Genomic DNA, 224,427 nt, shown 5'->3' with positions numbered 1-224,427 from the left:
CCCCGCGCACCCTGGTCGCACCGGACGCGCTGCGGGCGGAGCTGCGCCGGGTGCGCCGGCAGGGGTACGCGATCGTCGACCAGGAGCTGGAGCTGGGGCTTCGGTCGGTCGCCGCCCCGGTGCGGGACCGGGGCGGCGCGGTGACGGCGGCCGTGAACATCGCGGTGCACGCCGGGCGCAACTCCCTGGAGTCGGTCCGCCGTGACCTGCTGCCGCCGCTGCTGGACACGGTCGCCCGGATCGAGGCCGACCTGCGGATCACAGGTCCAGCACGAGCCGCTTCCCCCGGCACCGGGACACACAGATGAGCATGGTCTCCCCGGCCGCGCGCTCGGCGTCGCTGAGCACCGAGTCCCGGTGGTCGGGGGTGCCGTCGACGACATCGGTCTCGCAGGTACCGCAGGTGCCCTCGGCGCAGGAGTACAGCACCTCGACCCCGGCGGCGCGCACCGAGTCCAGCACGGAGACCCCGGGCGGGACGGTGACGGTACGGCCGCTGCGGGCGAGGACGACCTCGAACTCGGTGTCCTGCCCGGCCGGTTGCTCCTTCGGGCGGAACCGCTCGACCTGGAGGACCCCCGCCGGGCACCGCTCCTCCACCGCGTCCAGCAGGGGTCCCGGGCCGCAGCAGTAGACGAGGGTGCCGTCGGGGAGGCCGTCCAGGACGGACGCCAGGTCCAGCAGTCCGGTCTCGTCCTGGGGTGCGAGCGTCACGCGGTCGCCGTAGCGGCGCAGTTCGTCGGTGAAGGCCATGGAGGCCCGGGTGCGGCCGCCGTACAGCAGTGTCCACTCGGCGCCCGCCGCGTCGGCCGCGGCGAGCATGGGGAGGATCGGGGTGATCCCGATGCCGCCCGCCACGAAGCGGTAGCGGGAGGCCGGGCGGAGGGCGAAGTGCTGGCGCGGGCCGCGCACCCGGACCGTGTCGCCCGGCCCCAACCACTCGTGCACGAAGGCCGATCCGCCCCGCCCGTCCGGCTCCCGCAGCACCGCGATCCGCCAGGCGGCGCGGTCGGCGGGGTCGCCGCACAGGGAGTACTGCCGCTCCAGGCCGGGACCGAGGAGCAGGTCGATGTGGGCCCCGGGCGCCCACTGGGGGAGCGGCCGGCCAAGGGGATGGGCCAAGGTGAGCCCGAGAACCCCTTCCGCAAGCAACTCCCGCTTCCGCACCACGAGTTCGGTCATGAATCGTGTCCCTCGGGGTGGCCGAGCATCCACTCCCACATCTCGACGGGGTCCTCGGCGGTGTGCCGGGCGCCGCAGTGACAGGTGCCGCGCAGCACGTCGGTGCCCGGCAGCCAGTCGATCCGGTAGATCTCGCCGGTCGGCGCGGTCACAGCGCCTTCTCCACCGGCTTGTCGCCCTCCTCGACCAGCCGGGCGAGGATCCGGCGGGCGGCCAGGCCGCCGGTGTCGATGTTGATGCTGAGCTCCTGGTAGCCGTCCCGCTCGGTGCCGAGCGAACGCTGGAGCAGGTTGAGCGCGGTGACGTCCTGCATGACCACCGTGTGGTTGTTGCTCCGCAGGAACTCGGTGACCTCGGCGTCGTCCGTGGCCCAGTCGCGGGACACCGCCCAGAAGTCGTACACCTTGCCCTCGGCGGACGGGGTGATGGCGTAGGTGATCTCGGTGTGGAAGCCGCCCGGATCGCTGCCGTCGGCCCCCGGCACGACGCCGACCGGAGCGACCCTGCTGTGCAGGAGGTACAGGCAGGGCGCGTGGTACTCGATGTCCTGCCAGCGCATGATCCGGCCGTTGATGCCGGTCGACCGGGCGTAGAACGGCGGGCATTCGGCGTCGTCCATGTGCCGGCTCACCCGGACGATCCCGGCGCCCTCGTCGACCTCCGTGGTGATCGGCGTCTCGGCGACCTCGGGGGTGCCGATGTAACCGCCGTGCAGATAGGTCTCGTGGGAGAGGTCGAGGAGGTTGTCGACGAGGAGACCGTAGTCGCAGTCGATGGGCTCCATGCCGCGGACGGTGATCCAGCCGGGCGAGTCGAGATGCGCGGCGCGCGGCACGGCCTGCGGATCGGCGAGCGCCGGGTCACCGATCCACACCCACACCAGCGAGTCCTGCTCGACCACGGGATAGGAGGCGACGCGGGCGGTGCGCGGTACCCGCTTCTGCCCCGGCACGTACACGCAGGCCCCGGTGGTGTCGTACGTGAACCCGTGGTACCCGCACACGATCCGGTCCCCGTCGAGCCGCGTCGGCGCCTCGGACAGCGGGTACCTGCGGTGCACACACCGGTCGTGCAGCACGACCGGCGTCCCGTCCTCTTCGCTGCGGTAGAGGACGAGCGTCTCCCCGAGGACCGTCCGGCCGAGCAGCTCCCGCCCGACCTCGTGGCTGTAGGCGGTGACGTACCACTGGTTCCTGGCGAAGGCGGTGGTGTGTGGCATGGCATTCCCGTCCCTGAGAGCGGGGCACCGTCGCCCCGCGTGCCGTGGTGGGAACCAGGGTCGTGACGCGCACGGGGGCGGGGCAAGGCGGCTTCCGTCAGGCGGAAGCGGTACCGGTCGGCGCGGGGCACCGACGGTCAGGGCCGGGGACGGGTGCGCTGCCACCGGGGCCGTGCGTCAGCGCCACGGCGTCCGGCCACCGAGGCGCAGCGCGGGCACACCCGCCGCACCCGGTCCGCCGCGCCTCCGGACTCGGGGAAGGTGTCCGGCCAGCCGACGTGCGGGAAACGCGTCAGCCAGGAGCGGGCGAGAGACAGCCCGCACACCGTCTCGTTGCGGCCCGGCTCCCAGGCGTGCACCTCCCCGGCGGGCAGCCGAAGCCGCCGCCCGTCCTCCTCGTCGGTCCACTGTCCCGATGCGGCGACGGCGTACTGCTTGCCGCGTCCCATGTCGGCCGCCGGGGTGCTACTCCTCGCTCGTTTCCGACTCGTCAGCGTCGCCCGGGTCCTCGCCCTCCGCCTGGGAAGGTGTCGTCCTGGGCGTCTCGTGCCGTTCGTCCTCGGCGGTGTCCGGCTGCCGGTCACCCTCTGCCTGGGACGGGGTCTGCTCACTCATCGGGCGCTCCCTCGTACGAAAACCGTGCGGCTCCGGGTACCCAGCTGCGGATGTGCTCATTCCGCAGCTGAGCGACGGCGGAGGCGAACGTGATCGGCTCCCCCGGTGCGCCCGCATCACCCGGCCGGCTCGTGCAGCGCGGCGCGGCGCTGCCCGGTCCGGTGCCGAGCACTCGGTGTCAGGGCACCGACCGGCGCGGCGGCGAGCCCGGCGCACCTCCGGCACCGCCCGTACCGGCGACTTTCACGCAGCCGCCACCGGACCCTTCCCTGACGTTTGGTGCTCTTGGAACACTCCTTCCGCGCACGATCCGTCACACCGTTCCGACCGGTCGAACACCCCCAAGGGGAGAGGTCCCTCACTCATGCCCGAAGTCAACCGGCGCCGATTCCTCCAACTCGCGGGCGCCACCTCGGCGTTCACCGCGCTGTCGAGCAGCATTCAGCGCGCCGCCGCCATTCCGGCGAACCACCGCACAGGGTCGATCGAGGACGTCGAGCACATCGTCGTCCTGATGCAGGAGAACCGTTCCTTCGATCACTACTTCGGCAAGCTGAGGGGCGTCCGCGGCTTCGGCGACCCGCACCCGGTGACGCTGGACAGCGGCAAGTCGGTGTGGCACCAGTCCGACGGCACCAAGGACCTGCTGCCCTTCCACCCCACCGCCGACGACCTCGGCATGCAGTTCCTGGAGGGCCTGCCGCATGGCTGGACCGACGGGCAGCAGGCGTACAACAACGGCAAGTACGACAAGTGGGTCCCCGCCAAGGGCACCACGACCATGGCGTACCTGACCCGCGAGGACATTCCCTTCCACTACGCCCTCGCCGACGCCTTCACCGTCTGCGACGCCTACCACTGCTCGTTCATCGGCTCCACCGACCCCAACCGCTACTACATGTGGTCGGGTTGCACCGGCAACGACGGCACGGGCGGCGGTCCGGTCCTCGGCAACGACGAACTCGGCTACGGCTGGACGACCTACCCCGAGCGGCTGGAGCAGGCGGGCATCTCCTGGAAGATCTACCAGGACATCGGCGACGGCCTGGACGCGGCCGGCTCCTGGGGCTGGATCAGCGACCCCTACCGCGGCAACTACGGCGACAACTCCCTGCTGTACTTCGACAAGTACCGCGAGGCCCAGCCCGGCGAGCCCTGGTACGACAAGGCCCGCACCGGCACCGACGTCAAGAACGGCGACGGCTACTTCGATCAGCTGAAGGCCGACGTGCGGGCCGGGAAGCTGCCGCAGATCTCCTGGATCGCCGCCCCCGAGGCGTTCACCGAGCACTCCAACTGGCCCTCGAACTACGGCGCCTGGTACATCGCCCAGGTCCTGGACGCCCTCACCGCCGACCCGGAGGTCTGGTCGAAGACGGCCCTGTTCATCACGTACGACGAGAACGACGGCTTCTTCGACCACCTGGTGCCGCCGCTCCCGCCGAAGGACGCCTCCCGGGGCAGGTCCACCGTCGATGTCTCGCTCGACCTCTACCCGGGCGACAGCAGGCGCCCGGCCGGACCCTACGGCCTCGGCCCGCGGGTGCCGATGCTGGTCGTCTCGCCGTGGAGCAAGGGCGGTTACGTCTGCTCCGAGACCCTCGACCACACCTCGATCCTGCAGTTCATGGAGCGCCGCTTCGGGGTGCGGGAGTCCAACATCTCCCCGTGGCGCCGGACCGTGTGCGGCGACCTGACCTCGGCGTTCGACTTCTCCCGCAGGGACAGCCGGCCGGCCGCGCTGCCGGGTACGGACGCGTACGAGCCGCAGGACCGCGACCGGCACCCCGACTACCGGCCGACGCCCCCGGCCGACCCCGACATGCCCCGCCAGGAGCGCGGTCTGCGCCCGGCCCGCCCGCTGGAGTACGCCCCGTCGGTGGACGGTTCGGTGGACGCGGCGGGCGGCAGGTTCACGCTGACCTTCGCCTCCGGCGCCAAGGCGGGCGCCGCCTTCCTGGTGACCTCCGGCAACCGCACCGACGGCCCGTGGACGTACACCACCGAGGCCGGCAAGAGCATCGCGGACACCTGGAACTCGGCGTACTCGAACGGCTCGTACGACCTGACCGTGCACGGCCCCAACGGCTTCCTGCGCGTCTTCAAGGGCCCGAACGAGACCGCCGGGCCCGAGGTCACCGCGCGCCACACCGGTGACGATGTGCAGCTGACCTTCACCAACAAGGGCCCGGGCACGGTCCGGTTGAAGGTCACCAGCGGTTACGGCGGTGCGGCGCGGACCTTCACCGTGCGCCCCGGCGCCACCGTGCGGCACACCGCCGACCTCACGGCGAGCCGGCGCTGGTACGACCTGACCGTCACCTCCGACGCCGGCCCGGCGTTCCTGCGGAGGTTCGCCGGTCACGTCGAGAACGGGCGGCCGGGTGTGAGCGACCCGGCGATGATCGTCGAGTAACGCGTCTCACAGCGGCGTGAGATGCCCCGGCTTCACCTGCCGCGGCACCATCGCCGGCTCCGCGGCCGCCGTGCCGGGCTCCAGAGCCAGGACGGCGGCCACGGGGTGATCGTCGTCGACGGCGGCCGCGGATCCGGTCGGCTGGGGGTCGGTGACGGGGATCCCCGCCGCCGGCCGGTCGGCCAGGCTCAGCCGGGCCTCGGCGGCGGAGATTCCCGGCGCCGGCCGGGCGTCGGCGGTGAGAGCCCTCAGTGTCAGGGCCGCGTCCGCCGGGTCCGTGGCCGGTGTGGCCCGGGTCAGTAGGATGACCCCACGGGCCGCGACGCCCGCGCCCGTCAGGGCGAGCAGGGCGCCGGTCACGCCGCCCTGGAGCCGCTCGCCCAGCAGCGCGAGCCCGATCAGCGCGGCGGCCACCGGGTTGGAGAGGGTGACCAGCGCGAGCGGGGCGTCCAGGCCGTCCCGGTAGGCCGACTGCGACAGCAGCAGACCGCCCGCCGCGAAGGCCGCGACGACCAGGGCCACCCCGATCACCTGCATGCTCAGCAGGCTCCCCGAGCGGTCCGTCGCGGCCACCGTCACGGTCTGGGTGAGCGCCGAGGCGACCCCGGAGGCGACGCCGGACGCGGTGGCGTGCCGCAGCCCGCGCCGCTTGCCCGGCCGGCCCAGCACGCCGATCAGCACCGCGGTCACCGCGGCCACCGCCACCGCCTCGGACGGGCTCAGCACCTCGTCGGGCGCCGACCCGGACGCCGTGGCGAGGATCGCCGCCAGGCCCAGGAGGGTCAACGCGGTGCCCCGCCACTCGACGGCGCTGACCCGGCGCCCCGCGACCCGCGCGCCCAGCGGCACGGCCGCGACCAGCGTGAGCGCGCCGAGCGGCTGGACGACGGTGAGCGGCCCGTACTTCAGGGCCACCACGTGCAGCAGCGCGCCGGTGGCGTTCAGTCCGACCGTCGACCACCAGGCGCTGGAGCCGAGCAGCCGCAGCACCCCGCTCCCGGCGCTCTTGGAGGCGAGCCGCTCCTGGGCGACCGCGGCGGTCGCGTAGGCGACGGCCGAGAACAAGGACAGGATCACGGCGATCAGGGTCGCGTTCATCGTCCCGCTCCCACGAGTACGGGCTGGTCCTCGGCCGGTACCAGCTGCTTGGTGCCGTGCCGCGCGGGGGTCGTCGCGCGGTGCGGCGGATGGATGACCGCGAGGGCCGGCCCGAGCAGGGCGGCCGCCACGATCGCGTCGAGCCAGTAGTGGTTGGCCGTCCCCACGATCACCAGCAGGGTCAGCACCGGGTGCAGCAGCCACAGCCAGCGCAGGCGCGACCGGGTGGCGACGATCAGTCCGACGGCGACCATCAGGGCCCAGCCGAAGTGCAGCGAGGGCATCGCGGCGAACTGGTTGGACAGCTGGTCACTGGAGGGCGGGCCGTACACGGACGGCCCGTACACGCGCGCGGTGTCGAGCAGGCCGGTCCCGGCGAGCATCCGCGGCGGGGCCAGCGGGAAGAGCAGATGACCCGCCAGCGCTACGGCGGTGACGGCGGCCAGCACCCGGCGGGCCCACACGTAGTGCCCGGGGCGGCGCAGGTACAGCCAGACCAGGAAGGCCACGGTGGCCGGGAAGTGCACCGTCGCGTAATAGGTGTTCGCCAGGCGGACCAGGGTGTCGCCGTGCAGCAGCACCGACTGCACCGAGCCCTCGCCGGGCAGCCGCAGGGCCCGCTCCAGGCCCCAGACCCGGTCCGCGTTGCGGAAGGCATCGCCGGTGTGGCCGGTGGCCAGTTGCCGGCCGGCCTTGTAGACGAGGAAGAGTCCTACGACGAGCAGGAGCTCACGGACGAGCGGCGGACGGACGGTCGTGTCCGGCTCGGCTGCCACAGGCTCGGTGCGGGCATTCATTCCCCCGGCCCTTTCGCTGACGGTGATGCGTGGGTGGTGCGGGCGGCGGCCCGCAGGTCTGGTGGACTCCGCGAACGCACCGAACTCATCGATACGGGTAAGTACCGAAACGACACTGTACCGATACGGCAGTGTACCGATACGAACGGGTACCGGTACACTGCCGTACCGATAGACATAGGACACACTGGAAGCACTCGAGCGAGGAGAAGAGCCGATGACGTCGCAGGCCGCGGACGGACCGGACACGGTCACCGCCTCGCGCCGCTCCAAGATCACGCCCGAGCGTGAGAAGGAGTTCTTCGACGCCGTCCTCGACCAGATCCGTGCGTGCGGCTACGACGCCGTCACCATGGAGGGCGTGGCCGCGAGCACCCGGTGCAGCAAGTCCACGCTCTACCGGCAGTGGAAGACCAAGCCCCAGTTCGTCGCGGCGGCCCTGAGGGCCAGCCGCTCCCCGCGGTTCGCCGGCATCGACACCGGAACGCTCGCGGGCGATCTGCGCGAGGCGGGACGGGCGGTGGGCGACTGCTCCGGCGACACCAGCATCCTGCTCCAGGCCTTCGGCCACGCGGTCACCCAGGACCGCGAGCTCCAGCAGGCGCTGCGCGAGACGCTCATCGAACCCGAGCTCGCCGCGCTCGGCAGGATCCTCCAGCGCGGCGTCGAGCGCGGAGAGGTCGCCGCCGACCATCCCGCGCTGCCGTACGTCGCCGCGCAGATCTTCGGCGTGCTGCGGGCCCGGCCGGTGCTGGAGGGCGAGTTCGCCGACCCCGACTATCTGGTGAGGTTCGTGGAGGCCGCCGTACTGCCCGCACTGGGCCTGAAATAGAGCTCAGGCCGCCGTCCACGGGATGACTGGACGGCGGCCTGGACGCGCCGCACCGTGGGGACGGGGGCGGCGCGCACCCCCCGGCCGGGTGGGGTCCCTCTTGAGCGGAGAGGTGCCCCACCCGGCCGTTCGCCGTACCGGCGCGTCAGACGTCCTGGCCGTTGCCGCTGCCGGACGCCACCTTGATGCCCTTGGTGATCTCGTCGATCACGGACTGCTTCTCGCCGACGTCGATCCCGAAGCGGACCACCACGATCCGCCCGGAGTCGGCGGGGGCGGGGAAGGCCAGCGACTCGACATAGCCGTCGGCGCCCTTGCTGGTGACCGCCTTCCAGCGCACCCGGTAGCCCTTCTGCCCGGCCACCGTCACCGCCCCGGAGGCCAGCACCTCGTGCGAGGTGATCCCGCCGTAGCCCTCGCCGTAGGACTGCTCGGCGTTCTCCTCGATGTCCGCCTTCGCGACCGCCTCGGCGGTGCCGCCCTTGGTGCCGAGCGCCTCCGCTGGGGCCGAGTAGGCGCCGCCCTTGGTGCAGCTCTGGGAGGTGTCGCCGGGGCACTTGTACGACTCCTCCGAGGTCACCGAGGCGCCCACGGTGATCTCCTGGCCGTACCAGCCGTCCGGCACCGGCAGGCTGATGCCGCTGATCGGGTCGGTCACCGCACCGCTCTCGATGCGCGGCGCCTCGGACCCCTCGGGCGACGGGGAGGGGGACTGCCCCTCGGGACCGCCCGAGTCGCCGAAGGGGTCGTCCTGCCCGCCGGGGCCGCCCGGACCGCCCGGACTCGGTGAGGAATTGGCGGTGGAGCCGTCCGAGCCCCCGTCGCCGGCCAGGGCGTACACGCCCACGCCGATGGCCGCGAGGACCGCGGCGGCCACCGCCACGGCTATGCCCGTCCGCACCCCGCGCCGCCGACCGGGCGGCGGCGCCGGATACGCCGGATAAGCCGGATAGGCCGGATGTGCTCCGGCGGCCGGCGGACCCCATACGGCGGCCGAGCCCACGGGGCGGGTCTGGTCCGTCCATGCCCTGCCGTCCCACCAGCGCTCGGTGGCGGGACCGTCACTTGTCTGCCCTGGGTCGGGATACCACCCGGGAGGAGTCACCTGCGTCATGCCCCCACCGTATGAGGCGACGGTGAAAGCCGGATGAGAGGGATCCGGACCGCCCCCGCCGAGCCTTTCCCGTCATCCTCCCGAACGGTCCGTCACCCGTGACGGCAACAGCTGCCCGGACCGCCCTCCAAGCGGACGGCCGGAGGACTACGCTCAAGTGCTGTACGTCGTTCGGGCGACTTGGGGAGGTAGCGGGATGACGGAGGGACGGCCCCCGGTGGCCGCGTCGGCCTTCCTGTGGGAGCGCGAGGCCGAAGTCGCCGCCGTCGTCAGGGCGGTGGACACCCTGTGCGCCGACCGCTCCTCCGCGGGCAGCCTGTTGGTGATCCGCGGCGAGGCGGGCTTCGGCAAGACCGCCCTGCTGGCCGAGACCCGGCGCATCGCCGAGGCCCGCGGCTGCCAGGTCTGGTCGGCCCGCGGCGGCGAGACCCTCAGGTCCGTCCCCTTCAATGTCGTACGGCAGTTGCTCCAGCCGGCCCTGGTGTCGCTGCTGCCGGAGGAGGCCCGCGAGTACCTCGGCGACTGGTACGACATCGCGGGCCCCGCCCTCGGCATAGCGGAACCCGGCGAGCGCCGGCCCGACCCGCAGGGCGTGTGCGACGGTCTGGTCGCGGCCGTACGGCGACTCGCGCGGCGCGACTGGCCGCTGGTGCTGCTCATCGACGACGCGCACTGGGCCGACCAGGAGACCCTGCGCTGGCTCGCCGCGTTCGCCGAGCGTCTCGAGGACCTGTCCGTGCTCGTGGTGGTGGCGCGCAGGCCCGGGGACGTCCGGGGCGAGAGCGCCCGGCACCTGGAGGCGGTGGCCGCCGCCGCCGGGAGCCCCGTCACCAACCTGAGCGCGCTGACCCCGGACGCCACCGCGGGCCTGACCCGGGCCACCCTGGGCGGACACGCCGACGCCGCGTTCTGCCGCGAGGTCTGGGCGGTCACCGCCGGGAACCCCTACGAGACCGTCGAACTCCTCGCCAAGGTGCAGGACAGCGAGATGGAGCCGGTCGAGTCCTCCGCGGCCGAACTGCGCGCCCTGAACCGCTCGGCCCGCGGCGGCGGACTCGTCGCCCGCCTGGAGGGACTCGGCATCGAGGCCACCCGGTTCGCCTGGGCCGCCGCGATCCTCGGCGCCGGCATCACCGTCGACCAGGTCGCCGGGCTCGCCACCATGAGCCGCGAGGACGCCGTCCGCTGCGCCGACCTCCTGCTCAACGCCCGTATCCTCACCACCCCCGACCGGGCCTCGGGCGCGGTGGAGGAGGGCGAGCTGGAGTTCGTCCACCCGCTGATCGCCACCGCCGTCTACAACTCCATCCCGCCCGCCCTGTGCACCGCCATGCACGGCATCGCCGCCCGCGTCGTCACCGACTCCGGGCGCGGCGCCGCGGCCGCCTCCCGCCACCTGCTGGAGGTCCACCCGGACGACGACGCCGAACTCGTCGGGCAGTTGCGCGAGGCCGCCGCCGAACACCTCGCCGTGGGCGCCCCGGACGCCGCCCGCCGCTGTCTGGAACGCGCCCTGCGCGAACCGCCCCGGCCCGAGGTCCATCCGCACGTCCTGTACGAACTGGGCTGCGCCGCCCTGCTGACCGCACCGGCCACCACCATCAACCACCTGCGCAGCGCGCTCGCCATGCCCGGACTCGACGGCGCCGCGCGCGTGGACGCCGTCTACCGGCTCTCCCAGGCGTTCCTGCACAACAACCAGATGGAGGAGGCCGTCCGTACCGTCGAGGCGGAGGCCGCCCGGCACGAATCCGGGCCCGCCAAACTCCGGTTGCAGGCCGTGCAGTACATGTGGGAGGGCATCCACGCGGGCGAGGCCAGCTCGCCCGGCCGGTCCGAGCGGCTCGCCGAACTCGCCCGCACCTGCACCGGCCGGGACAACTCCGAGCGCGCCGTGCTCATCCTGCGCGGCTTCGACGCCATGGCGCACGGCGAGAACGCCGAGGAGGTCGCCGAGCTGTGCGACCGCGCCCTCGTCAACGGCCGCCTGGCACCCGGGCTCGGCTGGACCGACCCGGAGTGGGGCATCGAGCTGCTGATGATGCTCGCCAACGCGTACGCCTTCGCCGACCGGCTCGACCGCGCCGAAGCCCTCTACACCGAGGCCCTGCGCGCCTACGAGTCGGCCGGCTGGAGCGGCGGGCACCTCGCCCTGGCCCACGCCTACGTCGGCGTGGGACACCGCAGGCGGGGACGGCTGCGCGAGGCGGAGAAGTCACTGCGCGAATCGCTGCGGCTCGCCGAGCGCGTCGGCCGCGGCCTGCCGCTGTACTGGTCCGCCACCTGCAACCTGGTCGACACCCTGCTCGCCCGCGGCCACACCCAGGAGGCCTGGGAGGTCGCCGAGCAGTACGGCTTCGCACCGCCCTACCCGTCCACCATCGTGCTGCCCGACCCGCGTTCGGTGCGCGGCCGGCTGCTGCTCGCCGTCGGCCGGACCAAGGACGGCATCAACGAACTGGAGCAGGCCGAGAAGGCGGCGGCCGCCCGCGGTCACCACAATCCCGTGCTCGTGCCCTGGGCCGTCGACCTCGCCCGTGCCCTCGCCACCGAGGACCCGGCGCGGGCCGCCCGGCTCGCCTCCGAAGTGCGCCGGCACGCCGAACGCTTCGGTACCGACACCGCCATCGGGGAGGCCCTGCGCTGCGCCGCCGCCCTGGAGACCGGCCAGCGCGCGGTACGGCTCGCCGCGCAGGCGGTGACCTTCCTGGAGGCCTCGCCCTGCCAGTACGAACACGCCGCCGCCCGCATCGAGTACGGCATCGCGGCCCGCTCCACCGCCGAACTCCACCGGGGCCTGACCCTGGCCCGGCTGTGCGGCGCCGACGGCCTGGTGACGAAGGCGGAGGAGGCGCTGGCGAAGGGAACCGGGCCGGCCTAGCCGGGGCCCGTCGCCTGCCCGGCCGGGGCGGGGGTCACCCCTCGTCCTCCTCCGCGAGCACGCGCTGCGCCGCCGCGAACGCCGAGTTCGCCGCCGGTACGCCGCAGTAGACGGCCGTCTGCAGCAGCACCGCGCCGATCTCCTCCGGGGTCAGGCCGTTGCGCCGGGCCGCCCGGACGTGCATCGCCAGCTCGTCGTAGTGGCCGTGGGCGACCAGCGCCGTCAGGGTGATCATGCTGCGCTCGCGGCGGCTGAGCGTCGGGTCGGTCCAGATCTCGCCCCACGCGTAGCGGGAGATGAAGTCCTGGAAGCGCGCGGTGAAGGGGGTCTGCCGGGCCTGGGCCCGGTCCACGTGCGCGTCGCCGAGCACCTCCCGGCGCACCTCCATGCCGCGCGGCGCACCCCCGTCGAAGTGGGCGTGCAGCGCCGTCAGCACCGCCTCCGGGCACTGCGCGGGCGCCAGATGGGAGGCACCGGGCAGCTCCACGAGCGCGGCACCGGGCACCGCGTCGGCGATCTCCCGCAGATGGACCGGCGGGGTCGCCGGATCGTCCCGGCCGGCGATCAGCAGGGTCGGCGCGGAGATCTCCGCGAGCCGGTCGCGCAGATCGAAGGCGGCCAGGGCGTCACAGCAGGCGGCGTACGCCTCCGGGTCGGCGTCGCGGTGGTCCTGGACGAGCCGCGGCACCGTGAACCCGGGCGTGAACCAGCGGGAGTCGGCCGCCCCGGCCAGCTCGGCGAGCCCCTGCGCACGCACCCGGGCGGCCCGCTCCTGCCACGGCTTCGCCCCGTTGAAGTGGGCCGAGGAACAGATCACGGCGAGCGACGCCACCCGCTCGGGCCGGTGCACGGCCAGATGCAGCCCCACGGCGCCGCCGAGCGAGACCCCGGCGTAGGCGAACCGCTCGACGCCGAGCGAGTCGGCCAGTCGCAGCACCAGGTCGGCGAGGTCGCCGACGGTGGCCCCGGCCCGGATCAGCCCGGCCGCCGAGCCACCGTGCCCGGGCAGGTCCCAGCGGATCACCCGGTGCCGGGCGGACAGCTCGGGCGCGACCGCGTCCCACAGGGCGTACGAGGTGCCCAGCGACGGGCCGAGCAGCAGCGGGGGAGCGGAAGCAGGGCCCTCGGCGCGGTGGTTGAGGAGAAGGTCGGTCAACGTCGCTCCAGAGCGCGGTCGGTGAGGGCAGCGGCGCTGCCGGTGTAGCGGACGGGGTCGGTGAGGTCGTCGAGGTTGATGCCCTTCAACTCCGGTTCTGCCAATAGGAGTTCGGCCAGGCTGCGGCCCTCGGTGTGGGTGCGCCGGGCCAGCTCCGTGAGCAGTTCCTTGGCGCGGGCGCGGCCGAGCAGCGGGGCGAGTTCGGCGGACAGCCGCTCCGAGACGATCAGTCCGTGGGTGAGATCCAGGTGGGCGCGCATCGCGTCCGCGTGGACCCGCAGCCCCTCGGTGAGCTCGGCGGCGTCCCGGGCGGCGCCGCCCACCAGCCGGAGCAGCTCGCGCAGCGGCTCCCACTCGGCGTGCCAGGCACCGGCCGGCCGCTCGTCCTCGGCGGCCAGCGACCCGTACAGGGTGGCCGCGAGCTGCGGCGCCCGCCGGGCCGCGGCCGCGATCAGCGTGGACCGTACGGGGTTCGCCTTGTGCGGCATGGCCGACGAACCGCCGCCGCTGCCCTCGGCCAGCTCCGCGATCTCGGTACGGGACAGCGTCAGCACATCCGCCGCGATCTTGCCCAGCGCCCCGGCCGTGAACGCCAGGCACCCGGCCAGGTCGGCGACCGGCGTGCGCAGGGTGTGCCAGGGCAGGACCGGCGCGGCGAGCCCGGTCTCCCGGGCGTAGGCCGCCACCAGCGCGGTCGCGTCCTCGGTGCCGTACGCCGTGAAGGCCGCCAAGGTCCCGGCGGCGCCGCCGAGTTGGACGGGCAGCGACTCCCGTACGGCGGTCACCCGGTCCCGCGCGTCCAGCACCAGCGACCGCCAGCCCGCCGCCTTCAGCCCGAACGTCGTCGGTACGGCGTGCTGGGTGAGGGTGCGGCCGGGCAGCGCGGTGTCCCGGTGCTCGGCGGCCAGCCGCGCCAGCGCCGACTCGGTGCGGGCCAGGTCGGCGAGGAGCGGTTCCAGGGCGCGGTGGGCGACCAGCATGGTCGCGGTGTCCATGATGTCCTGACTGGTCGCGCCCCGGTGGACGCAGGGCCCGTACTCCTCGCCCACCGCCTTCGTCAGGTCGGCGACGAGCGGGATGACGGGGTTGCCGCCGGCGCGGGCGCGCCGGGCGATCCACGCCACGTCGAACCGTGCCGCGTCGGCCGCCCCGGTCACCGCCTCGCCCGCCTCGGCCGGGCCCTGGGCGCGGGTCAGCGCGGCCTCGGCGTCGAGCAGGGCCTGGAGGTAGGCGGTGTCACCGGTCGCGGCCGCGGCGGCGGAGTCCGCCCACCCGGGACCGAGCAGCGCGTCGTCGTCGGCAGAACTCACGGGAACTCCAGGAAGACCGTTTCGCCCTCGCCCTGAAGGCGGATGTCGAAACGGTAGGTGCCGTGCGGTCCCTCGGCGGCGAGCAGCGTGGCGCGTCGCGCCGGATCCACCCGGGCCAGCAGGGGGTCCGCGGCCAGTGCCGCGTCGTCGCCCGGCAGGTAGATCCGCGTGTACAGGTGCACGAGCAGTCCGCGCGCGAACAGGCAGACGCTGAGGTACGGCGCGCTCCGCCCGCGCGCGCCGGGCCGCAAAGTCCGTGCGGTCCAGTGGCCGTTGGCGTCGGTCTGCACCCGTCCCCAGCCGGTGAACTCGACGCCGTTGCGGCCCAGGAAGCCGCCGCTCGCCGGGTCGCGCCGCATGGAGCCGTCGACCTGCGGCACCTGGCCGTCCGGGTCGGGGCCCCAGAGCTCCAGGAACGCGTCCGGCAGCGGATCGCCCGCGCCGTCGCGGACGTATCCCTGGAGGGTGATGGTGTCCGGGTGGCCGACCGGGGCGATGTCGCCGCCGCCGGGGAAGGGCAGGGCGTGGCCGTAGAAGGGCCCGACGGTGTGCGATGGGGTGGGCAGGACCGTCTCGGGGCGACTGGTGTCGATCTTCGTCATGGCGGCTCAGCGCCCTTCTTCGATCCAGGTGGCGGTCGGGCCGTCGAGGACGATGTCCCAGTGGTAGCCCATGGAGAACTCCGGTACCGACAGGCTGTGGTCGTAGGTCGCGATCAGCCTCTGGCGGGCCGCGTCGTCGGTGACGGACTGGATGATCGGGTCGTAGGGGAACAGCGGGTCGCTGGGGAAGTACATCTGCGTCACCAGCCGCTGGGTGAACGCCGAGCCGAAGACCGAGAAGTGGATGTGCGCCGGCCGCCAGGCGTTGAGGTGCTGGCGCCAGGGGTAGGGGCCCGGCTGGATGGTGGTGAAGGTGTAGCAGCCGCTGTCGTCGGTCAGGGTGCGGCCGACGCCGGTGAAGTTCGGGTCCAGCGGGGCGTCGTGCTGCTCGCGCTGATGGGCGTAGCGGCCGGCCGAGTTGGCCTGCCAGATCTCGACGAGCTGGCCGCGGACCGGGCGTCCGTGGCGGTCGAGGAGCCGCCCGGAGACGGTGATGCGTTCCCCGATCGGCTCGCCGTCGTGCTGCCGGGTCAGGTCGTTGTCGATCTCGGTGATGTCCCGCTCCCCGAAGGCGGGGGAGGCCAGCTCCACCAGCTCCGGGTCCTTGCTGACGTCGATCGCGACCGGCGGCTGCTCGGGGTGGCGCAGGACGGAGGAGCGGTACGGCGCGTAGTCGCGCCGCGGGTGATGCTCGACGGGGGCGCCGTCGGCGATCCGCTTCTCGTAGGCGGCGTGCTCGGCCGCGATCTCCCGGTCGATGTCGTGCTGGGTGAGAGTCATGGGGTTTCCTCGGGGGTTCTCAGCGTTCGAGGACGAGGGCGAGGCCCTGGCCCACGCCGATGCACAGGGTGGCGACGCCGACTCCGGAGCCCTTGCGGGCGAGCTGGTGGGCGACGGTGCCGGCGAGACGGGCGCCGGAGGCGCCGAGGGGGTGGCCGAGGGCGATGGCGCCGCCCTGCGGGTTGAGGACCGCCGGGTCCAGTTCGGGCCATTCGGCGAGGCAGCCGAGGACCTGGGCGGCGAAGGCCTCGTTGAGTTCGAGGACGTCCAGGTCGCCGAAGGTCCGGCCCGCCTTGGTGAGGGCGCGGTGGACGGCTTCGACGGGGGCGAGGCCGAAGTAGTGCGGGTCGAGGGCGTGGACGCCGGTGGCGGAGATCCGGGCGAGGGGTTCGCGGCCGGTGGCCTTCAGGCCCGCCTCGTCCACCAGCAGCAGCGCGGCGGCGCCGTCGTTGAGCGGGGACGCGTTGCCCGCGGTGACCGTGCCGCCGTCCGGACGGAACGACGGCTTCAGCTTCGCCATCGCCTCCGGCGACGCGTCCGGCCGTACGCTCTCGTCGGCGCCGACGACGACCGGGTCGCCCTTGCGCCGCGGGACCGGTACGGGCGCGAGCTCGGCGTCGAACAGCCCCTCGGCCTGGGCCCTGGCCGCCTTGTGGTGGCTGTGCAGGGCGAACTCGTCCTGCTGCTCCCGGGTGATCTTGTGCTTGTCGGCGATCAGTTCCGCCGACTCGCCGAGCGGGATCGTCCACTGCGGTGCCATCCGCGGGTTGACCATGCGCCAGCCGAGCGTGGTCGAGTACAGCTCGGTGTGGGCGGCGGGGAACGGCCTGTCGTTCTTGGGCAGGACGTAGGGGGCGCGGGTCATGGACTCCACGCCGCCGGCCACGGCGATGGAGGCGTCCCCCGCGGCGATGGCGCGGGCCGCCTGGACGACCGCTTCCAGGCCCGAGGCGCACAGGCGGTTGACGGTCACGCCGGGGACCGAGGTCGGCAGCCCGGCGAGCAGCGCCGCCATCCTGCCGACGTTGCGGTTCTCCTCGCCGGCGCCGTTGGCGTTGCCGAAGTAGACGTCCTCGATGCGGGCGGGGTCCAGCAGCGGGGTGCGGGCGATCAGTTCCCGGACGGCGTGGGCGGCCAGGTCGTCCGGGCGGACGGCGGCGAGAGCGCCGTTGTAGCGGCCGATCGGGGTACGGACCGCGTCGACGATGTACACGGGGTTCACAGCAGATTCTCCGCAACGGTCAGTTCAGCGTCGGTCTTCGCGACGATCTCGTCCACGTCCACACCGGGCGCCGTCTCGACGAGCAGCAGCCCCTCAGAGGTCACGTCGAGCACGCCGAGATCGGTGATGACCCGGTTCACACACGCCTTGCCGGTGAGCGGCAGCACGCACTCCTTGAGGATCTTCGGGGAGCCGTCCTTGGCGGTGTGCGTCATCACCACGATCACCGTACGGGCGCCGTGCACCAGGTCCATGGCCCCGCCGATTCCGGTGATCAGCTTGCCCGGGACGGCCCAGTTCGCCAGATCGCCGCCCGCCGAGACCTGCATCGCCCCGAGCACGGCGACATCGATGTGGCCGCCCCTGATCATCGAGAAGGACAGCGCCGAGTCGAAGAAGGAGGCGCCCGGCAGGACCGTCACGGTCTCCTTCCCGGCGTTGATCAGGTCCGGGTCCACCTGGTCCTCGGCAGGGTACGGACCCGTGCCCAGGATGCCGTTCTCCGACTCCAGGATCACCTCCACGCCCTCGGGCAGATAGTTGGGGATCAGGGTCGGCAGGCCGATGCCGAGGTTGACGTACTGGCCGTCCGTCAGCTCGCGCGCCGCCCGCGCGGCCATCTCCTCGCGTGTCCAGGCCATCAGCCGCTCACCGTTCCTCGTGCCGCGGGCGCGGAGACCGTGCGCCGTTCGATCTTCTTGTCGCCCGCCTGCCCGGGGGTGAGCGCGAGGACGCGCTGCACGAAGATCCCCGGCAGATGGACCGCGTCCGGGTCGATCTCGCCGGGCTCCACCAACTCCTCCACCTCGGCGATCGTGATCCGCCCGGCCATCGCGGCCAGCGGATTGAAGTTCCGCGCGGACTTGCTGAACACCAGGTTTCCGTGCCGGTCGCCCTTGGCCGCCCGGACCAGCGCGAAGTCGGTGCGGATCCCGTGCTCCAGCACGTACTCGGTGCCGTCGAACTCGCGGACCTCCTTCGCGGGGGAGGCGAGAGCGACGCCGCCGGAGCCGTCGTAGCGCCACGGCAGTCCGCCGTCGGCGACCTGCGTGCCCACTCCGGCGGGGGTGTAGAAGGCGGGGATCCCGGCCCCGCCCGCGCGCAGCCGCTCGGCGAGGGTGCCCTGGGGGATCATCTCCACCTCCAGCTCACCGGCGAGGTACTGGCGGGCGAACTCCTTGTTCGCGCCGATGTAGGAGCCGGTCACCCGTGCGATCCGCCCGGCCGCGAGCAGGACCGCGAGCCCGGACTCCATCGCCCCGCAGTTGTTGGACACCACCGACAGCCCGCCGGTGCCCTGCTCGTACAGCGCCTCGATGAGCACGTTGGGCACACCGCTCAGCCCGAAACCGCCCACCGCCAACGACGCGCCGTCCGGCACGTCTGCCACCGCCTCGACGGCCGTGGCGACCACCTTGTCCATCCGTGAAGCCCCATCTCGTCCGAGCGCCCGGCCAGGAATTAGTCAGGGCACTGAGTATTTCAGCGAGGTGTCCTTCACGCTGCCACTGGTCGGTCGAAGCGTCAAGACCCCTGGCAAACGGCAGATTGTCGGTGCAGACGGTGAGGGGTGAGAGGGGTTATCGTTCCGTGCACCAACGAATTCAAGGACGGGAGCGCACATGGCCGCGGTGGATCTGACCAGCCACCCCGGGCACCTGGCCCGGCGGTTGCAGCAGGCGCACTACCTGCTGTGGAACACGATGGTCTCGGAGGAGATCACCTCACCGCAGTTCGCCGTCCTGAACGCGCTCGTGGCCGAGCCCGGGCTCGACCAGCGGACGGTGGGGGAGCGGGTGGGTCTCGACCGGTCCACCATCGCGGAGGTCATCAGCCGGCTCGGTCGGCGCGGGCTGCTGGACAAGGTCCGTGACCCGGCGGACGGCCGCCGCTTCCTGCTGCGCCTGACGGACGACGGGGTGCGCACCCACCGTAAGCTCACCGTGCGCACGGCCCGGATGAACCAGGTGTTCCTCGCCCCGCTCGCCGCTGAGGAGCAGACCGTCTTCTTCGACCTCATCCGGCGGGTCGCGGACGCGGCCGAAGGGCTCCGCAACCCCGCGGAACCCCTCGTGGCCCCCCGCTGACCGGCCCGCCCGGACCTCAGGCCGCCCGCGCGTACACCACCCACACCTGGCCCTCGGCGAAGTTCACGGGGCTGCCGTCCGGGGCCGTGAACTCGGTGCCGTCCGCCGGGGTCGCGCGCTTCCAGTCGGCGTCGTAGGCCCGCCCGTCGCGCAGCACCTTCGCCTTCCCCGAGCCCACCGTCTCGGTGTACGGCGTGTAGTTGCCGAGGGAGTCGTGGTACCCGGACGTGCGGATCGTGACGTACTGCACGACCACGGTCGCCGGAGCCAGCCGCTTGCCGTCCGTCTGCACGGTCGGCGCGCCGTCCTGCGAGACCAGCCAGCGCCCCTGGTCCCCGGACCAGGAGAAGGTGAAGGCGGCGGCCGGGTAGCGGACCGTCTCCGAGGTGTCCGCCCGGCCGCCGGCGGGGGCCGCGCCGTAGCGGAAGCCGGTGGTCAGCGCGCCGGCGCCGGGCGGCGAGGGCATCAGACGGGCCGGGCGCAGATAGAGGTTGTGCGGGGAGGGCCGGTCGGTGCCGCGGTAGTAGGCGCCGTCGGTCCGGCCCGGCGGCTGCGCGTCGATCGGGGCCTTGCCGATCAGCGGGAGCAGCTTGCGCTGGGCTCCGGAGAAGGCGAGCGTCGGGTTCTCGAACTGGCGCAGCAGTTCCAGGTCGGACTCCCGGGCGCTGCGCACCGGTCCGACGGTCTCGGGCAGGTGCGTCGCGTACACCGCCATCAGGCGGCTCAGGCCGCCCTCGACCGGTTCGACGTAGACGATGTCCGCGGCGTCGAGGCCGGTCTGGGGCTTGGCCCGGCGGACGTTGTCGATCTTCACGGCGAGCACCGAGGCCGGGGTGGCCGCCTCGGAGCTCCGGTCGGGTGCGCGTCCGTCGTCGCGCCCGTCGCCCGGCGCGGTGCAGGCCGCCGCCAGCGAGACCGCCATCGCCGTGGCCAGCAGTGCCGCGGTCGTCGCGGCGCGTCTCGTCCGCGTCCTGCGTCCCATGCCCACCGACGCCACCCCGTTTCTGTTGTCTTGATTGTGCGCTTATCAGTTCATTGATGGCCATACCCGGTGGAATTGGATCGCTCGCTGCGAATAGACCGATCGGCGCACGCGGTGGTTCACGGCAGCGGCCCCGGGTACCCGGGGCGCGGATCCGATGGAGGGAGCCAGTGGCGTGAAGGCTGTGACGTGGCAGGGCAAGCGGGACGTCCGTGTGGAGAACGTGCCCGATCCGATCATCCAGGAGCCCACGGACGCGATCGTCCGCATCACCTCCAGTGGGCTGTGCGGCTCCGATCTGCATCTGTACGAGGTGCTCACCCCGTTCATGACGCCGGGTGACATCCTCGGACACGAGCCCATGGGCATCGTCGAGGAGGTCGGCGCGGGCGTCGTGGACCTGAGCGCGGGCGACCGGGTCGTGGTGCCGTTCCAGATCGCCTGCGGCGACTGCTGGATGTGCCTGAACGGGCTGCCCACCCAGTGCGAGACCACCCAGTGCACCGGCGAGGGCATGGGCGCCGCCCTCTTCGGCTACACCCGGCTGTACGGCTCGGTGCCGGGCGCGCAGGCCGAGTACCTGCGGGTCCCGCAGGCGCAGTTCGGCCCGATCAAAGTGCCCGAGGGGCCGCCCGACGACCGGTTCGTCTACCTCTCCGACGTGCTGCCCACCGCCTGGCAGGCGGTCGCCTATGCCGACGTCCCGCCGGGCGGCAGCGTCGCGGTGCTCGGACTCGGGCCGATCGGCGACATGGCCTGCCGGATCGCGCGGGCGCGCGGCGCCGGGAGCGTGTTCGGCGTGGACCTGGTCACCGAACGTCTGCACCGGGCGCGGGACCGGGGCGTGGAAACGTTCGACCTGCGGGACTTCGACAGCGAGAAGGAACTCGTCACGGCCATCCGCGACCGCACCGACGGCCGCGGCCCCGACGCCGTGATCGACGCGGTCGGCACCGAGGCGCACGGCAGCGCCGCCGCCCGCCTCGCCCAGCAGGCCACCGGGATGCTGCCGAGGGCACTGAGCGGGAAGCTCGCGGAACGCTTCAGCGTCGACCGGCTCGCCGCCCTCTACACCGCCATCGACCTGGTCCGCCGCGGCGGCACCCTCTCGCTGGTCGGTGTCTACGGCGGCACCGCCGACCCGCTTCCGCTGCTCACCCTGTTCGACAAGCAGATCCAGATCCGGATGGGACAGGCCAACGTCCGCCGCTGGGCCGACGAGATCATGCCGTACCTCACGGACGAGGACCCCCTCGGCGTCGACGACTTCGCCACCCACCGGGTCCCGCTGACCGACGCGCCGCACGCGTACGAGATGTTCCAGCGCAAGCAGGACGGCGCGGTCAAGGTGCTGATGCAGCCTTGATCAGCCGCCCAGGATCTCCTCCAGGTCGTACCGGACCGGCTCCTCCAGCTGAGCGTACGTACAGCTCTCCGGGGTCCGGTCCGGGCGCCAGCGGCGGAACCGGGCGGTGTGCCGGAAGCGCGCCCCCTGCTCCATGTGGTCGTACGCCACCTCGCACACCCGCTCGGGTCTGAGCGGCACCCAGGACAGGTCCTTCTTGCCCGACCAGCGGCTCGGCGCCCCCGGCAGCCGGGCCGTCTCGTGCGCCGCCTCCTCGGCCCAGGCCGCCCAGGGATGCCCGGCGACCTCGTCCATGCGCAGCGGCTCCAGCTCCTCGACCAGCGCGGCGCGCACCTTCATGGAGAACGCGGCGGACACCCCGACGTGCTGCAGGGCGCCCCGGTCGTCGTAGAGCCCGAGCAGCAGCGAGCCCACGACGGGTCCGCTCTTGTGCAGGCGGTACCCGGCCACCACCACATCGGCCGTCCGCTCGTGCTTGATCTTGAACATGGCCCGCTCGTCCGGCCGGTACCGCGAGGTGGGCGGCTTGGCGATCACCCCGTCGAGACCGGCCCCCTCGTACTGCTCGAACCAGCGCTCGGCGACCTCGATGTCCATGGTCGCCGGTGCCACGTGCACGGGTGGCGTCGCCCCGGCCAGCGCCCTGGTCAGCAGCGCCCGCCGGTCGGTCAGGGGTACGTCCAGCAGCGACTCGTCCGCCAGGGCGAGCAGATCGAAGGCGACGAAGGAGGCGGGGGTCCGCTCGGCGAGCGTCCGCACCCGGGAGGCCGCCGGATGGATCCGCTCGGTGAGCGCGTCGAAGTCCAGATGCCCCTCGCGGGCGATCACGATCTCCCCGTCCAGCACGCACCGCTCGGGCAGCCGCTCCTTCAGCGCCGCCACCAGCTCGGGAAAATACCTGGTCAGAGACTTGGTGGTACGGCTGCCCAGCTCCAGCTCGGCACCGTCGCGGAACACGATCGCCCGGAACCCGTCCCACTTCGCCTCGTAGTGCATGCCCGCCGGGATCCTGGCGACCGACTTGGCGAGCATCGGCTTGACCGGCGGCATCACGGGGAGGTCCATGGTCCGATTTTGCGCGGAACCCTCCCGATCCGCCCGGTATGCGAGCCGTGGGAGGTGCGCCTACCGTGGCTCGCATGGGTGAAGCGGTGGAGTTGGCGGCGGGCGGACGCACGGTACGGCTGTCCAGCCCGGACAAGGTCTTCTTCCCGGAGCGCGGTTTCACCAAGCTGGACCTCGCCCGGTACTACCAGGCCGTCGGGCCCGGCATCCTGCGCGCCCTGCGGAACCGGCCCACCACGCTGGAGCGCTATCCGGACGGGGTGAACGGCGAGAACTTCTTCCAGAAGCGGGCCCCCAAGAACATGCCCGACTGGATCCCCACCGCCCACATCACCTTCCCCAGCGGACGCAGCGCCGACGAGATGTGCCCGACCGAGGAGGCGGCCGTGCTCTGGGCCGCCCAGTACGGCACGCTCACCTTCCACCCCTGGCCGGTGCGCCGGGACGACGTCGACAGCCCCGACGAACTCCGCATCGACCTCGATCCGCAGCCCGGCACCGACTACGACGACGCGGTCCGCGCCGCGCACGAACTGCGTGCCGTGCTGGAGGAGTTCGGGGGCCTGAAGGGCTGGCCCAAGACCTCCGGCGGACGGGGTCTGCATGTCTTCGTGCCGATCGAACCGCGCTGGACGTTCACCCAGGTCCGCCGCGCCGCCATCGCCGTCGGCCGGGAGATGGAGCGCCGGATGCCGCAGCAGGTGACGATCAAGTGGTGGAAGGAGGAGCGGGGCGAGCGGATCTTCATCGACTACAACCAGACCGCCCGCGACCGCACCATCGCCTCCGCCTACTCGGTGCGCCCCCGCCCGCACGCCCCCGTCTCCGCACCCCTGACCTGGGACGAGGTCGGCACCGCCCACCCCCGCGACTTCGACCTGGCGACCATGCCGGCCCGCTTCGCCGAACTCGGCGACGTGCACGCCGACATGGACGAGCACCGCTTCTCGCTGGAGGCACTGCTGGAGCTGGCCGCGCGGGACGAGCGCGACCACGGGCTCGGGGATCTGCCGTACCCGCCCGAGTATCCGAAGATGCCGGGAGAACCCAAGCGGGTACAGCCGAGCAAGGCCCGCAAAGAAGGGCCTACAGCTCCTTGATCCGGATGTCCCGGTACGACACCACGTCCGTCGTGCCGTGCACCTGGAGGCCCAGGTAACCGGAGGCGAACCGGCGTCCGTCCGTGCCGGGGTCGTCCGAGCGGGGCGGGGAGAAGTCCTGGCCGCCCAGGTTGTCGAACTCGTTGATCAGCACGCCGTTGCGGTAGACCGAGTAGTGCTGGTCCACCACCCGGATCTCGTAGTCGTTCCACGTGCCCTTCTCGGTCACGCCCGCGCCGGCCAGGCCGACCCGGTCGAAGCCGTAGACCGATCCCGTCTTGTACATGTCGCCGTCGGGCCGGTCGAGCACCTGCACCTCGTGGCCGTACTTGATGGCGACCCACTCGGGACGGGTCTCCTCGGGGTGGTCGTGGACCCACGGGAAGCGCACGAAGACACCGGAGTTGGCGTTCCCGGTGCCCGGAGCGTCGTCACGCCACTGCAGGCGCAGCGAGAAGTCGCCGTACTTGCGCTCGGGGAACCACAGCATGCCGAGCCCGGCCCGGGTGGTGCCGCTGGTCATCGACCCGTCGGCGTTCAGGCCGAACGAACCGCCGCCCACGTGCCGCCACTTGGCGAACGAGCCGGCGCTGCCGTCGAACAGCGTGCGGTAGCCCTCGGTCTGGCCCGGTGTGCCGATACCGGACTGGCGGGCGGCCCTGGTGATCAGGTTGTACTCGCGCTGGTCGACGACGCCTTCCCGCAGCAGCCGGTCGAGGACCGTCTTCACATGCTTGAGGAACAGCGCCTGGGACGTCCACTCCTTCTCGTCCTCGATCAACTCGTTGATCCGGCAACGGTTGTTCGTGAGCCGGTTCGGCACCCCGGAGTCGACCGTCCCGACGATGACCGTCAGCCGCTCGTCGTACTCCGGACAGGGCGGCGCCGGCACCCCGCCCGGCACGACCGTGAAGCTCACCGTCCGTGCCGCGGAGGTGTTGCCCGCCGTGTCGGTCGCCCGGTACGCGAGTGTGTGCGCGCCCGCCCGGTCGACGATCACGGGCGCGCTGTACGCCAGATAGGGCCCGCCGTCGAGCGAGTACTCGATGCCCGCGACCCCGCCCGCGTCGGTCGCGCTGACCGTCACCTTGGCGCTCGCCACGTACGCACCGTCGGAGTTGCGCGTGCCCTCCACGGTCATGCCCGTCACCGGCGGTGTGGTGTCCTGCGGCGGCGCCACGACCACCGTGAACTCCACGCTCTTGACGGCCGCCACGTTCCCCGCCTTGTCGGTGGCGCGGAACCGGACGGTGTGCGTGCCTACCTGATGCACCATCACGGGCATGGTGTACGGCTGCCAGGCGCCCGTCCCGACGGCGTACTCAATGGTGTTGACGCCCGAACCGGTGTCGGAGGCGGAGACGGTCACCGTCGCCATGTCGGTGTAACTGCCGTCGGGATTGCGCTCCCCGCTCACCGTCGCGGAGGTCTCCGGCGGGGTCGTGTCGTCCGTGGGCGGCGCCACGACCGTGAACGCGGCGCTCTTCTCGGCGGAGACGTTCCCCGCCTTGTCCACGGCCCGGTAGCGCACCGTGTGGTCGCCGACCTGATCCACCACGACCGGCGTGGTGTACGGCTGCCAGGCGCCCGTGGCGCCGATCGCGTACTCGACGCGGTCCACCCCGGAGCCACCCTCGTCGGTGGCGTGGATCATGACGCTCGCCGAACCGACGTACTGGCCCTGCGCGTTCTGCGTGCCACTGACGTGCGCCGAGGTCGCGGGCGCGGTGGTGTCCTCGCCGGTGCCCTCGGTGACGACGAGGATGCCCTGCATCTGGCCGTGGCCGGGGATCGTGCAGGAGTAGAAATAGCGGCCCGGGGTGAGCGTGACCTCGGCGGTGTGGCGGCCGCCCTTGTCGTCGCCCGGGGTCGCCAGGATGTTGAGCTGGACATCGCTGTTGAACTCGGGGTCGCTGGTGGCGAACGTCAGCGTGTGCGGCATGCCGGTGGTGTTGCCGGTCGCCGCGCTGTTCTCGAAGACGATCGTCGCCGCGCCCGCCACCGCCGTGGTGGGGGCCGAGGTGTACTTGGTGATGTCGTCGCCCGCCGTCCAGGTGAGCACCTGCGCCGCGGCAGCCGCCGGTTCGGGCCGGGCGGTGGACGGCGCCGCCTGGACCCCGAGCAGGACCAGTACGGCGGTCAGCAGGGCCGTCAGGAGTCTTCGCTGCCGCATCACTGAGCTCCCCTCGCCAGCTGTCCGGCGGCCGGCGTCGGGCCGCCACCGGTGTACGTGATCCGCCACAGCGCGGACTTGGCGTCCGAGGTGAAGAAGCCGCGGCCGTAGTCGAGGACGTAGAGCGCGCCGTCCGGGCCGAACCTCCAGTCCATGAGGTTCTTGATGCCGTCGTTGCCGACCGGCACGATCTTCTTCAACGACTCCGAGTGCACCGGCAGTCCGCCTTCGCCGTGCGTCCTCGGGTCGGTGATGACCGCGTTGCGCGGCTGGTCGGCGTCGTAGAAGTCGCCCACGAACCACTTCCCGTCCCAGTACGCGGGCCACTTGGTGGTGCTGGTGCTCGCCGCGTCGTAGCGGTAGACGGGCCCGTTCATCGCGGCCTGTCCGCCGCCCTTGAGCCACGGCAGCAGATACGTGGACTCCGCCTGCTGGTAGGACGGGACGCCGTTCGCGTCGCGCGGGAAGTCCGGGGCGCCGCCCTGGGGCGAGTACCAGATGTTGTTGCCGGTCACTGGCGGCAGGTTGACCAGGCCGTCATTGTTCGGCGACTCGTTCTTCGGGTGGTCGCAGTCGTACCAGCCGAGCGGCTTGGCCGGATCCGGCAGATTGCGGTCCCGGTAGGGCTGCTTGTTGCCCATGCAGTACGGCCAGCCCCGGTTGCTCGCCTTGGTGATGACGGCGAACGTGTCGTACTTGGCCGGGCCCCAGGTCGGCGACGGAGCGCCGGCGTCCGGGCCGACCCAGCCGGCGTAGAGAATGTCGGTCGACTTGTCGACGAAGATACGGGCCGGGTTCCTGACCCCCATCACATAGATCTCGCCGCGCGTCTTGCCGCCGCCCTCGTCCGTCTCCCGCCCGGTGAACAGGTTCCCCTCGGGCAGGGTGTACGTCCCGTCCGGCTCCGGATGGATGCGCAGGATCTTGCCGTTGAGGTTGTTGGTGTTCCCGGCGGTCCGGCGCGCGTCGGCGAAGGAGACGCCCTTGTAGTTCGGCTGAGGGTTGTTGCCCGAGTAACCGTCGCTGAAGCGGCTGGAGTTGTTGTCGCCGGTCGCGATGTACAGGTTGCCCTGGGAGTCCCAGGTCATCCCGCCGCCCGCGTGGCAGCAACTGTGGATCTGCACCGGCCACTTGAGCAGCACCTTCTCGCTGCTCAGGTCGAGCTTGTTCGTCGCGAGGTCGAGCGTGAAGCGGGAGACCCGCCGCTCGGCCATGCGGGTGTCACGGTTGATCTGAGCGTGCGGGGTCCAGTGCAGGTACACCCACCCGTTCTCCTGGAACCGCGGATCCAGCTCGATGCCGAGCAACCCCTCCTCGACCTTGACCAGTTCGTCGCCGCCGCCCTTGTTGCCGAAGACGGTGAGCGCGCCCGCCCGGGTGACCTGCTCGGTCGTCGGGTCGTAGACGTGGATCTCGCCCTGGCCCTTGCCGATGTCGGGGTTGTTCCAGTCGGTGATCACCGGCTGGGAGGAGTCGGCGCCGCCGCGCCCGATGTAGAGCACTCGCCCGTCGGGGGCGGTGACCAGGCCGTGCGGTTCGCCGATCTGGTCGTTCTGGCCCGGCTGGTTGGGCCGGGTGAGCCGCTCGGCCGTGTAGTGGCCGGTGATGGTGGCCTTGCAGTCCGCCCGCACCAACCGGGTCGTCCACAGCAGGGCGCCGCGCAGATGGGCGCGGAAGTCCGTCTCGTCGTACGAGGAGACGGTGCCGCCCATGCCGGTGTAGAAGGACCGGCCGCCATCGTAGTCACGGCACCAGCTCACCGGGTGGTCCCAGCCGCCCGCGCCCGCACCGGGCTGGTACGTCGACTCGCGCACCCGGGCGACGGTGTGCACGCTGCCGGTGGGGTTCTTCGTCCAGTTCAGCCAGCGGTCCGGACGCTTCCACTGCACCGGCAGATCCTTGGTCGCCGGATGCGAGCGGTCGCCGACCTCCACGGTCGCCCGCTGCACGCCGGCCGGGCCGCCGGACGCCGGCCGGGCACCGATCAGCCCGGTGAACCACTCCGAGTACGGCTCGGCGCGCGCCGCGTCGTGCAGGCCGACGAAACCGCCGCCCGCCTCCATGTAGGCCTCGAGACCCGCTTCCTGCTCGGGGTCGAGGACGTCGCCGCCGCCGGTCGGGAACACGACGGCGTTGTAACGGCCCAGCGCGGTCTCGTCGGTGAAGACCGAGGCGTCGTCCGTCGCCTCGACCTTGAAGCGCTGGTTCAGCGGCCCCGAGAGACCGATCTTCTCGATCGCCTCGATACCGGCGTTCACCAGGGGCGACTCGTCGCCGGCGGCGGCGGAGCCGTAGAAGATCAGCACGCGTACGTTCGCGCCGCCCGGGGGCGACTTGATGGACATCGTTGTCAGGGTCGGGTCGGGGGCCACGCGCGCACTCGCGGGCGGGCCCGACAGCAGTCCGGCGGCAACGGCTCCGGCCGCTACGGCCGCCGCCCAGCCGCGTCTTCTCGTGCTCAACCCTCGTAAGTGCATGGGCACCTCCTCGGTCACAGCAACAGCGCCATGGAAGCTAGACCTCTTCGCTTCACTCGCCAATACCTATGACCAGAATGGAACGAACTTTGTCCTGCGTGTGGATAAACCGCTCCGGTCCCGCTACTGTCTCGAACTCCGTACCGGAACAGGGGAGTTCGGCATGGACAGACGCGGCTTCAACCGTCGGGTACTGCTGGGCGGCGCCGCCCTCACGACATCGTTGTCTATGGCGCCGAAGGCCACCGGCGCCGACCGAACGGCGGGCACGGCGACCGCCACGGGCGAGGTCAGACACCTCAAGCTGTACGCCGAGAAGCTCGCCGACGGGCAGATGGGCTACGGCTTCGAGAAGGGCAAGGCGACCATCCCGGGACCGCTGATCGAGGTCACCGAGGGCGACACCCTGCACATCGAGTTCGAGAACACCATGGACGTGGCGGCCAGCCTCCATGTGCACGGCCTGGACTACGAGATCTCCAGCGACGGCACCAAGCTGAGCAAGAGCGACGTCGAGCCCGGCGGCACCCGCACCTACACCTGGCGCACCCACGCCCCCGGCCGCCGCAAGGACGGCACCTGGCGGGCGGGCAGCGCGGGTTACTGGCACTACCACGACCACGTGGTCGGGACGGAACACGGAACGGTCGGCATCAGGAAGGGCCTGTACGGGCCGGTGATCGTGCGGCGCGCGGGCGATGTGCTGCCGGACATGACATACACGATCGTCTTCAACGACATGCTGATCAACAACAAGCCGGCGCACTCCGGGCCCAACTTCGAGGCCACCGTGGGGGATCGGGTCGAGTTCGTGGTGATCACGCACGGCGAGTTCTACCACACCTTCCACCTGCACGGTCACCGCTGGGCGGACAACCGCACGGGCATGCTCACCGGGCCCGACGATCCCAGCCAGGTCATCGACAACAAGATCGTGGGCCCGGCGGACTCCTTCGGCTTCCAGGTGATCGCGGGCGAGGGGGTCGGCGCGGGGGCCTGGATGTACCACTGCCATGTGCAGAGCCACTCCGACATGGGGATGGTGGGGCTGTTCCTGGTGAAGAAGACGGACGGGACGATCCCGGGGTACGAGCCGCACGAACACGAGCACCGGCAAGAGCAAGAGCAAGAGCAAGAGCAAGAGGAAGAGCACGAGCACTGAGTCAGGACTGGAGCGCTCTCACGGCGTGGGAGGCCGGGGCTATCCTGGGCCGATGAGGAGCCCGAAGTGACCGGTACCGCCCCGCGTCCCACGCTGGAGGCCGTGGCCGCACGCGCCGGGGTCTCACGGGCCACCGCGTCCCGGGTGGTCAACGGCGGGGACGGGGTCAGGGAACCCCTCGCCGCGCGGGTGCGGCGAGCGGTGGAGGAGCTCGGATACGTGCCCAATCAGGCGGCCCGCAGTCTGGTCACCCGGCGCCACGACGCGGTGGCCGTCGTCGTCGCGGAACCGGAGAGCCGGGTCTTCGCCGACCCCTTCTTCGCCCTGCAACTGCGGGGCATCAGCAAGGAGTTGGCCGCACACGACAACCAGCTCGTCCTGCTGCTCACCGAGGGCCGCGACGACCATGCCCGGGTCGCCCGCTATCTGTCCGGCGGGCATGTCGACGGCGCGCTGGTCTTCTCCCTGCACCTCGACGACCCGCTGCCCGGACTGATCCAACAGGCCCGGATTCCCACGGTGTTCGGGGGACGGCCCGGCTGGCGCGGGGTCCGCGGCGACGTGGTGTACGTCGACAGCGACAACCGGGGCGGGGCGCGGGAGGCCGTACGGCATCTCGTGCGGCTCGGCCGGAGCCGGGTGGCGCACATCACCGGGGCGCTGGACCAGACCTCGGCGGTGGACCGGCTGGACGGGTACCGGGATGTCATGGAGGGCGCGGATCCGCGGTGGATCGCCGAGGGCGACTTCACGCCGGGCGGCGGTGAACGGGCGATGCGCGAACTCCTCGACCGCTGCCCGGACGTGGACGCCGTTTTCGCCGCGAACGACCTGACCGCGGCAGGCGCCCTGCGGGTGCTGCGGGAGCGGGGGCGGCGGGTGCCGCAGGACGTGGCCGTCATCGGGTTCGACGACATGCTGCCGGTGGCCGAGCAGACGGATCCGCCGCTTACGACGGTCCGTCAGGACATCGAGGAGATGGGGCGGTTGATGGCTCGGCTGCTGCTGCGCGGGCCGGCCGAGGAGCAGGCGAGCGTGGTCCTGCCGACGACGCTGGTGCGGCGGGGCTCGGCCTAGAACGGGGAGGGTGTTCTCCGTCGGGACGACCCGGGCGGCAGGGGCGTCGGCCGGTCTGCTCCAGGCGGAAGCCGACTGGTCGGCGGTGCCTGTCGGGGACGACCACTACCCGTGTCCGAGGCGGGCTGGTCCTGCGTGCCGAGCCGGTCGAGAATCCCCCGGATGGCCCCGTGGGTCAGGGCTCCTCGTGGCGGAGCGGGGAGCAGGTACTCAGCGCCTCGGCCCACGGGGCTGCGAACATACGTTCGACGCGTTGCGGCGCGGCCCGGTCCCGGGACAGGGACGTCCCCGAACGGCTCCGGCGTCGGCTCCCCCGTGCCCAAGACCCGCTCCCGCGCCGCACGCTCCGGTAAGAGCATCCGAACGGTCGGACGCGCTTCCACGGATAAGACGCGCTCCGACGGCGATTGTCAGTGGGCGGTGAAAGACTCGGCTGAGCACGCATCGGGACCCCTCGGAGGAGGGCATCATGCTCACCACCCGTTTTGTCCACGGCGCTCCCAACTGGGTCGACGTCGGGACCACCGACATCGACGGCGCCACCGCCTTCTACCACGCCCTGTTCGGCTGGGAGTTCCGGTCGGCGGGCCCCCGGTCCGGCGGCTACGGCTTCTTCCAGCTCGACGGGAGGACCGCCGCCGGTGGCATGCAGAACCCGCCCGAGCAGGGCCCGCCCGCCTGGACCGTCTACTTCCACAGCCCGGACGCGGACGCCACGGCGAAGGCGGTGGAGCGGGCGGGCGGCCGGGTGGTCATGCCGCCCGACGACGTCATGGGCAAGGGCCGCATGGCCATCCTCGCCGACCACGCGGGGGTGACGTTCGGCATCTGGCAGCCCGCCGCCCTCCAGGGCCTCGACGTCGCGGGTGACCCCGGCTCGCTGTGCTGGGTGGAGCTGTACACCCAGGACCTGGCCCGGGAGGCCGCCTTCTTCGACACCGTGTTCGGCTGGGAGACCTCGGCGATGGCTTTCCCCGGCGGCGTCTACACCTGTATCAACCCCGCCGGCGCAGGCGAGGACGCCATGTTCGGCGGCCTGGTCACCCTGGCCGACGACCCCACCGGCACCGAGGAGGAGCCGTACTGGCTGCCGTACTTCGAGGTCGGGGACACCGATGTCGTCGTCAGCAAGGCGCAGGAGCAGGGCGGCACGGTCCGGATGCCCGCCGTCGACGTGGAGGGTGTCGGCCGGATGGCCAAGCTGGAGGACCCCTACGGCGCCCGCTTCGCGGTGATCAAGAGCGCCGCCCCGCAGGAGGGCTGACCGGGCGCCCGGATCGCGTCGGACACGCCGCGCGCCGCCGTGCTTTCCGGGGCGCGGCGGGGGCATCATCGTGCGGTCGCCCGGGGCCGCGCCCCCGAGGCGTTGATCCGGCGTTGATCGAACGTTTTTCGCCGCCGGGCACGCTTCGGGCCATGTTCATCGACACAGTCACCACGCCCGATCTCACCTGGCAGCAGGAGGCGTTGTGCGCGCAGACCGGGGCGGACTTCTTCTTCCCGGAGCCGGGCAGCTCCGTACGGGAGGCGAAGCGGATCTGCGGCCTGTGCCCCATCCGCTCAGCCTGCCTGGAGTACGCCCTGGACAACGACGAGCGTTTCGGCGTCTGGGGCGGCCTGTCGGAGAAGGAACGCCTGGCGCTGCGGCGCACGGCCCACTGACGTGAGGTCACGCCCCGTGCGCCGTCGGGAAACGGGGCGACCGGCCGTTCGTGGTGCGGTTGGGATCCGGGGGCGCACCCGGGCGTAGCGCGGGCCGTCGGGGCGTACGGACAGCGCCCACCGGGCGTAACCGGGCAGCGGAGCCTCGTCGTCCGCCGCGGCGACCGTGTCCTGGTCGCCGCGGGTGAGGACCATCGAGGCGGCGGCGCGGCCCTCGCTCATCGAGGTGACGCGCGCAGGCAGCCGACGAGGCCGTGGCGACGTAACGCGTGGGCACCTCCGGCTCCTGGCCGATGAGCCGGGGGTCCACCCGGACCGGTTCGGTGCGGCCGGGACCGAACGGGATGCCGCGGACGACGGCGCGGCGGAGCCCCGCGTCCGTCTCCGGGTGCCGCCACATCACGGCGCTCAGGGTCGGGTCGTCGTTCTCCAGGATCCACAGCGCGACGGAGACCGGCAGCAGCCGGGACCACGTCCACGCGCGCTGCAGGCGCCGTACGGTCGCGTCGGGCGCCTCGGGGCCGGGCAGACCGGTCCGCGTGCGGACCCGGACGGGGTGTCCTCGTCGACCAGGCCGAGCAGGAATCCGGCGCCTGCTGCGACCTGCTGTTCTCACGCATGGCCTGCATGGTGCCGCAGGCCCGCGATCCGCCCCAGGGAGATACCGGGAGGGCGTCAGCCCGCGGCGCGTGCCGCCATGCGCGCCTTGCGCGCGGCCAGCTTCTCGTCGAACTTCGAGGCCTCGGCGTCCAGGCCGTTCATGAACAGGCCGAGTTCCTCCTGCGCCTTGAGGCCCTCCGGGCCGAGGCCGTCGATCTCCAGGACCTTCAGGTGGCGCAGCACGGGCTGGAGCACGTCGTCGTGGTGGATCCGCATGTTGTAGACCTCGCCGATCGCCATCTGCGCGGCGAACCGCTCGAAGCCGGGCATGCCGTGACCGGGCATCCGGAAGTTCACGACGACGTCCCGGACCGCCTGCATGGTCAGGTCGGGGGCGAGCTCGAAGGCGGCCTTCAGCAGGTTCCGGTAGAAGACCATGTGCAGGTTCTCGTCGGTCGCGATGCGCGCGAGCATGCGGTCGCAGACCGGGTCGCCGGACTGGTGGCCGGTGTTGCGGTGCGAGATGCGCGTCGCGAGCTCCTGGAAGGCGACGTAGGCCACCGAGTGCAGCATCGAGTGCCGGTTGTCCGACTCGAAGCCCTCGCTCATGTGGGCCATGCGGAAGGCTTCCAGCTTGTCCGGGTCCACCGCGCGCGAGGCGAGCAGGTAGTCGCGCATCACGATGCCGTGCCGGCCCTCCTCGGCGGTCCAGCGGTGCACCCAGGTGCCCCAGGCGCCGTCGCGGCCGAAGAGCGAGGCGATCTCGTGGTGGTAGCTGGGCAGGTTGTCCTCGGTCAGCAGGTTCACGACCAGCGCGATCCGGCCGATCTCGGTGACCTTGGACTGCTCCTTGTCCCAGGCCTCGCCGTCCTCGAAGAAGCCGGGGAAGTTGCGGCCGTCGGACCAGGGCACGTACTCGTGCGGCATCCAGTCCTTGGCGACCGAGAGATGGCGGTTCAGTTCTGTCTCGACCACTTCCTCGAGCGCGTAGAGCAGCCTGGCGTCGGTCCAGGCCGAGGACGGGCTGCCGAGGTTCGGGGAAGTAATCGTCACGGGAACTCCAGGGGGACGTCACACGAGCGGAAGCGGACCGGCTGGCGGTCGGTTGAACCTACGGAATCGTAGGCTACGAGACCGTAGGTTACGAAGCCGTAGGTTAAAAATGCTGTAAGGACCGCTGATCAGCCGGGTTCCCAAGGATGCGGAGGCCATGCCGAAGAGCCCCGGGACCGGCAGGTCCCGGGGCTGAGAGCATGAAGTGTCACCTGGTCAGGCGTACAGGTCCCGCATCCGTACCGAGAGACATGTCACACAGCCTTCGAGCTTCTCGAACTCGCCGATGTCCACCACGACCGGCTCATGACCGAGGTCGGCGAGCAGTTCCGCCGTCTTCGGCGCGCTCGCGGAGATCAGCAACCGGTTGCCGCCGAGCAGCACCACATGGCCCCCGGCCTCCTCGGGCACCGACAGGAAGCGCGGGAAGAGCGCCGGCCGGTCGACCTTCGGGATGTGCCCGATCACCGTCCCGTCGGGCAGCGCGGTGACCGCGGACTTCAGGTGCAGCACCTTGCTCACCGGTACGGCGACGACCCGCGCCCCGAGCGGCTCGAAGGCGGCCCGCACCTGCTGGACCCCGGCCGCGTTGGTGCGCCCGCCGCGGCCGACGTAGATCGTGTCGCCGACCTTCAGCACATCGCCGCCGTCCAGGGTGCCGGGCTCCCAGATCCAGTTCACCGAGCAGCCGAGGGAGGCGACGGCCTCCTCGACGCCGACGGTCTCCGCGCGCCGCGCCTCGGCGCCGGGGCGGGTGATCAGCGCGACGTTCCGGTACATGACGACCGTGTCCTCGACGAACACCGCATCGGGGCAGTCGTCGGCCGGATCCACCTCGACGGTCTCCCAGCCGTGGGCGCGCAGCGCCTCCGTGTACGCCTCCCACTGCTCCACGGCGCGGCCGACGTCGACCTTCTCCCGCTCGATGTGCGTCACCAGCCCTTCGGCGAGGCGCGGGCCGGGGCGGCGGACGAGGGCCTTCTTGCTGGGCACGAGATTCTCCGAATCGGCGACAGGTTCCGGCGCCCGTGATCCGGCGCCGGTCCGCCATCATGCAGGGCCGGTCCACCCGGACAAAACCCGTCTCACCAGGCTGTGGCCCTCCTGAGATGCTCCGCGGTGAAGGATCCGGGGACGTCGAGGAGCCCGCGCGGGGTACCGGTGAAGATCACCTCGCCGCCGTCGCGCCCGCCGTCCGGGCCGAGGTCGACGACCCAGTCGGCGTGCGCCACCACGTCCAGGTGGTGCTCGACCACCACGACCGTGTTGCCCACGTCGACCAGCCGGTCCAGCAGGGCGAGCAGCGCGTCCACGTCGGACAGGTGCAGCCCGGTCGTCGGCTCGTCGAGGACGTACAGGGCCCCGGTCAGACGCAGCCGGGTCGCCAGCTTGATGCGCTGGCGCTCCCCGCCGGAGAGCGTGGACAGCGGCTGGCCGAGGGTGAGGTAGGTGAGCCCGACGTCGCGCAGGGCGCTCAGCCGGCGCCGTACGCCGGTGTCGGCGAAGAAGTCGAGCGCCTGCCCCGCCGTCATCTCCAGGACGTCCGCGACGGAGCGGCCGTCGACAGTCAGCCGCAGCACCTCGTCCTTGAAGCGCCGCCCCTCGCAGTCGTGACAGGTCGTCGTCACCGGGTCCATGAAGGCGAGGTCGGTGGAGATGATCCCGCGGCCCTCGCAGGTGGCGCAGGCGCCGGAGGAGTTGAAGCTGAACAGGCCCGCCTCGGCACCGGTCTCCCGGGCGAAGATCTTCCGGACCGTGTCCATGATCCCGACATAGGTCGCCGGGGTGGACCGCGCCGAGATCCCGATCGACGACTGGTCCACGACCACCGCCTCCGGGTGCGCCCGGGTCAACTCCGCGACCAGGGAGCTCTTGCCCGACCCGGCCACCCCCGTCACCACGGTCAGCACCCCGGTCGGGAACTCCACCGTCACGTCCCGCAGGTTGTGCCGGTCCGCGCCCTTCACCCACAGCCCGCCGGTCGCCTCCCGCACGGTCTCCTTCACGGCGGTACGCCGGCCCAGACACCGCCCGGTCAGCGTCCCGGAGGCGGCCAGACCGTCCGGGGTGCCCTCGAACACCACCCGCCCGCCGTCGGCGCCGGCCCGCGGACCCATGTCGACCACATGGTCCGCGAGGGCGATGACGTCCCGGTCGTGCTCCACCACGAGCACGGTGTTGCCCTTGTCGCGCAGCCGCAGCAGCAGTTCCCCGAGCCGCCCCACGTCCCGCGGGTGCAGCCCGACGCTCGGCTCGTCGAAGATGTACGTCATCCCGGTCAGGCTGGAACCGAGGTGCCGCACCGTCTTCAGCCGCTGCCCCTCGCCGCCGGAGAGCGTGGCCGTTTCCCGGTCCAGGCTGAGATAGCCGAGCCCGATCGCGTCGATGCGCTCCAGCGCGGCCACCGCGGCCCCGGCGATCGGCCGCGCGACCGGGTCGTCGATCTCCTTCAGTACGGGGATGAGGTCGCTGACCTGCATCCGGGTGCAGTCGGCGATGGTCCGGCCGTCGATCTCGGTGGCGAGCGCCGCCGCGTTGAGCCGGGCGCCGCGGCAGGCCGGGCAGACGCCGTCCACCATGAACTCCCCGACCAGGTCACGGGTCTTCTGGCTCATCGACGACAGGTCCCGCTTCAGGTACAGCCGTTCGAAACGGTCGGCGAGCCCTTCGTAGTCGGTGGTCCAGGTGCCGCCCGAGCCGCTGACGGTGACCTTGCTGCCGGGCCTGCCGCGCAGCAGGAACTCCCGCTCCGCGGCGGTGAACCGCCGCACCGGCTTGTGCGGGTCCAGCTCGGCGGAGTTCGTGTACGCCTGCCCCTGCCAGGTGCCCGCGGCGAACGGAGGGAAGCGGACCGCGCCGTCGGCGAGGGAGCGATCCTCGTCCAGGATGCGGCTCCAGTCCGGCCCCACGGCCCGCCCGAGACCGTCGCACTGGGGGCACATGCCCGAGGGGTCGTTGAAGGAGTACGCGGTCGCGGGACCGGCACTCGGGGTGCCGTGCCGGGAGAACAGCACCCGGATGACCGAGTAGACGTCCGTCATCGTGCCGACCGTGGAGCGCGAGTGGCCGCCGATCGGGCGCTGGTCGACGACGATCGCGGGGGAGAGGTCCTGCAGCGTCTCCGCGTGCGGCCGTTCGTACTTGGGCAGCCGGTTGCGCACGAACCAGGTGAACGTCTCGTTCAGCTGGCGCTGCGACTCCACCGCGATGGTGTCGAAGACGACCGAGGACTTGCCCGATCCCGAAACGCCGGTGAACACGGTCAGCCGGCCCTTCGGGATGCGGAGCGTGACGTCCTTGAGGTTGTTCTCCCTGGCTCCGGTGATGGTGATGAACTCGCTCATGGCTTCGACGCTAGGCGGGATACCCGACAGCCTCTGGCGTGATTTCCTTCAGTTCTCCGTCGAGCAGCAGCCAGCGGGTGATGCCGAGGGACTGCAGGAACGGCAGGTCGTGGCTGGCCACGATCAGCGCTCCCTCGTACGACTCCAGGGCCGTGGTGAGCTGCCGTACGCTCGCCATGTCCAGGTTGTTCGTCGGCTCGTCCAGCATCAGCAACTGCGGGGCGGGCTCGGCCAGCATCAGCGCCGCCAGTGCCGCCCGGAAGCGTTCGCCGCCGGAGAGCGTGGCCGCCTTCTGGTCGGCGCGGGCGCCCCGGAACAGGAAGCGGGCCAGCCGCGCCCGGATCCGGTTGTTGGTGGCGGCCGGCGCGAACCGGGCCACGTTCTCGGCGACGGTCCGCTCGCCGTCCAGGACATCGAGCCGCTGCGGCAGGAACCGCATCGGCACATGCGTGCGGGCCTCGCCCGACACCGGCTCCAACTCCCCGGCGATGGTGCGCAGCAGCGTGGTCTTGCCCGAGCCGTTGCGCCCGATCAGCGCGATCCGCTCCGGCCCGCGCAGATCGAACCCGCCCGCCACACGCGCCCCGTGGGCCAGTTCCAGATCCAGCAGCGTGAGCACTTCACGGCCCGGCGGTACGGCCGTGTACGGCAGGTCGACGCGGATCACGTCGTCGTCCCGTACGGCCTCCACCGCCTCGTCGAGCCGCTCCTTGGCCTCGGCGAGCTTCTCCTCGTGCATGATCCGGTGCTTGCCCGCGGACTCCTGCGCCGCCCGCTTGCGCGCCCCCATGACGATCTTCGGCTCGCGCTTCTGGTCCCACATCTTCTGGCCGTACCGCTTGCGGCGTGCCAACTTGACCTGGGCGTCGGTCAGTTCGCGCTTCTGCTTCTTCAGATCGGCCTCGGCGACCCGCACCATCCGCTCGGCCGCCTCCTGTTCCACCGCGAGTGCCTCCTCGTACGCCGAGTAGTTGCCGCCGTACCAGGTGATCTCCCCGGCGCGCAGATCGGCGATCTGGTCGACGAGGTCGAGGAGTTCGCGGTCGTGGCTGACCGCGACCAGGACCCCCGGCCAGGCGGAGACCGCGGCGTACAGCCTCCGGCGCGCGTACAGGTCGAGGTTGTTGGTCGGCTCGTCCAGGAGCAGGACGTCCGGGCGGCGCAGCAGCAGCGCGGCGAGCCGCAGCAGCACCGACTCGCCGCCGGACACCTCGCCGACCGTGCGGTCCAACTGGATGTGGCCGAGGCCGAGTTCGCCGAGCGTGACGAGGGCTCGCTCCTCCACGTCCCAGTCGTCGCCGACGGTCTCGAAGTGCGCCTCGGACACGTCGCCCGCCTCGATGGCGTGGAGCGCGGCGCGCCGGTCGGCGATGCCGAGGGCCTCGTCGACCTTGAGGCCGGTGTCGAGCGTGATGTTCTGCGGCAGGTAGCCGACCTCGCCCGCGACACGGACGGTGCCGTCGGCGGGGGTGAGCTCACCGGCGATGAGCTTCAGCAGGGTGGATTTCCCCGAGCCGTTCACTCCGACGAGCCCGGTGCGGCCGGGGCCGAAGGCGGTGTCGAGGCCCTCGAAGACGGGGGTGCCGTCGGGCCAGGTGAAGGCGAGGGACGTACAGGTGATGGAAGGTGACATGCGGGCCTCCGCGGTTGCTCGACGCGACAAGGGCAAACGCGTATCGAGACACCTGCGACCCGCGGAGAGGCCTCGGGAGGGCAGCGCAAAGGCCCTGTTCCGGAGGACGGCTCGAACGCCGAGGTCGCACACGGCAGCCACACCACAGGGGGCGTGACGGCGGGTGTCTCAGGACCTCAGACGAGCAACGTCCTTCTCCAATCGACGGCAACAGGACCGCTGTACACCGTAGGAAGGGGCGGAAGGGCTGTCAACGGAATTAATGCGAGCCGGCACAAGGGGCAGACAGCCATCGCGTAATATGCACTCACCGTCTTTGCCTATTACGGGGGGATCCGTGTGGACGCCGAACTCGTACGTTCGTGGGTGGAGGGCTGGGTCGTCTCCCGCGGAGCCGCGCCGCCGGTCGCCGAGCCCTGGGGCTTCACCGTCGACGTGGGGCTGACCGGCCACGTCACCCGGCACGTCCTGCCCGATGCCGACGAGGCGCTGGTCCGCAAACTGACGGAGGCGGCCACGGCGCCTGGCATATGGCTGAAGGTTTTCCTGCCGCGGCGGACCGTCGCCCCCTGGGTGGCGCCCGGCTGGCGCTTCGAGGACGACGGCTTCCTGATGACCGCCCCGCTGCGGTCCGCCGCCGCCGGGGTGCCCGCCGGATACCGGACGCGTACCTGGACCAGGGGCGGTGTCACCCGCGTGCTCGTCCTGACCGAGGACGGCGCGTTCGCGGCCCGTGGCCAGGTCGTCGTGCCCGGCCCAGGGCGGAGGGCCGTGGTCGACCAGGTCGAGACCTCCGCGGCCCACCGCCGCAGGGGACTCGGCAGTCTGGTCATGCGGACTCTGGCGAACACCGCCGTCGCCGCGGGCGCCTCGGACGCCGTGCTGGCCGCGACGACCGAAGGGCGCGCGCTGTACGCGTCCCTGGGCTGGCACACCCGCGGCCCGCTGACCAGCCTGGTCCGTGACGTCGCGGCGCACACGCCGAGCGCCTGAGCACGCCGGGAAGCTCCGCGTCCCGGGCGGTACGTCCCTGCCGGATTCCTGCCGGATTCCTGCCGGACCGTGCCCGGTCGAACTGGTCGGGTCGGCGCACGACGAAGGACTCCTCCCTCCGCGAGCGCGCTCCCGCCTTCCGCTCCCTGCACGTCCCGGGCACCCCGCTGGTGCTGCCGAACGCCTGGGACACCGCCGGTGCGCGCGTCGTCGCGGACACCGGCGCCCCCGCCCTGGCCACCACGAGCGCCGGGCTCGCCCGGGACCTCGGTGCCGCGGACGGCGGCCGGGTGGACCGCGGCCGAGCCCTCGCGGCCCTCGCGCGCATCGCCGCCGCCGTGGCGGTGCCCGTGAGCGCGGACATCGACAGCGGATAGGCCGAGGATCCGGCGGGCGTCGCCGGGACGGTCCGGGCGCTGCTCACGCTCGGCGCGGTGGGCGTGAACATCGAGGACGCCCGGTACGAGCCCGGCGCGGGGCCGCTGCGCCCGGTGAACGCATAGAGCCCGGTGGAGATCTGCTGGCCCGGCAGACGGCCGCGCAGGCGAGTGCCCTCGCGGGCAGCGACCCCAGGACGACGGCCGCACCCGCACCATCACCACGCAGGGCGTGCAGTGGCGCAACCGGCCCGGTACGAGCCCGGCGCGGGGCCGCTGCGTCCCGTTCCCGAGCAGGCGGAGCGGATCGCCGCCGATGCCGAGGAGGTGCCGCTGTTCGTCAATCCACCCATCGACACGTTCCTGCGGGGCGCCGGGGGAGTGGACGCCACCCTGGAGCGGGCCGCCGCCTTCCTCGCCGCGGGCGCCGACCGGATCTTCGTCCCCGGGGCCGTCGACCCGGGAACCGTGAAGCTGCTCGTCGACGGGATCGACGAGCCCCTGAACGTGCCGGCGGGCCCCGGCGCGCCGACCGTGCCCGAGCCGGCCTCGCTCGGCGTGGCGCGCGTCAGCGTCGGCTCGGGAATAGCCCAGGCCGTCCACGCCCTCGTTCCGCGCGCCGCGCGGGAGCTGCCCGGCGCGGGGACCTGCGGGACACTCGCGGGCGGAGCCGACCACGGTGAGCTGGGCTCCCTGCTGGGCAGCGCCCGCTAGCAGGCGTCCCGCATCAGTTCGGCCAGGTCGTGGTCCAGGTCGAGCTGGAGGTGTTCCAGGCCGACCGGGACCAGCTCGCCGGTGGCCTCCAGGAACCGGCGGATCTCACCGCTGCGCACGTGCACGACGGCCGTGCCCTCGGGGGCGTGGAACTCCAGGACCGTGCGGTCGTAGCCGTAGGGCCGGACGCGGACGTCGCCGTGGCCCACGTTCTCGCGCATCCCGTCGGTGAGGAGCTCCCGGCTGAAGGTCCAGCAGACCTCGACGCCCTCCAGCGTGGCCGGGGCCGGGAAGGTCATGCGGACGGCGAACGGGTCGCGCCGGTCGTAGTGCAGCGTGGCGGGGATGCTCGACACCCGCGGGGCGGCGGCGACGAGACGGGCCTCTACGAGCTGCTCGATGACGTAGGACAACGCCTTGCTCCCTTGCGACGGCTGGACGGGGCTCCGGGATGGCCGGGCACTGTAAGAGACGACGGAATCGAGGAATCCGTGCACACCGGGGTCGAGTGACCTCGGTCACCGCCTTTCATGCACTGGAGTGGCGGGGTTCGTCTGTTGGTGTTGTGGAGGCCTTATGTGGCTACTGAGGTGGCCTGGACTGCATGTGGCTACCGAGGCGGTCTGCCGGCATGAGGCTGCCGAGGCGGTCTGGACGGCGCCGTAGGGGTGGACTAGCTTCCCCCGCCATGAGGGCCTTGGGGAACACGCGGCACCGGGGACGCACGTTTCGCACGACGGCCGTGGGGGTGGTGTGCGCGGCGGCGCTGGCCGCGCTGACAGCCGTCCCGGCGCAGGCCCACGCGCCTGCGCAGACGCACGAGGAGGCTTCCTCGCACGGGCAGTCGTCCCTCCGCTGGGCGCTCAAGGACACCGGCAGCCCCACCGTACGGTTCCGCGGGCTCGCGGCCGTCGATCGGGACACCGCCTGGCTGGCCGGGAGTGCCGGTACGGTGCTGCGCACCACGGACGGCGGGGCGAGCTGGCGGAACGTGTCGCCGCCGGGGGCCGGGGAGCTTCAGTTCCGGGACGTCGAGGCGTTCGACGCGCGCCGGGCCGTGGTGCTCGCCATCGGGGAGGGCGAGGCGTCCCGGGTGTACCGCACCGACGACGGCGGGGCGACCTGGACCGAGGCGTTCCGCAACGCCGACCCGCGCGCCTTCTACGACTGCATGGCCTTCTTCGACCGCCGCCACGGCCTCGCGATGAGCGACCCGGTGGAGGGCAAGTTCCGCATCCTGTCCACGGCCGACGGCGGCCGGTCCTGGACGGTCCTGCCCCAGGACGGGATGCCCGGCGCGCTGCCGGGCGAGGCCGGGTTCGCGGCCAGTGGCCAGTGCCTGGTGACGGCCGGGTCCAAGGACGTCTGGCTGGCCACCGGCGGCGCCGCACGCGCGCGTGTGCTGCACTCCGCCGACCGCGGACGGACCTGGACCGCCGCCGACACCCCGATCCCGGCCGGGGACCCCGCCCGGGGCGTCTTCGCCCTCGCCTTCCGCGACCGGGCCCACGGGCTCGCCGTCGGCGGCGACTACCGCCCCGACCAGAGCTCCCCGAGCGCGGCGGCCCGCACCCGGGACGGCGGCGCCGGCTGGCGGCCCGCCGCGGCCCCGGTCAGCGCCTACCGCTCGGGCGTCGCCTGGCTCCCGCACAGCCGCACCGCCGCCCTCGCGATCGGCCCCACCGGCACCGACCTGACCACGGACGGCGGCCGCACCTGGCGGACCGTCGACACCGGCTCGTACGACACCGTCGACTGCACGCCCGACCTCGGCTGCTGGGCGGCCGGCGAGAAGGGACGCGCGGCCCGTCTGGAGAGGTGATCTCGAATGTGGGTACTCGGCCGCCGACCGCGGAAGGAGTGAGCGCACATGCCCAGCGGTTCGAGTCCCAAGCGGGAACGCCAGTACGAGCACATCAAGAAGAGCGCGCAGGAGCGCGGCGAGAGCACCGGGCGGGCCAAGGAGATCGCCGCCCGCACGGTGAACAAGGAACGCGCTCGCTCCGGCGAGTCCAAGACGGCCGGCCGCACCTCGACCCAGGACATGTCGTCCGGCAAGCGGGGCGGCCAGCGGTCCGGCAAGGGCTCCCAGGGCCCCACGTACGACCAGCTGTACGAGGAGGCCAAGCGCCGCAACGTGCACGGCCGTTCGGACATGAACAAGAGCCAGCTCAAGCGCGCCCTGGGTGACAAGAGCTGACCGAGGGGGCCGTACGCTCGTCGGCATCATGACGACCGTACGCATCCCCGCGGGCTGGCCCGCCACCGAGGAAGAGGCCCGTGCCGTCCAGGACGAGCTGCGCGCACGCGTGGTGCTGGACGAGCCGGGCCCGCCGCCCGGCACCGGGCACGTCACCGGCGTCGACGTGGCCTACGACGACGAGCGGGACGTCGTGGCGGCGGCGGCCGTCGTCCTGAACGCGGCGACCCTGGAGGTCGTCGCGGAGGCGACCGCCGTCGGCCGGATCTCCTTCCCGTACGTGCCGGGCCTGCTGGCCTTCCGGGAGATCCCCACGGTCCTGGCCGCCCTCGACGCGCTCTCCTGCGACCCCGGCCTGGTGGTCTGCGACGGCTACGGCCTCGCCCACCCCCGCCGCTTCGGCCTCGCCAGCCACCTCGGCGTCCTCACCGGCCTGCCCACCATCGGCGTCGCCAAGAACCCCTTCACCTTCTCCTACGACGAGCCGGACGCGCCCCGAGGATCCTCGTCCCCCCTGCTCGCGGGCCCGGAGGAGGTCGGCCGTGCCCTGCGCACCCGGGAGTCCGTGAAACCCGTCTTCGTCTCCACCGGCCACCGCGTCGCCCTCGCCACGGCCTGCGCCCACACCCTCGCCCTCACCCCGGCCTACCGCCTCCCGGAAACCACCCGCACAGCAGACGCCCTCTGCCGCCGGACCCTGCGCGAGGCGACGACACCGGACGAGCAACTCGCCGCACGCACGCGTGCCGACAAGACCCGTTCCTGAGGGCGCACTCTCTTCGAGTCCCAGCGCAACCCGGTGCCCTGGGCGGGCTTTTCGGACGGGTGCGGGGAGCCGGGACCGGGGCCGAGGGCCAGCTGGTGTTCCGGCTCGCGGAGCAGGTGGCCAAGGTCGCCCACAACGCGGCGGGTCCGCCGCCGTACTTCGACCATCATGCGGGCTGGGACATCGGCCCGCTCGCCTGCCGGATCGCGGCCGCCTCCCCCGACCCCGCTCTCCGGGCCCGCCTCGAAGCCGCGCTGGGGGACCGGCCCCCGGCGGACCACGTCGACCGAGCACCCGGGATCTGAGTACGTCGTCTGAGTACCCGTACGGATGTCCGCGCCCCGCCCGGTCGGCAGGCTGGGCGCATGACTTCGCACCGTGTGGCCTCGCACCGCATGACCTCTCAGCGGGGGGCTTCCCGGCGTACCGCCTCCAGGCGTTCGCCGAAGCCCCTCGCCGATCCCGAGCGGCCCGTCGAGCGGGCCGTGACGGTCGTGCTCGTGCTCGCGGTGCTGGCGGGGCTCGGGTGGATCTGCGGGATGATCTACACCGTGGCCCAGTGGCCCCTGTAGGGGCTAGCGGCTCGCGGCCACCCGGAAGACGATTCCGGCGCGTCGGAGCCGTTCGGTCAGTGCGTCGCCCATGGCGGTGACCGTGGTGACCTGCCCGGCGGTCGGTGGCAGTTCGTCGAAGGCGAGGCAGAGCGCCGACTCGGCGAGCATCTTCGCCGTCTCGTCGTAGCCGGGGTCCCCGCCCGAGACCTCGGTGAAGACCCGGCGGCCACCGCCCTGTCCGACGAACCGCACCGAGAACCAGCTCTTCGCCCGCTTCTCAGGGCTCGGCCCGTCCCCCGGCCTGAGCCGGTCCGACAGCCACCGGCGCGCGGGCGGCAGCTGGGCGGCGGCGGCCAGGCCGCCCACGCCCACCACACCGGCCACGGCGACGGGCAGATGCCGTACTGCCGCGTAGTGCCGGTAGCGGAAGTCGGGCCCGTAGCGGTCCAGGGCCTTCGCGGAGCGGCGGACGATCTGCGGGTCGATGGTCGGCAGCGGCAGCGCCCAGGCGCCCACCTCCCCGGCGAACCGGGGCAGGCCCGTGGGGGCGAGGGCCCGGCGGCCCACCAGGCGCGGCTCGTGCCGGTGCCGGTCCCGTGCCGCGGCGATCATCTGGCGCCCCCGCGCGAACTGCCCCAGCGCCGAGGCGAACGTCCCGCCCGAGAACATGGCGTCCGCGGTGACGAACCCGTCCACCGTCAGCGGCACCCCCTCCGGCAGCTGCCGGACCGTGAACCAGGCGCCCAGATCGTGCGGGACGGAGTCGAACCCGGCCGCGTGCACGAGCCGGGCGCCCGTCTCACGCGCGCGTGCGTCGTGCCGCACGTACATCAGGTCCACGAACTCCGGCTCACCGCACAGGTCGAGGTAGTCCGTGCCGCTGTCCGCGCAGGCGGCGACGAGCTCCTCGCCGTACCGCACATAGGGGCCCACCGTGGTGGCCACCACGCGTGCGTGCCGGGCGAGTTCCCGCACCGACCCGGGATCCGCCACGTCCGCGCGCAGTACACCAACCTGCTCGCCCCCGGGCAGCCGCTCCCGCAGCCGTTCCAGCTTCGTCGCGTCACGGCCCGCCACCGCCCAGCGCAGCCCCTCGGGCGCGTGCGCCGCCAGGTACTCCGCGGTGAGCGCCCCGGCGAAGCCGGTGGCCCCGAAGAGCACGATGTCGTAGGGGCGGTCCGCCTCGTTCAGCCTGCTCATGACACCTCTCGGTCCCTCACCACGCGCCGTTGTCGGTGGCCGAGGCTAGCGTGAGGTGTGCGGAGCCCGGCGAGGAGCCCGGGAAGCAGCGGACGGCCGTGGACCGGAACGCCCCGAAGAAGGGGGAGAAAGTACGCCAGTTCGCCCTCGTCGCGCCCGGCGCCGCCGCCACCGGATACCGTTCACTAAGCGCTTGCTCGCCCACCTCTTGTGCTCGCCGGGGCAAGTTCCTAACATCCTTGGTGTTACATCATTACTGTCACACCTACCCTGGGGACCGGATGGCAATGACGCCAGGACACGGCCCGCTCACCGGCGTACGCGTCGTGGAGCTGGCCGGCATCGGGCCCGGCCCGTTCGCCGCGATGCTCCTCGCCGACCTCGGGGCCGACGTCGTGCGCGTGGACCGCCCCGGCGGCCCGGCACTCGCGATCGATCCCGCGTACGACGTCACCAACCGCAACAAGCGCTCGGTGATCGTCGACCTGAAGGCCCCCGACGGCCCCGCGCGCGTGCTCGGCCTCGCCGCCCGCGCGGACGTCCTGATCGAGGGCTACCGCCCCGGAGTCGCCGAACGGCTCGGCGTGGGCCCCGACCCCTGCCGGGCCCGCAACCCCCGGCTCGTCTACGGCCGGATGACCGGCTGGGGCCAGGACGGCCCGCTCGCCCAGCGCGCCGGGCACGACATCGCGTACATCGCCCGCACCGGCACCCTCGGCATGATCGGCGCCCCCGGGGAGCCCCCGCCCGCCCCGGCCAACCTCCTCGGTGACTACGCGGGCGGCTCCCTGTACCTCGTCGTCGGCGTCCTCGCCGCCCTGCACCACGCCCGCGCCACCGGCACCGGCCAGGTCGTGGACGCGGCGATCGTGGACGGCACCGCCCACCTCTCCGCGATGATCCACGGCATGCTCGCCGCCGGCGGCTGGCAGGACCGCCGCGCCGCCAACCTCCTGGACGGGGGCTGCCCGTACTACGGCACCTACGAGACGGCCGACGGCGCGTACATGGCGGTCGGCGCCCTGGAGCCGCAGTTCTACGACACCTTCCTGGACCTGCTCGGCCTCGAGGGGTACGCCGACGCCCGCCGGGACTGGACCCGCTGGGGCGACCTGCGCACGGCGGTCACCGCCCGCTTCAGGACCCGCACCCGGGCCGAGTGGACGGACGTCTTCGCCGGCTCCGACGCCTGCGTGGCGCCCGTCCTGTCGCTGACCGAGGCCCCGCACGACCCGCATCTGGCCGCCCGCGGCACCTTCACCGACCACGGCGGCATCACCCAGCCCGCGCCCGCGCCCCGTTTCTCCGCCACCCCCACCGCCGTGCGCTCCGGGCCCGCCCGGCCGGGCGCCGACACCGCGGACGTGGCGCGCGACTGGGACGTACCCGATCTGACGAAGGGCCTCGAATGAAGCGGCGGATCTTCTCCGACGAGCACGACGCGTTCCGCGAGACCGTGCGCAGCTTCCTCGCCAAGGAGGTGCTGCCCTTCTACGACCAGTGGGAGAAGGACGGCATCACCTCCCGCGACGCCTGGCGCGCGGCCGGCAAGCAGGGCCTGCTCGGCCTCGCCGTACCCGAGGAGTACGGGGGCGGCGGCACCGCCGACTTCCGCTACAGCGCCGTCATGGCCGAGGAGTTCACCCGCTCGGGCACTCCCGGGCTGGCGCTCGGACTGCACAACGACATCATCGGCCCGTATCTGACCGAGCTCGCCACCGAGGAGCAGAAACGCCGCTGGCTGCCCGGCTTCTGCGACGGCTCGCTGATCACGGCCATCGCCATGACCGAGCCGGGCGCGGGCTCCGACCTCCAGGGCATCCGGACGCACGCCGAGGACCGCGGCGACCACTGGCTGCTCAACGGCTCCAAGACGTTCATCTCCAACGGCATCCTCGCCGACCTGGTGATCGTGGTGGCGAAGACCACCCCGGAGGGCGGCGCGCACGGGCTGTCCCTGCTGGTCGTCGAACGCGGCGCGGAGGGCTTCGAGCGCGGCCGCAACCTCGACAAGATCGGCCAGAAGGCGCAGGACACGGCCGAGTTGTTCTTCGACGACGTGCGCGTGCCCAAGGAGAACCTCCTCGGCGAGCTCAACGGCGCCTTCGTGCACCTGATGACCAACCTCGCCCAGGAGCGCCTGAGCATCGCGGTCGCCGCCATCGCGGGCGCGGAGCACCTGCTGGAGATCACCACCCGGTACGTCAAGGAGCGCGAGGCCTTCGGCCGGCCGCTGGCCACCAAGCAGCACATCCGGTTCGAGATCGCGGAGATGGCCACCGAGTGCGCCGTCACCCGCACCTTCCTCGACCGCTGCGTCGAGGAGCACGCGGACGGCGCACTGGACGCCGTCGACGCCTCCATGGCCAAGTGGTGGGCGACCGAACTGCAGAAGCGCGTCGCCGACCGCTGTCTGCAACTGCACGGCGGCTACGGCTACATGAGCGAATACCCCGTGGCCCGGGCCTTCACCGACGGACGTATCCAGACCATCTACGGCGGGACGACCGAGATCATGAAGGAGATCATCGGCCGCTCCCTGCTCGGCTGACGCACAGTCGCCCGGCCGACCCTCACCGAAAGGCTTCCTCGTGAGCACCGAAGCGTACGTGTACGACGCGATCCGCACCCCGCGCGGGCGCGGCAAGGCGAACGGCGCCCTGCACGGCACCAAGCCCATCGACCTGGTCGTCGGACTCATCCACGAGATCCGCGACCGCTTCCCCGGCCTGGACCCGGCCGCGATCGACGACATCGTGCTGGGCGTCGTCGGCCCGGTCGGCGACCAAGGCTCCGACATCGCCCGGATCGCCGCCGTCGCCGCGGGCCTGCCGGACACGGTGGCCGGCGTCCAGGAGAACCGCTTCTGTGCGTCGGGCCTGGAGGCGGTCAACATGGCCGCCATGAAGGTCCGTTCGGGCTGGGAGGACCTGGTCCTGGCGGGCGGTGTGGAGTCCATGTCCCGGGTGCCGATGGGCAGCGACGGCGGCGCCTGGTTCAACGACCCGATGACCAACCTGGCCGTCGACTTCGTGCCGCAGGGCATCGGCGCCGACCTGATCGCCACCATCGAGGGCTTCTCCCGGCGGGACGTCGACGAGTACGCCGCCCTCTCCCAGGAGCGCGCGGCCACCGCCTGGAAGGAGGCCCGCTTCGAGCGGTCGGTCGTCCCGGTGAAGGACCGCAGCGGCCTGGTCGTCCTCGACCACGACGAGCACCTGCGCCCCGGCACCACCGCCGACTCCCTGGCGAAGCTGAAGCCGTCCTTCGCGGACATCGGCGACCTGGGCGGCTTCGACGCCGTGGCGCTGCAGAAATACCACTGGGTCGAGAAGATCGACCACGTCCACCACGCGGGCAACTCCTCCGGCATCGTCGACGGCGCCGCGCTCGTCGCCATCGGCTCCCGGGAGGTCGGCGAGCGGTACGGACTCGCCCCGCGCGCGCGGATCGTCTCCGCGGCCGTCTCCGGCTCCGAGCCCACGATCATGCTCACCGGCCCGGCCCCGGCCACCCGCAAGGCGCTGGCGAAGGCCGGGCTGACCATCGACGACATCGATCTGGTCGAGATCAACGAGGCGTTCGCGGCGGTCGTCCTGCGCTTCGTCAAGGACATGGGCCTGTCCCTGGACAAGGTCAACGTCAACGGCGGCGCGATCGCCCTCGGCCACCCGCTCGGCGCCACCGGCGCGATGATCCTCGGCACCCTCGTCGACGAACTGGAGCGCCAGGACAAGCGCTACGGCCTCGCCACCCTCTGCGTCGGCGGCGGCATGGGCATCGCCACCGTCGTCGAACGCGTCTGAACTCCCCAGCGGCCACACGAGACTTCTACGGAGACCCCCTCATGACCACCACCATCCGCTGGGAACAGGACCGCACCGGTGTCGTCACCCTCGTCCTCGACGACCCCGACCAGTCCGCCAACACCATGAACCAGGCCTTCCGCGGCTCCCTCGCCCAGGTCACCGACCGGCTGGAGGCCGAGCAGGACACCATCCGCGGTGTCATCATCACCTCCGCCAAGAAGACCTTCTTCGCCGGCGGCGACCTGCGCGACCTGATCCGGGTCACCCCCGACACGGCCCAGGAGCTGTTCGACGGCGGCCTGGCGATCAAGCGGAACCTGCGCCGCATCGAGACCCTCGGCAAGCCGGTCGTCGCCGCCCTCAACGGCGCAGCCCTCGGCGGCGGTTACGAGATCGCCCTGGCCTGCCACCACCGCATCGCCCTGGACGCGCCCGGCTCGAAGATCGGCTGCCCCGAGGTCACCCTCGGCCTGCTCCCGGGCGGCGGCGGCGTGGTCCGCACCGTCCGCCTGCTGGGCATCGCCGACGCCCTGCTGAAGGTCCTCCTCCAGGGCACCCAGTACGACCCGCGGCGCGCTTGCGACAACGGCCTGGTCGACGACGTGGCCGCCACCCACGAGGACATGCTCGCCAAGGCCCGCGCCTTCATCGAGGCCAACCCCGAGTCCCGGCAGCCCTGGGACCGGCCCGGCTACCGCATCCCCGGCGGCACCCCCGCGAACCCCAAGTTCGCCGCCAACCTGCCCGCCTTCCCGGCCGGTCTGCGCAAGCAGACGGGCGGCGCCCCCTACCCGGCCCCGCGCAACATCCTCGCGGCGGCGGTGGAGGGCGCCCAGGTCGACTTCGAGACCGCGCAGGTCATCGAGGCGCGCTACTTCGTCGAACTGGCCGCGGGACAGACCTCGAAGAACATGATCCAGGCGTTCTTCTTCGACCTCCAGGCCGTCAACTCCGGCGCGAACCGCCCCAAGGGCGTCGAGGCGCGCCAGGTCCGCAAGGTCGCCGTCCTCGGGGCCGGGATGATGGGCGCGGGCATCGCGTACTCCTGCGCCCGCGCGGGCATCGACGTCGTCCTCAAGGACGTGGCCCTGGAAGCCGCCGTCAAGGGCAAGGGCTACTCCGAGAAGCTCTGCGCGAAGGCCGTGAGCCGGGGCCGTACGACCCAGGAGAAGGCGGACGCGCTGCTGGCCCGCATCACGCCGACGGCCGACCCGCAGGACGTGGCGGGCTGCGACGCGGTGATCGAGGCGGTCTTCGAGAACCCGGAGCTGAAGCACAAGGTCTTCCAGGAGATCCAGCACCTCGTCGAGCCGGACGCGCTGCTGTGCTCCAACACCTCCACGCTGCCGATCACCGCCCTCGCCGAAGGCGTGGAGCGGCAGTCGGACTTCATCGGACTGCACTTCTTCTCGCCGGTCGACAAGATGCCGCTGGTCGAGATCATCAAGGGGGAGCGGACCGGTGAGGAGGCGCTGGCCAGGGCCTTCGACCTGGTGCGCCAGATCAACAAGACCCCGATCGTGGTCAACGACTCGCGCGGCTTCTTCACCTCCCGGGTCATCGGCCACTTCATCAACGAGGGCGTCGCGATGGTGGGCGAGGGCATCGAGCCGGCCTCCGTCGAACAGGCGGCGGCCCAGGCGGGCTACCCGGCCAAGGTCCTCTCCCTGATGGACGAACTGACGCTCACGCTCCCGCGCAAGATCCGCAACGAGTCCAAGCGGGCCGTGGAAGAGGCGGGCGGCACCTGGCCGACGCACCCCGCGGAGGCCGTGATCGACCGGATGGTCGACGAGTTCGGCAGGCCGGGCCGCAGCGGCGGAGCGGGCTTCTACGACTACGACGAGACCGGCAAGCGGGTGGGGATCTGGCCCGGCCTGCGCGAACACTTCACCCGCGAGGGCGCCCAGATCCCGTTCAGGGACATGCAGGAACGCATGCTCTTCTCGGAGGCCCTGGACACCGTCCGCCTCCTGGAGGAGGGCGTCCTGACCTCGGTCGCCGACGCCAACATCGGCTCGATCTTCGGCATCGGCTTCCCCGGCTGGACGGGCGGCGTCCTGCAGTACATCAACGGCTACGAGGGCGGCCTGCCCGGCTTCGTGGCACGCGCGCGTGAGCTGGCGGACCGCTACGGGGACCGTTTCCTGCCGCCGGCGCTGCTGGTGGAGAAGGCGGAGCAGGGGGAGCGGTTCACGGACGCGTGACGCACCCCGCGGCTCAGGCGGACCCGTCCGTCTCCGACGGGTCCGCCGCCTTGACCCACTCCCGCAGCTCCTCCTTCAGCGACCGCTGGAAGGAGGTCAACAGCGCCTGTACCACCAGCGGTTGCATATCGGACGAGAGCGACTTCACGTCCTGGGCCGCACGCTCGGAGACCTCGCCGCGGAACAGCTGTGACAGCTCGTGCGCGGCGGCCCGGGAGTGGTCGATCAGCACCTTCCGCGCGGCCAGGATCGCGTCCTGCGACAGCGGCATGTCGAGCAGCCGCACCCCGAGCCGCAGCAGCCCGACGTCCACCCGGAACCTCTCCCCGTCGGCCCCGACGACGCCCATCGCGGCCAGCCGCCGCACGTCCTCGTCGGCCAGCTCCCGCCCCGCCCGCCGCTCCAGCTCCGCGCGCGTCACCGTCTCCACGGCGTCCGGGGCCCAGGAGGCCACCACGGCCCGGTGGATGGCGAGATCGTCGGGGCTCAGCCCCGGCGGCAGGCGCTGCATGTACCGCTCGATCGCCGCCAGCGTCATCCCCTGCTGCTGAAGCTCCTCGATCAGCGCCAGCCGCGCCACATGCTCCGGCCCGTAGTGCCCCACCCGACGCGGACCGATCACCGGCGGCGGCAGCAGCCCCTTGGTGCCGTAGAACCGCACGGTACGCACCGTGACGCCCGCCCGCGCGGCCAGCTCGTCGATGGTGAGGGTGGGGTCCTCGGCGTCGGTCTTCATGTGCAGCAGTATCGCTGTCTCACCACTGCTGTGACACCTGCCCGGGCGCACGGTGCCGATCACGGGGAGTTCCCCGGGACGTCATGTGCGGATCATGTGAGATGTACCGCTCTGTGAACTCCGCCACCGCGTGAGCCGCCGCCCATGAGGGAAAGTGGCGCCTTGGTCTGTGCTCTTACCGAGGGCGCGGGCCAAACGTACGTCCGGCACACCCGAGCGCGATCCGCTCGGGCGCACCAGAGAGTGGTACCCCCGTGAGCAAGGACGCCGTGGACACGGCACAGGCCGCACCCCCCACCCTGGCGGCCCAGGCGCCCGCGGATGCGGGCGACGCCGGTTACAGCAAGGACCTCAAGGCCCGCCACGTCAACATGATCGCCATCGGTGGAGCGATCGGCACCGGACTCTTCCTGGGCGCCGGAGGACGCCTCCACAACGCCGGACCGGCGCTGGCCATCGCCTACCTGGTCTGCGGGATCTTCGCCTTCTTCGTCGTACGGGCCCTCGGTGAGCTGGTCCTGTACCGGCCCTCCTCCGGTTCCTTCGTCTCGTACGCGCGCGAGTTCCTCGGTGAGAAGGGCGCCTACGTCGCGGGCTGGATGTACTTCCTGAACTGGTCCACGACCGGTATCGCCGACATCACCGCCATCGCGCTCTACACGCACTACTGGAGCGCCTTCACCGACATCCCGCAGTGGGTGCTCGCCCTGATCGCCCTCGCGGTGGTGCTGGCGGTGAACCTGATCTCGGTGAAGATCTTCGGCGAGCTGGAGTTCTGGTTCGCGATCATCAAGGTCGCCACGCTGGTGGCGTTCATGTTCGTCGGCATCTTCCTGCTGGCCACCCAGCACGAGGTGGGCGGCACCACGCCCGGCCTGAGCGTGATCACCGACCACGGCGGTGTCCTCCCGCACGGCCTGATGCCGGTCGTCCTGGTCATGCAGGGCGTGATCTTCGCCTACGCCGCCCTGGAACTGGTCGGCGTCGCCGCCGGCGAGACCGCCGAGCCGGAGAAGGTCGTCCCGCGCGCGGTGAACTCGATCATGTGGCGGGTGGGCCTGTTCTACGTCGGCTCGGTCGTCCTGCTCGCCCTGCTGCTGCCCGGTTCGGTTTACTCCGCCGACGAGAGCCCCTTCGTCACCGTGCTGTCGAAGATCGGCGTCGAGGGCGCCGGAGACGTGATGAACCTGGTGGTCCTCACCGCCGCGATGTCCTCGCTCAACTCCGGCCTGTACTCCACCGGCCGCATCCTGCGCTCGATGGCCATGGCGGGCTCCGCGCCCAAGTTCACCGCCCGCATGAACCGCAGCCAGGTGCCCTACGGCGGCATCCTGCTGACCTGCGCGGTGTGTGTGCTCGGCGTCGGCCTGAACTTCCTGATGCCGAGCCAGGCCTTCGAGATCGTGCTGAACGTCGCCTCCCTCGGAATCATCAGCACCTGGGTGATCATCATGATCTGCCACCTGGTGTTCGTGCGCCGCGCCAAGGCCGGCCTGGTCGCCCGCCCCTCCTTCCGGCTCCCCGGCAGCCCGGTCACGGAGATCGTCACGATCGCCTTCCTGCTCGCCGTGCTCGGCCTGATGTGGAACGACCCCGAGGTCGGCCGCAAGACCCTGCTGCTCATCCCGTTGATCGCCGCGATGCTGGTGACCGGCTGGTTCGGCATCCGCCGCCGGGTGGCGAAGACCCAGGAACAGGAGTTGGCCGCGCTCACCGAGTAGCGCCTACGGCGGCGTCACGTCGGAGATCGTCCAGTTCCGGGGTGACGCCCCCGTACCGTCGGCGAAGGGAAGAGGGCACAAGACGTACCGCGCCTGGCACCGGGACCGCGCCGCGAACGACTTCGGCCTGGGCGCCGCCCAGTTCGTCCAGGTCGAGCCGTGCCTCTGGGTGGCCAACCTGATCGGCCGGCGCGTGATCACCGAGCGGCTGGGGCGCCGGGGCATACCCGTCACCGTCTACGACCACGGGGACGGGCAGCGCTGAGCCGTGCGCTCGCGGAGGCCGAGCCGGTGGGAGCCGTTCACCCCTCGACCGGCGTCGAGGGGTGAACGGCTCCCGGGTGACCGGGGAACCGGTCAGTGCTCGTGCACGTCGCCCGTCGCCGCGATCTTCTGCCACGACTTGGGCTGCGCCGGAGCCGACGCCTCCCGCGCGATGGACGCCGCACGCGCCGCGGGCGCGGCCGGCTTCGACGGCTGGTACAGCCAGGTGTCGAAGAACGCCGCCAGCGGCTGCCCGGACACCTGCTCGGCGTACGCCCGGAAGTCGGCCACGGACGCGTTCCCGTGGGCGTACTTCGCCGTCCAGCCCTTGAGGATCGCGAAGAAGTCCTCGTCCCCGATCTCGTTGCGCAGCGCCTGGAGCGCCAGCGCGCCCCGGTCGTAGACGGCGATGTGGAACTGGTTGTCCGGCCCCGGGTCACCCGGCCGCACCGTCCAGAAGGGATCGTCGGCCGCGCGCGTGGCGTACACGTAGTCGGCGATCTCCTGCGCCGTGCCCTCGCCCTCGTGCTCGGACCACAGCCACTCGGAGTAGCGAGCGAAGCCCTCGTTGATCCAGATGTCCTTCCACCCGGCGACCGACACGGAGTTGCCGTACCACTGGTGCGCCAGCTCGTGGACGACCAGATAGGTGTTGGTCCCGTTCGCGAACCGGACCGGACTGTAGAAGGGCCGGGTCTGCGTCTCCAGCGCGTACCGGGTGCTGGTGTTGGGCACATAGCCGCCGAGCGCGTTGAAGGGATACGGCCCGAAGTACTCGCTCAGCCAGTCGGCGATCTCCCCGGTCCGCTCGATGCTGGCGCGGGCCGCTCCGTCGTTGTCGCCCAGGTCCTTGCTGTAGGCGTTGACGACCGGGATCCCGCTCTCGGTCCGGCCGGTGGTGATGTCGAACCTGCCGACCGCGAGCGTGGCGAGGTACGTCGCCTGCGGCTTGTTGGAACGCCAGTTCCAGCGGGTCCAGCCGAGGCGTGAACTCGTCGACTGCAGCGTGCCGTTGGAGATGGCCTGGGTGCCGTCCGGGACCTGCACCGAGACGTCGTAGGTGGCCTTGTCGAGCGGATGGTCGTTGCTCGGGAACCACCACCAGGCCGCCTCGGGCTCGTTGGCGGCGACCCCGCCGTCCGCGGTGCGGTGCCAGCTGGTGAACCCGTACGCCTGCTCGCTGGACGGCACCCCGCTGTAGCGGACCACGACGGTCAGGGGCGAGCCCTTGGCCAGCGGGTTCTTCGGGGTGACCTCCAGCTCGTGCTCGCCGGAGGTGGTGAACGACGCCTTCGCGCCATTGACCCGCACCTCGCCGACGTCCAGCAGGAAGTCCAGGTTGAACCGCGACAGGTCCTGCGTGGTGCGGGCCAGCAGGGTCGCGGTGCCCTCCAGGCGGTCGGTCGCGGGCTCGTACTTCAGGCGCAGGTCGTAGTGCGAGACGTCGTATCCGCCGTTGCCGTAGGCCGGGTAGTAGGGGTCGCCGATGCCCGGGGCGCCGGGGGCGGAACTCGCGGCCGATGCCGGGATCGCCAGCAGTACGGAGGCCGCCGCGAGTGCGCCCGGCGCGAAGAATCTGCGGTGCACGAAAGCTCCAAGTCGTAGGGGACCGAAGGCTGTTCGAACCCTATTCAGTCCCTGTGCCCCGCCCGTGTCCACCGGCCCGGCTGTCACACGATCGCCATTCGGCCGACACGAACCCACAAGACCCGGTGACCATTCCGGCTTCCTGTTGCCCTCTTCTGTACGGGAGTTGGCCGAGGTAGCGTCCCGCGCATGCCGATACGCACGCGCTTCATGATCTGGAGACCGCTCGCGACGGCGGCCACGGCCGCCCTGATGGCCACCCTCCTCTCACCCGCGACGGCCGGGGCAGCCCCGCGCACGAGCGAACCCGTCCACTCCTACGACGCCGCCATCCGCGAGGCCGTCTGGGTGGACACCGGACTCGACGGCGACGCCGACGGACGCACCGACCGCGTCGCCGTCGACATCGTCCGCCCCAGCGAACCCGCGCAAAAGGGCCGCAAGGTGCCCGTCATCATGGACGCCAGCCCCTACTACTCCTGCTGCGGACGGGGCAACGAGAGCCAGAAGAAGACGTACGACGCGGACGGCGACGTCGTCCAGATGCCGCTGTTCTACGACAACTACTTCGTGCCCCGCGGCTACGCCTTCGTCGGCGTCGACCTGGCCGGCACCAACCGCTCCGACGGCTGCGTCGACGTCGGCGGGCGCTCCGACGTCCAGTCCGCCAAGGCCGTCGTCGACTGGCTGAACGGCCGCGCCAAGGCGTACACCACCCGCACCGGCACCACCCGGGCCAAGGCCACGAACTGGACCAACGGCAAGACCGGCATGATCGGCAAGAGCTACGACGGCACCATCGCCAACGGCGTCGCCGCGACCGGGGTCGAGGGCCTGGAGACGATCGTCCCCATCGGCGCCATCTCCTCCTGGTACGACTACTACTTCGCCCAGGGCGCCCCGCTCTTCGACTCGGGCCCCGACTGGCTGTCCAACTACGTCGAGAGCCCCGACGCCCGTGCCCGCTGCGCCGCCGTGCAGCAGAAGATCGTCGCCGGCGCCCCGCGCACCGGCGACTGGACCCCGCTGTGGAGCGAGCGGAACTACGTGCCGGACGCCGACCGGGTCGAGGCCAGCGTCTTCGTGATCCACGGCATGCAGGACCTCAACGTCCGCGCCAAGCACTTCGGTCAGTGGTGGGACGCGCTCGCCAGGAACGGCGTCGAGCGCAAGATCTGGCTCTCCCAGGTCGGACACGTCGACCCCTTCGACTTCCGCCGCGCCGAATGGGTGAACACCCTGCACCGCTGGTTCGACCACGAACTCCTCGGCTACGACAACGGCATCGACGACGAACCGATGGCCGACATCGAGCGCCGGCCCGACCAGTGGGTCACCTCGGACGTCTGGCCCCCGCGCGGCACCGAGAAGACCACCCTGCGGCCCGCCGAAGGAGCCGAGGAGGGCGTCGGCACCCTCGGCCTGACCCGCGGCACCGGCACCGAGACCTTCACCGACGACCCCGCGCGCGACGAGACCGACTGGGCCGCCCACATCGACCGGCCCACCCCCGACAAGGCGGGCTTCGTCACCGGACCGCTCACCCGCGACCTGCGGCTGTCCGGCTCCTCCAAGGTCACCGTCACCGCGACCCCGACCACCGCCACGGCCCACCTGTCGGCGGTCCTCGTGGACCTCGGCCCCGACACCATCCGCGACTACGCCGGCGCCGGCGAGGGCATCACCACCCTCACCGAGCGGACCTGCTGGGGCGCGAGCAGCACCGGCGACAGCGCCTGCTTCAAGGAGACCGCCGCGAAGACGGCCGACGTCGACTACACGATCCTCAGCCGCGGCTGGGGCGACCTCGCCTCGTACGGGGGAGCGCCCCTCACCCCCGGCACGCCGTACACCGTCACCCTCGATCTGGCGGCCACCGACCATGTCGTCCCGGCCGGCCACCGGCTCGCCCTGATCGTCGCGGGCACCGACCGGGACCTGATCGAACCGCCGTCCACCACCCCCACGCTGACGCTCGACCTGTCCCGCACCTCGGCCCGTGTGCCGCTGGTCGGCGGCGCCGACGCCTTCCGCAAGGCCGTCTCCGGCGCGACCGCCGCCCCGAGCGAGGCCGTCCTCGACGGCGTACGCGAGCCGCGCACCGCCCAGCGCATCCCGGAGGCCTCGTGAAGTCCCGTATCGCCGCGGTGATCGCGGCCGCCCTCGCCGCACCCCTGCTGTCGGTTCCGGCGCACGCGGCGGACACCCCGCCCCGCACCGGTTTCGAGGAGTCGGGCGGCGCCCGCTGGACCAGCCAGCCGGAGGAGCAGGACTTCCTCGCCGCCGTCGACGAGGCGAGCGACCGGGTGTCGGTCAGCCGGATCGGCACCACCGACCAGGACCGCCCGCTCCAGCTCGTGCGCATCGGCACCCGCCCGACCACCCGCACCGTCCTGCTGGTGTGCAGCCAGCACGGCGACGAGCCCTCGGGCCGCGAGGCATGCCTGACCACCATCCGCGACCTGGCGTACGGCGACGACGAGCGCACCCGGCGCCTGCTGCGGAGCACGACCGTGCTCGTCGTGCCCACCGCCAACCCCGACGGCCGGGCCGCGAACACCCGCGGCAACAGCGACGGCGTCGACATCAACCGCGACCACCTCGCCCTGAGGACCGCCGAGGGCCGGGCCCTGGCCGCGGTGATCCGGGACCGCAGGCCGGACGTGGTCTACGACCTGCACGAGTACGGCGGTACACCGCCCTACTACGACAAGGACCTGTTCGACCTGTGGCCGCGCAACCTCAACACGGCCCCGGCCGTGCACCAGGAGGCACGGACGCTCTCGCTCGACTTCGTGCGGCCCGCGGCCCGGGCCGACGGCTACACGACCGGCACCTACGGCATCTGGACCGACCCCGTCACGGGTGAACCCGTCCGGCAGGTCGCCGGGGACGGTCAGGAGCGCATCCTGCGCAACATGTCCGGAATCAAGCACACCGTGGGCCTGCTCATCGAGAGCCGGGTGGAACCCCTCACCGAGGTGCCGGAGCCGGTCAACAACCTGCGCCGGGTCCACTCCGAACTCTCCGCCCTTCGGGGCCTGTTCTCCTTCGCGGGGGAGCGGGGACGGCAGGTCGACGCGGCGACCGCGGCCGCCCATCTCGCCGGCTGGCGCGACACCGGACCGGTCTTCGTCGGTGGCGCGGACAACGACCCCGCCGAGCCCGCCGAGACCATCCAGGACCCGCCCTGCGGCTACCGGCTGACGGACGATCAGTACGCCCAACTGAAGGACGAACTGGCGCTGCACGGAGTGCGCACCCGGGGCACCTACGTCCCGCTCCGCCAGTCGCTGCGTGCCCTGGTCCCGCTGCTCCTCGACGCCCGCGCCCCGTATCACCTCACGGCGGCGGAGCCCGACACCGACTGCTGAAACGGCCCTGACGGACGGCACCTGTGGTAGGCCGTAGGGGATGCGCAGATAGGGCATACCCGCGGATTCCATTGAAAGGTGCCGCAGATGACGGAAGACCTGAAGAAAAGGGGCGGCCGGGAAGGCCCTTCGGAGCCTCCCGGCCCCCACCACACCGACCGCGTGGTGTTCGGAGTCACCGCCGTCATCACCGTGGCCTTCGTGATCTGGGGCTCGACGGCGACCGACTCGCTGCAGAGCGTCTCCACGAAGATGCTCAACGGCCTGATCCACAACGGCGGCTGGGCCTTCATGCTCGCCGCCTCCTGCTTCGTGGTCTTCGCCCTCTGGCTCGCGGTCAGCCGCTACGGCCGCATCCACCTCGGTGCCGAGGGCGAGGAACCCGAGTTCCGGACCGTGTCCTGGGTCGCGATGATGTTCAGCGCGGGCATGGGCATCGGCCTGATGTTCTACGGCGTGAGCGAGCCGCTCTCGCACTACATGAGCCCGCCCCCGGGCACCGACCCCGCCAACTCCGGTGAACGCATGGAGACGGCGATGGCCACCACCCTCTTCCACTGGACGCTGCACCCCTGGGCGATCTACGCGGTGGTCGGCCTCGCCATCGCCTACAGCACCTTCCGCAGGCGCCGCCGCCAGACCATCAGCGCCGTCTTCACCCCGCTCATCGGGGAGCGGCACGCCAACGGCACCGGCGGCCGGATCATCGACATGCTCGCGATCATCGCCACCGTCTTCGGCTCCGCGGCCTCCCTGGGCCTCGGCGCCCTCCAGATCGGGTCCGGTTTCCAGGAGCTGGACTGGATGGACGACGTCAGCGACGGCCTGCTCGTCGCCATCATCGCCGTACTGACCCTGGCCTTCGTCGCCTCGGCCGTCTCCGGAGTCGAGCGGGGCATCCAGTGGCTGTCCAACACCAACATGGTGCTCGCCCTGATCCTCTCCGTGTTCGTGTTCCTCGCCGGCCCCACCATCATCGTGCTCGACCTGCTGCCCACGTCGATCTTCGCCTACCTCGGCGACCTGCCCCAGCTCGCCGGGCGCACCGAGGCCGGCGGCGGCGAGGGCGTCGCGGACTGGCTGGGCAGCTGGACCGTCTTCTACTGGGCCTGGTGGATCTCCTGGACGCCCTTCGTGGGCATGTTCATCGCCCGGATCAGCCGGGGCCGCACCATCCGGCAGTTCGTCGGCGGGGTCATCCTCGTGCCCAGCACCGTCAGCCTCGTCTGGTTCGCGGTCTTCGGCGGTACGGCGATGAAGCTGAAGGAGGGCGGCGCGCTCGGCGGCGAGGACACCCCCGAGGGCCAACTCTTCGGCGTGCTGCAGGAGTTCCCCATCGCCACGGCCACCAGCCTGCTGGTGATGCTCCTGGTCGGCATCTTCTTCGTCTCGGGCGCCGACGCCGCGTCCATCGTGATGGGCACCCTCTCCCAGAAGGGCGCGCTCGAACCCGGCCGTCTCGTCGTGGTGTTCTGGGGCGTGGTGACCGGCGCCGTCGCCGCCATCATGCTGCTCGTCGGCAGCAGCCAGGGTGACGCGCTCACCGGCCTGCAGAACCTCACGATCCTGGCCGCCGCGCCCTTCGTCCTGGTGATGATCGGCATGTGCGTCGCCCTGCTGCGCGATCTGCGCCGGGATCCCGTCATCGTGCGCCGCGAGATGGGCAGCGAAGCCGTCGCCCTGGCCGTGATCGCCGGTCACCGCAAGTACGACGGCGACTTCGAGATCAAGGTCGGCCCCGGCCCGGGCACCGAGACGGAGGGCGACCCGCTGGGCCACGACCACGCCTGAGCGCGCTCAGCGGGAGGCGAGGGCGGCCGCCTCCTCCGCGCAGCCCCAGGCCACCGTCACTCCGGCGCCGCCATGGCCGTAGTTGTGCACCAAGGTCCGTCCGTCCGGCAGGAGTTCGCGCTCCAGCCGGACCGCGTCCCGCACCGGCCGCAGCCCCACCCGGTGGTCCAGCACCCGCGCCCCGGCGATCTCCGGCCTCAGCTCGGCGCACCGCGCCACGATCGCCTCGGCCACCTTCGCGTCCGGCTCCAGCGACCAGGCGCCCTCCTCCGCCGTGCCGCCCAGCAGCAGCCGGCCGGGCTGCGGAAAGAAGTACGCCATCTCGCCGGAGGCGTCGGTGGAGGTGACCCAGGTGTCGATCCCCGGGTTCTGAACGACCACCAACTGCCCCCGCACCGGCCGCACGGACGGATCCGGCACCAGTTCCCGCGCCCCGAGCCCCGTGCAGTTGACCACGACCGGCGCCTGCGCCTCCGTGAGCGCGGACACCTTCCGCGCCTCGATCTCCCCGCCCGCGCCGAGGAACCGGTCCCGCAGCCACGGCAGATGAGTCGACATGTCGATGAGCGGCAGCCGGGCCGACAGCCCCGCCCCGTCCGGCGCGGCCCGCAGCCCCGGCACCCGCCGGGCCGCCCAGGCGTCCGCCCCGTCCAGCTCCCCTTCGCCCAGTACCCCTTCGACCATGCGTACGCCGGTGGCTTCGGGGCTCCGGGCCAGCTCCTCGTAGACATCGAAGGACCGCAGCGCCCACTGCCGCGCCAGGGCCAGCGGTTCGATCCGGTACGGCCACCACAGCGCGCCCGCGACCGCCGAGGTGGTCCGCTCGACGGGGTCGCGCGTCCACACCCGCACCCGGCGCCCGCCCTCGGCCAGGACCACGGCGGTGGTCAGTCCGATGACCCCGCCGCCGACCACGATGACTTCGTCGTTCCGCCGCTTCTCCACCCCGGGACGGTAGCGGAATGTGCCATGCCGTGCTCACATCACCCCCGTGCTGGGGATACTCACAGCATGTCTGCCGAGTACGCGACCTTCGACCTGGCACCGGCGATGCGTGCCGGTGGAGTCCTCGCCAACGGTGACTACCAAGTCCACCGGGACTTCGTGGACTTCATCGTCGAGGGCCGCCCGCTGCTGTTCCAGCTCTCCGACCTCGACGCCGTCTCCCCGCTCGCCTCCGACGTACCGCCCGCGATCTTCACCGCCCAGGTCCAGAGCCTCCTGCTGGAGGCGGACCCACCGCTGCCGGACGGCCGGTACGTCATCTACGGCTGCCCCGAGTGCGAGAGCCTGGCGTGCGGCGCGGTCACCGCCGCCATCGACCGGTCCGGTGACGACTTCATCTGGCGGGACTTCGCCTGGCAGACCGACGAGCGCGCCGATCTGGAGCGCAACGGCTACCACGGCATAGGGCCCTTCCGCTTCCGGGGTGCCGAGTACCGGGCGGCGCTGGCCGCCCTCCTCGCGGCGGCCCCCGCCGGTTCCCGCCGCCGCGTCCTGCTGATCGGCGCCCGGGTCGCGCTGCCGGCCAAGCTTGCCGCCGCCCTGCGCACCATCGGCATCGGCGCCGACATCACCCGCGACGCCGACGGCGTGCCCCCCGACGAACTGCGCGGCTACGGCGCCGTCGCCTTCGGCCGCGGGGCCACCGAGCAGGAACGTGCCGCCGTACGCCGGGTCTTCGACCGTGCCGGCGTCGAGGTGGCCTACGTCCATGGTCTGGCCCCGATCGTCCCGTTGCTGGTCGCCCAGATAGAGAACGCCCTGGACCGCAGCCCGGTGCAGCAGCGCCGGCTGACCCGCCTGGTCGCGGTGGACGGCGAGGCCGGCGTGGAGGTCACCTCGCCGTGCCGGGTCCAGCTGACCGCGTACCGCCGGGACCGCCTCTACCGCACCCACACCCACGAGGTCTTCGACGGCGTCCTGGAGGCCGGCCGCCATCGCATCGTCCTGGACGCCAAGGCGGTCAAGGGGGAGTCCTACGTGGTGGCGCGGAGCTCGGGGAGCGTGCTGGTGGAGGCCATGGCCCGGTGAGACGAGGGGCATGAAGCCACCCGGCGCCGCCCCTTAGGATCGAGGCCTGATGACTGCCACCCTCGTCGTGAAGAACCTCGCCGCCGGCCACGGCGACCGCGCCCTGTTCAGCGGGCTCGACCTCGTCGTCGCGCCCGGAGACGTGATCGGTCTGGTCGGCGCCAACGGTGCCGGCAAGTCCACCCTGCTCAGGATGCTGGCCGGGCTGCTCGCACCGGAGGAGGGTGAGCTGCGTCTCTCCCCGCCGACCGCGACCGTCGGCCACCTCCCGCAGGAGCCGGAGCGACGGCCCGGCGAGACCGTCCGCGCGTTCCTGGCCCGGCGCACCGGCGTCGCCGAGGCCCAGCGCGCCATGGACGACTCCACCCAGGCCCTGGTGGACGGGGCGCCGGGCGCGGACGACGCGTATGCGACCAGCCTGGAGCGCTGGCTGGACCTGGGCGGCGCCGACCTCGACGAGCGGGCCGAGGAGGTAGCCGGCTCCCTGGGCCTGGCCGTCGACCTGGACCAGCCGATGACGTCGCTGTCGGGCGGCCAGGCGGCGCGGGCCGGGCTCGCCTCCCTGCTGCTGTCCCGCTACGACGTCTTCCTCCTCGACGAGCCCACCAACGACCTCGACCTCGACGGCCTGGAGCGCCTGGAGCGCTTCGTGAGCGGCCTGCGCGCCGGCACCGTCGTCGTCAGCCACGACCGGGAGTTCCTCACCCGCACGGTCACCAAGGTCCTCGAACTCGACCTCGCCCAGCAGCAGATCAACCTCTACGGCGGTGGTTACGCGGCCTACCTGGAGGAGCGCGAGGTCGCCCGCCGCCACGCCCGCGAGGGCTTCGAGGAGTATGCCGACAAGCGGGCCGCCCTCCAGGACCGCGCCCAGATGCAGCGCTCCTGGATGGACAAGGGCGTGAAGAACGCCCGCCGCAAGGCGAGCAACGACAACGACAAGATCGGCCGCAAGTTCCGCAGCGAGGCCAGCGAGAAGCAGGCCGCCAAGGCCCGCCAGACCCAGCGCATGATCGAACGCCTCGACGTCGTCGAGGAGCCGCGCAAGGAGTGGGACCTGCGCATGGAGATCGCCTCGGCCCCGCGCTCGGGCGCGGTGGTGGCGACTCTGCGCGAGGCGGAGGTCGCCCGCGGCGACTTCACCCTCGGCCCGGTCACCCTGCAGATCGACTGGGCGGACCGGGTGGCGGTCACCGGTGCCAACGGCGCGGGCAAGTCGACCCTGCTGGGCGCCCTGCTCGGCCGTGTCCCCCTGACCGCGGGGCAGGCGGCGCTCGGCTCGGGCGTACTGATCGGCGAGGTCGACCAGGCCCGCAAGCTGTTCCACGGCGAGGAGGCGCTGCTGGACGCCTTCGCCGCGGCCGTCCCGGACACCGAACCGGCCGAAGTGCGCACCCTGCTCGCCAAGTTCGGCCTGAAGGCGGACCACGTCCTGCGTCCGGCGGCCACGCTCTCACCCGGCGAACGCACCCGGGCCGCTCTGGCCCTGCTGCAGGGCCGGGGCGTCAACCTCCTCGTCCTCGACGAGCCGACCAACCACCTCGACCTCCCGGCCATCGAGCAGCTGGAGTCGGCACTCGACGCCTACGAGGGCACCCTGCTCCTGGTGACCCACGACCGGCGCATGCTGGACGCGGTCCACGTCACCCGGCGCCTGGAGGTCGCCGACGGCAAGGTGACCGAGCGCTAGCCCTTGCCCTTGCCCTTCAGCAGCGCGCAGACGAAGTTCTCCTGGACGGCGCGCAGTGTGCGCAGCAGATCCGGCTTGAGGGTCTGGTTGATCTGCGTGGTCGTGGAGAAGGTCAGGGACCTGCGCCCGTCCGGGGTGGCCGCGAACAGCTGGGTGTAGCCGGGTGTGTTGCCGGTGTGGCCGAGGACCACCCCGCAGCGCGTGGCGTACCGGAAGAGGGCGAGCCCCGCCTTGTTCTTTCCCGGCCCCGCGGGCTCGGACGCGCCCTCGACCCAGGCGCGCTGCTGCCGGACGACGTCCTGGCCGTAGAGCTTGCCCCCGGCGTAGCCGCGGATGAAGCGGGTCATGTCGGCGGGCGTGGAGACGATGCCGCCCGAGGCCCACACCCCGGACATGCCGATGAGCTCGCTGACGTCCTCCGGCGGCTCGGGCGGGGACACGTCGTAGCCGTGCAGGTACGGCCTCGGCATCCGGTGGTCCTGCGGCAGGCTGGTGTGGCGCAGGCCCAGCGGCCGGTACACCAGCTCGCGCAGCAGCCGTTCGTACCGTTCGCCGGTGGCCGCCTCGGCCATCAGGGCCACGGCGATGTTGTCGGAGTTGGAGTACCGGTACCGGCTGCCCGGCGGGAAGTGCAGGGGCCGGTCGGCGACGAAGTCGAGCAGCCTGCGGGAGTCGAAGCGGTGCCGGGGGTCCGCGAGCAGCGTCTCCACGAACTCGGGCGACTCGGAGTAGTCGGGCAGGCCGCTGGTGTGCTGCAGCAGCCGGCGCAGGGTCACCGCGCTCCAGGCGTCCGGCAGGTGCGGCAGGCGCTCGCCCAGGGTGTCGTCCAGGCTCAGATCGCCGAGGCGGACGAGGGACAGGGCGACCGCGCCGCTGAACGCCTTGGCCGCGCTGGCGATCCGCATGTGGTCGTGCACCCCGGGCTCGCGCCCGGTCTCCAGGTCGGCCACTCCGGCCTTCACCACGCGGGTGCGGCGCTCGTCCTTGAGCACGGCGATGACTCCGGGCGGACCGCCGGGTCTGCGGATCAGGTCCTCCAACTGCCGCTGGAGGGCGGGATCGTGGTCCGGCCGCGGAGGGGTGGCGGCGCCCGCCACGGCGGGGGACAGCGTGGTCAGACAGACCGCGATGAGGGGGACCGCTCCCCGTCGGGGGCGGCGCGGGACACGGCGGCGGATCGGCATGGGCACTCCCGGGAGGCGCTGGTCGGTCGCGGTCCAGCCTGCTGCGCCCCGCACCCGTGGGCCCGCCGTGTTGCTGCACCCGGCCCAATGGCCCGGCCGCTCCACGAGGGAGAGGCCGGGCCACCGGTCAGCGCTTGCCCTTCTTCGGCTCCGCCAGCCCCGCGCGCCGCAGCGCGTCGGCCATCGCGCTGTTCGCCGGGGGCGGCGCCTGACGCGCGGTACCGCCGCCACCGCCCCGCCCCTGGCGCTGCTGCGGCGGACGCCCGCCGCGCTGCTGACGGCGCTCACCGCCACCGCTCGGCCGGTCCTGGGCCGCGGCCTCGTCGTCCAGGCGCAGCGTCAGCGAGATCCGCTTGCGCGGGATGTCGACGTCGAGGACCTTCACCTTCACGATGTCACCCGGCTTGACGACGTCGCGCGGGTCCTTCACGAACGTCTTCGACATCGCGGAGACGTGCACCAGGCCGTCCTGGTGGACACCGACGTCGACGAAGGCCCCGAAGGCGGCGACATTGGTGACGACGCCCTCCAGGACCATCCCGGACGACAGGTCGGAGATCTTCTCGACGCCCTCCTTGAAGGTGGCCGTCTTGAACGCGGGCCGCGGGTCGCGTCCGGGCTTCTCCAGCTCCTTGAGGATGTCGGTCACGGTCGGCAGACCGAAGGTCTCGTCCACGAACTCCTGCGGCCTGAGCGAGCGCAGCACACCGGTGTTCCCGATGAGGGACGCCACCTCCTGGCCGGAGGTCTTCACCATCCGCCGGACCACCGGGTACGCCTCCGGGTGCACGCTGGAGGCGTCCAGCGGGTCGTCGCCGCCCCGGATCCGCAGGAAGCCCGCGCACTGCTCGTAGGCCTTGGGGCCGAGCCGGGCGACCTTCTTCAGCTGGGACCGGGACGTGAAGGGACCGTTCGCGTCGCGGTGCGCCACGATGTTCTCGGCGAGTCCGGAGGTGATGCCGGAGACCCGGGAGAGCAGCGGGGCGGACGCGGTGTTCACGTCGACACCGACGCCGTTCACGCAGTCCTCCACCACCGCGTCCAGGGAGCGCGACAGCTTCACCTCGGACAGGTCGTGCTGGTACTGGCCGACGCCGATCGACTTCGGGTCGATCTTCACCAGCTCGGCGAGGGGGTCCTGCAGACGGCGCGCGATGGAGACGGCGCCGCGCAGCGACACGTCCATGTCGGGCAGTTCCTGCGAGGCGAACGCGGAGGCCGAGTACACGGAGGCGCCGGCCTCGGACACCATCACCTTGGTGAGCTTCAACTCGGGGTGCTTGGTGATGAGTTCACCGGCGAGCTTGTCGGTCTCGCGGGACGCGGTGCCGTTGCCGATGGCGATCAGCTCGACGGCGTGCTCCTCGGCGAGCCGGGCGAGCCGCGCGATGGCCTCGTCCCACTTGTTGGCCGGGACGTGCGGGTGGATGACGTCGGTGGCCACGACCTTGCCGGTGGCGTCGACCACGGCCACCTTCACGCCCGTACGGAACCCCGGGTCCAGGCCGAGCGTCGCGCGGGTGCCGGCCGGCGCGGCGAGCAGCAGGTCGCGCAGGTTCGCAGCGAAGACGTCGACCGCCTCGTCCTCCGCGGCCGTGCGCAGCCGCAGCCGCAGGTCGATGCCGAGGTGCACCAGCAGCCGGGTCCGCCAGGCCCAGCGGACGGTGTCCTTCAGCCACTTGTCGCCGGGGCGGCCCCGGTCGGCGATCCCGAACCTGGCGGCGACGATGCCCTCGTACGACGACGGCCCGTCCGTCGGCTCCTCCGGCTCCAGGACGAGGTCGAGGACCTCCTCCTTCTCGCCGCGCAGCATGGCCAGGATCCGGTGCGAGGGCAGCTCGGTGAACGGCTCGGCGCAGTCGAAGTAGTCGGAGAACTTGGCGCCCGCCTCCTCCTTGCCCTCCCGCACCTTGGCGACCAGCCGCCCGCGCACCCACATGCGCTCGCGCAGCTCGCCGATCAGGTCGGCGTCCTCCGAGAACCGCTCGGTGAGGATCGCCCGGGCGCCGTCGAGGGCGGCCTGCGGATCGGCTACGCCCTTGTCGGCGTCGACGAACGCGGCGGCCGCGGCCAGCGGTTCGACGGCCGGATCGCCCAGCAGCCCGTCGGCAAGCGGCTCCAGGCCCGCCTCGCGCGCGATCTGCGCCTTGGTCCGCCGCTTGGGCTTGAACGGCAGATAGATGTCCTCCAGGCGCGCCTTGGTCTCGGCGCCCAGGATCCGCGCCTCCAGCTCACCGGTGAGCTTGCCCTGCTCGCGCACGGAGTCCAGGATCGCCGTCCGGCGCTCCTCCAGCTCCCGCAGGTAGCGCAGCCGCTCCTCGAGCGTGCGCAGCTGCGCGTCGTCGAGCAGCTCGGTCGCTTCCTTGCGGTAGCGGGCGATGAAGGGCACCGTCGAACCGCCGTCGAGCAGTTCCACGGCGGCCTTCACCTGCCGTTCCCGCACGCCGAGTTCCTCGGCGATCCTGCTTTCGATGGACCCTGCTGCCATGGACCCGGGTGTCGTCACGATCCCGTACCGCCTTCTCACTGAGGTTGCGCGGCAATTGTGGCAGGTGACACCGACAACCGGGGATGAGGGCGGGCCCGGGTCAGGCCCTGCGCCCGCGCGCGCTGCCGGACGCGCCGCCGAAGAGCCGGGCGAGCGCCCGGAAGGGCAGGGTCACGACGGTGGCGATGGCGCCACCGATCTGGCGGAGTACGTCTGCAATAGCGCGGAACACAAGCTTCCCCTTTCCTCTGCGGCCACGTCGGCAGTGAGGATCGGGTACCTCGTGCGCTCTCGATCATGCATGGTGCGTGATCACGCCTTGCCGATCAGGTCGGCGGGGAAGGCGCCCGCGGCCAGCGCGGTGCGGACGAAGCCTGAGCCCAGCTCCGTCAGCCGGGCCACGCCCTCGGCGCCCAGGTGCTCGTAGGGCGCGCGGTCCAGGCGGTCCGTCTCGCGCTCGACCCGGTCGCGCAGGGCGACGCCCTCCTCGGTCAGTTCGCCGGAGTCGTCGAGCAGGCCCCGCGCGCAAAGACGGGCGCAGGCCGCGTCCCACTCGTCCTGGTTCCAGCCGCGCGTGGCGAGCTGCCACTTCGGGGTGAAGCCCCGGCCGGTCGCGGTGTGCGTCACCAGCGCCTCCAGGCCGTCGAGCTCCGCGGCCACCAGTGCGACGAGATGCCCGTCGCCCCGGTACTCGCGCAGCAGCGTGGCGGCATGGAAGTACGCCATGTGCGGCTCCTCGGGAACCGGCAGGTCCGCGTGGGCGGCGTACAGCGGCCGGGCGTGGCGCGAGCACGCCTCGGTGGCGCGCAGCGCCAGCTCCGCCGCCTCGGCCAGCTCAGCGGAGGCGATGATCTCCGCGCCGAGCAGCCGGCGCAGCATGGCGTCGACGGCACGCGCGCGTGCGGCGAGCACCTGCTCCGGGGCGGCGGTCTGCCACACGGCGGGCACATGGCGGGCCACGGCCTCGTACTTGTAGTTGTAGAAGGTGGCCGCGACCGTGCCGGGCCCGACGGCGCCGAGGGCGGCGGACCGCACCGCGAAGTTCACGGCCTTGGGGTGGGTGATCCCCAGGGCGCCCGCTTCCTCGCCCAGCTCGGGCGCGAAGTAGTGCATGGAGTGCAGCGTGTTGAGCGCGTTGTGGCAGCGGCGGCCCGCGCGCGGGTCCAGGGCGGCTGTAGTCATGCCGGGCAGGTTACCGACCGCTTGGTATCCCAGGTCCAGGGGGTGACCGCAGGTGGCAGGAAAGGTGGGGAACTCGTCATTGCGGCCATGAGCGCCGGCGCGAAGAATCGGGGGCATGGCGCAGCGAACGGTTCTCCTCATCCTCTTCGACGGTGTGCAGAGCCTCGATGTCACCGGCCCGCTGGAGGTCTTCACGGGCGCGGAGCACCAGGCGCCGGGCACCTACCACATCCGTACGGCCTCCCTGGACGGCGGCCCCGTCCGCACCTCCAGCGGTCTGACCCTCGTACCCGACACCTCCCTCGCCGACGCGCCCGCCCCGCACACCCTCCTCGTCCCGGGCGGCCAGGGCACCCGCGGTCCCGATCCGCGGCTGACCGCCTGGCTGCGCGAGCACGGACCGCGAGCCGAGCGCCTCGTCTCCGTCTGCACCGGAGCGATCCTGCTCGCTGAGGCCGGCCTGCTGGACGGCCGCCGGGTGACGACCCACTGGGCGTACTGCGCCAAGCTCGCCCGGGACCACCCGGCGATCGACGTCGACCCCGATCCCGTCTATGTCCGCGACGGACCGGTCGCCACCTCGGCCGGTGTCACCGCGGGCATCGACCTCGCGCTCGCCCTGGTCGAGGAGGACCTCGGCCGGGACACCGCCCTGACCATCGCCCGCTACCTGGTCGTCTTCCTGCGCCGACCGGGCAACCAGGCCCAGTTCAGCGCCCAGCTCGCCGCCCAGACCGCCCGCCGTGAACCGCTCCGGGACGTCCAGCAGTGGATCACCGAGCACCCGGCCGAGGACCTGACCGTCGAGGCGCTCGCCGCCCGCGCGGGACTCTCCCCGCGCCACTTCGCCCGCGCCTTCCGCGCCGAGACCGGCACCACCCCCGGCCGCTTCGTGGACCGGGTCCGCCTGGAACACGCCCGCCGCCTCCTGGAGGACACCGCCGCGGGCGTCGAGGAGATCAGCCGAGCCAGCGGCTACGGCACCCCCGAGGCCATGCGCCGGGCCTTCCTCAAGGCCCTCGGCACGGCCCCGGCGGAGTACCGCCGCCGCTTCCGTCCCGCACCCGTCCACTGACGCCGACGAAAGGTCCCCGATGCAGATCGCCATCGTCCTGTTCGACCGTTTCACCGCCCTCGACGCCGTGGGCCCCTACGAGACCCTCGGCCGCCTGCCGGACGCGGAGACCGTCTTCGTGGCCGAGCGGACCGGTCCCGTCCGCAGCGACACCGGGAACCTCGCGCTCACCGCCGACCGCACCCTGGCCGAGGTGCCGGACCCGGACATCGTGGTCGTGCCGGGCGGCCCCGGCCAGACTCCGCAGATGGAGAACACCGCGTTGCTGGACTGGCTGCGCGCCGCCGACGCCACCAGCACCTGGACGACGTCCGTGTGCACCGGCTCCCTGCTGCTGGCCGCCGCGGGGCTGCTGGCGGGGCGCCGGGCGACCTCCCACTGGCTGGCCCTGGACCACCTGAAGCGGTTCGGCGCCGAGCCCACCGGGGAGCGGGTGGTCATCGACGGCAAGTACGTCACCGCCGCCGGTGTCTCCTCCGGCATAGACATGGGCCTGACGCTCCTCGGGCGCATCGCGGGAGACGAACACGCCCAGGCCGTACAGCTGCTCACGGAGTACGACCCGCAGCCGCCCTACGACGCCGGATCGCCCGAGAAGGCGCCCGCGCATCTGGTGGCGGAGTTCCGCGCCAAGAGCCGGTTCATCCTGACGTAGGCATGCTCCAGGTGAAGCGCGGCGGCCGGCGCTGCAGGAACGCGGCTACCCCCTCCGCGAGGTCGCCGCTGCCGCGCGCCTGCTCGCTCCAGTGGGCGTCCCGGTCCGGGCGGCCGTTCGCGAACTCCTTGGCCGCCGCCTGTGTCAGCTGCGAGCGGCTGACCAGGATCCGGGTGAACTCGGCCACCCGCTTGTCCAGTTCGCCCGCGGGCAGCACCTCGTCGACCAGGCCCGTGCGCAGCGCCCGCGCGGAGTCGATCAACTCGCCCGAGAACAGCAGGTACTTGGCGGCGGCCGGGCCGGTCAGCGCCACCAGCCGCCGGGTGGAAGAGGCCGGGTAGACGACGCCCAGCTTCGCCGGCGTCACCCCGAACAGCGCCCCCTCCTCGGCGAACCGCAGATCGCAGGCCGCCGCGAGCTGCGTGCCGCCGCCCACGCAGTGCCCGCGCACGGCGGCCAGCGTCGGCTTCGGGAACGCCCCGAGCGCGTCCTCGGCGCGCCGGGCGAGGCCCTGCGCCTCCTCGGGCGCGTGCTGGAGCGCGCCGATGTCCGCCCCCGCGCAGAACGTGCCGCCCGCCCCGGTCAGCACCAGCGCCCGCACCTGGGGATCGGCCGCCAGGGTGTCCAGCAGCGGCGGCAGCGCGGCCCACATCGCCGAGGTCATGGCGTTGCGCTTCTCGGGATGGTGGATGACGACGGTGGCGACCGAGTCGGTGACGCCGTGCAGCAGCTGGGGCTCCATGCGCGGGATGCTATCCGCCCCGTCGGACGGCCGATCAGGAAGGGCGACGCGGAGCGTTACGGCACCGGGTGCGCAGGGGACTCGAAGGCTGGACAACGACGGAGGAGGCGCCGATGAGCGAGTCCACCCAGGAGCTGCGCCGCGGTTTCGGCCGGCTCACCGTGCTCGGCGTGATCCTCGTCGTCGCGGGGCTGGTCGGCCTGGTCTACACGGCCGCCGCCACGCTGACCTCGATGCTGCTGTTCGGCTGGCTGCTGCTGATCGGCGGCGCCGTCGGCCTGCTGCACGCCATCCAGGCGCGCGGCTCCAACTTCTTCTGGCTCGGTGTGGTGGTCGCGGCGCTGAACCTCGCGGCCGGTGTCGTGATCATCGCCAAACCGGAGGCGGCGGCCGAGGCGCTGACCATGTTCGCCGCGCTGCTGTTCCTCACCGGCGGGGTGTTCCGGCTGGTGGGCAGCGCGGTGGTGCGCGGACCGCAGTTCGGCTGGACGCTGATCCAGGGCGCCTTCGACCTGCTGCTGGGCATTGCGGTGCTGGCCTCCTGGCCGAGCAGCAGCAAGTACGTCATCGGCACCTTCTTCGCGCTCGCCCTGCTCTTCGACGGGCTCGGGCTCATCGCCACGGGCTACGGCGGCCGGCGCGTGATGGGGCTGGTCTCCGACGCGATGGACAACGAGGCCAAGGACCCCGGCACCCCCGCGCCCGGCACCACCGAGCCTGACACTCCCGCACCCGGCGCCACCAAACCCGTACAACCCGAATAGTTCGTAATGTCGGCACAGGTGGGACAGGACCGGTCCCGCACCTGACCACGTCATGCGTCATCGATCAGAAAGCGCTCGAAAAGCGCTGACTTGTGTTCAGTTCCATGGACCGGAGCGGCTCGGAATCAACACTCGACTCGTGGTGACAATCGAGCGCAAGGGTGGCGACCGGACGATGGAGAACCATGGGCGCGGGCCGGCCCCACGCCCAACAGAGGACCCACTGCCCTACGAGGGTGTGTGGCGGTTCACCGCCTCGGCCGTCGACGCTTCCGTCCCGCAGGCGCGGCACGCCGTACGGGATCTGCTGTACCGCCAGGGGGTGCCGCTCACGGACGACCAGGTGCACGCCCTGCTGCTGATCGTCTCGGAACTGGTCACCAACGCCGTCCGGCACGCGGCGCTGCTGTCCCCGGTGCTCGCCGTGGAGGTCGCCGTCGGCGCGGAGTGGGTGCGGGTGGCCGTGGAGGACAACCACCCCTACCGCCCCACCGCCCTGGAGGCCGACCACGGCCGGACCGGCGGGCGCGGGCTGCTGCTGGTGCGGGAGATCACCCAGGAGGCGGGCGGCGTCTGCGACGTCGAGCACACCGCGAGCGGCGGCAAGGTGATCTGGGCCGCCCTGCCGCTCAGACCGGCGCGCGTGCCGTAGCTCACCAGCCGGCGGACGGGCCCGTCAGTTCGCGGACCGCGGGACGGGCCGCGTCCAGCACGGTCATGAACCAGGCCGAGAAGGCGTTCTCGGCGTGCCGCTCCGCCAGCTCGGCGGGCGTCACGAAAGCGGTGTCCCCGACCTCCTCCGGGTCGGGGCGCAGCGGGGACTGCACCATGCCCACGAAGAGGTGGTTGTACTCCTGCTCCACCAGGCCCGAGTCCGGGTCGGGGTGGTTGTAGCGGACCGTGCCCGCCTCCGCCATCAGCGACGGCGACACCCCCAGCTCCTCGTACGTCCGCCGGGCCGCGGCCGCGAAGGGCGCCTCGCCGGGGTAGGGGTGGCCGCAGCAGGTGTTGGACCAGACACCGGGGGAGTGGTACTTGCCCAGCGCCCGCCGCTGCAGCAGCAGCCGGCCCCGCTCGTCGAAGAGGAACACGGAGAAGGCGCGGTGCAGCTGTCCCGGGGGCTGGTGGGCGGCGAGCTTCTCCGCGGTGCCGATCGTCACACCGTTCTCGTCGACCAGTTCGAGCAGGATCTCGGCTGCGGTGCCGTTCGGCGAGGTGTGCGTCGCGGCGGCAGGTGTGATCGGCATACCCATCCTTCACATCGGTTGTGCGCCCCAAGTGTGCCGCACGAATCCGGCACTCCCGGCAGTTGGTGCCCGGCGCGGCGACCGCGGAACCCTGGCGCCGCCCGGCGCTGGGAGTGAAGACGCCGCCGCGCGCCGGACCGCTGCGCCGCGCCGCGCGCCGGATTTCAGTGGCAGAGCCGCGCCTCGTGCTCGGCGTGCCCGCTGGGCTCCAGCTGGAAGGTGCAGTGCTCCACGTCGAAGTGGTCGCCCAGGCAGCCCTGGAGCTCGTGGAGCATCTTCTCGTGCCCGATCGCGCTGAGCGCCTCGGGGCTGACGACCACGTGCGCGGAGAGCACCGGCATGCCCGAGGTGATGGTCCAGGCGTGCAGGTCGTGCACGTCCTCGACCCCGTCGAGAGCCAGTATGTGGGCCCGTACCTCCATCATGTCGACGCCCCTGGGGGCCGCCTCCAGCAGGATTTCCAGGGTCTCGCGCAGCAGCTTCACGGTCCGCGGCACGATCATCAGGCCGATGACGAGCGAGGCGATCGGGTCCGCCGCCTGCCAGCCCGTCGTCAGGATCACCACCGCGGAGATCAGCACCGCCAGCGAGCCCAGCGCGTCTGCGGCCACCTCCAGGAACGCCCCGCGGACGTTCAGGCTCTCCTTCTGGCCGCGCATCAGCAGCGTGAGTGAGATCATGTTGGCGACCAGACCGATCGCACCGAACACCATGGTCAGCCCGCCCTCGGTCCCGGCCGGCGTGATGAACCGCTGGATCGCCTCGTAGAGGACGTACCCGCCGACGCCGAGCAGCAGCAGACAGTTGGCGAGCGCGGCGAGGATCTCCGCGCGGGCGTAGCCGAAGGTGCGGTTGCCGGTCGCCGGACGGTTCGCGAAGTGGATCGCCAGCAGCGCCATGGCGAGCCCCACGGCGTCGGTCGCCATGTGCGCGGCGTCCGCGACGAGGGCGAGCGAGTCGGCGAGCACGCCGCCGACGATCTCCACCACCATCACGGTGAGCGTGATCGACAGCGCGATGCGCAGCCTGCCGCGGTACGCCGCGGTCGCCGTACCGCCGGCGTGGCCGCCGTGCGCGTGCCCATGATCGTGCCCAGCCCCCATGGAAAGCCGCCTCCTGTCATCGCTTCCGGATCACAGTGAACTACGGGTGGGGGGTATCGGGCAACGCGGCACTGAACACCGTTGTCATATGCTCTGACCTGCAGAAACGATCCGCAGGTCAGAGCGCTGGGCGATCAGCCGCCGTGGTGCAGCAGCCATCCGCGCCAGGCGGAGGCGACCATCTCGCGCACCGAGCGGCGGGCCGTCCAGCCGAGTTCCTCGGCGGCCAGCGCGGCCGAGGCGACGGCCCGCGGCGCGTCCCCGGGGCGGCGGTCCTCGACGACGGGCGGCCGGGCGTCGCCGGTGACCTCGCCGATGACGTCGATCAGCTCGCGCACCGAGACGCCCTCGCCGCGGCCGATGTTGACCGTGAGGTCGCCGCTCAGGTCGGTCAGCCGCCGGGCGGCGGCGAGATGGGCCTCGGCGAGGTCGGCGACATGGATGTAGTCGCGGACGCAGGTGCCGTCCGGCGTCGGGTAGTCGGCGCCGAAGATCCGGGGAGCCTCGTCGCGGGTGAGCCGGTCGAAGACCATGGGCACGATGTTGAAGACACCGGTGTCGGCGAGCTCGGGCGCGGCGGCGCCGGCCACGTTGAAGTAGCGCAGGCAGACGGTGGAGATCCCGTGGGCCCGCCCGGCGGCCCGTACCAGCCACTCGCCGGTGAGTTTCGTCTCGCCGTACGGATTCACCGGGGCGCAGGGGGTGTCCTCGGTGATGAGGTCCACATCGGGGTTGCCGTAGACGGCGGCCGACGAGGAGAAGACCAGCCGCCGGACACCGGCCTCGGCCACCGCGTCCAGGAGCGTGGCCAGACCTCCCACGTTCTCCCGGTAGTAGCGGGTGGGCTGGGCCACGGACTCGCCGACCTGCTTGCGCGCCGCGAGATGCACCACACCCGTCACCGCGTGCTCCGCCAGCACCCGCTTGAGCAGGTCGCCGTCGAGGGACGAGCCCTGGATCAGCGGCACTCCGTCCGGCAGCCGCGCGGGCACCCCGGCCGAGAGGTCGTCCAGCGCCAGCACACGCTCCCCGGCCTCGGTCATCGCCCGCGCCACGTGGGCCCCGATGTACCCCGCCCCGCCTGTGATCAGCCATGTCATGGTCGTCCACCCTATGCTCAGCCCCCGCGGCCATAGAAAATGCGGCAAATGTCCGCTCTGGCAGCGCAGTTTGTGGGCCAGGCCCCGTTTCCCCGATGATGATCGCGGCAACGGCGTGGGCGAACCACGTCGATCGGGCCGTGAAACGGGCGGTGAACGCCACGGTCCCGGTATCCGATAGCCTCTGCCGACATGCCGCCCGGGTGTCACGGACCAGGGGCGCCCCACCGTGTCAATGACCGGCGCCCGCGCGTCGGCACCCAGGGAGTGAGTTCGGTTGTCGACCGCCATCCTCACCGGCCAGCCGGTCCCCGGATCGCCGATCGAGGGCGACCTGCGCTCCCTCGGCTTCGACGTCCGGACCGCCGCCGACGCCGCGGAGGCCGAGACACTGCTGGCCCAGGTGCCGAGCCGGGAACGGGTCGCCGTGGTCGACGCCCGCTTCGTCGGCCATGTGCACGCGCTGCGCCTCGGCCTGACCGACCCCCGCTTCCCGCTCGCGGCGATCCCGGGCGCCCTGACGGCCCAGCCCGCCGCCCGCCAGGCCCTGACCCGGGCGCTGGCCCGGGAGAACTCCGCGACCGGCACCACCCTCGTGGACAGCCTCGCCGACCGGCTCACCGAGGCGGTCGACGCCCCCGTGCACCGCCCCGAGCTGGGCAGCCTCGTCGCGCAGGTCCCCGCCGACCCCCAGGCCCGCAACGAGGCACGGCAGGCCGTCGCCGCCGTCGACGACGAGGCCGTACGCCTGAAGTCGGCCGTGAAGGCCCGCGACGGCTTCTTCACCACCTTCTGCGTCAGCCCCTACTCGCGCTACCTCGCGCGCTGGTGCGCCCGCCGGGGCCTGACCCCGAACCAGGTCACCACCGCGTCCCTGCTCACCGCGCTCATAGCCGCGGCCTGCGCGGCCACCGGCACCCGCGGCGGCTTCGTCGCGGCCGGCGTGCTGCTGCTCCTCTCCTTCGTGCTGGACTGCACCGACGGCCAGCTCGCCCGCTACTCCCTGCAGTACTCCACCCTCGGCGCCTGGCTGGACGCCACCTTCGACCGGGCCAAGGAGTACGCCTACTACGCCGGCCTCGCGCTCGGAGCGGCCCGGGGCGGCGACGACGTATGGGCGCTCGCCCTCGGCGCGATGGTCCTGCAGACCTGCCGGCACGTTGTGGACTTCTCCTTCAACGAGGCGAACCACGATGCCACCGCCAACACCAGCCCCACAGCCGCCCTCTCCGACAAGCTCGACAGCGTCGGCTGGACGGTCTGGGTCCGCCGCATGATCGTGCTCCCCATCGGCGAGCGCTGGGCGATGATCGCCGTCCTGACCGCGCTCACCACCCCCCGGATCACCTTCTACGCCCTGCTCATCGGGTGCGCCTTCGCGGCGGCCTACACCACGGCGGGCCGCGTGCTGCGCTCCCTGACCCGCAAGGCCGTCCGCACGGACCGGGCCGCCCAGGCGCTGGACGACCTGGCGGACAACGGGCCGCTGACCGAACTGCTGCCTGCCAGGCTGTCGCTCAACGCGGTGGTGGCGGCCCTGACCGGCGCCGTGCTGGTGACGGGCTGCGCCCTCGTCTGGGGGGCGGGCTGGCAGACCGTCCTGGGCGCCGTCGGCTACGTCGCCTGCTCCGCCGTCGCCGTCGGCCGCCCCCTCAAGGGCGCCCTCGACTGGCTGGTCCCCCCGGTCTTCCGCGCCGCCGAGTACGGCACCGTCCTGATTCTCGCGGGCCGGGCGGAGGTGAACGGAGCCCTTCCTGCGGCTTTCGGTCTGGTGGCCGCCGTCGCCTACCATCACTACGACACGGTGTACCGCATCCGCGGCAACGCCGGAGCGCCCCCGGCCTGGCTGGTGCGCGCCATCGGGGGGCACGAAGGACGCACGCTGCTCGTCACCGTCCTTGCCGCGGTGCTCACCGCCTCGCAGTTCCCGGTCGCGCTCACGGCTGTGGCCGTGGTCATCGCGCTCGTGGTGCTCGTGGAGAGCATCCGCTTCTGGGTCTCCGCTGGAGCCCCTGCCGTACACGATGAAGGAGAACCCGCATGATCGGCCTCGTGCTGGCGGCCGGCGCCGGACGGCGTCTGCGCCCCTACACCGACAGCCTTCCCAAGGCTCTGGTGCCGGTGGGCCCCGCGGGCATAGCAGGCGAACCCACGGTTCTCGACCTCACCCTCGGCAACTTCGCCGAGATCGGGCTGACCGAGGTCGCGATCATCGTCGGCTACCGCAAGGAGGCCGTCTACGCGCGCAAGGCGGCCCTGGAGGCGAAGTACGGCCTCAAGCTGACCCTCATCGACAACGACAAGGCCGAGGAGTGGAACAACGCCTACTCCCTGTGGTGCGGCCGTGACGCCCTCAAGGACGGCGTGATCCTCGCCAACGGCGACACCGTCCACCCGGTCTCCGTCGAGAAGACGCTGCTCGCCGCCCGCGGCGACGGCAAGAAGATCATCCTCGCCCTCGACACCGTGAAGTCGCTCGCCGACGAGGAGATGAAGGTCGTCGTGGACCCCGCCAAGGGCGTCACGAAGATCACCAAGCTGATGGATCCGGCCGAGGCCACCGGCGAGTACATCGGCGTCACCCTGATCGAGGGGGACGCCGCCACCGAGCTGGCCGACGCCCTGAAGACGGTCTGGGAGACCGACCCGCAGCAGTTCTACGAGCACGGCTACCAGGAGCTCGTGAACCGCGGCTTCACGATCGACACGGCGCCGATCGGCGACGTTCAGTGGGTGGAGATCGACAACCACGACGATCTCGCCCGCGGACGGGAGATCGCGTGCCAGTACTGACCCGGCTGATCCCCTCACCGGTCGTCGTCGACATCCGCCCGGGTGCCCTCGACGACCTGGGCTGCGTCCTCGCCGACCAGCGCGTCTCGCACTCCGGCAAGCTCGCCGTCGCCGTCAGCGGCGGCTCCGGCGCCCGGCTGCGTCAGCGGCTGGAGCCGAGCCTGCCCGGTGCCACCTGGTACGAGGTCGGCGGCGGCACCCTCGACGACGCGGTCCGGCTGGCCGGTGACATAAAGGCCGGCCACTACGACGCGGTCGTCGGCCTCGGCGGCGGCAAGATCATCGACTGCGCCAAGTTCGCCGCGGCACGGGTCGGCCTCCCGCTGGTCGCCGTACCGACGAACCTCGCGCACGACGGTCTGTGCTCGCCGGTCGCCACCCTCGACAACGACGCGGGCCGCGGCTCCTACGGGGTGCCCAACCCGATCGCGGTCGTCATCGACCTCGACGTCATCCGGGAGGCCCCGGCCCGCTTCGTCCGGGCCGGCATCGGCGACGCCGTCTCCAACATCTCCGCCATCGCGGACTGGGAGCTGGCCCACCGGGTCAAGGGCGAGAAGATCGACGGCCTGGCCGCGGCCATCGCCCGGCAGGCGGGCGAGGCGGTGCTCCGGCACCCGGGAGGCATCGAGGACATCGCCTTCCTCCAGGTGCTCGCCGAGGCGCTGGTGCTCAGCGGCATCGCCATGTCGGTGTCGGGCGACTCCCGCCCGTCCTCCGGCGCCTGCCACGAGATCAACCACGCGTTCGACCTGCTCTACCCCAGGCGCGCCGCCGCCCACGGCGAACAGTGCGGACTGGGCGCGGCCTTCGCGATGTTCCTGCGCGGAGCCCATGAGGAGTCGGCCCACATGGCCGAGGTGCTGCGCCGGCACGGGCTCCCGGTGCTGCCGGAGGAGATCGGCTTCAGCCCGGACGAGTTCGTCCGGGCCGTGGAGTTCGCCCCGCAGACCCGCCCCGGCCGCTTCACGATCCTCGAACACCTCGACCTGACCACCGACCAGATCAAGGACATGTACACCGACTATGTCAAGGCCATCGGTAGCTGAACTCCGTCCGGTCGTCCACCCCGCGGGGGTGAAGGACCGGCGCAGCGGTGAGCACTGGATGGGACGCCTCTACATGCGTGAGGTGTCCCTGCGGGTCGACCGCTACCTGGTCAACACCAGGGTGACGCCCAACCAGCTCACGTACCTGATGACCGTCTTCGGTGTGCTCGCGGCCCCGGCACTGCTCGTGCCGGGGATCACGGGCGCCCTGCTGGGCGTGGTGTGCGTCCAGATGTATCTGCTGCTGGACTGCGTCGACGGCGAGATCGCCCGCTGGAAGAAGCAGTACTCGCTCAACGGCGTCTACCTCGACCGGGTCGGCGCCTACCTCACCGACGCCGCCGTCCTCGTCGGCTTCGGGCTGCGCGCCGCGGACGTGTGGGGCAGCGGCCGTATCGACTGGCTGTGGGCCTTCCTCGGCACGCTGGCCGCGCTCGGCGCCATCCTGATCAAGGCGGAGACCGACCTGGTCGGGGTCGCCCGGCACCAGGGCGGACTGCCGCCGGTCAAGGAGTCCGCCGCCGAGATGCGCTCCTCCGGGATGGCGCTGGCCCGGAGTGCCGCCGCCGCCCTGCAGTTCCACCGGCTGATCCTCGGCATCGAGGCGTCCCTGCTGATCCTGGTCCTGGCGATCGTGGACCAGCTGCGCGGCGACCTGTTCTACTCCCGGCTCGGTGTCGCCGTGCTCGCCGGCATCGCGCTGGTGCAGACCCTGCTGCACCTGGTGTCCATCCTCGCGTCGAGCAGGCTGAAGTGAGTGCCCCGATGAAGGTCGGGGCGGTCGTCATCACCATGGGCAACCGCCCCGACGAACTGCGCGCCCTCCTCGACTCGATCGCCAAGCAGGACGGCGACCGCGTCGAGGTGGTCGTGGTCGGCAACGGCTCGCCGGTCCCGGACGTGCCCGACGGCGTCCGCACCATCGAGCTGCAGGAGAACCTGGGCATCCCCGGCGGCCGCAACGTCGGCATCGAGGCCTTCGGCCCCAGCGGCCGCGACGTCGACATATTGCTCTTCCTCGACGACGACGGGCTCCTCGCCCAGCACGACACCGCCGAGCTCTGCCGCCGGGCCTTCGCCGCGGACCCCCGGCTCGGCATCATCAGCTTCCGCATCGCCGACCCGGACACGGGCGTCACCCAGCGCCGCCACGTCCCCCGGCTGCGCGCCGCCGACCCGATGCGCTCCTCCCGGGTCACCACCTTCCTCGGCGGCGCCAACGCCGTCCGCACCCAGGTCTTCGCCGAAGTCGGCGGCCTGCCGGACGAATTCTTCTACGCGCACGAGGAAACCGACCTGGCATGGCGGGCCCTCGACGCGGGCTGGTCGATCGACTACCGGTCCGACATGGTGCTGTACCACCCCACGACCGCCCCCTCCCGGCACGCGGTCTACCACCGCATGGTCGCCCGCAACCGGGTCTGGCTCGCCCGCCGCAACCTCCCCGCGCTCCTCGTCCCCGTCTACCTGGGCGTATGGATGCTGCTGACCCTGATACGCCGCCCCTCGCGGCCCGCGCTCAAGGCATGGTTCGGCGGATTCCGGGAAGGCTGGACGAGCCCGTGCGGCCCCCGTCGGCCCATGAAGTGGCGTACGGTGTGGCGGCTGACCCGGCTGGGCCGTCCTCCTGTCGTCTGACAAGCTTCACTGACAGCACAGGAGGTCCGCACCCCGGCCTCAGGCTCACGGCAAGCCCGCACAGGCTGCGCATCTCGAAGACGAAAGTTTCCACCAGTGAGTGAGACAACGCACGACGGACAGGTCGCGGTGACCGCGCCGCCGTCGCCCGACGAGGGCCTCACGGCGGCCGAGCTGGCCGCCAAGTACGGGCTGAGCGTGAGCGGCGCCCGCCCCTCGCTCCTCGAGTACGTCCGCCAGCTCTGGGACCGGCGGCACTTCATCCTCGCCTTCTCGCGGGCGAAGCTGACCGCCCAGTACAGCCAGGCCAAGCTCGGCCAGCTCTGGCAAGTGGTGACCCCGCTGCTGAACGCGGCCGTGTACTTCTTCATCTTCGGCGTCATCCTGGAGGCCGACCGGGGCATGTCCCGTGAGGTGTACATCCCGTTCCTGGTCACCGGCGTCTTCGTCTTCACCTTCACGCAGAGTTCGGTGATGGCGGGCGTCCGCGCGATCTCCGGCAACCTCGGCCTGGTGCGCGCGCTGCATTTCCCGCGCGCCTCGCTGCCGGTGTCCTTCTCGCTCCAGCAGCTCCAGCAGCTGCTTGCGTCGATGGTCGTGCTGGTCGCGGTGACGTGTGCGTTCGGCAGCTACCCGGACGTGTCCTGGCTGCTGATGGTTCCGGTGCTGGCGCTGCAGTTCCTGTTCAACACCGGTCTGGCCCTGATCATGGCCCGGGCCGGCGCCAAGACCCCGGACCTGGCGCAGCTGATGCCGTTCGTGATGCGTACCTGGATGTACGCCTCCGGCGTCATGTACTCGATCCCGATCATGCTCGCCGACAAGCCGCAGTGGATCGCGGACGTCCTGCAGTGGAACCCGGCCGCCATCTACATGGACCTGATGCGCTTCGCGCTGATCGACGGCTACGGCTCGGAGAACCTGCCGAACCACGTCTGGGCGGTCGCGGGCGGCTGGGCCCTGCTCTGCGCGGTCGGCGGCTTCGTGTACTTCTGGAAGGCGGAGGAGAGGTACGGCCGTGGCTGACACCCGGGTTCCCACCGTCATCGCCGACGAGCTGCACATCGTCTACCGCGTCAACGGCGCCAAGGCGGGCAAGGGCAGCGCCCCCGCCGCGCTCAGCCGGATCCTCAGGCGAGGCTCCGACGACACGCAGCGGGGGGTGCGCACGGTGCACGCCGTCAAGGGCGTGTCCTTCGTCGCCTACCGCGGCGAGGCCATCGGTCTGATCGGCTCCAACGGCTCCGGCAAGTCGACCCTGCTGCGGGCCATCGCGGGGCTGCTCCCGGCGGAGCGGGGCAAGGTCTTCACCGACGGCCAGCCCTCGCTGCTGGGGGTGAACGCGGCCCTGATGAACGACCTGACCGGCGAGCGGAACGTCATCCTGGGCGGTCTCGCCATGGGCATGTCCCGCGAGGAGATCAAGGAGCGCTACCAGCAGATCGTCGACTTCTCGGGCATCAACGAGAAGGGCGACTTCATCACCCTGCCGATGCGCACCTACTCCTCGGGCATGGCGGCCCGGCTGCGGTTCTCCATCGCCGCCGCCAAGGACCATGACGTCCTGATGATCGACGAGGCCCTGGCCACCGGCGACCGCAAGTTCCAGAAGCGCTCCGAGCAGCGCATCCGGGAGCTGCGCAAGGAGGCCGGCACGGTGTTCCTGGTCAGCCACAACAACAAGTCGATCCGTGACACCTGCGACCGGGTGCTGTGGCTGGAGCGCGGCGAGCTGCGCATGGACGGCCCGACCGACGAGGTCCTCAAGGAGTACGAGAAGTTCACGGGCAAGTAGTCCACCCCGCACCGGCGCACCCGGCCGAGCCCGCTTCCCGTCGCCCCGCCGGAACCCGTCCGGCGGGGCTCCGCGTCTGCAAAGGAAACGTCAACTTCGGTCGTTCTCAGGAATCTTGGGACCAATCGGTGTGTTCTTGTGATGCGCAGGACACCCCGGCGAACCGCCGTGCGTTGTACAACGTAAGCTGTACCGGTCCCCAATCGCGGCAAGTGGGGCGATAATGCCCCTCACCCTCTACGGGGAGGCCGCGCGGACCGCTGGGCGGCGTGTCCGAAATAGTGTGTATTGGGTCGGCGGTGTAGAACGGGAGATGTGACGGCAATGGCTACGGAAACTCCCCTGCGCAACGCACCATGTGCCGTCCCCGCCCCGGGCAGCCCGCGGTGACGGGAACCGGCATGCCGCCGGCCGGTGAGGCGGAGCGCGGCACGCTCGACAAGGCCGCGCACGAGAACTTCCCCGTGGCCCCCTTCTTCCTGCCCCGGGCCTGGCGCACCGACCTCATGGCCGTCTACGGCTTCGCCCGCCTCGTCGACGACATCGGCGACGGCGATCTGGCCCCCGGCGGCGCCGACGCGCGGCTGCTCGGCGTGCCGGCCACGGACGCCGACGACCGGCTGCTGATGCTGGACGCCTTCGAGGCCGACCTGCGACGCGTGTTCGACGCCACGCCCCGGCACCCCCTGCTGCGCCGCCTGCAGCCCACGGTCCGCCGCTGCTCGCTGACCCCCGAGCCGTTCCTCGCCCTGATCGCGGCCAACCGCCAGGACCAGCTGGTCAGCCGCTACGAGAGCTACGACGACCTGCTCGCCTACTGCGCGCTGTCCGCCAACCCCGTCGGACATCTCGTCCTCGGCGTGACCGGCACCGCCACCCCCGAGCGGATCCGCCGCTCCGACGCGATCTGCACCGCCCTGCAGATCGTCGAGCACCTCCAGGACGTCGCCGAGGACCTCGGCCGCGACCGCGTCTACCTGCCCGCCGCGGACATGAAGCGCTTTCACGTCCAGGAGGCGGATCTCGCCAAGACCACAGCGGGGGCATCGGTGCGCGCACTGATCGCCTTCGAGGCCCAACGCGCCCGCGAGCTCCTGAATGAAGGCGCCCCCCTGGTGGGTAGCGTCCACGGCAGGCTGAGACTGCTGCTCGCAGGGTTCGTGGCGGGGGGAAGGGCGGCGATCCACGCGATCGCCGCCGCCGATTTCGACGTACTTCCCGGCCCGCCCAAGCCCGGCAAGATCCAGCTGCTGCGCGAGGTGGGCGTGACTCTGCGAGGAGAGGGGTGATCCGGACTGTGGAGTTCGCACCACACGCGTCCGCACCGGTACTCGCCGCCTACAGCTACTGCGAGGCCGTCACCGGACAGCAGGCACGCAACTTCGCGTACGGCATCCGGCTGCTGCCGACGCCGAAGCGGCGCGCGATGTCGGCGCTGTACGCGTTCTCGCGCCGTGTCGACGACATCGGCGACGGCGCTCTGGCCCACGGGGTCAAGGTCGCCAGACTGGAGGACACCCGGGCGCTGCTCACCCGGGTGCGCGACGGCGCGGTCGACGAGGACGACACCGACCCGGTCGCGGTCGCCCTCGCCCATGCCGCCGAGGTCTTCCCGATCCCCCTCGACGGCCTGGACGAGCTGATCGACGGCGTGCTGATGGACGTACGCGGCGAGACGTACGAGACCTGGGACGACCTGAAGGTGTACTGCCGCTGTGTGGCGGGCGCCATCGGGCGGCTCTCGCTCGGTGTGTTCGGCACCGAGCCCGGGGCGCGCGGCGCCGAGCGCGCGCCGGAGTACGCGGACACGCTCGGGCTCGCGCTGCAGCTCACCAACATCCTGAGAGACGTGCGCGAGGACGCGGAGGGCGGCCGTACCTACCTGCCCGCCGACGACCTCGCGAAATTCGGCTGCTCGGCCGGGTTCGCCGGGCCGGCCGTGCCGGAGGGCGCGGACTTCGCGGGCCTCGTGCACTTCGAAGTGCGCAGGGCCCGCGCCCTTTTCGCCGAGGGCTACCGGCTGCTGCCGATGCTCGACCGGCGCAGCGGCGCCTGCGTCGCCGCCATGGCCGGCATCTACCGCCGCCTGCTGGACCGCATCGAGCGCGAGCCGGAGGCGGTGCTGCGCGGGCGCGTCTCCCTGCCCGGACGGGAGAAGGCGTACGTGGCCGTGCGCGGCCTTTCCGGTCTCGACACCCGGCATGTGACGCGGCGGCCGAACAGGAGGCGGGCCTGATGGACGAACCGGTCCGAGGCGAAGCCACCGGCGACAAGTGGCAGGCAACCCTCCGTGGCGCGGCGGCGTCCCTGACTGAGACGGCCGGCCGTGCACCGTTGAAGCACCGCGGCGGCCGTTCGGGGGAGGGCACACGATGACCGACGGCATCACGACCAAAGGCCATGCCGTCGTGGTCGGCGGCGGCCTCGCCGGCATCACCGCGGCGCTGGCGCTCGCCGACGCGGGGGTCCGCGTGACGCTTCTGGAGGGGCGGCCCCGCCTCGGCGGACTCGCCTTCTCCTTCCAGCGCGGCGACCTCACCGTCGACAACGGCCAGCATGTCTACCTGCGCTGCTGCACCGCCTACCGCTGGTTCCTCGACCGGATCGAGGGCACCGCGCTGGCGCCGTTGCAGGATCGTCTCGACGTGCCCGTACTCGACCTGGCCAAGCCCGAGGGGCGGCGGCTCGGCCGGATCCGGCGCGACCCGCTGCCCGTACCGCTGCACCTGGGGCGCAGCCTCGCCACCTACCCGCACCTCTCCCTCGCCGAGCGCGCCGCCGTCGGGCGTGCCGCGCTCGCGCTGATGTCGCTCGACCTCGCTGATCCGGCCCTGGACGCGCAGAACTTCGGCACCTGGCTGGCCGCGCACGGGCAGTCCCCGCGGGCCGTCACGGCCCTGTGGAACCTGGTCGGGATCGCCACCCTCAACGCGTTCGCGGAGGACGCCTCCCTGGGGCTCGCCGCGATGGTGTTCAAGACCGGTCTGCTCTCCGACCCCGGCGCGGCCGACATCGGATGGGCGCATGTCCCGCTGGGCGACCTGCACGACCGGCTGGCCCGCAAGGCACTCGACTCCGCGGGCGTGCGCACCCAGACGCGTACCCGGGTCACCTCCATCTCCCCTGACGGCGACGGCCGTTGGAGCGTCGAGGTGCCCGGCGCGACGCTCCGGGCGGACGCCGTCGTCCTCGCCGTACCGCAGAGCGAGGCCCACGACCTGCTGCCCGAGGGAGCCCTGGACGACCCCGGACGGCTGCTCGACATCGGCACCGCGCCGATCCTGAACGTCCATGTCGTCTACGACCGCCCGGTGCTGAGCGCCCCCTTCTTCGCCGCCCTCGGCACTCCGGTGCAGTGGGTGTTCGACCGGACGGACTCCTCCGGTCTGCGCGAGGGGCAGTACCTCGCGCTGTCGCAGTCGGCCGCCCACCACGAGATCGACGCGCCGGTGGCCCAGCTGCGCGAGAAGTACCTGCCGGAGCTGGCCCGGCTGCTGCCACTGGCCCGGGGCGCCGAGGTGAAGGACTTCTTCGTGACCCGGGAGCGCACGGCGACGTTCGCCCCCACCCCCGGTGTCGGGCGGCTGCGGCCCGGCACCCGCACCAAGGCCGCCGGCCTCTATCTGGCCGGAGCGTGGACCGCCACAGGGTGGCCCGCGACCATGGAGAGTGCGGTCCGCAGCGGTGTGAGCGCGGCCGACGCCGCGCTGAGCGCCTTGGGCCGGCCCCGCCCCCGCCACCTCTTCGAAGTCGAGGAGGCGGCCTGATGCTGCATCAGCGCGCGGCTGGTCCCCGCACCCCCGGTACCGCAACAAGAGGAGAGACTGTGCCCCCTGTGCCCCCGGCCTCGACGGCTTCCGAGGCGGTGGACGTGACCGCGCTCCTGGAACGCGGCCGGACCCTGGCCACACCGGTACTGCGGGCGGCCATCGACCGCCTGGCGCCTCCCATGGACACCGTCTCCGCCTACCACTTCGGCTGGATCGACGCCCAGGGCAGGCCCACGGCCGGCGACGGCGGCAAGGCCGTGCGCCCCGCCCTCGCCGTGCTCTCCGCCGAGGTCACCGGCGCCGCCCCCGAGGTCGGCATCCCCGGCGCGGTCGCCGTCGAGCTGGTGCACAACTTCTCGCTCCTGCACGACGACCTGATGGACGGCGACGAGCAGCGCCGGCACCGCGACACGGTGTGGAAGGTGCACGGCCCCGCCCAGGCCATCCTGGTCGGCGACGCCCTGTTCGCCCTCGCCAACGAGCTGCTCCTGGAGCTCGGCACCGTCCGGGCCGGCCGCGCCACCCGCCGGCTGACCAGCGCCACCCGGGCGCTGATCGACGGACAGGCCCAGGACATGTCCTACGAGCACCGCGACCGCGTCAGCGTCGAGGAGTGCCTGGAGATGGAGGGCAACAAGACCGGCGCGCTGCTCGCCTGCGCCAGCTCCATCGGGGCGGTGCTCGGCGGCGCGGACGACCGCACCGCCGACACCCTGGAGAAGTACGGCTACCACCTCGGCCTCGCCTTCCAGGCCGTCGACGACCTCCTCGGCATCTGGGGCGACCCGGTCTCCACCGGCAAGCAGACCTGGAGCGATCTGCGCCAGCGCAAGAAGTCCCTTCCGGTCGTGGCCGCGCTCGCGGCGGGCGGCGCCGCCTCCGAGCAGCTCGCCGAGCTGCTCGCCGCCGACGCCGAGAGCAGCGACTTCGAGACGTTCTCCGAGGAGGAGTTCGCCACCCGCGCCGCGCTCATCGAGGAGGCGGGCGGCCGCGAGTGGACCGCGCAAGAGGCCCGCCGTCAGCACACCGTCGCCATCGAAGCCCTGGACGCCGTCGACATGCCCGACCGGGTGCGGGCCCAGTTCACGGCGCTGGCCGACTTCGTCGTCGTACGAAAGAGATGATCACTATCGGTCGAATAGCCCTCGCGTAGTCGCCGGCCGGTGGCGCGAGCAAGCGCGCACCGGCCGACGGCGGACCCACAGCAGAGCACCATTTGCACACTGCACGAAGGGGAAGCCATGACAGCGACGACCGACGGAAGCACCGGGGCCCTGCCGCCCCGCGCTGCCGCGGCCAGCGAAACCGACAGCATCACCCCCGCGGCGGCGGGGGTTCACGACGCCGCCGAGCACGCCATGCGGCGTGCCACCGACTTCCTGCTGTCCCGGCAGGACGCCGAGGGCTGGTGGAAGGGCGACCTCGAGACGAACGTCACCATGGACGCCGAGGATCTGCTGCTCCGTCAGTTCCTGGGCATCCTGGAGGAGTCCACCGCCCACGCCGCCGCCCTGTTCATCCGCGGCGAGCAGCGCGAGGACGGCACCTGGGCCACCTTCTACGGCGGCCCCGGCGACCTCTCCGCCACCATCGAGGCCTATGTCGCGCTGCGCCTGGCGGGCGACGCGCCGGACGCGCCCCACATGGCGAAGGCGTCGGCCTGGATCAGGGCCCGCGGCGGGATCGCCGCCGCCCGGGTGTTCACCCGGATCTGGCTGGCCCTGTTCGGCTGGTGGAAGTGGGAGGACCTGCCCGAACTCCCGCCCGAGCTGATCTGGTTCCCGACCTGGGTGCCGCTCAACATCTACGACTTCGGCTGCTGGGCCCGGCAGACCATCGTCCCGCTGACGATCGTCTCCGCCAAGCGGCCGGTACGCCCCGCGCCCTTCCCGCTGGACGAACTGCACACCGATCCGGCGAACCCCAACCCGTCCAAGCCCCTTGCTCCGGCGGCGAGTTGGGACGGCGCCTTTCAACGGCTCGACAAGGCGCTGCACCAGCTGCGCCGGATCGCCCCGCGCAGGCTGCGCCGGGCCGCGATGAACACCGCCGCCCGCTGGATCATCGAGCGCCAGGAGAACGACGGCTGCTGGGGCGGCATCCAGCCCCCCGCGGTGTACTCGATCATCGCCCTGCACCTGCTCGGCTACGACCTCCAGCACCCGGTGATCCGGGAGGGGCTCGCCTCGCTGGACCGTTTCGCCGTCTGGCGCGAGGACGGCGCCCGCATGATCGAGGCCTGTCAGTCCCCGGTCTGGGACACCTGCCTCGCCACCATCGCGCTCGCCGACGCCGGGCTGCCCGCCGACCATCCGCAACTGGTCAAGGCGGCCGACTGGATGCTCGGCGAGGAGATCGTCCGGCCCGGTGACTGGGCCGTGAAGCGCCCCCAACTGCCGCCCGGGGGCTGGGCGTTCGAGTTCCACAACGACAACTACCCCGACATCGACGACACCGCCGAGGTGGTCCTCGCGCTGCGCCGGGTCCGCCACCACGACCCGGAGCGGGTGGAGAAGGCGATCGGGCGCGGGGTCCGCTGGAGCCTCGGGATGCAGTCCAGGAACGGTGCCTGGGGTGCCTTCGACGTCGACAACACCAGTCCCTTCCCCAACCGGTTGCCGTTCTGCGACTTCGGCGAGGTCATCGACCCGCCGTCGGCCGATGTCACCGCGCACGTCGTGGAGATGCTCGCCGTGGAGGGCCTCGCCCACGACCCGCGCACCCGGCGGGGCATCCAGTGGCTGCTCGCCGAACAGGAGGCGGACGGCTCGTGGTTCGGACGCTGGGGCGTCAACTACGTCTACGGCACCGGATCCGTCGTCCCCGCCCTCACGGCCGCCGGGATCCCCACCGCGCACCCGGCGATCCGCCGGGCCGTGGCCTGGCTGGAGTCCGTCCAGAACGACGACGGCGGCTGGGGCGAGGACCTGCGCTCCTACCGGGACGCCAAGGGCTGGAGCGGCCGGGGCGTCTCCACCCCCTCGCAGACCGCTTGGGCACTGATGGCGCTGCTGGCGGCGGGGGAGCGGGACTCCCGGGCCGTGGAGCGCGGGGTGGCATGGCTCGCGGCCACCCAGCGCGCGGACGGCTCCTGGGACGAGCCGTACTTCACCGGCACCGGGTTCCCCTGGGACTTCTCCATCAACTACCACCTCTACCGGCAGGTCTTCCCGCTCACCGCGCTCGGCCGGTACGTGCACGGGGAGCCCTTCGCCGACGCCAAGGGGGGCTGATGAGCGCACAGCCCGCCGCGGCCCCGCTGCTGATCGCCTGCGCGCTCGGCATCGAGCGCCTGGCGCTGCGCACGGGCGACCAGCGTGGCGCCGGCGGGCCGGTCACCGTGGTGCGGACCGGCATGGGACCCCGGGCGGCCGAGCGGTCCGTCACCCGGGTCCTCGCGCAACCGGCGCTGGCCGGGGCCGCCGTGCTCGCCACCGGCTTCTGCGCGGGGCTCGCCCCCGGGATGCACCCCGGCGACCTGGTCGTCGCCGAGGAGACCCGGGATCCGCGCGGCACCACCGTGTGCGTGGCGACCGAACTGCTGGTCAAGGAACTCACCCGCGCGGTGCCGGGACGGACCGTGCACACCGGACCGCTCACCGGCTCCGATCATGTGGTCCGTGGTCAGGAACGGTCCGGTCTGCGCGCGACCGGCGCCATCGCGGTCGACATGGAGTCGGCCGCGACGCTCCTGAGCGCCGTGCGCGCGGGCGAGCGCCCCGTTGCGGCCGTACGGGTGGTCGTGGACGCTCCAGAACATGAACTGGTCCGGATCGGCACGGTACGCGGGGGAATATCTGCCTTCCGTGTTCTCAGGTCGGTCCTTCCCGCTTTCTTCGAATGGCACCGTTCTTTGCTGCTCCCCAGGAGGTGAGCCAGATGGCCATGCCGCTGCGTCAGTCCATCAAGGTCGCTACTTACTTGGCTGAACAAAAGCTCCGCAAGCGCGACAAGTTCCCGCTCATCGTGGAGCTGGAACCGCTGTACGCGTGCAACCTCAAGTGCGAGGGTTGCGGCAAGATCCAGCATCCGGCGGGCGTGCTCAAGCAGCGCATGCCGGTCGCCCAGGCCGTGGGCGCGGTGCTCGAATCCGGCGCGCCGATGGTGTCGATCGCCGGCGGTGAGCCCCTGATGCACCCGCAGATCGACGAGATCGTGCGGCAGTTGGTGGCCAAGCGGAAATACGTCTTCCTGTGCACCAATGCCCTGCTGCTGCGCAAGAAGATGGACAAGTTCAAGCCCTCGCCCTACTTCGCCTTCGCCGTGCACATCGACGGCCTGCGCGAGCGCCACGACGAGTCGGTGGCGAAGGAGGGCGTGTTCGACGAGGCGGTGGAGGCGATCAAGGAGGCCAAGCGGCGCGGCTTCCGGGTCACCACCAACTCCACCTTCTTCAACACCGACACCCCGCAGACCATCATCGAGGTCCTCGACTTCCTCAACGACGACCTGAAGGTCGACGAGATGATGATCTCGCCCGCCTACGCCTACGAGAAGGCCCCCGACCAGGAGCACTTCCTGGGTGTGGAGCAGACCCGCGAACTGTTCAAGAAGGCCTTCGCGGGCGGCAACCGGCGCAAGTGGCGGCTCAACCACTCCCCGCTCTTCCTGGACTTCCTGGAGGGCAAGGTCGACTTCCCGTGCACCGCGTGGGCGATCCCGAACTACTCGCTCTTCGGCTGGCAGCGCCCCTGCTACCTGATGAGCGACGGCTATGTGCCGACGTACCGCGAACTCGTCGAGGAGACCGACTGGGACAAGTACGGCCGCGGCAAGGACCCGCGTTGCGCCAACTGCATGGCGCACTGCGGTTACGAGCCCACCGCCGTCCTCGCCACCATGGGCTCCCTGAAGGAGTCGCTGCGCGCGATGCGTGAGACGGTCAGCGGAAACCGGGAGTGACCTGATGACCGCCATCCCCTTGGGTGTTCCCGGGGTACCGGCCCGGCCGATCGCCGAGCGGCGACGGTCGCGACGGATCCAGGTCGGACCGGTGGCGGTCGGGGGCGGGGCCCCGGTGTCGGTGCAGTCGATGACCACCACCCGCACGTCCGACATCGGCGCCACCCTGCAGCAGATCGCCGAACTCACCGCGTCCGGCTGCCAGATCGTCCGCGTCGCCTGCCCCACGCAGGACGACGCGGACGCCCTCGCGACCATCGCGCGCAAGTCGCAGATCCCGGTGATCGCGGACATCCACTTCCAGCCCAAGTACGTGTTCGCCGCGATCGAGGCGGGCTGTGCGGCCGTACGCGTCAATCCCGGCAACATCAAGCAGTTCGACGACAAGGTCAAGGAGATCGCGCGGGCCGCGGCCGACCACGGCACGCCGATCCGGATCGGGGTCAACGCGGGCTCGCTGGACCGGCGACTGCTCCGGAAGTACGGGAAGGCCACGCCCGAGGCGCTGGTGGAGAGCGCCCTGTGGGAAGCGTCGCTGTTCGAGGAGCACGGCTTCCGGGACATCAAGATCTCGGTGAAGCACAACGACCCCGTGGTGATGGTCAGCGCCTATCAGCTGCTCGCCGAGCAGTGCGACCACCCGCTGCACCTGGGAGTCACGGAGGCCGGTCCCGCCTTCCAGGGCACGATCAAGTCGGCGGTGGCCTTCGGGGCGCTGCTCAGCCGGGGGATCGGCGACACGATCCGGGTGTCCCTGTCGGCGCCGCCCGCCGAGGAGGTCAAGGTCGGCATCCAGATCCTGGAGTCCCTGGGCCTGCGGCAGCGGCGTCTGGAGATCGTCTCGTGCCCCTCCTGCGGGCGCGCCCAGGTCGACGTCTACAAGCTGGCCGACGAGGTGACGGCGGGCCTGGAGGGCATGGAGGTGCCGCTGCGGGTGGCCGTCATGGGATGTGTGGTCAACGGTCCCGGCGAGGCGCGGGAGGCGGACCTGGGGGTCGCCTCCGGCAACGGCAAGGGGCAGATCTTCGTGAAGGGCGAGGTCGTCAGGACCGTGCCCGAGTCGAGGATCGTGGAGACCCTCATCGAGGAGGCGATGAAGATCGCCGAGCGGATGGAGCAGGACGGCGTCGGGTCGGGGGAGCCGGCCGTCACCGTGAGTTGAGCACCACGGACCGAAGGGGGCCCGCACATGACGATTCTGGAGAGCATCCGGGGACCACGCGACCTGAAGGCGCTGTCCGAGCCGGAACTTCGGCAACTGTCCGAGGAGATCAGGGAGTTCCTGGTGCACGCGGTCGCCAGGACCGGCGGGCACCTCGGGCCCAACCTGGGGGTGGTGGAACTCACCGTCGCCCTGCACCGGGTCTTCGAGTCGCCGGTCGACCGCATCGTGTGGGACACCGGCCATCAGAGCTATGTGCACAAGCTCCTGACGGGGCGTCAGGACTTCTCCAAGCTGCGCGGCAAGGGCGGCCTGTCCGGCTACCCCTCGCGCGAGGAGTCCGAGCACGACATCGTCGAGAACAGCCACGCCTCCACCGCGCTGGGCTGGGCGGACGGGCTCGCCAAGGCCCGCCAGGTGCAGGGCGGGAAGGGCCATGTCGTCGCGGTCATCGGCGACGGTGCGCTGACCGGCGGGATGGCCTGGGAGGCGCTGAACAACATCGCGGCCGCCAAGGACCGGCCGCTGATCATCGTCGTCAACGACAACGAGCGGTCCTACGCCCCGACCATCGGCGGCCTGGCCAACCACCTCGCCACCCTGCGCACCACCGACAGCTACGAACGGGTCCTGGCCTGGGGCAAGGACGTCCTGCTGCGCACGCCCCTGGTCGGCCACACCCTCTACGAGTCCCTGCACGGCGCCAAGAAGGGCTTCAAGGACGCCTTCGCCCCGCAGGGCCTGTTCGAGGACCTGGGCCTGAAGTACGTCGGGCCCATCGACGGGCACGACATCGGCGCCGTCGAGTCCGCGCTGCGCCGCGCGAAGCGCTTCCACGGGCCCGTCCTGGTGCACTGCCTCACGGAGAAGGGCCGCGGCTACGAACCCGCCCTCGCGCACGAGGAGGACCACTTCCACACCGTCGGTGCGATGGACCCGCTCACCTGCGAGTCCCTCGTCCCCGCGGGCGGGCCTTCCTGGACGTCGGTGTTCGGCGACGAGATCGTGAAGATCGGGGAGGAGCGCGAGGACGTCGTGGCGATCACGGCGGCCATGCTGCACCCGGTGGGGCTCGGCAGGTTCGCCCAGCGGTTCCCGGACCGGGTCTGGGACGTCGGCATCGCCGAGCAGCATGCCGCGGTGTCCGCGGCGGGGCTCGCCACCGGCGGGGTCCATCCCGTCGTCGCCGTCTACGCCACCTTCCTCAACCGCGCCTTCGACCAGCTCCTGATGGACGTGGCCCTGCACAAGTGCGGGGTGACCTTCGTCCTGGACCGGGCGGGGGTCACCGGAGTCGACGGCGCCTCCCACAACGGCATGTGGGACATGTCGATCCTCCAGGTCGTGCCCGGCCTCAGGATCGCCGCGCCGCGCGACGCCGACCAGCTGCGGGCGCAGCTGCGGGAAGCCGTCGCCGTGGACGACGCGCCGACCCTCGTCCGGTTCCCCAAGGAGTCGGTGGGCCCGGCGATCCCGGCGGTGGACCGGGTCGGCGGCCTGGACGTGCTGCACCGCGGGGAGCGGCCCGAGGTGCTGCTGGTCGCCGTCGGCGTGATGGCCCCCGTCTGCCTCCGGGCCGCGGAGCTGCTCGCGGCCCGGGGCATCGACTGCACGGTGGTGGACCCACGCTGGGTCAAGCCCGTCGACCCGGCGCTGCCCGCGCTGGCCGCCGGGCACCGGCTGGTGGCCGTCGTGGAGGACAACAGCCGGGCCGCCGGAGTGGGCGCCGCCGTGGCGCTGGCCCTCGGTGACGCCGACGTCGACGTGCCGGTACGGCGCTTCGGCATCCCCGAGCAGTTCCTCGCCCACGCCAAACGCGGCGAGGTACTGGCCGACATCGGCCTCACCCCCGTCGAGGTCGCCGGACGGATCGGCGCGAGCCTGGCCGTCCAGGAGCCAGTCAAGGAGACAGCGGAATGACCACGGAGTTCGACCTCGGCGCACTGCTGGCCGAGCGCGGAGCCGAGCGCTACGAGCTGCACGGCAGATACCTGAACCACCAGCTCCCGCGCATGCTGCACACCATCGGCTTCGACAAGGTCTACGAGCGCGCCGAGGGCGCCTACTTCTGGGACGCCGAGGGCCAGGAACACCTGGACATGCTCGCCGGGTTCGGGGTGATGGGCCTCGGCCGCCATCACCCCGTCGTCCGCAAGGCGCTGCACGACGTCCTCGACGCCCAGCTCGCCGACCTCACCCGCTTCGACTGCCAGCCCCTGCCCGGACTGCTCGCCGAGAAGCTGCTCGCGCACAGCCCGCACCTGGACCGGGTGTTCTTCGGCAACAGTGGCACGGAGGCGGTCGAGACCGCGCTGAAGTTCGCCCGGCGGGCGACCGGCAAGGCGCGCGTCCTGTACTGCGACCACTCCTTCCACGGCCTGACCACCGGCTCCCTGTCCGTCAACGGCGAGGACGGCTTCCGCGACGGCTTCGGGCCGCTGCTGTCCGACACCGCCGTCCCCCTCGGTGACCTCGACGCCCTGGCCCGGGAGCTGAAGAAGGGCGACGTCGCCGCCCTGATCGTCGAGCCGATCCAGGGCAAGGGCGTGCACGAGGCCCCGCCCGGCTATCTGCGGGCCGCCCAGGACCTGTTGCACCGGCACAAGGCGCTGCTCATCGCCGACGAGGTGCAGACCGGGCTCGGCCGGACCGGGGACTTCTACGCCTACCAGCACGAGGACGGGGTCGAGCCGGACCTGGTCTGCGTGGCCAAGGCGCTCTCCGGCGGCTATGTGCCGGTCGGCGCCACCCTCGGCAAGGACTGGATCTTCAAGAAGGTCTACTCCTCGATGGACCGGGTGCTGGTGCACTCGGCGAGCTTCGGCTCCAACGCACAGGCCATGGCGGCCGGCCTCGCCGTGCTCTCGGTCATCGAGAACGAGCAGATCGTCGCGAACGCCCGCGCCACCGGCGAGCTGCTGAAGTCCCGGCTCGCGGCCCTGGTCGACAAGTACGAGCTGCTCGCCGACGTACGCGGCCGGGGCCTGATGATCGGCATCGAGTTCGGCCGGCCCTCCTCCCTGAAGCTGCGCAGCCGGTGGACCATGCTCCAGGCGGCCCGCAAGGGACTCTTCGCGCAGATGGTCGTCGTACCGCTGCTCCAGCGGCACCGGATCCTCACCCAGGTCTCCGGCGACCATCTGGAGGTGATCAAGCTGATTCCGCCGCTGATCGTCGGGGAGCGGGAGGTCGAGCGGTTCGTGGACGCCTTCACCGAGGTGATGGACGACGCGCACAGCGGGGGCGGGCTGATGTGGGACTTCGGCAAGACGCTGGTGAAGCAGGCCGTCGCCAACCGGTAGGGCCACCCCGTGGCGGGCTTGCCTCTGAGGCAAGGAATTTGCCGTAGAGGCAAGGCTCCGGCTGAATGGAGGGCATGAGCTCCCCCGAGACCGGGCCGGACGGCGACCTGCCCGCGGTGGCGCCGCAGCTGCGAGCCCTGCGACGCCAGGCCGCCCTCACCCTGGAGGCCGCGGCCCGCGCCGCCGGTCTGTCGCCGGCCCACCTGTCCCGTCTGGAGACGGGACAGCGCCAGCCCTCGCTGCCGATGCTGCTCTCGCTCGCGCGCATCTACGGTACGACCGTCTCGGAACTGCTCGGCGAGACGGTCGCCGACCGGGACGCCGTCATCCGCGCCGCCGACATGGAACCGACGGCGGCCGGCGGCTGGACGTACCGGCAGGCGGGCGCGCCAGGCCGGGGGATGCAGGCGCTGCGGCTGCACGTCCCCTTCGGCTCCCAGGGCGACATCGTGCGGGTGCACCCCGGCGAGGAATGGCTCTACGTCCTCACCGGGCGGCTGAGGCTGCGCCTCGGGGACACCGCGCACCGGCTCGCACCGGGCGACAGCGCCCACTTCGACTCGCTCACCCCGCACCGCATCGCCGCCCTGGACCCGGACGGCGTGGAGCTGCTGTTCGTCCACACCCTGCTGCAGAGCCCCACGGCCGCCCTGTGCCTGGGCCCGACCCCCGGAGAGACGCCATGAGCGACATGGAGGAGAAGTTCCCGCGCGCCCTGTGGATCCGGCTGGTCATCTACCTGGCGGTGGGCCATGTCTTCGCCGCGTTCATCTATCTGCTCTTCGAGCTGGGGGCCGGGCAGTAGCCGCCGGGCTCAGTCGAGCAGCCGCTCCCGCAGCCGCTCCCGGATCTCCGGGGTGATGCCGAGCCCCTGCTCCAGGTAGGTGTCGACGTCGCCCCAGGTCTCCTCGATGGTGTCGAAGGCCGCCGTGAGGTACTCGGCGCGCGCGTCGAAGAGCGGGCTGAGCAGCTCCATGACCTCGGGGGTGTGGGTGTTGTTGCGCTGCACCTTGTAGCGGCGGTGCTTGGCGTTGGACTCCAGGTAGTCGGCGAGGATCGCTTCTCGCTCCACGCCGAGGGCGAGCAGCGTCACCGCGATCGACAGGCCGGCCCGGTCCTTGCCCGCCGCGCAGTGCATCAGGGCCGGAACGCTGTCCTCGGCCAGGGAACGCAGCACCTGGGAGTGCTCGGCGGTGCGCTCCTTGACGATCGTGCGGTACGACTCGATCATCCGGTTCGCGGCCTTGCCGTCGTCGAGGATCTGCCGCAGCTGCTCGATCTCGCCGTCGCGGACCATCTTCCAGAACTCGGCGCCGTCCGCGGGGTCCGACAGCGGGAGGTTCACATTCCGGACACCCGTGAGCTCGACGTCGGGGCCCTCCAGCTTCTGGTCCGCCACATTGCGGAAGTCGAAGATCGTGTGCAGGCCGAGGGAGTCGAGGAACGCCGTGTCCTGCTCGGTCGCGTGCGCGAGGTGGCCGCTGCGGAACAGCACGCCGTAGCGCACCCGCCGTCCGTCCGTGGTCGGCAGCCCGCCCACGTCACGGAAGTTGCGCACTCCGGCCAGCTCGGGCTCGGTCGACGGGACCTGCTGCGTCACTGGGGCTCCTCCCACCGGATCCCGCCGGCTCGGCTCGCCGACGGGCACGCCTTGACGATACGACATGCATACCGGCCGCTCATTGAATGCGGCAAAACGGGCGAACACCGTGGAAATCCTGCTGATTCATCGCGGGTTAGCGCGTCGACCATGATGTGACAGTTCTCCATCTGCGCCGCTTCTGAGCGTTCTGTCCGAATTGCAGCCTTCCTTCCAACTCGCTCTGGAATAAAGGGGTGTGGAGCAGCGTCACGTGAGCAGCGTCATATCCGTGACCGAGTGTCGCCCGTCATGTTCACGTAATTCACCCGTTTCTCAAGGGCGTTTGCGGGAACGGCCCCTCCTTAATGCACGCAAAGTGACGAGGAATTCCCACAAGGGATCAAGAGGTACGGCTTCATGTGGAACCTTCTGCTTGTCCCTTTGCGTCTTGGTCGCTTACGTTCGCCACCACTCCGAGCGGAACGCCTAATCCTGCCGCTGCTCGGAACCCGCACCCACTCACCCGTGCACGGCAGGAGCGGGGGACCCACAGGCACCACCGCCTGGTCCGGTTCCCGGAACAGGCTCGGGGTCAAGTCGCGCCCAGCGCGCGGCCGGACATCTCCAGTCCGCACCCGACAGCTCACCTCGTAGGCGCCGGAGAGGAAATCGCCATGCCCGCGAAGGGTAAGCACCGCCGTCCCAAGGCCCTGCGCTTCACTCGCTCGATCGCCGTCGCCGGCACCGGTGGCGCCGCACTCGCCCTCCCGCTCCTGGGGGCCACCGGCGCCCACGCGGCCCCGTCGCAGTCCGTTCCGGAGAAGGCCGTTCAGTCGGTCCAGACCGCGGACAAGAAGGCGGCCGAGAAGAAGGCCACCGCGAAGAAGGCCACCGCCACGACGTACACGGTGCGCTCGGGGGACTACCTTTCGAAGATCGCGAACGAGCAGAACGTCAGCGGTGGCTGGGAGAAGCTCTACGCGGACAACCGTGAGGCCGTCGGCGACGACCCGGCGCTGATCCACCCCGGCCTGAAGCTGTCGATCGGCAAGAGAGCCGCCACGACGGACACCGCCGAGAAGCCGGCCGCCAAGTCCTCCACGAAGTCCTCGTCCGCCGAGTCCTCCTCGTCGAGCTCCGCCAAGTCCTCCGAGGCCGCGGAGTCCTCGCAGGCTCCGGAGTCCGAGGCGGCCACCACCTCGCAGGCCGCGCAGAGCTCCGCCGGCGGCTTCAGCTCCCCCGTCTCCGGCGCCGGGGTCGGCACCGCCTACAAGGTCGCGGGCAGCATGTGGTCCAGCGGCTACCACACCGGCGTCGACTTCGTCGTGCCGACCGGCACCTCCCTGAAGGCCGTGGGCGCGGGCACCGTCGTCTCGGCCGGCTGGGCCGGCGCGTACGGCAACCAGGTCGTCATCCGGCTCGCCGACGGCCACTACGCGCAGTACGCCCACCTGTCCTCGCTGTCCGTCTCCAGCGGCCAGTCGGTGACGGCGGGCCAGCAGGTCGGTCTCTCCGGCTCGACCGGCAACTCGACCGGCCCGCACCTGCACTTCGAGATCCGCACCACGCCGGACTACGGCTCGGACGTCGACCCGGTCGCCTACCTCCGCGCGAAGGGCGTCTCCGTCTGACGGACGCGCCGCTGAGGAACCACCTGTCCGACACGCCACCGAAGGCCGGACCCAGATCCCCGGGTCCGGCCTTCGGTGTTTTTATTCCGGAATTGGTGAAGCCTTGAAGAGTGGGGTATCTCACCGACCGTCAACCCCTGCCTACGGTCGCGTAGGTCACATTAGAAGGTGAATCATGACCCGGTGTGGCAGACGATTCGAAGAGTGACAACAGAGCAGTGATCGGGTCGTACGTGGCGCTGGGGGACAGCTTCACCGAGGGCGTCGGCGACCCCGGCCCGGACGGGGCGTTCGTCGGCTGGGCCGACCGGTTCGCGGTACTGCTCGCGGACCGCCGCCCCGAGGGGGATTTCCGCTACACGAACCTGGCCGTACGCGGGAAGCTGCTGGACCAGATCGTGGCCGACCAGCTCCCGAGGGCGCTCGAACTCGCCCCGGACCTGGTCTCGTTCTGCGCCGGCGGCAACGACATCATCCGGCCCGGCACCGACCCCGACGAGGTCGCCGAGCGGTTCGAGCGGGCCGTGGCCCGGCTCACCGAGGCCGCCGGCACCGTCATGGTGACCACCGGCTTCGACACCCGTGGCGTGCCGGTGCTGAAGCATCTGCGCGGCAAGATCGCCACGTACAACCTCCATGTCCGGGCCATCGCCGACCGGTACGGCTGCCCGGTGCTGGACCTGTGGTCCCTCAAGACCGTGCAGGACCGGCGCGCCTGGGACACCGACCGGCTGCATCTGTCGCCCGAGGGGCACACGCGGGTGGCGCTGCGCGCGGGACAGGTCCTCGGTCTGGAGGTACCGGCCGACCCGGACCAGCCCTGGCCGCCGCTGCCGCCGCGCGGGACCCTGGAGATCCGGCGCGACGATGTGCAGTGGGCACGCGAGTACCTGGTGCCGTGGTTCGGGCGGCGGCTGCGGGGGGAGTCGTCGGGCGACCATGTGATCGCCAAGGGCAGTCTGTCGCCGGGCGACATCAGGATGTGGATCGAGACGGCCGTCTGAGGCAGGCGCGGGGCCGGGGCGGGCTCGACCAGTGAGGTGACGGCGGGGGAGTGGTGCACGCGCGCGTGCGGACCCCGGTGCTGGGATGGGCCCGTCCCGTCCGCACGCCCGGAAGGTCGGCCATGACCGTACCGCTGCCCCGTCCCACCGCCACCGTCGCCGTCGCCCTCCTCGCCCTCGGTCTGCCGCTCCTCGCGGCCGCTCCGGCGACCGCGCTGGCCGGCGCCGGTGCCGCGCCGGCGAGCCCCGCTGCTGTTTCGGTGACGGCTCCGGCCGGCCCCGCCGCCTCGGCCGTGCGCAGCTCGCCGGTGTCGTCGACCATCACGGTGACCGGGGTCGGCTCCGCGACCGCCGTTCCCGATCTGGCCGTCGTCAGCGTCGGCGTCGAGGCCGTCGGCAAGACCGCGCAGGCCGCCCAGGACGCCCAGAGCAAGGCCGCGAACGCCCTGCTGAACGCGGTGCGCGAGCGCGGGGTGGCCGAGCAGGACGTGCGTACCGAGGGGCTGTCCCTGACGCCGGTGTACAAGTACCAGGACGGCAACTCCACGCTGACGGGGTATCAGGCCGCGCAGAACTTCTCCCTGAAGATCCGCATGGTGGCGCGGACCGGCCTGATCCTGCAGTCCGTCACGGACGCCACCGGCGACGCGGGCCGTATCCACGGGGTCGTCTTCGACGTCGCCGACCGCACCGAACTGCGGGCACGCGCGCGTACGGCCGCGCACAAGGACGCGCACGCCAAGGCGCTCCAGTACGCCCGGCTCAGCGGACGGCACCTGGGCCGGCTGATCTCGCTCACCGAGGGCGTGTCGGGCGGCCCCTCCCCGGTCCCGGCCCCCGCCGACGTGGCCGGGAGCGGGGTGGGCGTGCCGATCGCGCCCGGCGAGATCCAGGACGACGTCCGGGTCACGGCCGTCTACGAGCTGGACTGATTCCGGGGTTCACCGCGCCGCCGCGGTCAACGCCTCCCGCTCCACACCCAGTTCCCGGGCCAGCGCCTCGTCGGCCCACTCCTGCGCACGCGCGCGGGACAGCGCGCCCGGGTAGGACGTCCGCTGGACGGCGAGCCCGTCGAGCAGGGCCGTCCGGCGCAGGGCCGCGCCGGCCGGGTCGGGGCAGCGGAACTCGCCCGCGGCCACCCCTTCGGCGATGACCTCGGCGAGGGCCGCCTTCCACTGCGTGTCGAGGGTCTGGGTGACCTCGCGCAGCGCGGGTTCGCGCAGCGCCGCGGCCCAGCCCTCGATCCACAGCCGCCAGCCCTTGGCCTGGCCGGTGGGCGCGTACCGGCGCACGGGCGCGCGCAACCGGCGCAGCGCGGTCGTCCGGCGCCCGAGCAGCTTGCGCAACTGGGCCAGGGTCCTCGGCCGCGTGGGCGAAGGCGGCGGCGACCAGCTTCTCCTTGCTGGAGAAGTGGTACAGCACCAGAACGTTGCTCACGCCGAGCGCCGACGCCACGTCGGCGATCCTCACCGCCGCCACGCCCGGCGTACCGGGGCCCAAGGAACAGGGTGAGGCGCGTGACGAGGGTGCGGTCGAGTGTGGCGGGCCGGGCCGAGGGCGTTGTCGGAGGGGCCGACCATAATGGGATGCCTCGACGACTCCACATGGAGGTACCGTGACCGGTTTCCGTTCCCTGAGCTCCGTGCTCCGTGCGCTGGAGCCGGCGGGCTTCGGCGCGGAGCCGAGCGGCGAGCGCCTGGCGCGCATCCGCAGATCGCCCCACTTCAAGGACGGCGTCTTCCAGAACCCCGGAGGACTCGCCCGGACCCGGCCCTCCGGCTCGATGCTGGAGTTCGCCAAGGTCTTCTTCGCCAAGGACGAGCGCCCGCGCAGATCCCCCCGCGGCAGCGTGCCCGTGCACTCCACCACGCTCGCCGACCTCGCGCGCCCGCCCGCCACCGGACTGCGCATCACCTGGATGGGCCACTCCAGCGTGCTCGCGGAGATCGACGGGCACCGGGTGCTCTTCGACCCCGTCTGGGGCGAGCGCTGCTCCCCGTTCTCCTTCGCCGGGCCCAAGCGACTGCACCCGGCGCCGCTGCCGCTGGCCGCGCTCGGCCCGGTCGACGTCGTCGTCATCTCGCACGACCACTACGACCACCTGGACCTGCCCTCCATCAGGGCGCTGGCCGGCACGGACACCGTGTTCGCCGTGCCGCTCGGCGTCGGCGCCCACCTGGAGCGCTGGGGCGTCTCCCCCGACCGGCTGCGCGAGCTGGACTGGCACGAGTCGGCCAAGGTCGGCGGGCTCACCCTTACCGCCACCCCGGCCCGGCACTTCTGCGGCCGCGGTCTGCGCAACACCCAGCACACGCTGTGGGCCTCCTGGTCCGTGGCCGGCTCCGAGCACCGGATCTTCCACAGCGGCGACACCGGGTACTTCGAGGGCTTCAAGGACATCGGCGCCGCGTACGGCCCGTTCGACACGACGATGATCCAGATCGGCGCGTACAGCGACTTCTGGCCGGACATCCACATGACGCCCGAGGAGGGCATGCGCGCCCACCTCGACCTCCAGGGCGGACAGCCGCACGGCGTGCTGCTGCCGATCCACTGGGCCACCTTCAACCTCGCCACGCACGCGTGGGCGGAGCCCGGGGAGTGGACCCGGGACGCCGCCGACGAGGCCGGCCAGGCGGCCGCCTTCCCGCGGCCCGGCGAGCCGTTCGAGCCCGCCGGACTGCTGCCCGTCCAGCCCTGGTGGCGCTCGCTCTCGGCGCCGCTCCCGCACCCTTGGCGCCGTCCGGAGCCGGTGGCCGCGCCCGAGGAGGGCGCCCGCGGTGACCTCGATCTGGCCGGTGACCGCTGAGCAGCGGCAGACACACCCCGACACGGCGGGTGACGGTCGGGCCAAAACCCCCGAGGGTGTGAAAGCGGCGTCGGCGGGTTGACGCCGGTCGGAGAAACGGCGGACGACGAGGGCCGGGAAGCGAAGGGCTTCCCGGCCCTCGTCGTCCGCCTGTGACCACTTCCGATCAGGTGTGATCGATGCTTTTGCGTTCGGTGGCGGGATCCGCTTCGGGCGGTCGATCTGCCGTACGAGCGCTCATACCAGAGGTGGATGCTCCGCGTACGAGTTTGTCAACTGCCCACCGCACCTGATGCGTTGCCGACTACTGTCAGTGTCCGTCGGGCGACGCAGGGCCGAATTCCTCGGTCCCGCCGACCGACACCGCGATGGCGCCGCGCCCGCCCGCGCCCCGGCCCGGTGGCGCGCCCGACGGACAGTACGAGGACACCGATGTCTCACCTCCGCGCACCGGCCGCACGCGCAGACCGCCGTGAGGGCGGGCGGCACGGTCGGCCGGTCGCCCGCCCCGCCCCGAGCCTGCCCGAGACGCACATACGGCCGCAGCTCCTGCGGCTCGCCGTGCTGCCCCCGGTCGCGGTCGCCCTCGCCGGCTGCGCGGCCGTGCTGTTCACCGTCCGCACCACCGGCGCCCGGCCGGGCCTCACCCTGTGGGGCATGCTCGCCGGCGCCGGCGCGGTCGCCCTCTCGGGGATCGTGATCGCCGCCGTGGCCGCCGACCGCACCGCCAGGTATGTCAGCGAACGCATCGGCGCCCTGCGCCGCAGCAGCGCCCGCGGCGAGGCCGACCTGCGCGCCCTGGTCGAATCCCTGCGCCGGGGCGACAGCCCGCCCCGGCGCAAACCGCGCAGCGGCCCGCCCGAGGACGCCGACGACCTCGAACTGCTCGCCGCCGACCTGGCCCGCGCCCACGACGGGGCCGTCACCGCCGTCGTCCAGGCCGCACAGCTGTCCAGCCAGGCCGGCAGCGAACAGAAGCTGGAGGTCTTCGTCAACCTCGCCCGGCGCCTGCAGTCGCTGGTGCACCGCGAGATCTCGATCCTCGACGAGCTGGAGAACGAGATCGAGGACCCCGACCTGCTCAAGGGCCTCTTCCACGTCGACCACCTCGCCACCCGGATCCGCCGCCACGCCGAGAACCTCGCCGTCCTCGGCGGTGCCGTCTCGCGCCGCCAGTGGAGCAACCCGGTCTCCATGACCGAGGTGCTGCGCTCGGCCATCGCCGAGGTCGAGCAGTACTCCCGGGTCAAGCTCGTGCCGCCGATCGAGGGCACCCTGCGCGGACACGCCGTCGCCGACGTCATCCATCTGCTCGCCGAACTCGTGGAGAACGCCACCGTGTTCTCCGCCCCGCACACCCAGGTGCTGCTGCGCGCCAACCTCGTCACCTCCGGGCTCGCCGTCGAGGTCGAGGACCGCGGCCTGGGCATGCCCGTCGGCGAACAGGAGCGGATGAACGCCCTGCTCGCCGACCCCGACCAGGTCAACGTCGCCAGCCTGCTGGCGGACGGCCGCATCGGCCTGTTCGTGGTCTCCCAGCTCGCCAAGCGGCACGGCATCAACGTCCGGCTCCAGACCAACATCTACGGCGGAGTGCAGGCCGTCCTCGTCGTACCGCAGGGCCTGCTCGGCAGCGCGCCCGGCGGCACCGGGACCGCCGTAGCCCCGCAAGCGCCGCAGCCGCAGGTGGCCGGGCCGCCCCCCGCACACGCCCCGTCGCAGCGGCCGGGCCCCCGGGCCGCGACGCCCAGGGCGAACGGCTCCGGGCCCGTGCCGTTGCCGGTGCGCGGCGCCCATGAGGAGCGGCGCACCATCGCGGAGGCCGTGCCCGGCATCAGCCCCGAGGACCGGGCGGTCGTCGCCGAGCACACCGTCGCGCCGCCCATCCCGCGCTCCAGTGCCGTGCGCGGCACCATGGGCAAGCCCCACCTGCCCAAGCGCCGCGCCCAGGAACACCTCGCCCCCCAACTGCGCGACGGTCCCGCGCCACGGCAGGAACCCGAGCACCTCGCCGGACACGACCCCGGACTGATGGCCGCCTTCCAGCGCGGCGTCGGCCTCGCCGAGGCCCAGCAGCACCTGGAGTCCGAGCACCCGGACCAGCTCGGACCCGACGCCCTCGCCGCGGACTTCACGGCCGCGGACTTCACGGCGGCGGACGTGACGCCGGCGCGCATACCCCAGGCGAGCCCCGCGCACCTGTCCCGCCCCGAGCACACCAACCGGCACGACGGGAGCGCATCAGCCGGATGACCACGCACGCACCCACCCCCACCCCCACGCCCAGGTCCTGTCCCAGCGCTCCCGCTGACCTTCGTACCTCAAGGAGTCGATCCACCATGGCGAGCGAAGCGCCGACCGGCCATGCATCCGATCTCGACTGGCTGATGAGCGGCCTCGTGCAGCGCGTACCGCACACCAGCAGCGCGGTGCTCCTGTCCTGCGACGGGCTCGTGAAGTCGGTCCACGGCCTCGACGCGGACAGCGCCGACCACATGGCGGCCCTCGCCTCCGGTCTGTACTCCCTCGGCCGCAGCGCCGGGGTCCGCTTCGGTGACGGCGGAGACGTCCGCCAGGTCGTCGTCGAACTCGACTCCACCCTGCTGTTCGTCACCACCGCCGGATCCGGCACCTGTCTGGCCGTGCTGGCCGGACGCGAGGCCGACGCCGCCGTGCTCGGCTACGAGATGGCGATGCTGGTCAAGAGCGTCCGCCCCTATCTGGTGACCGCGCCCCGCCACCACGCCGTCGAACCGTCGGCGTCGAGGCCTTGAGCGTGGCGGCGGCCGGTGACGGGCCCTGGCTCGATGACGCGGCCGGACGGCTGGTGCGCCCCTTCACGGTCAGCAACGGCCGGACCCGGCCCACCGTCGCCCTCGACCTGATCTCCCAGGTGATGGCCACCGGGGCGACCCCCCTCGGCTATCTGGGCCCTGAACACACGGAGGCGCTCGACTCATGCCGCGCCCCCGTATCGGTCGCCGAGGTCGCGGCCCACCTGAAGCTGCCGGCGGCAGTGACCAAGGTGCTGCTGGCGGACCTCGTCGACTGCGGGGCGCTCACCACCAAGCCCCCCGAGTTCCACCACAACCCCACTGACCGGGCCCTTCTGGAGGCAGTGCTCGATGGACTACGACGACAGCTCTGACTACGCCGACGGCGCCGACCCCTTCCCCACCGCACTGAAGATCCTCGTGGCGGGCGGGTTCGGGGTCGGCAAGACGACCTTCGTCGGCGCGGTCAGCGAGATCGCACCGCTCAGCACCGAGGAACTGCTCACCACGGTCAGCGCCGCGACCGACAATCTCGACGGCATCGAGAACAAGGTCGAGACCACGGTCGCCATGGACTTCGGCCGCATCACGCTCGACCCCCAACATGTCCTGTACCTGTTCGGCACGCCCGGACAGGAGCGGTTCTGGTTCATGTGGGACGAGCTCTGCGAAGGCGCCCTCGGCGCGGTCGTCCTCGCCGACACCCGGCGCCTGGAGGACTGCTTCGCCGCCGTCGACTTCTTCGAGCAGCGCGGCCTCGGCTTCATCCTCGCCATCAACGACTTCGACGGCGCCTACCGCTACGACCCCGAGGAGGTGCGCGCCGCCATCGACCTCGACCCCGGGGTCCCCGTCGTGCGCTGCGACGCCCGGATCTCCAGCTCGGGCGTCCAGACCCTGCTGACCCTCGTCAAACACCTCATCGCGCACGCTCCGGCCCCCGCGACCGGCTACGGCGCCCATATGTGATCCCCGCACACCCCACGGAGCCCTCCTATGCCATACGCCCACACCCCCGGAGCGCGCCGATGAGCTACGACCCGCCCCGCCCGGCCGGTCGACTGCTGCTCACGCCCGAGGACAAGGAGGCACCCGCCCGAGCGGACCGGCTGCGCCGACTCGGCCTCGGCGAGCGGACGGAACCCGTCCTCGACGCCTACGCCGCCGCCCTCGCCGAGATGACCGGGGCGCCGTACGCCATGGTCAACTTCATCGACGAGAACCGGCAGTTCTTCGCGGGCCTGCATCTCCCGGCGGCCGCGCTGTTCGTGAAGGGCGACGGCACCAGTCCGCGGGTCGGCCGCACCCTGCCGCGCGACCACGGGTTCTGCCCCCATGTGGTGGTCCGGCGCAAGGCGCTCGTCCTGGAGGACGTCTGCGACTATCCGCGGTTCGCGGGCAACCCGGTGGTCGACGAGTTCGGCATCCGCTCCTACCTCGGCGCACCGCTGATCGACACCACGGGGATGGTGCTCGGCACCGTGTGCGTCGCCGACGTGCAGCCACGGCCGTGGGGGAGACCGGGCCTGGAGGCGATCAAGGCGTCGGCCGCGGATCTCGTCGCCCGGCTGGAACGACGGGCGGCCGACGACCTGCCGCTGCCCTGAGACCTGGTCCGGTCTAGAAGCCCCGCCAGACGTTGTCGAACGCGGAGTCCTCGATCGACCGCCGCTGCCGTACGGCCTCCAGTTCCATCACCGCGTCGCCCACGGCGGCCAGCACCGTCGTGACCGTGTCGTCGGTGAGGTCCTCGGCGGTGTCGGCCGGGTCCGCCAGGCCGGCGGCCGCGGCGAGCGCGGCGAGGACGGGCTCACCGGACGCCCGGCGCTCCTCGGCGCCGGCCCGGGCCGGAGAGTCGACGGGCACCGCCCGGCCGGACCCCCGCGGGAAGCGGGGGCCGCGCCCGCGGGCAGCCAGGCCGGTCCGCTCCAGATCGTCGACGTAGGCAGCGAAGAGCCCGGAGCCCCGCCGCCACAGCCAGTCCGTGACGGTCTCGTACGGCTCCTTCCGCAGCAGCGCCGCGGCGGCCTCGTCCAGCAGCCGGTCGCCCGTCGCCGTCGTCGCGCCCGGTACGAGGCGGTCGTCGTCCAGCGTGAGCGCCCCGGCCTCGACCAGGTCCAGCACCTCGGCTCCCGCGAGCGCGAGCGAGAGATCGCCCTGCTCCACGGAACGGCCGGGCGCCGGGTCCAGGGCGACGAGCGCGAGATCCCGTGCGGTGTTCATGTGCGGCTCCAGGTCGGTCGGCCGGTGCGGTGTGCCCCGTTGATTGTTGCCTCCTTCGGTCCTTTTGGGACCGGTGTGAAGGAGATCTGCGGCTCCGCTTAAGAAATCCTCGATGGACCGGGGCGCCGAGGTACGGCAGATTGCTAGGCGATTCCACCCCTCTCCCCGGATGCGGGCGCCTTCGGCATGCCCGCGCCCGGGGCCGTACCCACAGGAGCCGTACGAGTGAAGGCGCTGGTCAAGGAGAAGGCGGAGCCCGGGCTGTGGCTCACGGACGTCCCCGAGCCCGCCGTCGGTCCCGGCGACGTACTCATCAAGGTGCTGCGCACCGGCATCTGCGGCACCGATCTGCACATCCGGTCCTGGGACGGCTGGGCGCGGCAGGCGATCCGCACCCCGCTGGTGCTCGGCCACGAGTTCGTCGGCGAGGTCGTCGACACCGGCCGGGACGTCACCGACATCCGGCCGGGCGACCGGGTCAGCGGCGAGGGGCATCTGGTGTGCGGCAAGTGCCGCAACTGCCTGGCCGGACGGCGGCACCTGTGCCGGGCCACGATCGGGCTCGGGGTGGGGCGCGACGGCGCGTTCGCCGAGTACGTCGTGCTGCCCGCCGCCAACGTCTGGGTGCACCGGGTCCCGGTCGACCTCGATGTGGCCGCGATCTTCGACCCGTTCGGCAACGCCGTGCACACCGCGCTGTCCTTCCCGCTGGTCGGCGAGGACGTCCTGATCACCGGCGCGGGCCCGATCGGTCTGATGGCCGCCGCCGTCGCCCGGCACGCGGGCGCCCGCAACGTCGTGATCACCGACGTCAGTGAGGAGCGGCTGGATCTCGCCCGCAAGATCGGCGTGAGCCTGGCCCTGAACGTGGCGGAGACCGGGATCGCGGACGGCCAGCGGGAGCTGGGGCTGCGTGAGGGCTTCGACATCGGGCTGGAGATGTCCGGCCGCCCCGAGGCCATGCGCGACATGATCGCCAACATGACGCACGGCGGCCGGATCGCCATGCTCGGTCTGCCCGCCGAGGAGTTCGCGGTGGACTGGGCCCGCATCGTCACCTCGATGATCACCATCAAGGGCATCTACGGCCGCGAGATGTTCGAGACCTGGTACGCGATGTCGGTCCTCCTGGAGGGCGGCCTCGACCTCAGCCCCGTGATCACCGGCCGGTACGGCTTCCGTGACTTCGAGGCGGCCTTCGCCGACGCGGCGAGCGGCCGCGGCGGCAAGGTCATCCTCGACTGGACCGCGTAACCCCTTAGGAGCTTCTTCGATGTTCGACTCCGTGCGCGACGACCTGCGCGTCACCCTCGACGAGATCCGGGCCGCCGGACTGCACAAGCCCGAGCGGGTCATCGGCACCCCGCAGTCCGCGACCGTCGACGTGACCGCGGGCGGCCGTCCCGGCGAGGTCCTCAACTTCTGCGCCAACAACTACCTCGGCCTCGCCGACCACCCCGAGGTGATCGCCGCCGCCCACGCGGCGCTGGACCGCTGGGGCTACGGCATGGCCTCCGTGCGCTTCATCTGCGGTACGCAGGAAGTGCACAAGGAGCTGGAAGCGCGGCTTTCCGCCTTCCTCGGGCAGGAGGACACGATCCTGTACTCCTCCTGCTTCGACGCCAACGGCGGTGTCTTCGAGACCCTGCTCGGCCCCGAGGACGCGGTGATCTCCGACGCCCTCAACCACGCCTCCATCATCGATGGCATCCGGCTGTCCAAGGCCCGCCGGTTCCGCTACGCCAACCGTGATCTGGCCGACCTGGAACGGCAGTTGAAGGATGCCTCCGACGCCCGGCGCCGGCTGATCGTCACCGACGGCGTCTTCTCCATGGACGGCTACGTCGCGCCGCTCGCCGAGATCTGCGACCTCGCCGACCGCTACGACGCCATGGTCATGGTCGACGACTCGCACGCGGTCGGCTTCGTCGGCCCCGGCGGCCGCGGCACCCCCGAGCTGCACGACGTGATGGACCGCGTCGACATCATCACCGGCACCCTCGGCAAGGCCCTCGGCGGAGCCTCCGGCGGCTACGTGGCGGCCCGCGCCGAGATCGTCGCCCTGCTCCGCCAGCGCTCCCGCCCGTACCTCTTCTCCAACACCCTCGCCCCGGTGATCGCCGCGGCCTCCCTGAAGGTGCTCGACCTGCTGGAGTCGGCGGACGACCTGCGCGTCCGGCTGAACGAGAACACCGCGCTGTTCCGCCGCCGGATGACCGAGGAGGGCTTCGACATCCTCCCCGGCGACCACGCCATCGCGCCCGTGATGATCGGGGACGCCGCTGTCGCCGGCCGGCTGGCGGAGCTGCTGCTGGAGCGCGGGGTGTACGTCATCGGCTTCTCCTATCCGGTGGTGCCGCAGGGCCAGGCCCGCATCCGGGTGCAGCTGTCCGCCGCGCACTCCACCGCCGACGTGAACCGGGCCGTGGACGCCTTCGTCGCCGCCCGCGCGGAGCTGACCGCCTGACCTGAGAGAATCGATCCGTGATCGAAGCGCGGCGGCTCCACATCCTCCGTGCGGTGGCCGACCATCGCACCGTGACGGCGGCTGCCGCCGCGCTGTATCTCACGCCCTCGGCCGTGTCGCAGCAGCTCACCGCGCTGGAGCAGGAGACCGGCCACCGCCTGGTGGAGCGCGGCGCCAAGGGCGTACGGCTCACCCCGGCCGGTGAGATCCTGCTGAGCCACACCCACGCCGTCCTCGCCCAGCTGGAGCGCGCCGAGGCGGAGCTGGCCGCCTACGGCTCCGGGGCGGCCGGCACGGTCACCGTCGCCGCCTTCGCGACCGGCATCGCCCAGGTGGTGGCCCCGGCCGTGGCCCGCCTCGCCGCGTCGGCGCCCGGCATCCGGATCCGCGTCCAGGACGCCGAGGGCGACGCCAGCCTGCCGATGGTGCTGGACCGGCAGGTCGACATCGCGGTCGCCGTCGAGTACCGCGGGGCCCCGCCCGCCGACGACCCCCGGCTGAGCCATGTCCCGCTGTACGCCGAGCCCTTCGACGCGGTCGTGCCGATGACGCACCGGCTGGCGGACGCGGCCGAGGTGCCGCTGGGGGAACTGGCCAAGGACTCGTGGATCGGCCCGTACCCCGGCAACCCCTGCCACGACGTGGTCGTGCTCGCCTGCGAGAGCGCCGGCTTCCAGCCGCGCCTGGAGCACTCCTCGGACGACTTCCGCGCGGTGGTGGCGCTGGCCTCCGCGGACGCGGGCGTCGCCCTGGTCCCGCGCTCGGCGCTGACCGGCATGGACCTCACCGGGGTGGTGGTCCGCCCGGTCGACGGCGTGGCGCCCACCCGACGGGTCTTCGCGGCCGTACGCCGCGGCGCCGAGGAGCACCCGCTGATCCGCCCCGTGCTGGACGCCCTGCGGGCGGCGGGCGAGGGGACGGCGTGACGGTCGTTTCATATTTGGGATACAGTCCCGTATGTGAAACAGAGTGTGGAGGTCGACCCCGTCGATGTCCGGCTCGGCGCGCGGCTGGCCGCGCTGCGGGCCGAGCGCGGGTGGTCGCTGGGTGAGGTGGCGGAGCGCAGCGGCGTCAGCAAGTCCACCCTGTCCCGGGCCGAGCGGGCGGAGATCAGCCCCACCGCCGCGCTGCTCAACCGGCTCTGCGGGGTGTACGGGCGGACCATGTCCCAGCTGCTCAGCGAGGTGGAATCCGAGCCCGCGCTGCTGGTGCGGGCCGCGGAGCAGCAGGTCTGGGCGGACCGGGCCTCCGGCTTCGTCCGGCGGTCCGTCTCCCCGCCGCATCCCGGGCTGCGCGGCGAACTCGTCGAGGGCCGGCTCGCCGCGGGCGCCGACATCGCCTACGACCGGCCGCCCGTGCCGGGTCTGGAGCAGCACCTCTGGGTTCTCGAAGGGGAGCTGGAGGTGACGGCGCAGGACGCCCAGCACCACCTGGAGGCGGGGGACTGCCTGCGGTTGCGGGTGTGGGGCCCCACGCGGTTCCGGTGCACCGGAACCGGCGAGGCGCGGTATGTGCTGGCGGTGGTGCTGCCGTGACCGTCCTCCGTCTGGACGAGGGGCAACTGCTGGCCCGTAGCGATGAGTTGGCGAGGTTGCTGGTGGACGCCGTGGCGGGGGGCGCCTCGGTCGGGTTCCTCGCGCCGCTGGACCCGGCCGTCGCGGAGGAGTGGTGGAAAGCCCGGGCTGACGGGCCGTTCGCGGTGTGGGCGGCGGTCGACGGCGGGCGGATCGTCGGCACCGTCAGCCTGGCCTTCCCCGACAAGCCCAACAGCCGCCACCGCGCCGAGCTGGTCAAGCTGATGGTGCACCGGGACGCGCGCGGCCGCGGCCTCGGCCGTACCCTCCTGGCCACCGCCGAGCAGGCGGCCGCCGCCGCGGGCATCACCCTCCTGCACCTCGACACCGAGACCGGCAGCCCCGCCGAGCACCTCTACCGCTCCGCCGGCTGGACCCGGGCCGGGGTGATCCCCGACTACGCGGCGGACCCGGGCGGAGCGCTGCGGCCGACGACGCTGTACTACAAGCAGGTCGGAGCGCCCGTACCCGCCCGGTGATGTCAGTGCGAGCGGTTACGGTGCCTGCCATGCAGGATGCCGAAGACGTACGCCGTACCGCGCTGTCCCTGCCGGACACGACGGAGAAGACCGCCTGGAACATGCCCACGTTCCGGGTGGCGGGGAAGATGTTCGCGACGCTGCCCGAGGACGAGACCTCCATCGCCGTGCGCTGCCCCAAGGAGGAGCGCGACGAACTGGTGCTGGCCGAGCCGGGGAAGTTCTGGATCGCCGGCCACGAGGCGCAGTTCGCCTGGGCGCGGGTCCGGCTCGCGGCGCTGGAGGACGGGGACGAGCTGCGGGACATCCTCGCCGACTCCTGGCGCCAGGCGGCACCCACCCGACTCCTGGAGGCCTACCCGGAGTTGGGGCTTCCGGCCGCGGACTGAAATTCCCTCGGGCGTTGTCAGTGCCGCGTGGCATGATCCGGAGACGTGAGCGGAAGGCGGGGCGGAGGGGGCCCCGGCTGCCGCGGTGACCGGTGCACGGGGAGGGGAGCGCGGGGATGGCGAGGCGGCGGTCGAAGGTGTCGGGCGAGGTCCGTCCGGTCTGGTCCCGGGACTTCGCCCTCTTCTTCGCCGCCCGTGCCGTCGCCCGGCTCGGCGACACCATGCTGCCGGTGGCCCTCGCCGCCGGACTGCTCCAGCACGGGTACGGCGCGGGCGCGGTCGGCCTGGCCATGGCCGCCACGGCAGCCGCCTTCGCCGGATTCGTCGTCTTCGGCGGGGTGATCGCCGACCGCTTCAGCACCCGTCGGCTGATGATCGGCGCCGACCTGGTGCGCCTGGGCACCCAGGCCCTCGCCGCGGCCCTGTTCTTCAGCGGTCATGTGGTGCTGTGGGAGATCTGCGCGATCGGTTTCGTCAACGGTGTCGCGGGCGCCGTCTTCCAGCCCGGTGTCGCCAGTACGACCCCCCGGCTCGCCACCGACGTCCAGGGCGCGAACGGCGCCATACGCATCGCGGAGTCCGCGGCCCACCTCGCGGGCCCCGCCCTCGCCGGGCTCCTCGTCGGCCTCGCCTCCCCGGGAGGTGTCTTCGCCGCCCACGCGGCGACGTACGCGGTGAGCGCCCTGTGCCTGCTCCTGCTGCGCCTGCCCCCGCTCGCCTCCGGCAGCGCGCCGGTACCGAGCACCTTCCGGGCGGACCTGGTCGAGGGCTGGCGGGAGTTCCGGGCGCGCACCTGGCTCTGGGCCGTCATCGCCGTCTGGTGCCTGTACATGCTCATGGTGTGGGGCCCGACCCTGCCGCTGGTCGCGACCGAGGTGGTCCAGGAGCACGGCGCCGGCGCCTACGGCCTGATCAACTCCGCCCTGGGCGCGGGCACCGTCGTCGGCGGCCTCCTCGCCCTGCGCCTGCGCCCCCGCCGTATGCTCCGGGCGGGCGCGATCAGCCTCTTCGCCTTCGTCGGCTTCCCGGCGACCGTGGGTCTCGGCCTCGACGTACCGGCGATGGCGGCGGGCGCCGCGGTGGCGGGCGCGGGCATGTCCTTCTGGAGCGTGATGTGGGCGACCACCGTCCAGACCCAGGTCCCTGCGGACGTCCTCAACCGCATCCACGCCTACGACGTGGCCGGCTCCCTGGCCATGATGCCGGTGGGCCAGGCCCTCGCGGGCCCCTCCGCGTCCGCCCTCGGCGCCGAGAACGTCCTGCTGGTCGCGGGTGTGATGAGCCTGGTCGTCGCGGCGACCCTGCTCGCGGTCCGGCCGGTGCGTGACCTGGTGCGGGCCGACGCGCCGACCGCCGGATCGATACCCGCCGGGCAGCCGGAGCGGGCCCGCACCGAATAAACCGGTGCGCGACCACGGACCCGAGTGCGGTATTGTTTCCCTGTTCGTTCGGCCCGGGGAAAGCCCAGGTCAGGCGGGCATCGGGACGTGGCGCAGCTTGGTAGCGCACTTGACTGGGGGTCAAGGGGTCGCAGGTTCAAATCCTGTCGTCCCGACTGTGCGGAAACGCAGGTCGGAGGCCGTTCTCTCATCACGAGAGGGCGGCCTTTCGTACGTCCGGGGGCGGCAGAAAAGCACGGAGAACGTCATGGAGGGGGTGAGGGCTTTCCCGGGTAGTGGGGCCGCGAGGAAAGGACGGCCGGGATGGGCGAGTTTCTGATCGGGACGTGTTCGTGGACGGACAAGGCGCTGGTGGCCGGCGGATGGTACCCACCGGGGCGGCGTGACCCGGAGGGGCGGCTGCGGCACTACGCCGAGCACTTCTCTGTTGTGGAGGTCGACGCCGGTTACTACGCGCTCCCCAGCGTGCGCAACAGTCTGCTCTGGAACGAACGCACTCCGCCGGGCTTCCGGTTCGATGTCAAGGCGTTCTCCCTCCTCACCGGGCACCCCACCCGCAGGACCGCCCTGCCCGCCGACCTGCGCGGCCACGCCCTCGACGACCCGGAGCTGCTCGACGAGGTCTGGCACCGTTTCGGCGCGGCCCTGCGGCCCCTCCAGGAGTCCGGCCGGCTGGGCGCCGTACTGTTCCAGTTCCCGCCGTGGTTCGGTCCGGACGCGCGGGCGGAGACCGTGCTCGATGCCACCAGGAAACGGGCGTACCAGTGGCCGATGGCCGTGGAGTTCCGCCATCCCGACTGGTGGTGCGAGGACCGGCGGGAGCGCACGGCCGCCCTGTTGAGGGACCTGGACGCCACCGCGGTGGCCGTCGACACGGTCCAAGGGCTGCCCACCTCGATGCCCGCCGTCACGCCCGTCACGTCCTCGAGGCTCGCGGTGGTCCGCTTTCACGGCCGTAGCGCCGCCTGGGGGACCGGAAGCAAGGAGGACCGCTTCCGCCATACCTACACGCGGGAGGAACTGGCCGCCTGGCTGCCGCGCCTGCGCTCTCTGGCGGACCGGGCCGAGGAGCTGCACGTCCTGTTCAACAACTGCTGCGGTGACGCCGCGGTACGCGCCGCCGAGACGTTGCGCGATCTGCTGGAAGGTTCCTGAAGCGACCGTCGCCGTCTCAGGACGTGCTGCTCCACCCGGTGCTCCGGGAGTACGCGTCGAGCAGGTCCACCACGAAGACGAGGGTCGAGTGCGCCGGGATCAACGGGGACGGCGACTCCTTGCCGTAGCCGAGACGCGGAGGGATGACGATCTCGCGCCGACCGCCGACCTTCATCCCCCGCACACCCCGGTCCATGCCCTTGATGACCCTGCCGCCGCCGAGGGCGAACTTGAACGGCTCGCCGCGGTCCCAGGAAGCGTCGAACTGCGTCCCGGACTCCAAGGTCACCCCTACGTAGTGCACCCGGACCACCATGCCCGGCCTCACCTCGGGCCCGTCCCCGACGACCAGGTCGCGCACGGTCAGCTCGGTGGGAGCGGCACCCTCGGGAACGTCGACCTCGGGCTTCGTCTGCTCACCCATCACAGGCTCCTCCGTCATGTCCGGGGTCACTGCCAGCGGACCGTCAGTTCTATCTCCACCTCGTCGCCCGCCTCCAGGCCCTGCGGCATGCGTACCGCGGCCTTCAGCGGCAGCAGGTAGCGGCCGTCCCTCGGGAACAGTGACGTGGTGAAGGCGACCGCGCCGATGCGGGCCTCCACCGGGATCACGCCCCAGCCGTAGGTGGCCGCGGACGCCACCTGGTGGATGTCGGCGGACTCCTCCCGCGGTACGGGGACGAAGTAGTACGGCGACGGGCCGCGCCATTCGATCACCTGGCCGGTGAAGGCGAGTTCCAACAGGTCAGCCTCGATTCGGGACAGCTATGCGGTGGGAGAGGCACAGTACACAGACGGCCGGGCCGGCCGACGGGTGTGTCGGCCGGCCCGGGTGTCCAGGGGCGGGGTTCGCTCAGACCAGGTCGAAGCGGTCCAGGTCCATGACCTTGGTCCACGCCGCGGCGAAGTCCCGCACGAACTTCTCCTTCGCGTCGTCGCTCGCGTAGACCTCCGCGAGCGCCCGCAGCTCGGAGTTGGAGCCGAAGACCAGGTCGGCGCGGGTGCCGGTCCACTTGACCGCGCCGGAGGCCGCGTCACGGCCCTCGAAGGTGGTCTGGTCCGGGGACGTCGACTTCCACTCCGTGCCCAGGTCGAGCAGGTTGACGAAGAAGTCGTTGGTCAGCTTGCCCGGCGTCTCGGTGAGCACGCCGTGCTTGGAGCCGTTGTGGTTGGCGCCGAGGACCCGCAGACCGCCGACGAGCACGGTCATCTCGGGGGCGCTCAGCGTGAGCAGGTTCGCCCGGTCCAGCAGCAGGTACTCGGCCGGCAGCCGGTTGCCCTTGCCGAGGTAGTTGCGGAACCCGTCGGACGTCGGCTCCAGCGCCGCGAACGACTCGACGTCGGTCTGCTCCTCGGTCGCGTCGACCCGGCCCGGGGAGAACGCCACCTCGACCTCGACACCGGCGTCCTTGGCGGCCTGCTCCACGGCGGCGGTGCCACCGAGGACGATCAGGTCGGCCAGGGAGACCTTCTTGGCGCCGGAGTTGAACTCGCTCTGGATCTCCTCCAGGGTGCGCAGCACCTGGGCGAGCTCGTCGGGGTTGTTGACCTCCCAGCCGCGCTGCGGCTCCAGGCGGATCCGGGCACCGTTGGCGCCACCGCGCTTGTCACTGCCGCGGAACGTCGAGGCCGACGCCCACGCGGCGGAGACCAGCTGCGGGACGGTCAGACCCGAGGCGAGGATCCTGGCCTTCAGGGCCGCCACGTCGGCGGCGTCGATGACCTCGCCCTCGGCCTGCGGCAGCGGGTCCTGCCACAGCATCGTCTCCTCGGGGACCTCCGGGCCGAGGTACAGCGACTTCGGGCCCAGGTCACGGTGGGTCAGCTTGTACCAGGCGCGGGCGAAGGCGTCCGCGAACTCGGCCGGGTTCTCGTGGAAGCGCTTGGAGATCGGGCCGTAGATCGGGTCGAAGCGCAGCGAGAGGTCGGTGGTGAGCATCGTGGGCAGACGCTTCTTCGACGGGTCGTGCGCGTCGGGGATGATCGCCTCGGCGTCCTTGGCCACCCACTGCTTGGCGCCCGCCGGGGACTCGGTCAGCTCCCACTCGAAGCCGAAGAGGATGTCGAAGAAGTCGTTGCTCCACTGGGTGGGCTTGGTGGTCCAGGTGACCTCCAGACCACTGGTGATCGCGTCGCCGCCCTTGCCGGTGCCGTAGGTGGACTTCCAGCCCAGGCCCTGCTCCTCCATGGAGGCGGCCTCGGGGTCGTTGCCGACATGGTCGGCCGGGCCGGCGCCGTGGGTCTTGCCGAAGGTGTGGCCACCGGCGATCAGCGCGACGGTCTCCTCGTCGTTCATCGCCATCCGGTGGAACGTCTCCCGGATGTCGCGGGCCGCGGCGATCGGGTCCGGGTTGCCGTTGGGGCCCTCCGGGTTGACGTAGATGAGGCCCATCTGGACCGCGCCGAGCGGGTTCTCCAGCTCACGGTCGCCGCTGTAGCGCTGGTCGTCGAGCCAGGTGGTCTCGGGGCCCCAGTAGACGTCCTCGTCGGCCTCCCAGACGTCGGCGCGGCCGCCGCCGAAGCCGAAGGTCTCGAAGCCCATCTGCTCCAGCGCCACGTTGCCCGTGAGGATCATGAGGTCGGCCCAGGACAGGGACTGGCCGTACTTCTTCTTGACCGGCCACAGCAGACGGCGGGCCTTGTCGAGGTTGCCGTTGTCCGGCCAGCTGTTCAGCGGCGCGAAGCGCTGCTGCCCGCGGCCGCCACCGCCGCGGCCGTCGCTGATGCGGTAGGTGCCGGCGCTGTGCCAGGCCATACGGACCATCAGCGGGGCGTAGTTGCCGAAGTCGGCGGGCCACCAGTCCTGCGAGGAGGTGAGCACCTCGGCGATGTCCTGCTTCACGGCGGCCAGGTCGAGGGACTGGAACGCCTCCGCGTAATCGAAGTCCGCACCGAGCGGGTTCGCGACCACCGGGTCCTTGGCAAGGATCTTCAGGTTGAGCCGCTCGGGCCACCACTGGCGGTTGCCGCCGCCCTGGGTCGGGTGCGCGGCACGACCGTGCGCGACGGGGCAGCCCCCCGTGACCTCCTCCGTCTTGGGGTCGGTGACGATTGCGTCGGGGTTCTCAGCCATGGGAATCCTTCCGGGCTTTGGGTGGAGCGGGTGCTCAAAGAGTCTGGGAGGGCGAGCAGTCGGGGCACACGCCCCAGTAGATGACCTCGGCCTCGTCGATCGCGAAGCCGTGGTCGTCCGAGGCCGTCAGGCAGGGGGCGTCGCCGACCGCGCAGTCGACGTCGGCGACGGCACCGCACGACCGGCACAGGACGTGGTGGTGGTTGTCCCCGACGCGGCCCTCGAACCGGGCCGGACTGCCGGCCGGCTCGATACGGCGGACGAGCCCGGCCGTGGTGAGGGCGTGCAGGCCTTCGTACACGGCTTGCAGGGAGACATGGCCCACGCGGTCCCGCACGCCGGAGGCGATGGCCTCGACACCCAGGTGGTCGCCGTGCCGGACGGTCTCCAGCAGCGCGACCCGGGCAGCCGTCACCCGCAGGCCGGCGCCGCGCAGCTCCTCGGCGGTGGTGGGGGTTCCGGATGAGCTCATGCGCCGAACCTACCCTCATAAACACGAATGGTTCAAGAAAACGAACGGTTCAAATTTAATGACGAGCGGACATCGAGCCGGAATCGACCACTGGGCGACCGCGCGGCGACTGCGCGTGACCGTCAGATCACACAGCCGACATGCGCCAGCGCCTGCTTCAGCAGCACGCCGTGCCCGCCCGGCATCTCGCTCTGCACCGCCGGGGACAGCGCCTCCTGAGGGCTGAACCACACCAGGTCCAGGGCGTCCTGGCGGGGGCGGCAGTCCCCGGTGACCGGCACCACATAGGCGAGGGAGACCGCGTGCTGGCGCGGGTCGTGGTACGGCGTGACACCGTGCGTGGGGAAGTACTCCGCGACCGTGAAGGGCTGGAGGGAGGCCGGGACCCGGGGCAGTGCGACCGGGCCGAGGTCCTTCTCCAGGTGCCGCAGGAGCGCGTCGCGCACCCGCTCGTGGTGCAGCACCCGGCCGGAGACCAGGGTCCGGCTGACCGTTCCGTCCGGTCCGATGCGCAGGAGCAGGCCGATGCTGGTGACCTCGCCGCTGTCGTCGACGCGCACGGGCACGGCCTCGACATAGAGGATCGGCATCCGGGCACGGGCCATCTCCAGCTCGTCGGAGGTCAGCCAGCCGGGCGTGGTTTCGGTCATATCAGACATTGCTTGATCATACTTTCCGGGATCGGCGCGCGCTCAGTCGCGACGGTGGACGGTTTCGGCGGGAAGTCCGTACAGGCGGCGGGCGTTGGCGGAGCCGTCGGAGCTGTACAGCAGTTTGCGGAACGGTGTGATCTCCAGCGCCTCGTCCAGGACTCCACGCGCGCGGGCCGGGCCGACGTGGTGCAGGGTCAGGCCCACCCAGCACCGGATCGGCGAGGCGTCCGCCGCCCGCGAGCCACCGCCGGGCCGCCCCGGTGACCTCCGCGTCCGTGGGCCGTGCCGGGTCGAGATCGAAGCCGGTCCGGTAGGCGGCGACGGACTTCACCGCCACCACCCCGGGCCGGCGCACGGCGTCCTCGGCGGCCGCGCGGAAGGCGGCGCCGTACGCGTCCGGCTCGATCCCGGCCCGTACGGTCGCCTCCGCGATGTTCTCCAGCCGTACGACCTCGAAGGCGTCGGCGCCGGCCGGCTCGGCGAGTTGACGCGGCGTGGTGAGGGAGTGCGGGGCGTGGCCGGTGTCGACGCAGAGGGCGACGGTGAGGAAGCGGCGGTTCACCTCGGCCGGGCCGAGTTCGGCGCGCCGGGCGAGGTACTGCTCGGCGGGCGCGTGCCGGGGGAGGTCCAGCACGGGTGCGCAGGGCCGGCGTACCGCCACGCCCACCGGGGTGTCGAAGGGGGAGACGCCGGGCCAGGGGGCGCCCTCGGTCAGCAGGGACTCGAAGCCCGGCCGGTCCAGGTCCCCGGTGACCACGCCGTGGCAGTGGTGATCGGTGAGCGGGTGGGCGGCGAGGGTCTGGTGGCCCGCGGTGGCCGGCACGTCAGTACCGCCAGCGGTACGCCGCCGCGATCCGCCCGTCGTCGAGCCCGTCGGCGGCGGCGATCTCCCCTTCGCGTACGGCGATCACCGCGTCGGTGAGCACCGGCCCGAGGGCGGTGCGCAGCACCTCGTCCGCCCGGAACTCCGCCACGGCCTCACCGAGCGAGGCCGGCAGCCGGCGCACACCCCGGGCGCGGGCCTGTCCGGCGTCCAGCAACTCCGGGTTGCCGGTGGTCTCCTGGGGCAGGGGCGTGGACCTCGCCATGCCGTCGAGGCCGGCGGCGATGACGCAGCCGAGGGCGAGATAGGGGTTGGCGGCGAGGTCGGCCGGCTTGATCTCGATGTTCGCGGACCGGTCCTGGAGGCCGGCGGTGCCGGTGATCACCCGCACGCCCGCCTCGCGGGTCTCCCGGCCCCACGCGGTGAACGCCCCTGCCCACCGGGAGGGCTTGAGGCGCAGATAGCTGGCGGGGCTGGGCGCGGTCACCGCGGTGAGCGCCGGGAGGCGGGTGAGCACACCGGCCGTGAAGGACTCGGCCTCGGCCGTCATGCCGTGGCGGCGGTCGCCGCCCGCGTGCAGATTGACGCCGTCGCGCCAGGCGGAAAGGTGGAGGTGGCCGCCGTTGCCGACGCCCTCGGCGACCACCGCGGGGGCGAAGGAGACGACGAGGCCGTGGCGCCGGGCCACCGCCCGGATCGTCTGGCGCACCAGCACACTGCGGTCGGCCGCCGCGACCGGGTCCAGCGCGCCCACCGACACCTCGAACTGCCCGGCCGCGTACTCGGGATGGATCTGGTCGACGTCCACGCCCTGTTCGGCGAGCGCGGCCAGCAGGTCGGCGGAACAGTCGCTCAGCTCGACCTGCCGGGCGGCGCCGTAGGCGGGGCCGGTCGTCGCGGGCACCAACTCGCCCTCGGGCGAGGGGCCCTGGCCGATGGTCCACTCGATCTCGATCGACGCGCGGAAGGCGAGGCCCTGGCGGGCGGAGTCGGTGACCAGGTGCCGCAGGAAGGTGCGGCTGCACCCTGGGTGCGGGTCGCCCTCCTGGGTGATCCGGTCGACCGGGGCCCACGCCCAGCCGGGCTGCCGGGACAGCGCCACCAGGCGCCCGAGGTGGGGGTAGAGCCGCAGATCGCCGTCGGGGGAGCCGAGGTGGCCGGTGGTGACGATGGAGTCGTCCGCGAGGAAGGTGTCGAACACGGGGGACATGCCGACGCCCCAGGCCGCCGCCGCGGGCAGCTTCGCGGTCGGGATCGCCTTCACCCTGCCGATTCCGGCGGTGTCCACGTAGGCCAGCACGATGCCGTGCACGCCCCGCCCGGACAGCTCGCCGCTCAGCGCGGTGGCCCGCTCGATGTCCCCGGGACGCCCTCCGGGCACGGGATCGGCAAGGGTGGTCATCCGTTCTCCTCGTCGAGCTGGGCCGCGACACTCGCTGGGGCGTCAGGGTTTCACGGCCACCGTGCCGTCCTGCGGCACCGCAACGGGAGAGTCGGAAACCGGCCCTGGGGCCATTGTGCCGTCCCTTGATCATCCTGTCTTCGGAATCGGCGTCTCCGGAACCGTGCAGGGGCAGGGGAGGTTGGGCCCTGGGAGGGAGGAGGAGGGTGAGCAGGATGCCTCAGGGTTTGCGGGCGACCCCGCCGTAGAGGGAGACGGGGCCATCGCCGAGCGGGGCCTCGTCCCGGGCGAGGTCGGGGCGCCAGTCCCGCACCGACACGATCCCCGGCTCCATCAGGTCGAGTCCCTTGAAGAATCCGCCCACTTCGGCCCGGCTGCGCGCGACGAGCGTCACTCCGCCCGCCGCGTACCGCTCGATGCCCTGCCGGACGTTCTCCGGCTCGAAGTCGGCGGTCATGCAGGACAGGACCAGACAACTGCCCGGCGCCAGTGCCTCGACGAGGGTGTCCACCAGCTCGTAGGCGCCGTCCTCGTCCGCGACGAAGTGCAGCAGGGCGATCAGGGACAGGGCGATCGGGCGGTCGAAGTCCAGCAGCCGGGCGGCCTGTTCAAGGATCACGCCGGGCTCGCGGGCGTCCGCCTGGAGGTACTCCGTCACGCCCTCCGGGGTGCCGCGCAGCAGCGCCTCGGCGTGCGCGAGGACGATGGGGTCGTTGTCGACGTAGACCACGCGCGCGTCCGGGGCGAAGGACTGGGCGATCTGGTGGAGGTTGGGCTCGGTGGGTATGCCCGTGCCGATGTCCAGGAACTGGCGTATGCCGGTCGTCCCGGCGAGGTGGCGCGTGGCCCGCTGCATGAAGCAGCGGTTGCTGCGCGCCGCCCGCGGCGCACCCGTGTCGATCGCCATGATCTGGCGGCCGAGGGCCTCGTCGACCGGGTAGTTGTCCTTGCCGCCGAGGTACCAGTCGTAGACCCGGGCCGGATGGGGCCGGGTCGTGTCGATACGGACGGCCGGCTCGGTCCCGGTCACACATGGCTCCTCTGCTCGCTCGGCACGGGGGTGCGCTGCGGGCAGTCTTTCACGATCACCGGAGACGGCGGAGACTGTCTTCGGCCACCTCACGGTCGGCTGTCGGCCACCTCAACACCCGTGTCGGCGCCGCCCGTTCACGGCGCTCACGCCTTGAGCGGGTCGTGGCCCAGGGACATCAGCAGGTGCCTGCGGCGGGGGTCCTCCGCCGCGGGTTCGTTCTCCACGTCCGCCTGTTCGGCGACCGTGTCGACCACCTCGTACATCACCGTGACGTCGTCGTCGGTGAGGTCCGTGCGGCGCTTCTGGAGGATCGCCAGGACATGCTGTCCGGTCGGCGAACCGGCGTGCTCGGGGAGGGGTTCGGTCTCCTCGGAGGCCTCGCTGACCCGCAGCCAGGCGGCCAGTTCCTGCGAGGTCATGTTCACGGCACGGTGGAAGTCCTCCCACAGCGCGTCGAGTTCGAGGGAGTCGGTCATGGTCAGCCCCTTTCACTCGCCCTCTTGCTCAGCCGTGCGCCTACTCGTCCCGGGGCCAGTTCTCGGCGTCGAACATCCAGCGCTGCTTCTCCAGGTCGCCGGTGACGCTGATGAGCAGGTCCTGGGTGACGGGATCCGCCTTCTCGGTGGCATCGATACGGGCGCGCAGCCGGCCGATGGCCGATTCCAGCGCGGCCACCATCAGCTTGACGACCTCGGTGTCGCGCAGCCAGCCCTCATCCGCGCTGGGCAGGCCGAGGGATGCGGCGACGGTCTCCGGGCGGCCGTCGGGGGAGACGCCGATCGCGGCGGCGCGTTCGGCGACGGTGTCGGCGTGCTCGCGGGCGGCCAGGACGACCTCGTCCAGCTGCAGGTGGATCGAGCGGAACCTCGGTCCGACGACGTTCCAGTGCGCCTGCTTGCCGATCAGTGACAGACCCAGCAGGTCGACCAGCGTGTCCTGGAGGGCGTCACCGGCGATGCGGCATTCCTTGTCGGGCAGAGTGCTCTTCACCACGGTCATAGGGTGCTTCTCCTCTCGGCGTGCTGCCTTGACGTCCGGAGCAGTACGGCGCGTTCCTCCTCGCAGGTTCCGCCCCACACACCCGATGCCTGGCCGCTGTGCAGCGCGAAGGCCAGACACTGGGTGATCACCGGGCAGCGGGCGCACACGCGCTTGGCCGCCGCGGTCTCCCGCAGCGCCGGCCCGCGTAGGCCCACGGGAAAGAACAACTCGGGGTCCTCCCCTGCGCAGGCTGCTCTCCGCAACCACTCCATGAGGCGCGGGTGCCCGGGGTGTACTCGTGCAAACGCGGCGTTCCGCCGTCGGCCGGGGTTCTTCCCAGGGGGAGGGGCGGCGGTCTATAGTCAAAAACTAGCGGTGCTAATTAAGAGAGTCGTTGTCGGTCAGGAGTCCTTCTCGTGCGTCCCGTCCACTTCGCGGCCGCCCGCCGCACCCCCATCGGCAAACTGCGCGGAGCCCTGTCCTGTGTACGTCCCGACGACCTCGCCGCGACCGTGATCCGCGGGCTGGTCGCCGACGTGCCCGCGCTCGACCCGGCGCGCATCGACGACGTGTACTGGGGCGCCGCCAACCAGTCCGGCGAGGACAACCGCAACGTCGCCCGCATGGCCGCGCTGCTCGCCGGGCTGCCCGAGTCGGTGCCCGGCGCGACCGTGAACCGGCTGTGCGCGTCCGGTCTGGAGGCCGTGACCACCGCCGCCCGCACCATCGCCGCGGGCGAGGCCGACATCGTGCTCGCGGGCGGATCCGAGTCGATGAGCCGCGCGCCCTTCGTCCTGGCCCGGCCCGACGAGGCCCTTGCGCACCGCATCGAGACCGTCGACACCCGGCTCGGCTGGCGGCTGGTCAACCCGGCGATGAAGGACCTCCACGGGCTGCTGTCCATGGGGGAGACCGCGGAGGAGGTCGCCTCGCGCCACGGCGTCTCGCGCGAGCGGCAGGACGAGTTCGCGCTGCGCAGCCACCGGCTGGCCGCCGAGGCCCGCAAGAACGGCCACTTCGACGACGAACTGCTGCCGGTCGAGCGGCCCGACGGGGTGGTCGTCGACAGCGACGAGTGCGTGCGCGAGGACACCTCGGTGGAGAAACTCGCGCGGCTCAAGCCCGTCTTCCGGGAGGGCGGCACGGTCACCGCGGGGAACGCCTCGCCGATGAACGACGGTGCCGCGGGGCTGCTCCTCGTCAGCGAGGAGGCCCTGAACGAACTCGGTCTCGAATCGCTCGGACGGTACGCGGGCGGCGCGTCCGCGGGTGTGCATCCGGATGTGATGGGGATCGGGCCGGTTCCGGCCACGCAGAAGGTGCTCGCGCGGGCGCGGTGGAGCGTGGCGGACATCCAGGAGGCCGAGTTCAACGAGGCGTTCGCGGCGCAGGCGCTGGCCTGTGTCGACCGCCTCGGGATCGATCCGGAGCTGGTCAATCCGACGGGCGGCGCGATCGCTCTCGGCCATCCCCTGGGCTGCTCGGGCGCCCGCATCCTGACGACCCTGCTGCACCGCATGCGCCGCACGGGTGCGGAGCGCGGCCTGGCCACGATGTGCGTCGGGGTGGGGCAGGGGAGCGCGGTGCTGGTCGAGCGCCACTAGGGCCTGCCGGCACCTGACCGCTTGCCGGGCGATACCTGGCGGGGTTGCGTTCGCCGACCGGTGAGGCGCCTGCTGACGTGCTGGTTGGATGTGCATAGCATCGGTCTTCGCATGGACACGATGACGCTGTGGCACCTCACCGGCTGGGAGTTCGTCGCGCTCGCCTTCGCGGCGCTGCTCGTCGGCTTCTCCAAGACCGCCGTGAGCGGGGCCAACACGGTCAGCCTGGCGGTCTTCGCCGCGGTGCTGCCCGCCCGTGCCTCCACGGGTGTCCTGCTTCCGGTGCTGATCGCCGGGGACCTGCTCGCCGTGCTCACCTACCGGCGGCACGCGCACTGGCCCACGCTGTGGCGGCTGTTCCCCGCGGTCGCGGGCGGAGTGGTCGCGGGCACGGTGTTCCTGATGTGGGCCGACGACGGGATCGTCCGGACGTCGATCGGCGCGATCCTGCTGCTGATGGCCGCCGTGACGGTGTGGCGGCGCAGGACCGCCGACGCCGAGCGGGACCCGGACGCGGTGGTGACCCGCGGCGGCCGGATCAAGGCCCGCTCCTACGGCGTCCTCGGCGGGTTCACCACCATGGTCGCCAACGCCGGTGGCCCGGTGATGGCGATGTACCTGCTCTCGGCGGGCTTCCGGAAGCTCGGGTTCCTGGGCACCTCGGCCTTCTTCTTCCTGATCGTCAACGTCTCCAAGGTGCCGTTCAGCGTCGGGCTCGGCCTCATCGACAGGCGCTCGCTACTGCTGGACGCCGCGCTCGTGGGGTTCGTGGTGCCGGGCGCGCTCCTCGGCAAATGGGCTGTGAACCGGATCGACCAGCGACTCTTCGAGCACCTCGTCATCGCGGCGACCGTGGTGGGCGGCGTCCAGCTCCTGCTGCCCTGAACGGACGGCCGTAGGCTCACCCCATGGCCCCGCATGTCCTCATCCTCGGCGGCACCACGGAGGCCCGTGAGCTCGCCGCCGTGCTCACCGCGCTGCCCGGTGTCCGGGTGACCACCTCGCTCGCGGGCCGCGTCAAGCGGCCCGGCACCGTCACCGGCGAGGTCCGCATCGGAGGGTTCGGCGGTGCGGACGGGCTCGCGCAGTGGCTGCGCGAGGAGCGCGTGGACGCCCTCGCCGACGCCACCCACCCCTTCGCCGCGTCGATCACGGCGAACGCCGCCCGCGCCGCCGCGGCGACCGGAGTACCGGCGGTGGTGCTGCGCCGCCCCGGCTGGCAGCCCGGCCCGCAGGACCGCTGGCATCCGGTCGCCTCCCTGGACGCGGCGGCCGAACTGCTGCCGAGCCTGGGCCGCCGGGTCTTCCTGACCACGGGCCGCCTCGGCCTCGCGGCCTTCGCCCGGCTGACGGACCTGCACTTCGTCGTACGGTCCGTGGAGCCGCCCGAGCCGCCGCTGCCGCCGCGCACCGAAGTCCTGCTGGCCCGCGGCCCGTTCACCGTGGCCGACGAGACGGCCCTGCTGCTGGGCCACTGTGTAGACGTCCTGGTGACCAAGGACAGCGGCGGGCAGGCGACGGCGGCGAAACTCACGGCCGCCCGGCACCTCGCGCTCCCCGTGGTGGTCGTACGGCGTCCGCCGCTGCCCGAGGACGTCGTGGCGGTGCCGGACGTGGCGGGCGTACTGGAACGGCTGGGTCTCAGCCCTCGATGACCGAGCGCCGCATCCGGTCGATGACGCGCAGCACCTCGGTACGGTTCTTGGCGCTCTTGACCCAGGCGGGGAGCCTCGCCACGACGGTCATCTTCCGGCCGTGCTCGTACCAGGGCGCCCGCTCGCGCAGATCCGCCGCGACGAACCGGCGGATCAGGTCCAGGTGTTCCAGGCTGTACGCCCACAGCTCACCGTGCCGGGTCTCCGCCCGGAGCCACAGCGCCGGCCAGGTGCCCTGTGCGACGGGGCCGCACCGGCCGCAGGACCGGCAGATCACCCTGGCCGACTCGAAGTGGGCGACGCGGTCGCAGCCCGGGCAGCGGACCAGCACCGAGTCGCGGTAGCCGTACCCGCCCGTGCCGGGATCGTGGAAGCGGACCGGTGCGGGAGACATGGCCCGATCATGACGGTGACCGGTGCCGCGGGGCAATCGGCTTTCAGCGGGCGGCCGCCGTCGCCGGTTCCCTCAGCCGGGCCGGCATGCCGCTGCTCAGGTCCTCCAGGAGCAGCCGCTTGGCGATCGTGTCTACGGCGGCGCGCAGATCCGTGCCCGAGGGGCGGCCGATGTCCCGCTCCACCCGCTCCTCCAGCCAGACGGCCCAGGAACGGCTGATCACCTCGGCCTCACGGGCGCCCGCCCGGGTGTGCGAGAGCAGGGAGCCGTCGCGGGTCAGATAGCCCTCCTCGACCATCCGGTCGAAGACCGGCAGCAGTACCTCGGGCGGCACATGGCGGCGGGCGGCGATCAGCCCCAGGCTCGCGTGGCCGACCATCCGGGTCAGCAGCTCCACCTGCATCACCGCCCAGGCACCGGCCACGTCGAGACGGGTGTCGGAGGACCGCACCAGCTCGCGTGCGGTGTCCAGATCGGTACTGCCGATGATCTTCATGACGGAGGCTTCCAGCACCCGCTGCGAGTCGGCGCCGCGCGGCTGCGCGAACCCCTCGCCCATGTCCGTCGACCCCATCCGGGCACTGTCCCGCAGCTGGACCTGCTTGAGGAACAGGGCGACGAGGAAACCGAGCGCCGCGACCGGCACCGTCCACAGGAACACCGTCTGGAGGGTGTCGGCGTAGGCGTCGACGATGGGCCCCGCGACCGCCGGCGGCAGCTCGTGCACGCCCTCGGGACTGGTCGCCGCCCGGGCGACGGTCGCCGGGTCCACCTCCCCGGTCCGGGCGGCGGCCTCGACTCCCTCCCGCAGGTGGGGCGTGAGGCTGTTGGTGTAGATCGTGCCGAAGACGGCCGTACCGAAGGAGCTGCCGAGCGTACGGAAGAAGGTCACGCCCGAGGTCGCGGTGCCGAGATCGGCGTACTCCACGGTGTTCTGCACCGCGATCGTCAGCACCTGCATGCACAGGCCGATGCCGGTGCCGAGCACGAACATGTACAGCGACTCCAGCCAGGCCCCGGTGGACGGCCCCATCAGGGACATCAGATACAGCCCGACGCCCATGACCAGGGAGCCGATGATCGGGAAGATCCGGTATCTGCCGGTCTTGCTGACGACGTTGCCGCTGAAGACCGACGCGATCAGCAGTCCGGCCACCATCGGCAGCGTCCGCACGCCGGAGACGGTGGCGGAGTCGCCGTCCACGTACTGCAGGTACGTCGGCAGATAGGTCAGCGCGCCCAGCATGGCGAAGCCGACGATGAAGCTGAGGACCGAGCAGACCGTGAAGACCGGGTTGCCGAACAGTCGCATGGGCAGCATCGGTTCGGCCGCGCGGGTCTCCACCCAGCAGAAGAGCCCGAGGGCGAGCACCCCGCCGACGAACAGGCCGATGATGACGCCCGAGCCCCACGCGTACTCGTTGCCGCCCCAACTCGTCGCCAGGATCAGCGCGCTGGCGCCGATCGCGACGAACGCGATGCCGAGATAGTCGATGACCGGCCGGGCGGCCGACTTCACCACCGGAATGGTGCGGGCGGCGGCGATGACGACGACGATCGCGATGGGGACGTTGACGTAGAAGGCCCAGCGCCAGGAGAGATGGTCGGTGAACAGGCCGCCCAGCAGCGGCCCGACGACCGTGGCCACCCCGAACACGGCGCCGATCGCGCCCTGGTACTTGCCGCGCTCGCGCAGCGGGATCACATCGGCGATCAGCGCCATCGAGGTGACCATGAGCCCGCCCGCGCCGACGCCCTGCATCGCCCGCCACATGATCAGCAGCGTCATGTTGTCGGCGAGGCCGCACAGGAACGAGCCCGTGATGAACACGATCGCCGAGACCTGGAAGACCACCTTGCGGCCGAACATGTCGCCGAACTTGCCCACCAGCACGGTCGCGACGGTCTCGGCGAGGAGGTACGACGTCACCACCCACGACATGTGCGCGGCACCGCCGAGGTCCGACACGATCGTGGGCAGCGCGGTGCCGACGATCGTCTGGTCCAGGGCGGCCAGCAGCATGCCCAGCATGATCGTGACGAAGACGACGTTGCGCCGGCGCTTGTCCAGCACGGGAGGCTCTGCGGCGGGCGGACGCGCGGTTTCCTCGGCGATGGTCACGAGGACACGATCACACCGGGCGGTTGCCCCCGCACGCGGGACGGGCCCTAGGTGTGGTCCGGGCCGTGCTCCGGGTTGCGGCGCAGCAGATACGTGTCCATGATCCAGCCCTTGCGCTCGCGGGCCTCGGCGCGCAGCCGCTCGATCCGCGGCGCCGCCTCGGCGATCGGGCCGGAGGCGAGGATCTCGTCCGGGGTGCCTATGTAGGCGCCCCAGTAGATGTCGATGTCCTGGTCGGCGTACTGCCGGAAGGTCTGGTGCGCGTCGAGCATCACCACCACGTCGTCCACGCCCTCGGGGAACCCCTCGGTGAGGCGCCGCCCGGTGGTGATCTGCACGGGACGGGCGACCCGGTTGAGCCCGGTCCGATGGCGGGCGACGAGCGCGGAGACACTGCTGATGCCGGGGATGACGTCGTACACGAAGGTCACCGCGCCCTTGCGCAGCACCTCCTCCAGGATCCCCAGCGTGCTGTCGTAGAGCGCCGGATCGCCCCAGACCAGGAACGCCCCGGTCTCGTCCGCGCCGAGCTCCTCGGTGATCAGCCGCTCGTAGATGCCGGCGCGGGCACTGCGCCAGTCGCCGACGGCGGGGGAGTAGGCGGACCCGCCGGCCGAGCGGTCCCGCTCCGGGTCGCGCGCCTCGACCACGCGGTACGTCCCCGGCGGCACATGTGCGTCCAGCATGTCCCGGCGCAGCCGGGTGAGGTCCGACTTCACCTCGCCCTTGTCCAGGACGAAGAACACGTCCGTGCTCCGCAGCGCCCGGACCGCCTGGAGGGTCAACTGGTCGGGGTCGCCCGCGCCGATACCGATGACATGAATCTTTCGCACCCCCCGAGTCTGCCGCACCCCACGGCCAGCGCCGACACCGCGTCGTCCCTACGGGATTCGCCGCACGGGCTGATCCGAGCGGCAGGACCTACCGCGCCCCGCGCAGCGTCGGCGCGCACCGGCCCGCGTCGACCGGCGCCGACCGCGCCTCCACGGTCGCCGCCAGCTCCCGCGCCCAGGCGGTCACCCCCGCCAGGTCCATCCCGTACGGCCGCCGCAGCCCGGTGCCGGCCGCCCACTCGTCGACCGCCCCGGCCCCGCGCCGGAGCAGCCGGGCGCCCCCGGTGACGTTCCCGCGGGCCGAGTGCGTCAGGCCCACCGCGAGCTGGGCCAGCCCCCGCCACAGACCGCGCTCCCGGTCCGGGCCCGACTTCCACGCGTCCTCGAAGACCTCGTGCGCGTGGAACGGCCGCCCCGCGTCCAGCAGCTCCTGCGCCTCGGCGACGGTCTGCTCGGGGGTGCGCACGACGCCCTCGGGCTGCCGGTCCACTCCGCTCGCTCCGTACGGCAGGGGCCGCCCGAGCCCGTCCCGGGGCCGCGCGTTGCGTGCCCGCCCCTCGTTGTCCCGGTCCCGTGCCCCGGCTTCCCGACTCGACGATGTGCTGCCCATACGCCGATTGTGCCGCGCCCGGTGCCCCCTTCGAAGCCGCCCTAGGGTGTGCGGTAAAGTGCTGTTCGCGCGATCACACAGGTCACCGTGGGTGAGCGCACCGGGACGTGGCGCAGCTTGGTAGCGCACTTGACTGGGGGTCAAGGGGTCGCAGGTTCAAATCCTGTCGTCCCGACTTGTGAGAGTCGCAGGTCGAGGAGCCGTCGCAGAGCAATCTGCGGCGGCTCCTCGATCGTTTGCGGACCGGATCCCGTCACCCCCGATACTCCCCGATATCCCCGTCACCCCCCGACACCGCCGTCCCCCTCGTCCTTGTCGTCCGCCGAGGTGGGCCGGGGGAGGGGGATGCGGGTCTGGCCCTCGATCGGCGCCGGGGTGCGCTCGCCGAGCCGGTCCTCCAGCTCCCGAAGCCTGCTCCGGGTCTCCTCGGGCGTCATGCGGCGCCCCCGCCGTCCCGCCGCGTCGCCGATGCCACGGTCCGGGGGTCCTCGCCGGTGAGTTCGACGATGCGGTGCGGCGGAACCCCGGCGGCCGCGGCCCGCGCCAGCAGGGCGTCCCGCTCGCCCGCGCAGTCGCGATAGGCCAGCAGCTCCTCCTCCACGCGGGCGAGGGCAGCCGGTGCCAGCGCCAGGCGGAGCCGGTCGAGTTCCTCGTCACTCAACGGAACGGGCAGCCTCTCGGCCCCGTCGGGGATGGCGCCCGTCTCCTCCGGCGGCAGCAGCCGGACGCCCGCGGAGGCGGCGGTCACCTCGTGCGCGCCGAGCCAGGCGTGCACGGCGGGCGTCTCCAGGCACGCCAGGTCGCCGACAGCGGCGACGGATGCGCCCAGCGGGGTCGCCGGGTCGTCCACGAGGAACAGGTAGGCGTCGTCGGTCATGCTCGTCTCCTTCGCAGACGCGATGATCGTGTGCTGCATCACCTACCCCCTCCGGCGAGGAGCCACCGCCCGGCTCCGGTCAGCTTCGACGCGGCGCCGGTGCCGCGCACGCCGCCGTCCCGCCCGGCATCCGGTGCCGGTTGTCCGCCACCAGCCGGTAGACGGCGTGGGTGACCCACCGCACCGGGGGCAGCATGAGCAGGGCTCCGAGCGGCGCCCAGCCCCCGCCCGTGCGCAGCAGGATCTTCGCCACCGCGCGGGCACCGCCGTACACCCGGCCCGTCGGGGTCACCCACAGGGCTTCGTGTGCGGCGCGCTCCGGCGTCACGCCCAGCGCCGCCAGATCCGCGAACTGCCAGGGGACGGTGTCGCAGTCGGGACGGAGGCGGCGTTCGACGAAGGACACGGACGACGTACAGAAGCCGCAGTCACCGTCGAAGACGAGCACCGGTCGAGTCCGCATGACTCCATCATGCCGACACGACGCCGAACCCCCGCCGGTGAGATCGGGTGCGACGCGGAGGGGATGCCCGGCAGCTGAGGGGGCACACGTGCACACGGTGCTCGCAACACACGGCCATCGGCAGCACACGTGGGCGGGCGGACGACGGCAGATGACGACAGGACGCAGGGAGCGCAGTGATGAAAGTCCGCTCGTGGCCGATCCGACCGGACCTCCGGCTCACCGCCCAGGTGGTGGCCGGACGTTACCGGCTCGACGACCTGCTGGGCCGCGGCGGCGCGGCCGACGTGTACGAAGGCATGGACCTGCGCCTGCGGCGGCCGGTCGCGGTGAAGGTCTTCCGTCCGGACGGGGCCGCCGACACGGAGGAACGGTTCGACAGCGAGGGCCGGCTGCTCGCCCAGTTGCAGCACCCCGGCCTGATCACCGTGTACGACTGCGGGCGGGACGACGCGACGCCCTACCTGGTGATGGAACTGGTCAGGGGCACGACGCTGCGCCGGCGGATCACCGAGGCCCCGCTGGCGCCCGCCGCGGCATGCCGGATCGGCGCCGCGCTGGCCTCGGCGCTGGCGCATGTGCACCGGGCCGGAGTCGTCCACCGCGACGTCAAGCCCGCGAACATCCTGCTGGACGAGGAGGGCGCACCCCACCTCACGGACTTCGGCATCTCCCGGCTGCTCGGCACCACGGCCCACACCGTCACCGGCGCCCTGGTGGGGACCGCCGCCTACATGGCCCCGGAGCAGGTGCTGGGCCGGGGCGCCGGGCCGGCAGCGGACATCTACAGCCTGGGACTGGTGCTCATCGAGTGCATCAAGGGGGAACTGGAGTACGACGGGGCGCCGCTGGAGGCCGCGATCGCCCGTCTGCACCGGCCCCCGGTCATGCCGCCGGACATACCGGCGGCGCTCGCCGAACTGCTGGAAGCCATGACCGACGCGGACGAGAGCCGCCGGCCCGACGCCCCGGCCTGTGGGCGCGCGCTGGCCGCCTTCGCGTCCGAGGGACTCGCGGGAGCGGCCGACGCGCCCGCGGGACCCTCCGTGCTCGGGGCCGTGCCCGTGAGCGGTGGGGACGACGCCGACGAGCGGAACCCGGACACGCTGCGGTCGCACGGCTCGGGCGCGGGACTGCGGGTCGCCGGGGCCGAGGCCGCCGCCCCCGCCACCGGCGGGCCCGTACCGGCGCGATCTCCTTCCGGCCGTCCCGCCGCGCGCCGGGGCGGCCGGATGCTGCTGACCGCCGGAGCGGCCCTGACCGTCCTCGGCGTCGGACTGGCCGGTTCGGTGGGCGGACCGGCCGCCGAGGCGGAGAACGCCGCGGCCGGTCCGCCCCGCCCCGCCACGACCGAGCCGGCCGCACCGGGCGGGGACCGGCCGAGCCCGTCCCCGTCGGCCTCCCCGTCGGCCGCGGCCGCAGCCGTAGCCGACGCCGCCTCCTCCTCCGCATCAGCGCCGCGATCTCCTGCGCGCACCGGCGCCGAGGACGCGGCGATCGACGACGGTACGCCGGCGGCTCCCGTCGGCCGGGAGGCGCAGCGCGGCCATGCGGCCGACTCCGGAGCAGCCGGCCCGGCTCCCGAGAAGGCCAAGGCGCGGAAGGGGAAGGCGAAGCAGGCGAAGGGCAAGCACGCGCGGTGACACCGCTGTGGCTCGCTGGCGTGACACCGCCCTGACGGGGCACCTGACAGGCAACTCGCCGGCCCCTCTCGGGGCGGTGGCGGCCAGGGCGGCAAGCTCTGAACGGAGCGGTGGTGTCATGACGATCGGTGTACCCGCGAGCGGCTCGGCGTCGGGTCGGCGCGAGCACGGGACGTACGCCAGGGCCATGGCCCGTACACCGGTCGCCGTCTGGGAGGACGACCTCACCGACTGGGCGGCGGCGCTGACGTACTACGCGGTGCTGGCCGTCTTCCCGGCCCTGCTGGTGGTGGTCTTCTCCATCGCGCTGCTCGGCGCGGACTCCCCTCAGGAGGTCGTCGCGCAACTGGCCGTCTTCGTGCCGGAGGCGGCCCGTCCGATCCTCGAGCAGGCGCTGAGCAGCCCGCCGGGGGGCTCGTCGGGCCGCTGGCTGCTGCTCGTGGTGACCGGCGGAGCCGCGCTGTGGTCCGCCTCCAGTTACCTGGCCGTCTTCCGGCGGGCGCTGCACGCGATGCACGGCGTCGCCGACTGCCGCCCGGTGTGGCGGGCGTTCCCCGCCACCCTCCTCAGGGCGTTGACCGTGCTCGCCCTGCTGGTCAGCGGGGTGCTGACGCTGACGGCCGCCGAGTGGATCGCCCGAGCCATCGGCCAGGGCACGGGAACGGACCATCAGGCCGCCCTCGTGTGGGCCGGGTTGAAGTGGCCGCTGCTGTTCACGGTGGTCGTCGCCCTGGTCCTGCTCCTCTTCCGGTCCGGGCCGCCGGAGACCCGCGGACTGCGGCAGACCCTGCCCGGCGGAACACTGGCGGTGCTGCTCTGGCTGCTGGCCTCGGCGGGCTTCGCCTTCTACGCGTCGCACATCGCGTCGTACAACCGTCTCTACGGCTCCCTGGCGGGCGGAGTGGTGTTCCTGGTGTGGCTGTGGGTCTCCCATGTCGTGCTGCTGGCGGGCGCGCAGTTCAACGCCCAACTGGTGAGTGGCGGGCGACCGGAGCCCGATCCCTGCGCGTCGGGCGAGAGCGCGTAAAGCCCTCTTTTGTATAACGTTTCCCGTCCCGGGTACGCGGAGCGCGCGGCACGGGAATGGGGTGACGATCATGACGCTGTTCCGTGATCGTGGGCACGCCGGACGGGAGCTGGCCCGGGAGCTGCGCGGCCGGCACGAGCAGGATCCCGTCGTCCTCGCGCTTCCCCGGGGTGGGGTGACCGTGGCCCAGGAAGTGGCCCGCGCGCTGGACGCCCCGCTCGACGTGCTGGTCGCGCGCAAGATCGGCGCGCCCTTCCAGGAGGAGCTCGGTGTCGGCGCGATCTGCGGTGACGATCCCCCCGTCTTCGACGACCGGTCCCTGAACCGGCTCGGTCTCACCCGGGCCGCGCTGGAACCGGTGGTGGCCCGTGAGCGCGCGGAACTGCACCGCCGCGAGGAGCTGTACCGGCACGGCCGCTCCGCTCTCGACCTGCGCGGGCGGACCGTGATCGTGGTCGACGACGGACTCGCCACCGGCGCCACCGCCCGGGCCGCGCTGCGCTGGATCCGGGGCCGGTCGCCCGCGCGCGTGCTGCTGGCGGTGCCGGTCGGCTCGCCCGAGGGCGTGCACCTGATGAGCCGGGAGGCCGACGAGGTCATCTGCCCGCACCGGCCGGCCGACTTCATGGCCGTCGGGCTCTGGTACGACGACTTCGCGCAGCTCACCGACGCCGATGTGCTGGCCGCGCTGCGCACGGGCGCCGAGGGCTGAGACCGCCGCGCGATGATAGAAGCGGACCATGACCTCTTCCTCCGTGCCCGGCATCGACACCCCCGACCGCCGCGGCCGCACCGGCCTCGACCGGACCGGCCGGGACCTGACCGGCAACCCGCGCGTGAAGGTGCGGGACGTGAAGCTGCTCTCCAGCCACTGGTACGTCGAGCGGTCCACGACCTTCGACTTCCGGCACGCCGACGGCACCTGGAGCCGCCAGGAGCGCGAGACCCACGACCGCGGCAACGGCGCCACGATGCTCCTGTACGACGCCGTACGCGAAACGGTGCTGCTCACCCGGCAGTTCCGCTTTCCCGTGTACGTCAACGGCCACCCCGACGGGATGCTCGTGGAGACCCCGGGCGGACTGCTCGACGAGGACGACGAGCATCCCGAGATCGCCGTGCGGCGCGAGGTGGTGGAGGAGACCGGCCACACCATCGGCGCCGTACAGCATGTGTTCGACGTCTATATGAGCCCCGGCTCGGTCACCGAACGGGTGAGCTTCTACGCGGCCGAGTACGGGCCGTCCACCCGCACCCACGAGGGCGGCGGCCTGGGCGAGGAGGGCGAGGACATCGAGATCCTCGAACTGCCCTTCCGGCAGGCCCTGGAGATGATTCGAAGCGGGGAGATCGCCGACGCCAAGACGATCATGCTGCTCCAATGGGCGGCGCTGGAGGGCCCGTTCGCCAAGTAGGCGGCCACGCGCTTGACTTGAAGTGCACTTCAAGCTGAAGACTCCCCCTCGTACACCACCCACGGGAGGGAACCCGGCATGAAGTACCGCACCATCGGCACCGACCCGCTGCACCGCCGCGAGGTCAGCGTCCTCGCGCTCGGCGCGATGCTGTTCGGCTCGTACACCGACGAGGAGACGTCCTTCGCCGTACTCGACCGCTATGTCGAGGCCGGCGGGAACTTCATCGACACGTCCGACAACTACGCCTTCTGGGCGGACGGGGGCCAGGGCGGCCAGAGCGAGGAACTGCTCGGCCGGTGGCGGCGCAGCCGGGGAATCGGTGACGAGATCGTCATCGCCACCAAGCTCGGCGCCCGCCCCCTGGCCCCCGGCACCGGCTACGTCGACAACCCGGAGGGCCTGTCCGCGAAGGTCATCCGGGAAGCCGCCGAACGCAGCCGGGAACGGCTCGGGGTGGAGAAGATCGACCTCCTCTACGCCCACATCGAGGACCGGAAGGTGCCGCTCGCCGAGACCGTGGAGGGGTTCGCCGAGCTGGTCGCCGAGGGCACCGTCGGACTGCTGGGCGTCAGCAACCACGCCGTGTGGCGGGTGGAACGGGCCCGCGCGCTGGCCGCCGCGGCCGGACTGCCCGGCTACCAGGTGCTCCAGTACCAGCACAGCCTGCTGCGCCCGCGCTTCGACGTGCCGAGCGACCTCTTCCCCGACGGCAGCCTCGGCCACGCGGGGCCCGAGCTCCTGAGCTACCTGCGCGCCGAGCCCGACCTCGCCCTGGTCGCCTACTCACCGCTGCTCGCCGGCGCCTACACCCGCGAGGACAAGCCGCTGCCGGGGGACTACGACCACCCCGGCACCCCGGCCCGCCTCCAGGTGCTGCGGGAGGTCGCCCGGGAGACCGGCGCGACCGTCAACCAGGTCGTCCTGGCCTGGCAGATCGGCGGCGACCTGCCGCTGATCCCGCTGGCCGGGGCGTCCTCGGTGGCCCAGCTGGAGGAGAACCTGGCGGCGCTGGACCTGGAGCTGACGGGGGAGCAGCGGGCCCGGCTGGACGCCGCGCACTGACCTGGCCCGAAGGGGGGTCCCGCTGTCAGACCTACTTTGTACTTACATTCGGACCTGCTTGTGAAATGATGTCTTAACAAAGTATTGACAGCGGGCCCATCAGGGGATTGGATCCGGGACCAACGCACCAGCCGCGTTTCTTTCCCGTCGTTCCCCCGTCGCACAGTGAGGTGCAGGAAAGATGGACCGCTCTTCGCACTCCCGCTCCCGCAGAACGGCCTCCCTGGTGGCCCTGGCCGCTGCGGCAGCACTGACCCTCGCAGGCTGCTCCAGCGGCTCCGGCGGCAAGAAGGCCGAGGAAAGCGCGGACGGCGCCTCCGCGGGCAAGGCCGACACCCCGCGCATGACCGTCGCCCTGGTCACCCACCAGTCGCCGGGCGACACCTTCTGGGACATCGTCCGCAAGGGGGCCGAGGCCGCCGCCGCCAAGGACAACATCAAGCTCATCTACTCGGCCGACCCCAGCGCGGGCGTCCAGGCCAACCTCGTGCAGAACGCCGTCGACCAGAAGGTCGACGGCATCGCCGTCACCCTCGCCAAGCCGGACGCCCTCAAGGACGTCATAGCCAAGGCGAAGGCCGCGAACATACCCGTCGTCGGCCTCAACTCCGGTGTCAGCGAGTGGCAGGAACTCGGCCTGATGGAGTTCTTCGGCCAGGACGAGACGGTCGCCGGCGAGGCGCTCGGCAAGCGGCTCAACGAGGCCGGCGCCAAGAAGGCCGTCTGCGTCATCCAGGAACAGGGCAACATCGGCCTCACCCAGCGCTGCGACGGCGTCGAGAAGACCTTCTCCGGCACGGTCGAGACGCTCAACGTCAACGGCACCGACATGCCGTCCGTGAAGTCGACGATCACCGCCAAACTCGCCGAGGACAAGGCCATCGACCACGTGGTCACCCTCGGCGCCCCCTTCGCGCTCACCGCGGCGCAGTCCGTGGCGGAGTCGGGCAGCTCCGCCAAGGTCGCCACCTTCGACCTCAACAAGGACCTGACCGGAGCCATCAGCAAGGGCACCATCGAGTTCGCCGTCGACCAGCAGCCCTACCTCCAGGGCTACCTGGCCATCGACTCGCTGTGGCTCTACAAGAACAACGGCAACTACATGGGCGGCGGTGAGCAGCCGGTGCTGACCGGCCCGGCCTTCGTCGACAAGTCCAATGTCGAGGCGGTAGCCGGGTTCGCCGCGAAGGGCACCCGGTGATCGGTATGACCCAGCAGGCTGAGCCGGCGGTGACCTCACCGCCGGCCCCCGGCCCCAAGGGCGGCGACGGGCGGACCGCCGAGCGCCCGCTCGCGCTCCGGCTCCTCGCCCGGCCCGAAGTGGGCGTCTTCCTGGGCGCCGTGGCGGTGCTGGTCTTCTTCCTCGTCACCGCCCCGCCGGTGCGCGACGGCAGCTCGATGGCCAACATCCTGTACCAGTCGTCGACCATCGGGATCATGGCGCTGCCCGTGGCCCTGCTGATGATCGGCGGCGAGTTCGACCTGTCGGCCGGTGTCGCGGTGATCGCCTCGGCGCTGACCGCCAGCATGATCAGCTACCAGCTGACCATGAACGTCTGGGTCGGGGTGATCGTGGCCCTGGTCGTGTCGCTCGCGATCGGGCTCTTCAACGGCTGGATGCTGGTCAAAACCGGCCTGCCGAGCTTCCTGGTGACCCTCGGCACCTTCCTGATCCTCCAGGGCGCGAACCTCGCCGTCACCAAGCTGATCACCGGCAACGTCGCCACCGACGACATCAGCACCATGGACGGATTCGACCAGGCCAAGGCCCTGTTCGCGTCCTCCTTCGACGTCGGCGGCGTCCAGGTGAAGATCACCATCGTGTGGTGGCTGGTCTTCGCCGCGCTCGCCACCTGGGTGCTGCTGCGCACCAAGTACGGCAACTGGGTCTTCGCCGTCGGCGGCAGCAAGGAGTCCGCCCGGGCCGTCGGCGTGCCGGTGACGTTCACCAAGATCTCGCTGTTCATGCTGGTCGGCTTCGGCGCCTGGTTCGTCGGCATGCACCAGCTGTTCTCCTTCAACACCGTGCAGTCCGGCGAAGGCGTCGGCCAGGAGCTCATCTACATCGCCGCGGCGGTCATCGGCGGCTGTCTGCTGACCGGCGGCTACGGCTCGGCGATCGGCCCGGTCTTCGGCGCGTTCATGTTCGGCATGGTCCAGCAGGGCATCGTGTACGCCGGCTGGAACCCGGACTGGTTCAAGGCGTTCCTGGGCGTGATGCTCCTCGGCGCCACGCTCATCAATCTGTGGGTCCGCCGCACGGCGACCCGGAGGTGACCGCAATGACGACCCCGCACGGAGCCATCCTCACCGACCCGGCCCCCGAGGAGGACCGGCCGATCGTCGAACTGCGCGGCGCCGGCAAGTCCTACGGCAACATCCGCGCCCTGCACGGGGTGAACGTCGCCGTCCACCCCGGCAAGGTGACCTGCGTGCTCGGCGACAACGGCGCCGGCAAGTCCACCCTCATCAAGATCGTCTCGGGTCTGCACCAGCACACCGAGGGCGAGTTCCTCGTCGACGGCGAACCGGTCCGCTTCAGCACCCCCCGCGAGGCCCTCGACCGCGGTATCGCCACCGTCTACCAGGACCTGGCGACCGTCCCGCTGATGCCGGTCTGGCGCAACTTCTTCCTCGGCTCCGAGCTGACCAAGGGCCCCTGGCCGGTCCGCCGCCTCGACATCGCCGCCATGAAACGCACCGCCGATCACCAACTGCGCGAGATGGGCATCGTCCTCGACGACCTGGAACAGCCCATCGGCACCCTCTCCGGCGGCCAGCGCCAGTGCGTGGCCATCGCCCGCGCCGTCCACTTCGGCGCCCGCGTCCTCATCCTGGACGAGCCCACCGCCGCCCTCGGCGTCAAGCAGTCCGGAGTGGTCCTCAAGTACATCGCCGCCGCCCGCGACCGCGGCCTCGGCGTCATCTTCATCACCCACAACCCCCACCACGCCTATATGGTCGGCGACCACTTCAGCGTGCTGCGGCTCGGCACCCTGGAGCTGTCCGCCGACCGCGACCGGGTGAGCCTGGAGGAACTCACCAACCACATGGCCGGCGGCGCCGAACTCGCCGCCCTCAAGCACGAGCTGTCCCAGGTGCGGGGCGTCGACGTCGAAAAGCTCCCCGAGGCGGCGGACCTCACCGCACCGGTGGCCGGCACCCCCGAAGGAAAGGCGTGAACATGGCGGCACTCGACCGTATCCGGGTCGGCTCGGCCCCCGACTCCTGGGGCGTGTGGTTCCCCGACGACCCCCGGCAGGTGCCCTGGCAGCGCTTCCTGGACGAGGTCGCCGAGGCCGGATACGAGTGGATCGAGCTCGGCCCGTACGGCTATCTCCCCACCGACCCGGCCCGGCTCACCGACGAGGTCGCCCGCCGGAACCTCACGGTGTCCGCCGGCACGGTCTTCACCGGCCTGCACCGCGGCCCGTCCGTGTGGGAGTCCACCTGGGAACACGTCAGCCAGGTCGCCGCGCTCACCCGGGCTATGGGCGCCCGCCACCTCGTGGTCATCCCCTCCTTCTGGCGCGACGACAAGACCGCCGAGATCCTGGAACCGCCGGAGCTGACCGGCGAGCAGTGGGCCCACCTCACCAAGGGCATGGAACGGCTCGGGCACGAGGTCAAGGAGGCCTACGGCCTCGACATCGTCGTCCACCCGCACGCCGACACCCACCTCGACACCGAGGACCACGTGGAGCGCTTCCTCGACTCCACCGACGCCGAGCTGGTCAACCTCTGCCTGGACACCGGGCACTACGCCTACTGCGGCGGCGACAGCGTCAAGCTGATCGAGACCTACGGCGAGCGCATCGGCTATCTGCACCTCAAGCAGGTCGACCCGGAGATCCTCGCGGACGTGGTGCGCGACGAGATCCCGTTCGGGCCCGCCGTACAGCGCGGCGTGATGTGCGAACCGCCCGCCGGGGTCCCGGACCTCGAACCGGTGCTGGTGGCCGCGCAGCGGCTCGGGGTCGAGCTGTTCGCCATCGTCGAGCAGGACATGTACCCCTGCGCACCGGACCGGCCGCTGCCGATCGCGGTGCGCACCCGGAAGTTCCTGAGGTCCTGCGGTGCCTGAGCACGCACCGCTCGGCGTAGCCGTCATCGGTACCGGCCGCATGGGCGCCGACCACGTCCGCCGTATCCAGGAAGTGATCAGCGGGGCCCGCGTCACCGCCGTGGTGGACGTCGACGCGGAGCGCGCCGAGGCCGTGGCCGCCCGCGCCGGCGGCTGCGCCGTGCACACCGACCCCGCCAAGGCGATGGCGTCGGCGGACGTCGACGCCGTCCTCGTCGCCTCGCCCGGCCCGGCCCACGAGGCCGCGCTCATGGCCGCCTTCGCGCACGACCTGCCCGTGCTGTGCGAGAAGCCCCTCACCCCCGACGCGGCCTCCGCGCTGCGCCTCGTCGAGGCCGAACAGGCCCTCGGCCGACGCCGCGTCCAGGTCGGCTTCATGCGCCGCTACGACCCCGAGTACGCGCGGCTCAAGGCGCTGCTGGAGACCGGGCGCCTGGGCCGTCCGCTGATGCTGCACAACCGGCACCGCAATGTCGCGAGCCCGGACTTCTTCACCTCCGAGATGCTCATCACCGACTCCGTCGCCCACGAGGTGGACGTCACGCGCTGGCTGCTCGGCCATGAGATCACGGCGGTCACGGTGCACCGCCCCGCGCCCTCCGCCGGCGCCCCCGAGGGGCTGGCCGACCCGCAGTTCGTCGTCCTGGAGACCGCGGGCGGCGCGCTGTCGGACGTGGAGATCTTCGTCAACTGCGGATTCGGCTACCAGGTGCAGGCCGAGGTGGTCTGCGAAGGCGGCACCGCCCGCATCGGTGACGCCCACGATCTGGTCACCGCCGCGGCGGGCCGCTGGGGCGGCAGCATCGCCCAGGACTGGACCGAGCGGTTCGCGGACGCCTACGACCGGGAGGTCCAGGCCTGGGTCGACGCCACCCGGCGGGGCGAGGTCACCGGGCCGGGCAGCTGGGACGGCTATGCGGCGGCCGCCGTCTGCGAGGCGGGGACGCGGGCGCTGCGCGAGGGCGGCCGGGTGACGGTGGAGCTGGCCGAGCGGCCCGCGCTGTACGGCTGAGCGGCGCTCGGCGGGCCGTTGTCAGTGCCGCGCGCTAGCGTGCACAGCAGTGACCGTTCCCGCTCCGGGAGGCTTGTGATGGCTTCGCGACTCAACCCCTACCTCACCTTCGCCGGCGACGCCCGGCAGGCCATGGAGTTCTACCAGGAGGTCTTCGGCGGCACCCTGGACCTCAATTCGTACGGCGACCTCGGGCAGACGGACGCCCCCATGGCCGACAAGATCATGCACGGCATGCTGGAGACCCCGGGCGGGTTCACCCTGATGGGCGCCGACAACCCGCCCGGGACAGAGAAGCACACCGAGAACAACTTCTCCGTGAGCCTGAGCGGCGACGACGAGGCCGAGCTGCGTGGCTACTGGGAGAAGCTGTCCGAGGGCGGGCAGGTGGCGGTGCCGCTGGAGAAGCAGATGTGGGGCGATGTCTTCGGCATGTGCACCGACCGCTTCGGCGTGCCGTGGATGGTCAACATCAGCGGTTCCCAGGGCTGACCGCCGTCGCCCGGCCCGCTCACGCCTGCCGTATCTCCGCGACGGTGACGGGGCGGTGCTCGTGCAGTGACCGGGTGCACGCCTCGGCGATCCAGCCGGCCTCCAGGGCGTCCGCGACCGTGCACGGGGAGGTCCGGGTGCCGGCCACGACCTCGGTGAACGCGGTGAGTTCGGCGCGGTAGGCCGCGGCGAAGCGGTCCATGAAGAAGTCGTGCGGGGTGCCCGCGGGGAAGGCGGTCCCCGGCTCGACCGAGCGCAGCGGCAGCTTGTCCTCCAGGCCGACGGCGATGGAGTCCCGGAAGCCGTGCAGCTCCATCCGGACGTCGTAACCCCGGCCGTTGTGGCGGGAGTTGGAGACCACCGCCAGGGTGCCGTCGTCCAGGGTGAGGATCGCGGACGTGGTGTCGGCGTCGCCCGCCCGCGCGATGTAGTCGGCGCCCCGGTTGCCGCCCACCGCGTACACCTCGCTGACCTCGCGTCCCGTCACCCAGCGGATGATGTCGAAGTCGTGGACCGAGCAGTCCCGGAAGATGCCCCCGGAGGCGGCGATGTACCCGGCGGGCGGCGGCGCCGGGTCCAGCGTGGTCGACCGCACGGTGTGCAGCGTGCCCAGCTCGCCGCCCCGCACGGCGGCCCGCGCGGCGACGAAACCGGCGTCGAAGCGGCGGTTGTAGCCGATCTGGATCGGCACGCCCGCGCCCTCCACGGCCCGCAGGACCTCTACCCCCTCGGGCATGGTGCGGGCGACGGGCTTCTCGCAGAAGACGGGGACACCTGCCTCCACCCCGGCCAGGATCAGCGCGGGATGGGCGTCCGTGGCCGCCGCGACGACGATGCCGTCCACCCCGGCGGACAGCAGGGCCTCGGGCGAGTCCACCACCTCGCCGCCGAACCGCTCGGCGGCGGACTTGGCGGCGTCCGCGACGGGGTCGGTGAGGACGAGGGAGTCGACGGCGTCGAGTCCAGAGAGGGTCTCGGCGTGGAAGGCGCCGATGCGGCCGAGGCCGAGGATTCCGATGCGCATGGTGGTGCAGCTCCTGGGGTGAGGGGGTCAGTCGAGGCCGCCGAGTACGTTCTGGTCCCACTCGATCACCGATCCGGTGACCACTCCGGAGCGCTCCGAGAGCAGGAACACCACGAAGTCGGCGATCTCGTCGGGCCGGCCGAGCCTGCCCATCGGCAGCCGGGCGGCGGCCCGTTCGCGCCAGTCGTCCCCGGCGCCGTGGAAGGTCCGCTGGGTCGCGTCCTCGCCCTCGGTCTCGGTCCAGCCGATATTCAGGCCGTTGATCCGGATCCGGTCGAAGCGGTGCGCGTGGGCGGCGTTGCGGGTCAGGCCGATCAACCCGGCCTTGGCGGCGACGTACGGCGCGAGGAAGGGCTGTCCGCCGTGCGCCGAGGAGGTGATGACGTTGACGATCGAGCCCGGCGCCCCGCGGGCCACCATGTCGGCGACCGCGGCCTGCATGGCGAAGAAGGGCGCCCTGAGGTTGACGGCGATGTGCTGGTCGAACAGCTCGGGCGTGGTGTCCAGCAGGGTGCCCCGGGAGGTCAGCCCCGCCGCGTTCACCAGGCAGTCGATCCGGCCCCGGGCCGCCACGACCTCGGCGACGGCGCCCCTGGACCGCTCGGCGTCCGCCAGGTCGGCCCGAAGGAACAGCGCCTCGGCGCCGGCGGCCGTCAGCTCCGCCACCAGTGCCTCGCCCGGTTGAGGGCGCCGGCCCGTGACGGCCACGACCGCCCCCTCGCGGGCCGCGGCCCGTGCGACGGCGGCGCCGACGCCCTGGGTGCCGCCGTTGACGAGGACCACCTTGTCGTCGAGAAGTCCCATGGCGTTACTGGTCCTTTCAGCTCCGGCGCCGCTCGGCGCGGGCCCTCAGCTCGTCCCGCAGCGCCTGCGGAGCCCATCCCTCCCGCAGCGCGCGGCGCACCACGTCCGCCTGCGAGGACGGGGCGAGTCCGTCGAGGGGCGGGTCGCGGTCGAGGTTCGTGGGGAAGGGGTAGCCCTCGGCGCTCGCGGCGATCACGTTCTCCAGCCGTGCCACTTCCGCGCCCTCGCTCCGGCGCCTGAGCAGCACCGGGTACACGGCGTTGACGACCGCCTCCCGGTCGACCGTCTCCATCGCCCGCCCGAACGCGGACGACACCTGCAGGAGATTGGCCGTCCGCCTCACGTCCGTGGTGCGGTTGGTGCCGGCGGCGTGGAAGAGGGCCGGGCTGAAGAAGGCCGCGTCGCCCTTCGCGAGCGGGAGCTGCACGTGGTGGGCGTCGAAGTACCGCTGGAACTCCGGGCGGCGCCAGGCCAGATAGCCCGGTTCGTAGGTCTGTGAGTACGGCAGGTACATCGTCGGGCCCGACTCCACCGGCATGTCACCGTGCGCGACGGCGCCCTGGAGGGTCAGCACGGGGGAGAGGCGGTGGACGTGCGCCGGGTAGGCGGCCGCCGTCTCGTCCGGCAGGAAACCCAGGTGGTAGTCGCGGTGCGCGCTCTGGGCGGCGCCGCCGGGGTTGACGACGTTGACCTGCGAGGTCACCTGGTAGCCGGGGCCGAGCCAGGCCCGCGACACCAGCGCCAGGATGTCGTTGGCGTAGTAGTCGGCGAAGGCCTCCGGGTCGTGCAGGGCGGCCTTCTCCAGCGCGTTCCAGACCCGGTCGTTAGCACCGGGCCGCGCGAAGTGGTCGCCGGCGCTCGTGCCCGAGGCACGCTGCCCGGCGATCAGCGCCTCGAACACCGCGGTGAGCCGGTCGACGGCCTCCCGGTCGAAGGCGCCGCGGAAGACCACCACGCCGGGGCCGTCGGTGAGGGCGCGGACCAGCTCGTCCTCGGGCGCCGTCCCCTCGTAGACGGGCACCTCGCGCTCGACGGCGGCGGCGTGCGGGTAGTCGGCGGGGTCGGTGGTCCGCTCGACGAGCGTGCGGAACGCGTCGAGGTCGCAGTCCCGCGCGGACAGCCGGGAAGTGCGGGACATCGGGGACATCGGTGTCCTCTCGGTGACAGGGGCGACGCAGTCCTGTCATTCTTGTCAGGACAAAGCCGTCGAACAACCGGCAGGCAGCCATCAAAAACCCCTCAAGGAGCCTCGGTATGGGCCACCCGTTCCCGATCCGGGAGATCGCGCGGCAGGCGGGTCTGAGCGAGGCCACCGTGGACCGGGTGCTCAACGGCAGGGGAGGGGTGCGGGAGAGCACCGCGCACGAGGTCCGCCGGGCCGTCGCCGACCTGGACCGGCAGCGCACCCAGGTCCGGCTGGTCGGCCGTACCTTCATGGTGGACATCGTGATGCAGGCCCCGGAGCGGTTCTCCACCGCCGTGCGGGCCGCCCTGGAGGCGGAACTGCCGTCCCTGCACCCGGCGGTGGTCCGCTCGCGCTTCCACTTCCGTCAGACGGGGCCGGCCTCCGAACTGATCCGGACGCTCGACCGGATCGCGCGGCGCGGCTCGCAGGGCGTCATCCTCAAGGCGCCGGACGTCCCCGAGGTCACCGCCGCGGCGGGCCGGCTGACGGCGGCCGGGATCCCGGTGGTGACGCTGGTGACCGACCTGCCCGCCACGCCTCGCCTGGCCTACGTCGGCATCGACAACCGGGCCGCCGGGGCGACCGCCGCGTACCTCATGGGCCAGTGGCTCGGGGACCGGCCCGGCAATGTGCTCACCAGCCTCTCCAGCGGCTTCTTCCGCAACGAGGAGGAGCGCGAGATGGGGTTCCGCAGCGCGATGCGCGCCCGGCATCCCGAGCGCGCGCTGGTGGAGATCGCCGAGGGCCAGGGCCTGGACGCCACCCAGTACGACCTGGTCCGGGCGGCCCTGGAACGCGACCCGGACATCCGCGCCGTGTACTCCATCGGCGGCGGCAACATCGCCACCCTGCGGGCCTTCGAGGAACTCGGCCGCGTGTGCGCGGTGTTCGTGGCGCACGACCTCGACCACGACAACACCCGCCTGCTGCGTGAGCACCGGCTCTCCGCCGTCCTCCACCACGACCTCCGCCAGGACCTGCGCGAGGCCTGCCACCACGTGATGCGGGCCCACGGCGCCCTGCCGCCCGCGGGACCCTCGCTGCCGACCCCGATCCAGGTGGTGACGCCGTACAACATGCCTACGGTGTAGGCAGGTCGGCCCAGGTGCCGGTCGCGGCGGAGCGGGTCATCGCGCCGAGTGCCTCCGCGCTGCGTACGGCGTCGGTGAGGGTGGCGCCGTAGGGCCTGCGCTCGGCGATGGAGCGCAGGAAGCGGTAGGCCTCCACCACCTTCAGGTCGTCGTAGCCCATGGCGTTGGCCGCGCCGGGCTGGAAGGCGCCGAACTCGCCGTCGCCCGGGCCGACGTACACCGTGCTGACGGGCTGGTCCTGGTAGGCCGTACCGCGGCTGATGCCGAGCTCGTTCATCCGGCGGAAGTCCCACAGCAGCGCGCCCCGGGTGCCGTGGATCTCGAAGCCGTAGGTGTTCTGCTCGCCGACCGCGACCCGGCTGGCCTCCAGGACGCCGCGGGCGCCGGAGGCGAAGCGGAGCAGGCAGTTGACGTAGTCCTCGTTCTCGACCGGGCCGAGTTCGCCGCCCCGGGCCCGGGTGTGGCCCGCGGTGGCGCCGGTCGGGCGGGCCCGCTCCGGTACGAAGACCGCGGTGTCGGCGGTGAGGGAGGCGAGCTCGCCGAGCAGGTACCGGGCCAGGTCCACGCCGTGCGAGGCGAGATCCCCGAGGACTCCGCTGCCGCCGCGCTCGCGCTCGTAGCGCCAGGTCAGCGCGGACTCGGGATGGGCGGCGTAGTCGCTGAACAGCCGCACGCGCACATGCGTGACCGTGCCGATCTCCCCGGCGGCGATCAGGTCGCGGGCCTTCTCCACCGCGGGCGCGTTGCGGTAGTTGAAGCCGACCGCCCCGCACACCCCGGCCCGCGCCACCGCGGCGGCGACCGCGCGGGCGTCCTCGGCGGTCAGGCCGACCGGCTTCTCGATCCAGATGTGCTTGCCCGCCTCCGCCATCGCGACGCCGATCTCGCGGTGCAGGAAGTTCGGGGCGGTGATGCTGACCGCCCGCACCCGCGGGTCGGCGGCCACCTCGCGCCAGTGGCGGGTCGTGGCGGTGAAGCCGAACTGCGCCGCGGCCTCCTCGGCCCGGCCCGGCACCTCCTCGGCGACGGTGACCAGCTCCGGACGCAGGGGCAGCCGCGGGTAGTGGTGGCGCACGCGGGCGTAGGCCTGGGTGTGCACCCGCCCCATCCAGCCGAATCCGACGACGGCGACCCCAAACGCATCCACCATGACAGCCCCTTTTTGGACCGGTCCAGAAGCCTTTTCACCCACACTGGGCGCGGTCCGCGCCGGGTGTCAACCCTTTGACAAGCCCGGACTGCCCGTGGAACGGTCCATGTCATGCGACCGCCGACCATCCGCGACGTGGCCGAACGGGCCGGGGTCTCCAAGTCCCTGGTCTCGCTGGTGCTGCGCGGCTCCGAGCAGGTGCGCCCCGAGAAGCGGGAGGCCGTGCTGCGGGCCGTGCGGGAACTCGGTTACCGGCCCAACACCGCCGCCCGCAGCCTCAGCGAGCGGCGCACCCGGACCGTCGGAGTCCTCCTCAACGACCTGCGCAACCCCTGGTTCGTGGAGCTGCTCGACGGGCTGAATCCGCTGCTGCACGACCACGGCCTGCACATGCTGCTCGCCGACGCCCGGCTCAACCGCCGCACCGGCCAGGACCCCGCCGCCCCCTTCCTCGACCTGCGCGTCGACGGCCTGGTCGTGGTCGGCACCCTGCCCGATCCGGCCGGGCTCGAGGCGGTCGCCGAGCGGATGCCGGTGGTCGTGGCGGGCGCCCGCGAGGCGGTGCCGCCGCGGGTCGACGTCGTCGCCGGTGACGACGAGCAAGGCGCCCGCCTGGTCACCGAGCACCTCATCGGCCTCGGCCACCGCCGGATCGCGCACCTCGCGGGCTATGGGGCGGTCGGCGAGCTGCGCAGACGGAGCTTCGAGGCGACGATGAGCGCGCACGGCCTGGCGGACGGCGCGCGCGTCGAAGCCTGCGACATGACCGAGGAGGGCGGCTACCGCGCCACGGTCCGCCTGCTCGGCCGCCCCGACCGGCCGACCGCCGTCTTCGCCGTCAACGACATCGCCTGCGTCGGCGCGCTCTCGGCGGCCGGGGAACTCGGCCTCGACGTGCCGCGCGACCTGTCCGTGGCCGGCTACGACAACACGAGCATCTCCCGGCTGCGGCACCTGTGGCTGACCACCGTGGACGGCGGCGGCCACGACGTCGGCCGACGCGCCGCCCGCTGCCTCCTCGACCGCTTCGAACGGCCCGGGGCACCGGGCCGCCTCCGCCTTGCCGCGCCCGCGCTGGAGATCCGGGGCACCACGGCCCCGCCGCTCACAGATTGATCGCGTACGCCTTGCGCAGCGTCTCGTGCACCGTCCAGGTCGTACGGTCGCCCGCGCGCAGCACCGCCATGTCGCCGGGGCCCACCGTCAGCGTCGGCCCGTCCTCGACCTCGATGGTGGCCGAGCCGCTGATCACCACGAACAGTTCGTCCGCCTCGGTGTCGGTGACCACGCCCGGGGTGATCTGCCAGATCCCCCGGATCTGCCGGCCGTCCGCGGACTCCCAGAGCACCTTCCCGGTTACCTCGGGCGTGCCGGAGACGATCTGCTCGTGCGCGAGCGGCTCGGGTTCGAGTGCGGCGTCGGGGATGTGGACGACGAAACTGTGGCTCATGCCAGGACCCTAACCGGCCGCAGTGGATCAACGCCGTCGGCACAGTGTGCGGTATCCACCCGCGCGGGAGGACACTTCGTCGCGACCGAGGGAGCGCCGCCCGGGGGAGTGAGCCAGCCCCCGCATCATGCCCGCAATACATCGGACAAAATTGTTGACAATCTTGTTTGACTAGATTTAGGTTCGACAGGCACTCACTCAGGGAGGGCACACCATGCCGAAAGAAGCCCGTCCGAGCACCGGGGAGCAGGCCAAACAGCACGCGCTCGCGCGGCTGCGGCAGGCGATCCTGCACGGCGAGATGGCACCGGCCCAGCGGCTGGTGGAGAACGAACTCGCCGAGCAGTTCGGTGTGACACGGGCGAGCATCCGCGCCGCGCTCATCGATCTGGAGGCCCAGGGCCTCGTGGAGCGGATCCGCAACCGCGGCTCGCGGGTGCGGGTGGTGACGGTGGAGGAAGCCGTCGCCATCACCGAGTGCCGCATGGTCCTCGAAGGACTGTGCGCGGCGAAGGCGGCCGTCGCGGCGAGCGACGAGCAGCTGGCCGAACTCACCGAGCTGGGCACGGCGATGACCAAGGCCGTGGCCGCCGGTGAACCGGTCACCTACTCCGACCTCAACCACGAACTGCACACCAGGATCCGGGAGTTCTCCGGCCAGCAGACCGCGCTGGAGCTGCTGGAGCGGCTCAACGCCCAACTGGTGCGCCACCGCTTCCAGCTGGCACTGAGGCCGGGGCGGCCGCAGCAGTCCCTGAGCGAGCATCTGGCGATGATCGAGGCGATCAGGGCCAGGGACCCTGAGGCGGCCGAGGCGGCCGTCCGCGCCCACCTCAGCAGCGTGATCGAGGCGCTGCGCGACTGAACCTCGCGCGAGGCGGGCGCCCACCTGTCCAGCAAGGAGTTCTCCACCATGACTCAGGCCAACGCGCCCGCCCCAGCACGCTCGACACTCGTCGTCACCGCGCACGCCGGTGACTTCGTGTGGCGCGCCGGCGGTGCCATCGCCCTGGCCGCGTCCCGCGGCGAGAAAGTCACCATCGCCTGTCTGACCTTCGGCGAGCGCGGCGAGTCCGCCAAGGCGTGGCGCGAGGGGAAGAAGCTGGCGGAGATCAAGGCGATACGGCGGGACGAGGCCGAGCGGGCCGCCGCCACCCTGGGCGCCGAGGTCCGCTTCTTCGACGCCGGCGACTACCCGCTGATCCCCACCGCCGAGCTGACCGACCGGCTCGTCGAGGTCTACCGCGCGACCCAGCCGGACGTCGTGCTGACCCACCCCACCGAGGACCCGTACAACGGCGACCACCCCGCCGCCAACCGCATGGCACTGGAGGCCCGGGTGCTCGCCCAGGCCATCGGCTACCCGGGCGAGGGCGAGATCATCGGCGCCCCGCCGGTCTTCTTCTTCGAGCCCCACCAGCCCGAGATGAGCGGCTTCAAGCCCGAGGTGCTGCTCGACATCACCGAGGTCTGGGAGACCAAGCGCAAGGCCATGGAGTGCCTCGGCGCCCAGCAGCATCTGTGGGACTACTACACCGACCTCGCCGGCCGGCGCGGAGTCCAGCTCAGGCGCAACGCGGGCCCCAACCTGGGCCTCGCCCACCGGACCATGGCCGAGGCGTACATGCGCCCCTACCCGCAGATCGCGAAGGAGCTGGCATGAGCGGCGTCATCGTCACCGGCCCCCCGAAGGCGGCCCTCGAGGACATCGACGCGCTGGCCGGGTACGGCGTGGCCACCGTGAGCGAGGCCATGGGCCGCACCGGCCTGCTGGGCCCGGGGATCCGGCCGGTGCAGCAGGGCGTACGGGTCGCCGGCACCGCGGTCACCGTGCTGAGCTGGCCCGGCGACAACCTCATGATCCATGCCGCCGTCGAGCAGTGCGGTGAGGGCGACATCCTGGTCGTCACCACCACCTCGCCGTGCACCGACGGCCTGTTCGGCGAGCTGTTCGCGACCGCCCTCCAGCAGCGCGGGGTGCGCGGCGTGGTGCTGAACACCGGGGTCCGCGATACCCAGGAGCTGCGGGACATGGGCTTCGCCGCCTGGTCCCGGGCGGTCTCCTCGCAGGGCACGGTCAAGGCGACGGGCGGCTCGGTCAATGTGCCGATCGCCATCGACGGCCAGGTCGTCCGCCCCGGGGACGCGATCCTCGCCGACGACGACGGCGTCGTGGTCGTCCCCCGGGAGCGCGTGCGCGAGACGGTGCGGAAGTCCCGGGCCCGTGAGGACAAGGAGACCGCCACCCGGGCCGCCTTCCTCGACGGACAGCTCGGCCTGGACCGCTACGGGCTGCGGGACAGGCTGAAGGAACTCGGCGTCGAGTACCGGACGTACGAGCAGTACGAGGGAGAGCGGCCGTGACCGCGGAGGTGCCCTGTCTGCTGATGCGCGGCGGCACGTCCAAGGGCGCCTACTTCCTCGCCGGTGACCTGCCCGCCGAACCGGACGCCCGGGACGAGCTGCTGCTGCGGATCATGGGCAGCCCGGACCCGCGCCAGATCGACGGACTCGGCGGGGCTCACCCGCTCACCAGCAAGGTGGCCGTGGTGTCGCCGTCGGCCGACCCGCGGGCCGACGTCGACTACCTCTTCCTCCAAGTGGCCGTCGACCGGCCCGAGGTGACCGACCGTCAGAACTGCGGAAACATCCTCGCCGGGGTCGGCCCGTTCGCCGTGGAGCGCGGGCTCGTCCCGGCGGGCGAGCGGGAGACCGCGGTCCGGATCCGCATGGTCAACTCCGGTGACTACGCCACGGCGACCTTCCCGAGCCCGGACGGACGCGTCGACTACACGGGCGGCGCCGCGATCTCGGGCGTGCCCGGCACGGCCGCCCCCGTGGTGATCGAGTTCCCGCCGGGCGCCTCCGCCCTGCTGCCCACCGGACACGTCCGGGACGAGATCGACGGGGTGCCGGTGACCTGTGTGGACAACGGCATGCCGACGGTTCTCATGGCGGCCGCCGCGCTCGAGGTCACCGGCTACGAGTCGCCGCGGGACCTGGAGGAGGACACCGAACTCGCCGACCGGCTCCGCCGGATCCGGCTGCGGGCCGGCCGCCTCATGGGCCTCGGCGACGTGTCCGGGGCGACCGTGCCCAAGCTGACGCTGCTCGCTCCGCCCCGCCACGGCGGTGCCGTCACCACCCGCACCTTCATCCCCGCGCGCTGCCACACCTCGATCGGGGTGCTGGGCGCGGCCGGCGTGGCCGCGGGCCTGCGGATCGACGGAGGCGTGGGCGCCGGTCTCGCTCGGCTCGACCCCGGCAGCGACCGGATCCGGCTCGAACACCCCACCGGTTTCCTGGACATCGAGAGCAGTCTCGGCACCGATGCCGACGGCCTGCCCACCGCCCGCCGCACCGCCGTGGTCCGAACGGCCCGCAAGATCTTCGACGGCACCGTCTTCGCCAGGGCCGCCGCACAACCCCTTGGAGGTCCCCGATGACTCCGCCGCTCGGCGACATCGCGCACATCGGCCACGCCCAGCTGTTCACGCCCGACCTGGACGCGAGCGTCGCCTTCTTCACCGACTATCTCGGCCTGACGGCCCATCACCAGCAGGGCGACAGCGTCTACTTGCGGACCTTCGACGACTACGAGCACCACAGCCTGGTGCTCACCGCCCGGGAACAGCCCGGCCTCGGCCGGCTCGCGCTGCGCACCTCCAGCGAGGAGGCGCTGCACCGCCGGATCAGGGCGGTCGAGGAGTCGGGCGGCTCGGGCCACTGGGCGGAGGACGAGCCCGGCCTCGGCAAGCTCTACGTCACCACCGACCCCGACGGCCATGAGCACGCCCTGTACTGGGAGAGCGAACACTACGCGGCCCCCGAGGAGTTGCGGCCCGCGCTGAAGAACCAGCCGCAGGCCAAGCCCAACCGGGGCGTGGGGGTCCGACGGCTCGACCACGTCAACTTCCTCGCCGCCGACGTCCTCGCCAACGCCGAGTTCCAGCAGAACGTGCTCGGCGCCCGGCCGACGGAACAGATCCGCCTCGACAGCGGGAAGATCGCGGCGCGCTGGCTGACGTACACCAACAAGTCGTACGACGTCGTCTACACCTCGGACTGGACCGGCAGCGCCGGGCGGCTGCATCACATCGCCTTCGCCACCGACACCCGCGAGGACGTCCTGCGGGCCGCCGATCTCGCCATCGACAGCGGGGTGTTCATCGAGACGGGACCGCACAAGCACGCCATCCAGCAGACGTTCTTCCTGTACGTCTACGAGCCGGGCGGCAACCGGATCGAGCTGTGCAATCCGCTCACCCGGCTGGTGCTGGCGCCCGACTGGCCGCTGATCACCTGGACCGAGGAGGAGCGCAAGAAGGGGCAGGCCTGGGGCCTGAAGACCATCGAGTCCTTCCACACGCACGGGACGCCACCGGTCGCGTAGCGCGATCGCCACGGGAGCCGTACCGAATCGTCGATGAGATTGTTGACAAAAACGTTGACTCTTTCGGTACGGCTCCTTAGCGTCTAGCGCACCCCGCACGAGAGGAAGAACAACGATGTCCCCCCTCGCTCCATCCGCCCGCGGCAGCAGACTGGCCTTCCTGGTCATCGGGCTGTGCTGGCTGGCCGTGCTCTTCGACGGCCTCGACATGTTCATCTACGGCTCGGTGCTGCCGCACCTGCTGGAGACCGGGACCTTCGGCCTCACCCCCGGCCAGGCCGGCGACCTCGGCTCCTACGCCACCTTCGGCATGCTGGTCGGCGCCCTGACCGCCGGTACCGTCGCGGACCGGATCGGGCGCAAGAAGCTCATGGTCGCCTGCGTGGTCCTGTTCTCGCTGGCCTCGGGCGTGTGCGCGATCGCCGACTCCGTCGCCGTCTTCGGCCTCGGCCGGACCCTCGCCGGTGTAGGCCTCGGCGGGCTGCTCCCCACCGCGATCAGCATGGTCTCCGACTACGCCCCGCGCGGCCGCGCCGCGATCGTCATCGGCCTGCTGATGACCGCCCACCACGCGGGCGGCATCCTCTCCGCCTACGTCGCCAAGTGGCTGATCGAGCCGGCCGGCTGGCGCGCCGCCTTCTGGGTCTGTGTGCTCCCGCTGCTCTTCGCCCCCGTCCTCGCCAGGTTCCTGCCCGAGTCGCTGAGCTTCCTGATGGCCAAGGGCCGCACCGAGGAGGCCCGCGCGCTGGCCGCCCGCTACGACGTCGAACTCCCCGCCGCCAAGACCGGCAAGCCGGCCGCCGGTGACCGCTGGGCCAACCTGAGGGGCCTCTTCCGCGGCGGCGAGTGGACCCAGACCCTGCTGTACTGGCTCGCCTCCTTCGGCGGACTGCTGCTGGTCTACGGCGTCGCCACCTGGCTGCCCACCCTGATGCGCGCCGAGGGCTACGAACTGGGCTCCGCGCTCACCTTCGTCGTCGTCTTCAACCTCGGCGGCATCGTCGGCATGCTGGTCGCCGGACGCGCCGCCGACCGCTTCGGCGCCCCGCGCATCTCGGCGATCTGGTTCGCGCTCACCGCGGCCGGGGTGTTCCTGCTCAGCGTCCACATGCCGCTCGCGGTGACCATGACGGTCGTCTTCCTCACCGGTGTGTTCCTCAACAGCGCCCAGACGATGATCTACGCGACGGTCTCGATCCGCTCCACCCCCGGCAACCGTGCCACCGCCGTCGGCTGGACCTCCGGCATGGGCCGCTTCGGCGCCGTCTTCGGACCGTGGCTCGGCGGGCAGTTGCTCGCCGCGGGCAACGGCGACTGGGGCTTCACCGCCTTCGCCCTCGCCGGAGTGTCGTCCATGGTCTTCATCGGCATAGCCGCGCTGCGCGGCGGGCGCGGGACCCCGGCCGAGGGCGCCCCGCGAAATCTGGTCACCACGCACTGAAAAAGGGGGGACTGACGTTGACAGGGGATCCCGGTCATGTCGCCCTTCCCGCCTGAGACACCCGCCCGCGTACGGTAAGGTTTACCTGCGCGTTCTCGCGGCACCACCGTGAGAGGGACGCACCGGGACGTGGCGCAGCTTGGTAGCGCACTTGACTGGGGGTCAAGGGGTCGCAGGTTCAAATCCTGTCGTCCCGACGGTGCGAAGGGTCTTCGCGGGCAGCGGCTCGCGAGGACCCTTTTCTCATGCGCGCCGTCCGACCGGGTCTACGCGTCCGGGCACCGCACGCCGCTCGACTCGACCCGTCGCCCGTCCGAGCCCGTGACGGTCACCGGCACCGGTTGTGACCCCGGGTCGGCGACGCGCTGCGCCGCGGTGGCCGTACAGCTGAGCTGGGCCGCGACGAGATCGCTCAACCGGCCCGCCGACGGGGCGAGTCGGACGGTGATCCCGTCCTCCCGCTCGGTCACCGTCACGAGGTCGGACGGGCGGTGCCCTTGCTGCGGGGGGCCCGGGGCGTCCGGACTCGTGGGGATCGGGGTGGCGGTGAACAGGCCCGCCGCGGGCGGCAGTCGGGTGGTGATCCGCTTGCGGCGCTCCCCGTCCGTCGGGCCCAGGAGCAGCGTTTCCAGGGCCTTCGCGACGTCCACCGGCGCGGTGGTGCGGCGGGGGACGGCGACCAGGGTGCCGTCGACGACGTAGTAGACCTGGATCACCGGCGTCACCCCGCTTGCCGGACCGCCCGCCTCCACCACTCCGGTCGTGGGGATGCCGCAGGAGGTGAGCGCGCACAGGGCGGCGAGCCACAGCGGCGCGGATCGCCGACGGGGCGTCATGAGCCGCTTCCCGGGGGCGGCCCGTCGTCGGGCAGGGGGAGTCGTACGGTGAAGACGGCGCCCCCTTCGGGCCGGTTCGCCGCGCTGACCGTGCCCCCGTGCATGCGGACGTTCTCCGCGGTGATCGCGAGGCCCAGACCGCTGCCCTCGGTCCGGGTGCGGGCGGCGTCCGACTTGTAGAACCGCTCGAAGACATGGGGCAGCACGCTGTCGGGGATGCCGGGCCCGCTGTCCAGCACCTCGATGACGGCGAGCCGTGCCCCGCCCGACAACCGCAGGCGCACGGGACGCGCGCCGTGCCGCAGGGCGTTGCCGACCAGGTTGGCGACGACGACGTCCAGGCGGCGCGGGTCGACCCGGCCGCGCAGGGTGCCCGGCGGGGGCAGGTCGCAGTCGACGAGGCCGGTCCAGGCGCGCGCGGCCAGGGTGCGCCGCAGCGACTCGGCGAGGTCGATCTCGTCCAGGTGCAGCACCACCGCGCCCGCGTCGAAGCGGGAGATCTCCATCAGGTCGTCCACCAGCCGGGCCAGCTTCACGGTCTCCTCGCTGATCAGCCGGACCGCGGTCGCGGTGTCCGGGTCCAGGCGGGCGGCGTCCTCGTCGAGGACGTCGGTCACCGCCGACATGGCGGCCAGCGGGGTGCGCAGTTCGTGCGACACGTCAGCGGCGAACCGGCGGGCCCGCGCCTCCATGCCGCGCAGTTCGGCCACCGACTTCTCCAGCGCGGCGGCCGTCTCGTTGAACGTGTGCGACAGATCGGCCAGTTCGTCGGAGCCGTGGACCGTGAGCCGGGTGTCCAGTCGGCCCTCGGCGATGCGCCGGGTGGCGTGGCGCAGCGCCCGAACCGGCCGGAGCACGCCGCGCGCGGCGAGCAGCGCCAGCAGCACGGCGAGGGCGAGTGCGGGCACGGTGGCCCGTTGGGCGGCGGTGACCAGGGCGTCGACATAGGCCCGTTCCGTGGTCTGCGGCACCGTCAGGAAGATCTGCACGCCGGAGGGGTGGGTGCCTTCGTCGGACGAGGCGAACAGGACCGACATGCCGACGACCAGCGCGGTGTGGTCGCCGCCGGCCACCCGCTGGAACACGGTCGCGGTCCTGGAGCGCACGGCGTCACGCAGGGCGGGCGTCAGTTCCTCGAAGGGGTCGTCCGGGGCGGAGGTGGCGCTCAGGTCGCCGTAGGCGGCCAGGACCCGCCAGGTTCCGGAGGGGTCGGCGCCGGCCACGTCGGTCGCGAACCGCCGCAGTTCGTGCTCGCCCGGCGGGAAGGAGAGCTCCTCGGCGAGCCGGCCGACCTGGGTGCGCAGCAGCTGGATCACGGTGTCCTGGCTCTGCTGGAGCACCCCGGTGCGCGCCTCACGGAAGGTCAGGGCGCCGGTGGTCGCGGCGGTGACGGCGGCGACCAGCGCGAAGGCCACCACCAACCGCGTCCGCAGACCGCGCAGTTGCGGCACCCGGGGCCGCCTCACCGGGCCGCGAACCGGTAGCCGAAGCCGCGCACGGTCTGGATGTAGCGCGGCTCGCGCGGCGGTTCGCCCATCTTGGCGCGCAGCCGCTTGACGCAGGCGTCCACCAGGCGCGCGTCCCCGTGGTAGCTGTGCTCCCAGACCGCCTCCAGCAACTGCTGCCGGCTGAACACCTGGCCGGGGGAGGCGGACAGGGTGAGCAGCAGCCGCAGTTCGGACGGTGCGAGCGCGATCGGCACGCCGTTGCGGGCGACCGAGAGACCGGACCGGTCGACGGCCAGCTCCCCGTAGGTGTCGATCTTCGGGATGCCGGGTTCGCCGGAGGCCCCGCCCGCCCTGCGCAGCACGGCCCGGATGCGCGCCTGGAGCACCCGGGCCTGGACGGGCTTGACCACGTAGTCGTCGGCGCCCGCCTCCAGGCCCACGACGATGTCCTCGTCGTCGCCCCGCGCGGTCGCCATGATGATCGGCAGGGTCTGATCGAGGGCGCGTATCTCGCGGCACACGTCGAGACCCGGCAGGCCGGGCAGCATGAGGTCCAGCACCACGACGTCCGGCCGGAACGACCGCACCCGCTCCAGACCGTGCTCCCCGGTCGCCACGGCGGCTACCTCGTGCCCCTGGCGGCGCAGGGCGAGTGCGACTCCCTCCCGCACGGCACGGTCGTCTTCGATCAGCAGAACGCGTGGCATGCGCTCAGTATCCGTACGGCAGCCGACGACCCGGGACTTTGTTACGGGATGATCATATGAACCGGAATCGGCGGGCGTGTTATCGCTTCGTTATTGTTTGCGCCCGGTCCGATCACATGGCGGTCACAGCCTGGCCGACATGACCACGCGTACCGCTCGTTCTCCCCGTGGCCGTCGGCGGGGCGGCCCGTCCCATGCCTCTCCGCGCAGGCGGCGGGGGGTGTTGTGGGCAGGGCTGGTCGCACTGGCCGTGCTGGGGGCCTTCGGGTTCGCGGCGACGGACGACGGGGGCGGAGCGCACGCCGGGCCGGCCGGAACCCCCGCGTCGGCAGGGGGCGCACAGCCCTCGTCCTCGACCTCCGCCGGCCCGCCCGAACCCGACATCCCGGCCACCGGACCGGGCACCTTCACCCCCGCCGCCGGCTCCGGCGCACCGGCGGGAAAGGGCACGGCCCTGCGCTACCGGGTCGAGGTCGAGGACACCGTCGACCTCTCGGCCGCCGACGTGGCCCGGCAGGTGGAGCGCGTCCTGGCCGACCCGCGCGGCTGGACCGCGGACGGCCGCTCGGCGTTCCGGCGGGTGTCGAGCGGTCCGGCCGACTTCGTCGTGAAGGTCGCGACCCCGGGCACGGTGGACCGGATCTGCGGGCAGTACGGGCTGGACACCGGCGGCGAGTACAACTGCAGCGTGGAGCGGAACGTGATGGTGAACCTGGAGCGCTGGCTGCTGGCGACCCCCGTCTACGCCGAGGACGTCACGGCCTACCGCGCGCTGATCATCAACCACGAGGTCGGCCACTTCCTCGGCCACGGCCACGTCGGCTGCCCGGGCCCCGGACAGCCCGCGCCCGTGATGATGCAGCAGATCAAGGGCCTGAACGGCTGTGTACCCAATGTCTGGCCGTACGACGAGGAGGGGCGGTACCTGACCGGACCGGCCGTCTCCTGACCGCGGCGCACACAGCGCCGCGGCCGAGAGACGCGTTCCCTCCCCCGAAGGTCACGTCTCTCGGCCACTCCCCCGGCGCCGGACTTGCGGTCCGTCCGCCCGCGTACGGCTGTACCCGTGCCGTTACCAGCACATCACCGCGGTCTCCCCCGATCCCCAGGTGGAGTACAGACGCACACGGACGAAGTAGCGGCGGCCCTTGACGAGATGGGCCCTGATCGTGGCGTTCCCGGCCATGCCCCCGTCGTCCCGGCCGGTGAGGTAGCGGGGTTCCCCGTCCCGCTCCTCGAAGACGACCACCACGGCGTCGCTGTCGCCGAACGTGGCCACCGTGTACTCACGCGTCTCCGGCGGCTCGACGGCGAAGTCGGCCTGTCCGCCCGGGCCGAGAGCGATCGGCGCCGAGCGGAACGGCACCAGCGCGGGCGGCCGAGGAGGGCCGGCCGGCGGGTACCAGCGCAGGACGTACTCCTTGTCGGCGGGGGAGAGCGCACCGGGCGGGTTCAGGCCCGCGCGGAACTGCTCCGGCTCCAGGATGAGCCCCGCCTCGAAGGGGTACTCCATGATCGACTGCGGGTCCCAGACGGAGCCGTTGGCCTCGTCCGGGTCCAGCTTGCGCAGGATGTTGAAGAACGTCGTCTCCCGGCTCCAGAAGTTCGGCGGGCCCGCCAGGTCCGCGAAGACGGTCTCGTCGTCCCAGTGGATGCCGGCGAACGGGCTCTGGTGCTCGTGCAGCATGCCGAGCGCGTGCCCGATCTCGTGCAGGGCCGTGCCGCGTTCCGAAGGCGCGGTCAGGTCCCAGCCGAAGTTCATGGTCCGTTCGTTCCGGCCGACCTGGAGCGCGTCCTTGCCCACCGTCGACCACGAACCGTCACCCAGCTGGAACCCGATCCGCAACTCGGCTTCCGAGCGGTCCTGGACCTCGGTGAACGACACCCCGATGCCAAGGCCCTGCCACTCCTGGAAGCACTCGCGCACCACGTCCCGCTGCTCCTTCGAGCCGACCCACGACACCCGCCGGGACCCCCCGGTCCCCGGTACGGGAATCATGGACGCGGCGCTGTCGCCGTCGAAGAAGCAGTAGTGCAGGACCGTGTGGTTGACCCACATCCGGCGTCCGCCGATGAGCGCACGCTGCCGCTCGGCGGTCAGCCCCGGTGCCAGAACGGGGGCCGACTGCTGCGCGAGTGAGCAGTAGCGGGCGGTCATGGGCCAAGGTTGCCGTGGGCGGCGGCCGGGCGCCTGAGTCGGGGGCTACTCAAGTCACCCTGTATCAGGGGTGAGTAGGGGTGCTCTTGTAGGTGTGATGACATTCGAACGGGATGCGAAGACCCTGGAGCTGCCCTGGCCGTTCACCGGACGGGACAGCGAAGTCGAGCTGATCCGCCGGTCCCTGGCCGCGGGCCGGCACGGCATCGTGGTGACCGGAACGGCGGGCTGCGGCAAGACGCGGCTCGCCGCCGAGGCCACCCGTGGCACCGACTGCGCCAAGGTGGCCGGCACGCCCGAGGCCCGCACCATCTCCTTCGCCGCCTTCGCGCACCTGCTGCCCGAAGCGGTCACCCTGCACCGGGCCGTGCAATTGCTGTCCGCTGTACGCCTGTTGGTGGTGGACGACGCGCACCTCCTCGACGACGCGTCCGCCGCCCTGGTCCACCAGCTGGCCGTGCAGGGCCGCACCCGGCTCGTGGTCGTGGCCACCGACGGCGTCCCCGCGCCCGGGGCGGTCTCGCGCCTCTGGACCGGCGAACTGCTGCCCCGTCTCACCCTGGACCCGCTGCCGCCGGAGGAGACGGCCCAACTGCTCGGCGACGACCTCGAACCCCTCACCGTGAACCGGCTGCACCGGCTGTGCCAGGGCGATCTGAGGCTGCTGCGCGACCTGTCGGGCGCGGTGCGCGAGCGGGGACTGCTCACCCGCGTCCCGGGCACGGACGGCCGGGCCTGGCGGGGCCCGCTGCCGCTGACGGCGACCGTGCGCGAGCGCGCCGCGCACGTCCTGGACCGCACCCACCCCGAGGAGCGCGAGACCCTCGAACGCCTCGCTTTCGGCGAACCCCTCGCCCCCGACATGGACCTGTTCGACCTGTGGGCCCTCGAACGCCTGGAGGCCGGCGGACTGATCCGCATCGACGACCGGGGCGCGGTCCGCCTCGCCCACCCCCTGCACGGCCCGGTGCTGCGGGCCGCGGCCGGCCGGCTCCGGGCACGGCGCCTGGCCCGCACCCCGGACCAGTGCGCGGCGGCCCTCGACGCCGAGGCGGCCGTACTGGCGCGCAGTGTCCGCCTGGCCGACGTCCGGGCGGTGTCGGCGCCCGTGGGGGAGTGGCTGGTGGACGAAGGCGCGCGGGTCCCGGCCGGATACGCGGCCCTGCGTGCCCGGTTCGCCCGCATCGGCGGGCGGCTGAAGGAGGCCGAGGCGTGGGCCGGGGAGGGTTTGCGGGACGCACCGCAGGACCCGGACTGCCGCGGTGAACTCGCCCTGGCCGTCGCGCAGTCGGGCGCGGTGACGGCCGTGGCCGACGGTGCCGGGGACGGCTGGCCCGCCGTCGCGCGCGGAGACCTCGACGCCGCGCTGGCCACCGTGGAGCCGTACGACGCCGTACGGCTCGGCGCGCCCGAGCGGGCCGCCGGACGCCTCGACGGCGTCTTCGCGCAGCACGCCGACGCGCTCGCCCGCGGCGACGGGCCCGCCCTGGACCGGGCCGCCGAGGCGCTCCAGGAGCGCGGGCTGCTGCTGTACGCGGCCGAGGCGCACGCCCAGGCCGTACGGGCCCATCGCGACCCCCGCGCGGCCCGCACCTCCCGCACCCGTGCCGTCGCCCTCGCCCGCCGCTGCCAGGGCGCCCGCACCCCGGCCCTGTCCGGCCTGGTGCTCGGCGAACTGACCGCCCGCCAACGGCAGATCGTGACGCTGGCGGCCGCGGGTCTCAGCAACCGCCAGATCGCCGAACGCCTCACCCTCTCGGTCCGCACGGTCGGCAACCACCTCTACAGCGCCTACGCCCGCCTCGGCGCCAGCGACCGGGGCGCCCTGCCGTGGCTGGTGGACCTGCCGGCGGCACAACCGGCGTGAGCGGTGAGAAGGGGTACGGTCTCAGGCCGCTCCGAAGGCCGAGAAGGCCCAGCCCGTCGCCCGGTGCACCGCGTCGCCGGGAAGGGCGGCGCGGGCGTCGCGGAGGGCCTCTGCCAGGGAGAGGCCCGAGCTCACTCCCTTGTGCAGGGCGACCATCAGCGGGACCACCGCGGCGTCGTTGACGGGGGCGCTGCACGCCACCACCCCGGCCGTGCCCAGCGGCAGCAACGCGGTGACCAGGCCGAGGAGTTCATCGGCGCCGACCGACGCGAAGCAGGCGGTGTCGCAGCAGGAGAGGATGATGCGGTAGGGGCTGCGGTCGAGGCGTTCGAAGTCGTGCACGATCAGCGGGCCGTCCGCCATCCGCAGCGAGGAGAAGAGCGGGCTGTCCGCCCGGAAGGCGCCGTGCGCGGCGATGTGCGCCAGCGCCGCCCCGTCCAGCTCCCCGAGCACCCGCGGCACGTTCGCCCCGTCGTCCTCCAGCAGCGTCGCCGTGCCGTACCGGTCGGCCAGCTCGGGCACCTCCGCGCCCCCGGTGGCCAGGCCCGGACCGCGCACCAGCACCTGACGGCCGCCCGGCGGCGGCTCGGTCTCCCGGGCCCGCAGCCAACTGGTCGCCGACGGCGACACGCTGACCACCCGCTCGCGCAGCGACGGCAGCAGCGACCACGGCACCCGGTGCAGCCGGCCCGGCGGTACGACCACCACCGGTCCGTCGCCGAGGTGCTGTGCCGCCGGACCCAGCAGCAGCTCCTCCAGCCGTCGCCCCGCCGCCTCCACCACCGCAAGCCGCGCCTCGGCGCCCGGGTGGGCCAACCGCCGCAGCCCGGCCTGCACATGCTCGGCCTCGGTCTCCGCGTCGGCGATCAGCCCCGCCTCGTAGCGCCGCACCCGCCCCTGCCCGCACAGCAGCACCTGCACCCGCCCGTCCACCACGACCAGCGCGACCAGCCGGACGGCGTCACCCAGCCGGGCCAGCAGCCGCGCCGGGTCGAAGCGGTCCCCGTCACCGGGCGCCTCCCCGCGCATGTGCAGGGTCCGCGAGCGTATCTCCCGTTCCAGGCGGCGCTGTTCGCGCTCCAGGGCGGGCACCGGCCGGCCCTCCATGCGGGCGGCCTCCGCGCGGGCCGCGATCTCCCGGAAGGCGGTGAGCCCGCTCTGCAGGGCGGGGTCGGCGGGCGGCCGGGTCGGCGGGGCGGTCAGCACCGTCGCCCGCCACCGCTCGCTCCACACCAGCAGCCGCCGCGGCCCCCCGGAGTCCAGGCTCACCCGCTGCGCCAGCGCGGCGAGTTCGGCGCCCTGGGCGGTGGCGCGCGCCCGGAGCTCCGAGGCGCCCAGCGTCGTACGGTGGTCGTCGAGCACGTCCAGACCGCGCCGGCACGCCTCCAGCACCCCGCGCCCCGATCCCGCGGCCCGCGCCCGCAGCGCCTGCGCCGCCCACCCCGTCATCCGCGCCAGCGGCGGCCCCGCGCGCCTGCTGCGGGCGGCCGTCCCCAAGTGCCGTTCGGCGTCCGCCCGCCAGCCCAGCGCGAGCGCGATCCGGCCCGCGAGCAGGGATGCCTCGGGCGCGGCCGGGGCGCCGAAGGAGGCCAGCCGGTCGGCGACCGCGGCGGCGTCCGCGACCAGCCGCCCCGAGGCGCGCCCGGTGACCAGCCGTGCCTCGATCAGCACCAGCCGGGCGTGCGTCTCCCACCAGGTGCGCCGCTGCCCGGCGAACAGCCGCACCGCGAGGGCCGCGCGCGCGATGGCGGTGTGCGGATCGCCCGCCAGCCGGGCCGCCCGCGCGGCGACGAGCAGCAGCTCCGCCTTGCGCGTGGACTGTCCGCCGATCTCGTCCAGCACCCCGATCGCCGCGTCCGCCTCGGCCAGCGCCTCCGGGGCGAGACCCGCGGCCATCAGCACCTCGCAGCGCCGGATGTCGAGCATGAACGTCGGCGTGCCGAGCTTGGCGTACCGCTCCTCGGCCTCGTCCAGCAGCCGCAGCGCCGCCGGGATGTCCCCGGACCGGAACGCGGCGAGCCCCCGGCTCTCCACGGCGTCCGCCTTGTCGTGCTCCTGGCCCGTGGTCTCCCACAGCGCCTCGGCCGACGTGAAGTCCGCGTCCGCCCGCTCCACCGCGCCGAGCGCCAAGTGCACCGTGGCGCGCAGCGTCAGCGCCCGTGCCGTCCAGATCACGTCGTCCGCCTGCCGCAGCACCGGGATCGCCCGCCGCACGTCCTCCAGTGCCTCCCGGTGATGCCCGAGCACCCACCAGACGTACGCCCGCCGGTACAGCACCCGCGCCCGGGTGTGTCCCGTGCCGCGGGCTACCCCCCGCTCGAACGCGGCGAGCCCCTGCCGGGTGCGGCCCGCGTGCACCAGCGCCACGCCGAGCGTGCCCAGGACGTCCGCCTCCCGGTCCGCGGAGTCCGCGCGCGCCGCGAGGTCGCGGGCCCGCCGCAGATGGGCCAGCGCGAGGCGCAGATCGCCGAAGTCCCGTTGCCAGATGCCGATCACCTGATGGGCGACGGAGGCGTGCAGCGGCGAGGGATCGGCGCCGAGTACCTCTTCCGCCTCCGCCAGAGCCTCGCCGGGTGCGGCGAACACCTTCGGCAGCAGTTCGAGAACCGACTCGCTTCCCGCTGTCACTTTACGGATAGTAGTGCTCCCCTCCGCCGCCCACACAGGGCCGGCGCTGTATCAATCGACGGCTGCGGGGCTCTGACTGACGACCGTCGCCTCAGCGGGAGGACACGCCATGGCACCACAGCGATTCACCGAACAGTTCGATCAGATCCAGCGCTCCATGCCCGACGTCCCCCTGGCGATGGGTCCCGACGACTCCGCCGAGTTCCTCTACGAGAAGGGCGTCGTGCTGGCCCGGGACGGCGAGGAGGCGCGCGTCGTCGAGGACGCCGTGCGCGAGCACTTCACGTCGTTCGCCGGTCTCACCGCCGACCACGTGCGCCGGGCGAGCCCGCAGTCCAACCGGTCCGGCATCACCCGGATCCAGGTCGGCGACCCCGGTCAGGGCGACCTGCGCGGCGACCGGGCCGTCGCGGGGGCGCTGCGGGCGCTGCGGTCCGCGGAGGGCCGGGCAGGGCGCCGGCTGGTCAGCCGCAACCATGTGGTGTCCATCGCCGTGAACGCCTGCCCCGGCGACGAACCGGTACCGGCCCCGCTCACCGAGACTCCCAACCCCGCGCCCGCCGAGGGGACGTACGACGCGGACACCGCCGTCGGCGTCCTCGTCATCGACACCGGCCTGATGAAGGACTACCGCTCCTACCCCCTCCTCGCGCACACCGACGGCGACCTCCAGATCAAGGAGTGCGACGACGACGGGATCCTCCAGCAGTACGTCGGACACGGCACGTTCATCGCCGGACTCGTCGCGGCCGTCTCGCCCAACACCGAGATCACCGTCCGCAACACCCTCAACGACGCCGGAGCCATCCTGGAGTCCGAGTTCGGGGACAAGCTCTTCGAGGCCGTCGACCGCGGCGGCTGGCCGGACATCCTCAGCCTGTCCGCCGGCACCCCCAACGGCCGGACCGACGGACTGCTCGGCCTCGACGCCTTCATGGAGGAACTGCGCACCCAGCGCACCCTGTTGGTGGCCGCCGCGGGCAACAACGGCAGCGCCACCCCCTTCTGGCCCGCGGCCTACGCCGACCTCCCCGCCTACGCCGACGCCGTGCTGTCGATCGGCGCGCTGCGCGGGGACGGCGAGCACGGGGCCTGCTTCAGCAACCACGGCGCCTGGGTGAAGGCATACGCCCCCGGTGAGCGCCTCACCAGCTCGTTCACCGGCTTCGACGTGCCGGTCCCGTACGTGTACCAGCACTCCACGTACGACTCCTGCCGGTACGGCTTCGCCTACGTGTGCACCTGCCAGTCGCCGCGCCACACCGGCCTGTTGAGCGAGGAGCGGGCGGAGACCGCCACCGGCAAGCCGGACCAGGTGATGTTCGAGGGCTTCGCGCACTGGAGCGGCACCTCGTTCGCCACCCCGGTGGTCGCCGGCATGGTCGCCGCCCACATGAGCGCGCACAAGGAGACCGACCCGCGCGTCGCCCGCACCCAACTGCTTGCCTCCAACACCGAGTTCGCGGAGGTGCGCGGGTCGCATGTGCCGGCGCTGCGCCCGCCCACCTGGCGTCCGGTCCCCGTCGTCCCGCGCACGCGTCCGGCATGAGGGTCGGAACCGTCCCCTCCGCGGCGTACGATGACTTGCCGTACACGAGGGGTGGGGCCGTGGATCGTGCAGAAACCGGCGCGCTCGTCCAGTCCGCCGTCGACGGTGACGCGGCGGCCTGGAAGGCGCTCGTGGAAGGGCTGAGTCCGCTGGTGTGGTCGGTGGTGCGCGCCCACCGGCTCTCCGACGCCGACGCGCACGAGGTGTACCAGACCGCCTGGTTCCGTTTCGCCCAGCACCTGGGCCGCATCCGGGAACCGGAGAAGGCCGGGTCCTGGCTGGCCAGTACCGCCCGGCACGAGAGCCTGAAGGTCCTGAAGAGCCTGCGGCGGCTGACGCCGACGGACGACCCGCACGTGCTGGACCGGGTCAGCGAGGACCGTACGCCCGAGGAGTCGCTGCTGGACTCCGAGGAGGCGGCCGCCCAGAGCGAGCGCGTGCGCCGGCTGTGGCAGGAGTTCGAGGAACTCGGCGACCGCTGCCGCCAGTTGCTGCGGGTGCTGATGTCCACACCGCCGCCCAGCTACCAGGAGGTGTCCGCCGCGCTGGGCATCGCCGTGGGCAGCATCGGACCGCTGCGCCAGCGCTGTCTGCGCCGCCTGCGGGCCCGACTCGACGCACGGGGAGCACTGTGAACGACGACGACATGAACGACGAGTTCGGAGAGTTCGACGACGCCGGCTTCGACAGCGCCCTGCTGGAGGAGGAGCTGAGGCGGGCCGCCGCCATCCTGGACCCGGTTCCGGCCGAGCTGAGCCGGATCGCCGTCGACGCCTACGCGCTGCACGACCTCGACGCCCGGATCGCCGAGCTGACCTTCGACTCGGTGGTGGACGCCATCCCGGTCCGGGGCGCCACGGACGTACCGCGGATGCTCACCTTCCGGGCGGGCGAGGTCACCGTCGACGTCGAGGTGACCGCGCAGGGCCTGATGGGGCAGGTGCTGCCGCCCCAGCCGGCCCGGATCGAGGTGCTCAGCGGCCCGCAGTCGGCGGCACCCCTCACGGCGGACACCATGGGCCGCTTCACCGGCGACGCCCCGCCCGCCGGCCCGTTCGCGCTGCGGCTGCGGACCGGCGGTGCCGTGGTCGTCACGGAGTGGCTGCGCGCCTGACTCACCAGACGCAGGGCAGGGACTGCGGACCACGGATCATGGTCCTGCGGCGCCAGACGACCCGGTCGGGCGCCACCGCGAGCCGCAGTCCCGGCAGCCGGTCCAGCAGGGTGTCGACCAGCAGTTCGGTCTGCAGGCGGGCGAGCACCGCGCCCGTGCAGAAGTGCGGGCCGTTGCCGAAGGCCAGGTGCGGGCTCGCCGCGCGGTCCGGGTCGATGCGGTCCGGCTCGGGGAAGACCTCGGGATCGCGGTTGGCGGCCAGGTAGGAGACGTACACCGGGTCGCCGGCCCGGATGCGCAGGCCGTGCAGCTCGACGTCCTCCAGGGCGATCCGGGCCAGGCCCACGCTGCTGCGGTGCGGGATGAAGCGCAGCAGCTCGTCCAGGACGGCACCGCGCTCCTCGGGTCGGGCGCGCATCCGCTCCATCAGCTCGGGGCGGGTGAGCAGCAGGTACAGCATCTGCCCGCAGTTGTGGGTGACGGCCTCGCCGCCGATCTGCAGCGGCCCGGCGAGCCCGACCGCCTCGGTCTCGCTGATCTCCCCGCGCTGTACGGCGGAGCCGAGCAGCGAGTACACGTCGTCGCCGCTGCTGTGCGCACGGGCCCGGACGGTCTCGGTGATCCACCCGTACAGGCCGTTCTTGGCCTGCTCCGCGTCCTCGGCGCCGGTGGTGGAGATGATCCGCCGGGTCCAGGCGTGCACCCGCGCCCGGTCGGCGGCGGGCACGCCCATCACCTCGCTGACCACGGCGAGCGGGAAGGGCTCCAGGACCCGTTCGACGAGGTCGGCGGGGGGTCCGTCCTGGACGACCGCGTCGACCAGCGTGTCCAGGATCCGCTGGGCGCGGGGGCGCAGCCGCTTCATCGCGCTGACGGTGAAGGCGCCGGCGACCGGCTTGCGCAGCCGGTTGTGGTCGGGCTGGTCGGCGAAGGCGAGCGAGCCGGGGCGGGGCTTGAAGTGCGGGGCCATCCGGGTCACCTGGCGGGTGGTGACCTCGGCCCGGCCGAACCGGGGGTCGTTGGTGATGGCCTTCACGTCGTCGTAGCGGGTGGCCAGCCACGCCCAGCCCGCGCCGTGCGGCAGCCGGATGCGGGTGAGCGGGCCCTCCCGCATGAGGTCGGCGAGCACCGGGTCGAAGTCGGTGCCGTCGAGTTCCAGCGGCGGCCAGTCCCGGACCGGGGGCGGGGCCTGGCCGGTGAGCGTGGTGGTCTCCTCAGTCATGTCCCCACCCTCATCCCCGTGCGCCCGGCTGTCGCCCGGGAGTGCTCCAGGCGGTGGTCAGCCGGGCAGGGCGGCCACGAGCCGCGCGAGCGCGGAGGCGATCCGGGTGAGCCCCGCCCCGGCGGCCCCGCCCGGCTCGGTCATGTAGGTGTCCCGCCGGATCTCCACCATCAGCGCACTCACCCGCGGATCGGTTCGGTAGAACTCCAGGGGCACGTACGTCCCGCTGAACGGGCTGTCCAGGCCGACGTCCCCGCACTCCGCGAAGGCCTCGCGGGCCGCGGCGAGCAGCCCCGGCGGCGTGTGGAAGGAGTCGGTACCGAGGCAGACCGCCGGGCGGGGCCCGTCGCCGTGCAGTTCGTAGGGGAGCGGGGCGCTCGGATAGGAGTGCACATCGACGATCACGGCCCGCCCGGTGGCGGCCAGCCGCCCGGCCACGGCGTCGCTCATGGCCCGCGCGTAGGGCCGGAAGTACCGCGCGAGCAGCGGCTCGTGATCGCCGTCCTCCTCGCGCAGCACGTCCTGGTGGGTGGTCCGCGTGTACACGGCGCCCATGCCGGCGGCGAGCATCTCCTCCCGCTCGTCGGGGAACCGCTCGGGGTCGACGACGAGCCGGGACAGCCGGTTGGCGAACACCCAGGGCCTCGGCGCACAGGCACCGGCCGCCTCCCCGGCGATCCGCGCGGTGTGCGCGTCGGTGATGTGGTCGAGCTCCCGCTGGAGCGCCGAGTCGTCCAGCACGATGCCGGCCCGCACGTCCTGCGGTATCTCCCGCGCCGAGTGCGGGACGTGCAGGATCACGGGGGAGTGCCCGGCACCCGGGGTGAGCGAGAAGTTCATGCGGCCCTACTGTCCCACCCGTCCGTCGACGCACTCGCGCAGCAGGTCCGCGTGACCGCAGTGACGGGCGTACTCCTCGATGCGGTGCACCCACAGTTCGCGTACGGAGTTGTGGTCCTTGCCCACCCGGGTGGCCAGGTCGGGGTACTCGTCGAAGACCGCGTCGGTCGCCGCCTGTTCGCGGGCGAGGTCGGCGAACGCACCCTCCACCAGCGCCTGTTCCGCGGCGGCACCGTCGAAGTCGGCGTCCCGGGCCCCGTAGAGCTTCGGTTCCGGTCCCTCCGGCACGATCCAGCCGCGCCAGTCCCGCTCGACCTCGGCGAGATGGCGGACCAGCCCCAGCAGGGACATCGTCGACGGCGGCACCGAGCGGCGCGCCAGCTGCTCAGGGTCCAGCCCCTGGCACTTCATCTCCAGGGTCAGCCGGAAGTCCCGCAGCACACTCCGGTACGTCGCCGACTCGCCTTCCGGGCCGGGCCCCTCGTTGTCGCGAGGGTCCTGGTCGGGGTCCGCCCACATGTCGGGGTAGACACTGGCCCGGGTCCATCGCTGGGGTACGTCGTCGTCGCTCACGGGCTCACGATGCGGAGCCGGACGCCCGGCGCGCAAGCGGTTTTCCGGGGGGCGGGCCCCGAGATGCCGTGCGGGCCCGCCCCCCGACCGCGTGGTGCCGCGTCAGTTCAGCGGTGCGGGTGCGGGAGTGCCGTAGAAGGTGATCGGGGGCCAGCCGCGGGAGGCGGCGAGTTCGCTGAGCAGCTCGGCGATCTCCAGGGGGGTGACGGCGAGGGCCGACGGGACCTCGTGGTTCGCCACCCGGAACTCGATCTCCACCTCGGCGTGCGTGTCGTCGCCGATGGTCCGGTACGTCCGGCCCTTGAAGAACGTATCGGCGGCGAACTCGGTCGCCTCGGCCTCCGCCGCCTGGGCGGGCTGCGCCGACGCCGCGGTGCCGAGCACCGCCCCCGCGGCCGTCGTACCGGAGTAGCCGATCAGGGATCGTCTCGAAATGCTGGACAAGGTTCCCCTCCATCGCGGGCCGTACGGGTGTCTCCCGAGGCCGCGGGCCCGATCGTAAGCATGATCGATGGGGGTGCGGGCCTGAACGAGATCATCCGGTAACGGCGCGAAGGGAACAGCACGAAGGGCCGGCACCAGAACGGTGCCGGCCCTCCGCACAGTCAGCGCCTGCGTCAGCTCAGGGACGCCAGCACCTCGTTCCAGGTGGCCGACGGACGCATGACCGCCGCCGCCTTCGCCGGGTCGGGCTGGTAGTAGCCGCCGATCTCGGCCGGGGAGCCCTGCACCGCGTTCAGCTCCTCGACGATCTTCTGCTCGTTCGTCGTGAGCGTCTCGGCGAGCGGCGCGAAGGCCTTCGCCAGCTCGGCGTCGTCGGTCTGCCGGGCCAGCTCCTGCGCCCAGTACAGGGACAGGTAGAAGTGGCTGCCGCGGTTGTCGATGCCGCCGACGCGACGGGTCGGGGACTTGTCCTCGTTGAGGAAGGTCGCCGTGGCGCGGTCGAGGGTGTCGGCGAGGACCTGCGCGCGGGCGTTGCCCGTGGTCTTCGCGTAGTGCTCCAGCGAGGGCACCAGGGCGAAGAACTCACCGAGCGAGTCCCAGCGCAGGTAGTTCTCCTTGACCAGCTGCTGGACGTGCTTCGGCGCGCTGCCGCCGGCGCCCGTCTCGAACAGGCCGCCGCCCGCCATCAGCGGGACGACCGACAGCATCTTGGCGCTGGTGCCCAGCTCCAGGATGGGGAAGAGGTCGGTGAGGTAGTCACGCAGCACGTTGCCGGTGACCGAGATGGTGTTCTCGCCGCGGCGGATGCGCTCCACCGACAGCTTGGTGGCCTCCACCGGCGGCAGGATGCGGATGTCCAGGCCCTCGGTGTCGTGCTCCGGCAGGTAGGCGTTGACCTTGGCGATCAGGTTGGCGTCGTGCGCGCGGGTCTCGTCCAGCCAGAAGACGGCCGGGTCGCCGGTGGCGCGGGCCCGGGTGACGGCCAGCTTCACCCAGTCCTTGATCGGCGCGTCCTTGGTCTGGCAGGCGCGGAAGATGTCGCCCGCGGAGACCGCCTGCTCGATGACGACCTCGCCGTCCTGGTCGACGAGGCGGACCGTGCCGGTCACCGGGATCTCGAAGGTCTTGTCGTGGGAGCCGTACTCCTCGGCCTTCTGCGCCATGAGGCCGACGTTCGGGACCGAGCCCATCGTCGACGGGTCGTAGGCGCCGTTGGCGCGGCAGTCGTCGATCACGGCCTGGTAGACACCGGAGTACGACGAGTCCGGCAGCACCGCGAGGGTGTCGGCCTCCTGGCCGTCCGGGCCCCACATGTGGCCGGAGGTGCGGATCATGGCCGGCATCGAGGCGTCGACGATGACGTCGGACGGGACGTGCAGGTTGGTGATGCCCTTGTCGGAGTCGACCATCGCCAGGGCCGGGCCGTCGGCCAGCTCCGCGTCGAAGGACGCCTTGATCTCGGCGCCCTCGGGCAGCGCCTCCAGGCCCTTGTAGATGCCGCCGAGGCCGTCGTTCGGGGTCAGACCGGCGGCGGCGAGCTGCTCGCCGTACCGGGCGAACGTCTTGGGGAAGAAGGCGCGCACGACGTGGCCGAAGATGATCGGGTCGGAGACCTTCATCATCGTGGCCTTCAGGTGCACGGAGAACAGCACGCCCTCCGCCTTGGCCTTGGCGACCTGCGCGGTCAGGAACTCGCGCAGCGCGGCGACGCGCATCACGGAGGCGTCGACGACCTCGCCCGCGGTGACCGGTACCGACTCGCGCAGCACGGTGGTGGAGCCGTCGTCGCCCTTGAGCTCGATCCGCAGCGAACCGGCCTCGGAGATCACGGCCGACTTCTCGGTGGAACGGAAGTCGTCGACCCCCATCGTCGCCACGTTCGTCTTGGACTCGGCGGTCCAGGCGCCCATGCGGTGCGGGTGGTTCTTGGCGTAGTTCTTGACCGAGGCGGGGGCGCGCCGGTCGGAGTTGCCCTCGCGCAGGACCGGGTTCACGGCGGAGCCCTTGACCTTGTCGTAACGGGCCTGGATGTCCCGCTCCTCGTCGGTCTTCGGGTCGTCCGGGTAGTTCGGCAGCGCGTAGCCCTGGCTCTGGAGTTCGGCGACAGCCGCCTTCAGCTGGGGGATGGACGCCGAGATGTTCGGCAGCTTGATGATGTTGGCCTCGGGCGTCTTCGCGAGCTCACCGAGCTCGGCCAGGGCGTCCGGGATGCGCTGGTCCTCGGTGAGGTACTCCGGGAACACCGCGATGATGCGGCCGGCCAGCGAGATGTCGCGCGTCTCCACGGCGACACCCGCCTGCGAGGCGTATGCCCGGACCACCGGCAGGAAGGAATACGTCGCCAGGGCCGGGGCCTCGTCAGTGTGCGTATAGATGATGGTCGAGTCAGTCACCGGGTGCTCCGCTCCACGTCTGCAACATTGCTCGACATCAAGATATCTCGTGATCGCCCTCGACTCGACAGGGGTCCGCACACGCGTGTGAGGGCGGGGGCGCGCGTACGCGTGTGCGACGGGGGAGAGAAGTTTCGCCGGAAGTGCAACCTCCGCGGCCGTTCCTGCGGTCATGCAGGTGGATCACTCATCCGAGGCGATGGCCGGACCTGACCACCCGGCCACCCGAGCGAAGGCAGAGCATGAGAAATCGCACCAGAGTGACAGCCCCGGCCGCCCTCATAGGCACGGCCGCCGCGCTGAGCCTCGCACCCCCGGCCCACGCCGCCGGGGGCCGGAGCGGCACCCCGGGCCCCGAGACCCTCGGCGACCCCGTCTACCCGGCCCTCGGCAACGACGGGTACCGCGTCTCGGCGTACCACCTCGATCTCGCCTACGACGCGACGACCCGGCTCGTCGACGCCACCGCCACCCTGCGCATCCGCACCACCCAGGCCCTGACCCGGTTCTCCCTGGACGCCCTCGGCCTGGACATCCGCTCCGTCCGGGTCGGCGGGCGCGCCGCGACCTTCGAGCAGGCGGGGGAGAAGCTGCGGATCACCCCGGCCGCGACCCTGCCGAAGAAGGCATCGGTCACCGTCTGCGTGGAGTACGCCGCCGACCCGCGCCGCAGCCTGCCGCACACCGGCTGGGTCCCCACCCCGGACGGGTTCGCGGTGGCCTGCCAGCCGGACTCCGCGCACACCGTCTTCCCCTGCAACGACCACCCGGTCGACAAGGCCGACTTCACCTTCCGTCTCACCGTCCCCGCTGGCCTGCGCGGGGTGGCGAGCGGACACCTCGTGCGCACCGAGCAGCTGGCCGGCGACCGGACCGCGTACACCTACCGCTCCCGCTCGCCGATCGCCACCGAGGTCGTGCAGATCACCGTCGGCGACTACGTCATCAAGGACCGGCAGGGCCCGCACGGGCTGCCCCTGCGGGACGTCGTGCCCACCGCGCGGGCCGCCGCCCTGGAGCCCGCGCTGGCGCTCACCCCGGCCCTGGTCGAGTGGGTCGAGCGGCGCCTGGGCGCCTACCCCTTCGAGACGTACGGCCTGCTGCCCTGCAACTCCGACCTCGCGGAGCCCTTCGGCTTCACCGGCCTGGAGACCCAGACGCTCACCATCTACCGGCCGAAGTACCTCCTCCAGGAGGAGTCGAAGATCGGCTCGCACATGATGCACGAGCTGGTCCACTCCTACTTCGGCAACAGCGTCTCCCCCGCCGCCTGGTCCGACCTGTGGATGAACGAGGGACACGCCGACTTCTACGGGCTGCTGTACCGCTACGAGCGCGGCTGGCCGGACTCGCTCGGCATGACCACCATGGAAGCGCGGATGAAGGACACCTACGCCAAGGGTGACCACTGGCGCGCCACGTCCGGTCCGGTGGCCGCGCCCAATGCCGCCAACCTCTTCGACTCCCAGCGTTACCTGGGCGGCGTCCTCGTCCTGTACGCCCTGCGGCAGGCCGTCGGCGAGGACGCCTTCAACGCGTTGGAGCGCGCCTTCCTGGAGCGCTACCGCAACGCGTCGGCGACGACCGAGGACTACATCGCCGTCGCCTCCGAGGTGTCCGGGCAGGACCTGTCGGGCTTCCTGCGGGACTGGCTCTACGGCACGAAGACCCCGCGGATGCCGGGGCACCCGGACTGGACGGTCAACCCGGTGGCGTCGGCCCCGGCCGCCCCGCGCAAGCGGCGGAGCGGCCACCACGACAACTCGGCCACTCTCTGAGGGGCCGGTCGGGCGGGGGTCGGTGAGCAGGGGCCGGTGAGCGGGGGTCAGTCGAGCCGGGCGGAAGGGATGTCGCCCGGCTCGTGCTCCGCGCCGTGCTGCTCCCTGCCGCGCTGCTGCGGTATCGCCACCGACCCCTGCTGGATCGCCACCGTCCGGGTGGGTGCCGGGATGCGGATGCCCTCCCGCTGGTAGCGCTTGTGCAGGCGCTTGATGAACTCGTGCTTGATCCGGTACTGGTCGCTGAACTCGCCGACGCCCAGGATGACGGTGAAGCCGATCCGGGAGTCGCCGAAGGTGTGGAAGCGGATGATCGGCTCGTGGTCCGGCAGCGCGCCCTCGACCTCGGTCATCACCTCGGCGATGACCTCGTTGGTCACCCGCTCGACGTGCTCCAGATCGCTGTCGTAGGAGACGCCGACCTGCATCAGGATCGTCAACTCCTGCTCGGGACGCATGAAGTTGGTCATGTTCGTCTTCGCGAGCTGCCCGTTGGGGATCACGACCAGGTTGTTGGACAGGTTGCGGACCGTCGTCTGGCGCCAGTTGATGTCCTCGACATAGCCCTCCTCGCCGCTGCTCAGCCGGATGTAGTCACCGGGCTGGACGGTCTTGGAGGCGAGGATGTGGATGCCGGCGAAGAGGTTGGCGAGCGTGTCCTGAAGGGCGAGCGCCACCGCCAGACCGCCGACGCCCAGGGCGGTGAGCATGGGCGCTATGGAGATGCCCAGGGTCTGGAGCACCACCAGGAAGCCGATGGAGAGGACCAGGATCCGGGTGATGTTGACGAAGATGGTGGCCGAACCGGCGACACCGGGCCGGGACTGGGTGACCGTCCGCATCAGCCCGGCGATCCCGCGGGCCACCGCCAGCGTCACCATGAAGATCAGCAGCACGGTCAGGGTCTGGTTGACGTGGTGCTGGACCGTCCTGGTCAGCGGCAGCGCCGCGCCCGCGGAGGCCGCGCCGCCGAGGAACGCCGCCCACGGCACCACGTTCCGCAGCACGTCCACGATGAGGTCGTCGCCGCTCCACCGGGTCCGGTCGGCGTGCTTGCCCAGCCAGCGCATCAGCATCCGGAGCAGAAACGCCGCCAACAGGCCCGCGGCCACCGCGATTCCGGCGATGACCAGGTCGTCCATGGTGAGATCGCGCTTCACCGGTCACCTCCGGTGAAAGAAGCGGCGGCGACATGCTCCGCCGACGGCCGGATGTGAAGTTTCGTCACGTTGTCCCCTGCTCGATTTCCGGACGGTACGGTCGCGTGCCGTTCGGGCATGACGGCTCATCCTGCCGTATCCCGCACAGCAGTTCGCACCAGGTGCGGGGCCTTCGGCCACCCGCGCGGAGGGCGGGGTGCCGCATCGGGCGGAGCGCGGACGGACCCGGGCGACGCGCCCGAGTACGCTACGGGCCGGCCGGCCGCCGAACGCTCCGGGACGACTGGTCTCCGCCCGCTTCAGGTTTGCAGGTCCCCGATCGCTCCGGGCCCGTAGGCCCGACCACTACGGGGCCCTGCCCCCGGCCGTGCAGGCCCGCTGGCGCCCCACTGCTACGGTCCCGCCGATCGCGGATTGCTCCGGGCCCGTAGGCCCGACCGCTACGGGTGCCGCAGGTCTCCGGCCGCTGCAGGCCCGCTGGCGCCCCACCGCTACGGTCCCGCCGATCCCCGATCGCTCCGGGCCCGCAGGGCACCCGACCGCTCCGGTCCTACAGGTCCCCGAACGCCCCGTGCCGTCCCGCCCCCGAGGCGAACCGTGCCGCTCCCTCCAGGCTCTCCGTCAACACCCCCGCACCGTGCCGCAGTTCCGAGCGCAGCGCGGCCTCCTCGTCCAGGCCCTCCTGGTCGAGGACGGAGGCGCGGTCGGCGCGCAGGCAGGCCTGGGGGAAGGCGGCGATCGTGGCGGCCAGGGCCTCGGCCCGCGCGCGAGCCGTGCCTGGGGGGACCACCCGGTTGACCAGCCCCATCCCGTACGCCTCCGGGGCCGCCACCGGCCGCCCTGTCAAGATCATGTCCAGGGCGCGGCTCGTGCCGATCAGCCGGGGCAGCCGTACCGTGCCGCCGTCGATCAGGGGGACACCCCAGCGGCGGCAGAACACGCCGAAGACGGCGTCCTCCTCGGCGACCCGCAGATCGCACCAGAGCGCCAGCTCCAGGCCCCCGGCCACGGCGTACCCGGCGACCGCCGCGATCACCGGCTTGGACAGCCGCATCCGGGTCGGGCCCATCGGGCCGTCGCCGTCCTCGGTGACCTGGTTGCCGCGCTCGGTACCGAGGGCCTTGAGGTCCGCGCCCGCGCAGAACGTCCCGCCCGCACCCCACAGAACCGCCACCCGCGCCTCCTCGTCCGCCTCGAACTCCCGGAAGGCGTGCGCGAGTTCGGCGGCCGTCGGGCCGTCCACGGCGTTGCGGGCCTCGGGGCGGGACAGGACGACCGTGGTGACGGGTCCCTGGCGTTCGACGCGGACGGGCATGGCGAAATCTCCTTCGGTGGGCGACGACCACGGGAGTCTCGCACGGGGAAGGCCCCGCCCCACGGCGGCTGTCAGATCACCTTCCAGCGCACCAGCGCCCCCAGCGTCAGCGCCCCCGGCAGCATCGGCAGCCACACCGTGATGATCCGGTACGCCAGCACCACCGCCGTGGCCACCGCCGCCGGGCCGCCAGCCGCCACCAGCGCCACGATCAGCGCCGCCTCGACCGAACCGAGCCCGCCCGGCGTGGGGATCAGCGCGACCGCGACCGTCGCCGCGAGATAGGCGACCGCCACGTGCAGCGGCGGCACGTCGAGGCCCAGCGCCTCGCCCACCGCGACCAGTCCGGCCGCCTGGAGGGCCGGGAACGCGAACGCCCCGCCCCACAGCGCCAGCGCCCGGGAGGCGCGGGAGTGCACCGAGCGGGCCTCGCCGAGCGCGGTGCGCAGGAAGGAGGCCACGGTCGTGCGGACCCGGCGGATCAGCGCCAGGACGCCCGCCGTCAGCAGGACCGCCGCCGCTACCGCGAGGAGCAGCGGGCCCACCGCCGTCCCCTCCGGCAGCAGACTGCCGAGCCGCAGCGCGTCGGGGAAGGCCAGCAGCAGCGCCGCCAGCAGGGCGAGCCGGCCGATGGACTCGGCGAGGAGATACAGCGCGAGGGCCGCCGAGGAGCGGGCGAGCGGCAGCCCGCACACGGTCATGAACCGCAGGTTGACCGCGCTCGCGCCGAGGCCGGTCGGCAGCAGATGGTTGGCGGCGCCCGCCGCGAACTGCGTGGCGAGCAGCCGCGCCGAGGGCAGCCGTTCGACCACGGCGCCCTGCCGGCAGCACGCCGCGGCCACCCAGGTCAGGCAGGTGGCCCCGGCCGCCGCCAGCAGCCAGGGCCACTCGGCGGTGCCCAGCTGCGCGAAGCCCTCGGTGAGCACGGCACGGTGCCGCACCGCCACCACCGCGACCAGCACGAGCGGAAGCAGACACAGGATCTGCCGGACGGGGACGCGTCGGGGGAGTCGTCCCGGGGGCGGGTCGGAAAGCTGTACCGCTGTCACAGTCGGAGAGGTTCTCCGCGCCGCGCCAACTGCGGGTTGCGGAAACAGGGCTTCCGGCTTACGTCCGGTCATCGGGACCCCCGGCCCGGTCGGCGCCTTGACCTCAAGGAAGGTCGAGGTTCTACGTTCTCCCCCATGAGCATGGAGACCACAGCGTGGACACAGCTGCACACCGTCATGAACGCCGAGCACGAGCGCCGCCCGTTCGCGCGCGACACGCTCCGCCGCATCGGCGCGTTCGCCCGCCCCCACCGCGCGCGCATCGCGCGGTTCGTCGCGCTCGGGGTGGCCACCGCGCTCCTCGCGGTGGCGACGCCCGTCCTGGCGGGACAGGTCGTCGACACGATCGTGTCAGGCGGCGACGAGGGCGCGGTCGTACGCCTCGCCCTGCTGATCGCCCTGATCGCGGTCCTGGAGGCGGCGCTCGGGATCGTCTCCCGGCGCCTGTCGGCGACGCTCGGGGAGGGACTCATCCTCGATCTGCGCACGGCCGTCTTCGACCATGTGCAGCGGATGCCGGTCGCGTTCTTCACCCGCACCCGCACGGGAGCGCTCGTCTCCCGTCTCAACAACGACGTCATCGGCGCCCAGCGCGCCTTCAGCAACACCCTGTCCGGCGTGGTGAGCAACCTCGTCACGCTGCTGCTCACCCTCGTCGTGATGCTCACCCTGTCCTGGCAGATCACCCTGCTCGCGCTGGTGCTGCTCCCGGTGTTCGTGATCCCGGCCCGCCGCATGGGCCGCCGGATGGCCCGGATGCAGCGCGAGGCGGCCACCCTCAACGCGGCGATGGGCACCCGGATGACCGAGCGCTTCTCGGCCCCCGGCGCCACCCTCGTCAAGCTCTTCGGCCGCCCCGAGCAGGAGTCCGAGGAGTTCGCCGCCCGCGCCCGCCGCGTCGCCGACATCGGGATCCGCACCGCCACCGCCCAGTCGGCGTTCATCACGGCCCTCACCCTGGTCTCCGCCCTCGCCCTCGCCCTGGTCTACGGCCTCGGCGGCTTCTTCGCCCTGCGCGGCAGCCTCGAAGCAGGCGCCGTCGTCTCGCTGGCCCTGCTGCTGACCCGGCTGTACGCGCCGCTGACCGCCCTCGCCGGGGCGCGCGTCGAGGTGATGAGTGCCCTCGTCAGCTTCGAGCGCGTCTTCGAGGTGCTCGACCTCGAACCCCTCATCCAGGACAGCCCCGACGCCCGCGAGATCCCCGAGGGCCCGGTCTCCGTGGAGTTCAGCGACGTCCGCTTCGGCTACCCGTCCGCCGACAAGGTCTCCCTCGCCTCCCTGGAGGAGGTCGCCGCGCTCGATGCCCGCGGCGGCGCCGAGGTGCTGCGCGGCATCTCCTTCCGGGCCGAGCCGGGACAGACGATCGCGCTCGTCGGCTCCTCCGGCGCCGGCAAGTCGACGATCGCGAGCCTGCTGCCGCGGCTGTACGACGTCGACGGCGGCGCCGTACGCCTCGGCGGCGTGGACGTCCGTGAGGTGAGCGCCCGTTCGCTGCGCGAGACCCTCGGCATGGTCACCCAGGACGGCCATCTCTTCCACGACACGGTTCGCGCCAATCTGCTGCTGGCCCGCCCCGCCGCGACCGACGAGGAGCTGTGGGACGCCCTGCGCCGCTCCCGCCTCGACGGCCTCGTCCGCGCCCTGCCCGACGGCCTGGACACGGTGGTCGGCGAGCGCGGCTACCGGCTCTCCGGCGGCGAGCGCCAGCGCATGACCATCGCCCGGCTGCTGCTGGCCCGGCAGCGTGTCGTCATCCTCGACGAGGCCACCGCCCACCTCGACAACACCTCCGAGGCCGCCGTCCAGGAGGCCCTCACCGAGGCACTTCAGGGCAGGACCGCGATTGTCATCGCGCACCGGCTGTCGACCGTGCGGGCGGCCGACCGGATCCTGGTGGTCGAGGACGGCCGGATCGTGGAACAGGGCACGCACGACGAGTTGCTGGCGGCGGAAGGACGTTACGCCGAGCTGTACCGGACGCAGTTCGAGCAAACAGCCGACGTCGGCCAACTCGCCGCTCAGGAACACACCAAGAACGACAACATCCTTGCTTCACTTGGGCGCGAAGCCTAAGGTGCGTTCGGTTTGCCCACAGGATCCAACAGGACCTGACGCTCCCTCAAGCTGTGCAGCGCCGCACTGTCGTCCCGAGGAAGGCCCTGGTCATGCCGCATCCCTCCGAGCCCTTCGCAGGCCGCCCGCCCCGCCCCCGGGGCGTGGCCGTCAGCCGCCGCCGACTCCTGGAGGGCGGGGCGGCCGTGCTTGGTGCGTTCGCCCTGTCCGGCACGTCATCGGCGGGGGCGCACGCGGCCGACGAGGCCGGGGCCGCGGCCGGTGCACCGGAGTGGAACGGCAACATCGGCCTCTTCCAGGTCGGCGCCGAGCCGCCGCACACCACGCTGATGCCGTACGCGGACGTCCAGCAGGCCCTGGCGGCCGACCGCACCCGCTCGCCGTACCGCCTGAGCCTCGACGGCACCTGGAAGTTCGCCTACGCCGACCGCCCCGACGACCGCGACCCCGACTTCCACCGCACCGACCTCGACGACCAGGACTGGGACACCATCCCGGTCCCCTCCGTCTGGCAGCTGCACGGCTACGACTTCCCGATCTACGTCAACATCACCTACCCGTACTGGGGTCCCAACGGCCTCGGCGAGGACCCCCAGCCGCCGAACGCCCCCACCCGCTACAACCCCGTCGGCCAGTACCGACGTACCTTCACCGTCCCCGAGGACTGGTCGGGGCGGCGGACCTTCCTGCACTTCGAGGGCGTGAAATCCGCCCACTACGTATGGATCAACGGCGAGTTGGCGGGCTACAAGGAGGACTCCTTCACCCCCGCCGAGTACGACATCACCGAGTACCTCAAGCCCGGGACCAACCGGATCGCGGTGGAGGTCTACCGCTACTCCGACGGCGACTGGCTGGAGGACCAGGACATGATCCGGCTGAGCGGCATCTTCCGCTCGGTCTACCTGTACTCGACCCCCGTCGTGCACCTGCGCGACTTCAAGCTGGACACCCCGCTCAGCGACGGCTACCGGGCAGCCGCCCTCTCGGTCACCGCGAGCGTCCGCGCCTACGCGGCCGGGGGCGCCGGACGCTACACGGTCGAGACCCAGCTGTACGACGCCGCCGGACACGCCGTCTGGACCCGCCCCCTGCACCAAGGCGCCGACGTCGACGCCGTCGGCGAGGACGTGACCGTACGGGCCGACAAGGCCGTCCCCGCGCCGCAGCTCTGGTCCGCCGAGCACCCGTACCTCTACACCGCCGTCCTCAGCCTGCGGGACCCGTCCGGCCGGGTGATCGAGACCCTGTCGCACCGTGTCGGCCTGCGCGAGTTCGCGCTGAAGGACGGCCTGATGCGGATCAACGGCAAGCCCGTCTCCCTGCGCGGCACCAACCGGCACGAGATGCACCCCGACCGCGGCATCGCCCTGAACCGGGCGGACCTGATCGAGGACATCACGCTCATCAAGCGGCTGAACATGAACTCCGTCCGCACCTCGCACTACCCCAACAACCCCGTGTGGTACGAACTCGCGGACGAATACGGCCTCTACCTGGTCGACGAGACCAACCTGGAGACCCACGGCATCAGCAGCCGGTACCCCCGCGACCACGCCGACTGGACCGTGGCGTGCGTCGACCGCGCGAAGAACATGGTCCACCGCGACAAGAACCACGCCTCCGTCGTCATCTGGTCGCTCGGCAACGAGGCGGGCGGCGGCAGCACGTTCGTCGCCATGCGCGACTGGATCAAGTCCTACGACCCCACCCGCGTCGTCCAGTACGAGGGTGACGACCGCCCGACGATCAGCGACATCCGCTCGGAGATGTACGACACCCCCGCCACCGTCGAGTCCCGGGCGAAGAACACCGGCGACACCCGGCCGTACGTCATGATCGAGTACTCCCACGCGATGGGTAACTCCAACGGCAACTTCAAGAAGTACTGGGACCTGATCCGCCGCTACCCCGTCCTCCAGGGCGGCTGGATCTGGGACTTCGCCGACCAGTCGCTGAACTGGCCCACCCCGACCCGCAAGCAGCTGACCGAGACGGGGCCGGGCGGCCTGCGCGGCGAGATCCTCGCGCCCAGCGGCACCTTCGATCGCGCCAAGGGCCTCTCCGGCGGCACCGTCTTCGCCCGCGACGCGAGCCTCGACCTCACCGGCTCGCTGACGCTGGAGGCGTGGATCACCCCGCGCGTCCTCGGCTACCACCAGCCGATCATCGCCAAGGGCGACACCCAGTACGCGCTGAAGCAGAACAACAAGAACCTGGAGTTCTTCATCCACGGCGGCGGCCAGTGGATCACCGTGACCTGGGCGCTGCCCGACGGCTGGACCGGCACCGAGCACCATGTCGCGGGCGTCTTCGACGCGGAGGCGGGCAGCCTCACCCTCTACGTCGACGGACAGGTCAGGGCCACCCGCACCACCACCCAGCGGCCCGCCCGGAACACCGCCCCCCTGGCGCTCGCCACCGACGTGGACAACCCCCACCGCGAGTTCAGCGGCACCATCCGGCGGGCCCGCGTCCACGCCCGCGCCCTGAGCGTGAGCGAACTCGGCGCCCCGGACCGCCGCGGTCCCGGTGACGAGGGGGTGCGGTTCTGGTTCGACGCGGCGACGGCCGGTTTCACCGAGAAGCGGCCGAAGGAGAAGACCTTCTTCGCGTACGGCGGCGACTGGGGCGACAACCCCAACGACTTCAACTTCGTCGCCGACGGCGTCGTCACCGCCGACCGCGGACACACCGGCAAGGCCGCCGAGGTCAAGCGGATCTACCAGGCGGTCAACGCGGCCCCCGCCTCCGGCGACCGGCTCACTCCTGGCGCCGCGGTCACCCTCACCAACGAGTACCTGTTCACGAACCTGCGGGAACTCGACGGCACCTGGGAACTCCTCGCCGACGGGAAGGTGCTCGGGCGCGGGAAGCTGACCCGCGCCCAGCTGGACGTGGCGCCGCTGTCCGCCAAGGACATCACCGTGCCGTTCACGGTGGGCGAACCGGCACCGGGCGCCGAGTACTTCCTGGAGCTGTCGTTCACCACGAAGGAGACGACGAAGTGGGCCAAGGCCGGCTTCGAGGTCGCCAGGCAGCAGCTTCCGGTCGACGCGGGCAGCCCGGCCGTGACGCCGGTGCCGCTGGACAGCGTCACGGCACTGGCCTACCAGGACGGTGCCGGCGAGGTGACCGTCACCGGCGACGGCTTCTCGGTCACCGTCGACAAGAAGAGCGGCGTCCTCATCTCCTACCGGGCCGCGGGCGCCGAACTCATCACCTCCGGCCCCGTCCCGAACTTCTGGCGGGCGCCCACCGACAACGACCGCGGCAACGGCCAGCACACCCGCAACCAGACCTGGCGGGACGCCGGCACCGGCCGCAAGGTCACGGACGTCACCGTGCGCGGGCTGCGGGACAGGGCCGTCGAGATCAAGGTCAGCGGCACCCTGCCCACGACCACGGAGTCGGCGTACACCACCACCTACACCGTCTTCGGCAACGCCGAGATCAAGGTCGACAACACCCTGCGCCCCGGCGCGGCCTCGCTGCCGTACATCCCGGAGGTCGGCAACCTGCTCTTCCTGCCCGGCCGGCTGGAGCAGCTGGACTACTTCGGCCGCGGCCCCGAGGAGAACCACTGGGACCGCAACAACGGAACCGACGTCGGCCTCTGGTCCGGCACCGTCTCCGGCCAGTGGGAGCCCTACATCCGCCCCCAGGAGAACGGCAACCGGACCGACGTCCGCTGGATCGCCCTCACCGGCCCCGACGGCACCGGGCTGCTCGTCTGCGGTGAACCCCTGCTGGAGGTCAACGCCTCGCACTTCACCCCGGAGGACCTGTCGGTCGGCGCACGTCACGACTACCAGCTGACCCCGAGGGAGGAGGTCGTGCTCCGGGTGAGCCACCGCCAGATGGGGGTGGGCGGCGACAACAGCTGGGGCGCGCACACGCACGACGAGTACAAGCTGTTCGCGAACCGCGACTACGCCTACACCTACCGGCTGCGCCCCCTGGCCGACCTCGCCGAGGCCACCCGCCTCTCGCGGCGGCCCACGGCGACGGACTGACCGGACCGGTCAGGGACGGCGGCCGGGCGCGGCCGTACGGCCGACCGTCGCGGCCAGTTTGCGCAACCGCCGCCAGTCGAGCCGGGGTTGGTGCCCGGCGAGCCCCGGCCGTTTGCGCGGCACCCGGACCGCGAGCGCGCCGGCCGCGACGCGGCAGCGGACCGGTGAGGGCAGCACCAGCGCCTCGCCGTCGAGGCCCACCTCCACCTCGGGCCCGTCGGACTCCACGACGACCTCGAGGGCGGTGTGGACGGTGAGCGCGGCCGGGGCCGGGTCGAGGACCAGCGCGGCGGCCTCCGCCGCGCTCTCCACCCGTATGGCGAGCAGGCCGAGCACTCCCGTGTCGAGCCGGTCGCGGCGTCCGAACCCGAAGGGATCGCCGGTCCGGTAGGGGTTGTTGCTCACCAGCACGGCCTGCGGGTCCTTGAGGGCGACCTCCCCCGCGAGGACGGTGAGCCGGGTCCCCTCCCGGCCGGTGAGCAGGCCGGGCAGCAGCTCCAGACTGGTGCCGAGCTTGTCGTCGCGGTACGAGGGGCTCTGCACGATCGCCGCGTAGGCGCCGAAGGAAGCGTTGTTCACGAACGGCCGGTCACCGGCGAAGCCGAGGTCCACCCGGAGCTCGACGCCGTCGGTCAGCGCGTCCAGACCGGCGGCCGGGTCGTCGCGGTCCAGGCCCAGGTCCAGCGCGAAATGGTTGCGGGTACCGGCGCTGAGCACCAGGAACGGGATGCCGTGCTCGGCGGCCACGGCCGCGACCAGTGCCTGGGTGCCGTCGCCGCCCGCGGCCCCGAGCAGATCGGCACCCTCGGCGACGGCGGCCCGGGCCAGCGCGGTCACGTCCTGCGGCCGCTCGGGATCGAGGACGACGACCCGGGCGCCGAGCCGTTCGGCCCGCTCCCGCAGGCCGTACCGGACGACCTTCCCGCCGCCGGAGCGCGGGTTCATGATCAGGAACGGCCGCTTCGGCGGCGGGCACCGGCGCTCCTTGACCCGGTAGTCGCCGGCGCCGCGCAGCGCGTACCGGCCGCACCAGACGGCGACGCCCCAGAGCAGTATCGACAGGGGCAGCGCCCAGAAGACGGTGGCGGCGAACAGGGTGATGACGAACGCGGGAACGGCCAGGGCCACCAGCGCGGCCACCCACCGCACCGGCCCTCGCAGACTCACCGTCCACCACACGGCGGCCGCGGTGACGACCAGCCCGACCGCGCCGCCCAGGAGCAGCAGCAGGCCCCCGAGGCGGCCGTACCAGAGCGGCACGGCCACAGCGAGTCCGGCCGCGGCCAGTGCTGCTCTGGCGGCCCACCGCTGCGTGCGATAGGCACGTCCGCTCACGTCGTCGATCATGCGGCCATCGTAGGGACGCGCCTTCGGCCACCACCATTGCCGACGGCAACGTACCTCGCTATGTTAATCGGAAATCACATGTGTGCGTCGGGATTCCAGCACGTCCTGGATCACACAAATGGCAAGTCTGCGAGCGTACCTGGAACCATCTGGCCCTTGAGGGAAGCAGGTAAGTCAATGGAAAACCTCAGCAGGCGAAAGGCTCTGTCGCTCGGGGTGGCACTCGGCCTGGTGAGTGTGGCGCACCCCGTGCAGGCGTGGGCGTCGACCGGCTCGGCGACCGGCGCCGCCGCGGGCACCGGTCCCGAGTGGATCTGGGACGACGCGGCGGACCCCCTGATGGCCTCGATGCTCACGAACGGACACGTGCCGGCGATCAACACCGCGTGGGCGTCGTGGGTGAACAACAACGACCCGCTGCCCAGCGGCCTGCCGGCCGAATTCGCCGCCTACCTGCGGCAGGTCAACCGGCTGCCCTCATGGGCCGACCCCGTCAAGCTCGCCCGTGCCGCCGACTTCAACCGGCGCCGGGACACCTACCTCTTCATGCTGTACGGGCTCGGCAGCGGCATCATGAGCACCGTCATCCCGCGCGAGGCCAAGAGCGTCTACTGGTCCGCGGGCGGTGCCGACATGCAGGACCGCGCGGCCAAGACGTTCACGTTCGGCTACGACCTGTCCGAGCTGGGGGCCTTCACGCCGACGGGACAGTTCGTGGTCACCGCGAACAAGACGCGTGTGGTGCACGCCGCGGTGCGTCACCTGCTGCCGCAGTCGCCGCACTGGCGGGCGGTGGCCGACGAGACCATCCCGATCAGCGCCGCCGACATCCTGGTCACCTTCCACAGCCTGGGCACCTACGTCTACCGCAAGCTGGTCGACTGGAAGATCCCGTTCCCGGCCGCGGACCGGGAGGCGTTCCTGCACTCGTGGCAGGTCGCCGTCCACCTGCTCGGTGTACCGGACGAGCACATCCCGCGGACCTGGGCGGAGGCCGAGGCGCAGTCGGCGCGGGTGCTCACCCCGATCCTCAGCCCGTCGACCGAGGGCATCGAGCTGGCCGAGGAGCTCCTGGGCCTGACCGCACAGATCGACCTCGGCGTCACCCGGGGGTTCCTGAACGAGTTCGTGCGCTATGTCCTCAGTGACGAGGTCGGCGACTGGCTGGGACTGAAGCGCGACTACGCGGCGGCGGCCCTGGTCCGCACCGGATGGCCGGCGTTCATCCTGTTCCGGGAAGGGCTGTCGCCCGTCATGCCCGGCACCTTCTACCTGTTCGACCAGTTCGTGCGCGCCCTGGCCATGCTGTTCCTCAACAAGGGCTCCTCCGGGGCCACCACCCCCATCACCATCCCGACCGGAAACAGGGCGGCCTGAGCCGCCGGTCCGCCCCACCTGTACCCGCCCCGCGACAGCCGGACCGGGGCGGGGCAGGGGGGCTGCCTCAAAGACCCAGTGCGCCCACGACCAGCGCGGTCACGGCCTCACGATGGTCAGGGCTGTCCTGCCACCGCAGCCTGCGCCCCGCCTCGACGACCACGCCGAATCCCGCGTGCACCAGCACCCTGGCCTGGCGCGGGTCCAGCTCCGGCCGGGCCAGCCGCAACTGCTGCTCCCAGACGGCGATGTGCTCCCGTTGCGCCAGGACCACCGGCCGCCGCAGGTCGTCCGGCAAGCCGGCGAGCTCGGCCTCGGCGACGCTGTTCAGCTCGGTGTACTCGAAGCTGTAGGCCACGTACGTCGCGGCCAGCGCCACGAGGGCGTCGTGCGGGTCGGTCACCCCCTGCAGACTCCGCTCCACCCCCTGGGCCAGCAGTCCCGCCGCCTGCAGGCATGCCGCCGCCAGGATGTCGATCTTGCCGGGGTAGTGGCGGTAGAGCGCGGACGGGGTCAGCCCCACCACCTCCGCGATCCGTCCGTTGGTGACGTTCGCGAAGCCGTCCCGGGCGAACAGCGGGATGGCGGCCGCGAGGATCTCCGCCCGTCGGGTGCGCGCCACCGGCCGGGCGGGCAGCTCCACCGGGTGCGCGCCCGGCCCGCCCGCCACCGGATCGGTCGCGGCCACCCTGAGGGCGGACGCCAGCAGCAGGTCCTCGGCCCGGCGTTGGGCGATGGAGATGTGGTGCATGGTGATGGACCCGATCGCGCCGAGGGCCGCCATGGCCCGCAGGCGCTCGTCGGGCAGGGGGTGTTCGCGCCGTACCGCCGCGTCGACCCGCTCGACGAGATGGGCGAACTTCACTCCGAGACGCCGGCGGTCCTCGCCGTCGAGGTACCTGGCCTCCCATCGGTACACGCCGCCCGACGCGCGATGAGCCACGGTGACCCGGGTGAGCGCGGCGAGCACATCCCTCAGGGCCGCCCCGGAGGGCACCTCGTCGAGCGCCGTGACCAGCCGGTCGACCATGACGTGGGCGCACTCGGCGAACAGCGCGTACTTGTTCGGGAAGTGCCGGTACAGAGCGGCCGCGGTGATGCCCACCCCGGCGGCGACCTCTTCCATGGACGCCTTGTGGTAGCCGCGCTCGCTGAAGACCCGCCCGGCCGCGTCGACGATGAGCTGCCTGCGGTTGCGAGGCCGCGTGGCCGCGGCCGGATCGGCGGTCGCGGCCGAACGGGCGGACGGGGAGGCGGGGGCCATGCGGATCAGTCAATCACAGGCCGTCAGAAGCGGGCCGTGGGCGGTTCGGCGGGGGACACGCCGTCCGGCAGCGCCGTTCCCGGTGCCGGAGCGGCCGGTCAGCAGATGGTTCAGCCGAAGGTGAGGACCGGCTTGACGACGGTGCCGTCCCGCATGCCGGTCACGGCCGCGCCGATGTCCTCGAACGGGAACGTGGTGACCAGCTTGTCGACCGGCAGCAGACCCCGCCCGTGCAGGGCGATCAGCTCGGGGACGAAGCGGCCGGGGTCGGAGTCCCCCTCGATCACACCGTGGACGCGGACGCCCTTGGCGAGCAGGCCCATCACGTCGAACGTCACCTCACCGCCCATGCCGAGAAGGGCGAGGTCGCCGCGCGGGCGCAGCGCCCCGACGGCCCGGCGGGCCATCTCCGGACGGCCGGTGGTCTCGACGACGTGGTGGGCGCCCCCGCCGGTGAGGTCATGCAGCGCCCCCACCAGACCGTCCCCGGGGGCCAGCGCCGCCGTGGCACCGAGTGCGGTGGCCAGGGCGCGGCGGGAGGCGACCGGGTCGACGGCCACCACCGGGTCGCAGCCCGCGACCACCGCGGCCATCAACGCGCTCAGCCCGACCCCGCCCGCGCCCAGGACGACCAGCGAGGAGCCCGGTTCGGGGCGCAGGCGGTTGAGCACGGTGCCCGCGCCCGTCTGGACGCTGCACCCCAGCGGCGCGGCGACCGCGGCGGACAGGCCGGAGTCCACCTTGACCACACCGCGTTCGTGCACGACGGCATGCGTGGCGAAGCTGGACTGGCCGAAGAAACCGGCGTGCAGCGGTCTGCCGTCGAGGGAGAGCGGAGTGGTGCCGTCGGCGCGGCCACCGGAGAAGTTCAGCGCCCGCGCGGCGTGGCAGTAGGCCGGGTGCCCCGTCACGCACTGCTCGCAGGCGCCGCAGCTGGCGAAGGTGAGGCAGACCCGGTCTCCGGGGGCGAGGCCGGTCACCTCCGCGCCCACCGCCTCGATCCGTCCGGCTCCCTCGTGGCCGAAGACCATGGGGGTGAGCTGCCGTGGCCAGGTGTCCCGCATCCTCAGGTCGGTGTGGCAGATGCCGACGGCGGTCATCGCCACCAGCACCTCACGTGGTCGCGGGTCGTCAAGTTCTGCTTCCCGCACGGTGAACGGCGCACCGGGCGCCTCGGTGACCGCGGCCCGAACGCGTCTCACACGCCCTCTTCGGAGCCCGCGCCGCCGTGCCGGGCGCCGGGGGCGGCGACGCGTTCGAGGAAGAAGTAGTAGAAGGGACCCTCCGCGGGGATCCCCTTGCCGTTCATGACCCCCATCAAGGTGGTGTCGTCGACCCACTTGAAGTGGTCCAGGACCGGCCGGCCGTCATAGATCATGGTGGCCGTCGTCTCGCCCCGGAACTCCACGGTCCACAGGCTCGCCTCGCCCTGGCCGAGCTCCTGGTCGGAATACAGCTGACCCGAAGCGTCCCGGCAGATCAGCGGCTTGACGTCGTGCACGGTGGTGAACGTCTTGCCGTACCAGCCGGCCTTCACCAGCATGCCGTTGAGGGGATGCCCGGTGTCGAACTCACCGCCCCGCCACTCGCCGAGCATGTCCTCGGGGCGGACGGTGGCCAACGCCGCCCAGATGTCGTCCAGTTCGGCGGGATCGACCAGGTCGTTCCGCTCCCTTAGCTCCTGGAACCGGGCGCGGGCCTCGATCGCGTCCATGCGGGGTGTCCTCTCGTCGGAGCGTCACCCTGGAAGGGGGACGTCAGGATGGGGCCGGGGTGTGCGCGGCGGCACCCCGGAGCGCGGAGCGCCGCGGATGCGGCAGCGGAGGGTGACCGGTGACCGCGCCGGGGTGGCCGACGGTGCCGAGGCTCAGCAGCACGTGGCGCTCGGCGACCTCCTCCGCCGTGAGCGGGCCGTCCGCCCGGAACCAGTTGGCGACCCCCTGGCACATCACGAGCACCGAACGCACCGCGTCGGCCGGGATCGGCGTGGTGAACACGCCCTGGGCGCGGCCGGTCTCGACCGTGTCCAGCAGCATGTGCTCCAGATAGTCGCGCAGGGCGACGTAGCGCGCCCGGTTCTCGGGCTCCAGGCTGCGGATCTCCGTGTCCAGGAAGGCCAGTTGCTGACGGTGGGCCATGTACAGCACGATCGACTCGACCATGCCGCAAAAGCGCGCCAGCGGATCGTCCCCGGCCTCCCCGGCCGCGGCCCGGCAGCGGTCCAGGACGTCCTTGATGGACGTCTCCAGCAACGTGGCCAGCAGCGCCTGCTTGTTCTCGTAGTGGTAGTACAGCGCGGGCACGGTGACGCCGACCCGTCCGGCGATGTCGCGGACCGAAGTGCCGTGGTAGCCGTGCTCGTTGAAGGCCTCCATGGCGCGCATCAGGATCGGGTGCAGGTCCAGGGGCGCGTAGGAGCGCCAGTGCTCCGCCGGTGGGGTGGAGTCCTGGCTCGGCGCGGTGTTCAACGGCTCTCCTCGGGACGGGCGGCGACCGGCGACATCGTACGACCGTGAGTCCGACGCCCCTCCTTCCACCTGCTTAGCGATCGATCAGCCAGGGGTGGCATCCGCAGTCGTTCCGAGGCAACTTTCCCGGCCCACGCCCACAAAAACAAGTCCCGCACGGGTAGTTGACCGACCGGCACGGCACTTCTACGTTTTAGCGAACGCTCAGTAAGTCTCCGGCTGAAGGGCGGTGAGCCCGCCCCGCCCCGAGAAGGGAACCCATGAGCCGGCACTCCACCGACCGACCCGGCCGCGAGGTGACGGGCCCGCTGGACGGCGTGCGCGTGGTCGAGCCGGCGGGCATCGGCCCCGGTCCGTTCGCCGCGATGGTGCTGGCCGACCTGGGCGCCGACGTGGTGCGGGTGGACCGCCCCGGCGCCTCGCCGCTCGGCGGGGACCCCGCCCACGACGTGACCAACCGCAACAAGCGCTCCGTGGTGATCGACCTCAAGTCACCCGAAGGGCCCCGCACCGTAAGGGCGTTGACCGCGCGCGCCGACATCCTCGTGGAGGGCGACCGCCCCGGTGTCGCCGAGCGGCTCGGGGTCGGCCCCGAGGAGTGCCTGGCCGTCATCCTCGCGCTGGTCTACGGCCGGATGTACGGCTGGGGCCGGCGCGGACCTCTCGCCTCCCTCGCCGGACACGACATCGGCTGCATCGCCACCGCCGGCGCCCTGTCCATGATCGGCACCCCGGACGGCCAACCCGTCCCTCCGGTGAACCTGCTCGGCGACTACGCGGGCGGCTCCCTCCATCTGACCACCGGCGTCCTCGCCGCGCTGCTCACCGCCCGCGCCACCGGCCGCGGCCAGGTGGTGGACGCCGCGATCGTGGACGGCACCGCACACCTCACCACCATGTTCTGGGGCATGCTCGCCGAGGGCATCTGGCGGGACGCCCGCGGCCGCACCCTGCTCGACGGCGGCTGCCCCTCCTACGGCGTCCACGAGACCGCCGACGCCGGCTGGATGGCGGTCGGCGCTCTGGAACCGCAGTTCCACGCGGTCTTCGTCTCCCTGCTGGGCCTGGACACCGAGGACCTCCCGGACCGCGCCGACCCGCACAACCGGCCCGCCCTGCGCGCCGAGTTCACCGCCCGGTTCAAGATGGCCACCCGGACCGAGTGGACCGCGGCCCTCGAAGGCACCGACGCCTGCGTCGCCCCCGTGCTCTCGCTGCACGAGGCGGCCGGCCACCGGCGCCTGGCCGGCCGCGGCACCTGCACCGAGGCCTACGGCATCACCCAGCCCGCCCCCACCCCCCGCTTCTCCGCCATCCCCGGCACCCTCCGGCTCCCGCCGGCCGTGCCCGGCGCGCACACCCCCGACCTGGCCCGCGACCGGGACGTGCCCGAACTCCTGAAGGACCACCGCTGATGGAACTGTCCACACCCCTGACGTACGCCGCTGAACCACGGGCCGCCGCGGACCGGGCAGCCCTCCTGGAGTCCGCCGGTCTGGATGCCGTCTGGGTCGCCGAGGCCTACGGCTTCGACTCCCCGACGATCCTCGGCTACCTCGCCGCGAAGACCGAGCGGATGCGGATCGGCTCGGCCATCCTCAACGTCTACTCCCGCACCCCCGCGCTGATCGCCCAGACCGCCGTCGGCCTCGACGCCCTCACCGGCGGCCGCGCCCTCCTCGGCGTCGGCGCCTCCGGACCCCAGGTCGTCGAGGGCTGGCACGGCCGCCGGTACGACCGCCCCCTGGGCCGCACCCGCGAGGTGATCGAGCTGTCCCGGCGGATCTGGCGGCGCGAGGTCATCGAGCACCACGGCATCACCGACCTGCCCCTGCCACCCGAGCGGGGAGGCACCCTCGGCAAACCGCTGAAGCTGCTCAACCACCCGGTCCGCGACACGATCCCCGTCTACGTCGCGGCGCTGGGCCCGGCCAACGTCCGGATGACCGCCGAGATCGCCGACGGCTGGCTGCCCTTCCTCTACGTCCCCGAACACGCCGACGAGGTCTGGGGCAACGCCCTGACCGAGGGCACCGCCAGGCGCGACCCCGCGCTCGGCCCGCTGTCGGTCGTGGCGGGCGGCCCGCTGGCCATCGGCGACGACGCCGAGGCCGCGCGCGACCTGATGCGCCCCACCGTCGCCCTCTACGTCGGCGGCATGGGCGCGCCCGGCCGCAACTTCTACTTCGACCTGGTCTGCGCCTACGGCTACGAGGCCGCCGCGGCGGCTGTCCAGGAGCACTACCTCGCGGGCCGCAAGAAGGACGCGGAAGCCGCCGTACCGGCCGAACTCCTGGAGCGGCTGTGCCTGGCCGGCCCCGAGGGCTACGTCCGCGACCGCGTCGAGGTCTTCCGCGCGGCGGGCGTGACCATGCTCAACGTCACCCCCGTCGGACCCGATCCCGCCCGGCTGATCGAACGCGTGAGGAGCTGGCTGTGACCGTGCGGCGGATCCGCAGGACGCCCATCGTGGTCAACGACTCCCGCGGCTTCCTCACTTCCCGCGTCATCGGCCCCTTCCTGCGCGAGACCGGGCGGGGCGACACGATCACCGACTCCTGATCCGCCCGCCCGGCCCTACGGGGCCCGCCCGCAAGGGCTTCCCCCCGCCCCGGTCTCCCCAGCAGTTCCCTCTCCGACCTCAAGGAGGCCCCGATGACATCGGCCCCCCGCATCACCGGTGACCTGCCGGACGACCCTGCCGACCGGACCCTGCCGCAGTTGCTGGCCCGGAACGCACGGGAGTACCCCCAGCTCCACGCCCTTTCCTGGCAGCCGCCGGACTCGGACGGCGAGTGGACGACGTATCGCTGGGCGGAGGTCGACGAGCACACCCGGTGCCTCGCCGCCGGCTACCGGGCCTTGGGGGTGGGCCGCGGCGACCACGTGCTGATGATGATGTCCAACCGGCCCGAACACTGGCTGTCCGACCTGGCGTTGGTCCGCCTCGGCGCGATCCCGGTCAGCGTCTACGGCACCGCCGCCCCCGAGCAGATCCAGCACATCGCCCGCAACTGCCGTGCCCGCCTCGCCGTCGTGGAAGGAGCGGCCCAGGCGGCGGTGTGGGAGCCGCTGCTGTCCGACGGCGAAACCCCGCTGGAGCGACTGGTGGTGGCCGAGCCGGGTACCGAGAACGGTCACACCGCGTACGCGGACCTGCTCCGCGAGCCGGTGCCGCAGGGGTTCGCCGCGGAACTGGACGCCGCCCGCCCCGAGGACCCCCTGACCGTCGTCTACACCTCGGGCACCACCGGCGAGCCCAAGGGCGTCGTCCTCACCCACCGCGTGGTGATGGCCAACGCCCTCGCGCTGGACGCCGTGGTGGAGCTGCCCCCGCACGCCGAGCACATCTGCTATCTCCCCTTCGCCCACATCGCCGAGCGGATGCTCGGCATCTACCTGCCCTGCCACCGCGCCTCGCACGTCTACCTCTGCGCCGACCCGACGCGCGTGGGTGAGGTGGTGCGCAAGGTGCGTCCCAGGCAGTTCTTCGGCGTACCGCGGATCTGGGAGAAACTGTCCGCCGCCGTGCGGGCCGTCCTCTCGCTGATGCCGGCCGACCAACTGGCCGTCATAGAGCGGGCGTTCGAGGTCGCCCGGGAGCACGTCGGGTACCGCGAACGCGGCGAGGAGCCGCCCGCCGAGCTGGAGGAGCGCTACCTGCGCGCCCGCAAGGACGTCCTGCTGCCCATGCTGGCCGCGGGCGGTCTGGACCGGGTGACCTGGACGGCCAGCGCGTCGGCGCCGATGTCGGCCGAAGTGGTGCGGTTCTGGGCCGGGTTCGGCATCGTCATCATGGACGCCTGGGGGCTGACCGAGACCACCGGCGTGGCCACCAGCAACAGCCCGAAGACGGGCTTCCGGCTCGGCTCGGTGGGACGGCCGGTGGAGAGCGTGGAGATCCGCGTCGCCGAGGACGGCGAGATCCTGGTGCGGGGCCCGTCCGTCTTCTCCGGCTACCTCCAGCCGGACGGCTCGGCGCGGTCCGCCCTGGACGCCGACGGCTGGCTGGCCACCGGTGACATCGGCCGCATCGACGCGGACGGCTACCTCTGGCTCACCGACCGGAAGAAGGAGATGATCATCACCTCCACCGGCAAGAACGTCTCACCGGCTCTGGTGGAGAACGCTCTCAAGGAACACCCGCTGATCGGCCAGGCCATGGTGCACGGCGACAACCGCTCCTACCTCGTCGCCCTGTTGGTGCTCGACGCGGAGGCCGCCCCCGCCTGGGCCGCGGCCCACGGCGTCGAGGCGGAGGGGGGCCTGGCCGGGCTGGTGCGACACCCCGCCGTGCGGGCCGAGGTGGACCGTGCGGTGGCCGCCGCCAACACCCGGCTCAACCGCACCGAGCAGGTCAAGCGGTACGAGCTGCTGGCCGAGGAGTGGGGTCCGGCGAGCGGCGAGCTGACGCCGTCGCTGAAGATGCGGCGGCGGATCATCCGGGACAAGTACGCCGACGAACTGTCCGCGCTCTACAAGGACTGACCCCGGGACGTCGTCCCACGGCGACCGCCCACCCCGTCCGGGGGCGGGCGGCCACCGTGCCGGGACGGCTCACAGGCCGTAGGTCTTGCCGATGACGTCCCGCTGGATCTCGCTGGTCCCGCCGTAGACCGTGGAGACGACCGCGGCGCGCAGGTGGCGCTCCATGTCGAACTCCGTGGTGTAGCCGTAGCCGCCCATCATCTGCATGCCCTCCAGGGCGGTCCGCTTGGCGATCTCGGTGGCCTTCAGCTTCGCCATGGACGCCTCGCGCGGGAACAGCCTCTCTGGCCGCGCGTCGCAGTCCAGGGCCACCTCGCGCACCAGCAGCCGTACGCACTCGATCTCGGTGGCGAGATCGGCGACCCGGTGCCGGAGCGCCTGGAAGGAGCCGACGGGCCGGCCGAACTGCTCGCGTTCACCGATGTAGGAGACGGCGTCGTCGAAGGCGCGGCGTGCCAGGCCCAGCATGTTCGCGGCGAGGAAGAGCCGTTCGTGGTTCAGGCCGGCCATCAACTGCCGCCAGCCGTGGTCCACTTGGCCGACGACGGCGTCCGCGGGCAGCCGCACGCCGGTGAGGAAGACGTCGTTGACCTCCCGGCCGCGCATGGTCTCGATGCCCCGCACCTCCACGCCCGGGGTGTCGGCGGGCAGATGGAACATGGTGAGACCGCCGTGCTTGTCCTCGCCGGTACGGGCCACCAACAGGATGCTCCGCGCGCAGTGCGCGTTGGAGATCCAGGTCTTCTGACCGTCGATCACCCAGGTGCCGTCCTTCTCCCGCCGGGCCCGGCAGCGCAGCGCGCCGACGTCCGACCCGGCCCCTGGCTCCGACATGGCGATGGCGAGGACGTCCCCGCGTACGGCGCCGGGCAGCACCTCCTGCCGCTGCCGCTCGGTGCCGAACCGCTCGTACACCTTCGCGGTGATGACGGTGGTGATGAACCCCCCGCACGGGACCATCCCGTACGAGGTCTCCTCCAGGAAGAGGCAGGCGTCGGCCACCTCGCCGCCGGAGCCCCCGTACTTCTCGGGCAGGCACACCCCGAGCCAGCCCAGGTCGGCGAGCCTGCCGTACAGCCCGGGGTGGTGGGCCTCGCGGCCGCCGCCGGTCAGCGCGTCGCGCTGTTCCCGGGTGCCGCACTCGCGCTTGGCGAAATCGCGCACGGCCGCGGCGAAGGCGGCTTGTTCCTCGGTGAGTCGACTGCCCATCAGGTCCTCCGGGATCCGGCGCCGGTCGGCGGCTCGGTCAGATCGGGCACGCAGTGATGTTACAGAGATACGATAGTTGTTTCACAGGAGCTGGGGGAGTCGTTCGCCGGTATCGTGAGGAGCACCATGAGAACTGACACGAACGACTCGTGGCTCGCGCGGGCCCTCGCCCAGCCGGAGCCGGAGGACCGCACGGCGCAGCGGATCCTCGACGCAGCACTGGAGCAGTTCACCCTTCTCGGTCTGCGCCGCTCCTCCGTGGACGACGTCGCGAAGCGGGCCGGCGTCTCCCGGGTCACCGTGTACCGGCGCTTCCAGACCAAGGACAAGCTGGTCGAGGAGACCCTGCTGCGCGAGCTCAGCCGGTTCTTCCAGCGTCTCGACGCCGCGGTGGCCGCGCTGCCGACCATGAGGGAACGGGTCGTCGAGGGCTTCGTGGTCGCCCTGCGCCACACGCGCGCCCATCCCCTCTTCGGCGGCCTGCTGCGCCTCGAACCCGAGTTGGTGCTGCCCTATCTGACCGTGCAGGGCAGCTCCTCGCTCTCCGCCACCGTCGAGTACCTGACGGTCCATCTGCGCCGGGCGCAACAGGTCGAGGGCCGCCCCGACCAGGACCCGCGTCCGGTCGCCGAGCTGATGGTGCGGGTCGCCGTGTCCTTCCTGCTCAACCCCGCCAGCTGCATCGAGATGGAGGACGAGGGCCAGGCCCGGGCTTTCGCCCGCCGCTACCTGGCCCCGCTGCTGGACGCCTGAGCGGCCGGCCGCGCGGGCCCGCCGTTCAGCGGCGCCGGTGCAGGGCCCGCGCCAGCCGCACCGCGCGCTCCCGTGTGGCGGCCGGGACGGTGAAGGTGGTCAGCGCGATCGGCGGGGTGAACCGCTGCACGGTCGTCGACTGCACGGAGGTGAAGGCGCGCAGCCCCTCCTCGCCGTGGATCCGCCCGAAGCCGGAGTCCTGCGCACCCCCGAACGGCAGCGCCGGTACGGCGGCGAAGCCGAGCACCGAGTTCACCGACACCGCCCCGGCCCGCAGGCGCGCGGCGATGGCGGCACCGGCGCGTCTGTCGCGGCAGAACACCGCGGCGCCCAGGGCGTAACGCGAGGCGTTGGCGCGGGCCACCGCCTCGTCCACGTCGGCCACCGGGTTGATCGCCACGACCGGCCCGAAGGTCTCCTCCGTCATCGCCGCCGCGTCCTCCGGTACGTCGGTCAGCACGACCGGCGCGACGTACGGAGCGCGCACCGACTCCGGTCCGCCCAGCAGGGCCCGGCCCCCCGCCGAGAGCGCGCTGGTCACATGCCGCTCCACGACGGCGGCCTGGCCCGGGAGCGTCATCGGGCCGTAGGAAGCGTCCGCCTCGGCACCAGGGCGGACCGCCCCGGCCCGCTCGACCACCCGCTCGCACAGAGCCGCGTGGATCTCCCGCACCGCGTAGACCCGCTCCACCCCCGCACAGGTCTGGCCCGCGTTGCTCAGCGCACCCCACACGATCGCGTCGGCGGCCGCGTCCAGGTCCGCGTCCGCGGTGACGATCACCGCGTCCTTCCCGCCGCACTCGGCGAGGAACGGCGTCAGCGTCAGCGCGCACACCGCCATCACCTTGCGGGCCGTCCCCGGCGAACCGGTGAACGCCAGCTTGTCGACCCCGGACCGGGCCAGGGCGTCCCCGGTGGGCGCGGCGCCGGTGACGGTGGAGAGCAGTCCGGCATGTTCGGGCACGGCGGCGTCGAAGAGCTCGGCCAGCAGGACCCCGGTGCCCGGGGTCAGTTCGGACGGCTTGAAGACCACGGCGTTGCCCGCGGCCAGGGCGTAACCGATGGAGCCCATGGGGGTGTACAGCGGGTAGTTCCAGGGGCCGATCACGCCGACCACGCCCAGCGGCCGGTACACCAGCGAGGCCCGCTGGTGCGCGGCGAACACTCCGGTACTCACCTTCCGCCGACGCAGTACCCGCCCGGCGTGGCGTGCGGCCCAGCCCAGGTGCTCCAGCGTGAGGACGACCTCCAGCGCGGCGTCACCGGGCGGCTTGCCGGTCTCCTCGGCGATGGTGCGGGCCACGGTGTCCAGGTCGGTGGCGAGGGCCTTCTTCCAGCGCAGCAACTGCTCACGCCGCCGGGACGCGGGGAGCGCCGCCCACCCGGCCTGGGCGCTCCGGGCCCGCGACACGGCCCGGAACACCTCTTCCGGCCCGTGCACCGGGTGCTCGGCGAGCGGCTTGCCGGTGGCGGGGGAGTGGGTGACGAAGGTGGCGAGGGGTGGTGCGGTGGCGGCCGGGGTGGTGTCGGTCATCGACTCTCCTGACGGGAGGCATGCGGGGCGGACGGCTGCGCCGCGGGGGTGGAGGGCTGCGCCGCGGGGGTGTAGGGCTGGGCCGCGGGGGTGGAGGGCTGCGCTGCGGGGGTGGAGGGCTGCGCTGCTTGGGCGGAGGGCTCCGCTGCGGGCTTCTGCGCCGGGGCGGGGGCTCCTTTCCCGGGGTTCGGTGGCTGGGTGGAGGGCCCGTCCGTCGGTTTCTGCGCCGGGGTGGGGGCTCGGTCCATGGGGTTCTGTGCCGGGGTGGAGGGCTTTTCCGTGGGGGCTTGCGCCTGTGCGGAGGGGCGGTCCGTCGGTGCTTGTGCCGGGGTGGAGGCTCGACCTCTGGGGTTCTGCGCCGGGACGGAGGTTTCTCCTGGCGGGGTTTGCACCTGGGTGGAGGGCCCGTCCGTCGGTTTCTGTGCCGGGGCGGAGGGACGGTCCGTCGGTGTTTGCCCCGGAGTGGAGGCTCCTTCCCCCGGTTTCTGCGCCGGGGCGGAGGGCCGGTCCGTCCGTGTTTGCGCCGGGGCGCAGGGCCCGTCCGCCGATCGCTCCCCCTTGGCGGAGGCCCCTTCCGCCGGGGTCTCGTCCTGGAGCGGGGTCTGCGGGCGGGAGTGTGCCCAGTGCGGGCCGAGATCGTCCAGGGTCCAGCCGAACGGGTACGTGCGCGCCTTGGGCTTGCGTGGGAACCACTCGGGCCGTGCGGGCAGCAGCCGGATCGCCGCGGCCCGGGTGCGGAACGCACGGTGGACCGCGACCCGCAGCCAGCGCGGTTCCGGCGCAAAGCCGAGGGCTTTCAGCAGCGGTTCGTCCAGGACGGCGAGCGGGACCCGGGAGGCCAGCCGCCGCACCGGGGCCGGGTACCAGGAGGCCAGGACCCCCAGGGTGGCCGCGGCGACCCGGCGGTTGGCGGGGTGGTAGGAGAACATCTCCCGCTCGTAGTCGTCGTGGAGCCGCTCGAACTCGGCATAGGTGCCGGGGACGCCGGAGATGCCCATCATCTCGCCCATCCGCCGGCCCATCAGCGCCAGACTCTCGGTCTCCTGCTCGCACAGGCGCCGCCAGCCGAACCGGTCGATCCACCGCTTCGGCCCCACCACGGTGGTGGCCAGGACGTAGAGGAAGTCCTCGTTGACAATGGGGTAGCGCCCGTGGATGCGGTTCAGATGGCGGGCGGCTGCCCGCCCGTGCTCCGAGTCCGTCCCCTCACGGACCATCTCGTACGTGATCAGCACCGTGTCGTCGTAGCGCTTCTGGCCGGACCGCTCGAACTCCTGTGTGCGGTCCAGGAGTCGGGATATGCGCGGGACGCCGTAGTCGCGCAGGAACGCGATCGACGTCCCGTGGAGATAGTCGCGGGGGAACTCGTAGTGGATGATCCACCGGTAGATCTGCTCGAAGTCCTGCTGCGGATCCAGCCGCCGGATCCGGCGGAGCCGGCTGTAGCGGCCCATGGGCGAGCCCTCCCGGGGAATCACGGCCACCCAGTCCATAGGGAGCGCCCCCTGTGAGTCGATGATACTGAAACTATTGAGTTGTTTCACGAGACGTCAATACCCGGGGGACAGCTGACCGGACGTGGCGGTCGTTGTAGTCTCCGAAGACCGCCCTTGACCCGCTGAGCGGGCAGGGAGCAGACCAATTGGGAGCTGTTCATGCTGCGAACCATGTTCAAGTCCAAGATCCACCGAGCCACCGTCACCCAGGCCGACCTGCACTACGTGGGATCGGTGACCATCGACGCGGAGCTGCTCGACGCCGCCGATCTGCTGCCCGGCGAGCTGGTGCACATCGTCGACATCACCAACGGCGCCCGGCTGGAGACGTACGTCATCGAGGGCGAGCGCGGCTCCGGGGTGATCGGGATCAACGGTGCCGCCGCCCATCTCGTGCACCCCGGGGATCTGGTGATCATCATCAGTTACGCTCAGGTCACCGACGCCGAGGCGCGCGCGCTCCAGCCGCGGGTCGTGCACGTGGACCGCGACAACCGGATCGTGGCTCTCGGCGCCGACCCGTCGGAGCCGGTGCCGGGCTCGGACCAGCAGCGCAGCCCGCAGGCCGTACCGGCCTGAGCGGAGCAGACGGACCGGACGGACCAGGAGCGTGCCCGTGAGCGAGATCGAGATCGAGATCCGTGACGACCGGGCGGCGGGCCGCCTGGAGGCAGTCGCGGGCGGCGAAGTGGTCGGCCGGATCGAGTACTTCGTCCTCGATGCCCCCGGGCGCGCCCTGGTCCCGGTTCACACCGTCGTCGAGCCCGCCCATGAGGGCAAGGGCATCGCCGGCTCCCTCGCCCGCGAGCTGTACGCCGTCGCCGAGCACGAGGGCACGGTCGTCGCCCCGCTGTGCCCGTACGTCGTCAAGTGGGCGGAGCGCCACCCCGACGAGGCCCCCGTCGCCGACCCCGAGCTGCTGCGCGCGGCGAAGGAATGGGTCGTGGCGCACCCCGGCCGCTTCTGATGGCCCTCGCCCTCCTGCACACCTCGCCCGTCCACGTCCCCGTCTTCGACGTCCTACGCGACGAGGCCCACCTGGGGCTGGAGCTGCGGCACGTCGTCGACGAGCGGCTGCTGGAACGGGCCCGCGCGGAGGGCCCCGACGCGGTCGCGGAGGACGTGGCCGCGATCCTGCGCCGCGCCGTCGCCGAGGGCGCGCGTGCCGTGCTGTGCACCTGCTCGACCATCGGCGGCGTGGCCGAGGCGGCCGACGTCGGCGTACCCGTGCTGCGCGTCGACCGTCCGATGGCGGCAGCCGCGGTCGCGACCGGCACCCGCGTCGTTGTCCTCGCCGCCCTGGAGAGCACGCTCGGCCCGACGGCGGACCTGATCCGGGAGGAGGCCGAGCGCGCCGGACGCCCGGTCGAGGTGCGGACCCGGCTCGTCGAGGGGGCCTGGGCGCGGTTCGAGGCGGGCGACGCGCACGCGTACGCGACGCTGGTCGCCTCCGCCGCCGACGAGGTCACCGACGCCGACGCGATCGTCCTGGCCCAGGCCTCGATGGCCCCGGCGCAGCGGCTGACCACGACCGCCGTCCCCGTGCTCTCCAGCCCGCGTCCGGGCCTGGCTGCCGGGGCCCAGGCGGGTGACTGCACGGGCGAGCCGGGGTACGCGGGGCAGTAGTCCTAGGAGCCGCCGCTTCATCCAAGGCTGGAGGACACGATGACCAACCCGTACCCGGACCCGGTCCACCCGGACCCGACCCCGGGCCCCGCCCCGACCCCGGACCCGGCCCCCGCGCCGACGCCGGGTCCCCCGCCGACCCCGGACCCGCGTCCGGCGCCGGGCCCCGTCCCCACGCCCCCGCCCTCACCGCCGGGCCCGCAGCCGGTCCCGGACCCGAGTCCGTCCCCGGTCCCACCGGGCCCGGAGCCGGTCCCGAACCCGGAACCGGGCCCGCCGCTGTCGTGAGGCAAGGGGCTCGGTAGAAGAACGCGGCGAGCGCAGTCGTACGGAGGGACGCGGGGCGCGATCGGCCCCGCGTCCCTCCATGAGCCCCGCCAAGCGGTCTCCCCGCCCGGTCCCGAACCCGGGCCGGGCCCGCTGCTGTCGTCAGTCAGGTGGCTAGCAGAAGAACGCGGCGAGCGCAGTCGTGCCGAGGGGCACGGCTGCTGGCAACTGGCCGCGCCCGCCCGATCCCGCCAAGCGGTCTCCCCGCCCGGTCCCGAACCCGGAGCGGGCCCGCCGCTGTCGTGAGGCAGACGGCTCGGCAGTAGAACGCGGCGAGCGCCCACGTACCGAGGGGCGCAGGGCGCAACAGGCCCCCGCCCACCCGCGCAAGCCCTCCTACCCGGTCACCTCCGACCGGTCCCCGCCCCACAGCGTGTGGAACGACCCCTCCCGGTCCACCCTCCGGTACGTGTGCGCCCCGAAGAAGTCCCGCTGCCCCTGCGTCAGCGCCGCGGGCAACCGCTCGGCACGCAGCGCGTCGTAGTACGCGAGGGCCGCGGAGAAGCCCGGAGTCGGTACGCCCTGCCGGGTCGCCGCCACGATCACCTCACGCCAGTCGTCCTGAGCGGACGCGATCTCGCCGGCGAACGTCTCGTCCGCCAGCAGGCTCGGCAGATCCGCCCGGGCGTCGTAGGCCGCGCGGATCCGGTCCAGGAACGCGGCCCGGATGATGCACCCGCCGCGCCAGATCGCGGAGACGGCACCGAGATCGATGTCCCAGTCGTACTCGGCGCGCGCCGCGTCCATCTCGTGGAAGCCCTGCGTGTAGGACACGATCTTCGAGGCGTACAGCGCCTGCTCGACGCGGTCGGCGAAGGTGGCCGCCTCGGCTTCACCGAGCGGCGCCGCCTTCGGTCCCGCCAGCTCCCGCGAAGCGGCCCGCAGCTCCGCGTGGCCGGACAGGGAACGCGCGAAGACGGCCTCGGCGATACCCGACACCGGGACGCCCAGGTCCAGCGCGATCTGCACGGTCCACCGCCCCGTGCCCTTCTGCTCCGCCTGGTCCACCACGACGTCCACGAACGGCTTGCCCGTCGCCTCGTCCACGTGGGCCAGCACCTCGGCCGTGATCTCGATCAGGTAGGAGTCGAGACGGCCGGTGTTCCACGTCCGGAAGATCTCCGCGATCTGCGCGGGGGAGTAGCCCGCGACATCGCGCAGCAGCTGGTACGCCTCACCGATCAGCTGCATGTCGGCGTACTCGATGCCGTTGTGCACCATCTTCACGAAGTGCCCGGCGCCGTCCGGACCCACGTGCGTCACGCAGGGCGCCCCGTCCTTCGCCTTCGCGGAGATCTTCTCCAGCATCGGGCCGAGCGAGTCGTACGACTCCTTCGGGCCGCCCGGCATGATGCTCGGGCCGTTGAGCGCGCCCTCCTCGCCGCCGGAGACGCCCATGCCGACGAAGTGGATGCCCTGCTCGCGCAGTTCCCGCTCACGGCGCCGGGTGTCGGCGAAGTGCGCGTTGCCGCCGTCGATGATCATGTCGCCGGGCTCCAGGAGCGGGGCGAACTCCTGGATCACCGCGTCGGTGGGCTCACCGGCCTTCACCATGACGACCAGGCGGCGGGGCCGCTCCAGCGCCGCCACGAAGTCCTTGGCGGTCTCGGCCGCGATGAACTCGCCCTCACCGCCGAACTCCTCCACCAGCGCGTGGGTACGCGCCGACGTCCGGTTGTGCACCGCGACCGTGTAGCCGTTGCGGGCGAAGTTGCGGGCGAGATTGCGTCCCATGACCGCGAGACCCGTGACGCCGATCTGGGCTGAATTGCTCATTCCGTTGGCTCCTAAGGAATCCGGTACCGATGGTGCCGGTCGTGGGCGGTCGTGGCCGGTCGTGGCCGGTTCGTGGCCGCCAGTATTGCCGCAGGGACCATCTTGACGTGCCGGTACTCCGGCCGCACTCCCGGGTGGCTCGATGTTCCGCAGGCTGATACGCACGGAAGGGCCCGCCCGCCTCAGCCGTTGCGCAACCGGAGCCCCGCCCTTGCTTCTTGAGCCACATCGCGGCCGATTGCTGTCTTGTCATGGCCTGTTACGGGCGCTTACTTTTGGCCCTCCTGACGCATGTCGAGGGGGCACCGTTATGGCCGCACGCGGCCGGCACCGCCGGTATCAGCCGAACAGGATCAACCGAGCCTCGCTCACCGTGACGGCGGGCAGCGCCGGGATGGCGATCCCGCTCATCGGCACCGGAACCGCGCAGGCGGCGGACGTGGAGACCTGGGACAAGGTCGCCGCGTGCGAGTCGACCAACAACTGGAACATCAACACCGGCAACGGCTACTACGGCGGCCTCCAGTTCGCCCAGTCCACCTGGGAGCAGTACGGCGGCACCCGGTACGCCCCGCGGGCCGACCTGGCCACCAAGGACGAGCAGATAGCCGTCGCGGAGAAGGTCCTGGACGGACAGGGCCCCGGCGCCTGGCCGGTGTGCTCGGTACGGGCCGGGCTCACCCGGGGCGGGGAGAGCCCCGAGCTGAAAACCTCGGTACCGGACGTCAAGCCGCAGACCACACCGCAGTCCCGGGCCGGCAAGGCCCAGATGTACACGGTGGTGCGCGGCGACACCCTCTCCACGATCGCCGACGAGCAGGACGTCCGGGGCGGCTGGCGGGGGCTGTACGACGCCAACCGCAAGACCGTGGGCGCGGATCCGGACCTGATCATGCCCGGGCAGCGGCTCGCCCTCGGCGCCGGGTCCGCCGCGAAGACGACTCCGGCGGCCGCCAAGCCCCTGCCGAAACAGAAGACTTCCGAGAAGTCCACGCCCGCGAAGTCCACTCGCGAGAAGTCCACTCCCGCGAAGACCTCCAAGAAGACCATGGTCTCCCCGGTGAGCGCGCCCACCGGCACGCCCTACCACAAGGCGGGCACCTCCTGGTCGAAGGGCTACCACACCGGCGTCGACTTCCCCGTCGCCACCGGTACGACCGTGCGGTCCGTGGCCGACGGCAAGGTGGTCGGCGCGGGCTGGGAGGGCTCCTTCGGCTACCAGGTGGTGGTCCGGCACGCCGACGGCCGCTACACCCAGTACGCCCATCTGTCGGCGATCTCCGTGCGCAGCGGCCAGCAGGTCGGCGCCGGCCAGCGCATCGGCCGTGCCGGTTCCACGGGCAACAGCTCGGGCCCGCATCTGCACTTCGAGGTGCGGACGGGGCCCGGCTTCGGGTCGGACATCGACCCGGTGGCCTACCTGCGGGCAGGCGGCGTCAGGATCTGACGCGCGTCCGGTGCCGGTCCAGGACCGGCATCGGGACGTAGGGGCCGCCGTAGAACGGCCCGTAGAGGTGCGGTGAGGCGGCGCTCGGCGTCGTCTCCTGCTGTGCGGGGAGCACGAGAACCAGCTCCTCCGCGGAGGCGGAAGCGAGGACCAGCTCCTCGGTGGAGGCGGGCGAGGGCGCCGGCGCCGGTGTCGCGGGGAGTTCCGGGACCGGCCGCGCGGGTGCCGGAGCGCGTTGAATGCGCTCCGTCGTCAGCAGGATCAGGCCACCCGTCGCGACCACACCGCAGCTCAGCGCGAGCGCGGTGCCGGTGGTGCCGTAGCGGAAGGTTTCGCCGAACATCGTGATGCCGACCGCGGCCGCGATCACCGGGTTCACGACCGTCAGCACCGCCAGCGGGGCCGCGAGTCCGGCGCCGCGGTAGGCGGCCTGGGACAGCAGCAGACCGGCGGTGGCGAAGACACCGATGGTGGCCAGGGACGGCAGGTCGCCCGCCGTCACCCCGCCGTCCCAGTCGACGGCGACGATCTTCGTGAACACCGAGGACATGCCGAAGGCGATACCGGACGCGGTCGCGAGCAGTACGCTGCGCACCACCGGGTGCCGGTGGGCCGCCCGGCCCGCGATCATCAGGGTCGCGACGGCGCCCGCGGTGACCAGGGCCACGCCGGTGCGCTGCGCGGTGTCGAGGGACTGCGACTCGGAGGCGCCGACCAGGGAGAGCAGACCGGCGAGACCGACGGTCGCCATGATCGCGCCGCGCCAGGCGGTCGCCCCGGCCTTGCGGCCGACGAACAGGGCCGCCATCGGCAGCGCGAACACGATGGTGAGCGCTCCCAGCGGCTGGACCACGCTCAGCGGTCCGTAGGCGAGGGCCGCCACGTGCAGCAGCCCGCCCAGGCCGTTCAGCGCCACGGCGGCCCACCAGACCGGCCGGCGCAGCGGCGCGTAGTGCTGTCCGGGCGTGGACACCGCGACGCGCTCCTGCACGATCGCTCCGCCCGCGTAGGCGACGGCGGAGACGAGGGACAGGAGCACGGACAACGCGAGGGCACTCATGAGCGGCTCCTCTGCGTGAGGCGGGGGCTCGTCGTCCCGCGCGGCCAGCTGTCGGCTTCCATAGCCAACACGATGCCGTTAAAAGTTCTTCCCGTCGTCGTCCCTGAGCAGGCAATGACTCCTACTGCCGATGGAGTACAAAACGCCCTCCGTCCTCCTGAGGGTGGGGGGTGCACCCCGAGACGTCTACGGCCGCCCTTGGTGCCACCGCTCCTCGTGGACCTCGACCCTAGGGCTGGACATCATCTGATCTTTACGGCAATTCTATGACTTTTCCCCCTCGCGAGGCAGCCGAGTCCCCGCCCGCTGAGCTCTTCCGCGCGCGCCGCATCTGGGTGACCATGGGGGACCGGCCGAGACAGGGGGATGCTGGTGCGAGTGGGACTGTTGACCCGGGAGTACCCGCCGGATGTGTACGGCGGCGCCGGTGTCCATGTGGAGTTCCTCGCCCGGGAGTTGACGTCCCTGGTCGACCTGGAGGTGCACTCCTGGGGCGAGGGCCGCGCCGAGGGCGTGCTGCGCCACCGCCCCTGGTCCGCCCTCGACACCGCCAACGACGCGCTGCGCACCTTCTCCGTGGACCTCGCGATGGCCGCCGCCCTGGAAGGCAGCGAACTGGTCCACTCGCACACCTGGTATGCCAACCTCGGCGGCCATCTGGCCAAGCTGCTGTACGGCATCCCGCATGTGATGACCGCGCACTCCCTGGAGCCGCTGCGGCCCTGGAAGGCCGAGCAGCTCGGTGGCGGGTACGCCCTGTCCAGCTGGGCGGAGCGCACCGCGATCGAGACCGCGGACGCGGTGATCGCCGTGTCGGGCGCGATGCGCGAGGACATCCTCGCCTGCTACCCGGGGCTGGACCCCGCGCGGGTGCGCGTCGTGCACAACGGCATCGACACCGACCTGTACCGCCCCGACCACGGCACCGACGTGCTGGACAGGATCGGCATCGACCGGGGCCGCCCGTACGTCCTGTTCGTCGGCCGGATCACCCGCCAGAAGGGCGTGCCCCATCTGCTGCGCGCGGTACGGGACATCGACCCGGCCGCGCAGGTCGTGCTGTGCGCGGGCGCCCCCGACACCCCGGAGATCGACCGGGAGTTCCGCGAGCTCTTCGAGGAGCTGAGCCGGGTGCGCGCGGGCGTGCACTGGATCCCGCAGATGCTGCCGCGCCCCGAGGTGATCCAACTCCTCACGCACGCCGCCGTGTTCGCCTGCCCCTCGGTGTACGAACCCCTCGGCATCGTCAACCTGGAGGCGATGGCCTGCGGGACCGCCGTGGTGGCCTCGCGGACCGGCGGGATCCCCGAGGTCGTCGACGACGGCAAGACGGGACTGCTGGTGCCGGTGGACGACGGCTTCGAGGCGGGGCTCACGCGGGCCCTGGACTCCGTGCTCGCGGATCCGGAGGGCGCCCGGGCGATGGGCGAGGCCGGACGGGAGCGCGCGGTGGGGGAGTTCGGCTGGGACGCGGTGGCGCGGCGCACGGTCCGGCTCTACGAGGAGATCCTCGAACAGGCGTAGGACACCTCGAGTGGGGGCAGGCTGGGGTCAATCTGCTTGAGGGGAGCGGCCCATGCGTCGTGGCGGACCTTCGGTGCTCGGCATCGTGCTGGCGGGCGGAGAAGGCAAACGCCTGATGCCCCTGACGGCGGACCGCGCGAAACCAGCGGTCACGTTCGGCGGCACCTACCGGCTCGTCGACTTCGTCCTGTCCAATCTGGTCAACGGCGACATCCTGCGCGTCTGCGTGCTCACGCAGTACAAGTCGCACTCGCTGGACCGGCACATCACCACCACCTGGCGGATGTCCAGTCTGCTCGGCAACTACGTCACCCCGGTCCCGGCCCAGCAGCGCCTGGGCCCCCGCTGGTTCCTGGGCAGCGCGGACGCGATCCTGCAGTCCCTGAACCTGATCTACGACGAACGGCCCGAGTACGTCGCGGTGTTCGGCGCCGACCACGTGTACCGCATGGACCCGCGGCAGATGCTGGCCCAGCACATCGAGTCCGGCGCGGGGGTGACCGTGGCCGGGATACGCGTCCCGCGCGGCGAGTCCGCCTCGTTCGGGGTGATCAGCCCCGGCTCCGACGGGCAGACGGTGGAGCGCTTCCTGGAGAAGCCCGCCGACCCGCCCGGCCTGCCGGACGACCCCGAGTGCGTGTTCGCCTCGATGGGCAACTACATCTTCACCACCAAGGCCCTGATCGAGGCGCTCCAGCGGGACGCCGAGGACGACCGGTCCGTGCACGACATGGGCGGCTCGATCCTGCCCCAGCTCACCGAGCGGGGCGAGGCGCAGCTGTACGACTTCAGCGCCAACCACGTCCCCGGCGAGACGACCCGGGACCAGGGGTACTGGCGGGACGTCGGCACGCTGGACGCGTACTACGACGCCCATATGGACCTGATCGCCGAGCGGCCCGCCTTCAACCTCTACAACCGGCAGTGGCCCATCTACACCCACTCGGGCCAGCTCTCCCCGGCCCGTTTCAACGCGGGCGGCATCGCCGGGGAGTCGATCATCAGCGCGGGCTGTCTGATCCGGGGGCAGGTCACGCGGTCCGTGCTGTCGCCGGGTGTGGTGGTGGACCCCGGGGCGGTGGTCCAGGGGTCGGTGCTGCACGACAACGTCCACATAGGCCGGGGCGCGGTGGTGCGGGGGGCGGTCCTGGACAAGAACGTGGAGGTGCCGCCGGGGGCGACGATCGGCGTCAATCCGGAGCGGGACGCGGAGCTGTACACGGTCTCCAAGGGCGGGGTCATCGCGCTGGGGAAGGGGCAGCGGGTGACCTGACCTCGCGCTCCGCCAACGGGTTGGACTTAATCTGCTGTTAACTGTGCGTAGCTTGATCGTACTTGACCGTAATCGCTCGAGGACGATTGACTGCTGGTCCACCCCGTCGTCGACGCGAGGCAAGCCCTTGACTTCCGACCTGCTGGCCCCTCTCGACCTGGCGTTCTGGAACATCGAGTCCGCACGGCACCCGATGCACCTCGGTGCCCTGGGTGTCTTCTCCGCGCGGTCGCCCACGGCCGGGGCGCACGCCGCCGACCTCCTCGCGGCCCGCGCCGCCGCGGTCCCCGGGCTGCGGATGCGCATCCGGGACGTATGGCAGCCGCTCGCCTTCGGCGCCGCCACCCGGGAGCCGGTCCCCGGCTTCGACCCCCTGGACCATGTGCGGCTGCACGCCCCGGCCGACGACTTCCAGGCGGTCGCCGGACGCCTCATGGAACGCCCGCTGGAGCGCGGCCGGCCGCCCTGGGAGGCCCATGTGCTGCCCGGCGCCGACGGCGAGTCCTTCGCCGTGCTGTTCAAGTTCCACCACGCCCTCGCCGACGGACTGCGCGCGCTGACCCTCGCCGCGGCCGTGCTCGACCCCATGGACCTGCCCGAGCCACGGCCCCGCCCGGCCGAGCCCCCGCGTGGCCTGCTCCCGGACCTGCGGGGGCTGCCCGGACTGGTCCGGGGCGCCCTGTCCGACGTGGGCCGCGCCCTGGACATCGGCGCCTCCCTCGCCGTGTCGACCCTGGACGCCACGCTGGCCGCGCGCTCCACGGCCGCGCTCACCGCCGAGCCCAGCGGCACCCGACGTACCGCCGGAGTCGTCGTCGACCTCGACGATGTGCACCGGGTGCGCAAGGCCGTCGGCGGCACCGTCAACGACGTACTGATCGCGGTCGTCGCCGGCGCCCTGCGCCGCTGGCTGGACGAACGCGGCGACGGCAGCGAGGGCGTCGCGCCCCGCGCCCTGATCCCCGTCTCCAGGCGCCGCCCGCGCACCGCGCACCCGCAGGGCAACCGGCTCTCCGGATACCTCGTGCGGCTGCCCGTCGACGACCCCGACCCGCTGCGCCGCCTCGGCACGGTCCGCGCCGCCATGGACCGCAACAAGGACGCGGGCCCGAACCGCGGCGCGGGCGCGGTGGCCCTGCTCGCCGACCACGTCCCGCCACTCGGCCACCGCCTCGCCGGCCCCCTGGTCGGCCAGGCCGCCCGGCTCTGGTTCGACCTCCTGGTCACCAGCGTCCCGCTGCCCGGCCTCGGCCTGAGACTCGGCGGCAACCCGGTCACCGCCGTCTTCCCTTACGCGCCGCTAGCCCGCGGCCAGTCCCTCGCGGTGGCGGTCTCGACGTACCGCGGCGCGGTCCACTACGGCCTGGTCGCCGACGCGGTGGCCGTACCGGATCTGGACCGGCTGGCGGCGGCGCTGTCGGACGAGGTGGAGACGCTGATCACGGCCTGTGACCCTTGACCGTCCCGGTTTTTGGTAGTGACGCCCGGCGCTCCGTAGAATTCCCCGTTCGAAAGCGGACGCGGTCGGAGCGCCGCACGGGTGAGCAGGGAAGCGGCAGCGGCGATGACGGTGACAGAGGACGGTCCGGCGACCACGGAAGAGGTCGTGTACGGCCCCGGCATCGACCCCGAGCGGCTGGCCGTCTGCCTCAGCGTGCTGGAGGAGCTCGACAAGCTGGAGGTCGACCACCCCGACGCCGTCGCCGTGCGCCGGGCCACCGCGGGCGTCTACCGCACGGTCAAGCAGCGCCGCCGCCAGGAGCGCCGGGCCGCCAAGACCGCCCACGACAGGGCGGTCACCGAGGCCACGGCGACCGGCTCCGCGCAGCGCATCGACGACGAGACCGAGGGGCTGCTGCCGTCGTCGCCCACCGAGGAGGGGCGGATCGCCGGGATACTCCAGCGCCCGCGCTCCTGCTACACCTGCAAGACGCGGTACGTGGAAGTCGACTACTTCTACCACCAGCTCTGTCCGGACTGCGCCGCGCTGAACCGCACCAAGCGCGACGTCCGCGCGGACCTCACCGGCAAGCGGGCGCTGCTCACCGGCGGCCGCGCCAAGATCGGCATGTACATCGCGCTGCGACTGCTGCGCGACGGCGCGCACACCACGATCACCACGCGGTTCCCGAAGGACGCCATCCGCCGCTTCAAGGCCATGGACGACTCCGCGGACTGGATCCACCGCCTGGAGGTCGTCGGCATCGACCTGCGCGACCCGGCCCAGGCCGTCGCCCTGGCCGACCGGATGAGCGAGCAGGGCCCGCTGGACATCCTGATCAACAACGCGACCCAGACGGTACGGCGCCTGCCCTCGGCCTACGCCGCGCTGGTGGACGGCGAGTCGGCGCCGCTGCCCGCCGGTGAGCTGCCCGCCCACCACGTCATCGGCGCCTTCAACTCCGGCGCGGTGGACGGCCTGGCCGCGCTGCCCGCCGGGATCTCCGGGCTCGACGCGCAGCAGGTGGCCGACCTCGCCCTGGTCGCGGGCCACGCCAGCGTGGAGCGGCACCGCGACGGCACCGCCATCGACGCGGGCGGTCTGCTCCCCGACGTCGTCGACACCAACACCTGGGTACAGACCATCGAGCAGATCTCCCCGGTGGAGCTGCTGGAGACCCAGCTGTGCAACTACACGGCGCCGTTCATCCTGATCAGCAAGCTCCGCCCGGTGATGGCACAGGCGGCCCGCAAGGCGTCCTCGGGCCGCGCGTACGTCGTCAACGTCTCGGCGATGGAGGGCGTGTTCGGCCGCGGCTACAAGGGCGCGGGGCACCCGAACACCAACGCCGCCAAGGCCGCGATGAACATGGTGACCCGGACCAGCGCCCAGGAGATGTTCCAGTCGGACGGCATCCTGATGACCTCGGTCGACACCGGCTGGATCACCGACGAGCGCCCCCACTACGACAAGCTCCGCCTCGCCGAGGAGGGCTTCCACGCCCCCCTGGACCTGGTCGACGGCGCGGCCCGGGTCTACGACCCGGTGGTGCGCGGCGAGGCGGGCGAGGACGTGTACGGCGTCTTCCTGAAGGACTACGCGCCCGGCAAGTGGTGACAGCGCGGCCGGCCGGAGGGCTTCGGGGTCGATGATCCCACCGGGTGACCGGGCTCGCCACGGGCCGCCGTCACGGTCCCGTCGGCGCCTGGTCGCGCAGACGGTCCTGGAGGGGCGAGCCGGTCGCTGACGCGGACGCCGCCCGGACCCGGGTGCCGCCGTCCACCAGGAGGTCGGCGCCGGTCACCCATTCGGCCGCGTCCGAGGCCAGCCAGACGACGGCTCGGGCCACGTCCCGCGGGGAGCCGATGCGGGCGAGCGGGAGGGCCGCGGCCAGCTGCGGTTCCGCGTGCTCCCAGACGAAGCGGGCCATGTCGGTGCGGATCAGGCCCGGGGAGACGGAGTTGACGCGCACCCTCGGGGCCAGTTCGCCCGCGAGCTGGCGGGTGAGGTGCAGGAGGGCGGCCTTGCTGGTGCCGTAGGCGCCGATGTGCGGGCCCACGTGTCCGGCGCCCTCCGTGCAGATGTTGACGACCGTGCCGCCGGGTCGCGCATCCAGGCGCGCCAGGCGTGCTGGACCAGCCGCAGCGGGGCTTCCACGTTCACCGTGAACGCCGTGCGCCAGGCGAGCGGGTCGACGTCCATGAGCGGGCCGTAGGGCCGGTTCGTCGCGGCGTTGTTGACCACGATGTCGAGGCGGCCCAGTTCCCGTACGCAGAAGTCCGCCAGCGCCCGCGGATGCGCCGGGTCGGCCACGTCACCCGGCAGCCCCGCACCGCCCAGCTCCGCCGCCGTGCGCCGCACGTCCTGCGCGTCCCTCGCCGTCACGCACACCCGCGCGCCCGCTTCCGTGAGCGCGCGGGCGACGGCGAGACCGATGCCGCGGGTGGCACCGGTGACCACGGCGGCCCTGCCCTGGAGTCCGTACGGCGGCGTCATCGCCGTACCGTCTCATGACGGACCGTCAGTCGACAGCCCCGAGGCGGGAGTTCCGGGCGGCGAGCAGTTCCAGGACGGTGCGCCAGTCCTCCAGGACCCCGGCGTCGAAACCGGCGGTGCGGCTCTCCTCGGCCGCCTGGCGCAGCCGGAGCAGGTCGTCGTCGCCGGGGTCGGCACCGGGGCCCTGGGCGCGGACCAGCCGGGCCACCCGCTCGCCGAGCAGGGGGCGTACGGCGTCGGCGGCCCGGTCGCCGGGCCCGAGCAGCGGGCCGATCGCCTGGACCAGCCCGGCCGCCTGGAGTTCCTTGTCGGCGGGGCGGCACCGGCGCAGCAGCGCGGCGGTGCGCAGCGCGTGCTGGTGCAGATCGGTTCCGGCGGCGCCGACGCGACCGGGGGCAACCCATGCGCCCCGGCAGGCGTACAGCAGATCCATCAGCTCCTCGACACTGCGCAGCTCCATGCGCCAGTCCTCCCGCCGGACAGCCGTTGCCGTCCGCCAGCAGACCATGGGTGGCTTGCGATTCGGCCAACGGGACCTGAACTGCGCGGCGTGCGGCGGCGGCGCGATACGTGCGACGGGGAGGGCATCCCAACGGCATCCCAACGGCCCGTGCAGGGGAGGAAACAGGACGTCTTCAGACAGTAACCCCGAGTTTTCAGCCCCATCGAGCGGGTACCCGCTCATTTGGTTACTCTGTAGCGGACGGACAGCAGAAATGGGTCCCACCCACACCCACGGTCCGTCCCGGGACAGCCGGTTCACAACGGTCTGCTCCGTACGAAGAACCGGCGCCACCGCGTCCGAACGGTCTTTCGACTCACACCCGAGCGGGCTACCGGCGACGGGCGCATCGGCCCGGCGCAGTGGTCCCGAGGGTGACCCGACACATAAGGAGTGCGCGGTGACACCGGAGAAGACGAAGCGCGAACAACGCCCCAAGGATCGCCCCGAACGCGCGGGCCGTCGGCCCGGCGAACTCGGCAGCCTGGACGTGTGGGCCCGGTCGGCCCCGATCCGCCTCGCGGGTTACGAGGACGACCTCGCCGAGCCCCACATCCTGCCGAGCGTGGACTGAAGGCCCGAGAAGCCTTCGCGATCGACGATCGCATGGGCGTGCGAGACTGGCGCCCATGCTGATCAGAGAAGCCGCGGCCGAGGACTGGCCGCGGATCTGGCCTTTCTGGCATCGCATCGTCTCCGCCGGCGAGACCTACGCCTGGGACCCGGGCACCTCCGAGGAGGCGGCCCGGGTCCTGTGGACGAACCCGGCGAAACAGGTGTACGTCGTCGAGGACGAGACCGGCGCCATCGTCGCCTCCGCGTACCTCACCCCCAACTACGGTGGCACCGCCGCCCGGATCGCCAACGCGGGCTTCATGGTGGACCCCGCGCACACGGGCCGCGGCATCGGCCGCCTCCTCGCCGAGCACGTCCTGACCGCCGCCAAGGCGCACGGCTACCGGGGCATGGTCTTCAACGCCGTCGTCGAGACCAACCCCGCCGTCGCGCTGTGGCTGTCCCTCGGCTTCACGATCCTCGGCACGGTCCCGGACGCGTTCGAGCATCCGCGGCACGGGCTGGTGGGCCTGCACATCATGTACCGAGCCCTGTAGAAGACCCGGCTCGGTCCAGCGGCGCGGTCCGCCGCCACGGCCGCAGGCGCTCCAACTGGGCCGCCAGTTCCAGCAGATCGGTCTCCGCGCCCGGGCGGCCCACCAGCTGTACGGCGCACGGGGCGCCCGAGGGCAGGGCGCCGACGGGGATGCTCATGGCCGGCCAGGCGGTGAGGTTCCAGGGCGGGGTGAAGGGGGAGCAGGCGGTGTTCGCCACGATGTTGCGCAGCCACCCCCGCTCGTGCCAGGGCGCGGCCTCGGGAGAGCGGCGGGCCAGGGCGGGGGTGAGCAGGATGTCGTAGCGCTCGAAGAACGGGTCGAGGACCCGGCGCAACTCCTCCCGGGCCGTGCCCTTGCGGGCCTGACCCGCGAAGCGCCTGCCGATCGCCGCGTGCACCTTCGTGCGGCGGGTCAGCGACCGCGGGTCCAGGCCCCGGGCGTCGACCGACGTGCCCGCCGTCCAGTGGGCGAGCGCGGTGAGCCCGAGCGTCATCGGGTACGGGGGATCCGCCCGGCGCACCTGGTGGCCCGCCTTCATCAGCACGCCCGCCGCCTCGCGCGCCGCCGCCCGGTACGGGGCGCTCACCGCGACTCCCGCGATCGGGCTGCGCAGCGACACCGCGACGCGCCGTCCGCCCCGCGTCGAGGCGGGCGGGAGCTCCCCGTCGGCCATCACCGCCAGCAGCAGGCGCGCGTCCTCGACCGTCGTCGCGAGGGGCCCGTTCTCCGACATGCCGAACCAGTCGCCCTCACCGATGCCCGCCGGCACCACTCCGCGCCCGGGCTTCAGGGTCACCAGGCCGCAGTTGGCCGCCGGGATGCGCAGGGAGCCCATGCCGTCGTTGCCGAGGGCGACCGGCACCAGGCCCGCGGCGACCGCGGCCGCGCTGCCGCCCGACGAACCGCCCGCCGAGCGCGAGGTGTCCCACGGATTGCGGGAGATGCCGTGCACCCCGTCCGTGGTGCCGAAGACGCACAGCTCCGGCACGTTCGTCAGCCCGACGACCACCGCACCCGCCGCCCGCAGCCGGGCCACCGTGACATGGTCGTCGGCGGCCGGTGCCCGCGATGTCGCCGCGGAGCCGACGCGCAGCGACTCGCCGCACACCGCGAGGTTGTCCTTGACCGCCACGGGCACGCCCGCCAGCGGCAGTTCGGCCAGGTCACCGCGGGCGCCCACGGCGTCGGCCTCGGCGAGCGCCGCCTCCGCGCGCACCGTGCGGAAGGCGCCGATCCGGCCGTCCAGGCGCGCGATCCGGTCGAGGTGCTCGGCGACCACCTCCCGGGGCGTGGTCCGCTTCTCCCGTACGGCGGCGGCGATCTCGACGGCGGTCCGGCCGACCCAGCTGCTCACAGAGGGCTCCTTCGGGTGCTGCGCAGGAGGATTACTCGCGGGTACGTCGGAGAGAACTCTGCCCGCCGAGCGCCCCGGCGTCGAGAGCGCGGCCCGGCGCCGCTCAGCGCAGGTGCCGCTCGAAGAACGCCGTCGTCGCCTCCATCGAGTCCGGCCACCGCGGTCCGAAGGTGTGCCCCTCGCCCCGGTACCGGCGCAGCTCCACGTCCTTCCCGGCCGCCTCGAACGCCGCCACCGTCCGCTTCGACCAGGCGAGCGGGCAGGTGTCGTCGGCGGTGCCGTGGTGGATCAGCAGCGGCTCCGTCGCCCGGTGTGCGAAGGTCAGCGGCGAGACGTTCCGCCAGAACCGCGGGTTCTCCTCGGGCGTGCCGTGCGCCGCGTCGATCTCGGCGGCGATCGGGGCGCCCTCGCCGCGCTGGAACCGCTCCAGGTTGTCCTGCGGCCGGCCGCTCACCGGCGCGAAGACCACCGCCGCGTCGACCAGACCGGGCGTCACCACGAGCGTGTTGTACACGACCCCGCCGCCCATCGAGCGCCCGAGCAGCCCGATCCGGTCCCCGTCGATCTCCGGCCGGCCGGAGCCGCGCAGTGCCAGTACCGCGCCGATGACGTCCGAGGTGTAACCGAGGCGCAGGTTCACGTCGTTGTCGGGGTCGTCGTCGGAGCGGGCGTGATTGCGGTAGTCGGTGTGCAGGACGACGTACCCCTCGCGGGCGAGCAGGTCCTGTTCGCGGGCCAGGCCCCGGCCGGTGGTGTAGACGGCCGGGTCGATGTAGCCGTGCGCGAGCACCAGCGCCGGGAAGGGGCCCTTGCCCGCCGGGATGTTCATCAGCCCCGAGATCGTCAGACCGTCGCTCTCGTACGTCACGGCGTACGAGGTGTAGGCGGCGGTGCGCGCCAGGACGGTCCCCAGGCGCAGGCCGGAGCCGCGGTGCTCGCGCTGGATCAGGGCCTGGAGGGAGACGGGGTCCACGGGGGAGGGGGAGGGTGCCGGGGCGGCGGAGGTCGTACGCGGGCTTGCGCTCGCGGACGCCGTAGGGCGCGCGTCCTCGTCCGCGCCGCCGGTGCAGCCCGCCGCCAGCAGCAGCGACAGCCCGGCGGCGGCACAGGCCAGTCCCCGCAGCCGCATGCCGCCATTGTCCCCCTGCGGGGCGCCGGCGGGGAGCGGTTTCCCCGGGGCCGGTTCGAAGCGGGTGCGGCAGGGGAGCCGTACACCAGGTCAGCCCTTGAGACGGTCACCCGCTCCCGGTGGCCGTCTCCCGCTCGGAACCCCGCCCGGACGACCTACGGAGACCCCGTATGCATGACGACCGCAGCCTGGTCGAAGGCCGCCTCAAGCGCGTCCTCGACGAGCGCATCCGTCCCGCCGTGTACCCCGAGTCCGTACCCCTCCAGGTGGCGGTGTGGCACGCGCCCGGTGAGCCCGTGCCGGTCGCCGAGGGACTCGCGGCCGAGCCCGAGCCGATCGAGGTGGGCGCGAGCTGGGGTGCTCCGTGGGGCACCAGCTGGTTCCGGGTCACCGGCATCGTCCCCGAGGCGTGGGCCGGGCGGACCGTCGAGGCCCTGCTCGACCTGGGCTTCGACGAGAACATACCCGGCTTCCAGTGCGAGGGCCTGGTCTACCGGCCCGACGGCAGCCCGGTGAAAGGACTCAACCCGCGCAATCAGTGGGTACGGATCGGCGCGCCCGTCGAGGGCGGTGAGGAGGTGCGGCTGCACGTCGAGGCCGCCTCCAACCCGGTCGTCCTCGGCTACCACCCCTTCGTGCCCACGCCGTTGGGCGACCAGCACACCGCGGGCAGCGCACCCCAGTACACGCTCGCCCGGATGGATCTCGCGGTCCTCGACGAGACGGTGTGGGAGCTGGTGCTCGATCTGGAGGTGCTCGGTGAGCTGATGGCCGCGCTGCCCGTGGACTCCCCGCGGCGCTGGGAGATCCTGCGGGCGGTGGACCGGGCGCTGGACGCGATCGACCTCCAGGACGTCAACGGCACGGCGGCGCAGGCGCGGGCACGTCTGGAGACGGTGCTGTCCGAACCGGCCGTGCCCTCCGCCCACCGCATCAGCGCCGTCGGCCACGCGCACATCGACTCGGCGTGGCTGTGGCCGCTGCGCGAGACGGTCCGCAAAGTGGCCCGCACCACCGCCAACATGACCGCGCTGCTGGAGGACGAGCCGGAGTTCGTGTTCGCCATGTCCCAGGCACAGCAGTGGGCATGGGTGAAGGAGCACCGGCCCGAGGTGTGGGCGCGGGTGAAGAAGGCGGTGGCGGACGGGCGGTTCGTGCCGGCCGGTGGGATGTGGGTGGAGTCGGACACGAACATGCCGGGCTCGGAGGCGATGGCCCGGCAGTTCGTGCACGGCAAGCGCTTCTTCCTCGACGAGTTCGGCATCGAGAACGACGAGGCGTGGCTGCCCGACACCTTCGGCTTCGCCGCGGGCCTGCCGCAGATCATCAGGGCGGCGGGCTCCAAGTGGCTGCTGACGCAGAAGATCTCCTGGTCGCGGACGAACCCCTTCCCGCACCACACCTTCAGCTGGGAGGGCATCGACGGCACCCGGATCTTCACGCACTTCCCGCCCGTCGACACCTACAACTGCTCCATGAACGGCGCCGAGATCGCCCACGCCGCCCGTAACTTCCGGGAGAAGGGCGTCGCCCGGCACTCCCTCGCGCCCACCGGCTGGGGCGACGGAGGCGGCGGCACCACCCGCGAGATGATCGCCAAGGCGGCCCGCCTGCGCGACCTCGAAGGCTCGGCGACGGTGGTGTGGGAGACCCCGGCGGAGTTCTTCACCAAGGCGCAGGCCGAGTACCCGAACCCGCCGGTCTGGGTCGGCGAGCTCTACCTGGAACTCCACCGCGCCACCCTCACCAGCCAGGCGCGGACCAAGCAGGGCAACCGGCGCAGCGAACACCTCCTGCGCGAGGCCGAACTGTGGGCCGCGACGGCCGCGGTACGCACCGGATTCCCTTATCCGTACGAGGAGTTGGACCGTATCTGGAAGACGGTGCTGCTCCACCAGTTCCACGACATCCTGCCCGGTTCGTCCATCGCGTGGGTGCACCGGGAGGCACGGGCGACCTACGAGCGCCTCGCCGCGGAGCTGAACGGGATCATCGACGCCGCCCAGGGCGCCCTGGCCGGGGAGGGCTCGACCCCGCTCGCCTTCAACGCCGCCCCGCACCCCCGCGACGGCGTCCCGGCGGGCGGCGCGGGAACCCCGGCCGACGAGGGCCGGACCCGGCTCACCTCGGGGCCCGGCGGCGGGCACGTCCTCGACAACGGCCTGCTGCGCGTCGGGATCGACGCGCGCGGGCTGGTCGTCTCCGCCTACGACCTCGACGCCGACCGCGAGACGATCGCACCGGGCAGCGCCGCGAACCTCCTCCAGCTCCACCCGGACTTCCCCAACATGTGGGACGCCTGGGACGTCGACGAGTTCTACCGGAACACGGTCACCGATCTCACCGAGGTGGACAAGATCGTCCCCGACGGGCACGCGGTGCGGATCGTACGGTCCTTCGGCGGCTCCCGCGTCACGCAGGTGCTCTCCCTCGCGCCGGGGGAGCGGCGGCTGCTCGTGGACACGGAGGTCGACTGGCACGAGACGGAGAAGTTCCTGAAGCTCGCCTTCCCGCTCGACGTGCACGCCGAACGGTACGCCGCCGAGACCCAGTTCGGGCACGTCCACCGGCCCACCCACACCAACACCTCCTGGGAGGCGGCGAAGTTCGAGGCGTGCAACCACCGGTTCGTGCACCTGGAGGAGCCGGGCTGGGGCGTGGCGATCGTCAACGACTCGACGTACGGGCATGACGTGACCCGCACGGTCCGTACCGGCGGCGACCGCGGGACGACCACCACGGTGCGCGTCTCCCTGCTGCGCGCCCCGCGCTTCCCCGACCCCGAGACCGACCAGGGCGTCCACCGCTTCCGGCACGCCCTGGTGCCGGGCGCGGCCATCGGGGACGCCGTCCGCGAGGGCTGGCGGATCAACCTGCCCGAGCGGCGCCGCACCGGCGCCGGGGAGGTCGTCCCACTGGTCGGCGTCGACCGGGACGCCGTCGTCGTCACCGCGGTCAAGCTTGCCGACGACGGCAGCGGCGATGTGGTCGTCCGCTTCCACGAAGCGCACGGAGGCCGCTCCCGCGCGACCCTCACCGCCGGTTTCGAGGTCGCGGACGTCACCGCCACGGACCTGCTGGAGCGCCCGCTCGCGGACGGTGCCGTCGAGCGGGACGGCAACCGTGTCGCCGTACGGCTGCGGCCGTTCGAGCTGGTGACGTTGCGGTTCCGGAGGGCAGAATCCGTGCTGTGAAGATCAGCGCGCGGGAACTGAACCGGGCCACCCTCGGCCGCCAACTGCTGCTGCGCCGCGAGCCGCTGGGGGTGGCCGAGGCCGTACGGCGGATCCTGGCGGTGCAGGCGCAGCAGCCGGCGTCGCCGTATCTCGCGCTGTGGAACCGGCTCGCCGGCTTCGCGCCGGCCGATCTGGACGCAGCCTTCGCCGACCGCACCCTCCTGAAGGCGACCCTGCTGCGGATCACCCTGCACGCCGTCCACCACGAGGACTACCGGATGCTCCGGGAGGCGATGCGGCCGACGCTGCACGCCTCCCGGCTCGGGTACCGCTTCGCCGCCGCCGGGCTCACCCCGGCCGACGCCGCCGAACTGGAGCCGGGGCTGCTGGAGTTCGCGGCCGAGCCGCGGTCGAACGGCGAGATGACGGCGTGGCTCGGGGAACGGGTCGGCGAGGAGCGGAAGGAGGGGGCGTGGTGGGGGCTGCGGTCCTTCACCCCGCTCGTACACGCGGTGACCGGGGGACCGTGGTCCTTCGGTACGTCGCCGGCGTACGTCGCGGGGCCGGAGGGCCGGGCCGAGGGCGGGCCCGAGGAGGCGTTGCAGGCCCTCGCCCTGCGCTACCTCGCGTCCTTCGGGCCCGCCTCGATCGCCGACCTGGCCCAGTTCGCCACGGTGCAGCGGGCCCGCGTCCGCACCGCCCTGCGCGCGCTCGCCGGATCCCTGGAGGAGCTGGAAGGCCCCGACGGCACGGTCCTCCACGACGTCCCGGGCGCCCCGCGCCCGCCCGGGGACACCCCGGCGCCGCCCCGGCTGATGGCGATGTGGGACAGCGTGCTGCTCGCGTACGCCGATCGCGCCCGGGTGATCCCGCCCGCCTGTCGCCCGCTGGTGATCCGCGTCAACGGCGATGTGCTGCCGACGCTCCTGGTCGACGGCCAGGTGGCGGGCGTCTGGCGCCCTGTGGAGGGCGGCATCGAGGCCACGGCCTTCCACGAGCTGCCGCCCGGGGTGTGGGAGGAACTGGCCCGGGAGGCCGCGTCCTTGCCGGCGCTGCTGGCGGCACGCGAGCCGCGCGTCTACAGCCGCTACGGCCACTGGTGGAAGAAGCTCCCGGCCGCCCAGGTGCGCGTCCTCCCCGCCGATTGATCGGACCTCTGAGACAGAATTCCGCGAAATCCGCCCCCTCGGGGGCCTGTGGGCGGAGAATGGTCGTATGAATCGCATCACCGCGGTGGACACCTACGACATCCGTTTCCCCACCTCCCGGGAGCTCGACGGCTCCGACGCGATGAACCCGGACCCCGACTACTCGGCGGCCTACGTCGTCCTGCGCACCGACGCCGCCGACGGGCACGAGGGGCACGGCTTCGCCTTCACCATCGGGCGGGGCAACGAGGTCCAGGTCGCCGCGATCGACGCCCTGCGCGGTCAGGTGACCGGACGGTCCGTCGAGGAACTGTGCGCGGATCCGGGGACGTTGAGCCGCGAACTGACCGGCGACAGCCAACTGCGGTGGCTGGGACCCGAGAAGGGCGTGATGCACATGGCGATCGGGGCGGTCGTCAACGCCGTGTGGGACCTGGCCGCCAAGCGCGCCGCCAAGCCGCTGTGGCGGCTCCTGGCCGACGCCGAACCCGAGTGGATCGTCCGCCAGATCGACTTCCGGTACCTCACCGACGCCCTCACGCCCGAGGAGGCCCTGGAACTTCTGCGCCGGGGCCGGGACGGCGCCGACGAGCGCTCGGCGGAACTCCGGAGCACGGGCTACCCCGCCTACACCACCTCCCCCGGCTGGCTCGGCTACGACGACGCGAAGCTGACCCGGCTCGCCACCGAGGCCGTCGCCGACGGGTTCCGCCAGATCAAGCTCAAGGTCGGCGCCGACCTGGCCGACGACATCCGGCGCTGCCGCGTCGCCCGCTCGGCCATCGGCCCCGGGATCCGCCTGGCGCTCGACGCCAACCAGCGCTGGGACGTGGCCGAGGCGATCCGCTGGACCCGTGCCCTCACCGAGTTCGGCCCGTACTGGATCGAGGAGCCCACCAGCCCCGACGACATCCTCGGCCACGCGGCGATCCGCGAGGCGGTCGCCCCGGTGAAGGTCGCCACCGGCGAACACGCCCACAACCGGGTCGTGTTCAAGCAGCTGCTCCAGACCGGCGCCGTCGACATCGTCCAGCTCGACGCGGCCCGCGTCGGCGGTGTCAACGAGAACCTCGCCATCCTGCTGCTGGCCGCCAAGTTCGGCGTGCCGGTCTGCCCGCACGCCGGCGGGGTCGGACTGTGCGAACTCGTCCAGCACCTGTCGATGTTCGACTACGTCGCGGTCACCGGGACCACCGAG

Annotated in this window: 203 protein-coding genes, 3 tRNA genes, 6 pseudogenes and 1 riboswitch (2 of these 213 cut by a window edge); of the genes and pseudogenes, 123 read left to right on the top strand and 89 right to left on the bottom strand. The window is 72.3% G+C overall.

Annotated elements, in window-relative coordinates:
• Window positions 1-308: the final stretch of an IclR family transcriptional regulator C-terminal domain-containing protein gene (locus tag ACFYW5_RS24250; RefSeq protein ID WP_389419156.1), read on the top strand. It extends 508 nt beyond the left edge of the window; 308 of the gene's 816 nt are visible here — the last part of the coding sequence; the start codon falls outside the window, past its left edge; the stop codon is at window positions 306-308.
• Here the strand turns inward: ACFYW5_RS24250 and ACFYW5_RS24245 are convergent.
• The 5 genes from ACFYW5_RS24245 to ACFYW5_RS24225 all read right to left on the bottom strand — a co-directional run bounded on the left by ACFYW5_RS24245 (window position 259) and on the right by ACFYW5_RS24225 (window position 3,016).
• Window positions 259-1,182 carry a PDR/VanB family oxidoreductase gene (locus ACFYW5_RS24245; RefSeq protein WP_389419155.1) on the bottom strand — a complete coding sequence of 308 codons (924 nt, stop codon included), beginning with the start codon at window positions 1,180-1,182 and terminating at the stop codon, window positions 259-261. The genes ACFYW5_RS24250 and ACFYW5_RS24245 overlap by 50 nt on opposite strands.
• Entirely contained in the window at window positions 1,179-1,334 is a 156-nt protein-coding gene (locus ACFYW5_RS24240; protein ID WP_389419154.1) for a hypothetical protein, read from the bottom strand. Before ACFYW5_RS24240 ends, ACFYW5_RS24245 begins: the two co-directional genes overlap by 4 nt.
• Window positions 1,331-2,401 (bottom strand): Rieske 2Fe-2S domain-containing protein, encoded by a 1,071-nt coding sequence (locus tag ACFYW5_RS24235; RefSeq protein WP_389419153.1) that lies wholly within the window; start codon window positions 2,399-2,401, stop codon window positions 1,331-1,333. Before ACFYW5_RS24235 ends, ACFYW5_RS24240 begins: the two co-directional genes overlap by 4 nt.
• Before the next feature lie 137 nt (window positions 2,402-2,538).
• The gene (locus tag ACFYW5_RS24230; protein WP_389419152.1) at window positions 2,539-2,850 is read right to left on the bottom strand and encodes a hypothetical protein; all 312 of its coding nucleotides are present in this window, start codon (window positions 2,848-2,850) and stop codon (window positions 2,539-2,541) included.
• Window positions 2,851-2,866: 16 nt separating this feature from the next.
• The gene (locus ACFYW5_RS24225; RefSeq protein WP_389419151.1) at window positions 2,867-3,016 is read right to left on the bottom strand and encodes a hypothetical protein; all 150 of its coding nucleotides are present in this window, start codon (window positions 3,014-3,016) and stop codon (window positions 2,867-2,869) included.
• Between the two features lie 364 nt (window positions 3,017-3,380).
• Here ACFYW5_RS24225 and ACFYW5_RS24220 point away from each other — a divergent pair, with 364 nt between their 5' ends.
• A complete protein-coding gene (locus tag ACFYW5_RS24220; protein ID WP_389419150.1) occupies window positions 3,381-5,432 on the top strand; it encodes a phosphocholine-specific phospholipase C in 2,052 nt (683 codons plus the stop codon).
• 6 nt (window positions 5,433-5,438) lie between these two features.
• On the opposite strand, the gene ACFYW5_RS24215 is transcribed toward ACFYW5_RS24220, so the two are convergent.
• Window positions 5,439-6,530, bottom strand: a complete 1,092-nt coding sequence (locus tag ACFYW5_RS24215) for a hypothetical protein (protein WP_389419149.1) — start codon at window positions 6,528-6,530, stop codon at window positions 5,439-5,441.
• On the bottom strand, window positions 6,527-7,327 hold the full coding sequence (locus ACFYW5_RS24210; protein ID WP_389419148.1) for a phosphatase PAP2 family protein: 801 nt from the start codon (window positions 7,325-7,327) through the stop codon (window positions 6,527-6,529). Before ACFYW5_RS24210 ends, ACFYW5_RS24215 begins: the two co-directional genes overlap by 4 nt.
• Window positions 7,328-7,544: 217 nt before the next feature.
• Here ACFYW5_RS24210 and ACFYW5_RS24205 point away from each other — a divergent pair, with 217 nt between their 5' ends.
• Window positions 7,545-8,159, top strand: a complete 615-nt coding sequence (locus ACFYW5_RS24205) for a TetR/AcrR family transcriptional regulator C-terminal ligand-binding domain-containing protein (RefSeq protein WP_389419147.1) — start codon at window positions 7,545-7,547, stop codon at window positions 8,157-8,159.
• A 145-nt stretch (window positions 8,160-8,304) separates the two neighbouring features.
• On the opposite strand, the gene ACFYW5_RS24200 is transcribed toward ACFYW5_RS24205, so the two are convergent.
• Window positions 8,305-9,273, bottom strand: a complete 969-nt coding sequence (locus ACFYW5_RS24200) for a DUF2510 domain-containing protein (protein ID WP_389419146.1) — start codon at window positions 9,271-9,273, stop codon at window positions 8,305-8,307.
• A 196-nt stretch (window positions 9,274-9,469) separates the two neighbouring features.
• Between ACFYW5_RS24200 and ACFYW5_RS24195 the strand changes: the two genes are divergently transcribed.
• Window positions 9,470-12,154 carry an ATP-binding protein gene (locus tag ACFYW5_RS24195; RefSeq protein WP_389419145.1) on the top strand — a complete coding sequence of 895 codons (2,685 nt, stop codon included), beginning with the start codon at window positions 9,470-9,472 and terminating at the stop codon, window positions 12,152-12,154.
• Window positions 12,155-12,188: 34 nt separating this feature from the next.
• Here the strand turns inward: ACFYW5_RS24195 and pcaD are convergent, their stop codons facing one another.
• Genes pcaD through ACFYW5_RS24160 form a run of 7 tightly spaced genes read right to left on the bottom strand, consistent with a single transcriptional unit; the run spans window position 12,189 to window position 18,647 of the window.
• Window positions 12,189-13,310 carry a 3-oxoadipate enol-lactonase gene (pcaD, locus tag ACFYW5_RS24190; protein ID WP_389419144.1) on the bottom strand — a complete coding sequence of 374 codons (1,122 nt, stop codon included), beginning with the start codon at window positions 13,308-13,310 and terminating at the stop codon, window positions 12,189-12,191.
• The gene (gene pcaB / locus ACFYW5_RS24185) at window positions 13,307-14,620 is read right to left on the bottom strand and encodes a 3-carboxy-cis,cis-muconate cycloisomerase (RefSeq protein WP_389419143.1); all 1,314 of its coding nucleotides are present in this window, start codon (window positions 14,618-14,620) and stop codon (window positions 13,307-13,309) included. Before pcaB ends, pcaD begins: the two co-directional genes overlap by 4 nt.
• A complete protein-coding gene (pcaG, locus tag ACFYW5_RS24180; RefSeq protein WP_389419142.1) occupies window positions 14,617-15,222 on the bottom strand; it encodes a protocatechuate 3,4-dioxygenase subunit alpha in 606 nt (201 codons plus the stop codon). The genes pcaB and pcaG overlap by 4 nt, the downstream gene beginning before the upstream one ends.
• A gap of 6 nt (window positions 15,223-15,228) precedes the next feature.
• Window positions 15,229-16,002, bottom strand: coding sequence for a protocatechuate 3,4-dioxygenase subunit beta (pcaH, locus tag ACFYW5_RS24175; protein WP_389419141.1), 774 nt, complete (start codon window positions 16,000-16,002; stop codon window positions 15,229-15,231).
• Between the two features lie 19 nt (window positions 16,003-16,021).
• Window positions 16,022-17,224, bottom strand: coding sequence for a thiolase family protein (locus ACFYW5_RS24170; protein WP_389419140.1), 1,203 nt, complete (start codon window positions 17,222-17,224; stop codon window positions 16,022-16,024).
• A complete protein-coding gene (locus ACFYW5_RS24165; protein WP_389419139.1) occupies window positions 17,221-17,865 on the bottom strand; it encodes a CoA transferase subunit B in 645 nt (214 codons plus the stop codon). The genes ACFYW5_RS24170 and ACFYW5_RS24165 overlap by 4 nt, the downstream gene beginning before the upstream one ends.
• On the bottom strand, window positions 17,865-18,647 hold the full coding sequence (locus tag ACFYW5_RS24160) for a CoA transferase subunit A (protein ID WP_389419138.1): 783 nt from the start codon (window positions 18,645-18,647) through the stop codon (window positions 17,865-17,867). Before ACFYW5_RS24160 ends, ACFYW5_RS24165 begins: the two co-directional genes overlap by 1 nt.
• Window positions 18,648-18,846: 199 nt before the next feature.
• On the opposite strand from ACFYW5_RS24160, the gene ACFYW5_RS24155 reads away from it, so the two are divergent.
• A complete protein-coding gene (locus ACFYW5_RS24155; protein ID WP_389419137.1) occupies window positions 18,847-19,311 on the top strand; it encodes a MarR family winged helix-turn-helix transcriptional regulator in 465 nt (154 codons plus the stop codon).
• A 16-nt stretch (window positions 19,312-19,327) separates the two neighbouring features.
• Here the strand turns inward: ACFYW5_RS24155 and ACFYW5_RS24150 are convergent, their stop codons facing one another.
• On the bottom strand, window positions 19,328-20,293 hold the full coding sequence (locus ACFYW5_RS24150; protein ID WP_389419136.1) for a DUF3048 domain-containing protein: 966 nt from the start codon (window positions 20,291-20,293) through the stop codon (window positions 19,328-19,330).
• A 175-nt stretch (window positions 20,294-20,468) separates the two neighbouring features.
• Here ACFYW5_RS24150 and ACFYW5_RS24145 point away from each other — a divergent pair, with 175 nt between their 5' ends.
• Window positions 20,469-21,659: a zinc-dependent alcohol dehydrogenase gene (locus ACFYW5_RS24145; RefSeq protein ID WP_389419135.1), complete on the top strand. Its 1,191-nt coding sequence runs from the start codon at window positions 20,469-20,471 to the stop codon at window positions 21,657-21,659.
• On the opposite strand, the gene ACFYW5_RS24140 is transcribed toward ACFYW5_RS24145, so the two are convergent.
• Window positions 21,660-22,724 carry an ATP-dependent DNA ligase gene (locus tag ACFYW5_RS24140; RefSeq protein ID WP_389419134.1) on the bottom strand — a complete coding sequence of 355 codons (1,065 nt, stop codon included), beginning with the start codon at window positions 22,722-22,724 and terminating at the stop codon, window positions 21,660-21,662.
• Window positions 22,725-22,798: 74 nt separating this feature from the next.
• Here ACFYW5_RS24140 and ligD point away from each other — a divergent pair, with 74 nt between their 5' ends.
• Window positions 22,799-23,824 carry a non-homologous end-joining DNA ligase gene (gene ligD / locus ACFYW5_RS24135; RefSeq protein WP_389419133.1) on the top strand — a complete coding sequence of 342 codons (1,026 nt, stop codon included), beginning with the start codon at window positions 22,799-22,801 and terminating at the stop codon, window positions 23,822-23,824.
• Here the strand turns inward: ligD and ACFYW5_RS24130 are convergent.
• Window positions 23,811-25,997, bottom strand: coding sequence for an OmpL47-type beta-barrel domain-containing protein (locus ACFYW5_RS24130; RefSeq protein WP_389419132.1), 2,187 nt, complete (start codon window positions 25,995-25,997; stop codon window positions 23,811-23,813). The genes ligD and ACFYW5_RS24130 overlap by 14 nt on opposite strands.
• Window positions 25,997-28,474 (bottom strand): ThuA domain-containing protein, encoded by a 2,478-nt coding sequence (locus ACFYW5_RS24125; protein WP_389419131.1) that lies wholly within the window; start codon window positions 28,472-28,474, stop codon window positions 25,997-25,999. Before ACFYW5_RS24125 ends, ACFYW5_RS24130 begins: the two co-directional genes overlap by 1 nt.
• 163 nt (window positions 28,475-28,637) lie before the next feature.
• Between ACFYW5_RS24125 and ACFYW5_RS24120 the strand changes: the two genes are divergently transcribed.
• The 4 genes from ACFYW5_RS24120 to ACFYW5_RS24105 all read left to right on the top strand — a co-directional run bounded on the left by ACFYW5_RS24120 (window position 28,638) and on the right by ACFYW5_RS24105 (window position 32,375).
• Window positions 28,638-29,636, top strand: a complete 999-nt coding sequence (locus ACFYW5_RS24120) for a multicopper oxidase domain-containing protein (protein WP_389419130.1) — start codon at window positions 28,638-28,640, stop codon at window positions 29,634-29,636.
• Window positions 29,637-29,702: 66 nt separating this feature from the next.
• On the top strand, window positions 29,703-30,713 hold the full coding sequence (locus ACFYW5_RS24115) for a LacI family DNA-binding transcriptional regulator (protein ID WP_389419129.1): 1,011 nt from the start codon (window positions 29,703-29,705) through the stop codon (window positions 30,711-30,713).
• 469 nt (window positions 30,714-31,182) lie between these two features.
• Window positions 31,183-31,977 carry a VOC family protein gene (locus ACFYW5_RS24110; protein WP_389419128.1) on the top strand — a complete coding sequence of 265 codons (795 nt, stop codon included), beginning with the start codon at window positions 31,183-31,185 and terminating at the stop codon, window positions 31,975-31,977.
• A gap of 152 nt (window positions 31,978-32,129) precedes the next feature.
• A complete protein-coding gene (locus ACFYW5_RS24105; RefSeq protein ID WP_250073254.1) occupies window positions 32,130-32,375 on the top strand; it encodes a WhiB family transcriptional regulator in 246 nt (81 codons plus the stop codon).
• A 675-nt stretch (window positions 32,376-33,050) separates the two neighbouring features.
• On the opposite strand, the gene ACFYW5_RS24100 is transcribed toward ACFYW5_RS24105, so the two are convergent.
• From ACFYW5_RS24100 to ACFYW5_RS24085, 4 genes are all read right to left on the bottom strand, one after another.
• Window positions 33,051-34,028 (bottom strand): acyl-ACP desaturase, encoded by a 978-nt coding sequence (locus ACFYW5_RS24100; protein ID WP_389419127.1) that lies wholly within the window; start codon window positions 34,026-34,028, stop codon window positions 33,051-33,053.
• Window positions 34,029-34,244: 216 nt separating this feature from the next.
• Entirely contained in the window at window positions 34,245-35,021 is a 777-nt protein-coding gene (gene ddaH, locus ACFYW5_RS24095) for a dimethylargininase (protein ID WP_389419126.1), read from the bottom strand.
• A gap of 92 nt (window positions 35,022-35,113) precedes the next feature.
• A complete protein-coding gene (locus ACFYW5_RS24090; RefSeq protein ID WP_389419125.1) occupies window positions 35,114-37,372 on the bottom strand; it encodes an ATP-binding cassette domain-containing protein in 2,259 nt (752 codons plus the stop codon).
• A gap of 10 nt (window positions 37,373-37,382) precedes the next feature.
• Entirely contained in the window at window positions 37,383-39,005 is a 1,623-nt protein-coding gene (locus tag ACFYW5_RS24085; RefSeq protein WP_389419124.1) for an ABC-F family ATP-binding cassette domain-containing protein, read from the bottom strand.
• A 339-nt stretch (window positions 39,006-39,344) separates the two neighbouring features.
• Here ACFYW5_RS24085 and ACFYW5_RS24080 point away from each other — a divergent pair, with 339 nt between their 5' ends.
• The 3 genes and pseudogenes from ACFYW5_RS24080 to ACFYW5_RS24070 all read left to right on the top strand — a co-directional run.
• Window positions 39,345-39,998: a GNAT family N-acetyltransferase gene (locus ACFYW5_RS24080; RefSeq protein ID WP_389419123.1), complete on the top strand. Its 654-nt coding sequence runs from the start codon at window positions 39,345-39,347 to the stop codon at window positions 39,996-39,998.
• Window positions 39,999-40,144: 146 nt separating this feature from the next.
• Window positions 40,145-40,465, top strand: a pseudogene (locus tag ACFYW5_RS24075) (isocitrate lyase/phosphoenolpyruvate mutase family protein); the annotation flags it as partial.
• Between the two features lie 174 nt (window positions 40,466-40,639).
• Window positions 40,640-41,089: pseudogene (locus ACFYW5_RS24070) on the top strand (isocitrate lyase/phosphoenolpyruvate mutase family protein); the annotation flags it as partial.
• On the opposite strand, the gene ACFYW5_RS24065 reads toward ACFYW5_RS24070, so the two are convergent.
• Window positions 41,086-41,502 (bottom strand): SsgA family sporulation/cell division regulator, encoded by a 417-nt coding sequence (locus tag ACFYW5_RS24065; protein ID WP_389419122.1) that lies wholly within the window; start codon window positions 41,500-41,502, stop codon window positions 41,086-41,088. The pseudogene ACFYW5_RS24070 and the gene ACFYW5_RS24065 overlap by 4 nt on opposite strands.
• A gap of 275 nt (window positions 41,503-41,777) precedes the next feature.
• Between ACFYW5_RS24065 and ACFYW5_RS24060 the strand changes: the two genes are divergently transcribed.
• From ACFYW5_RS24060 to mmpA, 5 genes are all read left to right on the top strand, one after another.
• The gene (locus tag ACFYW5_RS24060) at window positions 41,778-42,911 is read left to right on the top strand and encodes a WD40/YVTN/BNR-like repeat-containing protein (RefSeq protein WP_389419121.1); all 1,134 of its coding nucleotides are present in this window, start codon (window positions 41,778-41,780) and stop codon (window positions 42,909-42,911) included.
• Window positions 42,912-42,959: 48 nt separating this feature from the next.
• Window positions 42,960-43,289 carry a plasmid stabilization protein gene (locus ACFYW5_RS24055; RefSeq protein WP_389419120.1) on the top strand — a complete coding sequence of 110 codons (330 nt, stop codon included), beginning with the start codon at window positions 42,960-42,962 and terminating at the stop codon, window positions 43,287-43,289.
• 28 nt (window positions 43,290-43,317) lie between these two features.
• Entirely contained in the window at window positions 43,318-44,055 is a 738-nt protein-coding gene (locus ACFYW5_RS24050; RefSeq protein ID WP_389419119.1) for an endonuclease V, read from the top strand.
• 95 nt (window positions 44,056-44,150) lie between these two features.
• A complete protein-coding gene (locus ACFYW5_RS24045) occupies window positions 44,151-44,360 on the top strand; it encodes a hypothetical protein (protein WP_389419118.1) in 210 nt (69 codons plus the stop codon).
• Window positions 44,361-44,450: 90 nt separating this feature from the next.
• Window positions 44,451-44,627: a morphogenic membrane protein MmpA gene (gene mmpA / locus ACFYW5_RS24040; RefSeq protein WP_389419223.1), complete on the top strand. Its 177-nt coding sequence runs from the start codon at window positions 44,451-44,453 to the stop codon at window positions 44,625-44,627.
• Between the two features lie 3 nt (window positions 44,628-44,630).
• Here the strand turns inward: mmpA and ACFYW5_RS24035 are convergent, their stop codons facing one another.
• A complete protein-coding gene (locus ACFYW5_RS24035; RefSeq protein WP_389419117.1) occupies window positions 44,631-45,809 on the bottom strand; it encodes a saccharopine dehydrogenase family protein in 1,179 nt (392 codons plus the stop codon).
• A 281-nt stretch (window positions 45,810-46,090) separates the two neighbouring features.
• On the opposite strand from ACFYW5_RS24035, the gene ACFYW5_RS24030 reads away from it, so the two are divergent.
• Genes ACFYW5_RS24030 through ACFYW5_RS24015 form a run of 4 tightly spaced genes read left to right on the top strand, consistent with a single transcriptional unit; the run spans window position 46,091 to window position 51,825 of the window.
• Complete coding sequence (locus ACFYW5_RS24030) at window positions 46,091-47,221, top strand: CaiB/BaiF CoA transferase family protein (protein WP_389419116.1); 1,131 nt, start codon at window positions 46,091-46,093, stop codon at window positions 47,219-47,221.
• A complete protein-coding gene (locus ACFYW5_RS24025) occupies window positions 47,218-48,360 on the top strand; it encodes an acyl-CoA dehydrogenase family protein (RefSeq protein WP_389419115.1) in 1,143 nt (380 codons plus the stop codon). The genes ACFYW5_RS24030 and ACFYW5_RS24025 overlap by 4 nt, the downstream gene beginning before the upstream one ends.
• Before the next feature lie 40 nt (window positions 48,361-48,400).
• Window positions 48,401-49,615: an acetyl-CoA C-acetyltransferase gene (locus ACFYW5_RS24020; RefSeq protein ID WP_389419114.1), complete on the top strand. Its 1,215-nt coding sequence runs from the start codon at window positions 48,401-48,403 to the stop codon at window positions 49,613-49,615.
• 41 nt (window positions 49,616-49,656) lie between these two features.
• The gene (locus ACFYW5_RS24015; protein ID WP_389419113.1) at window positions 49,657-51,825 is read left to right on the top strand and encodes a 3-hydroxyacyl-CoA dehydrogenase NAD-binding domain-containing protein; all 2,169 of its coding nucleotides are present in this window, start codon (window positions 49,657-49,659) and stop codon (window positions 51,823-51,825) included.
• Window positions 51,826-51,838: 13 nt separating this feature from the next.
• Here the strand turns inward: ACFYW5_RS24015 and ACFYW5_RS24010 are convergent, their stop codons facing one another.
• Entirely contained in the window at window positions 51,839-52,561 is a 723-nt protein-coding gene (locus ACFYW5_RS24010; protein WP_389419112.1) for a MerR family transcriptional regulator, read from the bottom strand.
• A gap of 254 nt (window positions 52,562-52,815) precedes the next feature.
• Here ACFYW5_RS24010 and ACFYW5_RS24005 point away from each other — a divergent pair, with 254 nt between their 5' ends.
• Together ACFYW5_RS24005 and ACFYW5_RS24000 are read left to right on the top strand one after the other, a co-directional pair.
• Window positions 52,816-54,282 (top strand): amino acid permease, encoded by a 1,467-nt coding sequence (locus ACFYW5_RS24005; RefSeq protein WP_389419111.1) that lies wholly within the window; start codon window positions 52,816-52,818, stop codon window positions 54,280-54,282.
• Between the two features lie 25 nt (window positions 54,283-54,307).
• The gene (locus tag ACFYW5_RS24000) at window positions 54,308-54,547 is read left to right on the top strand and encodes a hypothetical protein (protein WP_389419222.1); all 240 of its coding nucleotides are present in this window, start codon (window positions 54,308-54,310) and stop codon (window positions 54,545-54,547) included.
• 92 nt (window positions 54,548-54,639) lie between these two features.
• Here ACFYW5_RS24000 and ACFYW5_RS23995 read toward each other — a convergent pair whose 3' ends face one another.
• Window positions 54,640-56,133 carry a M1 family metallopeptidase gene (locus ACFYW5_RS23995; protein WP_389419110.1) on the bottom strand — a complete coding sequence of 498 codons (1,494 nt, stop codon included), beginning with the start codon at window positions 56,131-56,133 and terminating at the stop codon, window positions 54,640-54,642.
• 189 nt (window positions 56,134-56,322) lie between these two features.
• Between ACFYW5_RS23995 and ACFYW5_RS23990 the strand changes: the two genes are divergently transcribed.
• From ACFYW5_RS23990 to ACFYW5_RS23980, 3 genes are all read left to right on the top strand, one after another.
• Window positions 56,323-58,263 carry a Xaa-Pro dipeptidyl-peptidase gene (locus tag ACFYW5_RS23990; protein ID WP_389419109.1) on the top strand — a complete coding sequence of 647 codons (1,941 nt, stop codon included), beginning with the start codon at window positions 56,323-56,325 and terminating at the stop codon, window positions 58,261-58,263.
• Entirely contained in the window at window positions 58,260-59,507 is a 1,248-nt protein-coding gene (locus ACFYW5_RS23985; protein WP_389419108.1) for a M14 family metallocarboxypeptidase, read from the top strand. Before ACFYW5_RS23990 ends, ACFYW5_RS23985 begins: the two co-directional genes overlap by 4 nt.
• Before the next feature lie 87 nt (window positions 59,508-59,594).
• Window positions 59,595-61,298 carry a BCCT family transporter gene (locus ACFYW5_RS23980; RefSeq protein WP_389419107.1) on the top strand — a complete coding sequence of 568 codons (1,704 nt, stop codon included), beginning with the start codon at window positions 59,595-59,597 and terminating at the stop codon, window positions 61,296-61,298.
• Window positions 61,299-61,304: 6 nt separating this feature from the next.
• Here the strand turns inward: ACFYW5_RS23980 and ACFYW5_RS23975 are convergent, their stop codons facing one another.
• Window positions 61,305-62,243, bottom strand: a complete 939-nt coding sequence (locus ACFYW5_RS23975) for an FAD-dependent oxidoreductase (protein WP_389419106.1) — start codon at window positions 62,241-62,243, stop codon at window positions 61,305-61,307.
• Between the two features lie 66 nt (window positions 62,244-62,309).
• Between ACFYW5_RS23975 and ACFYW5_RS23970 the strand changes: the two genes are divergently transcribed.
• Both ACFYW5_RS23970 and ACFYW5_RS23965 read left to right on the top strand, forming a co-directional pair.
• Window positions 62,310-63,332 (top strand): oxidoreductase, encoded by a 1,023-nt coding sequence (locus tag ACFYW5_RS23970; protein ID WP_389419105.1) that lies wholly within the window; start codon window positions 62,310-62,312, stop codon window positions 63,330-63,332.
• 49 nt (window positions 63,333-63,381) lie between these two features.
• On the top strand, window positions 63,382-65,022 hold the full coding sequence (locus ACFYW5_RS23965; RefSeq protein ID WP_389419104.1) for an ABC-F family ATP-binding cassette domain-containing protein: 1,641 nt from the start codon (window positions 63,382-63,384) through the stop codon (window positions 65,020-65,022).
• Here ACFYW5_RS23965 and ACFYW5_RS23960 read toward each other — a convergent pair.
• The 4 genes from ACFYW5_RS23960 to ACFYW5_RS23945 all read right to left on the bottom strand — a co-directional run bounded on the left by ACFYW5_RS23960 (window position 65,019) and on the right by ACFYW5_RS23945 (window position 69,876).
• Window positions 65,019-66,206, bottom strand: a complete 1,188-nt coding sequence (locus ACFYW5_RS23960) for a serine hydrolase domain-containing protein (protein ID WP_389419103.1) — start codon at window positions 66,204-66,206, stop codon at window positions 65,019-65,021. The two genes, ACFYW5_RS23965 and ACFYW5_RS23960, sit on opposite strands and share 4 nt — an antisense overlap.
• Window positions 66,207-66,333: 127 nt before the next feature.
• Window positions 66,334-68,712 carry a Tex family protein gene (locus ACFYW5_RS23955; RefSeq protein WP_389419102.1) on the bottom strand — a complete coding sequence of 793 codons (2,379 nt, stop codon included), beginning with the start codon at window positions 68,710-68,712 and terminating at the stop codon, window positions 66,334-66,336.
• 82 nt (window positions 68,713-68,794) lie between these two features.
• Window positions 68,795-68,926, bottom strand: coding sequence for an LPFR motif small protein (locus ACFYW5_RS23950; RefSeq protein WP_256959483.1), 132 nt, complete (start codon window positions 68,924-68,926; stop codon window positions 68,795-68,797).
• 80 nt (window positions 68,927-69,006) lie between these two features.
• Complete coding sequence (locus ACFYW5_RS23945) at window positions 69,007-69,876, bottom strand: hypothetical protein (protein ID WP_389419101.1); 870 nt, start codon at window positions 69,874-69,876, stop codon at window positions 69,007-69,009.
• A 115-nt stretch (window positions 69,877-69,991) separates the two neighbouring features.
• Between ACFYW5_RS23945 and ACFYW5_RS23940 the strand changes: the two genes are divergently transcribed.
• Complete coding sequence (locus tag ACFYW5_RS23940) at window positions 69,992-70,951, top strand: GlxA family transcriptional regulator (protein ID WP_389419100.1); 960 nt, start codon at window positions 69,992-69,994, stop codon at window positions 70,949-70,951.
• Window positions 70,952-70,970: 19 nt separating this feature from the next.
• Window positions 70,971-71,606 carry a DJ-1/PfpI family protein gene (locus ACFYW5_RS23935; protein WP_389419099.1) on the top strand — a complete coding sequence of 212 codons (636 nt, stop codon included), beginning with the start codon at window positions 70,971-70,973 and terminating at the stop codon, window positions 71,604-71,606.
• Here ACFYW5_RS23935 and ACFYW5_RS23930 read toward each other — a convergent pair.
• Window positions 71,593-72,348, bottom strand: coding sequence for an enoyl-CoA hydratase/isomerase family protein (locus ACFYW5_RS23930; protein ID WP_389419098.1), 756 nt, complete (start codon window positions 72,346-72,348; stop codon window positions 71,593-71,595). The genes ACFYW5_RS23935 and ACFYW5_RS23930 overlap by 14 nt on opposite strands.
• A 113-nt stretch (window positions 72,349-72,461) precedes the next feature.
• On the opposite strand from ACFYW5_RS23930, the gene ACFYW5_RS23925 reads away from it, so the two are divergent.
• Window positions 72,462-73,112: an HdeD family acid-resistance protein gene (locus tag ACFYW5_RS23925; protein WP_389419097.1), complete on the top strand. Its 651-nt coding sequence runs from the start codon at window positions 72,462-72,464 to the stop codon at window positions 73,110-73,112.
• A gap of 175 nt (window positions 73,113-73,287) precedes the next feature.
• Window positions 73,288-73,764 carry an ATP-binding protein gene (locus ACFYW5_RS23920; protein ID WP_389419221.1) on the top strand — a complete coding sequence of 159 codons (477 nt, stop codon included), beginning with the start codon at window positions 73,288-73,290 and terminating at the stop codon, window positions 73,762-73,764.
• Window position 73,765: 1 nt separating this feature from the next.
• On the opposite strand, the gene idi is transcribed toward ACFYW5_RS23920, so the two are convergent.
• From idi to galE, 3 genes are all read right to left on the bottom strand, one after another.
• Window positions 73,766-74,359 (bottom strand): isopentenyl-diphosphate Delta-isomerase, encoded by a 594-nt coding sequence (idi, locus tag ACFYW5_RS23915; RefSeq protein ID WP_389419096.1) that lies wholly within the window; start codon window positions 74,357-74,359, stop codon window positions 73,766-73,768.
• Window positions 74,360-74,523: 164 nt separating this feature from the next.
• The gene (locus tag ACFYW5_RS23910) at window positions 74,524-75,462 is read right to left on the bottom strand and encodes a cation diffusion facilitator family transporter (RefSeq protein ID WP_389419095.1); all 939 of its coding nucleotides are present in this window, start codon (window positions 75,460-75,462) and stop codon (window positions 74,524-74,526) included.
• 134 nt (window positions 75,463-75,596) lie between these two features.
• Window positions 75,597-76,562, bottom strand: coding sequence for a UDP-glucose 4-epimerase GalE (gene galE, locus ACFYW5_RS23905; RefSeq protein WP_389419094.1), 966 nt, complete (start codon window positions 76,560-76,562; stop codon window positions 75,597-75,599).
• Between the two features lie 277 nt (window positions 76,563-76,839).
• Here galE and ACFYW5_RS23900 point away from each other — a divergent pair, with 277 nt between their 5' ends.
• From ACFYW5_RS23900 to ACFYW5_RS23805, 20 genes are all read left to right on the top strand, one after another.
• Window positions 76,840-78,606, top strand: coding sequence for a DUF5941 domain-containing protein (locus ACFYW5_RS23900; protein ID WP_389419093.1), 1,767 nt, complete (start codon window positions 76,840-76,842; stop codon window positions 78,604-78,606).
• The gene (locus ACFYW5_RS23895; RefSeq protein WP_389419092.1) at window positions 78,603-79,355 is read left to right on the top strand and encodes a sugar phosphate nucleotidyltransferase; all 753 of its coding nucleotides are present in this window, start codon (window positions 78,603-78,605) and stop codon (window positions 79,353-79,355) included. The genes ACFYW5_RS23900 and ACFYW5_RS23895 overlap by 4 nt, the downstream gene beginning before the upstream one ends.
• A complete protein-coding gene (locus ACFYW5_RS23890) occupies window positions 79,343-80,404 on the top strand; it encodes an iron-containing alcohol dehydrogenase family protein (RefSeq protein WP_389419091.1) in 1,062 nt (353 codons plus the stop codon). Before ACFYW5_RS23895 ends, ACFYW5_RS23890 begins: the two co-directional genes overlap by 13 nt.
• Window positions 80,382-81,161, top strand: a complete 780-nt coding sequence (locus ACFYW5_RS23885) for a CDP-alcohol phosphatidyltransferase family protein (protein WP_389419090.1) — start codon at window positions 80,382-80,384, stop codon at window positions 81,159-81,161. The genes ACFYW5_RS23890 and ACFYW5_RS23885 overlap by 23 nt, the downstream gene beginning before the upstream one ends.
• Window positions 81,162-81,169: 8 nt before the next feature.
• Complete coding sequence (locus ACFYW5_RS23880) at window positions 81,170-82,042, top strand: glycosyltransferase family 2 protein (protein ID WP_389419220.1); 873 nt, start codon at window positions 81,170-81,172, stop codon at window positions 82,040-82,042.
• Window positions 82,043-82,138: 96 nt separating this feature from the next.
• Window positions 82,139-83,068 (top strand): ABC transporter permease, encoded by a 930-nt coding sequence (locus ACFYW5_RS23875; RefSeq protein WP_389419089.1) that lies wholly within the window; start codon window positions 82,139-82,141, stop codon window positions 83,066-83,068.
• Entirely contained in the window at window positions 83,061-83,837 is a 777-nt protein-coding gene (locus ACFYW5_RS23870; protein WP_389419088.1) for an ABC transporter ATP-binding protein, read from the top strand. The genes ACFYW5_RS23875 and ACFYW5_RS23870 overlap by 8 nt, the downstream gene beginning before the upstream one ends.
• 401 nt (window positions 83,838-84,238) lie before the next feature.
• Entirely contained in the window at window positions 84,239-85,126 is an 888-nt protein-coding gene (gene hpnC, locus ACFYW5_RS23865) for a squalene synthase HpnC (protein ID WP_389419087.1), read from the top strand.
• Entirely contained in the window at window positions 85,123-86,073 is a 951-nt protein-coding gene (gene hpnD / locus ACFYW5_RS23860; protein WP_389419086.1) for a presqualene diphosphate synthase HpnD, read from the top strand. The genes hpnC and hpnD overlap by 4 nt, the downstream gene beginning before the upstream one ends.
• Complete coding sequence (locus ACFYW5_RS23855) at window positions 86,073-86,213, top strand: DUF6380 family protein (protein WP_389419085.1); 141 nt, start codon at window positions 86,073-86,075, stop codon at window positions 86,211-86,213. Before hpnD ends, ACFYW5_RS23855 begins: the two co-directional genes overlap by 1 nt.
• Window positions 86,210-87,604, top strand: a complete 1,395-nt coding sequence (gene hpnE / locus ACFYW5_RS23850) for a hydroxysqualene dehydroxylase HpnE (protein WP_389419084.1) — start codon at window positions 86,210-86,212, stop codon at window positions 87,602-87,604. Before ACFYW5_RS23855 ends, hpnE begins: the two co-directional genes overlap by 4 nt.
• Window positions 87,604-88,731, top strand: coding sequence for a polyprenyl synthetase family protein (locus ACFYW5_RS23845; RefSeq protein ID WP_389419083.1), 1,128 nt, complete (start codon window positions 87,604-87,606; stop codon window positions 88,729-88,731). The genes hpnE and ACFYW5_RS23845 overlap by 1 nt, the downstream gene beginning before the upstream one ends.
• Window positions 88,732-88,848: 117 nt before the next feature.
• Window positions 88,849-90,840, top strand: coding sequence for a squalene--hopene cyclase (gene shc / locus ACFYW5_RS23840; RefSeq protein WP_389419082.1), 1,992 nt, complete (start codon window positions 88,849-88,851; stop codon window positions 90,838-90,840).
• Window positions 90,840-91,481, top strand: a complete 642-nt coding sequence (locus ACFYW5_RS23835) for a 1-hydroxy-2-methyl-2-butenyl 4-diphosphate reductase (RefSeq protein WP_389419081.1) — start codon at window positions 90,840-90,842, stop codon at window positions 91,479-91,481. The genes shc and ACFYW5_RS23835 overlap by 1 nt, the downstream gene beginning before the upstream one ends.
• A 5-nt stretch (window positions 91,482-91,486) precedes the next feature.
• The gene (gene hpnH, locus ACFYW5_RS23830; protein ID WP_389419080.1) at window positions 91,487-92,509 is read left to right on the top strand and encodes an adenosyl-hopene transferase HpnH; all 1,023 of its coding nucleotides are present in this window, start codon (window positions 91,487-91,489) and stop codon (window positions 92,507-92,509) included.
• Window positions 92,510-92,513: 4 nt separating this feature from the next.
• On the top strand, window positions 92,514-93,671 hold the full coding sequence (gene ispG, locus ACFYW5_RS23825; protein ID WP_389419079.1) for a flavodoxin-dependent (E)-4-hydroxy-3-methylbut-2-enyl-diphosphate synthase: 1,158 nt from the start codon (window positions 92,514-92,516) through the stop codon (window positions 93,669-93,671).
• 27 nt (window positions 93,672-93,698) lie between these two features.
• Window positions 93,699-95,591, top strand: coding sequence for a 1-deoxy-D-xylulose-5-phosphate synthase (gene dxs, locus ACFYW5_RS23820; protein WP_389419078.1), 1,893 nt, complete (start codon window positions 93,699-93,701; stop codon window positions 95,589-95,591).
• On the top strand, window positions 95,588-96,973 hold the full coding sequence (locus ACFYW5_RS23815) for an aspartate aminotransferase family protein (RefSeq protein WP_389419077.1): 1,386 nt from the start codon (window positions 95,588-95,590) through the stop codon (window positions 96,971-96,973). The genes dxs and ACFYW5_RS23815 overlap by 4 nt, the downstream gene beginning before the upstream one ends.
• 74 nt (window positions 96,974-97,047) lie before the next feature.
• The gene (locus ACFYW5_RS23810; RefSeq protein ID WP_389419076.1) at window positions 97,048-97,659 is read left to right on the top strand and encodes a helix-turn-helix domain-containing protein; all 612 of its coding nucleotides are present in this window, start codon (window positions 97,048-97,050) and stop codon (window positions 97,657-97,659) included.
• Window positions 97,656-97,778 carry a DUF6126 family protein gene (locus ACFYW5_RS23805; protein WP_389419075.1) on the top strand — a complete coding sequence of 41 codons (123 nt, stop codon included), beginning with the start codon at window positions 97,656-97,658 and terminating at the stop codon, window positions 97,776-97,778. The genes ACFYW5_RS23810 and ACFYW5_RS23805 overlap by 4 nt, the downstream gene beginning before the upstream one ends.
• Before the next feature lie 9 nt (window positions 97,779-97,787).
• Here ACFYW5_RS23805 and ACFYW5_RS23800 read toward each other — a convergent pair whose 3' ends face one another.
• Window positions 97,788-98,573: a tyrosine-protein phosphatase gene (locus ACFYW5_RS23800; protein ID WP_389419074.1), complete on the bottom strand. Its 786-nt coding sequence runs from the start codon at window positions 98,571-98,573 to the stop codon at window positions 97,788-97,790.
• 484 nt (window positions 98,574-99,057) lie between these two features.
• A riboswitch (cyclic di-AMP (ydaO/yuaA leader) is annotated at window positions 99,058-99,225 on the top strand.
• A gap of 4 nt (window positions 99,226-99,229) precedes the next feature.
• Between ACFYW5_RS23800 and ACFYW5_RS23795 the strand changes: the two genes are divergently transcribed.
• The 3 genes from ACFYW5_RS23795 (at window position 99,230) to ACFYW5_RS23785 (ending at window position 102,122) form a co-directional block, all read left to right on the top strand.
• On the top strand, window positions 99,230-100,186 hold the full coding sequence (locus ACFYW5_RS23795) for a LysM peptidoglycan-binding domain-containing M23 family metallopeptidase (RefSeq protein ID WP_389419073.1): 957 nt from the start codon (window positions 99,230-99,232) through the stop codon (window positions 100,184-100,186).
• A 218-nt stretch (window positions 100,187-100,404) separates the two neighbouring features.
• Entirely contained in the window at window positions 100,405-101,190 is a 786-nt protein-coding gene (locus ACFYW5_RS23790) for an SGNH/GDSL hydrolase family protein (RefSeq protein WP_389419219.1), read from the top strand.
• Between the two features lie 122 nt (window positions 101,191-101,312).
• Window positions 101,313-102,122, top strand: coding sequence for an SIMPL domain-containing protein (locus tag ACFYW5_RS23785; RefSeq protein ID WP_389419072.1), 810 nt, complete (start codon window positions 101,313-101,315; stop codon window positions 102,120-102,122).
• Between the two features lie 9 nt (window positions 102,123-102,131).
• On the opposite strand, the pseudogene ACFYW5_RS23780 reads toward ACFYW5_RS23785, so the two are convergent.
• Window positions 102,132-102,690: pseudogene (locus ACFYW5_RS23780) on the bottom strand (TetR family transcriptional regulator C-terminal domain-containing protein).
• Between the two features lie 115 nt (window positions 102,691-102,805).
• On the opposite strand from ACFYW5_RS23780, the gene ACFYW5_RS23775 reads away from it, so the two are divergent.
• The 6 genes from ACFYW5_RS23775 (at window position 102,806) to ACFYW5_RS23750 (ending at window position 108,380) form a co-directional block, all read left to right on the top strand.
• Complete coding sequence (locus tag ACFYW5_RS23775) at window positions 102,806-103,999, top strand: MBL fold metallo-hydrolase (protein ID WP_389419071.1); 1,194 nt, start codon at window positions 102,806-102,808, stop codon at window positions 103,997-103,999.
• 432 nt (window positions 104,000-104,431) lie between these two features.
• Window positions 104,432-106,252, top strand: coding sequence for an ATP-binding protein (locus ACFYW5_RS23770; RefSeq protein WP_389419070.1), 1,821 nt, complete (start codon window positions 104,432-104,434; stop codon window positions 106,250-106,252).
• Window positions 106,253-106,338: 86 nt separating this feature from the next.
• Complete coding sequence (locus ACFYW5_RS23765; RefSeq protein WP_389419069.1) at window positions 106,339-106,773, top strand: roadblock/LC7 domain-containing protein; 435 nt, start codon at window positions 106,339-106,341, stop codon at window positions 106,771-106,773.
• Between the two features lie 2 nt (window positions 106,774-106,775).
• Complete coding sequence (locus ACFYW5_RS23760; protein ID WP_389419218.1) at window positions 106,776-107,147, top strand: DUF742 domain-containing protein; 372 nt, start codon at window positions 106,776-106,778, stop codon at window positions 107,145-107,147.
• Complete coding sequence (locus ACFYW5_RS23755) at window positions 107,125-107,742, top strand: ATP/GTP-binding protein (protein WP_389419068.1); 618 nt, start codon at window positions 107,125-107,127, stop codon at window positions 107,740-107,742. Before ACFYW5_RS23760 ends, ACFYW5_RS23755 begins: the two co-directional genes overlap by 23 nt.
• Window positions 107,743-107,801: 59 nt before the next feature.
• Window positions 107,802-108,380 carry a GAF domain-containing protein gene (locus ACFYW5_RS23750; RefSeq protein WP_389419067.1) on the top strand — a complete coding sequence of 193 codons (579 nt, stop codon included), beginning with the start codon at window positions 107,802-107,804 and terminating at the stop codon, window positions 108,378-108,380.
• A gap of 13 nt (window positions 108,381-108,393) precedes the next feature.
• Here the strand turns inward: ACFYW5_RS23750 and ACFYW5_RS23745 are convergent, their stop codons facing one another.
• A complete protein-coding gene (locus ACFYW5_RS23745) occupies window positions 108,394-108,996 on the bottom strand; it encodes a GPP34 family phosphoprotein (RefSeq protein ID WP_389419066.1) in 603 nt (200 codons plus the stop codon).
• Window positions 108,997-109,221: 225 nt separating this feature from the next.
• Here ACFYW5_RS23745 and tdh point away from each other — a divergent pair, with 225 nt between their 5' ends.
• From tdh to ACFYW5_RS23700, 9 genes are all read left to right on the top strand, one after another.
• Window positions 109,222-110,250 (top strand): L-threonine 3-dehydrogenase, encoded by a 1,029-nt coding sequence (gene tdh / locus ACFYW5_RS23740; RefSeq protein ID WP_389419065.1) that lies wholly within the window; start codon window positions 109,222-109,224, stop codon window positions 110,248-110,250.
• Window positions 110,251-110,269: 19 nt separating this feature from the next.
• A complete protein-coding gene (locus tag ACFYW5_RS23735) occupies window positions 110,270-111,463 on the top strand; it encodes a glycine C-acetyltransferase (RefSeq protein WP_389419064.1) in 1,194 nt (397 codons plus the stop codon).
• Between the two features lie 17 nt (window positions 111,464-111,480).
• Window positions 111,481-112,389 (top strand): LysR family transcriptional regulator, encoded by a 909-nt coding sequence (locus ACFYW5_RS23730; RefSeq protein ID WP_389419063.1) that lies wholly within the window; start codon window positions 111,481-111,483, stop codon window positions 112,387-112,389.
• 33 nt (window positions 112,390-112,422) lie between these two features.
• Window positions 112,423-112,998 (top strand): helix-turn-helix domain-containing protein, encoded by a 576-nt coding sequence (locus ACFYW5_RS23725; protein ID WP_389419062.1) that lies wholly within the window; start codon window positions 112,423-112,425, stop codon window positions 112,996-112,998.
• On the top strand, window positions 112,995-113,516 hold the full coding sequence (locus tag ACFYW5_RS23720; RefSeq protein WP_389419061.1) for a GNAT family N-acetyltransferase: 522 nt from the start codon (window positions 112,995-112,997) through the stop codon (window positions 113,514-113,516). The genes ACFYW5_RS23725 and ACFYW5_RS23720 overlap by 4 nt, the downstream gene beginning before the upstream one ends.
• A 29-nt stretch (window positions 113,517-113,545) precedes the next feature.
• Complete coding sequence (locus ACFYW5_RS23715) at window positions 113,546-113,905, top strand: MmcQ/YjbR family DNA-binding protein (RefSeq protein WP_389419060.1); 360 nt, start codon at window positions 113,546-113,548, stop codon at window positions 113,903-113,905.
• A 116-nt stretch (window positions 113,906-114,021) separates the two neighbouring features.
• The gene (locus ACFYW5_RS23710; RefSeq protein ID WP_389419059.1) at window positions 114,022-115,305 is read left to right on the top strand and encodes an MFS transporter; all 1,284 of its coding nucleotides are present in this window, start codon (window positions 114,022-114,024) and stop codon (window positions 115,303-115,305) included.
• A gap of 81 nt (window positions 115,306-115,386) precedes the next feature.
• Window positions 115,387-115,460 (top strand) — tRNA-Pro (locus ACFYW5_RS23705).
• Between the two features lie 148 nt (window positions 115,461-115,608).
• Entirely contained in the window at window positions 115,609-116,460 is an 852-nt protein-coding gene (locus tag ACFYW5_RS23700; protein WP_389419058.1) for a DUF72 domain-containing protein, read from the top strand.
• A gap of 16 nt (window positions 116,461-116,476) precedes the next feature.
• On the opposite strand, the gene ACFYW5_RS23695 is transcribed toward ACFYW5_RS23700, so the two are convergent.
• From ACFYW5_RS23695 to ACFYW5_RS23645, 11 genes and pseudogenes are all read right to left on the bottom strand, one after another.
• On the bottom strand, window positions 116,477-116,884 hold the full coding sequence (locus ACFYW5_RS23695) for an FKBP-type peptidyl-prolyl cis-trans isomerase (protein ID WP_389419057.1): 408 nt from the start codon (window positions 116,882-116,884) through the stop codon (window positions 116,477-116,479).
• A gap of 26 nt (window positions 116,885-116,910) precedes the next feature.
• Window positions 116,911-117,201 carry a DUF1905 domain-containing protein gene (locus ACFYW5_RS23690; RefSeq protein ID WP_389419056.1) on the bottom strand — a complete coding sequence of 97 codons (291 nt, stop codon included), beginning with the start codon at window positions 117,199-117,201 and terminating at the stop codon, window positions 116,911-116,913.
• 112 nt (window positions 117,202-117,313) lie between these two features.
• A complete protein-coding gene (gene katG / locus ACFYW5_RS23685) occupies window positions 117,314-119,533 on the bottom strand; it encodes a catalase/peroxidase HPI (RefSeq protein ID WP_389419055.1) in 2,220 nt (739 codons plus the stop codon).
• Window positions 119,534-119,567: 34 nt separating this feature from the next.
• Window positions 119,568-120,005, bottom strand: coding sequence for a Fur family transcriptional regulator (locus tag ACFYW5_RS23680; protein WP_389419054.1), 438 nt, complete (start codon window positions 120,003-120,005; stop codon window positions 119,568-119,570).
• 122 nt (window positions 120,006-120,127) lie between these two features.
• Entirely contained in the window at window positions 120,128-120,655 is a 528-nt protein-coding gene (locus ACFYW5_RS23675) for an NUDIX hydrolase family protein (protein ID WP_250073405.1), read from the bottom strand.
• Between the two features lie 42 nt (window positions 120,656-120,697).
• Window positions 120,698-121,481: pseudogene (locus ACFYW5_RS23670) on the bottom strand (hypothetical protein).
• Window position 121,482: 1 nt separating this feature from the next.
• Window positions 121,483-122,883: a glutamine synthetase gene (locus tag ACFYW5_RS23665; RefSeq protein ID WP_389419053.1), complete on the bottom strand. Its 1,401-nt coding sequence runs from the start codon at window positions 122,881-122,883 to the stop codon at window positions 121,483-121,485.
• Window positions 122,884-123,103: 220 nt separating this feature from the next.
• On the bottom strand, window positions 123,104-123,913 hold the full coding sequence (locus ACFYW5_RS23660; protein WP_389419052.1) for an SAM-dependent methyltransferase: 810 nt from the start codon (window positions 123,911-123,913) through the stop codon (window positions 123,104-123,106).
• A 146-nt stretch (window positions 123,914-124,059) separates the two neighbouring features.
• On the bottom strand, window positions 124,060-124,392 hold the full coding sequence (locus tag ACFYW5_RS23655) for a DUF3140 domain-containing protein (RefSeq protein ID WP_389419051.1): 333 nt from the start codon (window positions 124,390-124,392) through the stop codon (window positions 124,060-124,062).
• Between the two features lie 40 nt (window positions 124,393-124,432).
• The gene (locus tag ACFYW5_RS23650; protein ID WP_389419050.1) at window positions 124,433-124,915 is read right to left on the bottom strand and encodes a Dps family protein; all 483 of its coding nucleotides are present in this window, start codon (window positions 124,913-124,915) and stop codon (window positions 124,433-124,435) included.
• Window positions 124,912-125,169: a WhiB family transcriptional regulator gene (locus ACFYW5_RS23645; RefSeq protein ID WP_250073404.1), complete on the bottom strand. Its 258-nt coding sequence runs from the start codon at window positions 125,167-125,169 to the stop codon at window positions 124,912-124,914. The genes ACFYW5_RS23650 and ACFYW5_RS23645 overlap by 4 nt, the downstream gene beginning before the upstream one ends.
• Before the next feature lie 144 nt (window positions 125,170-125,313).
• Here ACFYW5_RS23645 and ACFYW5_RS23640 point away from each other — a divergent pair, with 144 nt between their 5' ends.
• From ACFYW5_RS23640 to ACFYW5_RS23630, 3 genes are all read left to right on the top strand, one after another.
• The gene (locus ACFYW5_RS23640) at window positions 125,314-126,501 is read left to right on the top strand and encodes a thiolase family protein (protein WP_389419049.1); all 1,188 of its coding nucleotides are present in this window, start codon (window positions 125,314-125,316) and stop codon (window positions 126,499-126,501) included.
• A gap of 111 nt (window positions 126,502-126,612) precedes the next feature.
• Window positions 126,613-127,386, top strand: a complete 774-nt coding sequence (locus tag ACFYW5_RS23635; RefSeq protein WP_389419048.1) for a sulfite exporter TauE/SafE family protein — start codon at window positions 126,613-126,615, stop codon at window positions 127,384-127,386.
• A gap of 23 nt (window positions 127,387-127,409) precedes the next feature.
• Window positions 127,410-128,156: a cobalt-precorrin-6A reductase gene (locus tag ACFYW5_RS23630; protein ID WP_389419047.1), complete on the top strand. Its 747-nt coding sequence runs from the start codon at window positions 127,410-127,412 to the stop codon at window positions 128,154-128,156.
• On the opposite strand, the gene ACFYW5_RS23625 is transcribed toward ACFYW5_RS23630, so the two are convergent.
• The 4 genes from ACFYW5_RS23625 to ACFYW5_RS23610 all read right to left on the bottom strand — a co-directional run bounded on the left by ACFYW5_RS23625 (window position 128,143) and on the right by ACFYW5_RS23610 (window position 132,115).
• A complete protein-coding gene (locus tag ACFYW5_RS23625) occupies window positions 128,143-128,550 on the bottom strand; it encodes a hypothetical protein (protein ID WP_389419046.1) in 408 nt (135 codons plus the stop codon). The two genes, ACFYW5_RS23630 and ACFYW5_RS23625, sit on opposite strands and share 14 nt — an antisense overlap.
• A 43-nt stretch (window positions 128,551-128,593) precedes the next feature.
• Window positions 128,594-130,672 (bottom strand): MDR family MFS transporter, encoded by a 2,079-nt coding sequence (locus ACFYW5_RS23620; RefSeq protein ID WP_389419045.1) that lies wholly within the window; start codon window positions 130,670-130,672, stop codon window positions 128,594-128,596.
• A gap of 47 nt (window positions 130,673-130,719) precedes the next feature.
• Window positions 130,720-131,505: a precorrin-6A synthase (deacetylating) gene (gene cobF, locus ACFYW5_RS23615; protein WP_389419044.1), complete on the bottom strand. Its 786-nt coding sequence runs from the start codon at window positions 131,503-131,505 to the stop codon at window positions 130,720-130,722.
• A gap of 88 nt (window positions 131,506-131,593) precedes the next feature.
• Entirely contained in the window at window positions 131,594-132,115 is a 522-nt protein-coding gene (locus ACFYW5_RS23610) for a DUF309 domain-containing protein (RefSeq protein ID WP_389419043.1), read from the bottom strand.
• Between the two features lie 101 nt (window positions 132,116-132,216).
• On the opposite strand from ACFYW5_RS23610, the gene ACFYW5_RS23605 reads away from it, so the two are divergent.
• Window positions 132,217-132,290 (top strand) — tRNA-Pro (locus ACFYW5_RS23605).
• A 106-nt stretch (window positions 132,291-132,396) separates the two neighbouring features.
• Here the strand turns inward: ACFYW5_RS23605 and ACFYW5_RS23600 are convergent.
• The 3 genes from ACFYW5_RS23600 to ACFYW5_RS23590 form a co-directional block, all read right to left on the bottom strand.
• Entirely contained in the window at window positions 132,397-132,552 is a 156-nt protein-coding gene (locus ACFYW5_RS23600; RefSeq protein ID WP_389419042.1) for a hypothetical protein, read from the bottom strand.
• A complete protein-coding gene (locus ACFYW5_RS23595; protein WP_389419041.1) occupies window positions 132,549-132,992 on the bottom strand; it encodes a DUF6003 family protein in 444 nt (147 codons plus the stop codon). Before ACFYW5_RS23595 ends, ACFYW5_RS23600 begins: the two co-directional genes overlap by 4 nt.
• A 79-nt stretch (window positions 132,993-133,071) precedes the next feature.
• Window positions 133,072-133,455 carry a thiol-disulfide oxidoreductase DCC family protein gene (locus tag ACFYW5_RS23590; RefSeq protein ID WP_389419040.1) on the bottom strand — a complete coding sequence of 128 codons (384 nt, stop codon included), beginning with the start codon at window positions 133,453-133,455 and terminating at the stop codon, window positions 133,072-133,074.
• Between the two features lie 179 nt (window positions 133,456-133,634).
• Between ACFYW5_RS23590 and ACFYW5_RS23585 the strand changes: the two genes are divergently transcribed.
• The 11 genes from ACFYW5_RS23585 to ACFYW5_RS23535 all read left to right on the top strand — a co-directional run bounded on the left by ACFYW5_RS23585 (window position 133,635) and on the right by ACFYW5_RS23535 (window position 144,193).
• Complete coding sequence (locus tag ACFYW5_RS23585) at window positions 133,635-135,098, top strand: serine/threonine-protein kinase (RefSeq protein ID WP_389419039.1); 1,464 nt, start codon at window positions 133,635-133,637, stop codon at window positions 135,096-135,098.
• A gap of 118 nt (window positions 135,099-135,216) precedes the next feature.
• Entirely contained in the window at window positions 135,217-136,125 is a 909-nt protein-coding gene (locus tag ACFYW5_RS23580) for a YihY/virulence factor BrkB family protein (protein WP_389419038.1), read from the top strand.
• Between the two features lie 70 nt (window positions 136,126-136,195).
• Window positions 136,196-136,837: a phosphoribosyltransferase gene (locus ACFYW5_RS23575; protein WP_389419037.1), complete on the top strand. Its 642-nt coding sequence runs from the start codon at window positions 136,196-136,198 to the stop codon at window positions 136,835-136,837.
• A 28-nt stretch (window positions 136,838-136,865) separates the two neighbouring features.
• The gene (locus ACFYW5_RS23570) at window positions 136,866-137,540 is read left to right on the top strand and encodes an NUDIX domain-containing protein (protein ID WP_389419036.1); all 675 of its coding nucleotides are present in this window, start codon (window positions 136,866-136,868) and stop codon (window positions 137,538-137,540) included.
• A 78-nt stretch (window positions 137,541-137,618) separates the two neighbouring features.
• Window positions 137,619-138,605, top strand: coding sequence for an aldo/keto reductase (locus ACFYW5_RS23565; protein WP_389419035.1), 987 nt, complete (start codon window positions 137,619-137,621; stop codon window positions 138,603-138,605).
• A gap of 181 nt (window positions 138,606-138,786) precedes the next feature.
• Entirely contained in the window at window positions 138,787-139,806 is a 1,020-nt protein-coding gene (locus ACFYW5_RS23560) for a sugar ABC transporter substrate-binding protein (RefSeq protein ID WP_389419034.1), read from the top strand.
• A complete protein-coding gene (locus tag ACFYW5_RS23555) occupies window positions 139,806-140,882 on the top strand; it encodes an ABC transporter permease (RefSeq protein WP_389419217.1) in 1,077 nt (358 codons plus the stop codon). Before ACFYW5_RS23560 ends, ACFYW5_RS23555 begins: the two co-directional genes overlap by 1 nt.
• Window positions 140,883-140,887: 5 nt before the next feature.
• Window positions 140,888-141,787: an ATP-binding cassette domain-containing protein gene (locus ACFYW5_RS23550; RefSeq protein WP_389419033.1), complete on the top strand. Its 900-nt coding sequence runs from the start codon at window positions 140,888-140,890 to the stop codon at window positions 141,785-141,787.
• A gap of 2 nt (window positions 141,788-141,789) precedes the next feature.
• On the top strand, window positions 141,790-142,689 hold the full coding sequence (locus ACFYW5_RS23545; RefSeq protein ID WP_389419032.1) for a sugar phosphate isomerase/epimerase family protein: 900 nt from the start codon (window positions 141,790-141,792) through the stop codon (window positions 142,687-142,689).
• The gene (locus tag ACFYW5_RS23540; protein ID WP_389419031.1) at window positions 142,682-143,701 is read left to right on the top strand and encodes a Gfo/Idh/MocA family protein; all 1,020 of its coding nucleotides are present in this window, start codon (window positions 142,682-142,684) and stop codon (window positions 143,699-143,701) included. Before ACFYW5_RS23545 ends, ACFYW5_RS23540 begins: the two co-directional genes overlap by 8 nt.
• A gap of 78 nt (window positions 143,702-143,779) precedes the next feature.
• Window positions 143,780-144,193, top strand: coding sequence for a VOC family protein (locus ACFYW5_RS23535; protein WP_389419030.1), 414 nt, complete (start codon window positions 143,780-143,782; stop codon window positions 144,191-144,193).
• A gap of 19 nt (window positions 144,194-144,212) precedes the next feature.
• Here ACFYW5_RS23535 and ACFYW5_RS23530 read toward each other — a convergent pair whose 3' ends face one another.
• From ACFYW5_RS23530 to ACFYW5_RS23520, 3 genes are read right to left on the bottom strand one after another with little or no spacing between them, the layout of a single operon-like run.
• The gene (locus ACFYW5_RS23530) at window positions 144,213-145,217 is read right to left on the bottom strand and encodes a Gfo/Idh/MocA family oxidoreductase (RefSeq protein WP_389419029.1); all 1,005 of its coding nucleotides are present in this window, start codon (window positions 145,215-145,217) and stop codon (window positions 144,213-144,215) included.
• Between the two features lie 27 nt (window positions 145,218-145,244).
• A complete protein-coding gene (locus ACFYW5_RS23525; protein ID WP_389419028.1) occupies window positions 145,245-146,021 on the bottom strand; it encodes an SDR family oxidoreductase in 777 nt (258 codons plus the stop codon).
• Between the two features lie 16 nt (window positions 146,022-146,037).
• A complete protein-coding gene (locus ACFYW5_RS23520) occupies window positions 146,038-147,159 on the bottom strand; it encodes a phytanoyl-CoA dioxygenase family protein (protein WP_389419027.1) in 1,122 nt (373 codons plus the stop codon).
• A 116-nt stretch (window positions 147,160-147,275) separates the two neighbouring features.
• Here ACFYW5_RS23520 and ACFYW5_RS23515 point away from each other — a divergent pair, with 116 nt between their 5' ends.
• On the top strand, window positions 147,276-148,298 hold the full coding sequence (locus tag ACFYW5_RS23515) for a LacI family DNA-binding transcriptional regulator (RefSeq protein ID WP_389419026.1): 1,023 nt from the start codon (window positions 147,276-147,278) through the stop codon (window positions 148,296-148,298).
• Here ACFYW5_RS23515 and ACFYW5_RS23510 read toward each other — a convergent pair.
• Complete coding sequence (locus tag ACFYW5_RS23510) at window positions 148,288-149,448, bottom strand: Gfo/Idh/MocA family protein (protein WP_389419025.1); 1,161 nt, start codon at window positions 149,446-149,448, stop codon at window positions 148,288-148,290. The genes ACFYW5_RS23515 and ACFYW5_RS23510 overlap by 11 nt on opposite strands.
• A gap of 111 nt (window positions 149,449-149,559) precedes the next feature.
• On the opposite strand from ACFYW5_RS23510, the gene ACFYW5_RS23505 reads away from it, so the two are divergent.
• The gene (locus tag ACFYW5_RS23505; protein WP_389419024.1) at window positions 149,560-150,564 is read left to right on the top strand and encodes a LacI family DNA-binding transcriptional regulator; all 1,005 of its coding nucleotides are present in this window, start codon (window positions 149,560-149,562) and stop codon (window positions 150,562-150,564) included.
• On the opposite strand, the gene ACFYW5_RS23500 is transcribed toward ACFYW5_RS23505, so the two are convergent.
• The gene (locus tag ACFYW5_RS23500; protein WP_389419023.1) at window positions 150,554-150,898 is read right to left on the bottom strand and encodes a cupin domain-containing protein; all 345 of its coding nucleotides are present in this window, start codon (window positions 150,896-150,898) and stop codon (window positions 150,554-150,556) included. The genes ACFYW5_RS23505 and ACFYW5_RS23500 overlap by 11 nt on opposite strands.
• Before the next feature lie 214 nt (window positions 150,899-151,112).
• Between ACFYW5_RS23500 and ACFYW5_RS23495 the strand changes: the two genes are divergently transcribed.
• From ACFYW5_RS23495 to ACFYW5_RS23465, 7 genes are all read left to right on the top strand, one after another.
• Window positions 151,113-151,763: a GntR family transcriptional regulator gene (locus ACFYW5_RS23495; RefSeq protein ID WP_389419022.1), complete on the top strand. Its 651-nt coding sequence runs from the start codon at window positions 151,113-151,115 to the stop codon at window positions 151,761-151,763.
• Between the two features lie 48 nt (window positions 151,764-151,811).
• A complete protein-coding gene (locus ACFYW5_RS23490; RefSeq protein ID WP_389419021.1) occupies window positions 151,812-152,561 on the top strand; it encodes a PIG-L deacetylase family protein in 750 nt (249 codons plus the stop codon).
• Window positions 152,558-153,262 (top strand): 4-carboxy-4-hydroxy-2-oxoadipate aldolase/oxaloacetate decarboxylase, encoded by a 705-nt coding sequence (locus ACFYW5_RS23485; protein WP_389419020.1) that lies wholly within the window; start codon window positions 152,558-152,560, stop codon window positions 153,260-153,262. The genes ACFYW5_RS23490 and ACFYW5_RS23485 overlap by 4 nt, the downstream gene beginning before the upstream one ends.
• A 23-nt stretch (window positions 153,263-153,285) precedes the next feature.
• Window positions 153,286-154,344, top strand: a complete 1,059-nt coding sequence (locus ACFYW5_RS23480) for a 4-oxalomesaconate tautomerase (RefSeq protein ID WP_389419216.1) — start codon at window positions 153,286-153,288, stop codon at window positions 154,342-154,344.
• Window positions 154,341-155,291, top strand: coding sequence for a catechol 2,3-dioxygenase (locus ACFYW5_RS23475; RefSeq protein ID WP_389419019.1), 951 nt, complete (start codon window positions 154,341-154,343; stop codon window positions 155,289-155,291). The genes ACFYW5_RS23480 and ACFYW5_RS23475 overlap by 4 nt, the downstream gene beginning before the upstream one ends.
• Before the next feature lie 115 nt (window positions 155,292-155,406).
• On the top strand, window positions 155,407-156,732 hold the full coding sequence (locus ACFYW5_RS23470; protein ID WP_389419018.1) for an MFS transporter: 1,326 nt from the start codon (window positions 155,407-155,409) through the stop codon (window positions 156,730-156,732).
• 123 nt (window positions 156,733-156,855) lie between these two features.
• A tRNA-Pro gene (locus tag ACFYW5_RS23465) sits at window positions 156,856-156,929 on the top strand.
• Window positions 156,930-156,998: 69 nt separating this feature from the next.
• Here ACFYW5_RS23465 and ACFYW5_RS23460 read toward each other — a convergent pair.
• Genes ACFYW5_RS23460 through ACFYW5_RS23450 form a run of 3 tightly spaced genes read right to left on the bottom strand, consistent with a single transcriptional unit; the run spans window position 156,999 to window position 159,723 of the window.
• Window positions 156,999-157,568 (bottom strand): hypothetical protein, encoded by a 570-nt coding sequence (locus ACFYW5_RS23460; RefSeq protein ID WP_389419017.1) that lies wholly within the window; start codon window positions 157,566-157,568, stop codon window positions 156,999-157,001.
• A complete protein-coding gene (locus ACFYW5_RS23455; protein WP_389419016.1) occupies window positions 157,565-159,019 on the bottom strand; it encodes a sensor histidine kinase in 1,455 nt (484 codons plus the stop codon). Before ACFYW5_RS23455 ends, ACFYW5_RS23460 begins: the two co-directional genes overlap by 4 nt.
• 11 nt (window positions 159,020-159,030) lie before the next feature.
• Window positions 159,031-159,723 (bottom strand): response regulator, encoded by a 693-nt coding sequence (locus ACFYW5_RS23450; RefSeq protein ID WP_389419015.1) that lies wholly within the window; start codon window positions 159,721-159,723, stop codon window positions 159,031-159,033.
• 139 nt (window positions 159,724-159,862) lie between these two features.
• Between ACFYW5_RS23450 and ACFYW5_RS23445 the strand changes: the two genes are divergently transcribed.
• Complete coding sequence (locus ACFYW5_RS23445; protein ID WP_389419014.1) at window positions 159,863-160,672, top strand: DUF3152 domain-containing protein; 810 nt, start codon at window positions 159,863-159,865, stop codon at window positions 160,670-160,672.
• 123 nt (window positions 160,673-160,795) lie between these two features.
• Here the strand turns inward: ACFYW5_RS23445 and ACFYW5_RS23440 are convergent, their stop codons facing one another.
• Entirely contained in the window at window positions 160,796-161,881 is a 1,086-nt protein-coding gene (locus ACFYW5_RS23440) for a M12 family metallopeptidase (protein WP_389419013.1), read from the bottom strand.
• Window positions 161,882-161,978: 97 nt separating this feature from the next.
• On the opposite strand from ACFYW5_RS23440, the gene ACFYW5_RS23435 reads away from it, so the two are divergent.
• Entirely contained in the window at window positions 161,979-163,748 is a 1,770-nt protein-coding gene (locus ACFYW5_RS23435) for a LuxR C-terminal-related transcriptional regulator (protein WP_389419012.1), read from the top strand.
• 21 nt (window positions 163,749-163,769) lie between these two features.
• On the opposite strand, the gene ACFYW5_RS23430 is transcribed toward ACFYW5_RS23435, so the two are convergent.
• The gene (locus ACFYW5_RS23430) at window positions 163,770-166,376 is read right to left on the bottom strand and encodes a CHAT domain-containing protein (protein ID WP_389419011.1); all 2,607 of its coding nucleotides are present in this window, start codon (window positions 166,374-166,376) and stop codon (window positions 163,770-163,772) included.
• A gap of 109 nt (window positions 166,377-166,485) precedes the next feature.
• On the opposite strand from ACFYW5_RS23430, the gene ACFYW5_RS23425 reads away from it, so the two are divergent.
• The 3 genes from ACFYW5_RS23425 to ACFYW5_RS23415 are packed head-to-tail and all read left to right on the top strand — an operon-like array spanning window position 166,486 to window position 169,039.
• The gene (locus ACFYW5_RS23425; protein ID WP_389419010.1) at window positions 166,486-167,925 is read left to right on the top strand and encodes a S8/S53 family peptidase; all 1,440 of its coding nucleotides are present in this window, start codon (window positions 166,486-166,488) and stop codon (window positions 167,923-167,925) included.
• Complete coding sequence (locus ACFYW5_RS23420) at window positions 167,922-168,560, top strand: RNA polymerase sigma factor (RefSeq protein ID WP_389419009.1); 639 nt, start codon at window positions 167,922-167,924, stop codon at window positions 168,558-168,560. Before ACFYW5_RS23425 ends, ACFYW5_RS23420 begins: the two co-directional genes overlap by 4 nt.
• A gap of 11 nt (window positions 168,561-168,571) precedes the next feature.
• Window positions 168,572-169,039, top strand: coding sequence for a hypothetical protein (locus ACFYW5_RS23415; protein WP_389419215.1), 468 nt, complete (start codon window positions 168,572-168,574; stop codon window positions 169,037-169,039).
• Between the two features lies 1 nt (window position 169,040).
• Here the strand turns inward: ACFYW5_RS23415 and ACFYW5_RS23410 are convergent, their stop codons facing one another.
• The 5 genes from ACFYW5_RS23410 to ACFYW5_RS23390 all read right to left on the bottom strand — a co-directional run bounded on the left by ACFYW5_RS23410 (window position 169,041) and on the right by ACFYW5_RS23390 (window position 174,511).
• On the bottom strand, window positions 169,041-170,261 hold the full coding sequence (locus ACFYW5_RS23410) for a cytochrome P450 (RefSeq protein ID WP_389419008.1): 1,221 nt from the start codon (window positions 170,259-170,261) through the stop codon (window positions 169,041-169,043).
• Between the two features lie 57 nt (window positions 170,262-170,318).
• Window positions 170,319-171,101 carry an N-formylglutamate amidohydrolase gene (locus ACFYW5_RS23405; RefSeq protein WP_389419007.1) on the bottom strand — a complete coding sequence of 261 codons (783 nt, stop codon included), beginning with the start codon at window positions 171,099-171,101 and terminating at the stop codon, window positions 170,319-170,321.
• Window positions 171,102-171,107: 6 nt separating this feature from the next.
• The gene (locus ACFYW5_RS23400) at window positions 171,108-171,620 is read right to left on the bottom strand and encodes a DinB family protein (protein ID WP_389419214.1); all 513 of its coding nucleotides are present in this window, start codon (window positions 171,618-171,620) and stop codon (window positions 171,108-171,110) included.
• A gap of 156 nt (window positions 171,621-171,776) precedes the next feature.
• Entirely contained in the window at window positions 171,777-172,118 is a 342-nt protein-coding gene (locus ACFYW5_RS23395; protein WP_389419006.1) for a twin-arginine translocation signal domain-containing protein, read from the bottom strand.
• 173 nt (window positions 172,119-172,291) lie between these two features.
• A complete protein-coding gene (locus ACFYW5_RS23390) occupies window positions 172,292-174,511 on the bottom strand; it encodes an NADP-dependent isocitrate dehydrogenase (protein ID WP_389419005.1) in 2,220 nt (739 codons plus the stop codon).
• Window positions 174,512-174,753: 242 nt separating this feature from the next.
• On the opposite strand from ACFYW5_RS23390, the gene ACFYW5_RS23385 reads away from it, so the two are divergent.
• Window positions 174,754-176,289: a M1 family metallopeptidase gene (locus ACFYW5_RS23385; RefSeq protein WP_389419004.1), complete on the top strand. Its 1,536-nt coding sequence runs from the start codon at window positions 174,754-174,756 to the stop codon at window positions 176,287-176,289.
• Window positions 176,290-176,336: 47 nt separating this feature from the next.
• On the opposite strand, the gene ACFYW5_RS23380 is transcribed toward ACFYW5_RS23385, so the two are convergent.
• The 3 genes from ACFYW5_RS23380 to ACFYW5_RS23370 all read right to left on the bottom strand — a co-directional run bounded on the left by ACFYW5_RS23380 (window position 176,337) and on the right by ACFYW5_RS23370 (window position 179,885).
• Window positions 176,337-177,449, bottom strand: coding sequence for a mechanosensitive ion channel family protein (locus ACFYW5_RS23380; protein WP_389419003.1), 1,113 nt, complete (start codon window positions 177,447-177,449; stop codon window positions 176,337-176,339).
• 550 nt (window positions 177,450-177,999) lie between these two features.
• Entirely contained in the window at window positions 178,000-178,764 is a 765-nt protein-coding gene (locus tag ACFYW5_RS23375) for a crotonase/enoyl-CoA hydratase family protein (RefSeq protein ID WP_389419002.1), read from the bottom strand.
• 71 nt (window positions 178,765-178,835) lie between these two features.
• A complete protein-coding gene (locus tag ACFYW5_RS23370) occupies window positions 178,836-179,885 on the bottom strand; it encodes a YbhN family protein (RefSeq protein ID WP_389419001.1) in 1,050 nt (349 codons plus the stop codon).
• A gap of 63 nt (window positions 179,886-179,948) precedes the next feature.
• On the opposite strand from ACFYW5_RS23370, the gene ACFYW5_RS23365 reads away from it, so the two are divergent.
• A complete protein-coding gene (locus ACFYW5_RS23365) occupies window positions 179,949-181,886 on the top strand; it encodes an ABC transporter ATP-binding protein (protein WP_389419000.1) in 1,938 nt (645 codons plus the stop codon).
• 92 nt (window positions 181,887-181,978) lie between these two features.
• Complete coding sequence (locus ACFYW5_RS23360; protein ID WP_389418999.1) at window positions 181,979-185,902, top strand: glycoside hydrolase family 2 TIM barrel-domain containing protein; 3,924 nt, start codon at window positions 181,979-181,981, stop codon at window positions 185,900-185,902.
• A gap of 9 nt (window positions 185,903-185,911) precedes the next feature.
• On the opposite strand, the gene ACFYW5_RS23355 is transcribed toward ACFYW5_RS23360, so the two are convergent.
• A complete protein-coding gene (locus tag ACFYW5_RS23355; protein ID WP_389418998.1) occupies window positions 185,912-187,249 on the bottom strand; it encodes a diacylglycerol/lipid kinase family protein in 1,338 nt (445 codons plus the stop codon).
• A 177-nt stretch (window positions 187,250-187,426) separates the two neighbouring features.
• Between ACFYW5_RS23355 and ACFYW5_RS23350 the strand changes: the two genes are divergently transcribed.
• Window positions 187,427-188,626 carry an oxygenase MpaB family protein gene (locus tag ACFYW5_RS23350; protein WP_389418997.1) on the top strand — a complete coding sequence of 400 codons (1,200 nt, stop codon included), beginning with the start codon at window positions 187,427-187,429 and terminating at the stop codon, window positions 188,624-188,626.
• A 67-nt stretch (window positions 188,627-188,693) separates the two neighbouring features.
• Here ACFYW5_RS23350 and ACFYW5_RS23345 read toward each other — a convergent pair whose 3' ends face one another.
• From ACFYW5_RS23345 to ACFYW5_RS23330, 4 genes are all read right to left on the bottom strand, one after another.
• On the bottom strand, window positions 188,694-189,890 hold the full coding sequence (locus ACFYW5_RS23345; protein WP_389418996.1) for a TetR/AcrR family transcriptional regulator: 1,197 nt from the start codon (window positions 189,888-189,890) through the stop codon (window positions 188,694-188,696).
• A 110-nt stretch (window positions 189,891-190,000) separates the two neighbouring features.
• Window positions 190,001-191,092 carry an NAD(P)-dependent alcohol dehydrogenase gene (locus ACFYW5_RS23340; RefSeq protein ID WP_389418995.1) on the bottom strand — a complete coding sequence of 364 codons (1,092 nt, stop codon included), beginning with the start codon at window positions 191,090-191,092 and terminating at the stop codon, window positions 190,001-190,003.
• A complete protein-coding gene (locus ACFYW5_RS23335) occupies window positions 191,089-191,604 on the bottom strand; it encodes a DUF4334 domain-containing protein (protein WP_389418994.1) in 516 nt (171 codons plus the stop codon). Before ACFYW5_RS23335 ends, ACFYW5_RS23340 begins: the two co-directional genes overlap by 4 nt.
• A 43-nt stretch (window positions 191,605-191,647) precedes the next feature.
• On the bottom strand, window positions 191,648-192,358 hold the full coding sequence (locus tag ACFYW5_RS23330; protein ID WP_389418993.1) for a TetR/AcrR family transcriptional regulator: 711 nt from the start codon (window positions 192,356-192,358) through the stop codon (window positions 191,648-191,650).
• Between the two features lie 260 nt (window positions 192,359-192,618).
• Here ACFYW5_RS23330 and ACFYW5_RS23325 point away from each other — a divergent pair, with 260 nt between their 5' ends.
• From ACFYW5_RS23325 to ACFYW5_RS23310, 4 genes are all read left to right on the top strand, one after another.
• Complete coding sequence (locus ACFYW5_RS23325) at window positions 192,619-193,773, top strand: CaiB/BaiF CoA transferase family protein (protein ID WP_389418992.1); 1,155 nt, start codon at window positions 192,619-192,621, stop codon at window positions 193,771-193,773.
• On the top strand, window positions 193,773-194,798 hold the full coding sequence (locus ACFYW5_RS23320) for an LLM class F420-dependent oxidoreductase (protein WP_389418991.1): 1,026 nt from the start codon (window positions 193,773-193,775) through the stop codon (window positions 194,796-194,798). The genes ACFYW5_RS23325 and ACFYW5_RS23320 overlap by 1 nt, the downstream gene beginning before the upstream one ends.
• Entirely contained in the window at window positions 194,795-194,920 is a 126-nt protein-coding gene (locus tag ACFYW5_RS23315) for a hypothetical protein (protein ID WP_389419227.1), read from the top strand. The genes ACFYW5_RS23320 and ACFYW5_RS23315 overlap by 4 nt, the downstream gene beginning before the upstream one ends.
• Window positions 194,921-195,013: 93 nt before the next feature.
• Window positions 195,014-196,846: an AMP-dependent synthetase/ligase gene (locus ACFYW5_RS23310; RefSeq protein ID WP_389418990.1), complete on the top strand. Its 1,833-nt coding sequence runs from the start codon at window positions 195,014-195,016 to the stop codon at window positions 196,844-196,846.
• 69 nt (window positions 196,847-196,915) lie between these two features.
• Here ACFYW5_RS23310 and ACFYW5_RS23305 read toward each other — a convergent pair whose 3' ends face one another.
• On the bottom strand, window positions 196,916-198,055 hold the full coding sequence (locus ACFYW5_RS23305; RefSeq protein WP_389418989.1) for an acyl-CoA dehydrogenase family protein: 1,140 nt from the start codon (window positions 198,053-198,055) through the stop codon (window positions 196,916-196,918).
• Between the two features lie 126 nt (window positions 198,056-198,181).
• On the opposite strand from ACFYW5_RS23305, the gene ACFYW5_RS23300 reads away from it, so the two are divergent.
• Entirely contained in the window at window positions 198,182-198,808 is a 627-nt protein-coding gene (locus ACFYW5_RS23300; RefSeq protein WP_389418988.1) for a TetR/AcrR family transcriptional regulator, read from the top strand.
• 25 nt (window positions 198,809-198,833) lie between these two features.
• Here the strand turns inward: ACFYW5_RS23300 and ACFYW5_RS23295 are convergent, their stop codons facing one another.
• Both ACFYW5_RS23295 and ACFYW5_RS23290 read right to left on the bottom strand, forming a co-directional pair.
• Window positions 198,834-200,342: an aldehyde dehydrogenase family protein gene (locus tag ACFYW5_RS23295; RefSeq protein ID WP_389418987.1), complete on the bottom strand. Its 1,509-nt coding sequence runs from the start codon at window positions 200,340-200,342 to the stop codon at window positions 198,834-198,836.
• 575 nt (window positions 200,343-200,917) lie between these two features.
• Window positions 200,918-201,796: pseudogene (locus ACFYW5_RS23290) on the bottom strand (oxygenase MpaB family protein); the annotation flags it as partial.
• 201 nt (window positions 201,797-201,997) lie between these two features.
• Between ACFYW5_RS23290 and panD the strand changes: the two are divergent.
• From panD to ACFYW5_RS23275, 3 genes are read left to right on the top strand one after another with little or no spacing between them, the layout of a single operon-like run.
• Window positions 201,998-202,417: an aspartate 1-decarboxylase gene (gene panD, locus ACFYW5_RS23285; protein ID WP_389418986.1), complete on the top strand. Its 420-nt coding sequence runs from the start codon at window positions 201,998-202,000 to the stop codon at window positions 202,415-202,417.
• 37 nt (window positions 202,418-202,454) lie between these two features.
• Window positions 202,455-202,805, top strand: coding sequence for a GNAT family N-acetyltransferase (locus tag ACFYW5_RS23280; protein ID WP_389418985.1), 351 nt, complete (start codon window positions 202,455-202,457; stop codon window positions 202,803-202,805).
• Window positions 202,805-203,464 carry an aspartate/glutamate racemase family protein gene (locus ACFYW5_RS23275; protein WP_389418984.1) on the top strand — a complete coding sequence of 220 codons (660 nt, stop codon included), beginning with the start codon at window positions 202,805-202,807 and terminating at the stop codon, window positions 203,462-203,464. Before ACFYW5_RS23280 ends, ACFYW5_RS23275 begins: the two co-directional genes overlap by 1 nt.
• A gap of 663 nt (window positions 203,465-204,127) precedes the next feature.
• On the opposite strand, the gene gndA is transcribed toward ACFYW5_RS23275, so the two are convergent.
• Window positions 204,128-205,567 (bottom strand): NADP-dependent phosphogluconate dehydrogenase, encoded by a 1,440-nt coding sequence (gndA, locus tag ACFYW5_RS23270; protein WP_389418983.1) that lies wholly within the window; start codon window positions 205,565-205,567, stop codon window positions 204,128-204,130.
• Between the two features lie 310 nt (window positions 205,568-205,877).
• Here gndA and ACFYW5_RS23265 point away from each other — a divergent pair, with 310 nt between their 5' ends.
• Window positions 205,878-207,014, top strand: a complete 1,137-nt coding sequence (locus ACFYW5_RS23265) for a transglycosylase family protein (protein ID WP_389418982.1) — start codon at window positions 205,878-205,880, stop codon at window positions 207,012-207,014.
• Here ACFYW5_RS23265 and ACFYW5_RS23260 read toward each other — a convergent pair.
• On the bottom strand, window positions 207,004-208,074 hold the full coding sequence (locus ACFYW5_RS23260; RefSeq protein WP_389418981.1) for a DMT family transporter: 1,071 nt from the start codon (window positions 208,072-208,074) through the stop codon (window positions 207,004-207,006). The genes ACFYW5_RS23265 and ACFYW5_RS23260 overlap by 11 nt on opposite strands.
• A gap of 372 nt (window positions 208,075-208,446) precedes the next feature.
• Between ACFYW5_RS23260 and glgA the strand changes: the two genes are divergently transcribed.
• From glgA to ACFYW5_RS23240, 4 genes are all read left to right on the top strand, one after another.
• Window positions 208,447-209,598 (top strand): glycogen synthase, encoded by a 1,152-nt coding sequence (gene glgA, locus ACFYW5_RS23255; RefSeq protein ID WP_389418980.1) that lies wholly within the window; start codon window positions 208,447-208,449, stop codon window positions 209,596-209,598.
• A 52-nt stretch (window positions 209,599-209,650) separates the two neighbouring features.
• Window positions 209,651-210,871, top strand: a complete 1,221-nt coding sequence (gene glgC, locus ACFYW5_RS23250; protein ID WP_389418979.1) for a glucose-1-phosphate adenylyltransferase — start codon at window positions 209,651-209,653, stop codon at window positions 210,869-210,871.
• 127 nt (window positions 210,872-210,998) lie between these two features.
• A complete protein-coding gene (locus ACFYW5_RS23245; RefSeq protein ID WP_389418978.1) occupies window positions 210,999-212,330 on the top strand; it encodes a wax ester/triacylglycerol synthase family O-acyltransferase in 1,332 nt (443 codons plus the stop codon).
• A 105-nt stretch (window positions 212,331-212,435) separates the two neighbouring features.
• On the top strand, window positions 212,436-213,929 hold the full coding sequence (locus tag ACFYW5_RS23240) for an SDR family NAD(P)-dependent oxidoreductase (RefSeq protein ID WP_389418977.1): 1,494 nt from the start codon (window positions 212,436-212,438) through the stop codon (window positions 213,927-213,929).
• 70 nt (window positions 213,930-213,999) lie between these two features.
• Here the strand turns inward: ACFYW5_RS23240 and ACFYW5_RS23235 are convergent.
• Window positions 214,000-214,808 (bottom strand): annotated as a pseudogene (locus tag ACFYW5_RS23235) (SDR family oxidoreductase).
• Between the two features lie 25 nt (window positions 214,809-214,833).
• The gene (locus tag ACFYW5_RS23230) at window positions 214,834-215,268 is read right to left on the bottom strand and encodes a hypothetical protein (RefSeq protein ID WP_389418976.1); all 435 of its coding nucleotides are present in this window, start codon (window positions 215,266-215,268) and stop codon (window positions 214,834-214,836) included.
• 442 nt (window positions 215,269-215,710) lie between these two features.
• Between ACFYW5_RS23230 and ACFYW5_RS23225 the strand changes: the two genes are divergently transcribed.
• Window positions 215,711-215,884 (top strand): hypothetical protein, encoded by a 174-nt coding sequence (locus ACFYW5_RS23225; RefSeq protein ID WP_389418975.1) that lies wholly within the window; start codon window positions 215,711-215,713, stop codon window positions 215,882-215,884.
• Between the two features lie 55 nt (window positions 215,885-215,939).
• Window positions 215,940-216,422, top strand: coding sequence for a GNAT family N-acetyltransferase (locus tag ACFYW5_RS23220; RefSeq protein ID WP_389418974.1), 483 nt, complete (start codon window positions 215,940-215,942; stop codon window positions 216,420-216,422).
• Here the strand turns inward: ACFYW5_RS23220 and ACFYW5_RS23215 are convergent.
• Window positions 216,403-217,776 (bottom strand): amidase, encoded by a 1,374-nt coding sequence (locus ACFYW5_RS23215; RefSeq protein WP_389418973.1) that lies wholly within the window; start codon window positions 217,774-217,776, stop codon window positions 216,403-216,405. The genes ACFYW5_RS23220 and ACFYW5_RS23215 overlap by 20 nt on opposite strands.
• A 103-nt stretch (window positions 217,777-217,879) precedes the next feature.
• Window positions 217,880-218,905 (bottom strand): alpha/beta hydrolase family protein, encoded by a 1,026-nt coding sequence (locus ACFYW5_RS23210; protein ID WP_389418972.1) that lies wholly within the window; start codon window positions 218,903-218,905, stop codon window positions 217,880-217,882.
• A 170-nt stretch (window positions 218,906-219,075) separates the two neighbouring features.
• On the opposite strand from ACFYW5_RS23210, the gene ACFYW5_RS23205 reads away from it, so the two are divergent.
• The 3 genes from ACFYW5_RS23205 to ACFYW5_RS23195 all read left to right on the top strand — a co-directional run.
• Complete coding sequence (locus ACFYW5_RS23205) at window positions 219,076-222,099, top strand: alpha-mannosidase (protein WP_389418971.1); 3,024 nt, start codon at window positions 219,076-219,078, stop codon at window positions 222,097-222,099.
• Window positions 222,096-223,229 carry a winged helix DNA-binding domain-containing protein gene (locus ACFYW5_RS23200; protein WP_389418970.1) on the top strand — a complete coding sequence of 378 codons (1,134 nt, stop codon included), beginning with the start codon at window positions 222,096-222,098 and terminating at the stop codon, window positions 223,227-223,229. Before ACFYW5_RS23205 ends, ACFYW5_RS23200 begins: the two co-directional genes overlap by 4 nt.
• A 67-nt stretch (window positions 223,230-223,296) precedes the next feature.
• Window positions 223,297-224,427, top strand: the 5' portion of a protein-coding gene (locus ACFYW5_RS23195) for an L-fuconate dehydratase (RefSeq protein ID WP_389418969.1). It continues 198 nt past the right edge of the window; the window shows 1,131 of its 1,329 coding nt (coding positions 1-1,131); its start codon is at window positions 223,297-223,299; the stop codon falls past the right edge of the window.

The organism is Streptomyces sp. NPDC002779 (assembly GCF_042888685.1).
In the GTDB taxonomy this organism is placed as follows: Bacteria; Actinomycetota; Actinomycetes; order Streptomycetales; family Streptomycetaceae; genus Streptomyces.
This window is presented reverse-complemented; position numbering and strand designations above follow the sequence as displayed.

Bases quoted from the DNA above. Each gene is read 5' to 3' on its own strand.
- ACFYW5_RS24245 (WP_389419155.1), bottom strand. From the start codon at position 1,182: ATGACCGAACTCGTGGTGCGGAAGCGGGAGTTGCTTGCGGAAGGGGTT.
- ACFYW5_RS24235 (WP_389419153.1), bottom strand. From the start codon at position 2,401: ATGCCACACACCACCGCCTTCGCCAGGAACCAGTGGTACGTCACCGCC.
- ACFYW5_RS24230 (WP_389419152.1), bottom strand. From the start codon at position 2,850: ATGGGACGCGGCAAGCAGTACGCCGTCGCCGCATCGGGACAGTGGACC.
- ACFYW5_RS24225 (WP_389419151.1), bottom strand. From the start codon at position 3,016: ATGAGTGAGCAGACCCCGTCCCAGGCAGAGGGTGACCGGCAGCCGGAC.
- ACFYW5_RS24220 (WP_389419150.1), top strand. From the start codon at position 3,381: ATGCCCGAAGTCAACCGGCGCCGATTCCTCCAACTCGCGGGCGCCACC.
- ACFYW5_RS24215 (WP_389419149.1), bottom strand. From the start codon at position 6,530: ATGAACGCGACCCTGATCGCCGTGATCCTGTCCTTGTTCTCGGCCGTC.
- ACFYW5_RS24210 (WP_389419148.1), bottom strand. From the start codon at position 7,327: ATGAATGCCCGCACCGAGCCTGTGGCAGCCGAGCCGGACACGACCGTC.
- ACFYW5_RS24205 (WP_389419147.1), top strand. From the start codon at position 7,545: ATGACGTCGCAGGCCGCGGACGGACCGGACACGGTCACCGCCTCGCGC.
- ACFYW5_RS24200 (WP_389419146.1), bottom strand. From the start codon at position 9,273: ATGACGCAGGTGACTCCTCCCGGGTGGTATCCCGACCCAGGGCAGACA.
- ACFYW5_RS24195 (WP_389419145.1), top strand. From the start codon at position 9,470: ATGACGGAGGGACGGCCCCCGGTGGCCGCGTCGGCCTTCCTGTGGGAG.
- pcaG (WP_389419142.1), bottom strand. From the start codon at position 15,222: ATGACGAAGATCGACACCAGTCGCCCCGAGACGGTCCTGCCCACCCCA.
- pcaH (WP_389419141.1), bottom strand. From the start codon at position 16,002: ATGACTCTCACCCAGCACGACATCGACCGGGAGATCGCGGCCGAGCAC.
- ACFYW5_RS24165 (WP_389419139.1), bottom strand. From the start codon at position 17,865: ATGGCCTGGACACGCGAGGAGATGGCCGCGCGGGCGGCGCGCGAGCTG.
- ACFYW5_RS24160 (WP_389419138.1), bottom strand. From the start codon at position 18,647: ATGGACAAGGTGGTCGCCACGGCCGTCGAGGCGGTGGCAGACGTGCCG.
- ACFYW5_RS24155 (WP_389419137.1), top strand. From the start codon at position 18,847: ATGGCCGCGGTGGATCTGACCAGCCACCCCGGGCACCTGGCCCGGCGG.
- ACFYW5_RS24150 (WP_389419136.1), bottom strand. From the start codon at position 20,293: ATGGGACGCAGGACGCGGACGAGACGCGCCGCGACGACCGCGGCACTG.
- ACFYW5_RS24140 (WP_389419134.1), bottom strand. From the start codon at position 22,724: ATGGACCTCCCCGTGATGCCGCCGGTCAAGCCGATGCTCGCCAAGTCG.
- ligD (WP_389419133.1), top strand. From the start codon at position 22,799: ATGGGTGAAGCGGTGGAGTTGGCGGCGGGCGGACGCACGGTACGGCTG.
- ACFYW5_RS24130 (WP_389419132.1), bottom strand. From the start codon at position 25,997: ATGCGGCAGCGAAGACTCCTGACGGCCCTGCTGACCGCCGTACTGGTC.
- ACFYW5_RS24125 (WP_389419131.1), bottom strand. From the start codon at position 28,474: ATGCACTTACGAGGGTTGAGCACGAGAAGACGCGGCTGGGCGGCGGCC.
- ACFYW5_RS24120 (WP_389419130.1), top strand. From the start codon at position 28,638: ATGGACAGACGCGGCTTCAACCGTCGGGTACTGCTGGGCGGCGCCGCC.
- ACFYW5_RS24110 (WP_389419128.1), top strand. From the start codon at position 31,183: ATGCTCACCACCCGTTTTGTCCACGGCGCTCCCAACTGGGTCGACGTC.
- ACFYW5_RS24105 (WP_250073254.1), top strand. From the start codon at position 32,130: ATGTTCATCGACACAGTCACCACGCCCGATCTCACCTGGCAGCAGGAG.
- ACFYW5_RS24090 (WP_389419125.1), bottom strand. From the start codon at position 37,372: ATGAGCGAGTTCATCACCATCACCGGAGCCAGGGAGAACAACCTCAAG.
- ACFYW5_RS24085 (WP_389419124.1), bottom strand. From the start codon at position 39,005: ATGTCACCTTCCATCACCTGTACGTCCCTCGCCTTCACCTGGCCCGAC.
- ACFYW5_RS24060 (WP_389419121.1), top strand. From the start codon at position 41,778: ATGAGGGCCTTGGGGAACACGCGGCACCGGGGACGCACGTTTCGCACG.
- ACFYW5_RS24055 (WP_389419120.1), top strand. From the start codon at position 42,960: ATGCCCAGCGGTTCGAGTCCCAAGCGGGAACGCCAGTACGAGCACATC.
- ACFYW5_RS24050 (WP_389419119.1), top strand. From the start codon at position 43,318: ATGACGACCGTACGCATCCCCGCGGGCTGGCCCGCCACCGAGGAAGAG.
- mmpA (WP_389419223.1), top strand. From the start codon at position 44,451: ATGACCTCTCAGCGGGGGGCTTCCCGGCGTACCGCCTCCAGGCGTTCG.
- ACFYW5_RS24035 (WP_389419117.1), bottom strand. From the start codon at position 45,809: ATGAGCAGGCTGAACGAGGCGGACCGCCCCTACGACATCGTGCTCTTC.
- ACFYW5_RS24030 (WP_389419116.1), top strand. From the start codon at position 46,091: ATGGCAATGACGCCAGGACACGGCCCGCTCACCGGCGTACGCGTCGTG.
- ACFYW5_RS24025 (WP_389419115.1), top strand. From the start codon at position 47,218: ATGAAGCGGCGGATCTTCTCCGACGAGCACGACGCGTTCCGCGAGACC.
- ACFYW5_RS24015 (WP_389419113.1), top strand. From the start codon at position 49,657: ATGACCACCACCATCCGCTGGGAACAGGACCGCACCGGTGTCGTCACC.
- ACFYW5_RS24010 (WP_389419112.1), bottom strand. From the start codon at position 52,561: ATGAAGACCGACGCCGAGGACCCCACCCTCACCATCGACGAGCTGGCC.
- ACFYW5_RS23990 (WP_389419109.1), top strand. From the start codon at position 56,323: ATGCCGATACGCACGCGCTTCATGATCTGGAGACCGCTCGCGACGGCG.
- ACFYW5_RS23980 (WP_389419107.1), top strand. From the start codon at position 59,595: ATGACGGAAGACCTGAAGAAAAGGGGCGGCCGGGAAGGCCCTTCGGAG.
- ACFYW5_RS23970 (WP_389419105.1), top strand. From the start codon at position 62,310: ATGTCTGCCGAGTACGCGACCTTCGACCTGGCACCGGCGATGCGTGCC.
- ACFYW5_RS23965 (WP_389419104.1), top strand. From the start codon at position 63,382: ATGACTGCCACCCTCGTCGTGAAGAACCTCGCCGCCGGCCACGGCGAC.
- ACFYW5_RS23960 (WP_389419103.1), bottom strand. From the start codon at position 66,206: ATGCCGATCCGCCGCCGTGTCCCGCGCCGCCCCCGACGGGGAGCGGTC.
- ACFYW5_RS23945 (WP_389419101.1), bottom strand. From the start codon at position 69,876: ATGACTACAGCCGCCCTGGACCCGCGCGCGGGCCGCCGCTGCCACAAC.
- ACFYW5_RS23940 (WP_389419100.1), top strand. From the start codon at position 69,992: ATGGCGCAGCGAACGGTTCTCCTCATCCTCTTCGACGGTGTGCAGAGC.
- ACFYW5_RS23935 (WP_389419099.1), top strand. From the start codon at position 70,971: ATGCAGATCGCCATCGTCCTGTTCGACCGTTTCACCGCCCTCGACGCC.
- ACFYW5_RS23930 (WP_389419098.1), bottom strand. From the start codon at position 72,348: ATGGAGCCCCAGCTGCTGCACGGCGTCACCGACTCGGTCGCCACCGTC.
- ACFYW5_RS23925 (WP_389419097.1), top strand. From the start codon at position 72,462: ATGAGCGAGTCCACCCAGGAGCTGCGCCGCGGTTTCGGCCGGCTCACC.
- ACFYW5_RS23920 (WP_389419221.1), top strand. From the start codon at position 73,288: ATGGAGAACCATGGGCGCGGGCCGGCCCCACGCCCAACAGAGGACCCA.
- idi (WP_389419096.1), bottom strand. From the start codon at position 74,359: ATGCCGATCACACCTGCCGCCGCGACGCACACCTCGCCGAACGGCACC.
- ACFYW5_RS23910 (WP_389419095.1), bottom strand. From the start codon at position 75,462: ATGGGGGCTGGGCACGATCATGGGCACGCGCACGGCGGCCACGCCGGC.
- galE (WP_389419094.1), bottom strand. From the start codon at position 76,562: ATGACATGGCTGATCACAGGCGGGGCGGGGTACATCGGGGCCCACGTG.
- ACFYW5_RS23895 (WP_389419092.1), top strand. From the start codon at position 78,603: ATGATCGGCCTCGTGCTGGCGGCCGGCGCCGGACGGCGTCTGCGCCCC.
- ACFYW5_RS23885 (WP_389419090.1), top strand. From the start codon at position 80,382: ATGTCAAGGCCATCGGTAGCTGAACTCCGTCCGGTCGTCCACCCCGCG.
- ACFYW5_RS23880 (WP_389419220.1), top strand. From the start codon at position 81,170: ATGAAGGTCGGGGCGGTCGTCATCACCATGGGCAACCGCCCCGACGAA.
- hpnC (WP_389419087.1), top strand. From the start codon at position 84,239: ATGCCGCCGGCCGGTGAGGCGGAGCGCGGCACGCTCGACAAGGCCGCG.
- ACFYW5_RS23855 (WP_389419085.1), top strand. From the start codon at position 86,073: ATGGACGAACCGGTCCGAGGCGAAGCCACCGGCGACAAGTGGCAGGCA.
- hpnE (WP_389419084.1), top strand. From the start codon at position 86,210: ATGACCGACGGCATCACGACCAAAGGCCATGCCGTCGTGGTCGGCGGC.
- ACFYW5_RS23845 (WP_389419083.1), top strand. From the start codon at position 87,604: ATGCTGCATCAGCGCGCGGCTGGTCCCCGCACCCCCGGTACCGCAACA.
- shc (WP_389419082.1), top strand. From the start codon at position 88,849: ATGACAGCGACGACCGACGGAAGCACCGGGGCCCTGCCGCCCCGCGCT.
- ACFYW5_RS23835 (WP_389419081.1), top strand. From the start codon at position 90,840: ATGAGCGCACAGCCCGCCGCGGCCCCGCTGCTGATCGCCTGCGCGCTC.
- hpnH (WP_389419080.1), top strand. From the start codon at position 91,487: ATGGCCATGCCGCTGCGTCAGTCCATCAAGGTCGCTACTTACTTGGCT.
- ispG (WP_389419079.1), top strand. From the start codon at position 92,514: ATGACCGCCATCCCCTTGGGTGTTCCCGGGGTACCGGCCCGGCCGATC.
- dxs (WP_389419078.1), top strand. From the start codon at position 93,699: ATGACGATTCTGGAGAGCATCCGGGGACCACGCGACCTGAAGGCGCTG.
- ACFYW5_RS23815 (WP_389419077.1), top strand. From the start codon at position 95,588: ATGACCACGGAGTTCGACCTCGGCGCACTGCTGGCCGAGCGCGGAGCC.
- ACFYW5_RS23810 (WP_389419076.1), top strand. From the start codon at position 97,048: ATGAGCTCCCCCGAGACCGGGCCGGACGGCGACCTGCCCGCGGTGGCG.
- ACFYW5_RS23805 (WP_389419075.1), top strand. From the start codon at position 97,656: ATGAGCGACATGGAGGAGAAGTTCCCGCGCGCCCTGTGGATCCGGCTG.
- ACFYW5_RS23795 (WP_389419073.1), top strand. From the start codon at position 99,230: ATGCCCGCGAAGGGTAAGCACCGCCGTCCCAAGGCCCTGCGCTTCACT.
- ACFYW5_RS23785 (WP_389419072.1), top strand. From the start codon at position 101,313: ATGACCGTACCGCTGCCCCGTCCCACCGCCACCGTCGCCGTCGCCCTC.
- ACFYW5_RS23770 (WP_389419070.1), top strand. From the start codon at position 104,432: ATGTCTCACCTCCGCGCACCGGCCGCACGCGCAGACCGCCGTGAGGGC.
- ACFYW5_RS23765 (WP_389419069.1), top strand. From the start codon at position 106,339: ATGGCGAGCGAAGCGCCGACCGGCCATGCATCCGATCTCGACTGGCTG.
- ACFYW5_RS23755 (WP_389419068.1), top strand. From the start codon at position 107,125: ATGGACTACGACGACAGCTCTGACTACGCCGACGGCGCCGACCCCTTC.
- ACFYW5_RS23750 (WP_389419067.1), top strand. From the start codon at position 107,802: ATGAGCTACGACCCGCCCCGCCCGGCCGGTCGACTGCTGCTCACGCCC.
- ACFYW5_RS23745 (WP_389419066.1), bottom strand. From the start codon at position 108,996: ATGAACACCGCACGGGATCTCGCGCTCGTCGCCCTGGACCCGGCGCCC.
- ACFYW5_RS23735 (WP_389419064.1), top strand. From the start codon at position 110,270: ATGTTCGACTCCGTGCGCGACGACCTGCGCGTCACCCTCGACGAGATC.
- ACFYW5_RS23715 (WP_389419060.1), top strand. From the start codon at position 113,546: ATGCAGGATGCCGAAGACGTACGCCGTACCGCGCTGTCCCTGCCGGAC.
- ACFYW5_RS23710 (WP_389419059.1), top strand. From the start codon at position 114,022: ATGGCGAGGCGGCGGTCGAAGGTGTCGGGCGAGGTCCGTCCGGTCTGG.
- ACFYW5_RS23700 (WP_389419058.1), top strand. From the start codon at position 115,609: ATGGGCGAGTTTCTGATCGGGACGTGTTCGTGGACGGACAAGGCGCTG.
- ACFYW5_RS23695 (WP_389419057.1), bottom strand. From the start codon at position 116,884: ATGGGTGAGCAGACGAAGCCCGAGGTCGACGTTCCCGAGGGTGCCGCT.
- katG (WP_389419055.1), bottom strand. From the start codon at position 119,533: ATGGCTGAGAACCCCGACGCAATCGTCACCGACCCCAAGACGGAGGAG.
- ACFYW5_RS23680 (WP_389419054.1), bottom strand. From the start codon at position 120,005: ATGAGCTCATCCGGAACCCCCACCACCGCCGAGGAGCTGCGCGGCGCC.
- ACFYW5_RS23675 (WP_250073405.1), bottom strand. From the start codon at position 120,655: ATGACCGAAACCACGCCCGGCTGGCTGACCTCCGACGAGCTGGAGATG.
- ACFYW5_RS23665 (WP_389419053.1), bottom strand. From the start codon at position 122,883: ATGACCACCCTTGCCGATCCCGTGCCCGGAGGGCGTCCCGGGGACATC.
- ACFYW5_RS23655 (WP_389419051.1), bottom strand. From the start codon at position 124,392: ATGACCGACTCCCTCGAACTCGACGCGCTGTGGGAGGACTTCCACCGT.
- ACFYW5_RS23650 (WP_389419050.1), bottom strand. From the start codon at position 124,915: ATGACCGTGGTGAAGAGCACTCTGCCCGACAAGGAATGCCGCATCGCC.
- ACFYW5_RS23645 (WP_250073404.1), bottom strand. From the start codon at position 125,169: ATGGAGTGGTTGCGGAGAGCAGCCTGCGCAGGGGAGGACCCCGAGTTG.
- ACFYW5_RS23635 (WP_389419048.1), top strand. From the start codon at position 126,613: ATGGACACGATGACGCTGTGGCACCTCACCGGCTGGGAGTTCGTCGCG.
- ACFYW5_RS23630 (WP_389419047.1), top strand. From the start codon at position 127,410: ATGGCCCCGCATGTCCTCATCCTCGGCGGCACCACGGAGGCCCGTGAG.
- ACFYW5_RS23625 (WP_389419046.1), bottom strand. From the start codon at position 128,550: ATGTCTCCCGCACCGGTCCGCTTCCACGATCCCGGCACGGGCGGGTAC.
- ACFYW5_RS23610 (WP_389419043.1), bottom strand. From the start codon at position 132,115: ATGGGCAGCACATCGTCGAGTCGGGAAGCCGGGGCACGGGACCGGGAC.
- ACFYW5_RS23600 (WP_389419042.1), bottom strand. From the start codon at position 132,552: ATGACGCCCGAGGAGACCCGGAGCAGGCTTCGGGAGCTGGAGGACCGG.
- ACFYW5_RS23595 (WP_389419041.1), bottom strand. From the start codon at position 132,992: ATGACCGACGACGCCTACCTGTTCCTCGTGGACGACCCGGCGACCCCG.
- ACFYW5_RS23590 (WP_389419040.1), bottom strand. From the start codon at position 133,455: ATGCGGACTCGACCGGTGCTCGTCTTCGACGGTGACTGCGGCTTCTGT.
- ACFYW5_RS23585 (WP_389419039.1), top strand. From the start codon at position 133,635: ATGAAAGTCCGCTCGTGGCCGATCCGACCGGACCTCCGGCTCACCGCC.
- ACFYW5_RS23580 (WP_389419038.1), top strand. From the start codon at position 135,217: ATGACGATCGGTGTACCCGCGAGCGGCTCGGCGTCGGGTCGGCGCGAG.
- ACFYW5_RS23575 (WP_389419037.1), top strand. From the start codon at position 136,196: ATGACGCTGTTCCGTGATCGTGGGCACGCCGGACGGGAGCTGGCCCGG.
- ACFYW5_RS23570 (WP_389419036.1), top strand. From the start codon at position 136,866: ATGACCTCTTCCTCCGTGCCCGGCATCGACACCCCCGACCGCCGCGGC.
- ACFYW5_RS23565 (WP_389419035.1), top strand. From the start codon at position 137,619: ATGAAGTACCGCACCATCGGCACCGACCCGCTGCACCGCCGCGAGGTC.
- ACFYW5_RS23560 (WP_389419034.1), top strand. From the start codon at position 138,787: ATGGACCGCTCTTCGCACTCCCGCTCCCGCAGAACGGCCTCCCTGGTG.
- ACFYW5_RS23550 (WP_389419033.1), top strand. From the start codon at position 140,888: ATGACGACCCCGCACGGAGCCATCCTCACCGACCCGGCCCCCGAGGAG.
- ACFYW5_RS23545 (WP_389419032.1), top strand. From the start codon at position 141,790: ATGGCGGCACTCGACCGTATCCGGGTCGGCTCGGCCCCCGACTCCTGG.
- ACFYW5_RS23535 (WP_389419030.1), top strand. From the start codon at position 143,780: ATGGCTTCGCGACTCAACCCCTACCTCACCTTCGCCGGCGACGCCCGG.
- ACFYW5_RS23530 (WP_389419029.1), bottom strand. From the start codon at position 145,217: ATGCGCATCGGAATCCTCGGCCTCGGCCGCATCGGCGCCTTCCACGCC.
- ACFYW5_RS23525 (WP_389419028.1), bottom strand. From the start codon at position 146,021: ATGGGACTTCTCGACGACAAGGTGGTCCTCGTCAACGGCGGCACCCAG.
- ACFYW5_RS23520 (WP_389419027.1), bottom strand. From the start codon at position 147,159: ATGTCCCGCACTTCCCGGCTGTCCGCGCGGGACTGCGACCTCGACGCG.
- ACFYW5_RS23515 (WP_389419026.1), top strand. From the start codon at position 147,276: ATGGGCCACCCGTTCCCGATCCGGGAGATCGCGCGGCAGGCGGGTCTG.
- ACFYW5_RS23510 (WP_389419025.1), bottom strand. From the start codon at position 149,448: ATGGTGGATGCGTTTGGGGTCGCCGTCGTCGGATTCGGCTGGATGGGG.
- ACFYW5_RS23505 (WP_389419024.1), top strand. From the start codon at position 149,560: ATGCGACCGCCGACCATCCGCGACGTGGCCGAACGGGCCGGGGTCTCC.
- ACFYW5_RS23500 (WP_389419023.1), bottom strand. From the start codon at position 150,898: ATGAGCCACAGTTTCGTCGTCCACATCCCCGACGCCGCACTCGAACCC.
- ACFYW5_RS23495 (WP_389419022.1), top strand. From the start codon at position 151,113: ATGCCGAAAGAAGCCCGTCCGAGCACCGGGGAGCAGGCCAAACAGCAC.
- ACFYW5_RS23490 (WP_389419021.1), top strand. From the start codon at position 151,812: ATGACTCAGGCCAACGCGCCCGCCCCAGCACGCTCGACACTCGTCGTC.
- ACFYW5_RS23485 (WP_389419020.1), top strand. From the start codon at position 152,558: ATGAGCGGCGTCATCGTCACCGGCCCCCCGAAGGCGGCCCTCGAGGAC.
- ACFYW5_RS23480 (WP_389419216.1), top strand. From the start codon at position 153,286: ATGCGCGGCGGCACGTCCAAGGGCGCCTACTTCCTCGCCGGTGACCTG.
- ACFYW5_RS23475 (WP_389419019.1), top strand. From the start codon at position 154,341: ATGACTCCGCCGCTCGGCGACATCGCGCACATCGGCCACGCCCAGCTG.
- ACFYW5_RS23470 (WP_389419018.1), top strand. From the start codon at position 155,407: ATGTCCCCCCTCGCTCCATCCGCCCGCGGCAGCAGACTGGCCTTCCTG.
- ACFYW5_RS23460 (WP_389419017.1), bottom strand. From the start codon at position 157,568: ATGACGCCCCGTCGGCGATCCGCGCCGCTGTGGCTCGCCGCCCTGTGC.
- ACFYW5_RS23450 (WP_389419015.1), bottom strand. From the start codon at position 159,723: ATGCCACGCGTTCTGCTGATCGAAGACGACCGTGCCGTGCGGGAGGGA.
- ACFYW5_RS23445 (WP_389419014.1), top strand. From the start codon at position 159,863: ATGACCACGCGTACCGCTCGTTCTCCCCGTGGCCGTCGGCGGGGCGGC.
- ACFYW5_RS23440 (WP_389419013.1), bottom strand. From the start codon at position 161,881: ATGACCGCCCGCTACTGCTCACTCGCGCAGCAGTCGGCCCCCGTTCTG.
- ACFYW5_RS23435 (WP_389419012.1), top strand. From the start codon at position 161,979: ATGACATTCGAACGGGATGCGAAGACCCTGGAGCTGCCCTGGCCGTTC.
- ACFYW5_RS23425 (WP_389419010.1), top strand. From the start codon at position 166,486: ATGGCACCACAGCGATTCACCGAACAGTTCGATCAGATCCAGCGCTCC.
- ACFYW5_RS23420 (WP_389419009.1), top strand. From the start codon at position 167,922: ATGAGGGTCGGAACCGTCCCCTCCGCGGCGTACGATGACTTGCCGTAC.
- ACFYW5_RS23415 (WP_389419215.1), top strand. From the start codon at position 168,572: ATGAACGACGAGTTCGGAGAGTTCGACGACGCCGGCTTCGACAGCGCC.
- ACFYW5_RS23410 (WP_389419008.1), bottom strand. From the start codon at position 170,261: ATGACTGAGGAGACCACCACGCTCACCGGCCAGGCCCCGCCCCCGGTC.
- ACFYW5_RS23405 (WP_389419007.1), bottom strand. From the start codon at position 171,101: ATGAACTTCTCGCTCACCCCGGGTGCCGGGCACTCCCCCGTGATCCTG.
- ACFYW5_RS23400 (WP_389419214.1), bottom strand. From the start codon at position 171,620: ATGTGGGCGGACCCCGACCAGGACCCTCGCGACAACGAGGGGCCCGGC.
- ACFYW5_RS23385 (WP_389419004.1), top strand. From the start codon at position 174,754: ATGAGAAATCGCACCAGAGTGACAGCCCCGGCCGCCCTCATAGGCACG.
- ACFYW5_RS23375 (WP_389419002.1), bottom strand. From the start codon at position 178,764: ATGCCCGTCCGCGTCGAACGCCAGGGACCCGTCACCACGGTCGTCCTG.
- ACFYW5_RS23370 (WP_389419001.1), bottom strand. From the start codon at position 179,885: ATGACCGGACGTAAGCCGGAAGCCCTGTTTCCGCAACCCGCAGTTGGC.
- ACFYW5_RS23365 (WP_389419000.1), top strand. From the start codon at position 179,949: ATGAGCATGGAGACCACAGCGTGGACACAGCTGCACACCGTCATGAAC.
- ACFYW5_RS23360 (WP_389418999.1), top strand. From the start codon at position 181,979: ATGCCGCATCCCTCCGAGCCCTTCGCAGGCCGCCCGCCCCGCCCCCGG.
- ACFYW5_RS23355 (WP_389418998.1), bottom strand. From the start codon at position 187,249: ATGATCGACGACGTGAGCGGACGTGCCTATCGCACGCAGCGGTGGGCC.
- ACFYW5_RS23350 (WP_389418997.1), top strand. From the start codon at position 187,427: ATGGAAAACCTCAGCAGGCGAAAGGCTCTGTCGCTCGGGGTGGCACTC.
- ACFYW5_RS23345 (WP_389418996.1), bottom strand. From the start codon at position 189,890: ATGGCCCCCGCCTCCCCGTCCGCCCGTTCGGCCGCGACCGCCGATCCG.
- ACFYW5_RS23335 (WP_389418994.1), bottom strand. From the start codon at position 191,604: ATGGACGCGATCGAGGCCCGCGCCCGGTTCCAGGAGCTAAGGGAGCGG.
- ACFYW5_RS23325 (WP_389418992.1), top strand. From the start codon at position 192,619: ATGAGCCGGCACTCCACCGACCGACCCGGCCGCGAGGTGACGGGCCCG.
- ACFYW5_RS23320 (WP_389418991.1), top strand. From the start codon at position 193,773: ATGGAACTGTCCACACCCCTGACGTACGCCGCTGAACCACGGGCCGCC.
- ACFYW5_RS23310 (WP_389418990.1), top strand. From the start codon at position 195,014: ATGACATCGGCCCCCCGCATCACCGGTGACCTGCCGGACGACCCTGCC.
- ACFYW5_RS23305 (WP_389418989.1), bottom strand. From the start codon at position 198,055: ATGGGCAGTCGACTCACCGAGGAACAAGCCGCCTTCGCCGCGGCCGTG.
- ACFYW5_RS23300 (WP_389418988.1), top strand. From the start codon at position 198,182: ATGAGAACTGACACGAACGACTCGTGGCTCGCGCGGGCCCTCGCCCAG.
- ACFYW5_RS23295 (WP_389418987.1), bottom strand. From the start codon at position 200,342: ATGACCGACACCACCCCGGCCGCCACCGCACCACCCCTCGCCACCTTC.
- panD (WP_389418986.1), top strand. From the start codon at position 201,998: ATGCTGCGAACCATGTTCAAGTCCAAGATCCACCGAGCCACCGTCACC.
- ACFYW5_RS23275 (WP_389418984.1), top strand. From the start codon at position 202,805: ATGGCCCTCGCCCTCCTGCACACCTCGCCCGTCCACGTCCCCGTCTTC.
- gndA (WP_389418983.1), bottom strand. From the start codon at position 205,567: ATGAGCAATTCAGCCCAGATCGGCGTCACGGGTCTCGCGGTCATGGGA.
- ACFYW5_RS23265 (WP_389418982.1), top strand. From the start codon at position 205,878: ATGGCCGCACGCGGCCGGCACCGCCGGTATCAGCCGAACAGGATCAAC.
- ACFYW5_RS23260 (WP_389418981.1), bottom strand. From the start codon at position 208,074: ATGAGTGCCCTCGCGTTGTCCGTGCTCCTGTCCCTCGTCTCCGCCGTC.
- glgC (WP_389418979.1), top strand. From the start codon at position 209,651: ATGCGTCGTGGCGGACCTTCGGTGCTCGGCATCGTGCTGGCGGGCGGA.
- ACFYW5_RS23240 (WP_389418977.1), top strand. From the start codon at position 212,436: ATGACGGTGACAGAGGACGGTCCGGCGACCACGGAAGAGGTCGTGTAC.
- ACFYW5_RS23230 (WP_389418976.1), bottom strand. From the start codon at position 215,268: ATGGAGCTGCGCAGTGTCGAGGAGCTGATGGATCTGCTGTACGCCTGC.
- ACFYW5_RS23220 (WP_389418974.1), top strand. From the start codon at position 215,940: ATGCTGATCAGAGAAGCCGCGGCCGAGGACTGGCCGCGGATCTGGCCT.
- ACFYW5_RS23210 (WP_389418972.1), bottom strand. From the start codon at position 218,905: ATGCGGCTGCGGGGACTGGCCTGTGCCGCCGCCGGGCTGTCGCTGCTG.
- ACFYW5_RS23205 (WP_389418971.1), top strand. From the start codon at position 219,076: ATGCATGACGACCGCAGCCTGGTCGAAGGCCGCCTCAAGCGCGTCCTC.